Genomic DNA, 184,984 nt, shown 5'->3' with positions numbered 1-184,984 from the left:
CCGACATCGAGCAGGCCTACAAGGTCGGCCTGTAACCACTTCGACAATTTGCGCTTTTGAAGGTCTGCCAGCGGCGGACCTTTTTTGTTGCGCCCGATAGAGGCTGTCGCATGCCATTTCTAGCGCCTATCTTCACCGCGATTGGCGGTCTTGTGTCGAGCGTGGCGGCATGGGCTGCTGCAAGCCCGATCCTCGCCGGTATCGCGCAGACCGCCTTTGGCATTGCACTCAAATATGCGGTCAATGCGCTTTTCCCTCCGAAGACCCAGAGCCGCGCATCGGAACTTGAAACCCAGTACGGCGCCAATATCCCGCGCTCGGTCATTCTCGGTACCTGCGCGACTGAAGGCCATCACATTTACCGCAACAGCTACGGGTCGGGTGGGCGTCTGATACAGGACGTGTTCGTTCTGTCGAGCTTCCGCATCACGGCTGTTCCGCGTGTTCGATACAATGGCCAATGGCGCATCTTGAGCCAGCAGGACGCCAACGGCTACTGGCTTGTGCCGAATGAAGGAACAAGCGGCGACGATCACGATAATGTCCGCGTCAAGTTTTTCTACGGCACGATGGATCAGCAGGCAGAGCCGACGCTGATCAACAATGCGCGCCCGGCTGGCCGGTGGACTGCAAACCATCGTGGTGCAGGCGTTGCCTATGCCGTCGTGTTTTCCGAGCTTCGCAAGAACGGCGACGGCCTGACTTCACCGGCAAAGCTGTTGTTCGAAGTCGTCGGTGCGCCGCTTTACGACTGGCGCAAAGACAGCACGATGGGCGGATCAGGCGCGCATCGCTGGGACGATCAGAGCACGTGGGAATATTCCGATAATCCGGTCGTACAGATCTACAATCTGGAGCGCGGTTTTTTCAACGGCTCGCAGCGCATGGTCGGCAAGGCTGTTCGCGCAAGTCGCCTGCCGTTGGCGGAATATACCCAGGCTGCGAACATCTGCGACGAAACCATGCCGGACGGCTCGAGGCGATATCGCTCCCATGCGATTGCCAAGGACGGCCCCGGCGCGAACCACGACGCAAACCTGACGCCGATCCTTGAAGCCATGTGTGGCTCGTGGGTGGAGCGTGTTGAGGGCGAGTTTCCGATTGCTGGTGCTCCGCAGGCCATCGTTGCAACCATCACAGACGACGATATCAAGCGCGGTGCACCGTTGCGGTTCAGTGCCAAACGCAAGCGTACCGAACTCATCAACACTGTCGCGGCTTCCTATGTCTCGCCGGATGACTTCTACGAAACCAAGGATGCGGCAACCCGTATCGATGAAGGAGCACTCGCCGAAGATCGTGAAACGCTAGCCAGCGCCATTCCTTACGCTGCCGTCACCGATGTTCGGCAGGTGGACAGGCTTGCAGATATTGCCATTCGTGGCGCTCGTTATCAGGCATCGGCTGAAATCGTCGTCCATCCAAAATTCCTTGATACGATCAAGGAAGGCCGGTGGGTTCGCTGGAACAGTGCCAAGTATGGCGACCGGACATATCAGGTTCTGACGCGGCAGCTTGGCGGGATCAATACCGACGGCGCTCGCGACATCTCGATTGCGTTGCAACAGATCAGCAACGGCGTTTTTGACCCGACGGCTTACGAAACTGACCCTCCTGTCATTATCGTTGTTCCGCCGCCGCAATATCTGGCCGAGGTGCAGAACTTCTTTGTTATCCCCACGCTCGTTGTTGCGGATGGACAGGGTGAGCTTCCCGGCGCTCGCCTGCTCTGGGACAGCATTGACGATATCTCGGTCATTGGCGTGAACATCGAATACTGGCCTGCCAATGACCCAACGCAGGTCTTTACGCGGTTTGTCACGTCAGATGTGACCAACGTTCTTCTTGTCGAAGGTCTGACCTCACTCACAGACTGGTTTGTACGCACCCGGTTGCGCGTCGATAATGGGCGGTCTGTTGCTTGGTCGGCGGCGAAGCTGTTCCGCACCCTGAACGCCCAAGGCGATCAGAACCCTATCGGTTATGAAGGACTGGCCGATGACCTGAAGGGTTATCTCGGCTGGATCGGGCCGCAGGTTCGCGAGTTGATCCGGCTCAGTCAGGAGTTGGTGACGCAGATCGCTGACAACCATGCCAACAGCTACGAAGACCGACAGATGCTGGTTCGTCGGCTGGAAAGCACATTCGGCAGCGCTCAGGCACAGTGGGAGGAAGCCATTTTCGTCGCCACCGGGCCAAACAGTGCCATTGGCCAGCAGCTGACACGGATTAATGCCCAGCTCTGGGACAATACCGGTGCAAGCATTATTCAGTTGCTGCAAGTCCGTGTCGATGGCGTCGAGGATGATGTTGCGGCGCAAGCCAACCTCATCACTCAGCTATCGTCCAATATCGGTGAAGTGTCTGCGAACGCGACTTTCCGTATGGGGACTTATGCGGCACCGAGCGGCTGGAACTCCCGGATTGGAATGGAAGTGCGCGGTGGAACAAACGATAGCTACAAGAGCGCCGGCCTCTTCCTTGATGTGACCAGCACCCAGGCGCGTATTGCCCTGATAGCCGAACAGATCGTGTTCTCGAACGGCACGGAGTTCTTCAAGCCCTTCGTCATCCAGAACAACGTCATGTACGGCGAAGGCTTCGTCATGGATTGGGCGAAGATCGTCAATGTCCAGATCGGCACTGCCCAAATCGGGGATGCTGCAATCACTTCCGCGAAGATTGGCAACTTGCAGGTGAAAACCAGCAATCTGGACTTTGGGTCTGTGACACAAGTCTTCAATGCTTCTGGATCATCACCCAACCCCGGCAATCAGAACACCCCGGCCTGTAGTCTTCTGACGATCAATCCGCAGGGGAATACCTGTCTGATCACTTTCGGCTGGTCGATCACGTGGACAAGCTCGTCAAACTCGTCTGTCACCATCAGCCTGATCAATGTCACAACTGGGGTAACGGTGGCCTCGGCGCAATCGCCTTCGTCCAATGGCGCGACATTCTCAGACTACATCACCATGATCGACACGAGCGCGGTCAGCGGGAACAATAATTACGAACTCCGCTATGCGGGCACCGGTATTCCCATCGTAAGCGCGTTCTCCGGGACTATCCGGGCGCTCGTTTGGAAGCGCTGACCATCATCAAAATCTAACCGAAAGAAACCGCGTGAACAGCGCGGGGAGGTAACTCATGGCTGTTCTATCGGACTATACCGATGGCACGATCACCGTCACAAATGGCTCGGTGGATTTCACCGGCACCAATACACTCTGGAGAAGTGCAGCGTTTCGGGAAGGTGATACCGTCCTTCTGCAAGGCTTCACCGGAGTGATCGCCGGTACATCAGATGACGATCCGCTGATACTGTCCAACACGGCAGGACAATTCACGGAACCATGGCCTGGAGCAAGTGGCACCTTCGCCTACCGGATGCGCTACCAGCCGGACAATGCCAGGTTTTCTGCGAAAAGCACGATGCTGATCAATCTTCTCGCCAATGGCATTCTGCGCGGTATTGCCGATATCGGAGTTGAGGATGGTAAGCTTCTCATTGGCAACGTTGCTGGTCTTTATGACCTGATTGATAAGTCAGAATTGGGCATTCAAGACCCGAACGGCAGTCTCGACAAGCTGGCGGCGCTGACGTTGGCGGCGCGCCAGATATTGCAGACGGATGCAGATGGAGCACTTAAAGCGGTCGCGCTTGCGGCTAACAAGTTCCTGCGAACGGACGCGAACGCGGATATCCAGTTATCCGACATCACTGCCGCAGCGACTGCACTTATGAACTTGTCTGGCACGGCCTCAGCAAACCAGATGCCATATTTTAATGCTGACGATAGTGCGGCGCTCACGCCATTGACGTCCGCTGCACGAACGCTTCTCGATGATCAGACAGTACCCGCGATGCGTGGAACAATCAGCGCAGGTAAACCAGTTTTCAAAGCCCATCTGGCTGCCAATCAGCTGGTTTATAACGGCACGACCAATCTCAGCTTCACGGCATCTCCTCTGAACGTTGGCAATTGCTGGAGTGGCGGAACGTTCACGGCTCCCGAAGCCGGAATGTATTTCTTTTCCATGGGTACGACGATGGGGGGCGGATACGGAGGGCAGTTTATCGTCCAGATATTCGTCAATGGCAGCGTCTATTCTGAAATGGTTTATCCCATGAACCCGCAGAGTGTGCAGCAGTATTATCGCGCCGGTACCCTTTCCGCAGCACTCCAGCTTGCCGCAGGTGGAACCGTCCAGTTCAAGCTCGTTCTGGACGCTGTACAAGGCAATCCGATGATGCAGGCCTTCAGAAACTTCGCCACGGGCTTTTTGATCTAAGGAGCATTCATGTAGTACAAATTCATCAAGTTCGGCCCGGAAGGTTTCCCGCTCTTCTATTATGACGAGGTGACTTATCCGCCGACCGAAGACGGAAACCGGAACTCTGATATTCCATTGGATGCGGTTCCTGTTACCGACGAACAATGGGCAGATGCACGGCGTATTGCGTTGTGGCAAACACCGGACGGCACGCTTACAACTCCGCCGCCACCGGAGGCCATTGAAAGTCCGTCGGTTGTGGTCATACCCGCCGTCACGCTCTGGGAGCGCATGACTGATGCCGAGGCGGAACAGGTCAACGCGGCGATGGCAACTCAGCCGTTCCGCACCCGGCAAATCTTTCTGACCGCAAGCACCTTCCGCTCCGATCATGAGTTTTGGCCTCTGCTCGTTCAGATGGCGACGGATTTATTCGGAGAAGAAAGGGCGGCTGAGCTTCTCTCACTTGCCTAACCGATACCGAAAACCTGACGATCCGCCCTGCATGCGGTGCGGTTTTTTCAACGTCGGTTTCCGTTCCCGTCATAATAAAAGAAGACTGTTATAACGATGGCAGCAGCTAGCGCCATGAAAGCCCAGAATATCCATTCGATGTGACCGTAAATGAATGAGCCCATTGGTACCTCCTTAAGGGCTAACCCAAGAGGAGCGAGAATGTTCATTCAAATGGAAAGCCCCGGCAAGGTTTCATTAACCGGGGCAGGCGCCTTGGGAAATCTAGCTGAAAGCAACGATAAGCGCCCAGTAGACATTTAGAAGTTAGATTGTAAACAATCCGTATGCAGCCGAAAGAAAACCCCGGTGCCGTGTCGCGATCACCGGGGTCCGCGCAAATGTAACCTGCGCCTGACGGGTTACAGCGTCCAGCCGTAAGCCGCGAGCGCAGCCCCGCCGACTAAGCCGATGACTGACCAACCAATCATGCTGATGCCCATGAAGCTATGATACGTTTCGGCGGAAATCTTTCTGAAAACTGCAACCAGAAAAAGGTTTGCAGCAGCGCCGACGATTAGACCGATACCGTTGGCGACGTAAGCGGCTGGATGAAGCGCCATGCTCTGCATGAAATAGGGCCGCAGCAGGAAAGTCGCTCCCAGCATCCCTGCGATTAGTACAAAAACCGATACCATTCCGAAGCCGGACCATCTTACTAGCATTTGCTGAACTACCTTTGTCTTGGGGAAGGGGTCAGGCGGTAATGCCCCTTGCTCGTTCGTCAGGCAACCCATCGACGTAAGAGTCCTCAAGAAAAACCCCGGACTAGCCGGGGCTGTTTGTCAGCGAACTTGCAATACCTCGCCTGAATACCGGTCGATGACTACCCGCATTTCATCATCGTAACGGTCCACTCCGCGGACGATGTAGACATTGCGTCTACGTGAGACGCTGTCGATTTCGTCCATACCTTCTCTCTGAGCGATGCGCGCTGCACGACGTTCGCTGATATCCTCGCGATACCGCGGGCGATCACTTTCGGGTTCTAATAAGCGGATGCCATTTGGGCCGATTTCTATGCTTTGTGCATGTACAGGAAGAGAGGAGGCCAATACGGTTATCAGTGCTGACAAAGCTGCAGATTTGTACATTGTCTATCCAACATTCAGTGGTTCATATCGCCCGCCAATTACCGGCGGGTTTGTACAGCGCCTCGTCGCCGGTGAACACTGGCTTGTGGCTCAATTACGCTAACAAAGCGCATGATCCCGTGATGTCTTCAAGGCAGTCGACCAGACCCGCATTCCTGGTGGCGCTCGATATACTTCCGGTTCAGCAAATCGACGGCCTCCTTGGCATCACTCTCGCTGAGACCGGACTGTTTGTGGCCATCGATAGAGACAATCTCGCCGTTGAATACGTCATAGACGCACCACGTCATGTTGCTTTCCCGGCGCATGTCGAAACCATTTCTAATCATAGCCATTCCTCCGATGATCAGATTAACGGCATCGGAATAACGAACGGGCGGCGCTTCCGTTCGATCAATTGGCATTACGCCTCAGAACGAACCGTGCGCGCATAGCACCGATTGAGCTGCCAACTCCAATACAGGACATCCCCATGAACAAAACAACGTTCTTCGCGTATGCGAGGCGCGCGCCTTTTGGCGGGCGCTTGAGCCAAGCGCAGGTCGACGGCACGTCGGCAATTCTGGCCGAGGCAGAGCGCCGAGGCCTGCTGGACGAGCAGACGGCTTATGTGCTCGCGACGGCATTTCATGAGACTGGCGGCAAGATGCAGCCGATCGAGGAAAACCTGAACTACACCAGTGCGGCACGCATCAGGCAGGTCTGGCCGTCGCGCTTCTCCGCTGTGCAGAGCGCCCAGCCTTATGTGCGTAACCCGCAGGCCTTGGCTAACAAGGTCTACGGCGGCAGGATGGGCAATACCGGCGCAAACGACGGCTGGCGGTTCCGCGGTCGCGGACTGGCGATGATCACCGGCAAAGACAACTATAAGAAGTACGGCCTTGGCGATAACCCCGACGCCGCGCTGGAGATGGCCACGGCTATCCGCATCCTGTTCGACGGGATGATCAACGGCAAGTTCACTGGCAAGAGGCTTGCTGACTTTTTCGACGGCGGCAAGGAAGACCCTGTAGGCGCCCGCGCTATCGTCAACGGCAGCGATAAGGCCAGCCTCATTGCCGGTTACTACCGCAACTTCCTCGACAGCCTCGGGGCAGCTCGCGAAATGAAACCTGCCAAGGCGGAAGACGCCAAGCCTGACGACGTGCCGCTGCTACAGGATAAGACCGTCCAGACGATCGTTGCCGGCACGGGCGGCACGCTTGTTACCGGCCTTATCGGTGCGGTGAGTAACCCGTGGGCGTTCGCAACGGTCGCGCTTCTGCTGGTCGCAGCAGGCGCGGGCTTCTGGCTCTGGAAGAGCGGACGGCTCGAACTGAAGAGGGCGGCGGCGTGAGCAAGATAACGGTGGTGATCGAATACGACACAGAAGCCGAAACTGCGGTCGTTCAATATGGCGGCAAGACACAGGAATGGCACGACGCCAAGCTGACCTTCGCTCAGGGAATCACCGAGACGCGCGATGGTTATTTGATCCGCCGCGAACGCGACAAAACTGCCTCGATGCTGTTGACAGGAGTGCCGACATGACCTGGCTCCTAACCCTCCGCTCCAAGATCACTGGCTGGGCCGTGGCAATCGCTGCGGCCCTTGCGATTCTGGCGGGCGCTTATCTCAAGGGCAGAGTGGACAACTCTTCTGCCGCCACCGCAGACCGGCTCAAGGCCGTCAACAATGCAAGGAAGATCGAAGATGAAACGAGCAAGCTTGGCGGCGGTGATGTTGACGCTGCTTTGTCTCGGTGGATGCGTGACGGCCGGTAGCTACTGCGACGTAGCGCGGCCGGTCCGCCCGAGCGTCGAGGACAGTCTGACTGACGGCACGAAGCGCCAGATCCTCGCGGAGAACACAAAACTGGAAAAGCTGTGCGGGGTGCGGCCTTGAGTGGTAAATGGTGGCTGGCCTGCCTGTGGCTGGGCGTGGCAGCAAGGGGGATTATTGGATGACCGGCGCTGAAATCATGGCCGTTGTCGGCTTTATCGTAATGCTGATGGGCTTCCTGTTCGGGCTTTGGAAGTACGTCGAAAGCCAGATCGCGAAAGCCGAGGCCCGCAATGCGGCGAAAGCCGAAGCTGCGACCGCACTTGCCAGCCTGACGCGGCAAGAGCTTTCCGACTACAAGCTGCGCGCGGCAGAAACCTTTGCCACAAAGGCCGGCATGCAGGAACAGACCTCCCAGATCATGCGGGCAATCGAAAGTGTTGCGCACCGTATCGACGGGCTCACCGAGCGGATTGATAATCTGATGCAGCCTAAAACAAGGAGCAGGACGTAACCGACTATTGCCCTTGAGTTGCGGTAGGCTGCGGCTGCGAGGCTTCCGTTGGCGCTGGCTGCTGAGGGGTGGTGGCTGGCTCCTCAGCCAGAACCTCGTTGGTCTTCGCCTTGATCTCTTCTGCCGTCTGCTGACTAATCAAGCCTTGCGACGCTGCGAAGCCTACAACGACAGCAATTATTACGCCGACGAGGGCGGCTTTAAGCTTCGGCGACATGGGCGAATCTCCTACCTAAATGAATCACGCCCTGCCCAGATGCTTAACTTACTATACGGATTTGCAGCGTTTCAATGATTTATGCGGATGACGGCAGGGAGGCGTGCATGCCAGCCGGAGTTCTTATTTATGCAAGCGTGTAGAACCAGATCACCGGCGCCACGATCAGGATTGCCAGGCCGCTCCAGAAGGCGCGCCATCCCACGCTGTTCGTTCCCAAGAACGCCGTCATGACTATAGCCGCCGCTATCATCACGGTAATCGGCCAGTAGATTGACATATAGACGAGGGCGGCAACCCACCAAGAAATTGAAATCATGCGCGCTTGTAGCTGGTAGGCAGGGCGTCGGCAATATCTCGTGGCGGGGAGGACGGAACGGGGTTAAGTTTCGGACAGCGAGTTGTAAGGCCGCCCTTTTCGTCCAGATCGGCCAATTTCCTTTTGATACTCCAGGAACCAAATCCTGAATCCTTCCATCCTCGTCGTCCAATATTCGGCGTCTACTCGAACGCAAGCCCGCACTATACTCCAACCAACGTCGAATAAATCAATTTCGATTTGTCCAGGGAGACGATCGGTCCTGTGCTTAAGCCAGTCTCGCTCCATATTTAGAATGGCTATCCATTCTTTCCTGCTTCTGTCACCCGGTAGGCAGTCGAGCAAATGATTAAAGGTGTGCATCTCATTTGGTGGATCTGGCAACATACCTTCTGCCGCGCCAGAAAGAGTGATCGCAACATCAAATCGGCCTCCCTCCATCGCAGCAATTGCCGTCTCAATCTGATTTATCGCTGCTTGGATTTTAGTAACGGTCAGAGTTTCAAAGGGGGGTGGTTTAATCATCATTCGTTTGTGCCGAAACAGCCGCAGTTAAACAATACCGGCCGGACCACGGCGTCTGCTTCGCAATTGTCGCAAGTCGGCATTCTTCTTAGCCTCGTGGTCCTGCTTTCTCTTTTGGTCACCGTCGGGGAGTCGCAGTGGTACGCTAAATTTTATCCGACTGACGCTGTTTTCTTTTTCTGATAGACCGCCACTGCCTCCAATGCTCCATACGGCGATCGAGGCTTTTCCTTCTTTCGCACTTTCCGCAGTGACTGCCACTTCAAAATCAACGCGCGTGAATGTTCCAAATTTACTTTGGAATAGATTGCCGCTCTCGCTGAAAGCGTGTGCAGCGTTAATGTTTTCACCTAGTTCGCTTTCTTGCGCGGACGCGATACCATCGAGAATCTGATTGAGGGTTTCTTTTACGAAATCTTTAAGTTCCATCGTTGGCACCGTCGCTGTATCGTAGGGATTAGAACGTATTCGGTATGCCGATACACGGCAAGTCTTTGCAGTAAATCGTCGGATATTCCGCCTCCATTAACACCACATTTATCGAGACATTCCATCCTTCCATTTGCGCCGCTCACCACGGCTACCAAACCAAACAGGAGGAGACTGTATGTCCCATGACAGACAGGGCGCGGGTGCGCGCCTTTCACACGAAGAACTCCTGCGCCGAGCGGAGGCTTACCGCGAGCACGGCACGCTGGTTAAGGCTGCGGCGGCGCTTGGCATAAAGAAGTCGGCATTTCACGACAGCATTAAGCGGGCCGCTGAGATTGGGCTGCTGGGTCCGTCACCGACATTGCCCGGCTATGCGATCAAAAGCCTGACCGAGACGCCGAACGGCACTTACGTGCGCCAGACGAAAGAGGCTGGTCCAGTTTATGAGCCGACTGCAGGCCTTGCTGTCAAAGGCAAGACAACGCTCGTCAATGCCGAAGGCCGGGTGATTACCCAGCACATTATGGAGCGGTCGGATGCCAGCGCACAGCGTGCGGCGCTCGATGCCATGGTGGCCGCCTTGTCCGAAAGCCTACCGCGCGTCAGCATTATGCCCGCTCCGCGAGGCACTAATGCGGAGTTGCTCAACTTCTTCTGCTTAACGGATGCCCATTTCGGCATGCTGGCATGGCGTGAAGAAACGGGCGCTGATTACGATATCGAGATTGCAGAGCAGCTTGTTACGGACTGGTTCGCTGCCGCGATTGATCTTGCGCCTGACGCACATACCGCCGTGCTGGCGCAGCTCGGCGATCTTGCCCATTACGACAGCATGGAAACGGTCACGCCCGCCAGCAAGCACGTTCTAGATTCGGACTCACGCCTGCAGAAGATAATTCGCGTCATCATCCGGACCGTTCGGCGCGTCATTGACATGTTGCTGCAAAAGTATCAGCACGTGCACATCATAATGGCACAGGGCAATCACGATCCGGCCTCATCGGCGTGGCTGCGGGAAATGCTGGCAGCGATGTATGAGAACGAGCCCCGCATCACCGTCGATAACTCGCCCAGCCTTTATTACGCCTACGAGTGGGGCAAGACAGCTATATTCGCACACCATGGCCACAAACGAGGCGTCAATAATGTCGATGCGACGCTGGCTGGCATGTTTCGAGAAATGTACGGCCGGAGCAAATATGCCTATGCGCACATCGGCCATTTGCATTCCGACGAAGGGCGCAAGTCCGGACTGATGTATGTCGAGCGCCACGAAACGCTGGCGGCTCCAGACGCATATGCTGCTGGCGGGGGCTGGCTTTCAGGCAGATCGGCGAAGGTTATCACCTACTCGAAGCTACACGGTGAAGTTTCCCGGCTGACGCTACGGCCCGAAATGGTCCAGGGCGCCGCGCGTATGCCGGTGGCCGCGAATGATAACAAGCCCAGCCGTGCGGCAGCCTGACCACCGCGCCGCCCACCAAGCGGCGCTTTCACCACAAACACGAGGAGAGAACATGCTTGAAGAAGCAGAAGACCGCGCTGCGCGAGCGGCTGTTGAAGGACGGCAGATGAGGGCGGGCGGGAAGGTTATAAGTCACCTGCCAAAACCTTATAACGACAACCTGCCAACTGCCCACAAGCCGCTCGTCATCATCGAAAGCCCCTATAGTGGCGACGTTGCGCGCAACACCGATTATGCTCGCGCTTGCCTTCAGGACAGCTTGCGCCGGGGCGAAGCGCCGATTGCGAGTCATCTACTGCACACGCAAGTGCTGGATGATATGCGGCCTGATGAGCGAGGACTCGGCATTGAGGCTGGCCTTGCATGGTATCGGGTGGCGGAGAAATGCGTTGTCTATGAAGACTTCGGTATGAGTCGAGGCATGGCGGAAGGAACGGCGCGAGCGTGTAGCCATGGCGTGCCGGTAGAATTTCGGCGGTTAGGGGCTTGGAGGGATGCGGCGTGACGATTCCAGAAGACATCATGGCGACCGCCAGAACAGTAGCAGATAGCGAAGTGAACTTCGGATCGTTCGAGGTTAACGTCTTGGCTATCGCCCGCGCCATCCTCGCAGAGCGTCAGCGTTGCGCGGATGTGGCTGGCACTTATGGTTCGATCGCTGGTTATCCTGACGGTAAGACGAGTGCATTTCGTAAATATCGACACCGTATCAAGACAGCCGTCCTTGCAGGAGAAAACCATGAGTAACCTTGAAACAGCAATTGCGGTAGCAGCAGCGGCGCATATGGATCAGAAGTGCGACAACGGCGATCCGTACATTCTGCATCCGCTGCGCGTCATGATGGCTCAAGAGACGCGCGAAACGCAGATCCTCGCAGTTATGCACGACATGATCGAGCACACGAATACCTCCCTGAACGATATCTATTCGTTCGGCTTTGATGACGACATCGTGCTCGCTCTGAACGCGATAACTCGGCGCGATGACGAAGATTACTTCGTCTTTGTGAAAAGAGCCTGCTCCAATCCTATTGCGCGACCGGTCAAAATCGCAGACCTGCGCGATAATCTGCGCACCTATGGCGATGATGATGAGCATCGCGTGCGCTATACGAGAGCTCTCGAAATGATCGGGGAGACGCCATGATCCCGTTCAAAGTTGGCGATCAAGTCGTCTGCATCGATAGCTCCGTCGGCTTTGAGCAGTTCTTGGAGATCAAGGAAGGCGAAGTCTACACCATAAGCTGGGTCGGCCCGTTCGAACACTACACGCAGGGCAGTTTCATCGGCGTTCGGCTGAAAGGCGTCGATCGCGGCATCTGCCCGCAGTTCGGATATGACAATCCTCCGTTCGCTGCGCGTCGGTTTCGTCCACTTGTTCGCGATAAGCTGTCGGCGCTGCGCGGTCTGCTTGCGGGCGGGCCGGTGACTGAGAAGTTCGAAGAGCCGAAGCGGAAGGTGAGGGAGGGTGTCTAATGGTTCCAGACGCACGAATTGACCGTGAGATTGCTCGTGGCGAACTGGATACTAGAAAGCAGCCCATGCCAGAGCCGGTTCACTTAACCGACCTTGGCCTACGCGCAGCTGCAGCGCCCGTCACCTCCGACGGCGGCAGCACAAGCTACTACGAGCTACCACCGCATGCGACCGAGCTCAACGACCTGATCGAGCACAAAGGCATGTCATTCGCGCTCGGCAATATCTTCAAGGCCTGCTATCGGTTCGGAGAGAAAGACGCGGCCAGTCGAATGTATGACCTTAACAAGATCATATACTTCGCGCAGAGGCTTAAAGCGTTGGAAACGAGAAGAAAAAGTAGCCAGCAACGCGCATCCTAAGGGTGCTTATCTACGAAAAGAACGTTTTCGCGATGAGCCCCCGCATGACCGCCTAAGTATATTGGAAAGCTTTGTCCAATCTTCCGAGGGGGATAACATCTGTTTGTGCGCGTCTTCAATATCGCGCTGCGTAGCAACAGCATGTTTCACCACGCTAAAGTTAGTGTTCGGAATGGTAAGGCCGAGATTCTCTTCATGGTTATTCATTTTAATCTCTCTTTCGTGTTGGCTCCCTTGCCGAGCAATAAAAAAGGTCGGGCAATAGCCCGACCCCAAAAGTCAACTTCTTCCAATTGTGCCAGTACATCCGTGGTCACTAGAAAGAAGAAACTTCATTCAAGCCGCCTGCAAATTACAAACGGACATTTTTCCAGACTTGCGATCCTGTTCAAGATCATAAGTCAGTTTCTGGCCTTCACTGAGCGTATGCATACCTGCTCGCTCAACAGCGGAGATGTGAACAAACGCATCCAAACCGCCGTTTTCAGGCTGAATGAAACCAAAGCCTTTTGCTGCATTAAACCATTTAACTGTGCCAGTGTTCATTGGAACCCCTTTCAAAGTAATATTGATAGACGCGTTTAAAAAACGCAGAGACGAAACGATTTTTAAAAGGGAGTTTTCGTTCATCGCACGGCGCTAATCGTGCAGCAAGCAAAGCTCAGCAAGAAAATATCGATGCCGTCTTTTAGCGATGTTAAGTGATTTTGTCAAATTATTAATTCGATATGGTTAAGTTGAATGACAAAATACTTACCCAATTTAATGTTTCCGTTGTTTTTACAGGGAAATAATGATTTCGATTTTAGATCAAGGGGTTTGCCCTTCAAACATTAGATGTCGATTTGACTGCGGAATTTAGTTTCGGATCTAGAAAAGTCCCGGGACGAAGAGCGCGCGGGGAATAGGGAAGTCTCAGATGCACGCCATAAAGAGCCGCTCAATGGTGGCGCCCCTTCTCAGCCTGCTCTAGCCGTGCAAGTAGCTCAGAAAACTGATCCTCGTTCTCATTTGAAAAGGCCTTCATCAAGCGCGCTTTTAAAGATTCGGCGATTGCTTCTGCAGACTGGTGAGTTCCTGGTATCCCGCGAGATGCTCGCCGTGCATTATTATGATGGTTTTTGGGTTCTGTCATAGCCTAGGCCTTTTTGGGTTTCGGCTTAACAGGAAAGTGGCGGTTTTGTTCCGCACAAAAAGATAGTGGAATATGTATTTCAAAAATACGCCCGACAGATCTACCGACCTGTCGGGCCGCGCTTGGCACAGGGGGCCTAACCCATCCTCGCGCTATCGTTCAGAGCGTCTCGGATAGCCTGAACGATCTCAGTGCCACTGGCAGGGCCGGATTGTAAGCCCGGCTGCCTTGGCGGCTTTCACGAAGGATTTTCTGGCAGTGTTCGGCAGCCCTTCAAGGTCGGCCAAACAAGCCTGTAAGGCTTCCTCATATTCTTTTCCGCGTCCACTTTCAGGCCAATCGTTCAACAGACATCGCGCTGCTGTCGGGGTGTCAGGTACAACGCGATATTTTCCGATACCGTAAAGCTGGACGTCTACTGGCTTTCCCCAAGGCATATCCCCCTCCCAAAGAACTTGCCCTGCCGAGGGACGAGCAACGGCAGGGCCGCGTCAGCGACAGGTATGGTGCAGGCTGCGCTGGCGCTGTGGCAGTTAGTTAGTCTGTCTCGTGTGAAACTCTACCTTCGATCTTTTGTTCCCGCCTAGGCGAGTGGATCGTATTCAACGGGTTGCGCACGAGCCGTCTGCTTTGGACCATTGCTGTTGGCAGCTGGACATTGTTCGATTTCGTGGCGTCTTTCGAACCGTTGGTGGGCCAACCGCGCTGATAGCTCACTGAGATAAGCGTGATCTCTGAGCCCGCTATGGTAAAGCATGATAGTGCACGATGCCAGGTCGGCAGCGGAGTAATCTTGGTCGCTTTCTTCAAGTATGGTCGCAGCATGACTGAAGCAGCTCCGCATGAAATTCACTTCGATAGGATTATATATGCGGCTCGCTTCGCTAAAAAACGGCATTTTGGTCTCCCTTTAGCTTTCGCTAGTAGAAACCCCCACAACTATTAGTTAACCTTGGGCGCTATTAGCCGTTAATACAAATCACAAAACCCCGGACGCAGAAAAAAGAACCCCGCCTATTCATTAAAAGGCGGGGTAGCGTCAGTGCAGGCTCTTAACGACGCGAATTTGTTTACGGAGACCTTTTAAAACCGGGCAGCGTCCTGGTTGTTCCCAATTATTCGTTTCGATCCTTGCCGGCGTGTCCGACGAACAGTCCGCGTGACACCTCTTGGATAGCTTTCGCGGCTTCGATGGCTGTCCAGCCGGAGTTTTCAGCTTCCTCGATCAGTTCAACGACGCGGAACGCGATTGCTGTCTGACAGTCAATATTACGGTCAGGATATTTGCCGTCGCTTTTCGGACCGGAGATTTTCTTTGAACTCGCCATAAGCACCCTTCCTCATTTTTTGACGAAGGTAGGGCGGGGATTGCGAACTTGTAGTGGCGCCTAAAACAAACTCGGCTGCGCTTCCTCGTTGTCATTACTCGGCGTGAGGTCGATCAGATCAGCATCGGGCAGGGGCTTTTGCATTTCCTTGGCTTCGTTCCAGGGAGCGCGTAGCCATGTGTCGATTTCTTCCGTGGTGCGGAGAATGACCGGCATTGCTTTTGGGTGGATCGGCTTCACCACTGCATTCGGCTCAGTGGTCAGGAACGCGAAGATATCGACTTCAACCGGTCCTTCCTTCTTCTTCCGCACGCCTTTCCAGCTTGTCCAGATGCCAGCGAACGCAAAGAGCGGCTTCTCTTCATTGAGAGCGAACCAGTGAAGCGGCTTTCGTTTGGTCTTCGGGTCTGGTTCTTGCCCGTATTCTGAGAAAGACGTGGCCGGGACAACGCAGCGGCTTTCGACGCTCTGCCAGCGCCGCCAGTGAGGCGATGTGAGATTGCGGATGTTCGTTACCCCGCTGTCCGCTTCGCCCTTCACATACATCGGAGGCGTGGGCATGCCCCAGCGAAGCATTGCTAACTCTGGCGCATCGCCCTTGATGTTCCGCAAAACTGGCGCTGGATAGTCGGGAAAGATATCCATCTGCGGATTGATGCGGTTCGTCATATCTCCAAACTTGGGGAACAGGCGGCGCATGGCCTCATGTGTCGTTGTGATGTTGTATAGATTGCACATGCGCTCCTCCTCGTAGCAGAGAATAGCGCCGTTATTTCCGGCGTCCAGCCAGCGCATCCTCGCCTTCCTGCTTGTGGGCGCGACAGAACCATAGCTGGCCATTCGACAATTTATAACCAAAGGTTCCCCACTCCTTACAGCCTTTGGCATCACACCAGTGCACAAACAGGCTTCCGGCTTTCGCAACCTGGGCGTTGTCGTTCTTGTATTCGGCCATTCTCACCTCGGCATCTTCGTAATTCCAAACTGCGCATCGCCCTTTGCTGTGCATGCCTTGCATCTCAGGCGTCCATGTAGGTCGATGAAGAAGGTATGTGTTCCAAACTTTCGAAGAAGGATCATCCGATCTACCGATCCGATATGTCCGCAGCGACAGCAATAACCATATAGTTCGTACCACTGGACCAGATCCATGATCCGTGTCGACGCTGGCATTTCTCGCAGAAAAGGAGGTCGTATTTTCATCGATCAAAATACGTCTCCCACGGCTTGGATTTCTTGTCCGTCGGATCGTAAGGCACGCCGCCATAAAGCCGAATGAACTCATGCTGGCCTTCCATCGTCGCAAATTTCACGATCGAGAAATGGTATCCTTCATGATATTGGTAGCCATGCAGGTGATAGGCGCCCAGCCGATGTTCATCAGCGATCACTTCCAAAAGCCGTTGGCGTAATTCGTCTGTCAGATACAATACGACCTGAAACGGGTAATGCTTATTAATCAGGGTTTTCGGCGGTTCGCCGCGTGATCTGCCGCTCATTTCACGAAGACAGTCGGCTTCCATCCTCGGGTATAGCCATGACTGACAGCCATACTGGCTATGGCGACCTCTTTAACGAGAAAATCCCGATCTTTGAGAAGCGCCTCTATCGCGGCTCGCGCATCGCCCTTGTGGTAGGCGAGAACCAATTCAATTTCGTCGTCGTATTCATTTTCCTGCGCAACCGTACTCATTGTTCTGCTCCATTGAAGCAGACACACACGCCACCAAGCATGTCTGGATTTCATCAGCGCCGCCCGCCGATGTTCCTAAAATGTTCTTGTTTGAGAGGAGAGTCAATCGCGAACTCAGCGCTGTGGAAACTTATGGGATCACCTGTGGATTTCCTGTGCGCATTCGCGGGTTTATCGAACCAGAACCTTCTCCCATTTCCCATCACCAAACGGCTTACCGCCATGCCGACGCATAAATGCGCTCATGCACCTTTCGGTAGGAAAACTGAAAACGCAGAAACCAACTCCAGACTTGCGGGCCATGCGGTGAGGCAGGCGAGCACCGAGCCGATCAGCATCGCGATGCACCTCGCGACGCGCGAACTTCAATGCGTAAGATTCGGGGAGTGCGACCTGGAACGTTTTCATTAGGCTGCCCTCTTAAAGAGGTCGACAGGCTGGCCATGGGTGACAGCGAGACGCGATAGCTCTACTTCACGAATGAGGAAGTCGCGGTCTTTCAAGAGCGCCTCAATGGCCGCGTGCGCGTCTCCGCCGTGATACGCGAGAACTTCCTCGATTTCGGCGTCATAGCTTTGGACAAGAGCGTTCATAAGGTTTCTCCTGCTTTCATTATATGTTCCTACTTTGTTCTCATTGGAGTTTTCAGTCAAGATGCTAAATTGCGTACCTCAACGTGTTACAAATCGTGCAATATTCTGTGTAACAATATGTGCTACAATTTCGGACGTGTAACGAAAATAACGCAACAAAAACAAGGTACAAGGAAGCGGTTTTATACCAACCGACCGTACCATTGCCCTCACATATTAGCTGCGAGTTTAGAGAAGCGCCCACGCAAGGCCTGCGTGGCGGTTCGCTGAATTGGAACCAATTTCCCAGCCTTCCATTAGGTCTATAGCGGCCAGTTTTAAAGCCGCTGCAACCAACAGGAGGATTTGATCCATGAAACAGGTCAACCCGACTGAGGCAAGGCAAGGACGTGAAGGTAAGCCCGTTCTCATGGTGCTGCTGGTCAGTATCGCGGCGGCGCTGGCCGTCTGGGTGCTGGTCGAAATCTACGGTGCCGTCATTTCTCCCGATGAGAACACGCCGAACGGCGAAAATTCCTTGCCGCCCGCGACGACTGAAACAGTTCCTCCGGCTTCGGCCGAGTGAGCCGTAAGCGAATAATCCCGGCGGAACCAAACCCCACCATGCCCGTTATCGGGCATGGAACAATTCTGGGAACAATTCTGGGCTGAATTCACGCACGACAATATAGTCAGTTTGCCGGTGGTACTGGCGCGAATGCTGCTGGCAACCCTGCTCGGGTCCATCATTGGCCTTGAACGGGAATGGCGCAGGCGACCAGCCGGACTGAAGACGCATATGCTCGTCTGCCTCGCCTCGGCTACCTTCACGATCGTCTCGCTGGAACTCGTCAACGTGCCGGTATTCAACGATCAGAATATCCGGATGGACCCTTCGCGTCTCGTGGAGGCGATCACCAGCGGCGTTGCCTTTCTGGCGGCCGGTTTCATCATTTTCGCACGTGGAAAAATAACGGGTATCACGACAGGCGCAGGGATGTGGCTCGCAGCTTCCGTCGGCCTCGCCAGCGGTCTCGGCCTCTGGCATATCGCGATCATGGCGACGTTCATCGCCGTCGCTGTCCTGATCGTGGTGGGAAAGATGGAAAACTCCGTCGGCCCGGACAACAGCAAAGTCGACTGTAAAGTCGGGGGCAAGCCCTCCTGAGCTGTCGTCGGGCCTTATCCCTTTGAGGGATGGGTCAGGCTTCGGCGAGTGCCTCGGCAATGCGGTCCTTCAAGGCAAGACGCTGCTTGCGCAGGTTCGTCTCTTCTTCCTGGCTTACCGGTTCTATCTTCGTTTCCGCCCGATGGATGCGGTCGTTCACTGAATCATATTCTTCCAGAATCTGGGCAAAACGCGCGTTCTTTGCCTTCAGGGCATGGATGGCTTCGAGCTGACCGGGAAACTCTTCACCGAGCGTATGGGGGGTATTCGACATTCCAAGGCTCCTTCCTTTGGGTTGAAAAGAGCTTCGCAAGCAAGCAAGCCGGCAGCATTGATTGCAATCAAGCCCGGTGGAAAGGAACATGCCGAAACTGCATGGCTGGCATGCAAAGGGCGATCTTCTAAGCAGGCGGAACGATCCCCATCTGATGAGTGCGGACGAAGAACTGTCCGCGATGGAGAAAAAAATGTTTACCCGCTTCAATAATCGTTTCGGTCGTGCATTCGCGCAATTCGGTAGCGCCGTTCGTGCCTCTGCCGCTGTGCGCGCTGGTCAGAAGCCCACTGCGCAGGACCTTGAGACGCTTGGCATCGACGTTGACCAGTTACGCCGCATCCAGGGTTAAGCAATCCAAGTAGGCGTATGCGTATCTGAGTAAAAAGCCCGGCAGTGCCGGGCTTTTGTTTTCTCAGTCTTCGTCCGTCGCCATCTGGCTCAGCAATTCGCCCTTGCCGCGCTGGCGCATGATCATCGGGACGACGACTGCGGCAATCGCAAGCGCGATCAGCACGATCGATACCCATGAATGTACCAGGGCCATCGGGTTGCCCTGACTGATCTGCAATGCCTGACGAAGGCTTTTCTCGGCCATCGGCCCGAGGATCAGACCAACGACAACCGGCGCGATGGGATAATGGAAGCGCCGCAGCACATAGCCCAGCACGCCGAACGCCAGAAGCAGACCCAGCTCGAATGAGACCGGCAGGCCGAACAGCATCGAGGTGGAGGCATTCGCGCCGATTGTTCCAAGCGTCGCGAAAACCAGAATGCCCGCATAAAGCCAGTGACGCGGGATGGTGAGCATCTTCACCCACAGGCCGATGAGGGGCAGGTTGAGAACCAGCAGCATGAGGTTGGCGACGAGAAGGCTCGCCACCAGACCCCAAACCAGCGTGGCATTGGTCACAAAGAGGAGGGGGCCCGGCTGCAGGCCGAATTGCTGGAAGCCGGCAAGCATGATTGCAGCCGTGGCCGTAGTGGGCAGGCCCAGCGTCAGGAGCGGCACGAGAGTTCCGGCGGCGGAAGCATTGTTGGCCGCTTCCGGTCCGGCCACGCCTTCGATTGCACCTTTGCCGAATTCTTCCGGATGTTTCGAGAACTGCCGTTCCGCCGAATAGGAAAGGAAGCTCGACACATCGGCGCCGCCCGCTGGCATGGCGCCGATTGGAAAGCCGATTGCGGTGCCGCGAAGCCACGGCATCCACGAGCGTTTCCAGTCGTTCTTCGTCATCCAGACGGAACCCTTGACGGCGATGACCTCATCTTCTGGCCGAAGCTTCTTCGACACGACTGCGAGTGTTTCGCCGATAGCGAACAGCGCGACTGCCAATGTGGTGACATTGATCCCATCGAGCAGGTTCGGCGTTCCCATGACGAGACGCGCCTGACCGGTCAACTGGTCGATGCCGATCAGTCCGAGCGCAAGGCCGATGAACAGGGATGTCAGGCCGCGCAGTGTGGAATCGCCGAAGGCCGCTGAAACTGTCATGAAGGCAAGCAGCATCAGCGCGAAATATTCCGATGGCCCGAAGGAGAGGGCGAATTTCACGACCCATGGCGCGACGAAGGCGAGTGCCAGAGTGGCTATCAGGCCCGCGATGAAGGAGCCGATGGCGGCTGTCGCCAGCGCTGGTCCGCCGCGCCCGGCCCGGGCCATCTTGTTGCCCTCCAGTGCGGTGACGATGGAGGCGCTTTCGCCCGGCGTGTTGAGCAGGATCGACGTGGTCGAACCGCCATACATGCCGCCATAATAGATGCCCGCGAACATGATGAGGGAGCCCGAAGGGTCGAGCTTGTAGGTAACGGGCAGGAGCAGCGCGACGGTGAGTGCCGGGCCGATGCCGGGCAGCACGCCGACGGCGGTGCCGAGTGTTACGCCAATCAGCGCATAAAGAAGATTCGATGGTTCAAGCGCCACCAGAAGTCCGTTGGCGAGAAGTGCGACAGTATCCATGAGGGCACTCAGCCTTTAAAGCATTTCCAGCAAATGCGCGAAGCGATTTGCGTGGTATAATGCGACAAAACAAGAAAGCATTTCCAGCAAAAGTGCGAAGCGGTTTTGCGTAGGATAATGCGACAACACAAGAATGCATTTCCAGCAAATGCGCGAAGCGGTTTTGCGTAGGATAATGCGATATCACGAGGACTTAGGGCATTTCCGACGTTTCAGCCGAAACGGGGAATGCTCTAAACGAATTGTTCGAGCCAGCCAGACGGCAACGATAGCTGCAGGCCGCGTGCAAAGATGAACCAGATCACGAAGGCAAAGACGATGCCCACGGGAACGCTGATCCAGAATTTGCGATAGCCGAAGCCGCGTGCGGTCGCTGCGAAAAGCAGGCCGGTGGACAGGGAAAAGCCGACAGTCTTCATCGTCAGCATCTGGAGGGCCAGACCGCCGATTATCCAGGCCATCGGCCCGATTTCCTGATGCTCACGTTCGGGGAAATCGCCGCGAAGCGCCTCGAACACGGTCCAGATCGCGAGGCCGAACAATCCGGCTGCGACGACATAGGGAACGGTTTTCGGGCCGACCGGCGAATAGCTCGTCACATCGTTGCCATAGGTTGTCGACCAGGCAATGGCGATGGCGACAGCTGCGAGAACGAGAGCGATGACGAGTGCAGCGAGGTCTGGCGCCGCCCTTTCGGGGCGGCGCTCTTCATGCTGGTTTGATCCTGTCATTTGACGAGACCGATTTCCTTGAGGATGGTTTCAGTCGCGGCAACGTCCTTGGCAAGCTGCTCCTTGAATGCCGGACCGGCAAGGTAGGTATCCGCCCAGCCCTTGTCCTTCAGCGCCTTCTGCCAGGATTCCGACTTCACCATCTTCTCGATATCGGCATTGATGGCAGCTTCCTGCTCGGCAGTGATGCCGGGAGCCGCGCCGACCATGCGCCAGTTCTGGATCGAAACGTCCACGCCGCCTTCCTTGAAGGTCGGTGCGTCGATGCCTTCCACGCGCTCGTCGCTCGAAATGCCGATGATGCGCAGCGTACCGGCCTTGATCTGCGATTCGAATTCACCGTAACCGGAAATGCCGACGGTCACCTGATTGCCGAGAATGGCCGCCAGCGCCTCGCCGCCGCCAGAAAAGGCAATGTAGTTGACCTTGGTCGGATCGACGCCTGCGGCCTTGGCAAAAAGGCCTGCGGTGATGTGGTCTGTGCCGCCGGCGGAGCCGCCGCCCCACGAAACCGAGCCCGGATCGGCCTTGAGCTTCGCGGCAAGGTCGCCAATGTTCTGGATGTCGGAAGAAGCCGGAACGACGATGGCTTCATATTCGCCGGTAAGGCGGGCAATCGGCGTGATCTGTTCCAGGGTAACCGGCGATTTGTTGGTCAGGATCGCGCCGACCATGACATAGCCGCCCACGATCAGCTGGCTCGGATCGCCCTTGTTCTGGTTCACGAACTGCGCAAGGCCGATGGTGCCGCCAGCGCCGGGAACGTTGATGACCTGCACGCTGCCGGAAATCTTTTCGTCCTGAAGCGCGCTCTGCATCGTGCGCGCCGTCTGGTCCCAGCCGCCGCCCGGAGCAGCAGGCGCAAGCACCTTGTAGTCTTCTGCGGAAGCAGAGCCTGCCATAGCCAACGCCGCTACCGACGTCAGGGCCAGAATAAATCTACGCATATGTCCTCCCAACGGAATATATTGCCGCCCTGCGGCGGACCTCCCCAAAGTCCCGCTTTCCTAGCAGGAGCAAACTACATGGAGATTAGCGAAAACAAATTCAATAGGCCAGCATATGCGACAATAGTTTGGCCGCAATTTAAGTGACACGCTTTCGAATCGCTTGAAGATCGCGCGCCGGAAATAGCCGTCGAGACCTGCTTGACGGCGGCAGCGGGCCAACGTAATAGTGTAACGACGGTTCCCCGACCGAGAGCGAAGGGGATTAATAGGGAACACGGTGAGGACGACCCGAAAAGGGGCCAAGACCGTGGCTGCCCCCGCAACTGTAAGCGGATTGCCGTTCATCCTCGTGACGTTGAAAGCGTCATGCCACTGCGCCGGAGAAGCGCGGGAAGGCAGATGAACAGCAGATATTCGCGAGCCAGGAGACCTGCCGTCTAGTGTTGTCCATTGTCACGGGCGGGGATGCCCGGAGCAGGAGCCGGTTATGACAGTTTTCCGCGTCGCAGGACGCTTCCTTCCATCGTCATCGCATGATTTCGACATGTCCCCGGATATGCCTGTCCGTCTTTCGCGCCGGATTTTTTCCGCCGCCTGACAGGGCTCGTTTCTCTTATCATTTTCGGGGATTCCTATGAAAATTCCAGGCAATACGCCGTTTCGTGCCGCCCTCTGCGCGGTCGCATTTCTGGCAAGCGGTCCGGCTGCACGGGCAGCAGAAACGCAATATCCGCTGACGCTGAAAAACTGCGGCCGTGATGTCACCTTCAAGCAGGCACCAAGCCGCGCCGTCGCGGTTGGCCAGAGCAGCGCAGAAATTCTCTATAGCCTCGGTCTCGGCGACAAGCTCGTCGGGACAGCGGTCTGGTTCGGCCCTGTCCTCAAGGGTTTCGAGGAGGCCAACGCCAAGGTAAAGCGGCTCGCCGATAACGATCCGAGCTTTGAAAGCGTTCTGGCGGAAAAGCCGGAAATCGTGACGGCTGATTTTCAGTGGCATGTAGGCCCCACGGGCATTGTGGCAAAGCCGGAACAATTCGAGGAGCTTGGCATTCCGGCCTACACGTCGCCATCCGATTGCGTCGGCAAGGATAATTCCGGTGGCGGCGACGGCGTTCGCACTGCGGCGTTCAAGATGGATATCGTCTATCAGGAAATCACCGAACTGGCGGAAATCTTCAACGTGCAGGACCGTGGCGAGAAACTCGTCGCCGACCTGAAGGCCCGCGAAGCAGCGGCGCGTGAGAAAATTTCGTCCAAAGGCGAAAATCTTTCTGCAGTCGTCTGGTTCTCCAGCGCACAGGTTGACGCTGACCCCTATGTAGCGGGTAAGTTCGGTGCGCCGGCCTATATTCTTTCGGCGCTCGGCATCAGGAATGTGATCGACAGCGAGGAAGAATGGCCGACAGTCGGATGGGAGACGATCGCGAAATCGAACCCGTCGATGATCGTTGCCGCAAAGCTGGATCGCCGCCGCTATCCGGCTGATGACATTGCCGTCAAGCGCCAGTTCCTCGACAATGATGCTGTCACGAAGCTGATGCCTGCGGTGAAGGACAAGCATGTCTTCGACATGGATGCGCAATCGATGAGCACATCGCTTCGCGTGATCGAGGGCATCGAAACGCTTGCCGCCGATATTGCCGCCTCGGACCTCGACAAGTGACGGCGCGGGCAACAGCAACGGGCTTGAAACACAAGGGAAGGGCACGCTCCGGCGTGTCTTTCCTGGTCTTTTCGCTTGTCCTGCTTCTTGTCGCCCTTTGGCTTGGGGCTGCGATAGGCGAAACGGCGATACCGCTCGACGTGGTTGCCAAGACCGTGGCCAACCGGGTGTGGAACGCCGGATATGCGCTCGAACCCATCGATGAGGGCATCGTCTGGAGTTATCGCCTCAGCCGGGCCGTCATCGCCGCATGTTGCGGCGCGTCGCTCGCAATATCCGGCGTCATCCTGCAATCGCTGCTGCGAAATTCACTTGCCGATCCTTACATTCTTGGAATTTCTGCGGGTGCTTCGACCGGGGCTGTCGGCGTCGCCATTCTGGGCATCGGCGCTGGTGTGCTATCGCTTTCGCTGGGCGCTTTCATCGGAGCCATCGTTGCCTTCTGCCTTGTTTCCCTGCTGGCGCTGCGGGCAGGGCGGGACAGCAGCGCGATCATCCTCGCCGGCATTGCCGGTTCACAGCTTTTCAATGCGCTGACATCATTCATCGTCACCAAGGCTGCAAATGCAGAACAGGCACGCGGCATCATGTTCTGGCTTTTGGGCAATCTTTCGGGCGTGCGCTGGCCGGACGTCATCCTTGCCCTGCCTGCCTGTCTGGTGGGCCTTGCCATCTGCCTGTGGCATTCACGGGCGCTGGATGCCTTTACCTTCGGAACGGAATCCGCAGCTTCGCTCGGCATACCGGTACGGCGCGTCTATGCGGTGCTGATCGGCGTCAGCGCCATGATGACGGCGGTCATGGTATCCATCGTCGGCTCTGTCGGCTTCATCGGGCTCGTCATTCCCCATGCCGCCCGAATGGTGGTCGGGGTTCGGCACGGCAGGCTGTTGCCTGCGGCGGCTCTGATTGGAGCAATCTTCATGATCGTTGCCGATATCCTGTCGCGCATAATCATTCCGGGGCAGGTGCTTCCGATTGGCGTCATCACGGCTTTGTTCGGTGCGCCCGCCTTCGCCCTCTTGCTCGGACAAAGAAGGGCGTCGTCATGATCCTTTCAGCACGCAATGTCGGCTGGTCGGCGGGCAATGTCGAGATTTTGCGCAATATTTCGCTAAACGTGGCGGAAGGTGAATTTCTTGGCATCATCGGGCCGAACGGATCGGGAAAGACCAGTTTTCTGTCCCTGCTGTCTGGCGTGCGCCGGTGCCGCGTCGGCGAAGTGAACCTTTGCGGCGCGCCCATCGGCAGCTTCAGCCGTCGCGAGATCGCACGCCGGATGGCGCTGGTCGAGCAGCAGGCGGGCACCACGGAACGCATCACGGCGCGTCAGGCGGTGGAGCTGGGGCGGACGCCCTATCTGGGCGCGCTGTCGCCATGGTCGGCGGAAGATGATGCAATCGTTGATCAGGCGCTGGCAAATGTCGATATGGCGCATCTGGCCGACCGCTACTGGCACACGCTTTCGGGTGGGGAGCGACAGCGACTGCACATAGCCCGCGCTCTGGCGCAGGAACCACGGATATTGCTGCTGGACGAGCCGACCAATCATCTCGATATCGGACACCAGATCGGGCTGCTCGATCTTGTCAGCCGGCAGAAGCTGACGGTCGTGGCTGCCTTGCACGACCTCAACCACGCCGCGATGTTCTGCGACCGTATCGCGGTCATGGACCGCGGAAACCTCGTCGCGCTGGGCACGCCCCGCGAGGTGTTGCGGGCAGAGCGCATCGCCGAGGTCTTCGGCATAGAAGTCGACGTCGAGCACACGGGCATCGACGGGTGCCATATCCGCTATCGAGCGCCGGACCGACGTTCTGTGAAACTCAGATATTCGGCTTGACGGGGGTGAGAGGATTGAACAGCAGTCCGCGACGGTCATTATCCTGCTTCATGTGGATATCCTAATAAATATGGTAACAAGTAGGATTATAAAATAGAAATTGCTAATATAGATACTTATAAAATAATACTAACATTATGATAAGTTGCACGTTTTATTCAATTTAATCACAGTAAATTGACTGTATTTATTGACAATCTGTTTTCATGGCGTTGACGATGGCGTTATAAAGCCTCAGCGCATCAGGGCATATGCACCGAGTGGCAGGCGTAGCCTTGTCTCCAGGTGCATTGCAGAAGGACAGAAGAGATCATTCTTTGATTTGTTCCGTCATTCTCGGTCCTGATATGCGGGTCTCTCTGGCTTTCGGCCGGAAAGATCCGTTTTGGATCAAGAAACAATATTGGCACGCCCGCATTAACGGGCGTGCGGCAAATGCAGTTATTTCAATGAATTACTCTATTTATAATGAGCGGCGGCTTTTCATTCTGGAAAGCCGCCGTAATTTTTTTCAGGGATATTGAGCACCGGTGACGGTGAGATAGACCGCATAAAGCGACTTCGTGGCGGCGATGAAAAGCCGGTTGCGGCGCGGGCCGCCAAAAGTCACGTTTGCGACTGTCTGCGGCGTTCTGAGCTTGCCGAGGAGCGTGCCTTCCGGGGAGAAACAGTGCACGCCGTCGCCGGCGCTGGTCCACAGGTTGCCGTCCGTATCGAAGCGGAAACCGTCCGGCAAGCCATTATCGATGGTGCAGAAGACCGTGCCGCCGGTGACGCGTTTGCCGCCATCCACAACGTCGAAGACGCGGATGTGGCGCGGTGCGTTCTCGTCGTGGCTGTAGGCGCTGTCGGCAACATAGAGCCTGGTTTCGTCAGGGGAGAAGGCAAGGCCGTTCGGCTGATGGAAATCGGTGATGATCGCATCGAGTTCGCCCGTTTTCGGGTCAAGGCGATAGACGTTGCGTGTCGGCTGTTCGGGTAGGGCCTTGTAGCCTTCATAATCGGCCATGATGCCGTATGTCGGATCGGTGAACCAGACGGTTCCGTCTGAACGCACAATCACATCATTGGGGGCATTGAGCTTCTTGCCCTGGTAGCTCTCGGCAAGCACGGTGATGCTGCCGTCCGGTTCGGTACGGGTGACGCGCCGGCCCCCATGCTCGCAGGTGACGAGGCGTCCTTCGCGGTCGCGCGTATTGCCGTTTGAGAAATTGGATGGCTGGCGGAATACGGAAACGCCGCCTTCTGGCACCCAGCGCAGAATGCGCTGGTTGGGAATGTCGCTCCACAAAAGGCAGTTCTGGTCACCGAACCACACCGGACCTTCCGCCCAGCGACAGCCGCAATAAAGCTCGTCCAGATCGGCGCTCGGCACGATCATCTGCTTGAAACGTTCGTCGTGGATTTCGTAAATCGAAACAGTCTGTAGCAAGGAAAATTACTCCGGAAAAACTATCGCGTAGCCCGACGGCCACTGGCGAGGATGATCACCGCAATGATGGTGAGCCCGGTCAGGACGAGGCGGACACCGGCGCCGAAACCATAAGTGTTGAGCATCGAGACGATGAGGAACATGAACAGGGCCGCGCCCCAGATGCCGGGGATGTTGGAATCGCCACCGGCAACCGCTGTACCGCCGATGATGACGACAGCAATCGACATCAGGAGATATTCCGCCCCCATGTTCAGCGCCGCGCCGCCCGAGAAACAGGCAAGCAGGAAGCCGCAGAGCGAGGCCAGAACGGCGCAGAGCAGATAGGTGATGAAGCGCGTGCCATCGACAGGGATTCCGGCCATGCGCGCCGCGAAAGGATTCTGGCCGATTGCAGAAATCCAGCGCCCGTAGATGCTCTTTTTCAGGAGTACCCAGCCAATGACCGACAGGATCAGAGCCACGATGGCGACATTGGGAATGCCGAAGGTCGAGGCTGTGGTAAACTGTGCCAGGCTTTCCGGCGGTTTTACGCGCAGGCCGCGATTGCTCCAGATGGCGGTTGATTGGATCAGGAAGCTCATCGACAAGGTGGCGATGATGGGCGGAATGCGCAGGAGCTTGATCAGCGCATAATTGCAGATGCCGATGGCAAGGCCGATGAGCAGCGCCACGGCGAGCCCGGCGAGGATCATTCCCTCCTGGGAATCCATCAGCTTCAGCGCCAGCGTTGCGGCGAGCGTCATGTTGGCAGGCACCGACAGATCGATATTGCCCGGGCCGAGCGTGATGACGAACATTTGGCCGAGGCCGACGATCACCGAGAAGGATGCAAAGGTGAAGGCAGCGTGGGAAAGCCCGTGCGCGCCTGCGCCTCCGGTGAAAAGAATGGTGATGATCCACACGACGACGGTCGCGATGAACGACCATATCCATGGGCGGCTGGTAAGCAGGGCGAGACCGTTCATTGCTTTTTCTCCCTCTTTTCGAGGCGGTTGAGGAAGAGGCGCAGGGCCAGCACCACGATGAGAATGCCGCCTTGCGCTCCGATCTGCCAATCCGGTGAAATGCGCATAAAGGAGAGGAACGATCCTGCAAGCGTCAGTGTGAGCGCGCCGATGACAGCGCCGATGGGCGAGACGCGCCCGCCGACGAATTCACCGCCGCCCAGAATGACGCCTGCGATGGAGAGAAGCGTATAACGTAGCGCGATATTGGCGTCCGCCGATGTGGTGAGGCCCACCAGCGCAATACCTGCAAGCACCGCGAAGAAAGCAGCCAGCGCATAGGTTCCGGCGCGGATCGTGGTGACAGACCAGCCGGCGCGCTCGATGGAGCGCGTGTTGCCGCCCGCGCCGCGCATCAGCACGCCGAAGGTCGACCGCATCACGATGAAATGCGTGACCAGCGCAATCAGAATGCTGGCGACAATAGCCATCGGCATGAAAGGCGGCTTGGCGGTCATGATCCACCGCGCCCAGTCGGGAGCCTGGCCGCCCGGCGATGGCAGCAGAAGGACTGCGAAGCCGCCCCAGACGAAGCTCATGCCCAGCGTGACGACGATGGATGGCAGGTTGCGCAGATGGATCAGCGCGCCGAGCGCCGCATAAGCCGCAATAGCGGCGGCGAGGATCAACACTCCGATGATGGGAGCGGTGTGAAGATAGGTGGCGGCGACGCAGACCACGAAGCTCACGAAGGTGCCCATCGAAAGATCGAGGTCGTTGACGGCCATGATCAGCATCTGGGCGATGGTTGCCAGTGCGATCGGGACGGCAAGATTGAACAGGAGGTTCAGCCCGGTGTAGCTCATGGCACGCGGCTGCATGTAGAAGACGGCGGCCAGAAGCAGGACCAGCGAGAACACCGGCGTCAGCAGGCGGATGGTGGAAGAGGAGAGGCGCATTATTCGTGACCTCCCTCGAATGATGCGGCAAGCACGTTCTTTTCCGTAATGTCTTCGCCGGTCAGTTCAGCAACGATAGCACCGTCGCGGAAAACATAGACGCGGTCGCAAAGTTCGATTTCGTCCATTTCGGTAGAATACCAGACGAATGTGCGCCCGTTTTCCGCCTCATGGCGCAGAATTTCATAGACTTCCTGCTTGGTGCCGACATCGACGCCACGCATCGGATCGTCCATCAGGATCGTATGCGCGCTGGTTGCCAGAGCGCGGGCGAACAGCACTTTCTGCTGGTTGCCGCCCGACAGTGACAGGATGCGGTTGCCCATATCAGGCGTGCGTATCTGGATGCGGTCCTTCCATTCTCCGCCGAGCGCGTCTTCCCTTGTCTGGTCGACGAGTTTCAGCGACGAAAGCCGGTCGAGCGAACTGACCGTGAGATTGTGCAGGATGCTCCACAGCGGAAAAGTGCCGTTGAGGCTGCGGTCGCCTGCGACGAAGGCGATCTCGCAGGTCCGGGCCGGTATCCAATTGGGGCGCCGCGCATAGTAAAGGTCGAGCAGCATCCTGGTCTGTCCGTGCCCTGCCAGACCGGCGAGGCCGATGACTTCGCCCTTGAAAGCCTGAAACGGCTTTATGTCGGAGGCGCGCTTTGCGAAGGACAGAACGGGTGAGCCGGTGGCATCCGTCTTTGCGACGCGGCGCGCCGCTTTCTCGCGCTCCACGCTGCCCATGGCTTCGACGAGGCTGCGATTGGTAAATTCGCTGGCGGCGCGATTGGCGACGACCTTGCCGTCCTTCATCACCACGATGCGGTCGGAGGTGGAGAGAATTTCGCCCAGCATGTGCGAAATGAGGATAACGGCACCGCCGGTTTCAACGAAGCGACGCACATAGGCCATCAGTTGCGCGGCAATGCCTGCATCGAGCGATGAGGTCGGCTCGTCGAGAATGACCAGTTTTGGTGCAGTGCCGGGAGCGGTGAAGTTGATTGCGATTTCCACCATCTGCCGCTCGGCAATCGACAGTTCGTCGATGGTCGCGCTGCTGTCGATCTTGTGGCCCGGAAAAATCTCGTTGAGCTTTTTGGAAATCAGTTCAACGGCCTTGCCGCGCCAGTTCGCGCCTTCGAGGTCGCGTTGCATGATGCGGACATTCTCGGCAATCGTCAGGTTGGGGAACAGCGACAGTTCCTGAAACACGCAGCGCACACCGTGCTTGCGTGCCATCGCCACGCCATGTCCCGCTTCGCCGTGATAGGAAACGCTGCCTTCGTGCGGCGACAGCCCGCCATTGATGACATTGACGATGGTGGATTTGCCCGCGCCATTGTGCCCCACAAGCCCGACACACTCGCCTTCGCGGATCACGAGTTCGGCGCCATCCAGTGCTTTCACCGCACCGAACTGCACGCGGATATTGCGCGCGGCGACGACCTCTCGTTTCTCTGCTGCTTCTGTCATACGTTCATCTGACTGCTGGAAATGCTGAATAGAGGTGACGGAAAAGGGCGGGAACGAAACCCGCCCCAATCGTCTGATGATGCAACGCGCTGCTTATTTCGCGGCGTCGATGACCTTCTGCGCGTCTTCAAGCGAATATTCGACATTCGCGACGCCACCCTTCTGGGTGTTGGCAAGGTCCTTGTCGAGCGATTCCTGGCTGACGCTGAGGAACGGAACCACAAGGTCCTTCTTCACGTCCTTGCCGTCGAGAATCTGCTGGGCAACCCAGAAAGCAAGCGTGGATACGCCGGGCGCAATCGAAACCGACATGGTTTCGTAGCCGTTGGTGTCCTTCTGCTGTTTCCACCACTGCAGTTCGTCCTCACGATTGCCCATGATGATGATCGGCGTTTCGCGCTTGGCGGCGGCGAAAGCCTGCGCAGCGCCGTAACCGTCGCCACCCTGCGTCACGACCGCATCGATTTTCGGCAGGCTTGGGAGAATGCCCGCGACGGCACGCTGTGCGACGTCTGCGGCCCAGTCGCCATTGACGGAACCGACGATCTTGAATTTCGGATGTTTCTTCACGCCTTCTTCGATGCCGGCATGGATATTGTCATCGACGGAAACACCGGCAAGGCCGCGAATTTCGAGCAGGTTGCCGCCATCCGGGAGGCGCTTGGCAAGATAGTCGATCTGTCCTTCACCCATCGCCTTGAAATCGACCGCAATGCGCCATGCGCAAGGCTCGGTCACGATGCCGTCGAAGGAAACGACCGTGATGCCCGCATCGCAGGCTTCCTTGATCGCGCCATTCAAGGCGGTTGGCGAGGCGGCATTGATGACGATGGCGTCATAACCCTGCAGGATCATGTTCTGGATCTGCGCGGCCTGTTCGGTCGCCTGGTTTTCAGCCGTCGTGAACGGGTCGGCAGCAGCCACCACGCCGGCCTTCACGGCTTCCTTGGTGATCTTGTCCCAGCTTTCCAGCATGGCCTGACGCCACGAGTTGCCAGCATAATTGTTCGAGAATGCGATCTTCTTCGATGATGTGTCGGCCATTGCGCTGCCTGCGGCCAATACGCCTGCCAGTGCTGCGGATGCGAAAAGGATTTTTGCGAGTTTCATTCATTCCTCCCAGTTGCCAGTATGCGACCCGCAGCGCCCCGGCACTTCGGATCGTCTGAATTGATTGTGGCGCGAGCCTCCCGCACCGCCGCTCCTCAACGGCACCAGTCCGCGCCTGATGCGATTTTTCACTCTTGTATCGCGGGCAATTTTCTGGTGAAGCGAGGATGAAAGAAGAGAAGCCTTCTGTGAAGGCCCATTGAAGCAACTGACTTGCGGGTTCCCGCAGCAAAATTGCGGAAACCCGCAAGACGCGCCGAGGATGTCGCGGCGTATTATAGCTTCATGAGCAGTTTGCGTTCTGGAGGAGAGACGCTTGCTTGAACTCGCCCCCCAAAGGTTGCTCGACCACTATCTGAATATTTCCAGATTGCTGGCGGGACAACTCGACTTCGATTCCATCATCCGGGCGGTGGCGGCGGAGATCACGCATATCGTGCCCTATGACCATCTGGACGTCTGCATCAAGACGCTCGATGGCAAGTTTCATATCGCCTATGAGAGCGGCATATCGACGGACTGGAGCCGCAATCCGCCCGCACCGCTTTCCGGCAGTCCCATTCGAACTGTGCTTTCCGGCGAGGCCGATCATCTTCTCACTGACGATGCGCGCACCGATCCGCGCTTTCATTTTACGGGTGCTTTCTCCAGACCCATTATCGAGCACGATCTGAAGGGCCGCCTGCATGTGCCGCTAAAGGCGCAGGGCGATATTATCGGCGCGCTCAGCTGTTCCAGTCTCACTCCCGCCTGCTACACCATGCGGGACGTGGAAAATGCCCAGTCGATTGCCGATCTGCTTACCCCGTATTTCTTCGCGATCCGTGCGGCGGAGCAGGCCAAGCGGTCCGCCATTGTGGAAGCGGAAGCGCGAGCGCGGGAGGAAGGCTTGCGCTTCGGCGCGCTTAAACTGACGGAAGCGCTGGAAATCGAGCGCCACCGCATCGGCATGGACCTGCACGACCAGACGCTCGCCGATCTGACACGACTGGCGCGCCATGTGGAGCGGCTCACCCATGCCCCGGACCTCTCCGGCGAGCAGCTCGAGCCGCTGTTTCGGGGGCTCCAGCATTGCATGCACGATCTTCGGCAAATCATTGAAGAAGCGAAGCCTTCGATCCTCCAGCTGTTCGGTTTCGTGCAGGCGACGGAAAACCATCTGGGCCGTTCGGTGCGCGACAGCGGATCGTCCGTCGAATGGACGCTGGATGACAGCAGCGGCGGCATGGCGGATCGGCTGGAAGAAACGGTCGCGACCTCGCTGTTTCGCATCGTGCAGGAGGCAATCAACAATGCAATCCGTCATGCTCATGCAAGCCGGTTGCGCGTCGCGTTCCGCAACAAGGGCGGTCGCCTGCATGTTGAAGTGGCGGACAACGGCATCGGTATGGATCGCCATACGCAGCGTCCCGACGTTGGGCATGGGATCGACAATATGCGCACACGCGCGCGGTTGATTTCTGCGAGTTTCGCTATCAGGAAAAACGGGGAAGGCGGCGGCACCAGTGTGACGATTCACCTGCCTGCGGAAATGTGCCGGGAGGGCGGAGGATAAAATGCATGTTCTGATCGTGGAAGATGATCCGTTGCACCGCGCCTATCTCGGCGAGGCCGTGCGGGCGGCGCTGCCGGAATGCAGCGATGTGCTGGAAGCTGAAAACGGGTCGACGGGCGAGAAACTCGCGCGCCAGCACAGGGCCGCCCATATCGTCATGGATTTGCAGATGAACGGGCGCAACGGCATCGAAGCCGCGCGCACCATCTGGAAGGAAAATCCCGAAACGCGCATATTGTTCTGGTCGAACTATGCCGACGAAGCCTATGTGCGCGGCGTGTCGCGCATCGTGCCGGAAGGGGCGGCTTACGGCTATGTTTTGAAGTCCGCATCGGACGACAAGCTGCGGCTGGCATTGCGCAGCATCTTCGTCGAAGCCCAATGCGTCATCGACCGTGAGGTGCGCGGCCTCCAGCAAAAGAGCCTTGGTCATGCCAGCGGTTTCAGCGAAAGCGAATATGAGATTCTGATCGATATCGCGCTGGGGCTTACGGATCGCGTCATTGCGCGCCGCCGCAATCTGTCATTGAGAAGTGTCCAGAACAGATTGCAGCAACTCTATGAAAAACTTGGGGTGTATCAGGAGAAGAGCGAGCCGGATGAGGGGCGTTTCAATCTGCGGGCGCGCGCGGTAACGGTCGCGCTTTTGCGCAAACTGCTGAACTACAGCGCGCTTGAACGCGCCGAAGTCGAGCTGAACGAATGGCTGGCAGCATCGGCCCGAAAATCGAATCCGATTTTCGGAAAGCACGACGCGTAGTTTCAGGAGGCCACAGCCGCTTTCAGGCGTGGCTGCTCCAGGTCGAGACCGAGTTCCGACGCGCGATCGATAACCGGCGCGAAGCGGCGGCGCTTCTTCTCCTCGTGGTTGGAAGCAATGTCTGCGATACGGTGCTTGAGGAAGGGGTTAAGAAACCGTTCCCGCACAGAATCCATATAAGCCGCCGCCTGGTCTCCAAGCCCGTCCGCAGCGAAAACCGGCAGGACTTCCTCACGCCAGACCGTTTCCAGTTCACGCCGGATCGTTTCGTCCTGCATGGCTTCCAGCACTATCTCGTCTTTCGGGCGACCGCCCTTCAGCCATTGTTCTGCGATGAATGTATGGCCAAGGTTGAGCAGATAGAGCTTCAGATGCTCATAGCGTGCAAGATCGTCGGTGAGGACGATATCTTTGTGTTCGCAAGGCAGCGTCAGGCCATCGGCCTCCTCGATTGCCCACAGCGCATAGGGTTCGGCGACGGCGCCGATCGGCTCGATGGGTTCTGAGACGATACGATCAACAAGGCTGTTGGCGAAGACGCAGCGGGTTTCGAGCCATTGCACGAAACTGTCCGGCAGTTTCCAGTCATGGGCGAGATCGATCAGGATAGAGCGTAGCTTGTCGCCATTGCGCGAGATCAGCTCGCAGGGAAATACCGACAGCGGCGCATCGGGATTGTGCTGCCAGCGGTGATGCAGAAGCACCAGAAGCTTGGCCGGAAAGCTCTTCGGTAAAGCTTCCGGATTGGCAAGAAGCGAACTGTCATCGCTCTTGTCGAGCTCAAAACCCTTGTCCCCGGTATTGGAAAGAATCACATCGACACTGGTGCCAAGGTCGAGAATCGCAGGCCAGTCTTGATGGGCGGAATAGGCGGTGGTGACGCCTTGCGCCTGATATTCCTTCTCAAAGGGTTTCCCATCAGCCAGTCCGCGGATCATTACCGGATAGCTGCGGGCTTCGTTCAGGGCTGCGATCCGCTGGCTGCTCTGCGGATTTGAAGTAGTCTGCACGACGGCGATTGTCCCGATGGCTTTGCCCTCGGCAAGCGCCTCCGAAACAAAGAAATCGGCATGAGCCAACAGAAAACGACTGGTGCCAAACTGCAGGATCGCTGGCTTTTCGTGCATGACCTTCTCCCATAAATCAGTGGTTTTAACTAAGCGATGCAGGGTAAATTGGTCAAGCCAGTGGGAAGATTTAAGGGCCGAATGATTTCAGCGCAGATGTGGAAATGTGCAATTTGCCGCAATTCTTTGAGTTTCTGCGTATATTGCGCTTCGTTTCGCTTGCTAATATGGTAAGGCCAATTCGAGGAGAGGCGAATTGGGAGCATCATGAGCGACTTTACGGCGACCGCGGAACCGCGCAGGCTTTATCAGCAGATTGCAGACCGGGTGAGAAACCTCATTCAGGACGGCCAGTTTCCTGCTGGCAGCAGGCTTCCGGCTGAGCGCGAGCTGGCACAGCAGCTCGGTGTGTCGCGGCCTTCGCTGCGCGAAGCGCTGATTGCGCTCGAAATCGCCGGCAATGTCGAAATCCGCATGGGTTCCGGCATCTATGTCACGGCAGAGTCGGAAAAGCGTTCGCTTTCACAAGGAGCTTCCATCGGCGAGAGCCCGCTCGAAATCATGCAGGCGCGCGAAATGGTCGAGGGCAGCGTGGTTGTCATGGCCTGTGCGCGCATGACGCCTGAAAGCCTGGCCGAACTGCGCGCAACGATTGACGCCATGAAGGTGAATGTCGATGCCGGGCGCAAGGCCATTGAACTCGACAGGCAGTTTCATCTGCTCATCGCCGAGCAATCGGGGAACTCCGTGCTGGTGCGCATCGTGCGCGACCTTTTCGACGAGCGGCATAGTCCGCTGACGTCGCATATCAGAACGCGCTTCGAGGATAACGATACATGGGCTCTGGCTCTGGCCGAGCACGAGGCGATCTATGCGGCGCTTGAGGCGAAGGATCCGCTTCAGGCGCAAGCAGCGATGCGAACGCATCTGGACCGATCCAAGCAGCGTTGGATGGATAATGAACCCAGCGAGTGATTAGCCGGGGCGATTTGGGAGTGAGGTCAGACACATGAATGATTCCGTTGCTACAGCGGTTGCGCCGGTAATTTTGCTGCATCCTGCGGATGATGTTGCGGTGGCGCGCGTTTCGGTTCGCGCTGGCGATCCGATCGGCCTTGAGGGGATCAAGGCCCGCGAACTGATCGGACGTGGGCACAAGGTTGCCGTTCGCGATATTCCGGAAGGCAAGGAAGTCCTGAAATACGGGCAGGTGATCGGCGTTGCGACGAAGGACATTGCGCAGGGCGAGCACGTGCATTTGCAGAACCTCGCCATGCTGCCCTCCGAACACGAGCATCAGTTCTCCATCGATATTGAGGAACGCGGCATGCTGCCGGAGGCGGAACGCCGCCATTTCATGGGCTTCGACCGTGGCGCTGGCGGCGTCGGCACGCGCAATTTCATCGGCGTGATTTCGTCAGTCAACTGCTCTGCCACGGTGTCGCGCTACATCGCCGATTATTTCAATCGCATGGGCGGGCTCGACGGTTTCGACAACGTTGATGGCGTCGTCGCGCTGACGCATGGCAGCGGTTGCGCGCTCAACACAAAGTCGGAAGGCTATCGCCTTTTGACGCGCACCATTCAGGGCTATGCCAAGCATCCGAATTTCGGGGGAATATTGCTGATCGGGCTTGGCTGCGAAACCAACCAGATTGCGCCGATCCTCGAACATTATCGCATGGAAGAAGGCTCGCGCCTGCGCACCATGACGATCCAGCAGCATGGCGGCACGCGCAAGACCATCGATCATGCGATTGCCGAGATCAAGGAAATGCTGCCTTTGGTCAATTCCGCGGTACGCACCAGACAGCCTCTGTCGAAGTTAAAAGTGGCGCTGGAATGCGGCGGCTCGGACGGTTATTCCGGCATCTCCGCCAATCCGGCATTGGGCTATGCCTCGGACCTTATCGTGCGCAATGGCGGCACGACCGTCCTGTCGGAGACGCCGGAAATCTACGGTGCCGAACATCTTCTGACGCGCCGCGCAGTAACGCCAGCGGTGGCGGAAAAGCTGTTGCAGCGCATCGACTGGTGGCGTGACTACACCGCGCGCAATGGCGACGAACTCAACAACAACCCATCCCATGGCAACAAGCTCGGCGGTCTCACCACCATTCTGGAAAAGTCGCTGGGTGCGGTTGCCAAGGGTGGCTCCATGCCGCTCAAGGCCGTCTATGAATTCGCTGAAACCGTGACTGAACCCGGCTTCGTGTTCATGGACACGCCGGGTTATGACCCCGTTGCCGTGACCGGGCAGGTGGCCGGTGGCTGCAATGTGATCTGCTTCACCACGGGTCGCGGTTCGGTATCCGGCTTCAAGCCTTCACCCTGCATCAAGATCGCCACGAATTCCGAAATGTACGAGCACATGAAGGAAGACATGGACATCAATTGCGGCGGTATCGTCACCGGCGATGAGACCATCGAGCAGTCCGGTACGCGCATCTTCGAACATATCATCGCGGTCGCATCAGGCGAGAAGACGTTGAGCGAAGTCTATGACTATGGCGACAACGAATTCGTGCCGTGGCAGGTCGGCGCCGTAACCTGATCCCCCGTTTCATAGCCCTTTATTCAATGACGACTGACAGGAATAATTCGATGGTCAAAGCTCTGCGTATCGAGAGCGAAAACGTTACCCGTTTTGCAGAAATCGACGAAGCGCCGTTGCTGGCGGGTCATGTCCGAGTGCGGGTACGGCATGTTGGGCTCTGCGGCAGCGACCTGAACACTTTCAAGGGGCTTAATCCGCTGGTGCAGCTGCCGCGTATTCCGGGGCACGAGATCGGCGGCGAGATCATTGAAGCAGGCGCGGGCGTCAGCGCCGCCTACGCCAGCGGCAAGCGGGTGATCGTGCTGCCTTACACGAATTGCGGTGAATGTTCGTCCTGCCGCAAGGGCCGGCTCAATGCGTGCCGTTATAACAAGACGCTTGGCGTGCAGCAGAATGGCGGTCTGGCCGACCAGATCGTGCTGGCTGCCGAAAAGCTGATCCTCAACGATACGCTGGAACCGCGTCATCTGGCACTGGTCGAGCCGCTTTCGGTCGGCTTCCATGCCGTCGAGCGCGGACGGGTCCAGGCAGGCGACACGGTCGCTGTTCTCGGCTGCGGCATGATCGGCATGGGCGTGCTGCTCGGCGCAGTCGCCCGTGGCGCCAAGGTCATCGCCATCGATCCAAGTGCTGAAAAGCGCGAACTGGCGCTGCAATTCGGCGCCACGCATGCGCTTCCGGGCGGCGAGGACGTTGTCGCGAAGGTTCAGGAACTGACAGACGATGACGGCGTGGACGTTGCTTTTGAAGCGGTCGGCCTACCGATCACTTTCACGCAGGCCGTCGATCTGGCGGGCTTCGCGGGCAGGGTGGTTTATGTCGGCTATTCCAAGGCCCCAGTCACCTACCAGACGCAGTTCTTCAACCTGAAGGAACTCGACATCATGGGATCGCGCAATGCGACGCTCGCGGATTTCGAGGCTGTCATCGCCCATCTGGAAAAGCTCGGAGCGGATGCCGACAAGCTGATCTCCAAAATATTTCCGTTCGATGAAGCTGAAGCGGCGCTTCCCTACTGGGACGGCGACCGCAATGTCTTGAAGATCATCATCGAACGCGACTGAAATCGAAGCAAATGTCCGGGCCGCATGGACGGTGCCGGACGCTAGTGGAGGAAACCGGCCAAAAGGCCATTGTTTAATGACCCCATACGGGAGGATACTGATGAAGAAACTCGTTACCGGCATGATCGCCGCCAGCATGCTGCTGGCAGGAAGCATGGCTGCATACGCTGCCAATGTGTCGATCAAGGTTGCCTATGAAAACAACCCCGGCGAGCCTTTCGATGAGGTAATGCATTACTGGAAAGACGATCTTGCCAAGCGCAGCAACGGCGAGATCACGCTCGAACTTTATCCAAGCTCGCAGCTTGGCTCCAAGAAGGACGTGACCGAGCAGGCCATGATGGGCCTCAATGTCGTGACCATTTCCGACGTGGGCTTTCTTGCCGAGTATGATCCTGATCTCGGCGTGCTCTATGGTCCGTTCCTGACCGACGATCCGGCGCAGCTTTTCAAGGTCTATGACGGGCCATGGTTCAAGGAAAAGAGCGAAGAGCTGAAGAAGAAGGGCATTCATATCGTAATGCCGAACTATCTCTATGGCATTCGCCAGATCATTTCCAAGAAGCCGATCCGCACGCCTGAAGACCTGAAGGGCATGAAGATCCGCGTGCCGAACAATGTCATGCAGATCAAGACCTTCGAGGCAATGGGCGCTACGCCGACCCCGATGCCGCTCGGAGAAACCTTCCCGGCGCTCGCGCAGGGCGTGATCGATGGTGTGGAGAACCCGATTTCTGTTCTGTACGGCCAGAAATTCCAGGAAGAAGCCAAATATCTGAGCAAGGTCGGCTATCTGACCAACGTGGCGCTCATCGTGGGCGGCGAAGCCTTCTTTTCCACGCTGCCGGAAGATCAGCTCAAGATGATCCATGAATCCGCTTATGATGCGGGTCTCTACAGCCAGAAGCTGACGATCGAAAAAGACAATGAAATGATCGAAAAGATGAAGGAAGCCGGAGTCGAAGTCATCGATGTCGACCGCGCTCCCTTCAAGGCTCTTGCAGAGAAGGTCTACACCCAGTTCCCGGAATGGTCGCCTGGTCTTTATGACAAGATCAAAGCCGAACTGAACTGATCCATCCTTTTCGGATATCGCCATGTCGCGGCTTTGCCGCGGCATGGTCTGCTCATGGAATTCAATCCGATGAAATTGTTTGAAAAACTGATCGAATGGCTGGCTGCCGTGCCGCTGTTCATCCTGCTGGCGATGTTCAACATCGCCGTTGTCATGCGTTACTGGATGCACCAGCCATTGCAATGGACCGAGGAAATGGCTGGCCTGCTGATGATCTGGATCGTGATGCTCGGTAGCGTTGCCGCGGAACGCAGCAACCAGCATCTTGCCATTCCGATGCTTGTTGAGCTGTTTTCGGAAAAGCTGCGCGAGATCATCAACGCTGTCGTTGCCATCCTGTCGGGGCTGTTTCTGCTCTACGTGTCCTATGCCGGCTACAAGCTGTCGGTGGCGGCACAGCTTAAAGTGACCGACGTGCTGCGCGTTTCCTACTACTGGATCGATATCGCCGTGCCGGTCGGCTTCGGTATTATCGCCCTTTATATGTTTGCAGGCGCATTCAAATCCTTGCGCGCCGCTTTTGCGGGAGGCAAGGCATGAATCTTACGACTATCGTTCTCATCATGCTGGCGCTGATCGCGCTCAATATGCGCCTCTACGTGGCCATCCTGATTGCGGTCTTCACCTATTTTACGTTCTTCAACCAGATGCCGATAGCGATTGCAGTCCAGCGCTTCATCAGCCCGGCTCAAAACACATCGCTGCTCGCCATTCCGTTCTTCATCATGCTTGGCACGGTGATGGCGCATACCGGTATTGCAGAACGTCTGATTAAGGTCGCGGAAATTCTGGTCGGTCGCATGCGCGGTGGCATGGCGCTCACCAACATCATGGTTTCAACCCTGATGGGCGGCGTCAGCGCGTCCAATCTGGCCGACAGTGCCATGCTTACCCGCATGATGGTGCCGGAAATGGTCAAGCGTGGCTATGACAAGGCATTTTCCTGCGCGGTAACGGCTGCCGGTTCGCTGATTACGCCGATCATTCCTCCGGGCATCGCGCTCATCATCTATGGTCTGATTGCGGATGTTTCCATCGGCAAGATGTTCATGGCTGGTGTCGTGCCGGGCATCCTGGGTGCCATCATCCTGATGATCGCGGCCTATATCACGTCGGTAAAGCGCGGCTACAAGCCGAGCCGTGAAAAGCGGATGAGCGGCGCCGAAGTCGTCTCGACGCTTGCCTCGGCATGGCCTGCTGTCCTGTTGCTGTTTGCGATCATCGGCGGTATCCGCATGAACATCTTCACGCCGACGGAAGCCGGTGCTGTTGCCGTGACGCTGGTTCTGATCATCGGTTTTGTGATCTATCGCGAAATGCGCATCTCGCATGTGGTGGATTCGCTGATAGAAACGGCGAAATCGACCGCCTCCGTCATGCTCGTCATCATGGCGTCGTCAGCGCTCGCATGGGTGTTTTCGCTCGAACAGGCCGGCCAGTCGCTGATGCAGCTGATCTCGTCCTTCACCAGCAACCCTTATGCGTTCCTGCTGGCAGTCAACGTGATCCTGCTGATCCTCGGAGCGCTGATCGAGGGTACCGCCCTGATGATCGTTCTGGTTCCGCTCCTGATGCCAACGGTAAAGGCTCTGGGCATCGATCCGGTACATTTCGGCATCGTCGTCATCGTCAATCTTTCGATTGGCACGCTGACGCCGCCGGTCGGTACTGTCATGCTGATGGTCTGCAACATCGCCAAGGTAAGGGTCGGAGATTTCACCCGCCAGGCGTTCAGCATGTATATGGCGCTGTTCATCCTGCTGGCGCTCGTCACTTACGTGCCGATTATCTCGACCTATCTGGCTCATTAGACTGCGTTTCGAACTGATTTTGATCAGATCGACGTTCTGATCAAAAAAGCGCGGGTAACGCCCGCGCTTTTTCGTTTGTTCACCACGGATTTTCAACACGCGGCCAGATAGCACGGGTGAGCTTACGATAATTGGTCGTGCGCGGATTGCTCGGATAGGAGCTGGGTGCCGCGACATAGATGATCTCGGCTGCGATCGGCACAAAACCCGCGTGGAAATGATTGGTGGACTTGACCACCAATATGTCCTTCTTCATCGGGTCGATGCCGATATTGGAAAAGATATCCGGCTCGAATGTCTGCGTCCGGTTGGTGTTGAGAATGATGTCGATCTCGGTGCCTTCAATCCGCACCACTGCCGAAGGTCCAAGCGTCACGCGGCTTGGCCCAAAACTCTGCCAGCCTTCGGCGAGGGTTTTCAGGACAGTAACGCGGGCATCGATGGGTTCACCGCCAAGCGGACCGGATTTGCCGCCGAAACGCAGATTGATTAACGCACCTTCGCCCGCCGCATGGCAGAATGTCACGGCAATGGGGTCCCAGATCGTGGCAACGCCGACATTATCGATACGCCGTTCGATCAGGCGGCGAAGAACATAGGTTCCGTCGCCGGCGACACCGCCGCCGGGATTGTCCCATACATCGGCGATCACCGCAGGTTTGGCAGGATTGGCTGCATGGGCGGCCAGCGCCCGGTCGATGCCCTGATCGGTGTCGAACATGGTCATCAGGGTCTGCTCGCGCAAGGCGATAAGTTCACGCCCGAGTTTTTCCGCAAGGGATTTGCCCTTCGCCGGGTCATTGTCGGTGACGACAAGAATGTGGGTTCCCATTTCCGGCACATCGGCAGCCATGAAGCCATGAATGACGGAAATGGACAGGACGCCCTCCTTGCCCTGCATCGCCTTTATGCGGTCGACGAAGGAGCGCATCGGCTCCTTGCTTGTCGGATAGACGCCGATCATTCGGCAGTCGAAGGTGGAAATGACCGGGCTGATCCGGCCTTTCAGCGCATCCAGCGCGAGATCGACCACATGCTCGCCGCGTTCGTAGAAATCCGTGTGAGGAAATTCGAGGAAGGATGCGAAAATATTAAGGTTTTCGACCCGCTTCGGGGTGAGGTGGCTGTGCGGATCGAACTCGCTGGCGACCAGAATATCGGGCCCGACGATGGCGCGCACGCGTTCCAGAAGATCGCCCTCGCAATCGTCATAGCCTTGCGCGACCATGGCGCCATGCAGACCGAGAACAACTGCATCGACAGGCAGAGCGGCCTTCAACTGATCCAGAATTTCATTACGCAGTTCCTCGAAAGCTTGCCGTTGGAGCAGGCCGCCCGGTTCCGCCCATGTGGCGGTGCCTTCGATGACCGTCAATCCTTCCGCCGCTGCGCGCTTGCGCAATGCCACGATGGGCGAAGAGCATAATGTCGGCGTATCTGGATGCTTGCCGGGTGCTGCGTAGAATGCCATCTCGAACGAGGCCCTGTCGGTCGGAACCGGCGAGAATGTATTGGTTTCTGTCGCAAGCGATGCGGTGAAAATGCGCATGAAAATTTCTCTGGGCGAGGGGCGGTTTATTTCTGCGGTGCGTAGGCAATGGCCTCGACTTCGATCTTGATGTCGATCATCAGCCTGGACTCGACCGTGGTTCGTGCAGGAGGCTCTTTTGGAAAATAGGTGGCATAGACGGCGTTCATACGCCCGAAATCCCGCGCGTCTTCCAGCCAGATAGTAGTTTTGACCACGTCTTCCATGGTCGCTCCTGCAAGCGCAAGCGCGGCCTTGACGTTTTCGAGCACCTGTTTCGTCTGTGCTTCTATGCCGCCGTCGACGATCTGGCCGTTCGGTCCCACTGGCACCTGACCCGAGATATAGACTGTGTCGCCTGCTCGGACGGCGGGGGAAAGAGGCACATGCGATGCGCCGAAGACCTGTTTTCTGGACATGATTTTCTCCGGTTATTTGACTGCCCCAAGCGCCAGTCCCTTGATGAGATAGCGCTGGAGCCAGATGAAGAGGATTGCGACCGGCAGCGTGGCAAGAAAGGTTGCCGCCATGACGTAATGCCATTCGACGGTGTAGCGTCCCGCCACCAGCGAGAAGACCTGAATGGGCAAGGTGTAGCTTTCCTGCCTGCGCAGCATGGTCAATGCGACGACGAATTCGTTCCATGCATTGATGAAAGTGAAGATAGCCGTCACTGCAATGGCAGGCAGGCAGAGCGGCAGGAACACTTTTATCAATGTCTTGCCGCGTCCGGCGCCTTCCATCCAGGAGGCTTCTTCCAGATCGCGCGGTATGGTGTCGAAATAGCTCTGCAGCATCCACACGGTGAAGGCGATATTGAAGGCCATATAGACCGCGCCGACCGCCGAAACGCTTTCGATCAGCCCATAAGCGGCGAGCAGCCGAAAAAGGCCAAGCACCAGAACGATGGGGGAGATCATCTGCGAGACGAGCAGGAATTGGCGGAACAAGCCGTGACCCGCAAAGCGAAAGCGCGACATCGCATAGGCTGCAGGAATGGAAATGATGATCGCGCCCACGGAAGCAATGACTGATACGTAAAGCGAGTTCAGAAGCGCTTGCCCGAATTTGGTCTGGACCCACATTTCCGAAAAGTTCTGCCAGCGAAAGCTGCTTAGCCACCACGTTGGAGAAAGAACTTCCTGCGGCGGTTTGACGGCGGTGAGAAACATTACCGCAAAGGGAAACAGCGTCAGCACGATAAGCGGCGACAGAACGGCCCAGGCAACGATCGTGCGTTTCAATTTTGAGCCGGTCATGCACGTTCTCCCCGCATTGCAAGGCGGATATAGATCGCGGTGAAGACGAGCAGTATCGCCAGCATGATGAGCGATACGGCGGAGGCCTCTCCCAGCTTTCCAAGCCTGAAGGCGAGCTTGTAGAGATGCGTCACCAGAATATCGGTGGAGTTTGCCGGACCGCCCTGTGTCATGACCCAGATGATCGGAAAGGAATTGAAAACGTAGATCGTATTCAGCACGATGGCGATGTTCACGAAGGGCTTGAGCAGCGGAAAGGTGATCTCGCGAAACTGCTGCCACAGGCTGGCGCCTTCGAGGGACGATGCTTCGTAAAGATCGTCTGGGATGGAGGACAGCCCGCCGAGAAAGATCGTGGTGGTGAACGGCACGGTGACCAGAATGCCGACCAGTATCTGCATGGGAAAGGCTGTCGCGGCGCTCGCCAGCCATTGAATGTTGCTGTCGATGAGACCGAGATTGCGCAATGCGGAATTGAGCATTCCGCTTTCGCCATTCAGCGCCCAACGCCAGACAATGGCCGTCATGGTGAGAGAAACGGCCCAGGGCAGCATGACGATGACGCGGGCGACCGACCGCCCATAGAAATCCATGTTCAGGATGACGGCGACCGGAATGGAAACGATGAGCGCCCCGCCCACCACGGCGACGGTCCAGACGGCAGTGCGCCAGACCGCATTGAGAAAGTCGGGCGTTGCGAAAAGCGCCGTGAAGTTTGCGCCGTTGTTGAAATCGCGTAGCTGCCCGAAGCGGTTGACGTCGTGGCTGGCAATTTCAACGAGATGCACCACGGGCCAGAAGATCACCACCGCAGCCAAAAGCAGGCTCGGCAGGATCAGGAGATAGGGCAGGGTGCGGCTTTGCATCGGCAATCTGGATCCCGGGAAGAAAAAGCGCCCGGCGGAGCATAGGCTCTGCCGGGCAGGCGGGGAGTGTTATTTCTTCAGGATCGCATCCGCCTTGGCGGCGGCGTCCTTCAGCACGGCATCGGGTTCGCCCTTGCCGAGATAGATGCTCTGCATGGCGTTGGAGGTGATGTCGGCAATTTCTTCCCAGCCCGGAATGACCGGCGCAAAGCGGGCATCAGGAAGAAGCGCGGTAAAGGCGGCGAGATCGGCATTATTCACATAATAATCCATCTTCGCCTCTTCCTTGTTGACCGGAAGGAAGCCTTCGCCCTGTGTGAACTTGGCGCGCCACTCTGTCTGGAACAGGAAGTCGAGCACTTTCCAGGCTTCCTCCTTGTTCTTGGAGTTCTGGAACATGATGACGGAATCGGTCACGCCATAGGTGCCGCGCGCGCCTGTCGGTCCGGCTGGAATGGCTGCGACGCCGTATTTGAGATTGGGCGCTTCTTCCTTGATCTGGTTGGAAAGGAAAGGCGCGGTTATCATCATGCCGACCTTGCCCTGCTTGAAGAGGTTCTGCACGTCTTCTCGTGCATAGGACGTGACGCCGGGCTGGGTCAGGCCGTCATCAATCAGTGACTTGTAAAGCTTGGCAGCCTCCAGTGCCCCCCGCGTGCTCAGGCCCGACGTCCCGTCCTTGTTGAGGATTTCGGTGCCGTAGGACCACATGGCATAATAGTAATAGACGTCGGTCTCGATTTCCTTGCCCTGCAGGCCGAAACCGTAATTCTCTCCGCCGAGCGCCTTGATCTTGGTAGCGGCGGCTTTCAGTTCGTCCCAGGTTGCAGGCGGGTTTTCGACGCCTGCCTTGGCAAGAAGATCCTTGTTGTAATACATGGCGCGAGCCGAGGCCGCGATCGGCAGGCCGTAGGTCTTGCCCTCCAGGATGGACGGCGACAGGAAAGTCTCGATGAACCGGCCCTTGAACTCGTCGTTCATGTAACCGTCGAGCGGTTCGGCGATGCCCTGCTGCACGAAATCGATCAGCCAGCGTGTGCCGATGATCGAAAGATCCGCGTTGGTGCCTGCTGAAATGTCGGTGGTCAGCTTCTGCAGGAGCACATCCCACGGAACAACTTCGAAATTAAGCGTGATGCCGGGATTGGCAGCTTCGAACGCTTTCTTCACTTCCTCGAAATACGGGCCTGTCTTGGAGCTGTACTCCGCGACCGTCATGCGTACTTCACCAGCATTTGCGACTGACGACAACGCCAGAATGCTCAATCCAGCCAGAAGGCCGGCCTTCCATTTGTTGATAGACATCTTCCCGTTCCCTTGTTTTGCCCCGCATTGGCGCGATGACCATCTATTTTTGTTATTTTCCTACATTATCGGCATTGATAGCAGTTTCAAGCGAAAAGTTTTGTTGCAAACTTACATTTTGACTTTTACGCTGACGGGAATAAACAGTTGCAGAAAGCTGCCGCATAAAGGGGAATAGCGTGGAGCAAGCAGGCGAATTTGCCGGGAAATCGGTGCTGGTTACCGGGGCAGGTGGCGGCGTGGGAAACGCGCTTGTCCATCTTTTTTCCGAACGCGGCGCCCGAGTTATCGGATGCGATACGTCACTGGAGGCAATGACTGGCGATGGCTTCCATGCGCGTCACGCCTTCAACCTGCTCGACCGTGACGGGCTGGAGCCCGCAGCAAAGCGGATCATAGCGGAATCCGGCCTGCCTGATATTGTGATCAACAATGCTGGCTGGACCCGTGCCGAGACTTTCGATGGGCTGGATCAGGGCAATATCGACGCCGAGATCGACCTCAATTTGACTGCGGTTGCCGGATTTTCCAATGTGATGGCGCAGGCCATGGCTGCCCGCGGGCACGGTGTTTTTGTGTTTATTTCGTCGGTCAACGGACTTCTGCATTTCGGAAACCCGGCCTATGCGGCCGCCAAGGCCGGGATCAATGCCTTCGCGCGCGCTATCGCGGTGGAGTTCGGAAGAAAGGGCGTGCGCGCCAATGTGGTCTGTCCGGGGTCGATACGGACACCCGCATGGGATCATCGTATCGCGCAGGACGCGGGCGTTCTGGACCGCTTGCAGCGTTTTTATCCTCTGGGGCGTATCGTTGACACCCGTGAGGTCGCGGAAACGGTAGCCTTTCTGGCTTCCGACCGGGCATCGGGGATTACCGGCGCCATCCTCCCGGTCGATGCGGGGCTGACTGCGGGCTGCCGTCCTTTCATAGAAGATATTCTCGGAGGACACTGACCGATGAAAGAGGTTTCGCTGCGCGGCATTACCAAGACCTTCGGGCAATTGACCGTTCTCGATCGTGTCGATCTCGATATTCAAAGCGGGGAATTTCTCGTGCTCGTCGGTCCTTCGGGCTGCGGGAAATCCACGCTTCTGCGGATGGTGGCCGGGCTTGAACCGATTTCCGGCGGCGATCTCCTGATCGGTGGAGACCGGGCCAACGAGTTGCCGCCGCAAAAGCGCAATATCGCGATGGTGTTTCAGTCCTACGCGCTGTTTCCGCATATGACGGCGCGTGAAAATATTGGTTTTGGTCCGCGTATTCGTGGCGAGAAGTCGGAGGAAACCGCAGCGAAAGTGGACAAGGCAGCGTCCATTCTCAACCTCCATTCCTATCTTGATCGCTATCCACGCCAGCTTTCCGGCGGGCAACGCCAACGCGTCGCCATGGGGCGGGCCATCGTTCGCGAACCGTCGGTGTTCCTGTTCGATGAACCGCTTTCCAATCTCGATGCGCAGTTGCGCGTACAGATGCGCACCGAGATCAAGGCGCTGCATCAACGCCTGAAATCGACGGTGATCTACGTCACCCATGATCAGATCGAGGCTATGACGATGGCCGACCGGATCGTGGTTATGAATCAGGGAAAAATCCAGCAGATCGGTGCGCCGCTTGAGCTTTATGACCGCCCGGCCAACAAGTTCGTGGCGAGCTTTATCGGTTCGCCGTCCATGAGTTTCATTCCCGGAACCGTATCGGAAGGCATATTTCGCACTGAAGAGGGCGAAGAAATTGCCGTCTCGGCGGGATCGCCCGAAAACCGGCAGGCCGAAGCTGGCATTCGCCCGGAAAATTTTACAGTCGCGCCGGGTGGCACGGGGCTGACACTTACGGTGGAAGTCATCGAGCCGACGGGTCCGGAAACGCATATCTATGGCCGGATAGCGGGACAGCCCATAAGGGCTGTGTTTCGCGAGCGCTTGCATCTTGCGCCCGGTGAACAAGTGCCTGTAACTGCGAAGAGCGAACACATACATCTTTTCGACAAGGATAGCGGTCTCCCGCTTTGAACTCCCCATGAGCAAGGTTGCCGACATCATCACGCGGCTGCATGTCGTGGCGCAGGACGGATCGAAATCCGAACGGCGGCTGGCTGCGCTCGTGCTGGCAGATCCGGATTACGCTTCCAAGGCGGCAATTTCGGAAATCGCCGCCAGAGCTGGCGTCAGCGAACCTACCGTCACGCGCTTTTGCCGCGCGCTCGGCTGCGACGGTGTTCGTGATTTCAAATTCTATCTGGCACAGGCGCTGGCCATTGGCGGCCAGTATCTGACGGCTGAAATTCCCGCACGCGATGTGCGTGAAAGCCGCATTGCGACCGCTGTGACCGATGCGGCGGTCGCAGCCATCCAACGCGCCAGCGACGGACTGGACATGGCCGTACTGATGAAAGTGGCCGAACGGCTCGCCGCCGGGGGCCCTGTTCTTTGCCTAGGGTCCGGCGGCATCTCTTCCATGCTGGCAACGGAAATGCAGAACCGTTTGTTTCGGCTCGGTATTCCTGTCAGCGCACAGGTGGATGGGCAGTTGCAGCGCATGTATGCTGCCGTCACCACGCATGAGGCGACGGTAATCGCCTTTTCCGTTTCCGGCTTTGCGCGTTCGGTCGTGGAAGCCGTGCTGGTCGCGCGCCAATATGGAGCCCAGACAGTAGCGATCACGCCTGCAGGTTCCGACCTGGCCAAGGCGGCGGACGTGCTCATTCCCTATCAGGCCAATGAAGACGGCAATATCTACAAGCCGACCTCGTCGCGCTTCGCGCTGCTCGCAATTCTTGACATGATCGCCACGGCCACGGCGGAAGCGCGCGGGCCGAAGGTGCTGGAAAGCCTGCGTCGCATCAAGCATAGCCTCAATACGCTGACCATAGATGATCCGCGCCTGCCGCTGGGAGATTGATTCATGACCGGACCGAAAACCATTCACGACGTGGATACGCCTGCGATCCTCATCGACATTGACCGGGTGAAAGCGAATATTGCCCGGGTGCAGGCTCATGCCGATGCGATAGGGGTAAAACTGCGTCCGCATATCAAGACGCACAAACTGCCGTTCTTCGCCAAAATGCAGGTGGAAGCTGGCGCAGCGGGCATCACCTGCCAGAAACTCGGCGAGGCCGAGGTCATGGCCGACGCCGGGCTGACGGATATATTCCTGCCTTACAATATTCTGGGGCGGGAAAAGCTCGACCGCCTCCATGCACTGCATCAACGCGTTACACTGTCGGTAACGGTCGATAACTCAACTTCCCTCGCAGGATTGGCGGCGCGTTTCGCCGATGAAAAGCATCCGCTGAAAGTGCTTGTCGAATGCGACACGGGCATGGGGCGCTGTGGCGTGCAGACGCCAGCCGAAGCATTGGAACTGGCTCGCATCATCGACCAGAGCGCTGGACTGGGTTTCGGCGGTCTTATGACCTATCCCGCAGCGGGCAAGCCGGACCAGGCTGAACAATGGCTTTATTCGGCCCGCGAACTGCTGGATGCAAACGGTCTTTCCTGCGAAACGATTTCGAGCGGCGGCACGCCCGATATGTGGCGCAAGCCCAGTGACAGTGTTGTCACCGAATATCGTCCCGGCACTTATATCTATTTCGACCGGTATCAGGTCGAGAAGGGGGCTGCGACAGTGGATGACTGCGCATTTACGGTGCTTTCAACCATCGTCAGCCATCCGACAGCAGAACGCGCCATCATAGATGCCGGGTCCAAGGCGCTTTCCAGCGATACGTTGGGACTGAGCGACTTTGGCGAGGTGAGGGGACGTTCCGACGCCCGTGTTGTTGGCTTGAGCGAGGAGCACGGCAAGCTGACCGGCGATGTCGCTGACCTGAAGGTTGGCGAGCGCGTGCGGATCATTCCTGATCATGTCTGCGTCGTTTCCAATCTCTTTGACGAGGTTCATCTGGTTTCGGGCGAGGATGTCATCGATATCCTGCCGGTCGCCGCACGTGGAAAGTTGAGATAGTCAGGAGGGTAGCATGAGGTCTGCGGTCAACCCGTTTGCCGGTGACAGGGATCGCGAGCAGATTTGGGAAATGCTCGTGCGGCGCGATATCGAGGCTTTCGTATCGCAGGACTGGTCGCTGGTGGCCGATGATTTCGACGAGGTGCGCTTTCTCGGCATCCACGCGCATAATGATCGCAATCCCGACAAATGGGATGCAGGATTTCCGACGCTTGCAAGTTATCGTGATGAATGGCTGCGTCAGGCGGCGGAAAGTGCGGCGGTCGAATATGCCGAATCTCTGGCAGAAGGAATCTTCCGCGCGACCGATCTGAGTGTCATCGATATTACGGGCGACGTCGCTTTGGCGCGGAAAAAATTCGAAGGGACGATCGCAAGGAAGGACGGCTCCGTCGACCGCCTCAACTGGCAGACCCTCTATTTCTGCCGCCGCGACAAAGCACGCTGGAAGATCACAGGCTTTGTCGGATATATGGCGTATCGCTGAAATATCCGCCCAAGCGGAATGTCTATCGCGGCGCGGATTGCCCGATCTGCGCCGTTTTTATGTATAGACTAGATAGTTCCAGTTCGAAGTATAATCACACTATTTTTCTGCAATTATAGTCGTTTTTGTCCCGAATTATACTAATTCGGATGATGTCGCAGCTGATTGCATATTTGTCGCAGGCCGTTCCGGCAATTGACTGGAAGCGGACTACTATTGTCTTCAGGCTGGTCGATTGCCCTCTGTTTTGGACGGCATTGGCAATCCTCGAAATTCGTCGTGCGACCCTTCAAAACAATCATTCAAGGGGACGGTCGCTGGACGGTTCATTTAGACGAAATCGCGGCAGTGGGTGGACATGTCGGGAAATGACCTATATAGAATCAAGAAATCTATCGATAATCATTCCATGCGGACCGTTCGCGGATCGCAGATACCGTGCGAGGAATCTGCGTTGGAATGAAGTTCTATCATTGTTAAAAAGGAGATTAAGTCCGCCAGCACAGCGGGGTTAGACTTGATGCATGGTATTTTATACAAGGAAGAAAGTATGAAGTCGCCGGCTGAGACTAAAATAAGCTTGAAAGGCATTTTTAAAGTCTTCGGCGATGATCCGGAGCGTGCAATGCAGGAATTGCGCGCAGGTAAATCAAAAACCCAGATTCACAGCGAATTCGGCGCAACAATCGGCGTCGATAACGCGACCTTCGATATTTATGAAGGCGAAGTATTCGTTATTATGGGCCTTTCGGGCTCGGGCAAATCCACGCTTCTGCGTCTGCTCAATCGCCTGATCGAACCGACTGCGGGTTCCATCGAAGTCGATGGCCGCGATGTCGTCAAAATGACAAAGCGCGAGCTGATTGATCTTCGCCGCCGCGACATGAGCATGGTGTTTCAATCCTTCGCGCTTCTGCCCAATCGCACGGTCCTGAACAATGCCTCCTTCGGTCTTGAAGTAGCCGGGATGGGTGAGGCGGAACGTCACCAGAAAGCACTGAAGGCACTCGCAGCCGTCGGGCTGGAGCCCTATGCTCACAGCATGCCGGACCAGCTTTCCGGCGGCATGAAACAGCGCGTCGGACTGGCGCGGGCCCTTGCCAGCGAGCCGACCATTCTTCTGATGGACGAGGCGTTTTCCGCACTTGACCCGCTGATCCGCACCGAAATGCAGGACGAATTGAAGCGCCTTCAGGCGGAGCACAGCCGGACGATCATTTTCGTCAGCCACGATCTGGATGAAGCCATGCGCATCGGCGACCGTATCTGCATCATGCAGCACGGCAAGGTGGTGCAGGTTGGAACGCCCAATGAAATCGTGTCTGCACCGGCTAACGATTACGTCCGTTCGTTCTTCCGCAATGTCGATGTATCCCGCGTTTTCAAGGCCGCTGATGTGGCGCGCGAGGACGAACTGATCGTCTTCGAACCTGAGCAGCTGGCGACAGCGCTTGAAAGGTTCGATGCCAGCGGGAAGACATTCGGCGTGCTGATCGACGCCGACCGCACCTATCGCGGTATGGTCAGCCGTGACGCGCTGGCGAAGGGTGTTGCAGCGCAAGGTGGGGAGAGGCTGGAAGGCGTCTCTGCCATCGAAGCCGAAGCGCCGCTTTCCGGGTTGTTGACGCAGGTGGCCGAAAGCCCATGGCCGGTCCCCGTTACGGATCGCCAGAACCGCTATGTCGGTGCCATCAGTAAATCGGCATTGCTCGAAACGCTTGGCCGCGCGGGTTGATACCTGCACGCCAACGGACTTTTGCCTGACAGGGGCAGAATGGGTCCAATCCAGAAGAAATACGGAAATGGACGGTAAAATATGGATTTGAATTTCAGTGTCGGCGAATGGGCGGATGTTGTGGTCAACTACATACTTGACCACTTTACGCCCGCGCTCGATATGATCGCAGCCACTATCGGTTTTGTTACCGATAGTATCCAGAATGCTTTGCTTGCTGTGCCGCCTGTCGGCGGGGTTGCAGTGCTAGCACTGCTATCGCTGTGGCGCGTGGGGTGGAAATTTGCGATTTTCACCGCTCTTGCGCTGGGGCTCATCATCCACATGGATTTGTGGACCGGCACGATGGAAAGCCTTTCTCTGGTGCTGGCCTCGACAGTTATTGCTGTCGTAATCGGCATCCCGCTTGGTATCGCGATGGCGCGCAGCGACACGATTGCTTCGATCGTCCGCCCGGTTCTTGACCTCATGCAGACGATGCCTGCTTTCGTCTATCTCATTCCGGCTGCCATGTTTTTCGGTCTTGGTGCCGTGCCCGGAACGATTGCGACGGTGATTTTTGCCATGCCGCCGGTCGTGCGTCTGACCAATCTCGGTATTCGGCAGGTGCATTCGGAGTTTGTCGAAGCGGGGCTGGCCTTCGGCTGCACGTCGCGGCAACTCCTGTTCAAGGTGCAGCTTCCGAACGCCATGCCCTCGATCATGGCCGGCATCAACCAGACGATCATGCTGTCGCTTTCAATGGTGGTTATCGCATCGATGATCGGCGCAGGCGGTCTCGGCAATACTGTTCTGACCGGTATTCAGCGCCTCAATGTGGGGCTCGGCTTCGAAGGCGGTCTGGCAGTGGTCATCCTGGCAGTCATTCTCGACCGCATTACCCAGAGCTTCGGCAAGGGTGGCACCGGGTTTTTCAAACGGCTTGCATCTTTAAGGAAGGCGGCGGACACCCAGTCCGCCTCATCCTTTCGCAAGCAGGAAGCATGACGCAAGCAATAATAACCAAGAATAACAACGGGAACTGATACCAATCGAAAAGGAGAAGCTATGTTAGGCAAACTAACCAAATTCGGTCTGGCGGCAGTTGTGGCGGGAACGATGACCATGGGCGCAGCGTTTGCGCAGGACAGCAAGCGGGTTAAAATCGGCTGGGCGCCATGGTCGGATGCTGAATTCGTCACAAAACTTGCCAAGAAGCTGATCGAAGACAATCTCGGCCAGAAGGTCGAACTGGTTCAGACAGACGTGGCCCCACTCTATCAGGGCGTGAGCCGTGGCGATATCGATGCCATGATGATGGCATGGCTGCCGGAAACCCACGCCGATTACTACAAGCGCATTGAAGGCAAGGTCGAAAATCTCGGGCCGCTCTATGAAGGTGCCAAGCTTGGCTGGATCGTTCCGGCTTACATTCCCGAAAGCGAGATCAGTTCCATCGAGGACCTGAAGAAGCCGGAAGTTCGCGAAAAGCTGAAGGGCGAAATTCAGGGCATCGATCCGGGCGCCGGCCTTACGCGCCTGTCGCAGGAGGCGATCAAGAAATATGGGCTGGACTACAAGCTCAATATTTCCAGTGAAGCGGCCATGCTGACCACAGTCGACCGCGCCACACGTTCCGACGGCTGGTTCGTGGCAACGTCGTGGAGCCCGCACTGGATGTTTGGCAAGTACAAGCTGCGTTACATTGCTGATCCCGAAGGTGCACTTGGTGGTGCGGAACATATCGACGCAATTGCGCGCAAGGGCTTCAAGGAAGAAAATCCGAAAGTTGCCTCGCTGCTCACCAAGATGAGTCTTCCGATCAGCGAGCTTGAGGCTGCAATGTTCGACGCGCAGGAAACATCCTATGAAAAGGCCGTCGACAAATATATCGCGGATCATCCGGACCGCATCAAGGAATGGCTGGCTGAATAATCAGCTCAGTAAGAAAGCCCCGGTTCTCCGGGGCTTTTTCATATCCTATCCTCTTCGAGCAATCAGAATACCCGATATCACGATGATACCGCCCAGAGCCTGCAACATGCCGATAGGTTCCGACAGGATAGTCCAGGCAAGAAACGCCGCGACGACCGGTTGTAGAAGCAAGGTGAGTGACGAGAACGACGCGGGAAGATAGGCAAGCGCATAGGCGATCATGCTCTGGCCTGCGGCGTGGGTCACCCATGCAAGGCCCGCGAGGATAAGCCATCCATAGAGCGTCGCAGGCAGTATCTGGCCTTCCATGAAATAGGCGATCGGCAATGAAAATACGGCGGCAATCGCGCTGCTCCATAGCATGATGCGCATGGTAGAAAAGCGGCTGCGCAAGCGACCCACCGAAAGGATGTAGCCAGCATAGAAGACTGCGGCCAGAAGCGCCATCGCATCGCCGGACGATCGCGATTGGAGAAGCTCGCCCGGCCCGCCCTTTAGCACGATGACGCCAATGACAGCGACGGCAAGGCCGATCATGAAGGATGTGCTCACGCGCGACTTGAAAAGCAGCCATGCGCCGAGTGTCACGAAAATCGGCGCCATATTGGCGAGCAACGTGGCATTTGCAACGGATGTCATGTGCAGCGACAAGTGCCACGCGCCGAGGTCGAAAGCGATGAACAGGCCGGGCAGGGCGAGGCGCAGGCAGTCGGTTGGTGTGAGCGGTGCCGCATCCTTTTCGTCGCGCCGTTCGCGACCATCCATGAACAGCAGCGGTAAAACTGCAAGTGCTAGACGCCAAAAGCCTGTTGCCAGCGGCCCCACCTCGGAAAGGCGCACAAATATCGGCGAACTGCCGATAGCGATGCCGCCAACGATGAGGGCTGTCATCGCGACGCGTTGTGCGTTGGAAGGTGCAGGGCTTGCGGCGGTAGTATGCGACATTTTCAAACTCGAATTTGCGCCGAAATCAACCTGCCCGCGCAATGCACGCGGCTAAAGAGTGGCCGTCGGCTGGGACTGAACTGGTCTTGGAGAAAATCAGCACATTTCTTCCAAGATCGGTGTTCTGAATATTGTCCTTCTCGCCGCGAAAGAATGTAACGAAGAAAAATTTCCTCGCGACGTTGATATGACGCAGGCTTGCTTATTCCTGTTTGAATGAGACGTCCAGCGGTGGCCGAAGCAAAATTCGGAAAATTCCGTCCCAATCCGCTTCGGCGTATTGCGGATTGCATGAAAAAGCGCCCCGGAGGGCGCTTTGCGATTATCCACGATAGTAGGGCGAAAAGCACTGTCTACGTGGCCCATTATAGGGCTGGAACGTATTGTCCCAGGAGCGATAGGACCGGAAGCGGTTATAGCACCAACGAACATGCGCGTTTGACATTCTTGGTGCCCGGTAGACGTGGCGCGGCTGGCTTAATGCGCCGCCAACAATGGCGCCTGCGCCAAAAGCCGCCAGCGGATACCACCACCCATCGCTATGGCGACGATAGCCGTGGCGATGATGCCGATAACCCCGGTGACCGTTCCAGTGGCCGGGTCGATTGTGCCGATGGCCCCGGAAATGGCGCGGCGGTCGGCGATGATCGCGCACTTGCTCCACATTGTCGTTGATGACAGGGCGCTCCAGATTCATGGGTGCCGCCATTGTCGGTACAACCGATGTCGCTCCGAAAATCACGGCGAAGGCCCCGACACAGGTCTGCTTGAATATATTCATGTGCAACCCTCCTTGTTAATATAACGAGGTTGAACGATTGAAACTATTCCTTTGTTCCCATTTTTCGTCCGGTTAAAAGTCGGGTCTGGATTCTTGCATGGCTGACTTTTGCAAAGGAAAGGGAGCAGGCTCCTCCCCAAGAACCTGCTCCCCAATGCATCGCCCCCCGCCGTAGGTGGTGCGATGCTTACCTTTATCCATTTTGTTTTTGCGCAGTATCCTGCGCAAATCGCTTCGCACTGTTGCAGGATGGATTTTATCCCGAATTTAGTGTTTCAAACCTTACCTTCGATAGCGGCGTTTAGCAACTTCAACGCGCGTTCCTTTGTCAATTCAATCGGATTGCCGCCGGCAGTAGGATCTACTATTGCCATCTCAGCGATCAGATCTTTGCGGGCATTGTCCATGCTGAGACCCTTGATGAATTCAGGCAGTGCATTGGGGACACCGAGGTCGCTGCGCAGTTTCATGATGGCCGTCAGAAACCCGTCGAACCCGCCCTCGATACCAAGATAATCGGCGAGCCTTTCGATGCGCGTTTCGATGGCCGACCGGTTCTGAATCAGAACATAAGGCATGAAAACCGCATTGGTCATGCCGTGATGTGTATCGTAGAGAGCGCCGATCGGATGGGAGAGGGAGTGGATTGCGCCCAGACCCTTCTGGAAGGCTGTCGCACCCATGGCCGCAGCCGCCATCATGTTGGCGCGGGCTTCGACATTCTTGCCGTCGGCGTAAGCCTTTGGAAGGTTTTCAAAAACGAGACGGATGCCCTCGACCGCGATACCATCTGCCATGGGGTGAAAGCCCGGTGCGCAATAGGCTTCAAGACAGTGCGCCAGCGCATCCATGCCTGTGCCCGCCGTAATGAAAGGCGGCATCCCCATTGAAAGTTCAGGATCGGCAATGACCGTGACCGGAAGCATCTTGGGGTGAAAGATGACTTTCTTGGTGTGGGTCGTTTCGTTGGTCAGAACGCCTGCACGGCCAACTTCCGATCCGGTGCCCGCAGTGGTTGGCACGGCGATGATTGGGGCAATGGCCTTGCTGTCCGCACGGGTCCACCAGTCGCCTATGTCTTCAAAATCCCAGACCGGCCGTGTCTGTCCTGCCTGAAAGGCAATCAGCTTGCCAAGGTCCAGCGCCGAACCGCCACCAAATGCGATGACGCCATCATGCTTGCCGCTCTTGAAAACCTCGACACCCGCGTAGAGATTGCTTTCGACCGGGTTGGGTTTCACATCGGAAAACACTCCGTATTTGACGCCAGCTTCGTCCAGAATAGCGAGTGTTGAGGCCACCACGGGAAGCTTTGCCATCCCAGGATCGGTCACAAAGAGCGGGTTCTCAATGCCAGCACCCTTGAGGACCGCAGGCAGTTCCTTGATGCGGCCAGGGCCGAAAAGCACGGTGGTGGGGAAATTCCATTTGGCAGTCAAAGTGGTCATGTCGATTGCTTTCCAGAACTCAAATCAGGTCAGATTTTCTCGCGCAGGTGGAAGGATTTCGGTCGCGTGAGATTGCCGTAGCCGATGGGCGACAGTGCGGCGCCCTTGCCGGTGTCTTTCACCCCGGTCCAGACAAGTGCAGGATCGAGATAATCGCAGCGGTTCATGAAAACCGTACCCGTTTCGATGCGATCGCCGAGGGCTGTTGCGTGGTCCGTATCGGCAGTCCAGAGCGAAGCCGTAAGGCCATAGATGCTGTCGTTCATGAGTGCTAGGGCTTCCTCATCGTTGCGCACTTTCATGATGCCGACGATGGGGCCGAAACTTTCCTCACGCATGACGCTCATCTGGTGGTCCACATTGGTAAGCACTTCCGGCGCGACGTAAGGGGAACCAGCGCGATCATTTTCGACGCTCATATCGATGTGGGCCTTTGCGCCCTTGCGCAAGGCTTCGGCTTTCTGCTCGCGGATGAGATCGGCGAAACGCGCCTGCGCCATCGGGCCAAGCGTCGTTGAACCGTCGAGAGGGTTGCCGACCACATATTGCTTCGTCAGGTCAATGAAACCGTCAACGAAGCGGTCATAGATGGCTTCATGAACATAGATGCGCTCAATTCCGCAGCAGCACTGGCCGGAATTGAAGAACGCGCCATCCACAAGGTTGGCGACGGCATGATCCAGATTGACGTCGGGGAGCACATAGGCCGGGTCCTTGCCGCCAAGCTCCAGCCCAAGCGTCATGAAGGTGCCTGCAGCAGCCCTCTCAATGGCCCGCCCGCCGCCGACCGACCCGGTGAAATTCACATGGTCGATTGCGCCGGATGCAAGCAGCTTTTCCGTTGACGCGTGATCAAGGACGACGTTCTGGAACACGCCCTTGGGCAGCCCGGCCTTCTCGAACGCTTTTGCAAAGCGTTCACCTGCCAGAAGCGTCTGCGTCGCATGTTTTAAGATCACCGTGTTTCCGGCCATCAGCGCGGGGATGATCGTGTTGACTGCGGTGAGGTAAGGATAATTCCATGGCGCGATTACCATCACGACGCCGAGCGGTACATGTTTGACATACCGACGAAAGCCGTCCTTCTGCGCTGGCACATAGGCCTTGAGGGACTCCTCGGCGATGTCGATCATATATTGGCCGCGTTCCTGAACGCCGCCATTTTCGCCGCCGTAGCGCGTTGGCCGTCCCATCTGCCATGCGATTTCAGGCACGATCTCGTCCTGCATTCCGGCGAGGGCATCAAGGGCTGACCGGCAATAACGTGCGCGTTCCGCTATGCTCAATTGAACCCATCCGGCCTGCGCGTCGCGGGCAGCGGCGACGGCCGAGGCGATTGCGGTCTCGTTCAAGAAAGGACGTTCGGCATATACAGAGCCGTCTATCGGGGAGATGATTTTGGCTGTGCCGCTCATCTGTAGTTTCCTTTGAAGTCTGGCATTATGTCGGGGTCAGTAGCGCTCGAAACCGCGGTGCAGCTCCCAGTCGGTCACGCGCCGGTCGTATTCGATCTGCTCCCAATGGGCGGTATGCACATAATGGTTGACCACGGCCTCACCGAGCGCCTCCTTGAGAAACGCGGAGTTCTTGAGAGCCTGAGCGGCTTCGCGAAGCGTATAGGGAATTTCCTTGAGTTTCACGGCACTATAGGCGTCGCCGACGAAAGGTTCTTCAAGTTCCAGCTGCTCGTCTATTCCTTTCAAACCTGCTGCGATAAGGGCTGCAAAGGCCAGATATGGATTGAGATCGGCACCGCCGATGCGACACTCGATGCGAATGCCCTTCGTGCCTTCGCCGCACAGGCGAAACCCTGCCGTACGATTATCCTGGCTCCACATGATCTTCGTTGGCGCAAAAGTGCCAGCCTGAAAACGCTTGTAGGAATTGATATAGGGCGCCAGGAAATAGGTGTAATCGGTGGCGTATTTGAGTTGCCCAGCTACCCATGAACGCATCAGCGGGGTCATGGTGTAAGGCGCTTTCGGATCGAAGAAGAGCGGCTCCTTGCCGTCGGCGCTCCAGATGGAGTTGTGCACGTGGCTCGAGCTTCCCGCCTTGCTGTAATCATACTTGGCCATGAAGGTGATGCATTTGCCCTGCGCCTCGGCGATTTCCTTCATCGCGTTTTTCATGATGACATGGCGATCCGCCATTTCGAGCGCTTCGGCGTAGCGCACATTCAGCTCTTCCTGCCCCGGGCCCCATTCACCCTTCGAGTTTTCGACCGGAATGCCCGCCGCCGCTAGTTGATTGCGCATTGCGCGAAGAACCGGTTCTTCCTTGGTGGTCAGGTGGATGACATAATCCTGCACATAAGGCGAAGCCGTTTCCATGTCCTGCCAGTGCTTGGCGCGGGCCGTCTTGTAGGTCTCATCGAACAGATAGAATTCGAGCTCGGATGCAAAATAGGCGCGATAGCCGCGCTCGTGCAGGCGGGCGAGTTGCTTCTTGAGGATGGCGCGCGGAGAATGCGCCAGATCCTGGTGGTCGTGATGATCGAGCACGTCGCAAAGCACGATGGCTGTCTTTTCCAGCCATGTGGCGACCCGCAAGGTCGAAAGGTCCGGCTTGATGACAAAATCGCCATAGCCCTTATCCCATCCGGCGGCCTCATAGCCCGGGACCGGCTCCATATCGATATCGTCTGCGAGAAGATAATTGCAGCCGTGGGTCTCGTCGTAACCGGACTCCACGAAGAACTGCCCGTAGAAGCGCTTGCCGATCAGGCGTCCCTGCATGTCCACAAAACACGCAAGAACCGTATCGATTTCATCTTCCGCGACTGCCTTTTTCAATGCATCGAATGTCAGTTGTCCGGCCATTTAGTTTGCTGTGCTCCCACGGAATGAAGTGAGAGGCGCCGCGCGAAAGCACGGCGCCCTTGTTCGTCAGGCATAACGGTACGGTGCGCCTGCATCGCGCATGGTCTTCTGGTATTTCTTGAGGATTTTGACCACTTTCGCGGTTCGTGCACTCTTGGCCGCAATCTCATCCCAGAACTGCATGGCTGCATCTTCCACCTGCTTCCATTCAGCTTCGGGAATGCTGGTCAGTTCCAGCTTCCCTCCTGTGGTGCGATAATGCGCTTCGCCCCACCAATACCAATGCTGGCGGTAGTAATGCGATGAATCCATGGCCAGCTTGAACAGCTGCTTGAGGTGATCCGGCACGGCATTCCATTTTTCCGTATTGGCAAAATAGGAGCCTGCCCAAGCGCCGCTGATATTGTTGGTGAGGTAGTATTTGTTAATGTCGGCCCAGCCGACCGTATATACTTCCGTCGCACCGGACCAGCACACACCGTCCAGTTCGCCGGTCTGGATGGCTACTTCAATATCCTCCCATGGCAAAGTCACCGGAACGACGCCGAATTTGGTCAGGAAACGTCCCCCGGTCGGGAAGGTAAAGACACGCAATCCTTGCAGATCCTGCAGACTGCGGATCGGCTTGGTTGTAGCAAAATTGCAGGGGTCCCAGGACCCGGCACTAAGCCACGTTACACCCGGAATTTCCTTATATGCTTCTTCCCAGATTTCGTTGAGCCCATACCAGTTGAACAAGGCGGGCACATCAAGGCTGTAGCGCGATGCGAAGGGGAAATAGGCCCCAAACACCGCAACGTCGACCGGCGACGCCATGGAGTCGTCGTCGCTTTGCGCGGCGTCGATCGTGCCGGACTGAACGGCACGGAACAACTCACCTTGCGGCACAAGCTGGTCGGCCGTGTAAAGTTCGATCACCATTTCGCCATTGGCAGCCTTGTTGAACGCGTCAATCGAGGGCTTGATGACGTGCTCGGCAAGGGCCGGGCCTGCATAGGTCTGCAACCTCCATTTGATCGGGCTCTGTGCCCTGACGTAAGGCGTTGCAAGTGTGCTTGCCCCCAAGGCACCTACAGACGTCAGCCCGGCCTTCTTGAGAAAATCGCGTTTGTTAAGCTTGCTATTCTCATTCATGCCCATTCTCCCACTCTTGTTTGAGTTCACCCTTTATTTGTTCCGGTCTGGCCATTGGGGCTCTTGTTACCGGTTATGCGCATTCTCCCGTAATTGTCGTCATCGTCCTGTGTACCAGTTGGGCAACCACATCGCGATCTCCGGAAAAATCATCAGGATGATGATGGTCAGCACCATGAGGAAGAAGAACGGCACGATCGATCGATAGATATCTATCAGCGTGACTTCCTTCGGCGCCAAGGCTCGCATCATGAAGAGATTGTAGCCGAAGGGCGGCGTGATATACGCGATCTGGCAAGTGATGGTGTAGAGCACGCCGAACCAGATGGCGTTAAAGCCGAGGCTCTTGACCAGCGGTATGTAAAGCGGCGCTACGATGACCAGCATGGCCGTATCATCAAGGAACATGCCCAGTATGATGAATGAAAACAGCATTAGTACCAGGATTGTCCACGGCGAAAGATCGAAGGTGTTGAGCAAGATCTTTTCAATGGCTTTCACCGCGCCGAGACCGTCATAGACCGACGAAAAGCACAGCGCCGCCAGAATGATCCAGAGGAACATGCAGGTGACGGTGAGACTGTTGCGTGTCGTGGTTTCCCATACCGCCTTGTTCAGGCGTCCGGTAAAAAGTGCGGCAAGCGTTGCAAGTAAGGCGCCGACGGCGGAACTTTCGACAAGGCTGGTAACGCCGGTGAGGAACAGGCCCATCATCGCGCCGAAGACCACAAGCGGCAAGATGCCTGCGCGCAGGGTGACGAAACGGTCACGCCACGTGATCTTATCCAGCTCTTCTCTGGGCAATGTTGGTCCGAGTTCGGGCTGGATACGGCAGCGGATATAAATGTAGATCGCAAAGAGCGCTGCCATGAGAAGGCCAGGGCCGATGCCTGCGAGCCACAGCTGCAAAACCGGCTGCCGGGCGATCATCGCATAAAGAACGAGCACGACGCTCGGTGGAATGAGGATGCCGAGCGAGCTGCCCGCCTGGATGACACCCGTAACCATCACCTTGTTGTAGCCGCGTTTCAGCAGTTCGGGCAGCGCCACGGTGGCGCCGATTGCCATGCCCGCGACGCTGAGGCCGTTCATGCAGGAAATGATGACCATCAGGCCAATCGTGCCCAGCGCGAGACCGCCGCGAATGCCGCCGAACCAGACGTGGAACATCCGGTAGAGATTGCTGGCAATGCCCGATTCCGAGAGCATATAACCCATGAAGACGAAGAACGGCACCGTGATGAGCGGATACCAGTTCAGTACTGCAAAGGTGGCATTATAGGGCATCTCGAACGAGCCTTTGCCCCAAAGCAGGAGTGCCGCGAGCGAACCGACGAAACCGATCACGCCAAATACGCGCTGCCCGGTCATCAGCAGCACCATCATGGTTGCAAACATGAAGAGCGTAATGAATTCAGAGCTCATATGTGATGTCCTTCCTCAATGGCAGGACCCGCAATCGTGCTGATCGGCTTTCCGCGCAGGGAGGCCCAGTCCTTGAAGAAATTGGAGACGCATTGCAGCAGCAGCAGGAAAATACCGACGGTCATGATGAGCTTGATCGGCCAGAGAAGCGGCGCCCAGGCGGTATAGTTCTTCTGGTTGTAAACGATGGCGTAATTGGTCGCTGAAATTCCGCCCGCAACCATCACGCCCAGATAGAAGATGATGAACAGGATGCTGATCATGTCCGTGATCATTTTTCTTCGCGGAGAAAGGCGGTCGAAGAAAAGATCCATGCGCACATGCGCGCCTTGCTGCATGGCATAGGCGCCGCCGAGCAGATAATAGGCGGAGAGGAGGAACTGGGACATCTCCAGTACCCAATTCACCGGTACGCCGAGAAACACACGGGAAAAAGTGGAGTAAAGGAGGCAGGCGCCGAGTGCGAAGAACAGATACATCGCAAAGCGCCCGATGTAATAATTCATTGCATCAACATATTTGACGAACAGTCTGATCGGCTTCGGCATTTCCGGCTCCTTCAGGCTCCCTGTTCAGTGTCTTGAGGACCAATTGCTTTCGCTATGTCCTCCAATATGGTTGCGAGTTTTTCGGACCAGGCAGTCTGGGCCGAACCATCGGCAATCTCGTTGTTGCGCAATTCGATCATCACGCAGGGTGCATTGCGCGACCGCGCGTGACGCTCCAGCGTGTAATAGACACGATCCGCTGGCGAATAGGGCTCGTTTACGCCCACATGGAGGGTATCGTCCTTGCGCAGGGCCTCAATCAGTGGCTTGCCGATCCGCTCGTCTTCATCGTGGATGATGCCGATCTGCCATGGGCGGGGTACATCCCGATAAATGGGAGTGAAGGAATGGATCGTCACGATCCATGATGGCAGCCCGCGTTGCGCACGTCTTGAAATGATCTGTTCAACAGCAGTGTGGAATGGACGATGCGAAAGATCGATACGCGCCATACGCTCCATGGAGTTGAGTGCATGGTTTCCGGGAACCACGGTCGTCTCGCTGATTTCCGGAATAAGATCATGGGCGTCGAGCGGCCGGTTGCAGTCGATCAGCAGGCGCGAAAGCTGACTTTCGACAAGCGGCGCGTTGAGAGACGAAGCCAGACGTCTGGCAACTTCCACCGCGCCGGGGTCCCACGCAATATGTGCCCGCAAGGCATCGGCATCCAGTCCAAGTCCGTCGAAAGTCTCTGGAATGAAATTGGACGCATGTTCGCAGACAAGAAGATAGGGACTTTCCCCCTCCTTGTTGAAGACAGAAACAGGCTCGCACGAAGCCGTGCGATGTTCTCGCTCGTCCGTCATTCTGTTCGTTCCCCGCGCTGTAACTTATGTTACGTTTTTTCCACTTATGCGCTATTGCGGATTATTTGATACGTCCTATGATTATTTGTCAAACACAATTTCGCCCAAATTTTATAAGGGCAGTCGCTAAGGGAAGTACTCTGCCTGTGCATGCAAGCGTTGCGGAACTGATCAACGAACGGATCGATACGATGCCGGCGGGCGAGCGAAGCGCCGCGCAGACGCTGATCGCCAATTATCCAATCCTGGGGCTGAAAACCGTCGCGGAATTTTCCGCTCTGGCCGGTGTCAGTTCCCCGACGATCCTTCGCTTTGTAAACAGGCTCGGGTTTCAGAATTATCCCGATTTCCAGGCGCGGTTGCAGGACGAACTCGCTGCCCAGTTACAGTCTCCGCATCATCGCAATGAACAGCCGGGAACCGGGCCGGATACGGCTTATCCGGCGGTGGAGCATACGCTGGAAAATATCCGTGAAAGCTTCCGGCACCTTGGCGAAAAGCAACTGAGGCAGGCTGTTTCGGCCTTGACCGACGCCAAGGGAAACATCTACCTGATCGGCGGGCGCTTCACCGATCCCATCGCGCAATATATGGCCGCACATTTGACGATCATTCGTCCCCACGTCTTCCATCTTGGCGGGCAGGAGAGCGTCTGGCGTGACCGCCTTCTCGATATGGGAAAGCGCGACGTTCTGGTGGTCTTCGATATTCGCCGTTATCAGGACAGTCTTTTGCAGCTTGCCGAAAAGGCGCGGTCACGCGGTGTCGAGGTCGTTCTCGTCACCGACCAGTGGCTTTCGCCGATAGCACGCGTGGCCCGTCATGTTCTAGCGGGACGCACAGCCGTGCCGTCCGCATGGGATTCTTCGGCTGCGCTCTTTGTGCTGGCGGAAACGGTCATTCGCGAAATGACCCGAATGCTGGAAAAGGACAGTGCCGCCCGCATTGCGGAACTTGAAGGGCTACGCTGACGAAAATCGTTCAGGGAATGTCCTATTCCAGCCCACAGGCGCGCAGAAAGAGTGCAGAAACTTCCTTCTCGATCCGTTCGAGATCCAGCGGTTCGTCCTTGTCGAGCTCCATCATGCTGCGCACCTGCGCTTCAAAATCGGCATAATGCTGGGTCACGGCCCAGATATGCATCTGAAACAGCAGCGGGTCGACAGGCCTGATGCGCCCGTCGTCCACCCATGACTGGATGAGGCGGACAGCGTTTTGGGTCGCTGACTGATGTTTGGCCCAGTGGCGTCCGAGATAGGGCGCACCATTGGCAATTTCGGTGGTGAAAAGGCGAGAAGCCTTGGGGTTCTTCTGGCTGTATTCGAGCTTGGCGCGAATATATTGCCGGATCACCTTGGCAGGATCGTTTTCGGTATTGGCGCCGAGGAATATTTCTTCCCACTCGTCGAGGATATAGACGATGATATCCTCGTAGAGTTCTTCCTTGCTGGAAATGTAATAGTGCAATTGCGGCTTGGTGAGACCGGCGCGGTGCGCAATGCCTTGCGTGGATGCCCCCGCAAGGCCTTTCTCGGCAAACTCGTCGATCGCGGCGGCCCGTATTGCGCCGAGAATGCGCCGCCTGCGGCCGAGGACCTTGTCCCGTCCGGTCAGTTCGGTGTCTTCATTCTCGTCGCTGTTACTCATCCATACCTGCCGCGATTGGTAAGGGGCTTATTGGCCCAGCTTTTTCTTGATGTCGAGCCCTATGCCCTTGTTAACGAAGGCGTCGGTCGCAACCTTGCTCATGTCGAGTTCGTCACCGCTGACAATTCCTGCCTTGCGGGCAAGTTCGTAAAACGCCTTGACGCGATCCATCGAAATAGCGCCGATTCCCTTTTCGAGCGTGTCGCCGCTGTCGATGAGTTGGAGGTTCTTGATCCGCTCCAGTTCCGCATCGAGCGTTTCCTTGCTCATGTCCGGATTATCTTTCAGGATCAATTCATAGGCCTTGCTGCGGTCGCCATAGAGAAAATTGGTCCAGCCCTCGATGGAAGCGCTGACGAAACGCTGTACGAGATCGGGATTCTTTTCGATCAGGTCCTGACGGGTTTCGATCGTGTTGCCGTAAGTGCTGTAGCCATAATCGGCGAGGAGGTAGGTCGTGACCTTCGCACCTTCCTTCTCGGCATAGATCGGTTCCGCAGTAGCATAAGCCTGCTGCACGACCTTCTGGTCGCTAAGAAACTGGGCGAGGCTGTAATTATAGGGACGAAGCTGTTCGTCCTTGAAGCCGAACTCCTTCACCAGCCACGGCCAGAAGGAAAACTGCGCATCCTTGCCCATCAGCACGGTCGGCGCATTGGCGAGGTCCTTGAAATCCTTGTACTGGCCTTCATGCACCATCAGTGCCTGCGGGTCTTTCTGGTAGAAGGCGGCTACAACCGTTGTCGGCACGCCATTGGCGACATTGTTGAACGACAGAAGCAGGTTGCCGGTCAGCAGGAAGTCAAGACGGCCCGCGGCCAGCATCGGGCGGTTGTTGACCTGTGGCCCGCCCATGTCAATCTGCACATCGAGGCCGTATTTCTCGTAAGTGCCATCGGCTACGGCCTGATAAAAGCCGCCGTGACCGGCTTGCGCCAGCCAGTTGGTGCCAAGCGTCACCTTGTCGAGCGCATGGGCCATTTGTGCGGAAAGGCCCACGGAGAGCGCGGCAAACGCCGCAACCAGAGTTTTTTTCATATTGGTTCCCCTTGTTTTAATCAGTCAAAGCCATGTCGGCGGTCCAGCCGCGTGTTTTACCCGGATTGAGCAGGCCGTACGGGTCGGCGAGTTTCTTGAACTCGATCTGAACGCTGTCGATCTCCTTCATGCCGCCATCCTCGATGGTGTAGGCGTGAGGATCGTAGATGTCGCAGCCGTCAACCTGCTCCAGTTCCTTGATCAGGCGATACATCTCGTCACGGCCTTCGAAGCGGACAAGCGGAAGTGCGAAAATCTGCACTTCACCCTCGAGCCGGGCCATTTCGTGATGCATATATTGTGTTTCGCCGTAGCGCGCGATCTGGCGGGTCACCACATCAACATCGAATGGGCGCGGATAGGCAACCTGAAGGTAGGTCCAGCCTTCTTCGGCCTTCAGTGCCTGCAAGGTCGTATGGTTCCAGCCGCATTCGTAAGCGGGCTGGAGACCGTTCTTGTGCAATTCGTCCAGCGTCATGGCGAAGGAAATCTTGCCGCCAAATTCCGTGGCGAGAGCCTCGAAACGGGCCATCTCTTCCGGTGCGATCATGGCGAAAACCGCATCCTTGTCGGAAGGGAAGAGTTCGCCGAACTTGGTATAGAAGCGCGCAAAACGACGATCTACCGTCGTTAGCAGATAGCAGTCCAGATTGGCTTCCAGTGCCTTGAGGCAGAAGTTGAGCGTTGCCTCGTAACTGTCGAACAAGGCTGCGGTATGTATCCAGTCGGTCGATTTGGTGAGGCCGATTTCCAGTTCCAGAATGATGCCGTTGGTCCCATAGGCATGCTGGACTTTATGGATGTCGCGTCCCGTCAGTTGGATGATTTTCGGTTCCGGTTCCACGGTCAGGACCTTGACGGAATAAACGTTGCCATCGTCGCGCAGCATGCCGTGGCGTAGCGAACCGATGCCGCCTGAACCGCCGGAGAAAAAGCCGCCAATCGTGGCGATGCGACGGGTGGACGGATACATCAGCAATTCCTGTCCGGTCTCGCGCACGGCATCGTCAAGACGCGAAATGCGAGCCCCGCCTTCGACACGAACCCTGCCGGGTTCGATGGACACGATGCGGTCGATCTTGGTCATGTCCAGGATGATGCCGCCTTCAAGCGGAACGCACTGGCCGTAATTGCCGGTACCGCCGCCGCGAACGGTGATCGGGATGCGAAGTTTCGCGGCAGCAGCAGCAACGCGGCGTACTTCGTCCTGATCCTTCGGAATGACGACGAGATCGCCGACATAATGGCCGATATCCTCGGTGAGGATGGGGCTGTACCAGAAATAATCCCGAGAGCGCAGTTCGACCTGCTTCGGGTCATCGTAGATGCGGATTCCGTCGATTTCGGCGCGGAATGCGGCCCAGTCATAGATGCGCTGTGGTGCGGCAGAATTCATGGGGTTCTCCGATTAAATTTTTGTACCGTCGCGCCAGACAACGCGGCGGGCCTGCGGACGGCTGATGAGATCGGTAAGGTCTTCGGCATCGTGCCATATGAAGCTGGCCAAGCCGTCCACCTGAAGGGGCTGTATGCGCTCGCTGCCGATAAGTCGGGAGGGCAGGGTAGTGATGCTGTCGAGCCATTCCTGCGGTTCGACATGGCAGACCGGCGCTGCAAGACGCAGTATGGCGAGTGGGTCATAATTGCCATAAGGGTAGAATGCATCGCCAACATTGTCAGAGCCGAGCATGACATCCATGCCCGCTGCTCGCGCTTCCTTGAGAGGCGCGACACCGCGCTGGCGCGGAGATTTCCCCCCGATCCGATCCTGTAGATAAAGATTGGTTGTTGGCAGCGACACGAGCGCGGTGCCTGCATCGGCGGCGGCATCAAGAATCCGCTGCAGTTCGTCCGGCCCGCGCAGCGATAGTGAACAGGCATGGCCGCACAGCACTCGACCGCCCATGCCATGATGTCTGGTGGCCGATACGATCAGCGAGAAGCCGTCCGCTTCTACCTCCAGCCCTTCATCGACATGAAAGTCGAGGTTGAGGTCGTGCTGCACGGCAACACGGAACATCTCTTCGATTTTGGCTTCAAGATCGGCATTGCGATAGAAGAACGCGCCGAACACGCCGCCGTCTTTTGCAACGCGGGCTGCGATTTGCGAACCCGCATCAAGCACCAGATCGCCATGGACGAGCGCTGCAAGCTGGAGGTCGAGGCGGTCTTTCCATTCCTGACGCAGTTCGTTGAGAACGGGCCAGGCAGTGGGCACTTCCGGTGTCGTCCAGTCAACATGGCTGCGCATCGCACCGACGCCTTGTTCAAACGCGGCCTGAAGGCCCTGGGTCGCGCGGGCGCGAATATCCGCCTCGCTCCAGTTCTTCCGGTCTGTGTTCATCAGGTCGATTGCGTCGAACAGGCAATCCACCTTGGCGTCGCCATTTTCAGCAATGCGCCGGATCGTAAAAGTCTTGTCCAGATGGACATGAATATCTGCGAAAAGCGGTGTGACGAAGCCACCATTCCTTGCCTGCGACGGTACAAGCGAGGCGATACGACTGTCTTCGATCTGGATGTCGGAGTGCCCGGTGCGACCGGCTATGGCTACCCCTTGCAACATTCTAGCGCTCACGACGGATCTCGCTTTCATGCCAGCGTCCGAGGACAAGGCGCGACAGCCAACTTGTCACGAGGAAGATCACGATGCCGAGCAGCGATACGAGGAAAAGTGCCGCAAACATGCGCGGAATTTCGTTGCGGAAGCTCGATTCCAGAATGCGTGAGGCGAGCCCTGTGCTCTGGCCTGCCGTACCGGCAACAAACTCAGCGACAACTGCGCCGATCAGTGACAGGCCACCGGCGATTTTCAGCGCGGCCATGAAATAAGGCAATGCGCTTGGCGCCAGCAGATAGCGCAGGCGCTGCCATGGCGAGGCACGGTAGAGCCGGAAAAGATCGCGCAGGTTGTGGTCGGCGCTGCGCAATCCAATCACGGTGTTGGACAGGATCGGGAAGAACGCCACGATCCATGCACAGATCAGCAGGGCTGAAAAAGTATCACGCACATAGATGAGGATCAGCGGCGCGATAGCGATGACCGGCGTTACCTGAAGGATAACGGCGAATGGAAAGAACGCCATTTCTATGGGGCGGGAGAGGGCGAAAATCATGCCGAGCAGAATGCCGCCGATAATTGCACAGCCGAGCGAGATCAGGGTCAACTTGACCGTAAACCACATGGAGGCCATCAGCGATGGCCCGTCCTTTATAAGCGTCTGAGCAACCAGCGAAGGCGCAGGGATCAGGTAATGCGGCACCTGATAATAACGGACGAGACCTTCCCATATGCCAAGGGCGATTATGATCGCCAGCGTCGGCATGACAATACGCAAGGCGCGCTCGCGCCGGGCGAGGCGATCCTGTTCGACATTCAGGACAGGCAGTTCGGTTTGTATCGGATTCATCGTCCTGTCCTCAATGATCGATATCTTCGGAGGAAAGTGTCGCGGTCAGCGCGTCGGACACCTTGGCGCAATATCTCGCGTAGGCATCGGTTGTGCGGTAGTTTTCGGCACGTGGGTAGGGGCCGATGATCGGTATGTCGGCCACAACGCGGCCCGGTCGGGCAGCCATCACCACTACCCGGTTGGACAGATAAACCGACTCATAAACGCTGTGGGTTACGAAAATCACGGTCAGACCGTGTTCCTGCCAAAGTCGCAGAACGTCATTGTTGAGCTTGAAGCGCGTCATCTCATCCAGCGCCGCAAATGGCTCGTCCATCAACAGAAGACGCGGACGCGTAACCAGAGCACGAGCGATGGAAACGCGCATTTTCATTCCGCCGGACAGTTCCCTCGGAAATGCCGTGGCAAAGCGGGACAGGCCCACTTGTGCCAGCGCTTCTTCGACGCGCGGGGTTGCTTCCTTGCGGGCAATGCCGGACAGTCGCAACGGCAAATAAACATTGTCGAAGACGCTGGCCCACGGCATCAGCGTCGGCTCCTGAAATACGAAACCGATATCCTGCGCGCCGATAGGCCCCTTGCCGGGAGCGTGGCCGTTGATACGGATATTTCCGGCTGAAATCGATTCCAGGCCGGCGATCATGCGCAACGCCGTGCTCTTGCCGCAGCCAGAGGGGCCGAGAAAGCTGACGAACTGGCCTTGTTCGATCCTGAGCGACATGTCGCTCACGGCCATCACGCCGGTACCATATTGCTTGTAGACGCCGTCTATCTCGATCAGGGAGGATGGAGCTTGCGAGTTGGGGGCCACGCTCATTGTCCTTACCAGGCTGTTTTGTTGTCGAGCCAGGAGAGCGGCGCTCGTTCAATTTCCGCCAGAACCTCTACCAGGCGCTCGGCGGCAAAATCGATCGTCGCTCGACCTTTCTCCGCGGTCGCGAGCGTCGCATCACCAGCAGCGCCATAAGGATTGATATCCTGAATCTGCCAGGCAGGCTTGGCGCCGCCGCTCAGCGAAAGATGTTGGAAATCACTTGCAAAAGTTTCCGTAAGCGTTCGGAAATCCTGTACTTTCGACATATCGACGAGATCGGGATGCATCTCCAGCATCACTGAGGTTTCCATGTCGCCGGCATGAATGCCGTGCTTCAGGTCGTGATCGCTGTATACACCTTCCGGCATTCCAAGGCCGAACCAGTTGATGCTTACAACAAGCATGTTGTGACGGATGCGAAGCTCCCGCGCTACGATATCCATGACACTGATCTGGCCGCCATGGCTATTGAGCAGCGCCATCTTGCGGACACCGCTTCCTGCCACGCAAGCGCCGATCTCGCACCACATGCGAATGATGGTCTCGGCTGAAAACGTCAATGTGCCAGGGTAACGGCTGTGCTCATTGCTCTTGCCGATGGCTTGCGTCGGCAGGAAAAGCGCGTGGCTTGTTTCAGGCAGGCGGGCGATGGTTTCCTTGACCATGCCGTCAACGATGGCAGCGTCGACGGCCAGCGGAAGGTGTGGTCCGTGCTGCTCGATTGCACCAACCGGCAGAACCGCCACGAGCTTCTCACGCTCGAGGCGGGAGAATGCCTCGCTCGTATAATCGGACCAATATCGTTTCAAGACTGCAACTCCTACACGCTCGGGCCAAGGGCGTTAGAGCGCATCCCGAAAAGTGTGAAACGGTTTTCGGAACAAGATGCGCGTCAAACCAGATTTGAGTGCATCCTACTAAACAATCTGACCGATCGGTCAAACTAAATGTTTTAAATATACGGATTGCGTGCAATTAAGGTGTGAATCCGTGGCTATTTGGTCACGTGACGGGCCGCGACAGGTTTATGATGTGCGGAAAGTTCCGGAGGTCCTATGGACGAAAGATGCATTATCATTGGGGCTGGCCATGCTGGCTCGCAGGCTGCGATCAGTCTTCGGCAGGAAGGCTATGCAGGCGAAATCATTCTCATCAATGACGAAACCGATATTCCCTATCATAAGCCCCCACTGTCGAAATCCTATCTGAAAGCGCCGGAAGGGGGCGGTCTGGTTCTGCGTCCGGAATCGGCCTATCGCGACAATAATATCGAGATGATGTTTGGCCATCGCGTCGATGCCGTATCTATTGCAGACAAGACGGTCACACTTGATGACGGGCGAGTCCTGAGCTGGTCGGAACTGATCTTCGCGACCGGTGCGCGTGCTCGCATTCCCAATTTGTCAGGTGTCGAGCTTGACGGTGTTTTCACGCTCCGCCGGATGGAGGATGCCCGCCGCATCGCGGCAGCAATGCCCAGTGTTGAGAATGTGGTCATTATTGGCGGCGGCTTTATTGGTCTGGAAATGGCTCATAGCGCGATCGCGCTTGGCAAAAAAACAGTTCTGATCGAGGCAGCACCTCGTGTGCTGGGGCGTTCGGTTGCAACGCACATCTCCGCCCACGTGGAAGCGCGGAGCCGCGCCGCCAGTATCACAGTTTTGACGGGTCTCGGCGTGACGGCCATTGAGGGTGAAAATGGTCGCGTGACAGGCGTGGAAGCTGCAGACGGAACCAAATTCCCGGCCGATATGGTTGTGATCGGTACGGGTGCGGTGCCAAACGTGGAGCTTGCTGTTATGGCTGGGCTTGCGATCGACAACGGCATTGTTGTGGATGAGAACCTGCGCACGTCTGCGGGCCACGTCTACGCTATCGGCGATTGCGTAAGCTATGATCATTTTCAGGCCGGTCGTCGGGTGCGGCTTGAATCGGTGCAAAATGCGACAGATCAGGCAAAGCATGTCGCTCGTACCATTGTGGGCCGCGAGGCGCCGTTTAGGGAAATTGCATGGTTCTGGTCGGATCAGGGCGATATGAAGTTGCAGACGGCAGGCCTGTCCTTTGATGCCGACCGGCATATCCTTTCGGGAAACCCGGAAGAAAATGCATTCTCCATCTTTCACTTTGCCGGTGACAGGCTTGTCGCTGTCGATTCCATCAATCGCCCGGCAGATCATATGATCGCGCGTCGGCTCCTGGCCGCGGGCATTAGTCCGAGCGAAGCAGATGTTGCTGCCGGGGCGGCAAGGTTGAAAGAAATGCTGGCCGCTGCGCCGAAAGCTTGAGGATATACGATGAGCACTTTGAAACATCTGCTACCCGCCGACATGGCCGCACCTTTTGCCGCCTACAGCCATGGCGTGAAGTTAAAAGCCGGTGCAGAAATGGTTTTCTGTTCCGGTCAGCTCGGCATCGCGCCGGACGGAAATGTACCGGAAGACGCCGGCGCTCAGGCAGAACTCTGCTTTGAAAATATAAGCCGCATCCTGCGCGATGGAGGCATGGACCTATCCAATGTGGTGCGTATCAATGCCTATGTCACCGACCGAGCCTATATGCACCCATATATGGATGTTCGCGACCGGCTGTTCCCGCAGCCCGCGCCAGCCTCGACACTGATGATCGTTTCCGGTTTCACGCGTGAGGAGTTCAAGGTCGAGATAGAGGTGGTCGCGGCGCGGTAATCGCCAAACGAAAACACCCGTCGCGGGAGGAAGCGACGGGTGTTTTATGGGGAAGACCGGACTTGGGAGGAGGATATCCGGTCTTGTATCACCGAGGGAATGGGAGGAGGAGAAAACACCCCGGCGATATTCTGGAAACTGTAGGACCGCGCAATTATGGGGACTCGCGATCCTTGAAGAAGGCCAATGCCTTCCGGTGCGCTATTAGCGAGCAGCGGCCTTGCGTGCGACGAACGGGATTTCCGAAGGCAGGATGCCGAGGTCGTTCAGTTCACGTGGGCTCAGGCGGCTCAGTTCGTTTACAGTGTTACGGTAACGGCGCCAGTTGTTGTACGAGCGGATCAGGTTCATTTCTCTCACCTAGTAAAAATCTTATCTCTTTGTTGCAACCAGCATATAGGCTCGAAGCATTTCGAATTGGAGAGACAGATTTGCATAGCTGCAATGCGTTTAAGCTTGTCAGTTGCACGTCTTTTGCGCAGCTCGGTCATCATGCGATCACAATCTCATGCCGAATTGGGGAAATCGGCTCGATTCAGGCTGCTTCGGCGGCTAACCGGTTAAAAATTCTTTAAAAATTTACCGTCCAGAAAGTTGCTCCCACAAATTGTAGCGGCGCAACTGTCTGTTAATTCGTCTCACGCGCCTAATTGCGCGATGTCCTTCGTGTCGTGACAGCCTTGTATAATGAAGTATAGATCCGGGTATCCCGGAGGCTTCGAATTTTGTCGCAAAAGTCCGGGAAATCGTCGGTTAGAGACAACAATTCCACATGACTTGCGCCCCGGATTGGGTTAAGGGAGTTTTGTCGGGTGTCGGGATGCCATATCGTATGACGTTCTTGCACTGTCTGTCTGCGGGAGAGCGCCAATTGGCCGCCGAAGGGGAAATCGCCCGAAATCTCTCAGGTACAAGGAACCGCAGACCGGTAAGACAACTCTGGAAAGTCGGGGGCAACCCTGCGCCGAAGGTGTAAGTATGGCTTTAGCCATGCGAGTCTCTCAGGCCTGAGACAGAGGGGCACGAAGCAACCGCATTTTGCGGAGGCACACGTGCGACTCTGGAGTTGTTATGGGCGATACCGCACATTTGAATACCCTGCCTTTGCAGGATCTGCATGAACAGGCTGGCGCGCGCTTCGGCGGATTTGCCGGCTGGAACATGCCGATAACCTATCCGCTGGGCGTCATGAAGGAACATCTTCATACGCGTGAACATGCGGGCCTTTTCGACATTTCTCATATGAAGCTGATCGAGGTTTCGGGCGCGGACGCTGCCGCACTTCTTGCTGAAACCTGTCCGCTTGACCCGACTGTGCTGAAGGAAGGCCAGTCTAAATATACGTTCTTCCTCAACGAAAATGGCGGCGTGCTGGATGACCTGATCGTCACGCGCCTTGGTGAAGACCGTTTCATGGTCGTTGCCAATGCTGGCAATGCCGATGCCGATATCGAGCATCTGAACGAAGCTGCTTCCGGCAAGAACGTAACCGTCAATCCGCTTGACCGGGTATTTCTCGCCCTTCAGGGGCCCGAAGCTGAAAGCGTCATTAATGATGCCGGTCTCAAAGGTGCGGAGCTTGCCTTTATGAGCGGTTTCGAGCCGAAGCAAGGCTGGTTCATGACCCGTTCGGGCTATACCGGCGAAGATGGTTTCGAGATTGGCCTGCCAGCCGATGAGGCCCGCGCGCTTGCAACCAGGCTGCTTGCCGACGAGCGCGTCGAATGGATCGGCCTTGCCGCACGCGACAGCCTTCGACTTGAAGCCGGTCTCTGCCTGCACGGTCAGGATATCACGCCGGAAACCGATCCGGTTTCGGCCGGCCTCACTTGGGCGATCACCAAGCCTGTGCGGGAAAAAGCTGCATTCAACGGCGCAAAGGCCGTTCTGGACGCCATTGCCAAGGGCGCTGCTGCCAAGCGTGTGGGCCTAAAGCCGGAAGGCCGTCAGCCGGTCCGCGCTGGCGCCGATCTTTTTGATGAATCCGGTCGCCAGATCGGCACCGTTACTTCCGGTGGGTTTGGCCCATCGGCAGGTTTCCCGGTCGCCATGGGTTATGTAGAGGCAAGCCTCGCTACCCCCGGCACACGTGTCTTCGCTGACGTTCGCGGCAACAAGGTGCCCGTTGACGTTTCGGCACTTCCCTTTACTCCGCATCGCTATCGCAAAGGATGATTTCCATGGCCAATATCCTGTTCACCGAAGATCACGAGTGGATCAGCGTCGAAAACGGCGTTGCCACTGTCGGCATTACGATCCACGCACAGGAACAACTGGGTGACCTCGTTTTCGTCGAGCTGCCGGACGTCGGCCGCACGGCGACCAAGGGCGAAGGCATCGTGGTTGTGGAATCGGTCAAGGCCGCTTCCGATGTTTATGCACCGGTCGATGGCGAAGTGGTCGAAGTCAACGAAGCCGTTGCAAGCGATCCGGCTCTTATCAATCAGGCTGCGGAAGGCGAGGGCTGGCTGTTCAAGCTGAAGCTTTCGGATGAAAGCCAGCTTTCCGGTCTCCTCGACAAGGCCGGTTACGACAAACTGGTAGGATAACGCGATGACCCAGCAGGTTCTTCCCTTTGTTGCCCGCCATATCGGGCCGAGACTGGAAGACGAGCGCGCAATGCTTGCGGCGCTCGGCCTTCCTTCCATGGAAACCCTCATCACCCAGGCGGTTCCGGCGTCTATCCGTCTGAACCGTGCGCTTGATCTGCCGGCGCCGCTCAGTGAATCCGATGCGCTTGCAGAGCTGAACGCCATCATGGGCCGCAACGTGGTGAAGAAGAGCTTCATCGGCGCGGGCTATCATGGTGTGCACACGCCGCCGGTCATCCAGCGCAATCTGTTTGAAAACCCTGCCTGGTACACCGCCTATACGCCGTACCAGTCGGAAATCAGCCAGGGTCGTCTTGAGCTTCTGTTCCACTTCCAGACGCTGGTTGCAGAACTGACCGGCCTGCCGGTCGCCTGCGCCTCGCTTCTCGATGAAGCAACTGCGGTTGCTGAAGCCATTGGCGTTGCCTGCCGTCATCACCGCGACAAGCGAAGCCGTATCCTGCTTGCAGGCGAACTGCATCCGCAGACGGTTGATGTGGTGAACACCCGCGCTGAACCGCTCGGCTGGCAGATCGAAACCGGCAGCACTCTCGATGAAAATACTGCTGCCATCGTCGTGCCGTGGCCGGATACACGCGGCGTCTACGGCGACTTCAGCAAGGTGATTGCCGATGCGAAGGCCAAGGGCGCACTCGTTATTGCCGTTGCCGATCCGCTGGCGCTGACGATCATGGAAGCGCCTGCGACGTGGGGCGCGGACATGGCTGTTGGCTCCATGCAGCGTTACGGCGTACCGATGGGCTTTGGGGGCCCACATGCAGCATATCTGGCTGTGTCGGAACCTCTGACTCGCATCATTCCCGGCCGCATCGTCGGCCAGTCGGTCGATGCGCATGGCCGTGCGGCCTATCGTCTGGCGCTCCAGACCCGTGAGCAGCATATCCGTCGCGACAAGGCGACCTCCAACATCTGCACTGCGCAGGCCCTGCTTGCCAATATGGCCGCATCCTTCGCGATCTGGCATGGCCCGGCAGGCTTGCAGGCGATTGCCACCCGCGTTGCCGGTCTTGCTGCCCGCTTTGCTTCCGGCCTCAAGGCCGCGGGTGTCGAAATCGCAGGCGATAGCCTGTTCGATACGGTCAGCATCAAGGTTGCCGGAAAGGCGAAGGCCATTGCTGACGAAGCTGACAAGGGCGGTCGTCTGCTTCGTGTCATCGATGCGGACACGGTCGGCGTAACCTTCGATGAAACCTCGACCGAGGAAGATCTTGCAGCGCTTGCCGTTCTGTTTGGTGCCAAGCTGGTCGACGGTGACAAGGTTCTCGTGCCCGGCAAGGGACGCGGTGAAGGCTTCCTCACCCAGGAAGTATTCCATTCGCATCGTTCCGAAACCGAGATGATGCGCTTCCTGCGTCGTCTGGCCGACAAGGATCTGGCGCTTGACCGCGCAATGATCCCGCTTGGCTCATGCACCATGAAGCTCAATGCGGCAGCAGAAATGATGCCGGTGAGCTGGAACACGGTTGCTAATCTGCATCCGTTTGCGCCTGCGGCACAGACCGAAGGCTATGCCAGGATGACGGCGGATGTCGAAGCTTGGCTTTGTGAAGTCACCGGCTTTGCTGGCGTTTCGCTACAGCCAAATGCAGGTAGCCAGGGCGAATATGCTGGTCTGCTGGCAATTCGCCACTATCACCAGTCGCGGGGCGAAGGTCATCGCAACATCTGCCTTATTCCATCGTCTGCACATGGCACCAATCCGGCCAGCGCCTCGATGGCTGGCATGAGCGTTGTCGTGGTCAATTGCCGTCCAGATGGCGATATCGACATCGACGATCTGAAAGCCAAGGCCGAGAAGCATCGTGATAATCTCGCTGCCTTCATGATCACCTATCCTTCGACCTATGGCGTGTTCGAAGAAGGCATCAAGGCGTTCTGCGAAATCGTCCATGAAAATGGCGGTCAGGTCTATTTCGACGGTGCGAACCTCAATGCGCTGGTTGGGCTCGCCCGTCCTTGCGACATTGGCGCTGACGTCTGTCACATGAACCTGCACAAGACCTTCTGCATCCCGCATGGCGGTGGCGGTCCGGGCGTTGGCCCGATTGGCGTTGCCAAGCATCTGGTGCCTTATTTGCCGGGCCATGTGGATATCGGTTCCAAGCACGCTGTTTCGGCGGCGCCTTTCGGTAGCGCATCCATTCTGGTCATCACGTGGATGTATATCCGCATGATGGGCGGCGCTGGTCTCAAGAAGGCGACCGAGGCTGCGATCCTCAATGCCAACTACATTGCGCATCGTTTGAAGGACGCTTATCCGATCCTTTATACCGGCGCACATGATCGTGTGGCGCATGAGTGCATTGTTGATACGCGAGTTCTGAAGGATAGCGCTGGCGTGACTGTGGAAGACGTGGCCAAGCGCCTCATCGACTACGGTTTCCATGCGCCGACCATGTCCTGGCCGGTTGCCGGTACGCTGATGATCGAGCCGACCGAGTCTGAACCGAAGTCGGAAATCGACCGTCTTTGCGATGCGATGATTGCCATTGCAACTGAGGCGAAAAAGGTTGCCGATGGTGTCTGGCCTGCGGACGACAATCCTCTTGCCAATGCACCGCACACGGCAGGCGATACGCTGGCGAGCGAATGGACACATCCTTACACCCGTGAGGAAGCAGTGTTCCCGGCAAGCGCTATCAATGGCGATTTCGACGCGACAGCAAAATATTGGCCACCGGTCAGCCGCGTGGATAATGTGGGCGGTGACAGAAATCTCATCTGCTCATGCCCGCCTGTAGCTGCCTACGGATAAGTTGAAGCGCAGTTTTGCCGACAAGAAGCGCCGCGGAAACGCGGCGCTTTTTTTGCGCATGGACAGGCAGAATTTATTGATTAACTGGATTTCAGTTAATCTGCTTGGAAAGCCGCTCGGGTCGAGGCGTCTCTCCCGGATTGTTCTTTTAAAACAGAAAGATGTGCTGGTTGCATCTATGCGGTGAAATGAGACGCTAGCCGGATTTCAGGCAAAAAAAGAGCCGGACTGGGAAGTCCGGCTAAGTTATGAAGGTGCCTTATAGGCAAACCTCCAGAGGGGAACACTTACCGCGCGCAATGGGAGGAGGCACAGCGGTAAGTGACTGTGATATGTATCACCTTGCTCCAATCTTCAACCCCTGAAACACGAAATTTTTGACCATTTCGGAAAATTCTGAAACTTTTCCCATTTTGACCGTTCCCAGCGGGTCATTGGTCAATATTTGTGTTCCTCAACGGACAAGTCGTGCTTCAAATCGAAACAATCTTTCGTCGTGGTGGTCTCGCTCGACTCCAAGATCGATTCCGAGGCTCGAAGCTTCTTGGGAGCGATCACACAACAAACGATAGCATCGCTTCATCTCGACGCGAATTACCACCGGGATCGCAAAAACGACGACGATACCAATCTCAATCTCGAAGAGATAAAGGTTGGGCGAAAGGGAGAGAGGAAGTCGTGATCCGTGGCCTGCTCCGGATCGAGGCCAGTTTATCTCTGCCCACTGCATCTGCTATCCGGTTACGCGGAGATGACTTAGGTGCATTTTCAATGCCTTATACAATTCTATCATCCAGTCACAGTTATAAGCTTCTGAAATGGTTAGAATAATTCTAAAACATTCCTGCGCTGGTCAACTTCATTTAACTTGCAGGGCTGGCAGTGCGGATATAAAAGATGACCAAATGACGAAGGCTTCATGCCGGGTTTGAAGAGAAGCGACCATCGGACAGGCCGATTTCTCTGTCTTTTGGATAGTCGGAATGCTTGTACCTTTTCTCATCATGTTCCGCGAAGGCGTGGAAGCTGCGCTGATCGTCGGGATTATTGCCACTTATCTCCATCAAACCGGGCGTAGCGCCTGGATGCCTGTGGTCTGGATTGGCATTCTGCTGGCTTTGGCCATGTCGCTGACTGTTGGCGCTATCCTGCAGCTTCTGAGCGCGGAATTTCCTCAGAAAGCGCAGGAGCTTTTCGAGGCCATTATTGGTCTGATTGCGGTTTTCGTCCTCACTTCAATGGTGTTCTGGATGCGCAAGGCGGCGCGCTCCATCAAGGTGGAACTGCATCATTCCATCGATGCGGCGTTCCAAACCCCGACGCACAAGGGCTTTGGTCTTATTCTCATGGTCTTCTTTGCGGTGGCGCGTGAAGGGCTTGAATCCGTTTTCTTTTTGCTGGCTGCTTTCCAGCAGAGCGAAGGCCCGGCGGCGCCTGTGGGCGCGCTGCTCGGCGTTTTGCTTGCAGCGGCGGTTGGATACGGCATCTTTAAAGGCGGCTTGAAGTTGAACCTCCGCCGCTTCTTTCGCTGGACGGGCGTTTTCATCCTGATCATCGCGGCGGGCATTCTGGCCAATTCTGTCATGGCGCTGCATGAGGCAGGTATCTGGAACCACTTCCAGGCAGTCGTTTTCGACGCGAGCGACATTCTCCCGCTAGACAGTACGCTCGGCTCAGTTCTGGCTGGGGTTTTCGGATATATCGCAACGCCGACTGTCAGCGAAGTGGTCGCCTATGTGGCTTTCCTCGTTCCGGCACTCATCCTGTTCCTCATGCCAGCGAGCGGATCAGTGGCCGCAAGCCAGATCAAGACAAGCGCACAATAAAAGAGATTTTCATGACGAACCCGAAGCCTACAGAACCGATGTCGCGCAATCTGGTCCGCATAGGACTGGCCGTCGCCGTGCTGCTGCTGCTCGCTGCCGGTGGGGCATTTTATTATGCATCCCGTGTATCGGACAAAGCGCGGCATGCAGGAGCTGGCGACAAGATACAAGTCGCGATCAATGCAAAAAGCTGCGAGCCGAACGAATTGACCGTCCCGGCCGGGCGCTCGGTTTTTGAAATCATCAACAAGTCGGATCGCACGGTCGAGTGGGAAATCCTCGATGGTGTGATGGTTCTCGAAGAGCGCGAGAATATTGCGCCGGGCTTCAAGCAGACAATCACAGCGAAGCTGGCGCCAGGCGAATACCAGATTACCTGCGGGCTTCTTTCCAATCCTCGGGGCAAGCTGACCGTAACTGCGACCGCTGCCAGCGAAGCGGAAAAGAGCAAACTGCCCCTTACAGCTTTTATCGGTGCACTGGCTGAATATCAGATTTATCTCACAACCGAGGTTGCTGAATTCCAGAAAGCTGTTGCGGCGCTTTCCGCCGCAATAGCGAGCGGTAATCTGGAAGCCGCACAAGCCGCCTATGGTCCGGCGCGCGCCGCCTATGCGCGCATTGCGCCCGTCTCGGAAGCATTTTCCGATCTCGATACGGCCATTAATGCCCGTGCCGATTATTTCGAAAAGCGCGAGAAGGACGCAGGCTTCGGTGGTTTGCACCGTGTCGAATATGGTCTGTTCGAACAGAAATCCGTCGATGGACTGGCAGCTGTGGCTGGCAAGCTTGAGCAGGACGCCACCGTCTTGAAAGAACGCATTCGCGGACTTCGCATTTCACCGGACCGCATGATGGCGGGCACTGCTTCCGCCCTTAACCGTTTCGCTTCAACAGCGTCGGATGAAGGTGAGGACCGCTATGCACATACTGATCTGCAGGCTTTGTCGGGCCTTCTCGAAGGCGCCGCCAAGACTGCCAATGTCCTGCGCCCCATTGTCGAAAAGGTTGATCAAAAGGCATTCGAAGGCATCGACAAGGACGCTGCTTCGATCAAGTCGCTGCTCGGTGCGGACGCTCAGGGCAATGGTTTCAAGGCGTATGACGCACTGTCGCCTGATGAAAAGGCGAAATTCAAGGACGGCGCGGCACAACTTGCTGCGCAATTTACGAAACTCCGCGATCAGCTGGGAGTAGATTGATGACCAGAAAATTTTTTAAAAACGATACGATAACGTCTGAAGAACCTGTTTCGTCCGCTCGGCGCGCATTGCTGCTGGGTGCGGGAGCCGCCGGTGTTGCCGGAACTGTTGGAAGCGTGCTTGCACCTCAGGCAGCACAAGCGCTTTCTTCTGAGAACGTGACCAATGCGCCTGAGAGCGAGAAGCTTCACGAAAGCCAGGCTTTTTACGGAAAGCACCAGCCAGGCATCGTCACGCCGCGTCCCGCGGCCGGGCTCGTTGCTTCTTTCGACGTTTTGGCACGGGACCGCTCCGAACTTGAGCGCATGTTCCGGCTGCTCACCGAGAGGACCGAATTTCTGATGAAAGGCGGGACGCCGCCGGAACTCGATGCAAAATTTCCGCCCTCCGATTCCGGCATTCTTGGCCCGGTCGTCACACCCGACAATCTCACTGTTACGGTTGCGCTTGGTTCGTCTCTGTTCGATGACCGTTTTGGCCTGAAACCGTTGAAGCCGAAACTTCTGCAGCGCATGACGAGTTTTCCCAACGATGCCCTGCAAAAGGACATTTGCCACGGGGACCTCGTAATTCAGTTCTGTTCAAATACGCCGGACACGAACATTCACGCCCTGCGCGACATCATGAAGAACATGCCCGACCTTTTGTTGGTGCGCTGGAAACAGGAAGGGACGGTTCCTGTGCAGCCGCCGCATTCGCCGAAGGCGAAAGAAAGTGCGCGGAATTTCCTGGGCTTCCGCGACGGGTCTGCCAATCCCGATCCATCTGATGAGGCATTGATGAACCGCATCGTCTGGGTGGGCGAAAAAAATGCGGAGCCGGATTGGGCAACCAATGGCAGCTATATGGCGGTGCGCATCATACGGAACTTTGTCGAACGCTGGGATCGTACGCCGCTACAGGAACAGGAAGCGATTTTCGGACGGCGCAAGGATAGCGGAGCGCCATTCGACGGAAAAACCGAAACCGATGTTCCCAATTATGCGAAGGACGCCGACGGCAAAATCACGCCGCTCGACTCGCATATCCGCCTGGCAAATCCGCGCGATGCAAATGCCGAGCAGCACCTCATTCTGCGTCGTCCGTTCAACTATTCCAATGGCGTCAGCAAATCGGGCCAGCTTGATATGGGTCTGCTTTTCATCGCCTATCAGGCCGATCTGGAAAAGGGCTTCATCACGGTTCAGAACCGGCTCAACGGTGAGCCGCTGGAAGAATATCTGAAGCCGATCGGGGGTGGGTATTTCTTCGCGCTGCCAGGTGTTGAGGATCACAAGGACTACTACGCGCGCGCACTTTTGGAGGCCAGCGGTCCGCAAAATGCCCGCGGGTAAGGAAACTACCAGAACATTTTGATTTTACGCGCATTTTTTGAAATGCGTCCCACGTGGAGAGGCAAAATATGAAGTATCGTCTGCCATTGCTTGCATCGGCATGTGCCGTTGCCCTTACGCTCAGCTTCGGCGCTGCGAAGGCCGAAGTTTCACCGCTGGACCTCGTTCAGCCGATCGCTGATTACAAGGTCTATGTGCAGGAAAACCTCGACGTTCTGGTCAAGGACACCAAGGCGTTTACCGATGCGGTCAAGGCAGGCGATCTGGAAAAGGCTAAGGCGCTTTATCCCTCCACCCGTGTCTCCTACGAAAAGATCGAACCGATTGCCGAACTCTTCGCTGATCTCGACGCTTCGATCGACAGTCGTGCGGATGACCATGAAAATGGTGAGAAGTCGGAAGACTTCACCGGATTCCACCGTATCGAATACGGCCTGTTCGCGCAGAATTCGACCGAAGATCTCGCGCCCATTGCAGACAAGCTCTATGCTGATGTGCTGGAACTTCAGAAGCGGGTGAAAGACCTCACCGTGCCGCCAGAGAAGGTGGTTGGCGGTGCTGCTGCCTTGCTCGAAGAAGTGGCGGCAACCAAGATCTCCGGTGAGGAGGATCGTTACAGTCACACCGACCTCTGGGATTTCAAGGCCAATGTCGACGGTGCCCAAAAGATTGTCGAGCTTTTCAAGCCATTGCTGGAAAAGGAAAATCCGGACCTCGTGAAGAAGGTGGAAATCAACTTCAAGACGGTCGATGACATTCTCGCCAAGTACAAGAAGGGCGACGGCTACGAGTCCTACGACAAGCTGTCGGAAGATGATCGGAAGGCGTTGGCTGGTCCGGTAACAACGCTTGCCGAAGATCTCTCCACCCTGCGCGGCACGCTCGGCCTGAATTGAGAATAGAGAATTGAAATGGCGGGGTAACCCGCCATTTCATGCGCTCATGCGCAGCTTGATTTCTGCATTCAGCAGGACGCGCTGGGTTTCCGGCAGTTCCAGCCGGTCATCTGTTGTTTCGCCCAGCGTCCGAAACAAGAGTTCAATCGCCAGACGTCCGATCTCGTTATAGTCCTGAGCCACCGTTGTGAGTGGAGGGCAGGTATATTCCGACAGCGGATTGTTATCGTGACCCGCGACGCGAACGTCACAATCCTTGAGCCTGCCGATTTTAAGGCCGGCCTGCCAGAGGCCGCTAGTTACGCCGAAGGCGATGCGGTCGTTTGAGCACAGAACGGTGCTGGTCGGAAGTCTGCCCTTTTCGCGCAGAATTCTTGCGGTCTGCTCGAATGCATAACGTTCGAAATCCCAGCTGCGGCTTTCCTCCAGATCGATGATGCGCGGCTCATAACCGAGCTTTTCCATTGCCAGACGATAGGCTTCCTGCCGCTTGACAGCATTATTATTGACCATGGGCATGGAAAAATAACACGGCTCGCTGCCCGAGCGGCAAAGGTAATCGACAATTAGGTGGAAGGATTTGAGATTATCGGTCCCAACAAAGGGTGAGGTGCTGTCGAGCGGAGAGTCGACATATACAATCGGAACATCTTCGGCGAGGCGCGCCAACGTTGAATGCTGCGATGCTTCACCGAGCGGCGCAATAATGGCGCCGGCGACATTCAGAGATCGCAAGGTTTCGATCGCCTGCTTCTCAAGTTCGGGCTTGCCATCGGAAGAGAGAACAATTGCCAGATAGCCGCGTTGTTCCGCGAGGGATTGCAACCGTTTTGTCATCGCCATGTAGAAATGGTCGAGCTGGTTGGGGATGATTATACCCAGAATTGTCGTGCGACGCCGATTGAGGTTCACTGCGAAAAGATTGGGACGAAAACCCGATTGTTTGATTGCCGCTTCTATCAGCTCCCGGGTCTTGGGTCGAACGGACGATGGATCGCTGAAGTATTTCGACACCGTCGGACGCGAAAGCCCTACGAATTCCGAAAAATCTTCCATGGTGCGTATCGTCTTGCGCACGTCTCTATGTCCTGTTCGTCAATCGTCGTAGGTTTGGCTGCATGCGGCAAGGCTGCTTTTGGCGAAGCGGCAATGCAAATGGAACGCGCTGATTTCTCAGGACAGAATCTGATCCTGATTGCTGCTTCATCAACGATTTCAGGATGTTCCTCCAGCTCTGTTCGCCTTCATTCTCGCTCAGGCGATATCCGGTCAAACTGTCAAAGGCAGGGCAAAACGTCAAGCCGACAAATGTCTTTGCCGAGAATGATGCCATGGCTATTCCAGTATGCTAAAACAGTAACTCGTGAATTTGGTAGGTGAAATGTCCGCTTTTTCAGCCTTAGCCCCCTCTTCACACCGCGGTCGTTTCTCCTCACAACGCAAAATTGAAAACCGTGCTTGACAAGGCGTGAAAGCTCGCGCCATAAATTTTACATATGTAAGAATTTTGCTATGCATTCGTAAAGGAGGAGACGAAATGCGGACCAAATCTTATGTTGCAGGGCTTATCGCGTCTGCTGCAGGGGTCGCACTTATGGCTGGAACTGCGTGGGCGGAAGAGCTCACCGTGGCCACAGTCAATAATGGTGATATGATCATCATGCAGAAACTGTCGCCGGAGTGGGAGAAAGCGACCGGCAATAAAATCAACTGGGTTGTTCTTGAGGAAAACGTGCTGCGTCAGCGCGTGACGACCGATATTGCTACCAAGAGCGGCCAGTTCGATATCCTGACCATTGGCGGCTACGAAACCCCGATCTGGGGCAAGGCGGGATGGCTCCTATCGGTCGACGATCTTGGCGAGGATTACGGTTATGACGATCTCATCAAGCCGGTTCGCGCCGGTCTGACGGTTGATGGCAAGCTCTACGCGGTTCCGTTCTACGCCGAAAGTTCGTTTACGCTATACCGCAAGGACCTGTTCGATGCGGCTGGGCTCAAGATGCCCGATGCGCCAACCTATGCGGAAATAAAAGACTTCGCGACCAAGCTTACTGACAAGTCGAAAGAACAATATGGTCTCTGCCTGCGCGGAAAGCCGGGCTGGGGCGAAAACATGGCCTATCTCGGTACGCTGATCAACACTTTCGGAGGCCGATGGTTCGATGAAAACTGGAAGCCACAGATCAATTCAGACGAATGGAAGAAGGCAATCAACTTCTATGTCGACCTGATGAAGGAAGCTGGACCTCCCGGAATTACCTCGAACGGTTTCAATGAAAATCAGGCGCTTTTCTCGACTGGCCATTGCGCCATGTGGATTGACGCCACTTCGGCGGCAGGCCGGATTTATGATCCTAAGCAGAGCCAGGTTGCGGACAAGGTTGCCTTCACCAAGGCACCGGTAGAGGCAACGCCGAATGGTTCGTCCTGGGCTTGGTCCTGGAACCTTGCAATTCCGGCATCGAGCAAGAAGGTCGATGCTGCAAAATCGTTCCTGAAATGGGCGACGTCGAAAGAGTACGTTGAGCTCGTAGGCAAGTCCGAAGGTTGGGTTGCCGTTCCTCCGGGCACGCGCCAGTCCACCTATGCCAATGAGGAATACAAGAAGGCAGCTCCGTTTGCGGACACAGTACTGAAAGCTATCGAATCTGCCGATCCGACCAAGCCGACCAAGGACCCGGTTCCCTATACCGGCATCCAGTTCGTAGCCATTCCTGAATTTCAGGCAATCGGGACATTGGTTGGTCAGGCGATTTCGTCGGCTGTCGCCGGTCAGCAGAGCGTGGATGCAGCGCTCGATGGCGCGCAGCGTCAGGTCGAACAGATCATGACGCAAGCGGGTTACATCAAGTAACGGCCAAAAGAGCGGTTCTGACGTTATCCGTTGGAACCGCTCTGACTGTTTGCTTTGCGCATTTCCCGTACGCAAAATCGTTCATGCTTTTGCTGGAGATGCTCTAGCGGCCTGTCGTCTTCGGTAGGAGGAGAAACGACTGGTCTGATTTTCGTAGACGTTCGCCGTGGCGAATCCGAAACGGGAAGGGGAGGATTGGTTCGAATGCCAGCAAACCAAACGTTGGCCGCAGGCACAAAGTCACGCTTTGCCGTCAAGTCGCGTCGCAGTGTCCGCACGGGACCACTGCTCGCTCCGGCAGTCATACTGCTTCTGCTCTGGATGATCGTCCCGCTGTCGATGACACTGTGGTTCTCGTTCCAGTACTACAATCTTATCAACCCGTTCATTACCGGCTTTGCCGGTTTCTCGAACTATTCCTTCCTGCTGTCCGATCCCACGCTTTGGTCGGCGATCGCCAAGACGCTTATTCTCGTTGTTTCTGTTCTGGTGATATCTGTCGTTTGCGGCGTACTCTTCGCCGTCATCTTCGATCAGGAATTCTGGGGAAAAAACATAGCGAGGCTTCTGGTCATCGCACCGTTCTTCGTTATGCCGACCGTGTCGGCGCTCATCTGGAAAAACCTGTTGATGCATCCGGTGAATGGGCTGTTCGCCTTCATCTCGCGCAGTTTCGGATTGCCGGTCATCGACTGGTTTTCACAGTTTCCAATGGCATCCATCGTCTTGATCGTGTCCTGGCAATGGGTGCCGTTTGCGACGCTGATCCTGATGACGGCAATGCAGTCCCTTGATCGGGAACAGATGGAGGCCGCGCGACTTGACGGTGCCAAGGGGCCGGTCATGTTTTTTTACATCGTGTTGCCGCACCTGCTGCGCCCGATTTCGGTCGTCATAATGATCCAGACGATTTTCCTTCTTTCAGTCTTCGCGGAAATTCTCGTCACCACTTCAGGGGGGCCGGGTATCGCCACAACGACGCTTACCTATTTCATCTATCTTAAAGCACTTCTTCAGTGGGATATCGGCGGCGCTTCCGCAGCTGGCGTTATCGCAATCATCCTGGCCAACATCGTTGCAGCGTTCCTGATCCGGACCGTTGCACGAAATCTGGATAGTTAGGGGGCTGACCGATGGCTGCAAAACGCAGGATCAACAAGGCCGCGGTCTCGGCTGGGGTTATCGGCTGGATTGTGGCGCTACTGATGTTCTTCCCGATTCTCTGGATGCTGCTCGCTGCATTCAAGACGGAAATCGACGCGGTGGCGCCCCCAAGACTATTCTTTGAGCCGACACTGGAGAATTTCGTAGCGGTCAATCAGCGAGCCGATTATTTCCGCTATGCCATGAACAGCATCGTTGAAAGTCTTGGTGCGACCATTCTCTCGCTTATTATCGCGGTGCCAGCCGCTTATGCCGCGGCATTCTTCCCCGGCAAGCGCACTAAAGACCTTCTCTTGTGGATGCTTTCCACCAAGATGCTGCCCGCCGTCGGCGTATTGGTGCCAATCTATCTTCTCGCGCGTGATAGCGGACTTCTCGATACGCGCACGGGCCTTATCATCATCTTCACCCTGTCCAATCTGCCGATTGTCGTCTGGATGCTCTATTCCTTTTTCAAGGAAGTGCCGGGAGAAATCCTGGAAGCAAGCCGCATGGACGGGGCGAAAGTCGGCCAGCAGATACGCTATCTGCTTTTACCACTAAGCCTTCCGGGTATAGCGTCGACCGCGCTTCTTTCCATCATTCTATGCTGGAACGAAGCGTTCTGGAGCCTCAACCTTACGGCTTCGCAAGCGGGCCCGCTCACCGCCTTCATCGCCTCCTTCTCATCCCCGGAAGGATTGTTCTGGGCAAAACTCTCGGCAGCGTCCACGCTCGCCATCGCGCCGATACTTGTCTTCGGGTGGATCACGCAGCGCCAGTTGGTGCGCGGCCTCACCTTCGGCGCCGTGAAATAGAGGAAATGAAATGGCTACACTTTCATTTAAAAACGCCACCAAGTCCTTCGGCAATATTGATGTTATCAAAGGGGTCGATCTGGATATTGCCGACCGTGAATTTGTGGTTTTCGTTGGGCCGTCCGGTTCGGGCAAGTCAACGCTTCTGCGCATGATCGCCGGGCTCGAGGAAATTACTGGAGGTGATCTCACCATTGACGGGCAGCGTATCAACGATACGCCGCCGGACGAGCGCGGTCTTGCCATGGTTTTCCAGACCTATGCGCTCTACCCGCATATGAACGTTCGCGACAATATGGGTTTTGCGCTGAAACTCGCCGGTGTCGCCAAGGCTGAACGTGAGAGCAAGGTTGAAGAAGTTGCAAAAACGCTGCAACTCGATCAGTTGCTCGACCGCAAGCCGAAACAGCTTTCGGGGGGGCAGCGCCAGCGCGTTGCCATCGGACGCGCGATGGTGCGCGAACCGAAGATATTCCTGTTCGACGAGCCGCTGTCCAATCTCGATGCAGCGCTGCGCGTGCAGATGCGTATCGAGTTGGCGCGTCTGCACGACCGCCTCAATGCAACAATGATCTATGTCACGCACGATCAGGTGGAAGCCATGACGCTTGCGCACAAGATCGTGGTTCTCCGTGATGGCAAGGTGGAGCAGGTGGGATCGCCGCTGGAGCTTTACCACCATCCGGTCAATCGGTTTGTGGCCGGCTTTATCGGTTCACCGACCATGAACTTCATCGAAGTCAACGCCAGCATAGTCGATGCCGATGGGGTCACAGTCCAACTCGCCAATGGCCGTTCGGTCAAAGCGCCCGTCAAAGGCGTAGGAGTAAACGCGGGTGCGCCCTTGGTTCTCGGCATTCGTCCGGAACATCTTCACCCGACCTCTGATGGTATTCTCGAGGGAGAGATCATGGTTGTAGAACGCCTTGGCGGTGAGACTTATCTCTATGTACAAAATGAAAGCGCAACCGGACTGGTTGTTGCGGAGGCAGGCGGGGGCAGCGAGGCACGTGCACACGAAACGGCCAAGCTGGGTTTTGACCCGACCGATGCGCATTTGTTTACACCTGACGGCAAGGCTCTGGAGCGCTTTGAACGGCATCCATTATTGCTGACGGAAAAGAAAACGCACCTGTAGGAGCAGGCTGCAATATCCCGGAGTATCCCCATGAGACTGAAAGACAAGGTGGCCCTCATCACTGGTGCGGCGCGCGGTATTGGGCTTGGATTTGCCGAAGCCTACGCGCGCGAGGGCGCGAAGGTCGTCATCGCCGACATCAACATTGACCGGGCGGAAGAAGCCGCGCGCAGTATCGGTACATCGGTCAAGGCGGTAAAGCTTGATGTGACTGACCTTCGCCAGATCGACGATGTGGTCGCGAAAATCGACGCGGATTATGGCGGTATCGATATTCTGGTCAACAATGCCGCGATCTTCGACATGGCTCCCGTCAACGAATTGACCGAAGACAGCTACGAGCGTGTGTTGGGTATCAACCTCAAGGGACCGCTTTTCATGATGAAAGCGGTTTCAAATGTGATGATCAAGCGCGGACGCGGCGGCAAGATCATCAATATGGCCAGCCAGGCAGGGCGTCGCGGCGAGGCGCTCGTGACGCTCTATTGCGCATCGAAGGCGGCCATCATTTCCGCTACGCAGTCGGCCGCTCTTGCTCTGGTCAAATACGGTATCAACGTGAATGCGATTGCCCCCGGCGTGGTCGATGGCGAGCACTGGGATGTGGTGGATGCGAACTTTGCGAAATGGGAAGGTTTGAAACCGGGTGAGAAAAAGGCTGCGGTGGCAAAATCTGTGCCGATCGGTCGGTTTGCGACGCCTGAAGATATTACTGGCATGGCGGTGTTCCTCGCGTCATCTGACAGCGACTATATCTTAGCCCAGACTTTCGGTGTTGATGGCGGCAACTGGATGGCATGAGGCGGTGGGGCCGAGACATAAAATGAAAGCGATCTATTTTACCGGCCACGGCGAAGCAGGCCTGACCGACTTACCGGAACCGGCATTGCAGCCTGGGCACGCCTTGATCGACGTCAAGGCGTCAGGTCTCTGTCATACCGACATTGATGTCCTGCATGGCCGCTACGGTTCCAGCGCATTTCCGTTGGTGCCGGGTCACGAATATGCGGGCATTGTGGTCGCCGTGGCAGAAGACGTAACCAATGTGAAGGTGGGCGACCGCGTTGCGGTCGATCCGAATATTCCATGCGGTTATTGCCGTGCCTGCCTCAAGGGGCTGACCAATCTCTGTTCGGATTTGAAAGCTTATGGCGTAACGCACAATGGTGGCTTTGCGAGTATGAGTCTTGTCGAGGCAAGCCATCTCCATTCCATCGGGGATCTGCCTTTCAATGTAGCGGCCCTCGCGGAACCGCTTGCCTGTGTCCTCAACGGACTTGGCGCAGCAGATCTCAAGACTGGTCCATACGGAACCGAAACCGCGCTCGTCTTCGGTGCCGGGCCTATAGGATTGTTGCTTGCGTTGTCGCTGAAGGCACGAGGTGTAAAGCACGTTGCTGTAGCCGATATCAACGAACACCGGCTGGCATTTGCGGAGGGCCTGGGGCTTGAGCCAGTCGTTTCGGGCTCGGAAATGCTGGATAAGCCTAAACGCAGCTTTGATTTTGTCGCGGATGCCACCGGTATTACCCAGGTCGTTGAAAGCATGGTGAGCTACGCGGCTGATGGCGGGACGGTTCTGATGTTTGGCGTTTGTGCACCGGAGGCCCGGATTTCGGTCGCGCCTTTTGAAATCTTCCGCCGTCAGATTCGAATTGCAGGGTCACATTCGCTCAATCGCAACATTCCGCAGGCCCTGGAAATCCTGAAGCAGGACCAAGGCGAAATGGCACGCCTTGTATCGCACCAGCTGCCCCTTAGGGAGATGCTGCCTCACTTCACCAAACATGGCGGTGATCCAGCCACGATGAAAGTCCAGTTCGTACCCGATTGAATTGAAGGAAATCGTCATGACAAAGCTGTCCCGCGTAACGCTTCAGGGCTTTGATAATGTCCATAAACCCGGCTACGACCCAACTTGTTTGAAACCGGGCATCGTGCATTTCGGTGTGGGGAATTTTCACCGTGCCCATCAGGCTGTCTACCTGGATGATCTGTTTGGAATGGGCGAGGGGTACGACTGGGCGTTGGTCGGGGCCGGGGTGCGTGGCAGTGACGACGCCATGCGTGATACGCTCATGGCGCAAGACTGGCTTACCACAGTTGTCGAACAAGAAGCTGATTATGCGGGGGCAAGGATTACCGCTTCCATGGTCGATTATGTAACCCTATCGACAGAGGAGGGGCGAAAGGCTTTGATGGCCTACCTTACATCACCTGATACTCGCATCGTTTCCATGACGATCACCGAAGGTGGTTATTACATCGATCCGGCAAGTCAGACCTTTGATCCTGCCCACCCCGATATTGTGGCGGATGCCGCCCATCCAAATCAACCGAACACCGTCTTCGGTCTGATTGTGCAGGCGCTGAAATTGCGTAAGGCGGCTGGTGTGCAGCCCTTCACCGTGATGTCGTGTGATAACATTCCGGGCAATGGGCATGTGACCGAAGATGCTGTCGTCGGTCTCGCGAAACTGGATGATCCCGCCTTTGCCGATTGGATTTCAGCCCATGTCGCTTTTCCAAATTCCATGGTGGACCGCATTACGCCGGCCACCGGCGCGCGTGAACGCGAGTTCGCAGCGAAGGAGTTCGGGATCGAAGATGGCTGGCCAGTCTTCTGTGAAGGTTTCAAGCAATGGGTGGTGGAAGACAATTTTCCTGCTGGACGTCCCGCGCTGGAGAAGGTTGGCGTCACGTTTACCGATCAGGTCGCCGCTTATGAATTGATGAAGATCCGTATTCTGAACGGCGGCCATGCGGCTATCGCTTATCCGGGCGGTTTGCTCGACATACATTTCGTGCATGAGGCCATGGAGCACCCGTTGATCCGGCGCTATCTGGAAAAGCTCACCACGGAAGAGATCATCCCTGAAGTGCCGCCGGTGCCTGATACCGATCTGGAGGCCTATCGGCTTCTCATTGACAAGCGCTTCGCCAATCCAAGCATCGGCGATACAATTCGCAGGCTATGCCTCGACGGTTCCAACCGCCAGCCGAAATTCATTCTGCCAACAGCTTCTGATCGAGTGGCTGAAGGCAAGTCTGTGACAGGATTGGCGCTCGTTTCCGCATTCTGGTGCCGCTATTGCTATGGCAGAACCGATAGCGGCGCGATCATCGAACCTAACGATCCGTCGTGGGATCGCCTGGCTCGACAGGCGGCACTCGCGAAAAGTAATCCGTCGGCCTGGCTTGCAATGGAAGACATCTTTGGCTCGCTTGCCTCAAATTCAGCCTATGTCACGGCGTTCTCGTCCGCGCTTCTACGCATCTGGCAGGATGGGACTGTTAAAACGCTCGAGCGGTATCTGGCAGGTGACCCGCTATAACCAAATTACAATGCGCCCGGATAGACCCTGACCGGACGATTGTCCTTGACCGACTCCATGACCACAAAAGTGGATGTGCTCGCCACATTGGGCAAGCTCGAAATCTTTTCGCCCAGCACCTCGCGGTAACGCCGGATGTTGGGCGTTCGCACTTTCAGAAGATAGTCGAAAGAGCTGGCAATCATGTGGCATTCTTCGACTTCGCGTATTTTGCGCACCGCCGTGTTGAATGCTTCAAGTGCGGCTTCGCGTGTGTCGGACAATTTAACTGTCGTGAAGGCGATGTGATCGAGACCAAGTTTTTCGGGATCGATTTCCGCGCGGAAGCCGACAATATAGCCTTCATCGACCAGTCTTTTCAGCCTCGCCTGGCAAGGGGTCTTGGATAGGCCGACCTTTTTCGAGAGTTCGGTCACCGGAATGCGCCCATCTTCGCTCAGGACTTCCAGAATGCGTCGATCAAACTGATCCAGATCGTCTAAAGAATCTATCTTTCGCATTCTTTTTGCCTTCATTCGAGCCAATAATAAGATCGATAATCCTTCATATGAAGCAAATGAAGGCAGAATGCAATTTGGACAAATGTTAGTGTGCGCCCACATAAAGCAGAGCTAAACTGGGCAGAGACGCTCGGGGCTGTTTTCATTTGCGAGCATTGCACCATGACCGACACCATACCCGTCCCCACCAATCCGGTTTTCCAGACTTTTGCGCCGCCGATCCGCGAGCAAAACGCGATGAGGCAGGCGATCACCGCCGCTTATCGTCGTCCTGAAGCCGAATGCGTTTCCGCATTGGCTGCGCAGGCTGCTTTGCCGGAAGAAACGGCCAAGCAGATCCGTGCCACGGCCCGCAAGCTGATCGAAGCGTTGCGCGCCAAGCACAAGGGCACAGGCGTCGAAGGTCTGGTGCATGAATATTCGCTGTCGAGCCAGGAAGGCGTGGCGCTGATGTGCCTTGCCGAAGCGCTGCTGCGTATCCCCGACATGGCGACGCGCGACGCGCTGATCCGCGACAAGATTTCCAATGGCGACTGGAAGTCCCATATCGGCGGCGGGCGTTCGCTTTTCGTCAACGCGGCAACCTGGGGCCTTGTGGTCACCGGCAAGCTGACGAATACAGTCAATGATCGCGGCCTGTCAGCCGCTCTGACGCGCCTGATCGCGCGTTGCGGCGAGCCTGTCATTCGCCGTGGCGTTGACATGGCCATGCGCATGATGGGCGAACAGTTCGTCACCGGCGAAACCATCGACGAGGCGTTGAAACGCGCCAAGCCGTTGGAAGAACGCGGTTTCCGCTATTCCTACGACATGCTGGGTGAAGCCGCGACGACTGCTGCTGACGCCGAGCGCTATTACAAGGATTACGAGACCGCGATCCACGCCATTGGTCGTGCATCGGCTGGTCGGGGCATTTATGAGGGCCCCGGCATTTCCATCAAGCTTTCTGCTCTGCATCCGCGTTACGTCCGCTCACAGAGCGACCGCGTGATGGGAGAGCTTCTGCCCAAGGTGAAGGCGCTCGCTGTCATCGCCAAGTCTTATAATATCGGCCTCAATATCGATGCCGAAGAAGCTGACCGTCTGGAACTGTCGCTCGATCTGTTGCAGAGCCTCATCGAAGACCCGGAGTTGGCGGATTGGGAAGGCATCGGCTTTGTGGTGCAGGCCTATGGCAAGCGTTGTCCGTTTGTGCTCGATTTCATCATTGATCTGGCGCGGCAGAACAAACGCCGCGTGATGGTTCGTCTGGTCAAGGGCGCTTACTGGGATGCCGAGATCAAGCGTGCGCAGGTGGATGGACTGGAAGATTTCCCGGTTTATACGCGCAAGGTACATACCGATGTTTCCTACATAGCCTGCGCCCGCAAGCTTCTGGCTGCGACCGATGCCGTTTTCCCGCAATTTGCAACCCACAATGCGCAGACGCTGGCCACCATCTATCATTTGGCTGGGCCGGATTTTAAAACCGGCAAGTTTGAGTTCCAGTGCCTGCATGGCATGGGTGAGCCGCTTTATGATGAAGTTGTCGGCGCTGACAAGCTTGGCCGTCCGGCCCGCATTTATGCGCCTGTCGGCACGCATGAAACGCTGCTGGCTTATCTCGTCCGCCGCCTTCTTGAAAACGGCGCGAATTCCTCCTTCGTCAACCGTATCGGTGACGAAAATGTTTCCGTTGATGAGCTGATCGCCGATCCGGTTGAAGTCGTTCGCTCCATGGCTGTTGTCGGGGCACGCCATGATCAGATTGCCCTGCCGGAAAATCTCTATGGCGCGCGCAAGAATTCCGATGGTTTCGATCTGTCGAACGAGACTACGCTTGCTGAACTGAGCAAAATTCTGAAAGACAGCGCCACTCGTGCATGGACATCGGAGCCGCAGGTTGCTGGCGCCAAGGTGAAGGGAACCAGCCGTCCGGTGCTCAATCCCGGCGATCACAGCGATGTTGTAGGCCAGGTGACGGAGATTGCCGAGGCAGACGTAGCCAAGGCCATGAAGGCAGCAAAGAAGGCAACGGCGAGCTGGTCGGTGGTCGCGCCTGCTGAGCGTGCAGCCTGTCTGGAACGTGCCGCTGACATCATGCAGCGTGATATGCCGGTTCTACTGGGCCTCATCATGCGCGAAGCTGGCAAATCCATGCCAAACGCGATTGCCGAAGTACGCGAAGCCATCGACTTCCTGCGCTATTATGCGGAACAGACCCGGCGTACGCTGGGCGTTGGCCATAAGGCGCTGGGGCCTATCGTCTGCATCAGCCCGTGGAACTTTCCGCTGGCGATCTTCACCGGCCAGATTGCGGCAGCGCTTGTCGCCGGCAATCCGGTGCTGGCAAAGCCTGCCGAAGAAACCCCGCTTATTGCAGCACAGGGCGTTCGTATCCTGCATGAGGCTGGCATTCCCGCTGATGCGCTGCAGCTTCTGCCGGGCGATGGCCGCATTGGGGCCGCGTTGGTTGCTGCCGAAGAAACATGCGGCGTGATGTTCACAGGCTCGACCGAAGTGGCGCGTCTCATTCAGGCGCAGCTTGCCTCCCGTCTGTTGCCAAATGGAAAGCCTATTCCGCTCATTGCTGAAACCGGCGGTCAGAATGCAATGATCGTGGATTCTTCTGCGCTCGCCGAGCAGGTCGTTTTCGACGTGATTGCATCGGCATTTGATAGCGCCGGTCAGCGTTGTTCAGCGCTGCGTGTTCTCTGCCTCCAGGAAGACGTCGCTGACCGCATCCTGACCATGCTCAAGGGCGCACTGAAGGAACTTTCGATCGGTCGTACCGACCGGCTGAACGTCGATATTGGCCCGGTCATCACCGATGAAGCCAAGACCATAATCGAAAAGCACGTTCAGGCTATGCGCGATCTCGGCCGCAAGGTCGAACAGCTGCCGCTTGGGGCTGAAACCGAGAAGGGCACTTTTGTTGCGCCGACCATCATCGAGATCAATTCGCTTCGCGATCTGAAACGGGAAGTCTTCGGCCCGGTATTGCATGTCGTGCGCTACAAGCGCGATGATATGGAGCGTCTGATCGACGACATTAACGCGACGGGTTACGGGCTTACTTTCGGCCTGCATACACGCCTTGACGAAACCATCGCCAACGTTGCGGATCGTATCCGTGTCGGCAATATCTATATCAATCGCAATGTTATCGGCGCCATTGTCGGCGTGCAGCCTTTCGGCGGGCGCGGCCTGTCCGGCACCGGACCCAAGGCTGGTGGCCCACTCTACCTTGGACGTTTGGTGGAAGCAGCGCCGATCCCGCCGCGCCACAGCTCGGTTCACACCGATCCGGCGCTTAAGGACTTTGCCAAGTGGCTTGGCAATCGTGGCATGAATGATCTGGCACAAGCTGCCCGCGATACCGGCAGCGCCTCGGCGCTCGGCCTTGATCTGGAATTGCCGGGCCCGGTCGGTGAGCGCAATCTTTATGCGTTGCATGCGCGTGGAAATATCCTGCTGGTTCCGCAGACGGAAACAGGCCTTTATCGCCAGATGACTGCTGCCCTTGCCACGGGTAATACCGTCTATATTGACGAGACTTCGGGCTTGCGGAATGTTCTGAAAGATATTCCGGCTTCCGTGGCAGCGCGTACGATCTGGACCAATAACTGGGAATCCGATGCGCCATTTGCCGGTGCTCTGATTGAAGGCGACGCTGAACGCATCGTGGAGATCAATAAGAAGATCGCGACGCTCCCCGGGCCGTTGGTTCTGACGCAGGCGGCTTCCTCGGAAGAACTGGCAAACAACCCGGACGCCTATTGCCTCAATTGGCTTCTGGAAGAAGTTTCGACCTCGATCAACACCACGGCTGCGGGTGGCAATGCCAGCCTGATGGCAATCGGCTGACCCAAAAAAGGCGGCTGCGGCCGCCTTTTTCTTTTTCGGTCGGTCTTGCATGGCTGTGCACCGATAACCTGGAGCGGTTCCTGTTCTAACAGAATCGCCGGAACCGCTCTAAGTGTTTGTTTTAGCGCATTATCCATCCCAAAACCGTTTCACACTTTTGCTGGAAATGCTCTAAAACAGAATTATTGGATTATTTTTTATGGTTTCAGAATAAAATTTACAAAGGCATTGACAGGCTTTTATAAAAAGCAAAGACTATGCACACGCTTGCAAAAGCGTCGGCGTGGAGGCGCCGCATAAAGGGAGGAAAACAATGCGTTCGGCATTTTTCGTTGCTGCGCTCGCTGCGGGCGTATCTTCATTTGCTTTTTCTGCGCAGGCCGCAGGCAATCTCAATCTCATTTGTTCGGCGGATGTGGTCATCTGCGAGCAGATGAAGAACATGTTCGAGAAGGATACCGGCATCAAGGTCAACATGGTCCGGCTTTCTTCCGGTGAAACCTACGCCAAGATACGGGCCGAAGCGCGCAATCCGAAAACCGACATCTGGTGGGCCGGCACGGGCGATCCGCACCTGCAGGCAGCTTCCGAAGGGCTGACGCTTGAGTATAAGTCGCCGATGCTCGAGCAACTGAATGATTGGGCCAAGAAGCAGGCCGAAAGCTCCGGATTCCGCACGGTCGGGGTTTATGCCGGTGCGCTCGGTTGGGGTTACAATACTGATATTCTGGCCAAGAAAAACCTGAAAGAGCCGAAATGCTGGGCTGATTTGCTCGACGCATCCTACAAGGGCGAAATCCAGATGGCCAACCCGAACTCTTCAGGCACGGCCTATACGGCGTTGGCTACGCTCGTGCAGATCATGGGCGAAGACAAGGCCTATGAATATTTGAAGAAGCTCAACGAGAACGTATCGCAGTACACCAAATCAGGCTCGGCCCCGGTCAAGTCGGCGGCGCGAGGGGAGACAGGTATCGGCATCGTCTTCATGCACGATGCGGTTTCGATGACGGCGGAAGGCTTCCCGATCAAGTCAGTCGCACCGTGCGAAGGCACTGGTTATGAAATTGGCTCAATGTCCATCATAAAGGGTGCCAAGAATCTTGAGAACGCCAAGAAGTGGTATGACTGGGCGCTGACCGCCGAAGTGCAGTCGCACATGAAGGATGCGAAGTCCTTCCAGTTGCCGTCGAACAAGTCGGCTGAAGTGCCAAAGGAATCGCCGCGCTTCGAGGACATCAAGCTCATTGATTATGACTTCAAGACATATGGCGAACCGGCCAAGCGCAAGGAATTGCTCGAGCGCTGGGATAAGGAAATCGGCGCGCACGCCAACTGATCTTTCGTTAGCTTGAAATCCGGGTGCGCCGCTCCTGTTGTGCGACGCACCATTTCCAAATGGCGGAGCTGCCAGCGGTATTCCTGAAGAATGCAGGAGCCGGAGCGCTGGTCATTCCTTGGAATCTCCATGGGGAGGACACGGACATTCATGAAACAGCATAATCGCAGACTGAATATTGTTCTTATGCTGGCGTTGGCAGCATTTGTCTTGCTGCCTTGGTACCGCATTGAAGACGGCTTTCTGAGTTTCGGTTGGCTGGACGGAATGTATGGCGACGGTGCAACGGCGCCGGGCTTCTGGCAAATGGCCTTCTTCGGGCGTCCGTGGCTTGGCGCTATCGCCGTGTTGATGCTTCTCTGCGCCTCTGCCCGTTTCATATTGCCTGTAGAGCGTCGTAGCGGTGTTTTAGTCTGGGCAAGTCTCCTTGGTGTGATATTTCTGGCGCTGCAAGGGCTGGCTATCGGCTTTTCCGGCTGGAACTGGACGATCAGCGAAAATCTGTTCGGCACGCTCGCAGACGGTCAGCCGGCCTTCGGCGCAGGAGCGATCCTGACAGGCCTATGCTTTCTGCTCATTTTTTCGTTTGGTCTGGCGGAACGCGGCGTGATGAAGGGGGACGCTTTCGTCGTCTCTTCCATCACCCTGCTTGTCGCGCTGGTAGCTGTATTTGTCTTCTATCCTGTCATCAGCATGTTTGCCGGGTCGGTGCAGGATTTCGATGGCTCGTTCAAGCCTGAAGGGTTTATTGACAATATTCAGGATTCCTCGATCTGGAGCCTGGCCTGTCTTGTCGGGGAAGGACGGTGTGGCGTCGCATGGCGCACATTGTGGCTGGCGCTGATGACGGCGACGGGGTCCACAGTGCTGGGCCTCGCCTTTGCACTGGTCGCTACCCGCACGGGTTTTCCTTTCAAGAAGGGATTGCGGCTTCTCACCATATTGCCGATCATCACGCCGCCCTTCGTCGTCGGGCTTGCTTTGACGCTGCTTTTTGGCCGCGCGGGGGTCGTGACGGAGCAGTTATCCAGCATATTCGGCATCGAGCCCGGACGGTGGCTCTACGGCCTCATTGGCATATGGATCGCTCAGGTCCTGTCGTTTACGCCCATTTCCTTCCTCGTGCTAATCGGCGTTGTCGAAGGTGTGTCCCCGTCAATGGAAGAGGCATCGCAAACCCTGCGTGCCGATCGCTGGCGGACGTTCCGCAAGGTTTCATTGCCTCTGATGGCGCCGGGCCTTGCCAATGCGTTTCTCATCGCCTTCATAGAAAGCATGGCGGATTTCGGCAATCCGATGGTGCTCGGCGGCAGCAATGGCGTGCTCTCGACAGAAATATTCTTTGCCGTGGTGGGCGCCCAAAACGATCCCTCGCGTGCGGCGGTTCTCGCTATCGTGTTGCTGTGCTTTACATTGACCGCGTTTCTCATTCAACGCGTATGGCTTTCCGGCAAGAACTTCGCCACGGTGACCGGCAAGGGTGATTCCGGAATGCATGCCGGCTTGCCACGCGGGCTAAAAATCGGCGTTTATGCCCTTGTCATCCCTTGGATGGTTTTCACTGTCGTTGTTTATGCGATGATCCTCATCGGCGGCTTCGTGCGACAGTGGGGGCTCGATAATACGCTGACGGTCGAACATTACGCACGGGCCTTTTCTATCAATTGGACCGAGAACGGCATTGCATGGACCGGCGTGGCGTGGAACTCGTTCTGGACGACCATGGAAATTTCACTGCTATCGGCACCACTCACTGCGGCAGTCGGTCTGCTGACGGCTTATCTGATCGTTCGTCAGCGTTTTGTCGGACGCAATGTTTTCGAATTTGCCCTGATGCTGAGTTTTGCCATCCCCGGAACGGTAATCGGCGTCAGCTATGTCATGGCCTTCAACTTGCCGCCGCTTGAAATGACCGGCACAGCGCTGATCCTGATTGCATGTTTCGTGTTCCGCAACATGCCGGTGGGCGTGCGTGGGGGGGTCGCAGCCATGAGCCAGCTCGACAAGAGCCTAGATGAAGCCTCCCTGACGCTGCGGGCAAACAGCTTCCGCACGATCCGCAAGGTCATTCTGCCGCTGCTGCGCCCGGCGATCACTGCGGCGTTGGTCTATTCCTTCGTACGCGCAATCACCTCCATCAGCGCGGTCATCTTCCTTGTATCGGCAGAGTACAATATGGCGACGTCCTATATCGTCGGCCTGGTCGAGAACGGCCAGTTCGGTGTGGCCATCGCATATTCATCGATGCTGATCGTGGTCATGATCGTCGTCATCACCAGCTTTCAGCTTCTCGTGGGTGAACGCAAGCTCAGGCGCGAGAACCGCGTTGCAGCCGTCACCCCCGTCAAAACTATTCGTCAGGAGAAAGCCGCATGACTGCGATCCGTCCCGGCTCCGTTACATTTGAAAATGTCACCAAGAAGTTCGGTAATTTTACTGCCTTGCCCGATCTGTCCCTGACTGTCGAGCCGGGAACGTTAGTGACGCTCCTGGGCCCGTCCGGTTGCGGCAAGACGACGACATTGCGGCTGCTGGCCGGACTCGAACACCCAACGTCCGGCCGTATCCTGATCGGCGGCAAGGACGTGACCAATCTGCCGGCCAACGAGCGCGACGTTTCGATGGTCTTCCAGTCCTATGCACTCTTCCCGCATATGAGTTCGCTCGACAATGTGGCCTACGGCCTGGAGTCCTCGGGCTTGAAAAAGGCCGAAGCGCGCGAACGTGCGGAAGAGGGGCTCAAGCTCGTCGGTCTTGCAGGAATGGGGCATCGCCTACCTGCCGAACTCTCGGGTGGGCAGCAGCAGCGCGTGGCCGTGGCCCGCGCTCTCGTGCTGGAACCACAGGTTCTGCTTCTGGATGAACCGCTTTCAAACCTCGACGCCCGGTTGCGGCGCCGGGTGCGGACCGAAATTCGGGAGTTGCAGCAGCGGCTCGGCTTTACTGCCGTCTATGTGACACACGATCAGGACGAGGCGCTTGCCGTTTCCGACACGATCATCGTCATGAAGGAAGGCAACATCGCCCAGAAGGGAAGCCCGCGTGATCTCTATGAAACACCGGCCTCCGCTTTCATCGCGGACTTCATGGGGGAGGCGAATGTTGTGCCATGTGAGGTAGTGACGGCGGATGGAGGTGAAGCGGTCATTCGTGTGGGTGGCCTGATCCACCGCGTCGCTGCCCCCAACGCCCGGCCGGGGCCGGCGCAGCTCGCAATCCGTCCCAATGCCGTGAGCTTACAGCCGCGGGCCGGCGGCGGCTTCCCGGGACGTGTCGCGCATTCAGCCTATCTTGGCGATCATATTGAATATGAAATCGAGACCGAGCACGGCAAGCTTTTCATTGTCGATCCGGCGGTCGAAGAGGCTCTGCCGCCACAAACCGATGTCTCTATCGAGTTCAAATCGCGCGGGCTTGCCATTATCAATCAATAGGCGCAGAAACGTCGCGCCTCTCCTTATCTCTCATCGGAAAACCAACATGACTTCCCATCCCGGACCGGAACTAGAAGCGCGGCTGGCGCTTGCCGAAAAGATAGCGCGCGAAGCGGGCGCCAAGGCTCTCGACTATTTCAAACGACGTGAAACGCTGGTTATCGAAACCAAGCGCGACCCTCAGGATGTGGTATCGATTGCTGACAGGGACGTCGAAAAGCTCATTCGCACCCGTGTGTCGGAAATCTTTCCGCAAGATGGCTTTCTGGGAGAGGAATACGGGCTGAACGAGGGTACGTCAGGTTACACCTGGGTCGTCGACCCGATTGATGGCAGCAGCCCTTTTGTCAACGGCATGCCGAACTGGTGCGTTTCCATTGCCGTTCTGAAAGACGGAGAGCCCGTCATCGGCGTAATCCAAGCCCCGTGCTTTGACGAACTCTATGCCTCGGCAAAAGGCTTGGGCGCAACACTTGATGGCAAGAAGCTGGTTCTCGATCCAAGCCGCACGATCCGCAATTCGGTGACGGGTATCGGTGCCAACAACTATGTGACGCCGCAACTCGTGGCCAAAATCGTGGAAGATCTGCTGGAGGCGGGTGGGACCTTTATTCGCAATGGTTCGGGCGCGCTGATGATAGCCTATGTCGCGGCTGGCCGGTTGGTGGGCTATTATGAACCCTACATGCATGCCTGGGATTGCATGGCTGGGTTTTGCCTCGTGCGTGAGGCCGGCGGTTATGCGCATCCTTTCCCAGTCGATGGAGAAAAGCTTACCAAGGGCAACAAGGTTTTCGTGGCTGCACCCGGTGCGGTTGATGATCTCAAGAAAGTGGCCGGTCTCTGACTGATAGTCCCGGCGTATTGGCGCTTATTCCCAGCCATATTCTGAATAGGGTTCGCCTCCGGCGGCGCTGAGAAGCGCCTGCCGGACATAGGGAATGGTGTTTTCCGGGAGATTGTCCAGATGTTTCCATTGGAGATTGGCGTGCTTGTCCGGCTCGCATAGCGCGGGGGTGCCTGCCCATTCCTCGGTGCGGAAGAAATGGCCTATCCACGGGCTGCCAGCCGTCAGGCTATGCAAGGTGTGGACTGATTTCAGAGATTCCGGCGCGATGACCACGCCCGTCTCCTCAAACGCTTCGCGAATGGCTGCGGCGCGGATTGTTTCGCCCCCATCAAGTCCCCCTGCAGGAAGGCTGAATGAACCGTCCATCCATCCCGTCGCTTTCCGCTGCAACATGCAGATTTCTGCTCCGCGCGCCAGAATGACAAAGACAGCGGACGAAAGCTGAAAACGGACACGCCCACTCAATGGGATCTCCTCCAAAAACAAATCGGCAAGTCTTCTACGGACTTGCCGAAAGCTTACACGAGTCGGTCAGTTTCCTAAGGAGGATCAGGAGTTGTCCCGTTGGAAAATCCAGTCATGATCGGGGTGGTTCTTGAACCGCCATTTGCGCAAGGGACCGGCCATCACATTGAGATAATACATCTCATAGCCGTAGGGTGCGCCACATGGGTGATGGCCTTTTGGAACAAGCACGACATCTCCATCCGCGACCGCCATGGTTTCATCAAGGCTTCCGTCTTCGGTGAAGACACGCTGGAAGCCAAAACCCTGCGCCGGATTGAGACGGTGATAATAGGTCTCTTCCAGATAGGTCATGTCGGGAAAATTGTCTTCGTCATGTCTGTGGGGAGGATAGGATGACCAGTTTCCCTGTGGTGTGAAGACCTCGGTAACAAGAAGGCTGTCGGCAACATCCCGGTCTTCCATCGCAATATTGTGGATGAAGCGGGTGTTGGCGCCTTTTCCGCGCTGCTCCAGTGTCAGACTTTCCGGCCCAAGCTTCTGTGCCTTGCGGCCGGGTTTGCCCGGCGCGGTGCAGATCGCCAGAACGCAATCTGTCGTGGCAGTCGCGCGCCAGTCGCTTTCAGCAGGCACATAGAGGCAGTGCGGCGGCAGTTTCTCGAACACATTCATGCGTTCGCCTATCTCACCGAAATCCTCGCCGGAGGCGGAAATCTTCGCTTTGCCTTCCACAAGGACCAGGATCACTTCGGTCGATCCGGTCTTTTCGGATGCACTCTCACCGGGCTTTAGACGATAGAGCCCGAATCCGACATACCCCCATTCGGCACTTTCAGGGGGGATGTCGTGGACCTTTCCATGCGTGCCCTTGGGCTTGCGCAACAAATTGGCCATGTCTCAGTCTCCTTTGTCGAGCCCTGCTTCACGTGCGAATGATTTCAGTGATTTCAACCCGAGTGACTGATACTGGTATGGATTGCGAACTTCCGGGTCCTGTTCGGCTTCGATCACCAGCCAGCCCTGATAGGCTTTGTCAGCCGCGACTTTCAGCACAGACGTGAAGTCTACGCCGCCCTCTGCATCGCCGGGAACAGTGAATACACCGCGACGAACTCCCTCCAGAAAAGACAAGCTCTGGTCCCGTACCTCGGTAGCTATCGCCGGACGAACGTTCTTGGCGTGGATATGACCGACGCGGCCCATATGCTTTTTGGCAACCTGTTCCGGATCACCACCGCCGAACAGGCAATGGCCGGTATCGAGAAGGAGCTTCGTGTGCGGCCCGGTATGCTGCATCAGAAGATCAATCTCGTCTTCGCTCTGCACTACCGTTCCCATGTGATGATGGTAGACAAGCGCGATACCTTGGGCCGCGGCAAATTCTGCCAGTGCTTCGACGCCCGTCCCAAATTCTTCCCAGCGCGCTTCTTCCAGGACCGGACGCTCGGATAGCGGCTTGTCGTTGTCACCATGAATGGCGTTCGAGGTTTCGCAAACGATGATGACCTTCGAACCCATCGCCTTCAGAAGATCGAGCGCAGGCTGCATGGCCTTCTTTTCTTCTTCGACGGAATTCACCAACAGATTGAGTGAATGCCAGCCCGATACGTAGCGAAGCCTGCGGGGCTCGAGCACGGCTTTAAGAGCGTCGGCTTCCTGCGGAAACTTATGACCTTTCTCGATCCCGTCGAAGCCGATTTTGGTGGTTTCATCGAGGCATTGATCCAGGGTGATGTACGCGCCGAGGCTGCGATCATCGTCGTTCGACCAGGCAATTGGATTGGTGCCATAGAGGATCATCGGTCAGTTTCTTTCTTTGAGCTTGGCTTCGTAATCTTTACGGGCAGCGCGCACCTGTTCGCGCTCCGAGACTTCCGGCACGGCAACATCCCACCACCATCCACCGGTTTCAGGCGTCGGGTAGGGGTCGGTGTCGATAATGACGACTGTCGTGCGCGGACTGTTGCGGGCTTCGGCAAGGGCATGTTCCAGCTCGCGGATCGATCCTGCTTTCTTCGTATCCGCGCCCATCGCTCCGGCGTGGGCAGCGAAATCGATCTTCGATGGATTAACATGCGCGGCATGGTCGAGCAGGTTGTTGAACTCGGCGCCGCCGGTCGCCATCTGAAGCCGGTTGATGCAGCCGAAACCGCGATTGTCTGTGATCACGACAGTGATCTTCTGCCCCATCATGACGGCTGTGGCGAGTTCGGAATTGGCCATCATGTAGGAGCCGTCGCCAACCATCACGATGACGTCGCGGTCCGGTTCGGCCATCTTGATGCCAAGGCCGCCAGCAATTTCATAACCCATGCAGGAGAAACCGTATTCCATATGATAGGACATGGGGCGACCAGCCTTCCAGAGTTGATGGAGCTCTCCGGGCATCGTTCCGGCCGCACACATGACGACAGTGTTTTCCCGTGCCTGACGCTGTACCGCGCCAATCACCTGCATATCGGTCGGCAAGGCATTGCCGTCGCTGGGGGCAGCAGTGAAATTGTCTGCTGCGGCAAACCATTTCTCTTTCAATGCGGCATTGACGGGTTGGCGCTTATAGCTGCCGATTGCCTTCGAGAGCGTTTCAAGGCCGATCCTTGCATCGGCAACCAATGGAAGCGAACCATGCTTGGAGCCATCATAGGGCTGGACATTGAGCGAGAGGAGCTTGTGGCCGGGGTGCTTGAACAGCGCCCATGATCCGGTTGTGAAATCCTGAAAGCGCGTGCCGACACCGATCACGAGATCGGCTTCGGCCGCGATCGCATTGGCGCTGTCTGCCCCGGTTACGCCGACCGGGCCGAAATTGAGCGGGTGATCCCACGGCAGGGCCGATTTGCCAGCCTGCGTTTCGATGACCGGAATGCCGTGCGCTTCGGCAAAATTGCGCAACGCTTCGTGGGCGCCGGAATAATGTACACCACCGCCTGCGACGATAATAGGTTTAAGCGCTGCCTGGATCGCCGTGGCTGCGCTGTTCAGTTCGTTTTCGTCCGGTGGCGGACGACGCCAGTGCCAGACTTTCTGTTCAAAGAATTCTTCCGGCCAGTCATAGGCTTCCGTCTGTACATCCTGGCAAAAGGCGAGCGTCACCGGCCCGCAATCGGCAGGATCGGTCATTGTGCGGAACGCACGAGGCAGGGCGGTGAGAAGCTGTTCCGGCCGGGTGATCCTGTCGAAATAGCGGCTAACCGGACGAAAACAGTCATTCACGGTCATGGTGCCGTCGTTGAAGTCTTCGATCTGCTGCAAGACGGGATCAGGGCCGCGATTGGCAAAGACATCACCGGGAATGAGAAGGACGGGCAGGCGATTTACATGGGCAAGGGCAGCTGCCGTGACCATATTCGTCGCTCCGGGGCCGATGGAGGAGGTGACAGCGCAAGCGCGTTTGCGGCCAAGCTGCTTGGTATAGGCAATGGCTGCATGGGCCATTGTCTGTTCATTGTGGCCTCGCCACGTGGGTAATTCTTCGCGAATGCCATGGAGTGCTTCTCCAAGCCCGGCCACATTCCCATGGCCGAAAATAGCCCAGACACCCGCGATAAAAGTCTCCCCTTCCGGCGTCAGCTGGTTTGCGAGATAGCGCACCAATGCTTGTGCGGCGGTCAATCGAATAGTTTTCATAGCTCCTCCAGCGTCCTCCCGGCAGAACGAACTCAATATTTGCGCACGCTGTCCCAAACGTTGCAAAGGCTGCGATAGCGCGTAGCCATGTCGGCAATTGCTTCATCGTCGCTGATCGAACCATTCAGCCATTTGCGTGCCGCGTCACCAAAGATGGTGCGCCCCACCGCAAAACCTTTGACAAGGTCGAAGTCGGCAGCGATAGCAAGGCTGGCTTCCAGTTCTTCGGCGGGTGCGTCCAGTCCCAGGACGACGATGCCGCGTGTGTGTGGGTCGTTGCGTGTGATTGCGTCACAGGCATTGGCCCAGGCCGCTTTGGTTTTCATAGGCTCGAGCTTCCACCAGTCGGGATAAACCCCGATTTCGTAGAACCGCTCGATCACACGAGCTGTCGTATCGTCATCGACTGCTCCTGCTTTTGACGGGATGATTTCGAGCAGGAATTCCAGTCGGTTACGCCGGGCGGCTGCGAAAAGACGTGAAACAGTTTCTTCCTGCTGCGCCTTGAACTCAGCCGTGTCATCTGGATGATAGAAGCATAGTAATTTTACGACATTCTCGACAGGCCACTCCACAAGTCCGCCGCAGTCGGGTCCCAGTTCCGGCTCCAGTTTAAGTGGACGCGAACCGGGCCATTCAGTCGGGCGCCCGATCCACAAGCCCGTGCCTGCTGCCCTGTAAAGAGCATCGCGGCCCAGCCGCCCATCGCATAATATGCCGTAGCCCTTGGCCCCGTCAGCCACCTGCAAGGCAGCATCCAAGCACAGCTGTTTGAATTCTCCGATCTTTTCGCTTGAAACACCCGCTTCGGCGGCCATTTCTTCAAGCTGGATGCGGTGGTCGAACGCAAAGACGCGCATGTGAGGCCAGCCGCCGCTCCGGTTGGTGGACCAATGTATCTGCTCCAGGGCCGCATCCTTGCGCAAAGCCTTGTTGCGAATGCCAGTGCGGAAAAAATACTGAAGCTCTTCCCAGCTCGGATAGGCTGGCGTGCATCCATGCCGCGAGACTGCAAAGGCGCCGCAGGCATTGGCGAATTTGAGGCTGGTAGGCCAGTCCTCGTCCTTCAGCCAACCGCGCAGAAGTCCGGACATGAACCCGTCGCCTGCCCCAAGCACATTGAAAACATCAATCGGAAAACCTTCGCCGCTCTGTCCCTCGTCGAGACTGTCGGGAATCGCGCCTTCAAAAACCACCGCTCCCATCGGACCGCGTTTGCAGACCAGTGCTGCGTTCGTTACATCACGCACCGCCTTCAGTGCCTGTAGCGTATCAGTCGAACCGCCTGCGATATGGAACTCCTCTTCTGTTCCAACGACAAGATCAAACAGATGAAGCGTCGATTGCAGCTTGGCTGTGACGGCTGCGGATTCGATGAAACGGTTTTCGCCGTCACCGTGGCCGGAAAGTCCCCAGAGATTGGGGCGATAGTCTATATCAAGCGCCGTGCGGCTGCCATTGCCACGGGCGAGGCGAATTGCCTTCAGGACCGCCGCTTCCGTCTTCGGATGGGATAAATGTGTGCCGGTTGCCAACACACAGCCCGCTTCGGCGATGAAATCCGGATCGATATCGTCCTCGCATAAAGCCATGTCGGCGCAATTTTCGCGATAGAAGATCAAGGGAAAATGCTGCTGGTCGCGAATGCCGAGAATAACCAGGGCAGTCAGGCGCTCTGGGTCGGTAACGATGCCCCGAGTGTCCACGCCCTCCCGCTCCAGTTCCCGCAGCAGAAAACGCCCCATATGCTCATCGCCGACACGCGTGATCACCGCCGATTTGAGACCAAGCCGCGCGGTTCCGGTTGCAATATTGGTGGGGGAGCCACCGACATATTTGTTGAAGGAGGCCATGTCTTCCAGAAGGCCGCCCACTTGCGCGCCATACAGGTCCACCGAAGATCGGCCAATCGTGATCAAGTCGAGCCGTTTCACTCCATCCTCCCTCGGTATTTTCTTATTGCTGCATGGCTGTGCATGAATCATGACACATAGCAGTTATTCCATTTTTGATTAAAATGGATTTATTATTCTATTTCAACTGAAAAATGGAATGTGCAGGGGAAGGTCAGTCGCTTTGCCTTAGTGTCCCTACGGCGACGGCAAGTGCGATAGCCAGGCAAAGCGTTGCGGAGAGCGAACGAAATGCACCGAAATCCACTTCGGAAACCAGCAGTGTCTGCTTGGCGGATTTGCTCATGGGGCTGACAAAGGTGTCTGTGATACCGACGACGTCAATGCCCCGCGCGGCGACGGTTTCAGCCATGGCGACCGTTTCCGGCGAGTAGGGGGAAAAGGTAATTGCCAGAAGCACATCGCCTTCGCGAATAGCGTGCAGGTTTTCCAGTTTGCCCACGGCACTGTGCAGCATGGCGGGAACGTGCATTTTCTCCAGCGCGTAAGCCAGATAGCTCGCGACCGGAAAGGCGCGACGGATTCCGACGATATGGATTGTATGCGCGCTCGCCAAAAGCTGAACAGCCTTTTCGAGTGCTTCTGGATCAATGGTCTTCAGCAAACCTTCGAGGGAGGTGCGCCCGGCCTCGGCAAACTCCGCAAGAAGGGCAGGGGCGCTACCCGTTGCGGTTTCTCGCAAATGCTGCAACCGGGTCGAGTAATCAGGCCAGCCACCCGCATAGGAATCCCGGAACAGCTTCTGCATTTCGGAAAAGCCGGAGAAGCCCATGATCTGGCAGAACCGCATGAAGGCGGAACTCTGCACGCCTGCCCCTTCGGCCATCTCTGCGACAGTCGACACGGCGATACGATCATGATTGGCGGCAACGAAAGCGGCGCACTGCTTGAGCCTCTTTGGCAAGCGGTCGGACACCTCCAGCAGCTTCGCTTCGAATTCCTTGATATTTGCCGGAACGCTGATCGGTGACGGGGCAGGGGAATCCATCATTGGCCTTTCAATATGGTCTCTTGACAATCTTTATGTCACATTCTAGCAAAATAGAATAAATATTCTACAGCGTATCTTCAGGTGAATGAAGATGGCTGTTTCCTGGGGAGGATGAGGCAATGGTGACACGTCTGGCGTTACTCGGTGCGGGCCGTATCGGCAAGGTGCATGCGGGCGCAATCGCTGCGGACAGGCGGGCCAGGCTGGTTGCCGTTGCGGATGCCAATGAAGCGGCAGCACGCGCAATTGCCGACTCTGCCGGGGCCGAAGTTCGCAGCATCGACGCTATCGAAAAGGCAGACGACATTGATGCTGTGCTGATATGCACGCCGACCAATACCCACGCCGATCTTATTGAACGGTTTTCGCGCGCCGGCAAGGCCGTTTTCTGTGAAAAGCCCATTGATCTCGATATTGCGCGCGTCCGCGCCTGCCTCGCAGTTATCCGCGAAGCCGGCGCGAAGGTGATGCTGGGTTTCAATCGCCGGTTCGATCCGCATTTTGCTGCAGTACGCAAAACCATTAAAGACGGACGCATCGGCAATGTTGAAATGGTGACGATCACCAGCCGCGATCCCGGCGCGCCACCGGCGGAATATATCAAGGTATCCGGCGGCATTTTTCGCGACATGACGATCCACGATTTCGATATGGCGCGTTTTCTGCTTGGGGAAGAAATCGAGAGCGTATCGGCGTCGGCCTCGGTTCTTGTCGATCCAAAAATCGGGGAACTCGGTGATTACGATAGTGCGAGCGTCATCCTGACGACCGCCTCCGGCCGACAGTGCGTCATTTCCAACTCACGACGAGCTTCCTATGGCTACGACCAGCGCATTGAAGTCCATGGATCACTCGGGGCTGTTTCGGCGGAAAATCAACGTCCGGTTTCGATAGAAATCGCTTCCAGGGACGGTTATAACCGTCCGCCTCTGCACGATTTTTTCATGACGCGCTACACGGCTGCTTATGCAGCGGAAATCGCTTCGTTTATCGATGCACTTGATACAGGAAAGGCGCCCTATCCTTCAGCAGAAGACGGGTTGCAGGCCTTGGCATTGGCTGAAGCTGCTCTTCGTTCGGTCAAGGAAGGTCGGACCGTCAAGGTTGCGGAGGTCCTAGGGTAATACGGTAATTTCGTTTGCCTTTTATCGCAATCGGCTGCGATATGCGGGACATGGCCTACGAGATCGATGATTTACCGTTCGAAGAGTTTTTTGTGCCCGTGAGCAATGCTACGGCGGCCTTGGTTCGACTCGACGAGCGGCTTTCGCGCTCACCTATTCACGATGGCATGATCGAACGGTTGCATATGCACGATGCCGTCGCTTCGATGTGGCTTGAGGGCGAACTGGTGCATATGGAAGACCTGGTCTTGCATGATGCCTTGATGGACAACCGGATGCCAAGCCATGCCTTGACGATAGCGCATGCGGTTTTGCGCATGCGCAGACAGATTGCCGGAAAATCAGCAGACTGGGCCCTCGGACCCGCTGGTATCCAGCAATTGCTCGGCCGATCCATCGATCTCACCCCTTCGGAAGTCGAACCGCGCCAAGCTACGGATGATGATTTCGACCCGTTGCTCAATGACATTGACAGTCTGCTTGCGCGGACGGGTGCTCTTCTGGAAGGCGTGGCTCCCGTCAGACCCAAGCCGGAAACGACGCCGCGTGACACGCTGCTTTATGACGATGACTGGGATGAGGATGCGCGTTTGCAGGAATGGCGCGATTGTCTTGCCGGCACGAGGCATCTGCCACCGCTGATGCGAGCCGCATTGATCCATGACGCCTGGTTTTCGCTGGAGGTTGTGCAGCGGTCATCGTGGATAGGCCGGCTTCTGACGGCCGCACTCCTGCGCCAAAGCGGTCTTGCAACGGGCCATCTGCCGACAATCAGTCTCGGCCTGCGTGCGAAACGGCCCGATGAACGTCGCTCGTCCAACCGTGTGATCAGGCTCAGAACGTTTTTTGAAAGCATTGAAGAAGCTGCCGACCTTTCCATGAAGGAGCATGACCGGTTGCTTCTGGCGCGTGAACAAATGCAACGTAAGCTCAAAGGGCGCAGGTCCAATTCGCGCTTGCCGGAACTGATGGAGATGGTGCTGCGCAGCCCGGTCATTTCCAGCCAGATGGTGGAAAAGGAATTGCAGGTCACGCAGCAAGGGGCGCTGAAACTGATTTCGGAACTCAATTTGAGAGAGATCACCGGACGCGGGCGGTTTCGGGCCTGGGGAGTTCTCTAGATCAGCTTCATGCATTTGCGGCGCAGATGATCCGCGAAAAGCTCGAACTCGTTGCGGCGGGCAGCATTGGAGCGCCAGACCAGAACCAGCGATCGGTAATTGTTCTTGCCCTCGTAAGGAACGACGCTTAGTTCCGTTCCTCGCGTGACACCCGCTTTGACCGCCACCTCCGGCAGAAGGGTGACGCCCATTCCGAAATCGACAAGCTGCACCAGTGTCGTGATCGATGTGGCATGGACATCGCCGCTTGCTTGCGCCGGTGTGGAACCTATGGCGGCCATGACGTGTTCGCGAAGACAATGCCCTGTTTCCAGCAGGAGAAAGGGCTGATCCTGCAAATCGTCAGCATCGACCCGGTCGCGATTGGCCAGGGCATGATCGCGCCGCACCGCCAGATAGAAGATATCGTGACCAAGCTCTGATACTTCAAATTCATCGAGATCGTATGGATGGGCGACGAGCGCAACATCGAGGGATCCTGAACGCAAGCTGTCCAGCAGGGAGCGCGTGAGGCCTTCGCGAATGGTAAGCTGCAGTTCGGGAAAGGCCCTGGAGGTCGCAGGCAGAATTTTGGGTAACAAAAAAGGCGCTATCGACGGAATGACTCCCATCCGCAATCTGGTCGTCAGCGGGCGTTCTGCCTGCCGCGCATGTTCAGGTAGTTCTTCGATGAGAGCTACGATAGTGCGGGCTCGCTCCAGAAAATCTTCGCCGGCAGGCAGAAGCTGCATTCGTCGGCCTGAGCGATCGATCAGCGTTACGCCGAGTTCCGCCTCGAGGGACTGAATGGCGGCACTCAAGGTTGATTGGGTTACGCCCACGACTTCGGCGGCTCGTGAAAAGGAGCCCGCTTTGACGAGGGCCATGAAATAGTGGAGTTGACGGACACTGATGTTGAGCATCGAATCTTAAGTCCTTGTTCCATCGTTATAATCGATGGAATTTATCGATATAATCGCTTTGACCGATTTGGCAAGAAACCCTATATATGACTCGCAGAACGGAAAATTCTGAAAATTCAGAAAATTCCGCATAACCATCGAATTTTAAAGGTAGGTATAAGATGCTCGGTATCGGCGACAAGCTCCCCTCCTTCAAGGTCACCGGCGTAAAGCCCGGCTTCAACCATCACGAAGAAAACGGCGTTTCGGCGTTTGAAGAAATCACCGAAGCAAGCTTTGCTGGCAAGTGGAAGGTTATCTTCTTCTACCCGAAGGATTTCACCTTCGTTTGCCCGACGGAAATCGCTGAGTTTGCCCGTCTTGCATCTGATTTCGAAGACCGTGACGCAGTCGTTCTGGGTGGTTCGACCGACAATGAATTCGTGAAGCTCGCATGGCGTCGTGATCACAAGGATCTCGACAAGCTGCCGATCTGGTCGTTTGCCGACACCAACGGCTCGCTGGTCGATGGCTTGGGCGTTCGCTCGCCGGATGGCGTCGCGTATCGCTATACCTTTGTTGTCGATCCGGACAACACAATCCAGCACGTTTACGCAACCAACCTCAACGTTGGCCGTGCTCCGAAGGATACGCTGCGTGTTCTCGATGCGCTGCAGACCGATGAACTTTGCCCGTGCAACCGCGAAGTCGGTGGCGAAACGCTCAAGGCAGCTTGATAGGTCCTGATTGAGTGCGGAAAGGCGGGTCAAGGCCCGCCTTTCTTTTATCTGAAGCGGTTCCAGCCCAACATGGACATCGGAACTGCTCTATCTCTTTGTTTTTACGCATTCTCCCATGCAAGACCGCACCGCATTTTTGCTGGAAATGCTTTGATATCCCGAATGGCAGATAAAGAGGGTTCCATGTCCATTGATGACCTGAAGTCAAAAATCCCGGATTTCGCCAAGGACGTCCGTCTCAATCTTTCGTCCATGGCAAGCGATGAAACACTGACGCCACAGCAGAAATACGGCCTGTTCGTTGCGTGCGGCATTGCCTCTCGCAACGCCGACGTGCGTAAGGCGTTTGTTGGCGAAGCCACCGCCAAAGTCGACGCTTCCGTCATTCAAGCCGCGAAGTCGGCTGCGTCGATCATGGGCATGAACAATGTCTATTACCGCTTCGTACATCTCGCTACCAATAAAGACTACCGTACCATGCCGGCAAAGCTGCGCATGAATGTGATCGGTAATCCGGGCGTCGACAAGGTTGACTTCGAGCTCTGGTCGCTGGCGGTATCTGCCATCAATGGCTGCGGCATGTGCATCGATGCGCATGAGGATGTGCTGCGCAAGGCCAATGTGTCGTCGGAAGCGATCCAGACGGCTGTCCGCTTTGCATCGATCATCCAGTCGGTGGCTATCGCATTGGAAGCTGCCGACACGGAATAGGGCCCTCGCGCCTCACAAGGAAAAGCCCGCGCGGATCGCTCCACGCGGGCTTTTTGCTTCGTACAGTTTACTATTCGCCGCGCTTGAACGAAATGAAGGTAAAGCCAATCAGCGAAACCACGGCGGCTGCGACCATGTAATAACCGACATAGTCGAAGCTATAGTGCGTTGCGAGCCAGGTCGCGATGTAGGGTGCGACCGAGGCACCCAGAATACCTGCCAGATTGAAGGTCAGCGAGGCGCCGGTGTAACGGACAGAGGTTGGGAATGGTTCGGCGAGCGCGGCACCGATCGGGCCATAGGTAAGACCCATCAGACCGAAGCCGATGATGAGGAATGCGAGGACGCCAGCAGTGCCCGCCATGAACAAGGGCGCCATGATGAAGCCGTAGAGGCCGATCAGGACGGTGACGATAATCATGACCGGGCGCATGCCGAAACGGTCGGACAGCAGCGCAGCCACAGGGATCATCAAGCCGAAGAAGACCACGCCGATCATCTGAAGAATAAGGAATTCCTCGCGGCTATAGCCAAGGGCGCGTGTGCCCCAGCCCAGCGAAAAGACCGTCATCAGATAGAACAGGACGAAGGTTGCAACCGCACCGATGGTGCCTAGGAGAAGGCTCATCTTGTGCTGCTTGAACAAGGTTGCGACCGGTACTTCGACGCGTTCAGCCTTGTCGATTGCTTTCTGGAATTCAGGCGTTTCGGCGATCTTCAGACGGATGAACAAACCCACACCGACCAGAAGAGCGCTGGCTATGAAAGGAATGCGCCAGCCGAAAGCAAAAAATTGTTCTTCGGTAAGAGCCTCGGCCAGAATGAGGAAGATGCCCGTCGCCAGAATGAAGCCAACCGGAGCGCCGAGCTGCGGGAACATGCCGTACCATGTCCGCTTGCCTTCGGGCGCGTTTTCAGTTGCAAGCAGCACCGCGCCGCCCCACTCGCCACCGAGACCAAGCCCCTGGCCCAGACGGCACAGAGCCAGCAGAAGAGCTGCCCAGACGCCTATGGAGTCGTAGGTTGGCAGGAAACCGATGGCGACCGTGGAAATACCCATGGTCATGAGCGCTGCGACCAGCGTAGCCTTGCGTCCGACCTTGTCTCCGAAGTGGCCGAACAATGCTCCGCCGATGGGGCGTGCAAAGAATGCAATCGCAAAGGTTGCCAAAGACTGGAGAAGCGCGGAGTTGCCGTCGCTTGCCGGGAAGAACAGATGGGGGAACACGATCACCGCGGCGGTCGCGTAAATATAGAAGTCAAAAAATTCGATCGTGGTGCCGATCATGCTTGCGGCCAGAACTCGGCGCGCGGAGTTTTTCTGCGGAGCAACCGCTACAGCGACTGTCATTGTTTCAGTTCCAATATTGCGGGCCGTCTTTTTAGGGGAGGGAGCCCAAGATGTGGCTTCTTTAAAGCCGGCGAATATAGAATCGCAAGCGGAAAAGGGCTTTTAAGCAATTTTGTGATTTCGGATGGGCTGTTTTGGAAACAAAAGCGAAAGTGGATAAAATTCCTGTCAGCGCGCGTTCTGATCTTTCATTTGCCGCAAGGGCTGATTAAATTTCCTGTGTCATCTGTACGAAAGTAAACATGTTTCGAGCAAAGTACGATATCGGCTTGAGGGGGGCAGCCCGGGACCATGCGGTCCTGCGCTTGCCTTCCCGTGGGCTCGTGACGTTGCTTGCAATCCTGTTTCTTGTTTCCGCGCAACTTTGTTACGCCATGGCGCATGAGGCGCCCTCTGTGCAGACGGTTTCTGATTGTCATGTGAACATGTCGCATCAGATGGACGACACATCGGTCTCGGCGGATGCGGGCAAAACTGCGCCGAAGGATCACGGCGGCAAAACACCGAATGCTTGTGTGATGATGACGTGCGGCTGTGTTGTTCAATTGGCAACGGATTTGCGCGCGGATGTTCCTGTACAGGATTTTGGTTTGCCGCCGCTCGTTGCAGCGCTGAACGGCAAATCCCCGAACAGCGACCTGCGACCGCCCATATCGCTTCAGGCTTGATCTTGGAAATCGCCGCCGAAATTTGGCGGCTATCACGATTATTGTCTGGAGACTTACCATGACTGGAATTACACGCCGCCGCCTGTTCGCTCTGGCGACCGGGGCGGCCTTTGCCACGACCATCCGCCCAATTGACAGCTTTGCTCAAGACGCTCATCAGCATATGGCCCACGGCGCGGGGGCCTTGTGGACCCCGACTGCTGGACGGCCTTTGCCTCTCCCGCCTCTGATCGAACCGGATGCGTCGGGTGTCGTCAAACTCAAGGTGCAGGCAGGGTGGCACAGTTTTGAAGAAGGAAGCGAAGCAGCATCGGCTGGCGTCAACGGTGCCTATCTTGGTCCGCTCGTGCGCTTGAAGAATGGTGAAACAGTCACCCTTTCCGTAGAAAACGGCATGGATGATGAGACTACGCTTCATTGGCACGGGCTTTTCGTCCCCTCCATACTCGACGGCGGCCCCCATAATGTGATTGCGCCGGGCGCGGAATGGAAACCGAAAATCACGGTCAATCAGCCAGCCTCGTTCAACTGGTTCCATCCGCATCTGCATGGAAATACCGCCCGTCAGGCGCATCTCGGCATTGCCGGTCTCATGGTCGTGACTGATGGCAAGGATGCTGCACGCGGGCTGCCCGAAGACTACGGTATAGATGATATTCCGCTGGTGCTTCAGGATCGTCGGGTGATTGAGGGGGACAGGATTTATCAGCCTGACATTATGGACTTGATGCATGGTTTCCGTGGCGACAAGCTTATCGTGAACGGGATAGTTTCACCGGAAGCGCGGGTCCCTCAGTCCATTGTCCGTCTGCGCATCCTGAACGGTGCCAATGCGCGAAACTTTCATGTTCGTCTCGGTGATAATCGCCCCTTATTTGTCATCGCGTCGGATGGCGGTTTCATCGGAAAGCCGGAACCGGTCAAAAGGTTGTCCATAAGTCCCGGTGAGCGCTACGAGGTTCTGGTGGATTTTTCCCAAGGCAGGGCAGTCGATTTGCTGACCTACGAAAATGACAGCGGTGGCGATGATCTGCATTTGATGCGGTTTGAGGTGGACAGCGCCTTGCAAGCGAAAATCAAGTCCTTTCCAGATCGTCTGGATGGGCCAGGCGTCCCGGACGAAAACCTTTCCGTAAAACGCCGCTCGTTCTTCTTTGACGAGCGAATGACGGAAAATATGAGGCTGATGATGGCAAAACCGTCCACCGATCCTCATGCCGGGCATAACATGGGCAGTATGGACATGAGCTCCATGCAGTCTGGCGCTATGGATCATGAGATGCACGGGGCCAGAAGTTCTGCCGATGCAGGTCCGGCGCTTGACGCCTTGTCGTCAGGCGTAACGATGGCGATCGCAGGCAAACCGTTCGACATGGGTCGTATCGATGTCGAGGCCAAGCTTGGGTCCTGGGAAATCTGGGAACTTACAACGAAGGAGATGCCGCATCCATTCCATATCCATGGGGCGTCGTTTCGCATTCTTTCCCAGAATGGCAAAGCGCCCCCCGCACATCAAGCGGGCTGGAAGGATACGGCTTTGATTGATGGGAAGGCTGAAATATTGGTTCATTTCGACCGTGAAGCGGCGAAAAGCCATCCATTCATGTTTCATTGCCACGTGCTGGAACATGAAGATGTGGGCATGATGGCTCAATTCATAACGGTATAATCCGCCTCTGACCGCGTGACAGTGTTTGTCACGCGGTCGCTCCGGCATTTTATTTTCGAACAATTTCGAGCGGTGTGCGTTGTCGTCTCATCACGAAGGATCGCGATCAGGAGGAAACAATGCAGCCGTTTTTGATTGCTTCAGCAATGATGCTTCTGGCAGTTCCAGCCATTGCCGCGGATATGAGCGTCAAACTTTATGAAGCTCTGCCAACAGGCCAGGGAAAGGAAATTGGCACCGTCACCATCTCGCAGATGGATGCTGGATTGTTATTCAAGACCAATTTGAGAGGCCTTCCTGCTGGTGAGCACGGCTTTCATGTGCATGAGAAAGGCAGCTGCGCACCGGCTGAACAGGATGGAAAAACTGTCCCGGCGCAATCTGCCGGCGGGCATTACGATCCGTCGCATTCCAAGCACCACATGGGACCGGAAGGTGAGGGGCATCTTGGTGACTTGCCTCTGCTCGAAGCCGACGCACAGGGTAACGTGACTCAAAGCGTGACGGCCCCGCGGCTCAGGTCGCTGGATGAAATCAAGGGGCGAGCCTTGATGGTTCACGTGGGAGGAGATAACTACTCTGATAAACCCAAGCCGCTTGGCGGTGGCGGCGCTCGGTTCGCCTGCGGGGTCATCCAATAATCGCTATCCCCAGTTTTCGATGCGAATCTTGGAACCATCGGAAAACCGGGAAATGTGAAACGCCGAAGGATCGACGACCGGCGTTTCACCTGTAACCATATCGGCAACGAGCTTGCCCGCGCCGGGACCAATCCCGAAGCCATGCCCCGAAAAGCCTGTTGCTACGATCAAGCCTTCAATGCCCGGGAGTGGCGAGATGACCGGGATGACGTCCGGCATCGTGTCGATGAGCCCTGCCCATTCCTGCTCTATCGTTGCCTGGGCGAAAGAGGGGATTGCCTGCCTGAGCTTCGTCAGCACCTGAGCGTTGGCGGCCTTGTGCGGAGCAGGATCGAGCGTGCGAATTTTTTCGAAAATGGATATCTCGTCGGCAGGCCGGAGTTTCCATTGGAAAGCTTCTTCGAAGAAGCGCTCGCCGAACCGGAAGCGCAACGACCGCCACTCGGTTGAAAGCGAGGGTATGAAATCCCGAAAGAACCGGAAACTGTCGGGCACGATATCCGCGATAGAGCCACCGAGGCTTGCAACCGTGTATCCGCCATCAAGCCTCTTGCGCAGGGCAAAGTCCGAAAACGCAATTGCAGGTTCGACACCGGCATCAATGGGAGCCGTGCGGAATACGGAAGAACGCACCTTCAACTGCGGCAGGTGGGCCTTGAAGCTCGAAACGATAAGTCTTGACCAGGCTCCGCCCGCGACGATCACTGCCTCGCAGCACAGACGGCCTTTTTCGGTAAGGACTGCCGTGACCCGGCCATTGGTCGTCTCTATACCGCGCACGGCACAGTTTTGTAGAATGATGGCGCCATTCTCTTGCGCTTTTGCGGCAAAAGCCGGAACCGCCTTTTGCGGTTCGGCCCGTCCGTCGCGCGGCGTTATCATGCCGCCTGCGAGCCGACGATTGATGCCGGGTGCCAATGCTGCGACCTGATTTGCATTGAGAAGTTCCGTCCCAATGCCGTGTTCCCGAGCTATCCTGATCCACTCCGCATAAAGAGCCATTTGCTCTTCTTTTTCAGCTGTGTAGGCAATTCCGGTCACACGGAAACCGGTTTCGCGCCCCGTTCGCTCATTCATGCCTTCCCATAGTCGCATGCTTTCGACGATGAGGGGCATTTCCCGGCTGTCGCGCCCGGTACGGCGGCACCACCCCCAATTGCGGCTGGATTGTTCCCCCGCGATCTCCCCCTTTTCAAGGAGAGTGACAGGAATGCCGCGTTCGGCCAGAAAAAGGGCAGTGGAAACACCGATGACGCCGCCGCCGATGATGGCAATTTTGGTTTCCTGCGGCAAGCTGTCAGCTGTCGCCACCTTATCCGTGACCGGCCCCATTTCGGTATTCTCCTGCAATGCGATTGGGTGATTTGAGCATATGGAAGCACAGTGAACATGGCTCGCTTTTTGTTCACGATCAACCGGATAACCTGTTACACAATACTTAGTTGCGATATTCCTGAGATAATCCATCCTGTTTTTGTAGCTTTCTGGAGAATGTGTCTCTATATCCGCCTGAACTGCAATCTGGACACGCGATCTTGCTTATGGACGCAGCACGCAACCCGCATGATAAAAGACAGGTATTCGGGCAATCCGGCCCAGCACTGACTCTGTCCGGTATTACCCGCCAGTTTGGCGCTGTGCGTGCGCTCAATGATGTCTCTCTCGATGTTCACGAGGGCGAGATAATTTGCCTGGTCGGCCATTCCGGCTGCGGTAAGACTTCCCTGCTGCGCATTATCGCGGGCATCGATGTTCCAGACAGTGGAACACTCACCATGGGGGGGCAGGCGCTGGTCGGCCCATCCGTCTTTATTGAGCCTGAAAAACGGAACGTGGGTGTCGTCTTCCAGGACTACGCTTTGTTTCCGCACCTGACGGTAAGAGAAAACATCCTGTTCGGATTGCGAAGAATGCCCCGCCACGCGGCGGATGCGCGGACAGGAGAGCTTCTCGAACTGGTGTCGCTCTCGCACATGGCGGATCGCTATCCGCACATGCTGTCAGGTGGCGAGCAGCAACGTGTGGCACTTATCCGGGCCCTTGCTCCGAAACCACAGCTTCTGCTGATGGACGAGCCGTTTTCGAACCTTGATAGAGGACTGCGCGCCCGGGTTCGCCGTGAGACAGTGGCTTTGCTGAGGGAGCTTGGCACAACGGCGATTATCGTAACGCACGAAGCCGAAGAGGCGCTGTCGACCGGAGATCGTGTCGTATTGATGCGATCTGGCGAAGTTGTTCAGAATGGCCCGGCACGCGAGCTTCATGACCAGCCCGTGAACCGGTATGCAGCGGATTTTTTCTGTGACTTCAATGTGATACCCGGAAAAGTCGAGGGTAATGGGCTGGTAACTCCCTTTGGGAAAATTGCCATAAGTGCACAGTTTGGACCCGACGCTGAAGCGTTTGCCTATCTGCGTCCGCGTGACTTTACGATTGTGACCGATAGTGAGACTGGCGAAGCTTCATTGCGTGGTCATATTGAAGCCCGCACCTTTCTCGGTGAAATCGAAGAACTGGTCGTGCGGGTAACAGATGCGGCTCCGCGCCTGCGTGTACGCACCGAACTGCGGCTTCCGGCTTCTTCCAACGATATAGTGCTACGCCCGCATTGGGATAAGGCGCTGATTTTCCCCAAGTGACTGAAAATATCCGCTGTCGAAGTGTTGCAGCAATTGACCGTCGGTGCGCTGCACCGTATAACTTGATTGCGTAACTCATAATTTAATATGAAACAGGTCCATCTGGAGGTAAAATGTCCAAGTTCGCGCGTTCTGGCCTTGCTCTCGCCGCAGTAACGTTCTTTGCAGGAGCTGCCCACGCAGATGAAGTGAACATTTACACGACGCGTGAACCGGGCCTCATTCAGCCCCTGCTCGATGCTTTCAAATCGTCTACCGGAATTACCGTCAATACGGTTTTCCTGAAGGACGGTCTGGCAGAACGCGTAGCTTCTGAGGGCGCCAACTCGCCCGCCGACATTCTTATGACGGTCGACGCCGGGAACCTGGTCGATCTCGTCGACAAGGGACTCACCCAGCCTGTTGATTCCAAGGTGCTGAAAGAAGCTGTTCCGGAACAGCTCCGCGACGCCAAGGATAACTGGTTCGCATTGTCCATGCGCGCTCGCATCGTCTATGCCGCGAAAGACCTCGAGCTCGACAAGATCAACTATGAGGACCTGTCCGATCCGAAGTGGAAGGGCAAAATCTGCATCCGTGCGGGCCAGCATCCTTACAATACAGCACTCTTCGCGGACTATATCGCGCATTACGGTCCGGAAAAGACCGAAGAATGGTTGAAGGGGCTCAAGGATAATCTTGCGCGCAAGGCTGCCGGTGGCGATCGTGATGGTGCCAAGGATATCGTAGGCGGCATTTGCGATATAGCCGTTGCCAATTCCTATTATGTCGGCCTGATGCGTTCGGGTAAGGGCGGTGACGAGCAGAAGACCTGGGGCGAAGGCATCAAGGTTCTGCTGCCGACATTCAAGGATGGCGGAACCCAGGTCAACATCAGTGGCGCAGCCGTTGCAAAGAATGCACCGCACAAGGACGCAGCAGTCAAGCTGCTCGAATATCTGGTGTCCGACGAAGCCCAGCAGCTCTACGCCAAGGCCAATTTCGAGTATCCGGTAAAGCCGGGCGCTCCGCTTGATCCAATCGTGGAATCGTTCGGTGAACTGAAGATCGACAGTGTTCCGCTTTCGGAAATTGTGAGCCATCGCAAGCAGGCAAGCGAACTGGTCGACAAAGTCGGTTTTGATAACTAAAAGCCGAATGAACTAACCAGACCAGCGCCGGTGCATTTCATGCGCCGGCGTTGTACTAGAGCGCGTCTCCCGAGAGCGGATGCTAGTTCGGGCAAAGACGTGCATTAAAACAAATGGATAGAGCATTTCCGAAGATCTAACAGGAAATGCTCTATAGAGAGACCAATGGAAGCTTTTGCAGCCACCCGGAAACGAGTTTTGCGACCCGCAAAAGCGGGACGCAACTGGCTAAGGCTCTCGGCATTGGTTGCAGTTCTGGTTTTACTTCCGGTTCTTGCCCTTGCCTTTGAAGCCATACAAGGATCTGCGGGGCTCTGGGCGCACCTTCTCGCCACCAATCTAGCGACAGCTTTTCTCGAAACGGTAATTCTGCTTATCGGTGTCGGCATCATTGCCGCTTTCATAGGAACGTCAACGGCATGGCTGGTGACGGCATATGATTTTCGCGGGCGGCGCCTGCTTGAATGGGCGCTTTTGCTGCCCTTGGCCGTACCGACCTACATCGTTGCCTATGCCTATCTCGATATCCTGCACCCTATTGGTCCGGTGCAGGGAGCGGTGCGATTCATGCTGGGATACGATAGTCCGCGCCAGTTCCGCTTGCCCGATATTCGTTCAATGGCCGGATGTATTATTCTTCTCGGCTTCGTTCTCTACCCCTATGTCTATATCCCTACACGGGCAATGTTTCTAACTCAGTCCGCCAGCCTTATCGAAGCGGCAAGAACTTTGGGCGTTAGCCGCAAGGGCATTTTCTGGCGTGTTGCATTGCCGCTCGCGCGGCCTGCCGTAGCGGTTGGGGTCAGTCTCGCTTTAATGGAAACGCTGAATGATGTAGGCGCCGCCGAATTCCTGGGCGTGCGCACATTGACTGTTTCGATTTACACCACATGGATTACGCGCTCGGATTTGCCAGGCGCTGCGCAATTGGCCCTCGCTCTCCTGTTTCTGGTGGTTGCTCTTGTTTCGATTGAACGCTGGGGGCGACGCAAGCAACGTTTTGCTTCCAACATCCGTCATTCGCGTGGCTTCGAACCATTGAGCGTCAGGAACGGGCGGGGCGTCTGGTTGTTCTGTCTCTGCTCCCTTCCAGTCGTCATTGGATTTGTTCTGCCGGCAATTTATCTGGTCGTGGAAGCGGTGAAGCGCGCCCGTTTTGCCGGTATCTCTCCGCGATTGGTTGGCGAAGCTTTCAATACCGTTGTGCTCGCGTCAGTGGCTACAGCGTTGGTGCTGATATGCGGAATATTTGTTGCATATGCTGTCCGGCTTTTCCCGGGGGCTGTTTCACGCTGGTCGTATCGCGTGTCCACGATGGGATATGCGGCTCCGGGGACCGTTATCGCCATCGGCATTTTGGTGGTGGCCGGTAGCTTCGATCAACTTTTCAATCTGTTCACATCGCATGTCTTCGGTTATTCGGCAGGGCTGGTGCTGATCGGGACAGGCGCGGCGGTCATCTATGCCTATGTCGTTCGATTTCTGGCCATCTCCGCAGGTGGCATCGATTCCGGGCTGGAGCGCATACCCGTGTCACTGGATCATGCTTCGCGCACGCTCGGGCGTGGCGTTACCGAAACGTTTTGCGCAGTTCATTTGCCACTATCGAAAACAGCCATCGTGGCGGCGGGTCTCCTCGTATTCGTAGACTGTGTGAAAGAACTGCCTGCAACACTTCTGCTGCGCCCCCTCAACGTCGAGACTTTCGCAACGCATCTTTATGGCGAGGCCGCACGCGGAACATACGAAGAAGCCTCCCTTGCCGCCCTCGCCATCGTGACGGTCGGAATTTTACCGGTGATATTGCTTGCGCGTGTCGGTAGGCGCTTCGGTAAGCGTGTTTAATCTCCTGCCATTAACAGCAACAACAGGTGACAAAATCGATAATTCAGGATTGCTTAAATAGTTATCGATACTTTTATTCGGGGAACCAAGCACAGTCGGGATAGTGCTTCTGGTTGTATTTAACAAGAACTGCACCTTAGGCGGGGCAGGGGGCTGCATGTTCAAAGTTCTGGAATGCGTGACTGTACAGCACGATCAGCCTTTTGTGGTTCTGGCTGCATCCATTTCATTTGCAAGCATGTTTGCATTTTTCCTGTTGCTGGCCCGCGCGCGCGAATGCACCAGGAGCCGCCGTGACAACTGGCTCGCAATCAGTGCTTTTGCCGGTGGAGTTGGCGTGTGGGCAACCCACTTTGTGGCGATGCTCGCTTACAGCGGCACCGTAGCAATCGAGTTTGATTTTACCGCCACCGTTCTTTCGGCGGCGACGGCTGTTCTCGGTTTTTGGTTGAGCCTACATCTACTTAAGGGTGCTGCGCTGAAATATGCTCTGATGGCGGCCATTTCGGCGACGCTATCGATAGCCGCAATGCATTTCACAGGCATGAGTGCGATCAAAGCAGCGGCTGACATACACTATGATCTTCCACCGATCTTCGTGGGCGGCGCAATCTCGGTCCTGATTTTGCTGGCCGCTTTCTGGTTTGTGACGAATGCTTCCGGCTGGTCACGTATTCTGCTTCCGACCGTAGGAGGCATACTCGCTGTTTGCACACTCCATTTCACCGCGGTTGCCTCGACTGAACTGGTCCCAAACCCCACTCTTCCCGCGGCCGATCCGCTTGGGATCGGACGCCTCTGGCTCGTTGTTGCCATCGCGGCAGTGGTGTGTAGCGTGGCGCTGGCGACAATTTCTGCCGTGTTTATAGACCGTTACATGACGGACTTGAAGGGGTTTGCAAACGCCACATTAGACGGTTTGGCCGTTATACGGGATGGCGGGATAGTCGAGATGAATGCCCGGTTCTCTGAGCTCATGCGGAGAAGCGAAAAGTCGCTGATGGGTATTGAACCCGATACTTTGTTATTGGCGGCTGACGGGCTTCCGGTCTGTGCTCGCCGTGCCGAGGCTATCGAGGCGGCTCCAAGGTTTCCCAATGATGAACGCATTTTTGAGCTTGCGGTCCATGCCATCGAATATCAGGGACGTCCTTGCGAGGTGCTCGCCGTACGCGATCTTACCGAAAAACGCGCAGCTCAACGCCAGATTGAGCACATGGCGCGTCATGACGCGCTCACCGATCTGCCCAACCGCATGTTTTTTGAGGAAAGGTTGGCGAATGCCGTTGCGCGTCCCAGCCGCGAGCCTTTCGCCGTGCTGGCACTCGATCTGGACCGGTTCAAGGCTGTGAACGACATTTTCGGTCACGCCGAAGGCGACCGGGTATTGAAGACGGTTTCCAGCATCCTGAAGCGCTGCGTAAATGGCATAGATACTGCCGCACGCATCGGCGGTGACGAGTTTATTATTCTGCAAGTGGGCGTCCCGCAGCCTAGAGGTGCCCGGAAGCTGAGCGAGAAGATTCTGGAAGCCTTCCGCTTGGAGCTGAATACCGTGCTTGATCCGACCGCTGTCGGCGTCAGTATTGGCGTTGCCCTATATCCAAATGATGGCAAGGATGCGGAAGCCATCCGGCATGCGGCAGATATCGCGCTCTATCGGGCGAAGACGGAAGGGCGCGGATTATTTGCATTCTATTCCCCGGAAATGGATCAGGAGATAAGAGAGCGGCGCCAGCTAGAAGCGGATTTGCGTCACGCGATGGTGCGGGGACAGATCGGTATCGCCTATCAACCTTTGTTTGCGACGTCTGACGGGCGTTGTACGGGTTATGAGGCATTGGTCCGCTGGAATCATCCGGAACGCGGGCAGATACCACCGGACGTGTTCATCCCTATTGCCGAGGAAACGGGAACAATCGTGGCGCTGGGCGAATGGGTTCTGCGTGAGGCTTGCCGCACGGCCGCCGAATGGGAGAGCCATCTGTCCATCGCTGTAAATCTGTCTCCCGTCCAGTTCCGGCTCGTCAGCCTGCCGGATACCGTCAGGTCGGTTATCGCAGAGACCGGGCTTGATCCGACGAGACTGGAACTGGAGGTAACCGAATCCGCTTTGATGAAGGATCGACTGACGACTCTTGAACTGCTGCGTCGAATGAAGAAGTCGGGAGTTCGCATTGTTATGGACGATTTCGGGACCGGTTATTCATCGCTCAGCAATCTTCAAAGTTTTCCATTCGACAAGATCAAGATTGACCGCAGCTTCATCACCAGCATGGAAACGGATGTCAGCGCCAGAGCAATTGTACGAGCCATTGTCGGGCTTGGTCGCAGTCTCGATCTGCCGGTCGTGGCCGAGGGGATCGAAACCTTTGACCAGCACCGCATGGTGATCGAAGAGGGCTGTGAACAGGTTCAAGGCTTTCTTTTCGGCCGGCCGGCTAATGCGCCCGCTCCAATCGACCCGTCGCGCTGCCTCAACAAAACGGCTGTGGGGCAAGTAAAAGCCAGCTAAGAAGCCCGATCCTTGTGAATAACCGCGAGGTTTCGCTATTTCTAAAGGCTGCCTTGCTGTGCCGAATTGTTACAAAGCTGTTATCTGATGCGATTGTGAACGGAACATTGCAGCGAAGCGCCGACGGCTCGGAACCGCAAATTCGTTAAGCAATGGAAGGGGTTGCGTAGTCCTTGATCTGGCATAGCACCCAGAATAGGGCAATGTTTTCAACACGATATTTCGCGTGAACGCAATAATAAGTGAATTTATCCGGGGGAGCTTTCCATGCTTGTAACACGTTGCGGCCACAAAGCGAAAGCTGAATAGGACGAACAGTAATAGTACTCGGATCGCAAGAAACGTTCTGGCGGATTTCTTGGATACGAATTTAGTCAAGTGGATGATGGAAACGATGCTCACCTCGCAACAATGGCTTCCGGTCGAGTTGCTCAATATCGGTCTGGCCGCTGCCCTTTTCTTCGCCTGCCTTGTTCACTCGCTGTGGAAGGCCGTGTTCGACGAGCTTAACCCTGTATTCTGGCGCCGGACGGCAGCGTTGCTCTGGGCCGGTATCTTCATTGTCGCGCTGAGCGGCGGAATTGAAAGCTTCAACTGGCCGCAGGCAATTGGTTGGCTTTTGGTTCTCGGCGGCGTTGTCGCGACTGTCACACGTACCGGCATGAGCTATTATCGCCAGTACTGCGCCCACACATCGCGCGCCGTCCATTCGGGTCGCGCCCGGCTTTCGGGACGGTGATCGCCATGTTTGCAAAGACCCTCGAAATGCCTTTGCGGCTCCACCGCCCACATAGCCTGCGCTCGTTCTTTATCCGCGCTTTTGGCTCTGCACTATCCCGTAAACATTCGTAGAGCGTGCACCTGATCGGCAGTAGCTAAGGATGGGCCCTTCGGCTTCGTCCAGTGCTGCTGCCATCGCATCCACATCTTCTTGCGTCAACTGACCGCCGACGACCGGAATATAATAGGTTGCAAGTCCTGCTTTTTCTGCGACGCGTGCAATTTCGCTGAATTCGGGCTGCTGGGGGCCTCCCTCGCCATCGGGCCGGTTGCAGATGATCGTGCGAAATCCCTCTGCAGCGATGTCGCGCACATCGTCGGGTTCGATTTGCCCTGAAACCGAATAATTGTCGTCTATCTGGCGAATATCCATGTTTTCCTCGCTTGCCGCCCAACTTGCGACGGCTTGTCCGGTGGCAACTTACATTAAAGTTGTTTTCATGCCACATGAAACTGCCGGGAAAAATGGGCGCGGTGACGGGAGAGCGGTTGAGATGACGATCCACAAAGTTAGCCGGAGTACTCCACGTATCGCCCACCGTGCGTCGGGCTTCCATGAGGGTGAGCGAGTGGTGCCGGAGGAAGTGCCCGTGGCGGTGAGCTATAACGGTTCTACCCAGGCCGTGATGATGGCTACCCCCGATAATCTTGAGGACTTCGGGATCGGTTTCACCCTTACCGAAAATATTGTGGACGATATTTCCGAGATTGAAACCGTCGAGGTCGTGGCATTTGAGAAGGGCATCGACATACAGATTAGATTGTCTGAACGGCCTGAACAGAGGCTTGCCGCGCGACGCAGGTTCATGGCTGGCCCCGTTGGCTGTGGTCTTTGCGGGATAGACTCGATTGACCATGCGTTGCGGTCCCTACAGGCCTTGGAGCAAAGCGGTCGAACATTTTCTCCCCACGATATTTCGCAAGCTGTCGGATCTCTGGCAGACGAGCAGCGATTGAACTCTCAGACCCATGCCGTTCATGCGGCGGGTTTTTATGTTCCTGGCAATGGGCTTATCGCCGTTCGCGAGGATGTCGGGCGCCACAACGCATTGGACAAACTTGTGGGGGCTGTTTTGCTTATCGGGTGCTCGCCAGAAGACGGTATCGTTGTAATTACCAGTCGCGTTTCTGTGGAAATGGTGCAGAAAGCCGTTATGTTCGGCGCGCCTGTTCTGGCTGCGATCTCTGCGCCAACCGCTTTGGCCATTCGGACGGCTGATGAAGCGAACCTGACGCTTGTTGCACTGGTGCGTGGTGACGACTTCGACCTTTATGCGCATCGTGAGCGCATCATTGGAGAAGGACCGGCCTTTTCTTAAAGGCCGGTCAGCGCACGTTACGCTAACGCAGCAATACGGCTACGCTCACTCACAAGTTGCAAAGCAGCATTCGCTGCTTCCACGCCCTTGATCTTGAAGTGGGCATGGAAGAAATCGTGGTGCTCCTTGCTTTCATGGAAATGATGCGGCGTCAGGACCACGCTGAGCACTGGAACTTCAGTCTCCAGCCCAACTTGCATCATGCCGTTAATGACGGCAGTTGCCACGAAATCATGCCGGTAAATGCCGCCGTCCACCACGAAAGCCGCACCGACGATAGCGGCGTATTTTCCAGTCTTGGCCAGGGTTTTGGCATGAAGGGGGATTTCATAGGCGCCGGGAACGTCGAAAATTTCGACTTCCACATTGGCACCAGCTTTTGCCGAGAGTTCGGCAATAAAGCTTTTGCGGGCCTCATCGACAACATCGGAGTGCCAACGGGCTTGAATAAATGCAATTTTGAATGAAGTCTTGTTCGGATAGCTCTGGTTCATAGGTCCTCACGAAACTAGAATCAGGGCGCACAACAGAACGCATGGACAGTGCCGGAATGACACGATCCTGACGTTCAATCGCTCTCTTCCATCCGGACTTTAACCGTCGGCTCCGGCATCTCACCGGATCTGCTGACCCTGAACCATAACCGAATCGGCATGTGTTCAGGCGCTCGCGGGCTCGAAACTATCGCTTCATACCGCCGGTGGGGAGTTTCACCCCGCCCCGAGAACAAGCCCGCACACCATTGTGCGAGCGGCCTGAAATTATGATCTCCTCGCGGTCTTGTCCAGTATGGCGTGAGAAATTTCCGCGCTGTTATTTCATGGTCGAATCCGCCTTGGAAAATTGCAGCGTCTCAAGCAATTAATCCTTGAATTTCTAGGGAGTTTCTAGGCAGGGAGTGCTACCCATGGTTTATTCGATTGAATTTCTCCCGTTTTATCTTTCGAGCATATTGACACGCCGATGGGGTTTGGGCCTATCCTGTGCGTCACAGCTTGTCTTGGGGATACCTTCGCGTCCCATAAAGACAACGTTGTCAATTCGGGTGAAGCGGCGTAAGAGTAAGATGGAGGATCTCGGTTAGTACGTCGTGAGGGTGGCTGGGCGCAGGCGAAAGCGGCAGCTTTCGCATTTTGTTGCGGCAGTGGAAAAGCGAGGAACCGGATATGCGAAGCAGCCGGTTTCGGATCCGTGCCGAGGAGGCCCGGATGGGAATGACGCGATGGATCGCCGCGCAGAAGCGAGAGCCTGCCCGGATATCCGTTAGTTAGTTTTGTTGGTTTCTACGGGAGGTAGATATGCATAAACTTTTGAAGCTCGCTGCGATGGGTACGGCCGCCTGCGCTTTGCTCGCTGGAATGTCGCCGATTTCCAACGCCCAAGATAAGCAGAATGTTGAAGTTCTGCACTGGTGGACCGCCGGCGGTGAAGCCGCCGCGCTCGACGTTCTCAAGAAGGATCTTGAAAAGAAGGGCATCAGCTGGACCGATATGCCGGTGGCTGGCGGCGGCGGCACGGAAGCTATGACGGTGTTGCGCGCACGTGTCACGGCAGGCAACGCGCCGACGGCTGTGCAGATGCTCGGATTCGATATTCGCGACTGGGCAGAGCAGGGTGCTCTTGGCAATCTTGACGAGATCGCCACCAAGGAAGGATGGGAAAAAGTTATTCCGGCTCCTCTGCAGGAATTCGCAAAGTATGACGGCCATTGGATTGCGGCGCCTGTCAACGTCCACTCCACCAACTGGATGTGGATCAACAAGGCCGCGCTCGACAAGGCTGGCGGCAAGGAGCCTGCAAACTGGGACGAACTGATCGCGCTGCTTGACAAGTTCAAGGAACAGGGGATCACGCCTGTCGCTCACGGTGGTCAGCCGTGGCAGGACGCGACAATTTTCGATGCCGTCGTACTTTCCTTCGGTACGGACTTCTACAAGAAAGCTTTCGTCGATCTTGATCCCGACACGCTCGGCAGCGATACGATGAAGCAGGCTTTCGACCGTATGACGAAGCTTCGTTCCTATGTTGACGACAACTTCTCTGGCCGCGACTGGAACCTTGCTTCCGCTATGGTTATTGAAGGCAAGGCCGGTCTTCAGTTCATGGGTGACTGGGCAAAGGGCGAGTTTGTCAAGGCTGGCAAGAAGCCGGGTGAAGACTTCGTCTGCATCCGCTATCCAGGCACGCAGGGCGCGATCACCTTCAATTCCGATATGTTTGCAATGTTCAAGATTTCGGATGACAAGGTCCCGGCGCAGCTGGAAATGGCGTCCGCGATCGAAAGCCCGACATTCCAATCGGCCTTTAACGTGGTGAAGGGCTCTGCCCCAGCCCGTACCGATGTACCTGATACCGACTTCGATGCTTGCGGCAAGAAGGCCATCGCTGACGAGAGGGAAGCGAGCGAAAAGGGTACGATGCTGGGTTCCATGGCACACGGCTACGCCAACCCGGCTGCGGTCAAGAACGCCATCTATGACGTCGTCACACGTCAGTTCAACGGCCAGCTCTCATCTGAAGACGCTGTCAAGGAACTCGTATCGGCAGTTGAAGCTGCGAAATAACAGCGAGAGCGTCCGGGAGTGTTCCCGGACGCCATTATCTCCGTGCTCCAGATGTTGGAAGCGGTGGCAGCAAGAGCCGGAAATCAAAACAATAATTGCATGATGGACGTCTGCATGTTTCCATCGGAGACGGCGGCAGACTGAGCTTATCGGGTGCATTCTGTTGCGCATAATGCTGACGCGTTGGAATGCTGATCAAACAGACGTCCGGACGGACAGCCTGCTGATGTGGGCTAAGCGGGCGACGTAAACAGGGTGGCGCAAATATGCAGCGTAACAGCCGATTACAGGAACTGGTGCCAAAGCTGGTTCTGGGACCGAGCTTTTTGATAGTGCTCGTGTTCGTCTACGGTTTCATAATCTATACCGGCATCCTTTCCCTCACCAATAGCCGAATGCTGCCGTCCTTTGGTTTCGTCGGACTTGCGAATTATACCAAATTATGGGCTTTGCCCCATTGGTGGCGTGCGATCACCAATCTTGCGATTTTTGCCTCGCTCTACATCATTATCTGTTCGGTGATCGGATTATTTCTGGCGATCCTTCTTGACCAGAAGATACGCGGCGAAGGCATCCTTAGGCCGATCTACCTCTACCCGATGGCCCTGTCCTTCATCGTTACCGGAACGGCATGGAAGTGGTTCCTCGACCCAGGCATTGGACTGGAAAACACAATGCATTTATGGGGTTGGGAGAGTTTCTCCTTCAACTGGATCAAGAGCAATACCATGGCAATCTACTGTCTGGTGATTGCTGCGGTGTGGCAGTCCTCCGGATTTGTGATGGCGATGTTTCTCGCGGGCTTGCGTGGGGTAGATAACGAAATCATCAAGGCAGCCCAGATCGACGGTGCGTCAACCGGAACAATCTATCGCCGCATCATCATTCCGTTGATGCGCCCGGTGTTTCTATCCGCTTTCGTGGTTCTCGCTCATCTTGCGATCAAGGCATATGACCTTGTTATCGCGTTGACCGGCGGTGGACCGGGACAGGCCACGGAACTGCCAGCAACTTTCATGTATTCCTACACCTTCACGCGGAACCAGATGGGTATCGGCGCGTCGTCCGCTATTATCATGCTGGTCATGATCTTCTCGATCATCATCCCTTACCTTTATTCGGAAATTCGCGGAGGGTCGCGGTCATGAGCGCCCAATCGCAAGACAATGCCATCAGCAGTGGAAAGCTGACACGGGCGCTGATCTATACCGCGTTGCTGGTCTTCGCTTTCTACTATCTGCTGCCGCTCTATGTGATGCTGGTTAACTCGTTCAAACCCCTCGAGGAAATCCGTCAAGGGGGAATGTTGAACCTGCCGCAACAGTGGACCATCGAGCCATGGCTATCGGCCTGGTCCACTGCCCAGATCGGGGTGCAGCCTACCGGGTTGAAGCCGTTCTTCATCAACTCGATCCTTATGGTCGTGCCGGCGGTTGCTATTTCGACCATTGTTGGCGCGTTGAACGGCTACGTACTGACCAAATGGCAATTTCGCGGCTCAGATATCTTCTTCGGCCTGCTGTTGTTGTCGTGCTTTATCCCATTTCAGATCGTGCTCATTCCTATGGCGCGCGTTCTTGGTTTCCTGGGAATTGCCGGCACGATCTGGGGGCTGATCCTCGTGCACGTGGTGTACGGTATCGGGTTCACGACGCTTTATTTCCGCAACTACTACGAGGCTTTTCCAACGGAACTGGTTCGCGCAGCCCAGATCGACGGGGCAAGCTTTTTCCAGATATTCTGGCGGATTTTGCTGCCATCCTCAGGACCGATCATTGTCGTTTCCGTGATCTGGCAGTTCACCAATATCTGGAATGACTTCCTGTTTGGTGCTTCCTTCTCGGGTGCGAATTCTACCCCGATGACGGTAGCACTCAACAATCTGGTTTCCTCCTCCACCGGCGTCAAGGAGTACAACGTCCATTTTGCAGCAGCCATCCTCGCTGCTCTGCCGACGCTGATCGTCTACATTGTTTCCGGCCGCTATTTTGTACGAGGCCTGATGTCCGGCGCCGTTAAGGGATAAGTTGCAAATGTCTTTTCTGAAAATATCCGACCTCTACAAGTCCTACGGCAATGTTTCGGTTTTGAAGGATATCAATATCGAGATCGACGAAGGCGGTTTTCTGGTTCTCGTCGGGCCGTCCGGCTGCGGCAAGTCCACGCTGCTCAACACGATTGCTGGGCTTGAGCCCATCACTTCCGGGGACATCTCAATCAACGGCAAGTCTATTGCAGGGCTGCATCCGTCGCAGCGCGATATTGCAATGGTCTTCCAGTCCTATGCGCTTTACCCGAATATGACGGTTGCCGGGAACATCGCTTTCGGCATGGAAATTCGCAAGGTTCCAAAGGCCGAGCGTGACAAGGCTATTCAGGAAGTCGCCGACATACTCCAGATCGGTCATTTGCTGGATCGCAAGCCGAGCCAGCTTTCCGGTGGCCAACGTCAGCGCGTGGCCATGGGGCGTGCTCTGGTGCGCAATCCTCAGGTCTTCCTTTTTGATGAACCGCTATCGAATCTCGACGCAAAACTGCGCGTTGATATGCGCACGGAAATCAAACGGCTGCATAGCCGGATGAAGACCACGATCGTATATGTGACGCACGATCAGATCGAGGCGATGACGCTGGCTACCCAGATTGCAGTCCTGAAGGATGGAATCTTGCAGCAGTTCGGCACGCCGGCCGAGATTTATAATAACCCGTCCAACATGTTCGTTGCCGATTTCATGGGCTCCCCAGCAATGAATTTGCTGACAGCACAGGTCGAAAAAAATGGTTCGGGTTATGCGATTAATCTCAAGCGCGGTGAGGGCGAACCGCTCAAGCTTCCGTTGAAGACAGCACCGCAGGGTCTCGGTGCCTATGAAGGCAAGGATATCGTGTTCGGCATCCGCCCCGAGGCATTGACCGATCCCGATGGAGCAGACCGCAATGCCGACGCAATCGTGGAAGGCGACTGCCTTATCGACGTTGTCGAGCCGGCGGGCTCCGACACGTTCGCGGTCACGCGTCTGGGCGGCAAGCATGTCGTGGCACGTCTACGCGCCGATGCCCGCATCACCGCAGGGCAGCCGGCCCGGCTGGCTTTCAATCTCGACAAGTCGGTTTTCTTCGATCCGAACAGTCAGGCCCGCATTCTCTGACCCGTGGCTCGGACAGGGCAGTCTCGGGGTTGCGCATTTCAACCGCTGGAAATGAAAAGAGCGCTTCCAATGAATGGAAACGCTCTTTTTCATGAGTGCCTGGAGGGCAAAAACTTGCTTGGGGCGCGTTAACGCAGGAAATCAAGTCCGAGAAGACCGACTGCGAGGGCAGTGTTGAGCGAAATGATCATCATTCCATAGATGATAGCGGTTCTTGTAATATCGTTCATTTCCTACCTCCTTGAACCGGAGCGGCCCCCCACCCGGTTCGAAGCTTCGTGAAACTGTAACGAAATGTAACAAGCTGTTACGGGAAGCGCAACCCTGTTTTACACAAATGTGAACGGCTGAAATCTCGCGTGAGGCATTCCGGTGCCGGTCTACGGCGATCGTCTTGAGCCTAAACCGCGAGAAATGACTGATTTTATCGCGCATTCACTGCATTGTGACGCCGTTCGGCTAGCAATAATTAGTTGGGCGCTACATAGAATTGCCGATCCTTTCGTGCCCGTTTATTCGGAATATCATCGTGAATCGCATCATTCCTCTCGTGTTGGCCATAGCCCTGTTCATGGAGCAGATGGATTCGAATGTCATCTCGACTTCGCTTCCCGCTATCGCAGCCGATATCGGCACAAGCCCCATTGCGCTCAAGCTGGCGCTGACGGCTTACCTTGTTGCGCTCGCGGTTTTTATTCCCGTCAGCGGCTGGATGGCTGATCGTTTTGGAGCCAAGAATGTGTTTCGGGCGGCGATAGCGGTGTTCGTGGTTGGGTCCGTTGCTTGCGCCGCATCGAATTCACTCACCGCTTTCGTCATTTCACGGTTTTTGCAGGGCATGGGCGGCGCGATGATGACCCCCGTTGGGCGTCTCGTCCTTATTCGTTCGACCCCACGCAGTGAACTCGTTTCAGCCATGGCCTGGCTGACAATCCCTGCGATGGTCGGGCCGCTTGTCGGCCCGCCGGTGGGCGGCTTCATCACGACATTCCTGACCTGGCATTGGATTTTCCTCATCAACGTGCCGATCGGTTTCGTGGGGATCTGGTTTGCCAGCCGGTTCCTTCCAGATAACGACGAGCGCATCGTAAAGCGACTTGATTGGACAGGTTTTTTTCTTTCGGGCATCGCCATGTCCGGGGTGGTGTTCGGACTGTCGGTAGTCAGTCTGCCAGCTTTGCCGCCTGCGGTTGGTTTTACCACCCTTGCAATCGGTGTCGTCTGCACGGTTCTGTATCTACAGCATGCGAAAAGGGTCGACGACCCTTTGTTGAACCTGAAGCTTTTTGATAATCAGGTGTTCCGCGCAGCGGTTATTGGTGGCAGCATTTTCCGGTTTGGGATTGGTGCCATTCCGTTTCTGTTGCCGTTGATGTTTCAGCTGGGTTTCGGTCTCACACCCTTTCAATCGGGCATGATGACATTTGTGTCGGCAATTGGCGCGATCAGCATGAAATTCGGTGCAAAGCGCATCTTTGTCCTTGTCGGTTTCCGGCGCGCCCTGATGGCAGGTTCTTTGATCTCGGCCTGCTTCATTGCGGTCAATGGGCTGTTTACGCCAACGACGCCTTACTGGATCATCATTGGTTTTCTGTTGGTGGGAGGCTTTGCGCGCTCATTGTTCTTCACCGGGGTCAACGCGCTGGCCTTTGCGGAAATACCCGACGAAAAGACCAGTCAGGCTACGCCCATCACGGCCGTTGCCCAGCAGGTTTCCATCGCTATCGGGGTCGCATTGGCAGGTGGTATTCTGGAGATCAGCACATCTCTTCGCAGAGCCCACCTCGAACTCGTAGATTTCCACATCGGCTTCTTCGTGGTTGCCGCTGTTTCGGCCTTGGCTTTTCTCTGGTTTGCCCGGCTTGCGCCGGATGCTGGCAAGGAACTAGCCGCGCCGACCGTCAAGAAACACCGTAGCGAGGAGCACGCAACAATAGAAGCTGCGAGTACCTCCACTGGAAAATAAGCCTTAGCCCTTGAAATCGCGAGCGAGCAGATAAAGCTCCACGGACTCGGCGCGGGATGCCGGTGGCTTTACATGATGCACAGAGCGGAATTTCTGCTTGAGCAGTGCCAGGAGTTCGTTTTCGGTGCCGCCCTGGAAAGTCTTTGTAAGAAAATGTCCACCCGGCTTTAGAACCGAAATGGCAAAATCGGCAGCGACTTCGCAAAGATGTACGGTGCGCAGATGATCGGTACGGCGGTGGCCGGTGGTCGGGGCAGCCATGTCCGAAATGACCAGATCGGGTTTGTCTCCCAGAGCTTCCATCAGCTTCCGCGGTGCTTCGTCGTCCAGAAAATCCATTTCCAGCAGAACGACGCCGGGAAGGGGATCGACGTGGAGATAGTCTATGCCAACGACGTGCGGGTCTTCGTCGGTTGAACCGACAACCTTGGCCGCAATTTGGGACCACCCGCCCGGCGCGGCCCCGAGATCGATGATCTTTTGGCCTTTTTTGAGCAGATTATAACGGTCGTTGATTTCAATGAGCTTGTAGGCCGCACGTGAACGATAGCCGTCTTGCTTGGACTTATGCACGTAAGGATCGTTCAGGTGGCGTTGAAGCCAACGGCGCGACGATTCCTTGATCGTGCCTGCCTTTTTCTTCACGCGCACCTGCAGATTGCTGGAGCCCGCGCCCCCGCGACCGCCAGTTTTCACTCCGCTTTTATTGCCGCCTGTCTTGCTCATCATCAGTGCCTGTTTCTAGCGCCTGTTGCGCGATTGTGCCGCCATGCGCCATCGCGCGACATCAGTTCGGTCAAAATGCCTTCACGCAGACCACGGTCGGCAACGAGTAGCTTCTCGCTCGGCCACACTTTGCGTATTGCGTCAAGGATAGCACAGCCTGCCAATACCAGATCGGCGCGATCCGCGCCAATACACGGGTTGGCTACGCGTGCATCAAAATCCCACGACAGCAGGCGGTTGGTCATTTGCGTTACGTCTTCGGCGCCCATCCACATTCCGTCGACTCGCCGACGGTCGTAGCGTTCAAGTCCGAGATGTATTCCGGCCAGAGTGGTCACAGTTCCGGATGTGCCAAGCAGATGGAAGCGCGGGCTGGCGGTAAGGTTCCCAAGGCACTGCCGCTCGGCAAATTGCGCAAGCAGATCGGTTACATGGGAAACCATGGAATCGAAGCTTTCCTGCGTGACATTCCGTCCGCCGAAACGTTCTGCCAGCGTCACGACGCCGACGGGAAGAGACGTCCAGGCCATGATGTGCTCGGCAAGGCGTGGGGACCGTCGACGGGAAACATCGATCAGGGCGATTTCTGAAGAACCGCCGCCAATATCGAACAACACCACGGCATCCGTTTCACGAGTTACCAGAGTGCCGCACCCAGAAACTGCCAGGCGGGCCTCTGTTTGCCGGTCCACGATCTCCAGTTCAAGACCGGTTTCCGCACGGACTCGTTCCAGAAACTGCTCGCCATTCGATGCCGAACGGCAGGCTTCGGTCGCGATCAGCCTCGACCGTCTGATTTTTTTCCCTGCCAGTTTGTCGCGGCAAATCTTCAGCGCTTCCACTGCGCGATCCATTGCATTGTCACTGAGCCGACCGGTGGCGCTCAAGCCTTCCCCAAGCCGCACAATCCGCGAAAACGCATCCACGACCCGGAACTGACCAGGTCTTGTCGGGGATGCTACCAGCAACCGGCAATTGTTGGTGCCGAGATCCAAAGCTGCGTAAAGGGGGGCATCACCCTTGTCGTGCTGCACGCCGTTGCTGGCTCTGGGCGTCTGGCCATTGGTGCTCTTACGCTTGTTTTGGACAGGGACGTGCGGGTTCTCTGCACGCACAGCATTATGCGAAGTCTTGACCGATACTTCAGCTGCCGGCGGCGTCTGAGCACCAAGTTGCCGCGATTGCTTCTTTTTACGTGCACGCCGGCGGCGATTCGAGATTTTCCCGGAAGACCGCTGTTGGTTGTTGCCCGGATCTGTAGCGGCTGGCTTTTGTGACGAGGTTTCAAGGGCTGGCACGGACTTGCCGCGCCGACGCCGACGCGCACGTTTACGCTGGGCCTGCGAACTCGTGCCTTCGGTTTCGTCCTGTGCTTTTGAGCGTCCTGAATCGGATGCACTACGGGCATTACCGATATCTGCAACGGCTTTTTTGCGCGGTCTGCGCTTGCCGTTATCGGACGGATTCCAGGCTTGCGAATTGCCCGATTGTCCGCCGGACGCCCCTTGATGCACCGTTTCTGCGGTGCGCTCGTCGGGGTTCTTCAAGGTTCTTGTCCTTATGGCGCCGCGCGAACCTGTGAGGACGCAAGCAAGGCGCTTCAATTTCTACGTTGTGCATAATGTAACAGTGGTTTTCTGTTTTACCAAGGGGCAGGCTGTCGGGAGCCGCCGGAAAATTTCGAATACACGTATGAAATTTGAACCAACGGCGTGCCGAGGGCTTTCGCTGGTGGCGAAAGCCCTTACGGAACCGACCTGGCTACAGGTTAAATATCGTAAGTATGGGCTGCGTTGATTGTCGCGACGAATTGTTTCGTGCGCTCACGCGTAGGCCGGGTGAAAACTTCGTGTGCGGAGCCGGTTTCAACAATATTGCCCGACTCGAGGAAGACGACATTTTTTGCAATCTTCGATGCAAGCCACAGATCATGTGTCGCGATCACCATGGTTGTGCCTTCCCGGGCGAGCTTGCTCAGAACATCAACGACCTCTGATGCCAACTCGGGGTCGAGCGCCGAGGTAGGTTCGTCGCATAACAGCACACGCGGCGAGGGTGCCAGTGCACGCGCAATAGCGATGCGTTGCTGCTGTCCACCGGAAAGGGTCGAAGGCCAGGCATCTGCCTTGTGCGCCATGCCCACTTTCGTGAGCAGTTCCATCGCACGTTCCTTGGCCCTGTCCTTCGGCCATTTCAGGACGGTAACGAGTCCTTCCATCACATTCTGGATCGCTGTCTGGTGTGGAAAGAGCTGGAAGTTCTGAAAAACCATACCCGTCTGGCGGCGGATTGACTGGATCGCTTGCCAGCTGGGCTTGCGGTCAGGCTCGAAGCTGAGGCTCTGGCCACCCAGAACAAGAGTGCCGGAGGTCGGTACCTCCAGCAGATTGATGCAGCGCAACAGCGTGCTCTTGCCGCCGCCGGACGGGCCCACAAGCGCGGTTACCGTTCCCTCTGCAATTGCAACGTTGATGTCGTTGAGAATGACCGCGTCGTCAAAACGCTTCACGATGTGTTGCAGCTCGATCATGCGTTTGTCTCCAGCGTGCCGCCATAGCGACCGAAGCGTCGTTCCAGCCGTACCTGCAGGGCAGAGAGAACGGAACTCATCACCAGATAGATCAGAGCCGCTTCGATATAGAGGATGAGAGGTTCATAAGTGGTGGCCACGATGCGTTGTGCTGATTGGAAAAGCTCCGGCACTGTGATTGCGGCGGCGAGCGAGGTATCCTTCACCAGGGAAATGAAGGAATTGGAAAGCGGTGGTACTGCCGTACGGGTCGCCTGTGGCAGAATGGTGCGCGAGAGGGCCTGACGCCAACTCATCCCGATGGAATAAGCGGCTTCCCATTGACCTTTCGGAACGGCTGATATCACAGCCCGGATTATCTCCGAACTATAGGCGCCGACGCTTAGGGTGAAGCCGATTACCGCCGCAGGAAAAGCATCCAGATAGATGCCTGCACTGGGCAGGCCGTAAAAGATTACGAACAACTGCACAAGCAGTGGTGTGCCGCGGAATATCCAGACATAAAAGCGGGCGATGGACGAAAGCCAGAGCGGCGCGAATAGCCGTACAAGTGCTGTCAACAGGCCCAACGTAAGGCCGAAAGCAAAGGACAAAAGAGTGAGGGGGATGGTGAAAATCAATCCAGCCCACAGAAGGGTGGGCAGAGACTCCGCCATTAGTTGAAGCCAGTCGGGCACGTTCTTCGGCTCCTCATCAATATCTAAGCGTCAGACTGAAATGAAGCTGGGCGCTCATATCTTATACAGTCTGGCATTCATGTCGTTGGAATAGTTTTTCGCGCTCACAATAAAACGAAGCCGGAAGTAGCTTCCGGCTTCGCGGCATGAACCGAGACGACGCTTACTTGGAGACGTCCTGGCCAAAATATTTCTGCGAAATCTTGTCGTAGGTGCCGTCGGCCTTGATTTCATCGAGGGCCTTGTTGATGGCCGCCACGAGTTCGTCGTCGCCCTTGCGGACAATAATGCCGGACGCATCCGCATTTTCCTTTTCGGCGACAACCTTGACCGGTGCCTTCGGTTGGTGCTTCTTGAAATCGAGGAATGACAAGCTGTCATTAAGTGTGGCGTCGGCGCGGCCGGTCAAAACCAGCTGGATCGACTGGTCGAAGCCATCAGTAGCAACGAGTTCGGCGCCAGCTTCCTTCGCCAGTTTCCCATAGTTGCTGGTGAGGGACTGAGCCGATTTCTTGCCCTTGAGATCCGCAAAGTCCTTGATCGTATCGTTCTTGTCGTTGACGATCAGAACGACCTTCGAAACGATATAGGGATTGGAGAAGTTGAATTTCTTCTGGCGTTCTTCGGTAATGCCTACCTGATTGATGACGGCGTCATAACGCTTGGCATCAAGACCTGCGATGAGACCATCCCATTTGCCTTCAACGAATTCCGGCTTAACGCCGAGCTTGGCGGCAACCGCTTCACCGATTTCGACGTCGAAACCAACGAGCTTGTTGTCCTTGTCGTGATAGGTAAACGGCGCATAGGTGCCTTCAGTCCCAATTTTCAAGACACCAGCCGACTTGATGGCGTCGAGATTTTCTCCGGCCATTGCGCCAGTGAGGAGAACTGCCTGAATGATGCCTGCGGTAGCGAGAATCTGAGCGAATTTCATTGTGGTATCCGTGATCTGGTTGATGTCCTATTGATCGCAGAAATTTAATTCTAATGATGCGTCGAAACCGGGTCGCAACGTCCCTCAATTGAGAGTTTATTTCTAATTATCAGCGACAGGATGAAATTGTATTCCATCTGGGGTATTTGTCCAGATGAGAAACAGGAAGACGCTTCCATTGATCGTCGGGATTCTGGCTCGCTAAGGTATGCCTCGAAATGAAAACGCCGCCTTGAAGGCGGCGAAATCTTTAGAATGTCGGATTATTCCGGTTTTCCGTACCCGCCACCGGTCGGTGTGACGACGGTGAAGGCTTCACCTGCCTCCAGAACGGTCTGGTCGCAATTGCCAAGCACTTCAACCGAACCGTCCCCGCGGCGCACTTCGTTACGGCCGGTTTGTCCCGCCTCGCCGCCATCGAGGCCGAAGGGCGCCACGCGGCGATGCCCGGAGAGAATGGCGAATTCCAGCCTCTTCAATGCCCGGATCGTGCGCTTGGTGCCGTCGCCAGCGCTCCATTTGCCCTTGCCGCCCGATCCTTCCCGAATGTGGAAATCTTCCAGCAATACCGGAAAACGGGTTTCAAGAATTTCCGGGTCGGTCAGGCGTGAATTGGTCATATGTGTATGCACCGCATCCGCGCCATTGAAGCCGGGGCCGGCTGGTGCGCCCGAGCAGATGGTTTCGTAATATTGATATTCGTCGTTGCCGAATGTCAGATTGTTCATGGTGCCTTGGGCTGCGGCCATCGCCCTGGTCGCGCCAAACAGACAGTTGGTAACAGCCTGACTTACCTCGACATTTCCGGCCACGACCGCTGCCGGATAGCGTGGTGAAAGCATGGAGCCTTCCGGCACGATAATCTTGATCGGGCGCAGGCAACCCGCATTCATCGGAATGTCGCCTTCGACCAGCACGCGGAACACATAGAGCACAGCCGCACGGGTAACAGGTTGTGGTGCGTTGAAATTGTCGGAACGCTGTTCGGACGTGCCAGTGAAATCGACAGTCGCTTCACGCTTTTCCTTGTCGATCGTAACTCGCACTTCGATCTTGCAACCCTGATCCATTTCATAGGTGAAATGGCCATCCGGCAGCTTGTCCAGCACTCGGCGCACGCTCTCGGCAGCATTGTCCTGAACATGGCCCATGTAAGCCTTCACGACATCCTCGCCGAAAAGCCCGATCATCTTTTTCAGCTCGGCAACACCCTTTTCGTTGGCTGCTATCTGCGCCTTCAAATCGTTGACGTTCTGGGTCAGGTTGCGGACAGGATAGGTTGCGCCGGTCAACAGATCAGCCAGTGCATCTTCCCGGAACGTACCCCGGGCCACCAGCTTGAAATTGTCGATATAGACGCCTTCCTGCTCGATATTGACCGCAAGCGGCGACATGGATCCCGGCGAGATGCCGCCAATATCCGCGTGATGTCCACGGCTTGCGACCCAAAACCGGATTACACGATTGTCATCGTCGAAGACCGGCGTGCAGACGGTGAGGTCGGGAAGGTGAGTGCCGCCATTATATGGGGCGTTGATGAGGAATACATCACCGGGCTTGATCTCGCTGTTTTCGCGAATGGCGGTGGCAACCGATGCGTCCATGGAGCCCAGGTGCACCGGCATATGAGGCGCATTTGCAACGAGATTGCCTGCAGCATCGAAAACAGCGCAGGAGAAGTCGAGACGCTCCTTGATATTGACCGAATAGGCAGTGTTCTGAAGCGTCACGCCCATCTGTTCGGCGATGGACATGAAGAGATTGTTGAAAATCTCAAGCATGACGGGATCGGCTTCAGTGCCGATGGCCGTACGGGCGGGAAGCGCCTTGATACGTGTCAGCACCACGTGGTCATGGGCGCTCAGACGCGCCTGCCATCCGTCTTCGATGACGATTGTCTGGTTCTTCTCGATAATGATCGCCGGGCCGGTAACAGTCTGGCCGCGCTGCATCTGTTCGCGCAAGACAACGCCCGCATCGTGCAATTCGCCTTGCGAGAAGAAGCGTGTCCGCTCGGCTGTTGCGGCTTCCAGATCGCTCTCAAGTGATTGCGCGCTTTCGGTTTCACCCGCGCCGCCGCCAACGGCTTCTACTTCGACAGCATCGATAACGAGAGCCTTGTTTTCCGCAATGAAGCCGAAACGGCGCTTATGCGCGGCTTCAAACTCGGCGCGAAGACGGTCGGCGCTGTCCTCTTCGGGGAAGGTGGCTTCAACGGAGAGGACCGTATCGGTGCCTGCATAGCGGATGTGAGCGCGCAGATGTCGTTCAATGGCATCTGCTTCGATGCCTTGTATAGTGAGTTCGGCAACGCATTCCTGCGCAAGTTCTTCGCCTAGCTCCTTCAACGCTTTTGGAGCGTCGATATCGAGTGGGACGCCAAGCGCTTTTTGGCGCGTGGCGCGAATATCAGCAAGGCCCATGCCATACGCTGACAGGAGCCCCGACATCGGATGAAGAAGGATACTTTTCATGCCGAGCGCGTCCGCCACGAGACACGCATGCTGGCCCCCAGCTCCACCAAAGCAGTTGAGGGCATAGCGCGTCACATCGTATCCGCGCTGGACTGAGATTTTCTTGATGGCCTCAACCATATTGGCCACCGCAATTCGGATAAAACCGTCCGCCACTGCTTCAGGCGAACGACCGTCACCGATTTCGGCAGCGAGCGCGGTGAAGAGTTCGCGCACCCGCTCAACGTCTAGAGGCTGGTTCTGTTCAGGGCCAAAGATCGCCGGGAAAAATTCCGGCAGCAGCTTGCCAAGCATGACGTTGGCGTCGGTGACTGCGAGAGGTCCGCCATTACGATAGCAGGCCGGGCCCGGGTTGGCGCCTGCCGAATCCGGACCGACACGGAAGCGCCCGGCGTCGTAATGCAGGATCGAGCCACCGCCAGCGGCAACCGTGTGGATCAGCATCATGGGTGCGCGAACACGAACACCAGCCACTTCCGTCTCGAAAGCACGTTCATATTCGCCGTCGAAATGGGCCACGTCTGTAGAAGTGCCGCCCATGTCGAAGCCGATGACTTTCGGGAAACCGGCCGTTTCGCCGGTGCGGGCGAGACCGACGACACCGCCCGCCGGACCGGAGAGGATGGCGTCCTTGCCCTGAAAGAGATCCGCCGCCGTAAGGCCGCCCGACGACATCATGAACATGACGCGCGCGCCGGTGCGCTCGACATCCAGTTCGTTTGATACCTGTGCAACGTAGCGGCGGAGAACGGGTGACAGATATGCATCAACGACGGTGGTGTCGCCCCGTCCGACCAGCTTGATCAGCGGCGAAACTTCATGGCTGACAGAGACCTGCTCAAAGCCAAGGTCGCGCGCAATGCGAGCAATTTCAGCCTCATGCGCGGGGAACTTATAAGCATGCATGAGGGCGATGGCGATGGATTTGTAGCCCTGTTCTTTCAGTGCGACCAGTGCGCTTTCGGCTTCGGCGGGATCTAGCGCCGTTTCAATTGTCCCGTCAGCCTGTACGCGCTCATTCAGTTCGATCACCTTTTCGTAGAGCGCCTCCGGCTTGATGATCTCGGTTGCAAAGATGTTCTTGCGTTCCTGATAGCCGATGCGCAGCGCATCGCGAAAGCCTCTGGTGGTCACCAGCGCCAGCCGCTCGCCCTTGCGCTCCAGCAGCGCATTGGTGGCGACTGTCGTGCCCATACGGACTTCTCCGATGATTCCGGCGGGGACCGGATCGCCGGTTTTCAGGCCCAGATGTAGGCGAATGCCCTGGACGGCAGCATCCTTATAGGCAGACGGGTTTTCGGAGAGAACCTTGCGCGCATGAAGCTGGCCCTGTGGATCGCGCCCGATAACGTCGGTAAATGTGCCGCCGCGGTCGATCCAGAAATCCCATACTCCACGTCCCGTTCCGCTCATTATCGGCTCCCTCATCCAATGCAACTGGTGCATTTTGACATCTTTTCAGAATTTCATAGTCCCACTTTATTGACAAAATGTCGATAAGATGGTGACATAAAATACACATAAATGAGGGAGCAGCAAGAATGGGGAAGAAAAGGGACGGTGAAGTAACTGCGACGTTCTCCACCGAGATTCGGGAAGCGAGTTTCGAGGAAGTTGCGCTGCCCAAGCATCTGCGTCCTGTTGCTTCGATTGGCCCCATCGTTTCATCCGCCCATCTCGCTGAAGGCGGTTCACCCGGCATGTCCGAGGTCGAGTATGGCCTTATTCTCGCGTCTCATGCGTTTTCCCGTTGGATGGTACGTTGCATGGCTGCGGCAGGATTGCCGGGTCTTTCCCCTATCGAAGTGCTTATTCTCCACTCGATCCGCCATCGGGATCGCGAAAAGAAACTGGCCGATATCTGCCTCGTTCTCGATATTGAAGACACGCACATTGCAACTTATGCCATTCGCAAGCTTGAAAGTGCCGGCTTGCTGACCACCGGCAAGGCTGCCAAGGAAAAAACGGTAAAGATCACCGCCAAGGGGGCCGAAGCTTGTGCGCGTTATGCGCAGATTCGGGAGCGTCTTCTGGTCGATTCCACTTCCAATGCACGACCTTCGGAAGAAACGCTTTCGGAGGTGGCGGCCCTTTTGCGATTCATGTCCGGCGCATTCAATCAGGCCACGCGGTCTGCCATCACACTTTAAGAGGGTCAGAGTTTGAGCGGAACCGAATTGAGTGAGCCAGTTTCAAAGCCTTTGCTGACCGTCGATGGCCTCAGTGTCGAATTTGGGGCAAGCCGTGTCGTTGACGATTTGAGCTTTTCGGTCCATCCCGGTCGGACGTTGGCTGTGGTGGGGGAATCCGGTTCAGGCAAGTCGATTACGTCGCTTTCCATCATGCGGCTTGCCGATATGAGCGGCGCGAAGTTCCCCTCAGGTCGAATTATGTTGGGCGAGCGCGATCTGCTCAAGGCTGACCAGAAGACGATGCGAAGCATTCGCGGCAAGGAGATCGCCATGATCTTCCAGGAGCCGATGACTTCGCTAAACCCGGTTTTCACTATCGGCAACCAGATATCCGAAGTTCTGATGCTGCACGAGGGCATGACCCAGCAGGCGGCGCTTGCAGAAGGCAAGCGACTTCTCGAAATGGTGCGGCTTCCGGATGCGGAAGGACTGTTGAAGCGCTATCCGCACCAACTCTCCGGCGGTATGCGTCAGCGTGTCATGATCGCCATGGCGCTCGCCTGCCGCCCGAAATTGTTGATTGCCGACGAGCCGACGACCGCTCTCGATGTGACCATTCAGGCCCAGATACTGCACATTATCAGGGAGTTGCAGCAAGAGCTTGAAATGGCGGTAATTTTCATCACGCATGACATGGGTGTGGTGGCGGAAATGGCCGACGATGTCATCGTGATGTGGAAGGGTAAAAAGGTAGAGGAAGGTCCAGTCGGACAGATTTTCTCAAAGCCGCAGCATGCCTATACCAAAACGCTGCTGTCGGCGGTGCCGAAACTTGGCAGCATGACGGGCGAAGCCTTTCCCAAGCGAATGCCGGTCATGACCATGCGCGACGGTGTGCCGGTGGTGGCAGGGGAGGAGCGCAATCAGGACACTGCGCGCTACGATAGCAAGCCTCTCCTCTCTGTTGACGATCTCTATGTGCGCTTCCCGATCAAGAAGAACCTGTTCGGCAAGATCACGCATGTCTGCAACGCGGTATCGAATGTCGCCTTCGATATCTATCCGGGCGAGACACTGGCGCTGGTTGGTGAATCCGGTTCGGGCAAGTCGACCATAGGGCGCACAATCCAGCAACTTCAGACACCATTGTCCGGGGATATTCGCTTCAACGGCAAGGCATATTCGGCAATGAGCGCGGCCGAACGCTATGCAATGCGCCGTGAAGTCCAATATATCTTTCAGGATCCGTTCGCATCGCTCGACCCACGCAAGACGATCGGCTTTTCCATTGCCGAACCCATCCGTACGCATGGCCTTCTCGATAATGACAAGGCGATCAATGCGCGCGTTGCGGAGTTGCTGGAGCGTGTCGGTCTTGGCCCGGAACACGCCAGGCGCTATCCGCATGAGTTTTCGGGCGGTCAGCGTCAACGCGTTTGCATTGCGCGTGCGCTTGCTTCCAGGCCGAAGCTCATCATTGCCGACGAAGCGCTTTCAGCGCTGGATGTCTCCATTCAGGCGCAGGTCATCAATCTGTTCATGGACCTGCAGAAAGAGCACGATCTGGCCTATCTCTTCATCAGTCATGACATGGCGGTGGTCGAGAAGATGAGCCATCGGGTCGCGGTTCTCTATCTCGGCCAGATCATGGAGCTTGGTTCGCGCCAGCAGGTTTTCGAAACCCCATCACATTCTTACACGAAGCGGCTTCTGTCGGCTGTGCCGATTGCCGATCCGACTGCGCGGACCAAGCGACCTGCGCTGGAAGGTGAAATTCCAAGCACGACCCGCCTGATCGACGACAAACCGGCGATTTATAAACATCGCGAGGTCGCAGCCGGGCATTTTGTAGCTGAAACTGCCTGAACCATAAAAGCTTAACGAAACCCAAAGGGGAAAACAATGATAAGGAAAACACTCAAAGCCGTTTTCATGGCTTCCGCATTGTCGACGGCTGTGTTTGCATCTGCTCCGGCGTTCGCTGCCGGAAAGCTCACCATTTCGTCCCCGCAGGACCCGGGCAGTTGGGACCCGATCGACACTTTCCTCGTCAATTGGGCTTCTGTCGCCACCAATATTTTCGATGGCCTTGTCTATCGTGGACCGGACCTCAAGATTGTCCCGGCACTCGCGACTTCGTGGGAAGAACTGGACAAGGGCAAGCGCATTCGCTTCCATCTCCGCGAGAACGTCAAGTTCCAGAACGGTGAGCCTTTTAATGCGGACGCCGTCAAATTCACCTTCGAGCGTCTGTTGGGCGATGAAGGAGCGAAAGGTCCTCAGCGTTCCAACTATATTGCAATCGAAAAGGTGGAAGTGATCGACGAAAAAACCGTCGATTTTCATCTGAAGGCGCCCGATCCGGTTCTTATCACCAAGCTGGCCGGTTACGGCGGCATGATTGTTCCGCCAAAGTACATTCAGGAAAAGGGCGACGATTATTTCAATATGCACCCGGTGGGGACCGGGCCGTTCAAGTTCGTCTCATATGAGCCGAAGGTAAACATCAAGCTTGAGGCTTTCGCAGACCATTGGGGTGGTGCGCCGAAGCTTTCGGAACTCGAATATCGCTTCATAACCGAGCCTTCGACCGCCGTTGCCGAACTTCAGGCCGGTCGCGTCGATCTGGTTATCCCGCCAACCATTCCAATTGGAATGATCCCGACAATTCAGGGCGACCCAAAACTGGAGCTGGTCACCGCTTCTGGGCCTACGGTTTATGCCTTGCGCTTCAATACCGCTGACGGCATCACCAAAGACGAACGCGTGCGCAAGGCGCTGATTATGGCGGTGGATCGCGATGCGATCATTCAGTCCATTCTGGCAGGTCAGGCGGAAGCGATTGCCAGCTTTCAGGGCTCGTTATCCTTCGGCTTCGATCCGAATATGAAGCCGCTGCCTTACGATCCGGAAGGTGCGAAGAAGCTTCTCGAAGAAGCGGGCGTTCAACCCGGCGCAACCGTGCAGATCGATGTGCGCGGGCAGGAGGCAAGCTTCAATGAAGTGGCGCAGGCAGTTGCGAGTTTCCTGCAAATGGTTGGTATCAACGCAACCATCAAGCCTTACGATACCAACGTCCTTTTGAACGACATCATCCCGCAGGGCAAGACGGGTGCCATGTTCCAGCAGTCCTGGGGCGGTTGGACCTTCGACTACGACAACACTGCCTATTCGATGTATCATTCCGGCGAGAAGTGGAATCCCTACGACAAGGACGAAAAGCTGGACAAGATGCTCGAAGCACAGCGTTCGGTTCTTGACCGTGGGGAGCGTGAAAAGCTCCTGCAGGAAATCGCGCATTACGCAGCCGACCGCGCACTCGAAATGCCGCTCTATAACCTCAAGGCGATCTTCGGCGTCAACAAGCGCGTGAAGAACTTCGTTCCGGTTCCCGACAGCCGTCTGCGGTTGACGGACGTTACCGTTGAGTAAGCAAGAATGACAATACGGCGAGCCGGATATGTCCGGCTTGCCGCAGCATTGCGGAGGCGCACTGGTGGCCGGATTTCTGATTAAACGAATTTTGCAGGCGTTATTTGTGCTCGTCGCGATGACGCTGCTTGTCGCTTTCGCGGTCCGCCTGACGGGCGATCCGGCATTGATGCTGACGCAAGGTGCGGGCAGTATCACCGAAGCCGATCTTGCACGCATCCGCGAAGGTCTTGGTCTCAACCAGCCGTTCTTCGTTCAATACTGGCAGTTCCTGAAGGGCCTGTTCACGATGGATCTGGGGCGCAGTTTCCTCGGCGGTACACCCGTATCGACGCTGGTGGCTGGCGCCTTACCTGCTACGCTGATGCTTGCTTTCGCTTCACTGTTCGTTTCCATCGTGATTTCCGTCCCGCTTGGGATCAAGGCGGCCGTGTCCCGCGGAAAATGGGCCGACCAGTTGATCCGCATTTGCTCGCTGGTGGGCCTTTCCTTTCCTAATTTCTGGCTGGCGACCATGCTGGTGCTGCTTTTCGGCATCTCACTGCAGTGGCTGCCGCCAAGCGGCATGAGCGGCGTTGCGAGCTTCATCATGCCGGCGCTCACAATGGGTATCATCCTGACGGCAACGAATGTCCGTCTCGTGCGCACGTCGATGCTGGAAACGTTGCAATCGCAATATATCATGGTGGCACGGGCCAAGGGATTGAGCGAGAACAAGGTTCTCTACAAGCACGCGCTACGCAATTGCGCGATCCCGCTGATCACTTATCTCGGCCTTCAGTTCGGCGGCCTTCTCGGCGGCATCGTGGTAGTCGAGCGGGTGTTCAACTGGCCAGGCATGGGCACACTCGCCTTTGACGCCGTGGCAGGGCGCGATTATCCCGTTCTGCAGGCCACTATCGCGATCCTTTCCATGCTGATCATCGGCGTCAATCTTCTCGTGGACATCGCCTACGGGCTTGTCGATCCGCGTATTCGCACGGAGTAGGACCGATGGCGACCAAGACTTCATCCGTTCTGTTTTCGCGTTTTGCGAGCCTTGAGTTCATCGTCGGTGTCGTGCTCACCGGCTGTATTTGTCTGGCTGTGGTTTTCTCGGGCTATCTCTTTCCCGGTGGCGCTAACAAGATCGATCTTCTGGCGCGCCTGACGCCGCCATTTGTCAATCCGGCACATATTTTCGGGACCGATCCGCTGGGCCGTGATGTGCTGGCGCGTGTCGTCACCGGCGGCAAGGTTTCGCTGTTTGTCGGTTTTGTTTCGGTGATCGGCTCCGTTGTCATCGGCACGGTCATGGGCCTTGTCGCCGGTTATTATCGCGGCTTCTGGGATATGGCGCTGATGCGCTTTGTCGATGTGCAGTTGGCTATGCCGTTTATCCTGCTCGCCATTACGGTCATGGCCATTCTGGGCGGCGGGTTATTCAACACCATCATTCTGCTGATCGTCTCGCAATGTGTGCAATATGCGCGACTTGTGCGGGGCTCGGTACTATCGCTACGCGAGCGGGAATTCATCCTGTCGGCCCGCGCTATCGGCGTGAAGGATTGGCGCATCATTTTCCAGCACTTGCTACCGAACTTGCTCGGTCCGGTGATCGTGCTCATGACTCTCAATGTCGCAAACAACATCCTGCTGGAATCGAGCTTGACCTTCCTTGGCCTCGGTGTTGATCCGACTATCCCGAGTTGGGGCGGCATGTTGGCCGACGGGCGTACTTATCTCCAAACCGCCTGGTGGGTGAGCATATTTCCGGGTCTCGCCATTCTGTTCACTGTGCTAGGCCTCAATCTCCTTGGAGACTGGCTGCGCGATAGCCTCGATCCAACAGGCAGGACTTCACGATGAGCGTGCTTTTTGAGAAAACCTATCCCCGCACCGTTCACGCGCTTGTCGAACGTTTTATGAAACCGGAAATGCGCGGCGCGAAGATGGAAGCCTGGTTGTTCGACGACCAGCCGAGCCGCTTTGCCGCCGAAATGAAGCTGCGTGAAGCAGGTGTCGAGGCACGATTCCGTTCTGCCTACAAACCACTCCTTCACTTCTTTCTTGAAGAGGTGGATAGCGTCACGCTGAGGTCGGCTGCGATCCGCTATCCTCGTCATGACGCCTGCGTGCAGAACCGCTTTCTCCTGGAGACTTATCCGTTGTCCGCGCTGCTGCCGGGGGTGGATGTCACTTTCGCCGCTTCTGGGAAAGACGACTTTCACTATGAAGTTGATCTGCTTTTTGCCGATGGTAACAGCGAGAACCACCGGGTTTTTGCTCCAAACCGCGTGCACGAGGATTTCATCGGCGAAACGCTGGTTTCGCCGACTGGCTGGCTGTCCATCACGCATCATGGCAGAACTGATAGCGAACGCTTTGAAACATCATACGAAAAGCTGTTCCACGATACGATCTCGGCTATCGCCGCGCATGACTGGAAGCATGGCGAACCCTATTTTGACGAACTGAATATTGCAGTCAGCCTACCGATCACCGACCGCCGCCTGCCTTACGATGAGGAAAGGCTCAGCCTCACCGAAGCCATGCACGAGGATATCTATTTCTCGCTGCTCGAAGTTTTCCAGAAAAAGTCCGGCCGTCCGGTCGGGGATCGTGGTTTGCAACCGGGCCAGATCGTACCGGAAGTCCGCTTTCACGATGCGGCTCCTTCAGTCAGGGTCGAAACACGTCCGCTTGCCACAGCTGATGCAGTGACCGCTGAACAGGTGCTGGGAGAGGCTCAGGCGCCACTTTCCGCAGATCAGATCAAGCGTGAGATTATCGCGCTAGGTGGCCTGCCCTTTGAGGCAAAAAGCCGTGCAGGTCGGAGCGTTCGCGCGACCTATATCCAGGGCAGCGACGCGGCGATGATGATCAGCGCAGGTCAACATGCCAACGAGACCACGGGTGTCGTCGGCGCACTGCGTGCGGCCAACCGGCTGATCTCGCGTGAAAGCGCCCATTTCACGATTTCACCGCAGGAAAACCCCGACGGATACGAAATCCACAAACGGCTTTGCGCCTTGCAACCGCATCATATGCATCATGCTGCCCGCTATACGGCGCTCGGTGACGATCTGGAGTATCGCAAAGGCGAGGGGCTTTACGAAAAGGCTATCCGCGTTGAGGCGGAAAAGCTCACAGGCGCAAAACTGCATGTCAATCTGCACGGCTATCCGTCGCATGAATGGACGCGCCCGCTATCGGGTTATGTGCCGCGTTCTTTTGCCATGTGGACCCTGCCAAAGGGCTTTTTCCTCATCATCCGTCATCACGCTTCATGGGAGCGGCAAGCGGAGGAACTGATAGACCGGGTAACGAAGCATCTGGCGGCTATCGACGGGCTGGTTGCGTATAACAACGCCCAGATCAGGCTTTTCGAGCAACATGCCGGTGAAACGGGTTTCCGCATTATCAACGGTTTCCCATGCCTTGTCGGTGTGGATGATCGACACACCGTGCCGCTGACGCTGATTACCGAATATCCTGATGAAACGATTTATGGGGATGCGTTCGTCAAAGGACATACCGCGCAAATGGAAACGGTTCTGGCATCATACGATGCCTTGCAGGCACTGTTTCCGTCCAGCGCGGTTGCTTAGAGCGCGTTTCGATCCGATTGGATCAGATCGGCGCTTTAAAGATAATAAACGCCGATACGCTTCCCGCCGATGATTTCGACGGCAATCTCCATCTCGTAAATGTCTTCGAGGATTTCCGGATGAATGAGTTCGTCCGGGTTTCCCTGATGGACGACCTTGCCGTGGCGCATGGCAACGATATGGTCGGAGTAGCATGAGGCGAAATTGATGTCGTGCAGAACCAGAACGACCGTTTTTCCAAGTTCATCCGCCGCCCGGCGCAGCAGCTTCATCATTGAAGCCGAATGCTTCATGTCGAGATTGTTGAGCGGTTCATCCAACAGCACGTAGTCCGTGTCCTGGCAGAGAACCATCGCCACGAAGGCGCGTTGGCGCTGCCCGCCGGAAAGCTCATCCAGAAAACGTCCGCTTAAATCGTCAAGGCCGAGATAGCCGATGGCCTGTTCGACATGTTTGCGATCCTCATTATTCGGGCGACCCTTGGAATAGGGATAACGGCCGAAAGTTACGAGATCACGCACGGTCAGGCGGGAATTGATTGCGTTCTCCTGCCGCAGTATCGACAGCCGTTTTGCCAGCACGTCACCCAATGTGGTCAAAACGTCGAGTCCGTCTACGGTAACCCGCCCTTTGTCCATAGGCAGGAGACGGCTCATCATGGAGAGTAGGGTAGATTTTCCCGCACCGTTCGGACCGATGATCGAGGTTATGCCGCGTGCTGGCAGTTTCAGGGACACATCATCCACAACCGGGGTGCCATTGTAGGATTTGCTGACTTGGCTGATTTCTATCAACGCGCGTGCCCCCTGACGAGAAGGATGATGAAGACTAGGCCGCCCAGAAACTCGATAATGACGCTGAGTGCGGAATTGAATGAGAAGACACGTTCAAGAATGGTCTGTCCGCCCACGAGGCAGAAGACTGCAAGCAGGGCCGCTACCGGCAGTATAATTCGGTGCTTTGCCGAACCTGCAATCATGTAGGCCAGGTTGGCCACCAGCAGGCCGAAGAAGGTAATGGGCCCGACCAGTGCGGTGGAAACGGAAACCAGCACCGTGACCATGAACAGGATCTTGCGCACGATCCGCTGGTGATCGACGCCAAGATTGATCGCGGCGTCGCGCCCGAGAGACAGCACGTCAAAGACGTGAATAAAGCGCAGGCCGTAGAGCGAAACTGCAACAACGATAACGGCCGACATTATCAGAATGTCGCTGTTGATGGTGTTGAAGCTTGCGAAAAACCGGTCTTGCAGGACGGCGAAAAGATTTGGATCGAGCATCCGCTGCATCAGGTTGGAAATGCTGCGGAAAAACACACCGCAGACAATGCCGACGAGCATAACGAGATGCAGGCTGCGTGTGGCGCCCGAGAAAAGCCAGTAATAGAGCGTCCCGGCGAAAACCACCATGATGGCGGTTTCTGCGAGAAATCGAATGTTCGGTCCGAGCCAGTCCATATGGACAGCGCCGAAGAAGAAGACCACCACGGTCTGGATCAGGATATAGAGCGCATCGAAGCCCATGATCGAGGGCGTCAGGATGCGGTTGTTCGTGACCGTCTGGAACAAGACCGTCGAAACTGCAATCGAATAAGCAACCAGTAACATGGCTGCAAGTTTGGTACCGCGGAAGGACAGGATAAAGGACCAGCTTCCTTTTGCGCCGACAGTCATGAATGCGGCGACTGTAAGCAACGTGAGCAGGCAAAGCAGCGTGAGGTTCAGGGTGGGGCGCTTAAGCAAGGCGTGAACCTCGCCGCAACAGAAGGTAGAGGAACAGGACGCTCCCTACGACACCCATCATCGTTCCGATCGGGATTTCGTAGGGGAAGCGGACCAACCGTCCGACGATGTCGCAGGCAAGAACGAGCCCTGCGCCGAGCACCGCAACCCATGGCACCGCGCGCCGCATATTGTCACCCATGAACATGCTGACGACATTGGGAACGATAAGCCCCAGGAAAGGTATCATGCCAACCGTCACGACGACCGATGCACTGACCATCGAGACGATGATTAGGCCAAGTGTGACCACGCGGCGGTAGTTGAGCCCAAGGTTGGTGGTGAAATCCTCGCCTAGTCCCGCGACCGTAAAGCGGTCGGCGGCGATATAGGCGATGACAGTCAGGCTGAACGCGAACCAGAGCAATTCGTAGCGCCCGCGAAGAACGCCGGAGAAGTCGCCGGTCGTCCAGGAATTGAGCGATTGCAGGAGGTCAAAGCGATAAGCAATGAAGGTGGTGATCGCGTTGACAACACCACCAAGCATGATGCCGACCAAGGGCACGACAAGAACGGAACGCAATGGAATTGTACGAAGAATACGAAGGAACAGGGCTGTTCCAGCAAGCGCTGTGACGGATGCAACCAGCATTTTGCCAATAACCGGCGTCTCCGGTGCGAACAGTATAACCAGAAGAATGCCGAGACCCGCGGATTCCACTGTGCCAGCCGTTGACGGTTCAACGAAGCGGTTTCGGGTCAGCATTTGCATGATCATTCCCGAAACGGCCATGGACATGCCCGCCAGAATGATAGCAAGAGTGCGCGGAATGCGGCTGATGAGCAGAACTTCAGTGGCACGGTCTGTGCTTCCTGCCCCAAAAAGCGTACTCAGCGATACCTCGCTGACGCCGATGAACAGGCTTATGACAGCCAGTACGGCAACAACGATAACGGCTGCTGCAAGTCCCTTCACACGCATTTCCTGTTCTATTGCCTGATTACGAATTCGGGCCACCGATGGCGGCCCGATCGAATTGGGTTTGGAAAGCTGTCACTTTGCCTTGTCGAAAGCCTGCGAAAGCTGATCAACCGTGCCGTGAAGCGCACCGAGGCCGCCTCCGACGAGATACCAGTTCTGAGCGTTCAGATAGACGACCTGATCCTTCTTCCAGGCATTGGTCTGGCGCACGAGGTCGTTGTCGAGAACCTGCTTGGCCGAATTGCCTTCCCGACCAATCGCCGCATCGCGGTCAATGACGAACAACCAGTCCGGATTGGTTTCCAGGATGAATTCCGAACTGGCAGGCTGGCCATGGTTGCCAGTGGAAAGGTCTGGCGCTGCCGGCTTGACGCCGAAGCTCTCGTGAAGGACTCCGAAGCGCGAACCAGGACCATAGGCGCTGATCTTTCCGCCGGATGTGAGGATAAGAAGCCCTGTACCCTTATTGGCAGCCTTTTCCTTCAGGGCAGCAAGCGCAGCATCAAGCTTTTCGACTTCAGCCTTTGCTTTTGCTTCCTTTCCGAAAATCTGGCCAAGCTTTTCCACATTGGCTTCAGTGTCGACGATAAAGTTTTTCGCGTTGGTGGTGAGATCAATCGTAGGTGCGATTTTCGAAAGTTCACCGTATTTGGCGGCTGAACGGCCTGCCACGATGATGAGATCAGGCTCTGCCGCGTTGACGGCCTCATAATCAGGCTCGAACAATGTGCCGATCTTTACGTATTCATCGCCCTGATATTTCTTCATATATTCAGGAAACGATATGCCGCTGGGAACGCCGGTTACTTTGACGCCGAGACGGTCAAGATTGTCGAGGGTGCCAAGATCGAAAACCAGTACTTTTGTCGGTGAGGCTGGAACCGCTGTTTCACCTTGGGCATGCTTGACGGTCAAATCCGCGGCATTTGCAGATGCAGCGACGCCAAGTGCCACGACAGCGGCACCACACAAGCGGGAAACCTGTTGAGCGATATTCAGCATGGTGTTCGATCCTTTCATCAATCCTGTGCTTTATAGTCAAGTATCTTCGCCGTCAAAGACGGAGAGGTAAAATTCAGTTGTTTTTGACGATGGGAGCTTTTCCGAGCAGGATGAAATCGAGGCTGTCTTCTACCGTTAACGGTATCATTGATCCGTGGCTCTCATTTTCAAAACGACGGAATGCTGCATCCATTTGCGGCAGTTCAGAAAGCTCCTTGAAGATATCCGCACCAGAGGGCCCGCCGCGCAGTTTCTTCAACCGGTCATCATCCTGCTTCGTCTGGCCAGGCCGGTTACCACGTTTGCCCGAGGTTTCTATAAGCAAGCGGATGGGGCGAGGGCTATCCTTGGAACTCGTGACGAACTGATCCTTATCTTTCAAAATTGAGCGGTCATTCCACCAGATCGATGGGTCTGCTGCACTATAACTCTGGAAGGAAGCCGGGTGGTTGAACAGGGCATATAGTGTAAACAACCCGCCCAGAGAGTGCCCGAACAAAGCCTGCCGGTCTTTGTCGATGTTGAAACGCTTTTCGATCTCAGGCTTCACCTGATTTTCGATGAAGTTGAAGAAGGCCTCTCGTCCTCCTGTCTTCGGTACATTGAAGTGAACCGGGATCAGATCATCGCGCGTGGGAGGGGTGAGGTCGAAATATCTCAGCCGGACAATTTCTTCCGGATTGTCGGTGGGGTAGCCGATGCCGACAACGACAGCTTTCAATGCTGGGTTTTCCGCCATACGTTTTGCAGCAATCGGCAACGTGCGATTGCCGTCAATCATGTATATAACCGGGTAACCGCCTTCGGGTGCCGCACCTTTGGGGGCAGCAGTGAATATACGATAGGCAATGCCATTGGCCTCCATGTCAAACGACGAAGTGACAGGCTCGGCAGCTTGCACGGTTGAAGCGGTAAGTATCCCCGTCATTGTCAGGCACACCCATTTTACGATCATCGTCACTACGCTCATAGGAGCATCCCATCAGTGGAAGGCGCCAGCCGTTGGGGCAGGCGTCTTGGCTTGCAATCCTAGAAGCGGGAAGTCATTCCGACCCAGAGACGACGCCCATCGACGACTGAATTGAAGTCATCCACGTCCACCTTCTTGTCGAAGATGTTGTAAACGGCGGCATTCAAGGTGACATTCTCGCTGAAGTCATAAGACCCGCCAATATCGAAGGTCGCATAGGGCTTGTATTTACGGGCGACCACCTTGCCGTTTCTGTAAACCGGTTCGCCGGCTGTTCCGATACGCGCGCCCGCATTGGTTTCTTCGCCGTGGTAGTTACCGGCTGCCCATGCGCTCAGGCCTTCAACCGGCGTTATCCAGTCCGCACGCAGGCTCGCCATGTGCTTCGGCGTGCGTGCCAGAGGCAAGCCCTTGTAATCACCCGTCTGCTGTTCGGAGTCGGTGTAGGTATAGTTACCGCGTAAGGTGATCGTGTCGGTTGCTTCCCAGTTGAAGGTGAGTTCCACACCCTGCATCACGGCTTCATCGATATTGAAGCTGTACCAGAGGCGATAATTGGGATCTTCGCTCCAGCGAACAGGATCACCGTTCGCATCCGTGATCAATGCATTGCTGATCTTGTCCTTGAAATCCGTGTAGAAATACGTTGCGCCCAGACGAAGGCCGGACTGATTGTCCCAGAGAACACTCGCTTCATAGCTCGTGCTCTTTTCTGGCTGCAGGTCCGGATCGCCGATGATCACGCCACAGGTGCCGTTAGGACCGTATGAGCATCCCGCCCCGCCCGTCGTATAAGCGTATCCCGGGGCGATAGTGCGCAGTTCTGGTGCGCGGAAACCTGTGGAGATGCCGCCCTTGAACGTCAACTGTTCAGTTGCGTGCCAGACGGCATAGCCGCGCGGGCTGAAATGCGATCCATAAATCTCATGGTCATCCATGCGCAGGCCACCCGTCAGGGCGAAGTCCGGGGTGATCCACCATTCGTCTTCGGCAAAGAGCGCCCACTGGCGGACACTGAATTCCTCGTCCAGACCGGTGCGGCGTCCCGGGTTTTGATCGGTGAGCACCGATTGCATGAACTGCCCACCTGTTACCAGGGTGTGATTTCCGTAGAATTCAAACGGCGTCGTGAACTTGCCATCGAGCACAGAGTTGCGGATGTGCGGAGAACGTAGATTCTCGACATAGCTCTTCGTCTTCTTGTCCCAGTTGAAATTGGTGCGCTCCGCCCATTCCTGCTGGAACGAGAACTCCGATGTTGTCGGACCCCAGCGGCCGGTGTGGCTGATAGACCAATGATCGCGATCATTGTAGTTGTAGGAGTCCGAACCCGACGCTGCCGTATTGCCAACGGTGGAGTCGCGGCGAAGGCGCGTCTTTCCCAATTCGAGCATGATATCGTGATCTTCATTCGGCGTGATCGTGACACGTCCCGTGATGTCGATATCCTTCTGCTCAGGCGTGCCGCTGACGATATTGTCTTCCTGCCGCTTGAGACCACGCCCCCAGAGCTGAACGCCTACAAGATTGGGAACCAGCGGCCCGGTCATATAGTAGGAGCCTTGCAATGAGTTTCCGAATTTGGAGTGCTGCTGTACCGTGCCGTCGACCGAGAAAGAGCCGCTCCACGTGTCCGACACCTTTTTGGTGATCACGTTGATAACACCGCCCATGGCGTCCGATCCGTAAAGCGAGGACATCGGGCCGCGAATGACTTCGATCCGTTCAATGGCGTTCGCCGGTGGCAGGAAGCTCTGTTCGAAACCGGAATTGCCGTTGGTGCGGGCGTCGCGGGTGCTCTGCCGTTTGCCGTCTACCAGAAGCAGCGTGTAAGAGCCGGGAAGACCGCGAATGAAGATGTCCTTTTCAGCCGCGGGACCGGTTACAGCTACGCCTTGCACATCTTTTAGAGCGTCCGTCAGATCGCGATAGACGCCTTTTTCCAGCTCTTCTCCGGGAATCACGGTGATACTTGCGGGCGCGTCGGTGATGTTCTGTTCGAACCCGGTCGCCGTGACAACGATTTGTTTGAGTTTGACGGCTCCGTCAGCACCCGTCTCGACGGCTGCTTCCGCTGCCTTTTTCTTGGCGCTCGCCTCGGAAGATGCTTCTTCTTTGGCCTTGGTCGCGGTTTGCGCGTTCGCAACCGCTTCGCTCAAAAGCAGCGCTGTGGAAAGACACGTGCCCGCAAGGATCGCCCGGTACACGAGCGGTTTGCCAGCCATACGCCTGTTTTGTGTACCATCGGCCCACAATCCCCGAAACAAGCTCGTCATTTTCGTCACCGTTTAAAGTTGAGTTTTCAAGTCTCCTTATGTATGGCGATAAGGTGACGTCAATCGTCATGTTTTATAAGCATTCTAAGTTCCAAAAACTGCAAATGAACGGGCACAAAAGTGATGTCGGGCAAGGAAGCGAAAACGCAGCAGCAAACGGCGAAAGGTGAGAACGAAAGCCTTCGCTTGGGACAATTACGCCTGCTGATCGCTCTTGATGCACTTCTTGTGGAGGGCAGTGTTGGCGGCGCTGCAAAGCAGATGGGGTTGAGCATTGCGGCGATGAGTCGGCTGCTTGGCCAGATCCGCGAGAAGTTTAACGACCCCATTCTGGTTCGCTCGGGACGTAACATGGTGGCTACGCCGAAAGCCGAAGCGTTGCGTGCGCGTTTGCGACGCCTTGCGAATGAAGCTGAAGCACTCCTCAATTTGGATCTCGCCGAAGTGCCGAAATCCAGTTGCACCGGCCATCATGGCTGGAACCGAAGCGCCATCGTCGCACCGCCGCCGCTCGGTATCCGTAAGGTGGTCGAGCTTGAAAACCACCCCACGCCGGAACAGCTTGCGGCGCAGTTCGCGGACATCCAGGGCGAAAATGATCCAATCAGGAGGCTTGCAAAATATATCGCTGTGGTAGGGCGAAAAGCCGGGCACACCCGCCCGCTGGAAATGTCCGAAGCCGAGGATGCTTTCACGACGATTTTCACAGGGAATGCCGATCCGATGCAGATCAGTGCATTACTACGGCTTATTCACTACCGTGGAGAAACTGCACCGGAACTGGCTGGCATGGCGCGGGCGGCAAGAAGAATTTACTCAGCCGACGCCGGACTGAATATGCCTGCACTGGATTGGCCAGCCTATCTGTCGCCCAATTCCATGCAATCACCGTGGTTCATGCTTTCGGCATTGCTGGTCGCCCGGGCTGGCTTTCCGGTTGTCCTGCACGGAAACTGCGGTACCGGCGAGATATCGGGCAAGCTTGAGATCGCTGCCGAAGCTATCAATCTTCCGATCGCGACATCACACTCTCTGGCGAAAGATGCATTGAGAGCACATGGCATATGCTTCATGCCTATGGCCGGTTTCGCTCCTCAGATCCATGCGCTGATGGCGCTCTATCCCCTGTTCGAGTCGCGTTCATCGATGAACAGCCTCGTTCATCTGCTTAATCCGATGAACCTCAAGGCATCTTTCCTTGGGGTTACCCAACCCGCATATCGCAAATTGCATCGCGATGCAGGTGCGCTTCTTGGCTTGCCGTCGATCTCGGTTGTTTCGACCAGCCGCGATGTTGCGGAACTGGTTCCACACAGGGCCCATACCGTCCACAGACTTCTGGACGGTCGTGAAATAGATCTGCTGCTTCCCACACTATCCAGAGAGAGCGGAGACAAGCATTCGAACTTCAGCTCATTTGAATACTGGTATGGCGTCTGGTCCGGTGCGGCCGTGGACAAGCGCGCAGAAAATACAATCGTTGCCACCGCTGCCATGGGGATGATGACGGCAGCATCCGCCGACAATGAAAGCTATACGCTGTTCTTCGACAAGGCTGGAGAACTCTGGCGCAATCGGCATAGCCAAACGGCAGGATGATTCAAAATCAGCTGCAATTGCGGAACTTGAATCTGTTTCACGTTCCCCAAAATTTGAAAAAGCTTTCCCTGCGGCTGTCCGGGATGGCAAGTCCATGCTTTGTCTACTGATTTTATAGGCTTTATCTTCTCCCCGTAAGTTCGATTGCGAAAGGGGAGCGCCGATGGTTAGCCCGATATTCGGTGAGGCGGGAACGTCGATTTTCGAGGCGATGTCGCGGCTTTCCGTTGAGCGCGGAGCTATTAATCTGGGACAGGGTTTCCCGGAAGGCTTTGAGCCAACTGAACTCCTTGACGCTGCTGCCCTCGCTCTTCGTGAAACTTCACAACAGTACCCACCCATGATGGGCCTGCCCGTCCTCCGTCAGGCGGTTGCAGAAAACACGAGACGTTTTCTTGGCCTCGACATTGACTGGGAAAAGGAAGTCCTCGTCACTTCCGGCGCTACGGAAGCGCTAGCCGATACGTTTCTCGGGCATCTGAACACGGGCGACGAGGTAATTCTGTTCGAGCCAGCTTACGATGCTTATGCAACGCTTATTCGTCGTGCAGGAGGAACGGTGGTCCCGGTACGGTTGAAGCCGCCTCTGTGGGAACTACCGCGTGAGGAGTTGGCGAAAGTCATCTCTCCACGGACGAGGCTGATTGTCGTCAACACGCCGATGAACCCGGTAGGCAAAATATTCGATCTCGATGAATTGGAGTTTCTCGCCGATCTCGCCATCAAGCATGATCTCCTGATTGTATCGGACGAGGTCTACGAGCATCTCGTCTTCGATGAAAGGCCGTTTCATTCCTTATGGGGCGTTGAAAAAATACGTGACCGTATGGTGCGTATCGGCTCTGCTGGAAAAAGCTTTTCCCTGACGGGTTGGAAGGTTGGTTATGTGACCGCTTCCGAGGCGACTCTTGCGCCAATTGCCCGTGCGCATCAGTATGTAACTTTTACCACGCCCCCGGCTTTGCAAACGGCAGTGGCGGTAGGGTTAAGCTTGCCGGACAGTTATTTCACCGGCCTTCGTGCGGCGCTGGCATCGCGGAGAGACCTTCTGGTCGAAGGGCTGAAATCTGCGGGGTTCGAGGTCGCCGATGTACCAGCCACCTATTTTGCTGTGGCGGACATACGAGCACTTGATAGCGGAGACGATGATCTCGATTTCTGCCGACGTTTGACGCTTGAAGCAGGCGTAACACCTGTGCCCATCTCGTCCTTCTACGGTGCGCGCGATGTGCGCAGCCATGTGCGTTTCTGTTTCGCGAAGCGCGAAGAAACGCTGCAGGAAGCCAGTTCAAGGCTGGCACAGTGGAACAATGAACGCAAACGGCGCGCTGCGTAAGCGTGCCTCAAAAACAACCACAGGGAAAATGACATGCATCCAGTTTCATTGTTGCGCGGAGCTGTTTCCGCAGCACTCTTTTCCGTACTCGTCGCTTCACCTGCATTTGCGGACAAAATCCGTTTCGGCGTGACTTCTGGTCCACATGCGGAAATCGCCGAAGCACTGGCACCCGTCGCCAAGGCAAAGGGATTGGAAATAGAGATTGTGGAGTTCTCGGACGGCGCACTGATCGACCCGGCAACGAATGATGGTGATCTCGACGCCAATGGCTTCCAGCATACGCCTTATTTCGACCAGCAGAACAAGGATCGAGGTCTCAGCCTTGTTGCCGTCGGCGGTCGTACTGTGCTGTTGCCGATGGCCGGATATTCGCACAAATATAAATCACTTGGCGAACTGCCGGAGGGGGCACAGATTTCGATTCCCAATGATCCCAGCAATGCGGGTCGTGCCCTGAAACTTCTCGAGGCGGGGGGCGTTCTCAAGCTCACACCGGGGGTGACTTTCAACGCAACCGAACTCGATATCGTTGATAATCCGAAGAAGGTCAAAATTATTCCAATGGAAACGGCCCAGCTTCCCCGGTCGCTGGAAGACGTGGATTTTTCCGTTATCACTTCGCATTTCGCGCTGAGTGCCGGGCTGGTGCCGAGCCGTGATGCGATTTTGATTGAAGATCAGCTATCCGATTATTTCTGCCTGCTTGCTGTCGCGGAAAAGAACAAGGATGCGCCCTGGGTCCAGACGCTAATCGAATCCTATAAGTCCCCCGACGTCAAAGCGTTCATCGAGAAGAAATTCGGCGGCAACATCATAGCGGGTTGGTGAGATGAATGTGCTCGTACGCAGCGAAAATATGTCGAATACGGCACTGGGTGATGTGACATCACCACTGTCGATCATCGACATACGTTCGCTGACAAAGACCTATGACGAGAAGGCTGGTCCGGTCATCGACAATGTTTCGCTTCAGATTGAAAAGGGAACCATTCACGGTATCATTGGCCGCTCAGGTGCAGGGAAGAGTACGCTGGTCCGTTGCCTGAACGGACTGGTGCATCCAAGCGATGGGAAAGTCTTTGTTTCGGGCCGTGAGATCACAACCCTCCGGCAAGAAGAACTACGGCAGGTCAGGCGTGAAGTATCAATGATATTTCAGCATTTTAGCCTCCTTTCCTCGCGAACTGCTTATGGTAATGTAGCTCTACCGTTGGAACTCGCCGGTATTGATCGGAAAACTATAAAATCGCGTGTTAACGATCTGCTTGAGTTGGTGGGCCTCAAGGAAAAGGCTGGTGCTTATCCATCGGAACTGTCAGGCGGTCAGAAGCAGCGTGTCGGCATAGCGCGGGCATTGGCTCTGGAGCCCAGCGTCCTGCTATCCGATGAGGCTACCTCAGCGCTTGATCCCGAAACCACGGAACAAATTCTTTCTTTATTGAAAGACATCAATCGACGCCTCGGCCTGACGATTGTGCTTATTACGCATGAAATGGAGGTAGTACGCGACATCGCTGACTATGTGACGGTTCTCGATGGCGGCAGGGTCGTTGAAAGTGGCCCGACTTTCGATGTTTTCGCTTTTCCGCAATCCCCAACCGCCCGGTCATTTCTGGCAAGCATTGTTGCTCATGATCTTCCGGCGGAAGTGTCTCGGCGGCTACTGCCGGAACCTGTAGCGGGATCGGATCCCGTTCTACGTATCGTGTTCGCCGGTGATGCCGCCCACGCGCCTGTCGTTGCAACGCTTGTGCAGCGTTTCGGGATAAATCCGAACATACTGCATGGACGTATAGATTATATTTGCGGCAAACCTCTGGGCATCATGACGCTTGTCGCTGAGCACGGTCCGGCTGATCTTGCCGCTGTCCGAAGCTATCTTTCTTCACTCAATCTTCATGGAGAGGTTATCGGCCATGTTGTCCGATCTGCTTCCCCCGGCGCTCGCCGGGCTCTTGCTTGAATCGCTGAGGCAGACGGCCATTATGGTGGCCGCATCAGCTGTCCTGTCCACTTTGATCGGCCTACCGCTGGGCGTCGCGCTGGTTGTTACCGGCCCCGGCCAGTTTCTTGAACGACCGGCTTTTAACCGCATAGCAGGCACGATCGTCAATCTGGTTCGATCCACGCCGTTCATCATCCTGATGGTGGCGATCATTCCCCTGACGCGCCTGATTGCTGGAACCACGGTTGGCACCTATGCAGCCATCGTTCCTCTGACAGTGGCAATCGTACCCTTATACGCGCGACTAGCGGAAACGGCGATGCGTGAAGTAGACCAAAGCCTGATCGAGGCTGCGGAAAGCATGGGCGCGACGCCTATCCAGATCATCTTCAAGGTGCTGCTGCCAGAGGCGCTGCCGGGGATTATTGCCGGGCAAACGGTTACCCTTGTCAGCCTTGTCGGATACTCGGCGATGGCAGGAACGGTCGGCGGCGGTGGCTTGGGCGATCTCGGAATTCGTTTCGGATATCAACGCTTCATGCCGGAAGTCATGATCGCCGTTGTCATCATTCTGGTTGCAATCGTGCAATCCATTCAGATTACCGGCGATTATGCCGCTCGCCTTGTCAATCACCGCGTGGCCCGCAGCCGTCGCTCGCGCTAAGAATTTTCAGGAGGTTTCCATGACCATACATACCACGCCGATCAACCTGCCTTTGCTTGATCTGTCCCGTTTCAACGGAAGTGCGGAGGAGCGCGGCAGCTTTATTGAAGAATTGCGCCGGACGCTTCACGACCACGGTTTTTTCTATCTTACGGGCCACGACGTCGATCCAAAACTCGTGGAAGACGTAGTAAGTACGGCGAAGAAGTTCTTCGCACTGCCCGCGGAAGAAAAGCTGAAGATCGAAATGGTGAAGTCGCCCCATTTTCGAGGCTACAATCGAGCTGGCTTTGAACGGACACGCGGCCAGCAGGACTGGCGTGAACAGCTGGATATCAACACTGAATCGGAGCCCGCCGTAATTGGTTCGGACAGCCCGGCGTGGAAGCGACTGATCGGCCCGAACCAATGGCCGGATGCGTTGCCGGAACTCAAGCCGTTGCTGCTTGCCTATCAGGCCGAGGTGACGCGTGTCGGCATCGACATTCTGAAAGCCATCGCTGCTGCATTGGGACAGCCGGAAGACTTTTTCGCCCAGATTTACGAACCGCATCCGTCTCAGCTCTTGAAGATCATTCGTTATCCGGGCCGCGATGTGGCGGAAAGCGAACAAGGGGTGGGTGCCCATAAGGATGGTGGCTTCGTTACCGTCCTCCTGCAGGATGTTGTTCCCGGTTTGAGGGTTCAACGCGAAGACGGCGAATGGATCGATGCGCCTCCAGTCCCAGGCACCTTTGTCATCAATACCGGGGAACTGCTTGAGCTTGCCACGAACGGATTCGTGCGGGCGGATGTACACGGCGTCGTCGCGCCGCCAGCAGGTGTTGAACGCTTCTCAGTCGCGTTCTTCCTTGGCGCTCGTTACGATGCGACTATTCCGGTTATCGATTTGCCGGAGGAGTTGAAGACCAAGGAACGCGGCGTGACTGTGGACGCGCTTAATCCGATCTTCCGCGAGGTAGGTGCAAATAATCTCAAAAGTCGCCTCCGGTCGCATCCGGATGTCGCACGTGCCCATCACGCGGATTTGCTGACTCCCGAACAGTTGGCAGAACGCACGCCGGGATCGGCATACTGATCGTTTGATTGTCGTTTTGACGGGGCGTATCGTTATTTGTGAACCGGGACGCCCCATTGCCCATCCCTTAACGGCCAATTGCGCTGGTGTCGTCAGTCGCCAAGGAATGGGTCGGGGGTATGTCGACAATTCGCTTCTTGAGACCGTGCTCTGTTGAGCGATGCTGCCTATCATTTGCGTGTCTGCAGATATTTTAAAGCTGTGATTGTTGACAGGCCAGAGGCGGCGATAACCATTTGGCGGCAGTCTTTGCCGATTTGATCGACCGGTTTCACCTCAACTTTGCAAAAATTTCGGCAAATTGACCGTAGACTTGTCATTTTGAACAATTTGCCCCCTACAAATTTAACAAATCCACGGCTTGATCGGTCAAAGCATCAATGGAAATCTCCCTACACTTATATAAGCGTGACGTAGGGAGGGGATCGCTGAAATGCCTGTAATGCCCGAATTGTGTGCCGATACCATAGTTTATAACGGCACGATCTGGTGTGGATACGAAGAGGGCACAGTTGAAGCCCTGGCCATCTGGCAAGGCAAGGTGCTTGCTACGGGTACGAAGGACCAGATATGGTCCTTGAGGGGCGACAAAACCCGTTTGATCGACCTCGAAGGGCGCTTCGCGACACCCGGATTAAATGATGCCCATCTGCATCTTATCTCGGTCGGGCTTACACTCAAATGGATTGATGCGACACCGCAGGCCGCGCCAACATTACAGAGCCTGCTTGATGCCATTCGCGAGAAGGCTGCTTCTGCGCCTCCCGGGACCTGGATCAAAGCACGCGGTTATGACCAGACGAAGCTCGACGTCGGTCGTCATCCCCATAAGTCGGAGCTCGATGCGGTCGCTCCAAACCATCCCGTCATGCTCGTACGTGCTTGTGGCCACGTGTCGATCTTCAACTCGAAAGCCTTTGAGCTGGCCGGTGTGGATGAAAACTTCCCGGTACCGGAAGGCGGTTTGATCGAACAGAAAAATGGCGTTCTGACCGGGATGGTGGCTGAAAATGCTCAAGGCGCCGTTCGCAGGGCTATCCCCAAGGCGACGACGGAAGAAATGATCGAAGCCATTGAGGCTGCGGGCAACCTTCTTCTTTCCTACGGCATTACCAGCGTTATGGATGCAGCTGTCGGTCAGGTTGCGGGCTTCGATGAAATCCGTGCCTACAACATCGCGAAGCTGCAAAAGCGTTTGCCGGTACGCACCTGGCTCGTACTGCTTGGCGACCCTGGGCCTTCCATCGTTGAGGAATGCTATAAAGCAGGGCTTGTTTCCGGTGTCGGTGACGACATGCTGACGGTCGGTGCCGTCAAGATTTTCCTCGATGGCTCAGCAGGCGGGCGGACCGCGTGGATGAGCAAGCCTTATCTTGGCGACGACAACAATATCGGTGTCCAGATATTACCGGACGCGGAATTGGAAGCGCTGGTGCTGGACGCGCATAAGAAGGGTTACCAACTGGCATGCCACGCTATCGGCGATGCAGCAATCGGCCAGCTGATCATGGCCTATGAAAAGGCGCTAGTCGCTTATCCCGATCCCGACCGCCGCCATCGTATCGAGCATTGCGGTTTCTCCACGCCGGCGCAACACGAGCGGATGAAGAAGGCCGGCATTTATCCGTGCCCGCAACAGGTCTTCATCTATGATTTTGGAGATGCCTATATTTCTGTTCTCGGCGAGGAACGCGCCCTTTCAAGCTACCCGCTGAAGACGTGGAAAAATCTCGGTTTCAAACCCGCGACCGGCAGCGATGCGCCGGTTTGTCACCCCAATCCCTATCCGAATATCTATTCGATGCTGACCCGTGAAACGGGCAAGGGGACGGTGATGGATGCCCGCGAGTGCGTGACCATTGAAGAGGCTCTGCAGGTTTACACCGAGTTCGGAGCTTTTTCACAGAAGTTGGAGAATGTGAAGGGCAAGCTCGTGCCTGGACAGGTTGCCGATATTGCAGTTTTCACGCGCAACATGCTCACTGCAAAGCCGGAAGAAATTCTCAACGACACGCATTGTGTTCTTACCCTACGCGACGGTGAGATCGTGTTCGAACGGTCGTGAAGCGATACTCCGGTTCCTGCCGGATCATAAAAAGAATTGAAGCGGAAACGCTTCGGCGCAATGTCGGACAGCGAAGTTTCGGCGGAACTGTCCGAATGAACGGTTCATCTGAATCGCAAGAATGACACTTATGAAGGGGAACAATATGAGAAAATTTGCATTGCTGGCGGCGCTGTCCGCAGCTCTGTTGACGGGAACGGCAGCCTATGCTGCGGATGAACCGCGTTCAGGGGGCGTTATCAATTTCGTCGCGCCTTACGGCGACAGCTTCTCGACGCTGGACATTCAGGCATCGCCTGCCACGCAGGACGAGTTCTACGCCAAAGCTATTCACCGCACGCTCTATGATTGGGATGCCGATTTGAACAAGCCGGTGCTCGGTCTTGCAACGGACGTGGCCGTGTCCGACGACCGGCTCGTCTATACCTACAAGCTTCGTCAGGATGCATTTTTCCACAATGGCAAGCCTTTGACGGCAGACGACATTATCTGGAGCTACACACGGATAATGGACCCGAAAAAGGCATTCCCACCAGCACGCTACATTGCCGAGATCAAAGGAGCGGAGGAATATACGCAGGGTAAGGCCAAGGAAATCTCCGGTCTGAAGAAGATCGATGACCATACGCTCGAGATCACGTTGAAGCAGCCGATCGATCCGGGTTTCCAGTTTATGCGTAACAACACAGCGATCTATCCTGCAGGCGAGGGGGACAGTGAGGAATTTCAGCGCCACCCCGTCGGTCTCGGACCATACAAGTTTGCCGAATATGTTCCCGGCTCACGCCTCACGGTCGAGAAGTGGGACAAATACTACGAGAAGGGCAAGCCTTACGCCGACAAGATCAATATCATGATCATGGGTGATGCGGCGGCGCGCGATGTCGCGTTCCGCAACAAGGAAATCGATGTAGCTGTGCTTGGCCCCGCGCAGTACACTGCCTATCTTGCCGACCCCGAACTGGCGAAGAACATGGTCGAGGTGGCGGAAGTTTATACGCGCGCCGTCGGCTTCAACCCGGATTTCAAGCCGTTCCAGGACAAGCGCGTCCGTCAGGCAATCAACTACGCGATCGATAGCGATCTCATCATCAAGCGTCTGGTCAAGGACAAGGCCTATCGTGCTGTAGGTTGGCTTCCAAACTCATCACCAGCCTTCGACAAGGATGCGAAGCCATATCCGTATGATCCCGAAAAAGCGAAAGCCTTGCTCGCAGAAGCCGGATATCCAGATGGTTTCGAGTTCGAACTGACTGCAACGCAGAATGAGAGCTGGGGTTTGACCATTGTTCAGGCGATCATTCCGATGCTCGCCAAGGTCGGCATCAAGGTGAAGGCCAAGCCGGTAGAGGCCTCTGTGCTTGCTGATGTGGTTCCGGCTGGCAATTTCCAGGCCTATATGTGGTCGCTCGAAAGCGGGCCCGATGCACTCACCGCGATGCAGTGCTTCTATTCCGCGACGCCGCAATCCGCATGCAATTATCAAAAATTCTCCAATGCGGAATTCGACAAGATTGTCGACGAAGCCAAGGTGGCAAAAACCGAAGAAGAGAAGAACGAACTTCTGAAGAAGGCGAACAATCTGTTGCAGGAAGAAGCGCCGGTCTGGTTCTTCAACTACAACAAGGCAGTGATGGCACACCAGCCATGGCTGCATGGCCTGCAGCCGAACTCGGCGGAACTCGCGGTTCAGTCCTATGAAAAGCTCTGGGTGGACGACACGGTTCCGGCCGGTCGCTAGTTCCAGCTGTTCTGGATCGGCCCGCTCTTTCTCGGGCGGGCCACTGATCCCCTTTGCTCCAGCGTAATCGGCGCTGATCCGAAAGGAGGACCGTGTGCTCTATTTTATTTTCCGGCGCGTCCTACAGATGATACCGACGGTCGTGGCGGTATCGTTGTTGATTTTCGTTATCTTCAGCGTGGTTCCAGGTAGCATCGCTTCCGGCCTTATCGCCAATGGCAAGGGCATGAACGATCCGAAAATGGTCGAGAAGATCACCCAGGAATTCGGGCTCGACAAGCCTGTTCATGTGCGTTTCGGTAACTATCTCGTTCAGTTGGCGCAGTTCGATCTAGGGACTTCTTATCGTTCAAGGCAGCCGGTTATCTCGCTTATTCAGGAGCGAATGTGGCCCACGCTGAAGCTCGCTTTTGCCGCGATGGGACTTGCTATCCTGATCGGGGTGCCGCTCGGATTTCTCGCAGCGTTGAAACCCGGAAGCATTCTTGACAGCGTGACCATGATAGGAGCGGTTTCGGGTCTTTCCTTGCCGCAATTCTGGTTGGGTCTGCTCGCCATGTATCTCTTTGCATTGACGCTCGGATGGCTGCCGAGCTTCGGTTATGGCGACGGCGGCATCAGAAATATTATCCTCCCGGCGCTCACTCTGGGTGTCGCGCCCCTTGCACTGTTGGCAAGAACGACGCGAGCAGCCGTGCTTGAAGTGATGGGTGCCGATTTCATTCGAACAGCGCGTTCCAAAGGCATGAGCAGCTTTCGGCTTGTGAAATGGCATGTCATGCGAAATGCGCTGGTGCTGATCATCACGACTATCGGCCTGCAGTTCGGATCGATGATGGGGCAGGCCGTGGTGGTGGAGAAACTTTTCTCGTGGCCGGGTCTTGGTTCCTTGCTGATTGATAGCGTTTCGCTGCGCGACATCCCCGTCGTGCAGGGGGCAATTCTCGTAATCGTGTTGTGGTTTCTGGTTATCAATACGATCGTTGACATCCTCTACGCGGTTATCGACCCGCGTATAAGCCACGAGTAAGCCCATGAAGCTCCGTTTCAATCTCGTATTCGGCGGTTTCATATGCATCGTCATCGCGGCGGCGGCGATTTTTGCACCGCTGCTGGCCCACTATAACCCGGTCCTTGATGCCGATTTGATGAACGCCGAACTTCCGCCTGACACACAATTCTGGTTTGGTACCGATGCACAGGGGCGCGATGTCTTTTCGCGAATCCTCTATGGCGCGCAGGTGTCACTGACCGTCGGCGTCGTCTCGCAGTGCATCAACACTGTCATTGGTTTGTGTTTTGGCATTTCCGCGGGCTATTTCGGCGGATGGTGGGACGATCTCGTCAACGGTCTGACAAATCTGATGCTGGCGATACCGTCGCTCATCTTTGCTCTGGCAATCATGGCTGTCCTCGGTCCCGGTTTGCCGAGCCTTCTGCTTGCTCTGGGTTTGACGAACTGGTCCTGGACCTGCCGGATCGCGCGCAGCTCAACCCTTTCTCTCAAGAAACAGGGATATGTTCAGGCCGCCAAGATGCTCGGTTATAGCGATGTCCGCATCATGATCACGCAGATTGTGCCGAACATGATCGGCCCTATCCTTGTTATCGGCACTCTTGGAATGGGCGATGCTATCCTTGCGGAAGCAGCTCTTTCCTACCTTGGTCTCGGTATCAGCCCCCCCGATCCAAGCTGGGGGAACATGCTCACCGATGCGCGAGAGCTGATTGTGAACGCGCCTTGGGCTGCGGTGTTTCCGGGCCTGGCTATCTTCCTCACGGTACTCGGACTCAATCTGTTCGGCGATGGTCTTCGTGACTGGCTCGACCCGCATATGAGGACGCGCAAAGTATGAGCGAACAACCACTTCTAGAAGTCGAAAATCTTCGCATCGATATCGTTTCCGGTTCAAGCAAACATAACGTGGTCGAGGATGTATCGTTCACAATCGCCGCTGGCGAGACCTTTGGTCTGGTGGGCGAGTCCGGCTGCGGAAAGAGCATCACCGCGCTGTCCATGATCGGGCTGTTGCGTAAGCCGCTGTCAATTACCGGAGGCGCGATCCGCTTCAAAGGACAGGACCTGCGAGCCATGTCGTCGCGCGAAGTGCGAAAGCTGCGTGGCAATCGTATCGCGATGATTTTTCAGGAACCGATGACCGCCCTTAATCCCCTGTCACCAGTGGGAAGACAGATTGCGGAAATGTTCGTGCTGCATCAGGGGGCAACCTGGCATGAGGCAGAACGCAAGGCGATTGAAGCACTTGCCAGCGTTCAGGTGCCCGCACCAGAGCAGCGTGTGAAGAACTATCCGCATCAGATGTCTGGCGGCATGCGCCAGCGTGTGATGATCGCGATCGCCCTTGCATGCAATCCCGATCTGCTGATCGCCGATGAACCCACGACCGCGCTTGACGTGACCGTTCAGGCAGAAATTCTGCGTCTTATGCAGGAACTTTGCACGGCGCGAGGGACTTCCGTTCTGATGATCAGCCATGATCTTGGGGTCATTGCGAAAATGTGTCGTCGCGTGGGTGTCATGTATGCCGGGCATCTGGTCGAGGAGCGTGTAACGGCGGATCTGTTTCATCATCCGGCACATCCTTACGCGCATGGTCTTCTGGCGTCCCTGCCGCAGCTTGGATCGCGCCAGACGGAAGGCCAGCTACGGCTTCAGGAAATCGAGGGTGTCGTGCCATCGATTTCCGCTTTTCCAAAAGGCTGCCGGTTCGAGCCGCGTTGCACGCGTGCGACCGATGTTTGCCGTGCGCAAAAGCCGGGCTGGACGCCGCTTGAGGATGCCGGTGTGGTGAGGTGCTTCCATCATGAATGATCTACATTCAACCAAACTGGCAGAACCTTTGGTTCGCATCGATGATGTCTGCGTTTACTTCCCGGTGAGCGGTGGAATTTTCAGTCGTTCCAAGCAATTGCTGCGCGCCGTCAACAATCTCAGCCTGACGCTTAACAAAGGCGAGTGCCTTTCGATTGTAGGGGAGTCTGGTTGCGGTAAGTCCACACTGGCCCTCTCCATAGTCGGCTTGCAGAGACCGACCAGTGGGCAGATCTATTTTGAAGGACGTCCGATCACAGGCAAGAATGAACCTTCCCGTCTGGAACGGTCGAAGATGGCGCAGATGGTCTTTCAAGATCCGTTTGCTTCACTCAATCCTCGCCAGACGGTGTACACGTCGCTCGCTGCACCTTTGCGACTTCACGGCGTGAAATCGCGTAGCGAAATCGACGGTCGCATTGAAGAGATCCTACGTCTCGTTGGTTTGAAACCCGAGCAGGCGAGGCGTTTTCCGCACGAATTTTCCGGTGGTCAACGCCAGCGTATAGGGATCGCACGAGCGCTGTTACTTAATCCGAAAGTCATCGTGCTCGATGAGCCCGTTTCGGCCCTTGATGTCTCGATCCGGGCGCAGATCATCAATCTGCTCCTGGAGCTGAAGGAGCGGCTTGGCCTTTCCTACATCATGATCAGCCACGACCTGAGCGTCGTGGAGCATATGAGCGACCGGGTGGCGGTCATGTATTTCGGGCAGATTGTCGAAAGTGGTCCGTGGGATCGGATTTTCTCGAATCCAACCCACCCTTATACCCGGCGGCTGATTTCGGCCATTCCTGACCCGATGACCGAATTGACGGGCGGTCGACTGATTGACGATCGAAACCCGCCGCAACCGCCTGCCGGTTATGCGTTTTACCCAGACAGCTTCGGCACGCATGACGTTCATAAGATACCACCTCCTACGCAATTGATTAATATTGGTGGAGAGCAGCGTATCCGCGTTATGAAGAAACCCTGATTTGCAATAAAAAGCGCCGCTAAGCGGCGCTTTTTATTGCTATATTGGAAGTTCAGCCGCTGATGAGCTTGACTTCCATGAAGTCTTCCAGCCCCCATTTGCCGCCTTCGCGACCATTACCCGACTGCTTGTAGCCTCCGAACGGGCTGCCCGGCGCGCGGGAGGTGCCATTGATCTGCACCATGCCGGCACGCAACTTTCGAGCCACGCGTTTCGCCCGTTCCGGGCTGCCGGTCTGGATATAGGCTGCAAGTCCGTAAGGCGTGTCATTGGCAATGGCGATGGCTTCTTCTTCCGTATCGAAGGGGATCATAGCCAGCACCGGTCCGAAGATTTCTTCGCGGGCAATCGTCATGTCATTATTCACATCGGCAAAGACGGTTGGTTTGACGAAGTCCCCTTCGGTGAATCCATCGGGACGCCCCGTTCCACCAGCCACAAGCCGAGCACCTTCGTCGATGCCCTTCTGGATCAGTTTCTGCACTTTCTCGAACTGGATCGAAGAGGAAAGCGGGCCAATATGATCGCCTTCTTCTGCCGGGTCACCAACCTTCGTGCCTTCCGCCACCTTCCTGGCGAGTTCGACCGCTTTGTCGTAAACCGAACGTTCGACCAGCATGCGCGTCGGCGCATTGCAGGACTGGCCGGTATTTTCGAAACAATGGGCAAGGCTGCGGGCAATGGTCTTTTCGAGGTCGGCATCGGCGAAAACGATATTCGGCGACTTGCCGCCAAGTTCAAGCGAAACCCGCTTCACCGTTGCTGCTGCAGCTCGAGAGACCGCTGTGCCTGCGCGCGTCGAGCCGGTAAACGACATCATGTCGACATCCGGATGCTGCGACAGGGCCTCACCAACGACAGCACCTTCGCCATTGACGAGATTGAACACACCTTGCGGGAAACCAGCCTCATCCACAAACTCGGCGAAGAGCATGGCCGACATGGGGGCAATCTCGGATGGCTTCAGTATGACGGTGCAGCCGACAGCTAGCGCAGGGATAACTTTTAGCGCGATCTGGTTCATTGGCCAGTTCCAGGGCGTGATGAGGCCGCAAACGCCAATCGGTTCGCGCACTATCGTCTGGTTCGGAAATTTCGGAGAAAGAAGCTCTTCGAACTCGAAATTCTCGAATGCTGCGATGAAGGCTTTGGTATGCGAAAGGCCTGCCGCAGCCTGCGATTCCCGCGCAAGCGTGATTGGCGCTCCCATTTCCAGCGAGATCGCCTTGGCCATTTCCTCAAGACGAGCTTCATAAATTTCCACGAGCCGTCGAATATAACCGATGCGGTCCGCGGCAGAAGTTTCGCTCCAGGACGGGAATGCCTTGCGGGCAGCTGCGACCGCCAGATCAATGTCTTTCGCAGAGCCTGCAGAGATTACGGCATAAGGCTTCTCGTTAGCGGGATTAATGACCTCAATGGACTTGGCCTCTACCGGAGCGCGCCATGCGCCATCGATATAGAAGTCTGTTTTCTGAATGAGGTTTTTCTGAAGCATCGTGCCGTCGTCCGTCGCGCTTAATGTCCCGGGTCGTTTCAAGCGGACCCGGTTTGTGTTTTGACACTAATACCCGGACATTGCAGCGTCAAAACAGAAGGCTGCATGGAAGCATCAATTTTTCTTATTCATTATCGTAAGCCTCAATCTCGACGCCCAAAGCGGCCAGCCCTTCCTCAAGATAATCTCCGAGAAGTGGTGTGCCGATAAGATACTTGGCCTCCCGACCATTATCGCGGTCGGCAGCGGTTGACAGGGCTTCGTCCCATTCGTCGACGCTGAAATCACCCCGTCCTACCCACATCAGCGCCAGCAGTTCCTGTCGTTCGTCTATGTTAAGAGAACGAATAGCCGCAAAAAGTTCCTTTCGAGTGGGATTGGTCAGCGAGGCATCGAGAATATCAACTTCGTTGTCATCGCTGGCGTTGGATCCGGAGTCTTCATCGGTAGCGGGAACCTGAACATCATATTCCCGAGCCTTGGCGATAATAAATTCCAAATTCTCAATATTGTTGACCAACTCGACCACGCTCGCCTCCGTCACCTTGGCTATTTGTCAAACAACGCTTTCGCGAAGCCTTGGTTCCGGTTGCCTCAAAGAGCGGGATCGGCTTCGCGCAGCCTGTAACCGACGCCTGTTTCGGTCAGGATATAATGCGGCTGATCCGGCGATTTTTCAATCTTCTGCCGTAGCTGGCGGACATAGATGCGAAGATATTGCACGTCAGCCGCCGGTCCCCAGACCTGGCTTAAGATGAAATGGTGAGTCAGCACTTTCCCTGCATGCTGTACGAGCAAGCTCAGGATATCATATTCTTTTGGCGACAGCTTAATTTCTTCGCCGTTCAGTTTTACAATGCGGCGCACGAGATCGACGGTCAGACCACCACATTGGAAAAGCGGCTTTTGTCCCTGCTGTTGTAGTCGATGCCGCAAGGCGACCCGAAGACGAGCGGCAAGCTCCTTCATTCCGAAAGGTTTCGGGATGTAGTCATCTGCCCCTTCTTCAAGGGCGCGGACAATCCCGGCTTCATCGGTGCGGCTCGAGAGGATGAGAATTGGCAAGCTTATTCCGTTCTCTCTCCAGCGTTGGAGCAGAGTATGGCCGTCGGTATCAGGAAGGCCCAGATCGAGCACCACGATGTCGGGCTTATCCATTGCAATGCGTTCGTCAGCTTGGCTGCCATCTGCAGCTTCGACAACGGTATAGCCTTCTGTTGTCAGTCCGACCCGCAGCAATTTGCGGATGGCTGGTTCGTCATCGACAACTAGAATCTTGAGCTTCGGATCGTTCATGAATCCCTGTCAACTTCATCAGCGGGAATGGGCAAGGTGACCGTAAATACAGCGCCAGTACCTTCTTGTTGGTTACCTGCCCGGATGGAGCCTCCCATCGCCTCGATGAAACCGCGTGCGATAGGAAGACCCAGTCCGGTGCCAGCCTGAACGTGATCTCCTTTACGCACACGATAGAACGTATCGAACACATGCTCCAGATCGTCATGAGGAATCCCTGGGCCTCGATCCGAGATTTCCAGCGTTATGTTGGATGTATCCGCGTGAGCTTTAACCGTAATGGGCGAATTCTCCGGAGCGTATTTTGCGGCGTTGTCGAACAGATTGAATAAAGCCTGCTCAAACAGGACGGCGTCAAGGTGGACCATCGGCAGATTGACTGGAACCGCGACGTTGACCTGATGGCAGGCGAGTATCCTGGATGCACGATTGAGTGCAGCCCCGATCAGGTCTCCAACAAAATGAAGCGAGAGATTAGGCTTCATCGCACCGGCTTCGATGCGGGTCATATCAAGGAGATTGGCGATGAAGCGGTTCAAGCGTTCAGATTGATCCACGACGGTTGCAACAAGCTCTGATCGGTCGGCGTCCGGCAAAGATGCGGAATAGTCGCGCAGTGTCGTCGCGGCTCCGAGAATGGCAGCCAAAGGGGTCTTCAGATCGTGCGAGATGGAGGTGAGCAATGCCGAACGCAGCTTGTCAGCTTCGGCGGCCAGTTTTGCCCGCTCTACATCGCCAACAAGCTGAACGCGTTCGATGGCAATTGCTGCCTGATCGGCCAGAGCTTCGAAGAGACGCTGTTGCTCAGGCGTGAGAATTGGGCCCACACGATCATTATCGAGACCGATAACGCCAACGGACGTTCGTGCAGTTTTGAGAGGCAGATAGAGCCGCTTTGCACCCGGCAGCGTATTGGCGCCGCGGCCTGCCGGCAAGTCATGCTCCCAGGTCCAGTGCGCGGCAGCTATATCAGCATCGTCCAGAGTATCATCTGGCGGATAACCGGCCCTGACAGCAATGCTGTTAACGTCGGGAAGCAGAATTACGACCCTTACCTTGAGCATGGATGCGATCTGGAATGCCGTTGCCCAGAGCACATCATCAATTGAACCTGTTCCTGCCAGCTTTTTACTGAAGAGATACAGATCTTCCGTCATGCGCGCGCGTTGTCGCGCAGCCGCGGCCTGCCTTTGGACGCGACTTGCCAGATTGCTGGCGATAACGCTCACAAACAGGAAGAAAACCAACGCTACGACACTTTCGGGATCGGCGATTGAAAGCGTGTAAAGTGGCGAGAGAAAAAAGAAGTTATAGGCGAATGCGCTGATTACGGATGCAAAAAGCGCAGGCCAAAGACCGAGGGTGACTGCGACACCAAGAACGCCAACAACGAATACCAGCGCTATGCTGCGCACATCCAAAAACTGATCGAGCAACAGCCCGACAACAAGGGCTACGCCGGTCATTGCCATGCCGATCAGATAGGGCGTTACATCGGGCGGTGTGTTGTGCCGGGCGGTGTTTATCTTGCGGCTGGCGCTCCCATTTTCGTGCTCGACCCCGGCTGTTATATGAATATCGATAGCACCGGAAAGCCGGACAAGCTCGCGCGCGACGGACCCGTCAATCATCTCGCGCCAACGCGACTTTATGGACTTTCCGGCTACGATCTGAGTGAAGTTGTGAGCTGAAGCGTAGCGAACAATGTCTTCGGCTACTGACTGGCCCGGAATGGTGATCGTTTCCCCGCCAAGCTGTTCGGCAAGCCTCAACGCCGTTGCAAGCCTGTCCTTTGCTTCATCGGCGAGCCCCGCAGAACGGGCGGTTTCGATATGGATTGCGGCCCATGGGGCGCGAAGGCGATCTGCAAGCCGACGGGCATAGCGAACAAGCGATACACTGCGCGGACTGTCATCGACGGCGACCAATATGCGATCGCTTGCCGCCCAGGGCCCTTCTATCGCATGAGCGCGCATATGGCTGAGAAGCTGTTCGTCTACACGTTGGGCGGTGCGGCGCAGCGCCAGTTCGCGTAACGCTGTCAGGTTGCCGGGGGAAAAATAATTGCGGATCGCCCGTTTCGCTGTCTTGGGAAGGTAGATCTTGCCTTCATTGAGCCGTTTAATGAGATCTCCGGGGGTGAGATCAATCAGTTCGATGTCGTCGGCACGGTCGATTATGCTGTCGGGCACAGTTTCACGCACGCGAATACGGGTGATCTGCGCCACAACATCATTCAGGCTTTCGACGTGCTGGATATTGAGCGTTGTGTAAACGTCGATACCGCGCGCCAGAATTTCCTCTACATCCTGATACCGCTTGGGATGCCTGCTGCCGGGCGCATTCGTATGTGCAAGTTCATCTACCAGAACCAGCTGCGGCTTGCGCGCCAGAACCGCATCGATATCCATTTCTTCGAGTTGATGACCCCGATATGCAACGCGCGCGCGAGGAATGATTTCAAGCCCTTCAGTAAGGGCTTCAGTCTCCGCTCGTCCGTGCGTTTCGACAATGCCGATGACGACATCTATTCCATCAGCTTTGCGCGCGCGGCCCGACATCAGCATTTCATAGGTCTTGCCGACACCTGGCGCAGCACCGAGAAATATCTTCAGACGGCCACGCGTCTCGCGTTCCGCCTGTTCAAGCAGAGCATCCGGGGAGGGTCTGTTTTCGCCGAAACGAAGCGGGTCCGATGTCAAACAAGGCTCCTAACAGGAAAGGGCGGCAAATCTTGCCGCCCGAGTTATTCTACTTGGTTTCGTCCCTGTCCAGAACAAGGTTCAGCTCGAGAACATTGACCACCGGCTCCCCGAGGAATCCAAGTTCACGAGGTTCGATCTGTTGCTCTACAATCCGGCGCAATGCGGCTTCATCAATCCCGCGTGCCTTTGCAACGCGAGGCACCTGATAGAAGGCTGCCTCCGGGGAGATATGCGGATCAAGACCGCTTGCAGATGTTGTCACGAGGTCAATCGGTGGTTCTGTAGAGCCTTCTTGGTGCGCAAGGGCCGCGGCGTTCGCTTTAATCCGCTCAATGAGCTTTGGATTGGTTGGGCCCAGATTGGAACCACCGGAGCTTGCGGCATCGTAACCGTCTTTTCCTGCGGCAGATGGCCGACCGTGAAAATACCGATCGCTGGTAAAATTCTGGCCGATCAATTGGGAGCCGATGATTGTGCCGTCCTTTTCGATAAGGCTGCCACTGGCTTTCGCCGGAAAGATCGCTTGGGCGATGCCGGTCATGCCGAGCGGATAGAGTAATCCGGTTATAACGGTAAGCGACACGATCATGACAAGCGCTGGACGAAGTTGTTTCAGCATTTTTGCTTATCCTTATACGAGGCCAAGGGTGATAATCGCCAGATCGATGGCCTTGATGCCCACGAACGGCACGACGACACCGCCGAGTCCGTAGATTAAAAGATTACGCGAAAGGAGAGCGCCTGCGCCGACCGGCTTATAGGTGACGCCTCTCAACGAAAGCGGGATCAGGGCCACAATGATCAGGGCATTGAAGATGATGGCCGACAAAATGGCACTCTGTGGAGAAGCCAATCCCATAATGTTGAGCGCGCCCAACTGCGGATAAAAGGCCAGAAACATCGCCGGAATGATTGCAAAGTACTTCGCAATGTCATTGGCGATGGAGAATGTGGTCAGTGCCCCCCGCGTCATCAGCAATTGCTTGCCGATCTCAACAATTTCGATGAGTTTCGTGGGATCACTGTCGAGGTCGACCATATTGCCTGCTTCACGCGCGGCAACCGTGCCGGTGTTCATGGCCACGCCTACATCAGCTTGCGCAAGGGCAGGGGCATCATTGGTGCCATCGCCGCACATTGCAACAAGTTTGCCCTTGGACTGTTCCTCGCGGATCAAAGACAGTTTGTTTTCAGGCGTTGCCTGCGCCAGAAAGTCGTCCACCCCGGCTTCGGCGGCGATGGCTGCTGCGGTCATCGGGTTATCACCGGTAATCATGACTGTACGAATACCCATCCGGCGCAGTTCCGCGAAGCGTTCACGGATGCCGCCTTTGACGATGTCCTTCAGATGCACGACACCAAGGAGTTGACCATCCTTGGCGACAGCAAGCGGTGTGCCGCCCGCCTTGGCGATCGTATCAGCGATGGATTGCAGTCCGGACAGGGTGCCTTGATCAACGCGGCTGCTCTGCTCCACATAGGCGAGCACCGCATCCACCGCACCTTTGCGAATGACAGAACCTTCAACATCTACCCCGCTCATGCGGCTTTGTGCGGTGAACGGTACAAAATGAGCGTGAAGGCTCTGCATGTCGCGCCCACGCAGGCCGTATTTTTCCTTGGCAAGAACGACGATAGAGCGACCTTCCGGTGTCTCATCGGCAAGCGAAGCCAACTGTGCCGCGTCGGCCAAGTTTTGCGCGGTTACGCCGCTGACAGGTACAAAAGCAGTCGCCTGACGATTGCCGAGGGTGATCGTTCCGGTCTTGTCGAGAAGAAGCGTGTCGACGTCCCCTGCGGCCTCTACGGCACGACCAGACATGGCAAGCACGTTGAACCGAACGAGACGATCCATGCCCGCAATGCCAATAGCGGAAAGCAAGGCGCCGATTGTAGTCGGGATGAGTGTTACAAACAGTGCAACCAGCACTGTGACCGGAACATAACCGCCTGCATAGGTCGCAAAACTCGGGATTGTCACAACGGCCAGAACGAATATCAGCGTCATGCCTGCAAGCAGAATGTTGAGTGCGATCTCATTCGGCGTCTTCTGACGTTCGGCACCTTCCACCAGGCTGATCATCTTGTCGATGAAGGTTGAACCCTGCGCGGCAGTGATGCGGACCTTGATCCAGTCGGACAGGACCTGTGTTCCACCGGTGACGGCGGAGCGGTCGCCGCCGGACTCGCGAATGACCGGTGCGGATTCCCCGGTGATGGCCGCTTCGTTAACGGAGGCCACGCCTTCGATGACTTCGCCATCCGAGGGAATAATGTCACTGGCTTCCACCAGAACCACATCACCCACCTTCAGACTGGTCCCCGGTACATTCTTCCAGCTTTGGCTTTCCGGACTATCCAGAAGTTTGGCCTGCGTTTCTGTTCGTGTGCGGCGCAGGGAGTCCGCCTGCGCCTTTCCACGTCCTTCGGCGACGGCTTCAGCAAAATTCGCAAACAGAACCGTGAACCATAGCCAGAGAACGATCTGGAACGAGAAGCTGGCATCGGGATTGCTGGTGGCAACGTCCTTCAGGAGAAGCAACGTGCTCAACAGTGAAACGACTGCAACCACAAACATTACCGGATTGCGTGCAAGGCTCCTCGGGTTGAGCTTGCGGAAGGCATCGCCGATGGCGGGTAAAAGGATGCGGGCATCGAGAATGCTCGCGGATTTGGACTGGCTCATAAAGGAGGCTCCAGTAAATTACGTTTCCGTTTCGGAAAATCTCAGATCAACCCGGCAAGCTGAACCGCGAGAAGGATGGCGGTCGTTGCCAGAAGGATAGAGAGGATGCAGTTTGAGGGGCGCAGCATCAGAACATTTGTCCCTTGATCATTGCGAAGTGCTCGGCGACGGGCCCGAGCGCCAGCGCGGGGAAGAAAATCAAGCCACCGACTACGAGAATGACGCCAATCAGCAAGCCGACGAAAAGCGGGCCTGTTGTCGGGAAGGTACCGGCGGATTGCGGAGCGGCTTTCTTGGCGACAAGCGAACCGGCGATTGCGAGAGCCGGAATGATGACGAGAAACCTTCCCATCAACATGGCGAGACCGATCGTGATGTTGTACCACGGCGTATTGCCGGATAATCCACCAAAGGCAGAACCATTATTCGCTGTCCCTGAGGTATAGGCGTAGAGGATTTCCGAGAAGCCATGCGGGCCGGGGTTGGCGATTGACGCCAGACCTGTCGGTAGGACCGAAGCAATGGCCGTGAATCCAAGAATGGACAACGGCAGGCAAAGGACGGCCAGCATCGCCATCTTCACCTCCTTGGCTTCGATTTTTTTGCCGAGATATTCGGGAGTTCGCCCAACCATCAGGCCAGCTACGAAAATGGCGACGACGACGAAGAGGACTATGCCGTAGAAGCCTGCGCCACCCCCGCCGATGATTATCTCCCCAAGCATCATATTGATCATGGGGATCATTCCGCCGAGCGCCATCATGCTGTCATGC

At 56.2% G+C, this 184,984-nt stretch carries 173 protein-coding genes and 3 riboswitches; of the genes, 94 read left to right on the top strand and 79 right to left on the bottom strand.

Features of this window, described 5'->3' with window-relative positions:
* The first annotated feature begins 110 nt into the window (after window positions 1-110).
* The 3 genes from JNC63_RS16840 to JNC63_RS16830 all read left to right on the top strand — a co-directional run bounded on the left by JNC63_RS16840 (window position 111) and on the right by JNC63_RS16830 (window position 4,752).
* Window positions 111-3,095 (top strand): phage tail protein, encoded by a 2,985-nt coding sequence (locus JNC63_RS16840; RefSeq protein ID WP_374846530.1) that lies wholly within the window; start codon window positions 111-113, stop codon window positions 3,093-3,095.
* Between the two features lie 55 nt (window positions 3,096-3,150).
* Entirely contained in the window at window positions 3,151-4,296 is a 1,146-nt protein-coding gene (locus JNC63_RS16835; RefSeq protein WP_374846528.1) for a hypothetical protein, read from the top strand.
* 69 nt (window positions 4,297-4,365) lie between these two features.
* Entirely contained in the window at window positions 4,366-4,752 is a 387-nt protein-coding gene (locus JNC63_RS16830) for a hypothetical protein (RefSeq protein WP_374846526.1), read from the top strand.
* Between the two features lie 401 nt (window positions 4,753-5,153).
* Here the strand turns inward: JNC63_RS16830 and JNC63_RS16825 are convergent, their stop codons facing one another.
* From JNC63_RS16825 to JNC63_RS16815, 3 genes are all read right to left on the bottom strand, one after another.
* On the bottom strand, window positions 5,154-5,429 hold the full coding sequence (locus JNC63_RS16825; protein WP_025089950.1) for a hypothetical protein: 276 nt from the start codon (window positions 5,427-5,429) through the stop codon (window positions 5,154-5,156).
* 147 nt (window positions 5,430-5,576) lie between these two features.
* Complete coding sequence (locus JNC63_RS16820) at window positions 5,577-5,885, bottom strand: hypothetical protein (RefSeq protein ID WP_081255586.1); 309 nt, start codon at window positions 5,883-5,885, stop codon at window positions 5,577-5,579.
* 128 nt (window positions 5,886-6,013) lie between these two features.
* Window positions 6,014-6,289, bottom strand: a complete 276-nt coding sequence (locus tag JNC63_RS16815) for a hypothetical protein (protein WP_374846525.1) — start codon at window positions 6,287-6,289, stop codon at window positions 6,014-6,016.
* A 68-nt stretch (window positions 6,290-6,357) separates the two neighbouring features.
* On the opposite strand from JNC63_RS16815, the gene JNC63_RS16810 reads away from it, so the two are divergent.
* From JNC63_RS16810 to JNC63_RS16795, 4 genes are all read left to right on the top strand, one after another.
* On the top strand, window positions 6,358-7,221 hold the full coding sequence (locus JNC63_RS16810) for a chitinase (protein ID WP_374846524.1): 864 nt from the start codon (window positions 6,358-6,360) through the stop codon (window positions 7,219-7,221).
* A complete protein-coding gene (locus JNC63_RS16805) occupies window positions 7,218-7,415 on the top strand; it encodes a hypothetical protein (RefSeq protein WP_374846523.1) in 198 nt (65 codons plus the stop codon). The genes JNC63_RS16810 and JNC63_RS16805 overlap by 4 nt, the downstream gene beginning before the upstream one ends.
* Window positions 7,412-7,648 carry a hypothetical protein gene (locus JNC63_RS16800; RefSeq protein ID WP_374846521.1) on the top strand — a complete coding sequence of 79 codons (237 nt, stop codon included), beginning with the start codon at window positions 7,412-7,414 and terminating at the stop codon, window positions 7,646-7,648. Before JNC63_RS16805 ends, JNC63_RS16800 begins: the two co-directional genes overlap by 4 nt.
* Window positions 7,649-7,827: 179 nt before the next feature.
* Window positions 7,828-8,160, top strand: coding sequence for a hypothetical protein (locus JNC63_RS16795; RefSeq protein WP_374846519.1), 333 nt, complete (start codon window positions 7,828-7,830; stop codon window positions 8,158-8,160).
* A 4-nt stretch (window positions 8,161-8,164) separates the two neighbouring features.
* Here JNC63_RS16795 and JNC63_RS16790 read toward each other — a convergent pair whose 3' ends face one another.
* The 4 genes from JNC63_RS16790 to JNC63_RS16775 all read right to left on the bottom strand — a co-directional run bounded on the left by JNC63_RS16790 (window position 8,165) and on the right by JNC63_RS16775 (window position 9,650).
* A complete protein-coding gene (locus JNC63_RS16790) occupies window positions 8,165-8,377 on the bottom strand; it encodes a hypothetical protein (protein WP_374846518.1) in 213 nt (70 codons plus the stop codon).
* A 127-nt stretch (window positions 8,378-8,504) separates the two neighbouring features.
* The gene (locus JNC63_RS16785) at window positions 8,505-8,696 is read right to left on the bottom strand and encodes a hypothetical protein (protein WP_259698250.1); all 192 of its coding nucleotides are present in this window, start codon (window positions 8,694-8,696) and stop codon (window positions 8,505-8,507) included.
* Between the two features lie 63 nt (window positions 8,697-8,759).
* Complete coding sequence (locus JNC63_RS16780) at window positions 8,760-9,224, bottom strand: hypothetical protein (RefSeq protein ID WP_374846517.1); 465 nt, start codon at window positions 9,222-9,224, stop codon at window positions 8,760-8,762.
* Window positions 9,225-9,248: 24 nt separating this feature from the next.
* Window positions 9,249-9,650 carry a hypothetical protein gene (locus JNC63_RS16775; protein WP_374846516.1) on the bottom strand — a complete coding sequence of 134 codons (402 nt, stop codon included), beginning with the start codon at window positions 9,648-9,650 and terminating at the stop codon, window positions 9,249-9,251.
* A gap of 178 nt (window positions 9,651-9,828) precedes the next feature.
* Between JNC63_RS16775 and JNC63_RS16770 the strand changes: the two genes are divergently transcribed.
* From JNC63_RS16770 to JNC63_RS16745, 6 genes are read left to right on the top strand one after another with little or no spacing between them, the layout of a single operon-like run.
* A complete protein-coding gene (locus JNC63_RS16770) occupies window positions 9,829-11,118 on the top strand; it encodes an oxidoreductase (protein WP_374846514.1) in 1,290 nt (429 codons plus the stop codon).
* Window positions 11,119-11,170: 52 nt separating this feature from the next.
* Window positions 11,171-11,623 (top strand): DUF7768 domain-containing protein, encoded by a 453-nt coding sequence (locus JNC63_RS16765; protein ID WP_374846513.1) that lies wholly within the window; start codon window positions 11,171-11,173, stop codon window positions 11,621-11,623.
* A complete protein-coding gene (locus tag JNC63_RS16760; RefSeq protein ID WP_374846511.1) occupies window positions 11,620-11,865 on the top strand; it encodes a hypothetical protein in 246 nt (81 codons plus the stop codon). The genes JNC63_RS16765 and JNC63_RS16760 overlap by 4 nt, the downstream gene beginning before the upstream one ends.
* Window positions 11,858-12,265: a GTP pyrophosphokinase gene (locus JNC63_RS16755; protein ID WP_374846509.1), complete on the top strand. Its 408-nt coding sequence runs from the start codon at window positions 11,858-11,860 to the stop codon at window positions 12,263-12,265. Before JNC63_RS16760 ends, JNC63_RS16755 begins: the two co-directional genes overlap by 8 nt.
* Entirely contained in the window at window positions 12,262-12,594 is a 333-nt protein-coding gene (locus JNC63_RS16750) for a hypothetical protein (protein WP_374846507.1), read from the top strand. Before JNC63_RS16755 ends, JNC63_RS16750 begins: the two co-directional genes overlap by 4 nt.
* Window positions 12,594-12,956: a hypothetical protein gene (locus JNC63_RS16745; RefSeq protein ID WP_100652639.1), complete on the top strand. Its 363-nt coding sequence runs from the start codon at window positions 12,594-12,596 to the stop codon at window positions 12,954-12,956. Before JNC63_RS16750 ends, JNC63_RS16745 begins: the two co-directional genes overlap by 1 nt.
* Before the next feature lie 336 nt (window positions 12,957-13,292).
* Here JNC63_RS16745 and JNC63_RS16740 read toward each other — a convergent pair whose 3' ends face one another.
* The 8 genes from JNC63_RS16740 to JNC63_RS16705 form a co-directional block, all read right to left on the bottom strand.
* Window positions 13,293-13,502, bottom strand: coding sequence for a cold-shock protein (locus tag JNC63_RS16740; protein WP_100652643.1), 210 nt, complete (start codon window positions 13,500-13,502; stop codon window positions 13,293-13,295).
* A gap of 777 nt (window positions 13,503-14,279) precedes the next feature.
* Window positions 14,280-14,528 carry a DUF982 domain-containing protein gene (locus JNC63_RS16735; RefSeq protein WP_080697271.1) on the bottom strand — a complete coding sequence of 83 codons (249 nt, stop codon included), beginning with the start codon at window positions 14,526-14,528 and terminating at the stop codon, window positions 14,280-14,282.
* A gap of 678 nt (window positions 14,529-15,206) precedes the next feature.
* Window positions 15,207-15,419, bottom strand: a complete 213-nt coding sequence (locus JNC63_RS16730; protein ID WP_006471965.1) for a hypothetical protein — start codon at window positions 15,417-15,419, stop codon at window positions 15,207-15,209.
* Between the two features lie 60 nt (window positions 15,420-15,479).
* Window positions 15,480-16,157 (bottom strand): SOS response-associated peptidase, encoded by a 678-nt coding sequence (locus JNC63_RS16725; protein WP_025089966.1) that lies wholly within the window; start codon window positions 16,155-16,157, stop codon window positions 15,480-15,482.
* Between the two features lie 31 nt (window positions 16,158-16,188).
* Entirely contained in the window at window positions 16,189-16,374 is a 186-nt protein-coding gene (locus tag JNC63_RS16720) for a hypothetical protein (protein ID WP_025089967.1), read from the bottom strand.
* Window positions 16,375-16,618: 244 nt separating this feature from the next.
* A complete protein-coding gene (locus JNC63_RS16715; RefSeq protein ID WP_043715022.1) occupies window positions 16,619-16,942 on the bottom strand; it encodes a hypothetical protein in 324 nt (107 codons plus the stop codon).
* Entirely contained in the window at window positions 16,915-17,112 is a 198-nt protein-coding gene (locus tag JNC63_RS16710; protein ID WP_063882901.1) for a hypothetical protein, read from the bottom strand. Before JNC63_RS16710 ends, JNC63_RS16715 begins: the two co-directional genes overlap by 28 nt.
* Before the next feature lie 407 nt (window positions 17,113-17,519).
* Window positions 17,520-17,705: a hypothetical protein gene (locus JNC63_RS16705; protein WP_063621140.1), complete on the bottom strand. Its 186-nt coding sequence runs from the start codon at window positions 17,703-17,705 to the stop codon at window positions 17,520-17,522.
* Window positions 17,706-18,057: 352 nt separating this feature from the next.
* Here JNC63_RS16705 and JNC63_RS16700 point away from each other — a divergent pair, with 352 nt between their 5' ends.
* Together JNC63_RS16700 and JNC63_RS16695 are read left to right on the top strand one after the other, a co-directional pair.
* The gene (locus JNC63_RS16700) at window positions 18,058-18,270 is read left to right on the top strand and encodes a hypothetical protein (RefSeq protein WP_063621138.1); all 213 of its coding nucleotides are present in this window, start codon (window positions 18,058-18,060) and stop codon (window positions 18,268-18,270) included.
* 54 nt (window positions 18,271-18,324) lie between these two features.
* Complete coding sequence (locus JNC63_RS16695; protein ID WP_006469183.1) at window positions 18,325-18,852, top strand: MgtC/SapB family protein; 528 nt, start codon at window positions 18,325-18,327, stop codon at window positions 18,850-18,852.
* 34 nt (window positions 18,853-18,886) lie between these two features.
* Here the strand turns inward: JNC63_RS16695 and JNC63_RS16690 are convergent, their stop codons facing one another.
* On the bottom strand, window positions 18,887-19,126 hold the full coding sequence (locus JNC63_RS16690) for an HP1242/YdcH family protein (RefSeq protein WP_006471972.1): 240 nt from the start codon (window positions 19,124-19,126) through the stop codon (window positions 18,887-18,889).
* A gap of 88 nt (window positions 19,127-19,214) precedes the next feature.
* Between JNC63_RS16690 and JNC63_RS16685 the strand changes: the two genes are divergently transcribed.
* Complete coding sequence (locus JNC63_RS16685) at window positions 19,215-19,478, top strand: hypothetical protein (RefSeq protein ID WP_063621136.1); 264 nt, start codon at window positions 19,215-19,217, stop codon at window positions 19,476-19,478.
* Window positions 19,479-19,541: 63 nt separating this feature from the next.
* On the opposite strand, the gene JNC63_RS16680 is transcribed toward JNC63_RS16685, so the two are convergent.
* The 3 genes from JNC63_RS16680 to JNC63_RS16670 all read right to left on the bottom strand — a co-directional run bounded on the left by JNC63_RS16680 (window position 19,542) and on the right by JNC63_RS16670 (window position 22,764).
* Window positions 19,542-21,086: a tripartite tricarboxylate transporter permease gene (locus JNC63_RS16680; protein ID WP_006469180.1), complete on the bottom strand. Its 1,545-nt coding sequence runs from the start codon at window positions 21,084-21,086 to the stop codon at window positions 19,542-19,544.
* Between the two features lie 233 nt (window positions 21,087-21,319).
* Window positions 21,320-21,817 (bottom strand): tripartite tricarboxylate transporter TctB family protein, encoded by a 498-nt coding sequence (locus tag JNC63_RS16675; RefSeq protein ID WP_063621134.1) that lies wholly within the window; start codon window positions 21,815-21,817, stop codon window positions 21,320-21,322.
* Window positions 21,814-22,764 carry a Bug family tripartite tricarboxylate transporter substrate binding protein gene (locus JNC63_RS16670; protein ID WP_006471974.1) on the bottom strand — a complete coding sequence of 317 codons (951 nt, stop codon included), beginning with the start codon at window positions 22,762-22,764 and terminating at the stop codon, window positions 21,814-21,816. Before JNC63_RS16670 ends, JNC63_RS16675 begins: the two co-directional genes overlap by 4 nt.
* Window positions 22,765-22,985: 221 nt before the next feature.
* Window positions 22,986-23,219, top strand: a riboswitch (cobalamin riboswitch).
* 182 nt (window positions 23,220-23,401) lie between these two features.
* Between JNC63_RS16670 and JNC63_RS16665 the strand changes: the two genes are divergently transcribed.
* The 4 genes from JNC63_RS16665 to JNC63_RS16650 all read left to right on the top strand — a co-directional run bounded on the left by JNC63_RS16665 (window position 23,402) and on the right by JNC63_RS16650 (window position 26,797).
* On the top strand, window positions 23,402-24,430 hold the full coding sequence (locus JNC63_RS16665) for an ABC transporter substrate-binding protein (RefSeq protein WP_063621132.1): 1,029 nt from the start codon (window positions 23,402-23,404) through the stop codon (window positions 24,428-24,430).
* Window positions 24,427-25,482: a FecCD family ABC transporter permease gene (locus JNC63_RS16660; protein ID WP_100652645.1), complete on the top strand. Its 1,056-nt coding sequence runs from the start codon at window positions 24,427-24,429 to the stop codon at window positions 25,480-25,482. The genes JNC63_RS16665 and JNC63_RS16660 overlap by 4 nt, the downstream gene beginning before the upstream one ends.
* Window positions 25,479-26,273: an ABC transporter ATP-binding protein gene (locus tag JNC63_RS16655; protein ID WP_063621128.1), complete on the top strand. Its 795-nt coding sequence runs from the start codon at window positions 25,479-25,481 to the stop codon at window positions 26,271-26,273. The genes JNC63_RS16660 and JNC63_RS16655 overlap by 4 nt, the downstream gene beginning before the upstream one ends.
* Before the next feature lie 260 nt (window positions 26,274-26,533).
* Window positions 26,534-26,797, top strand: coding sequence for a hypothetical protein (locus JNC63_RS16650; protein ID WP_138725209.1), 264 nt, complete (start codon window positions 26,534-26,536; stop codon window positions 26,795-26,797).
* Here the strand turns inward: JNC63_RS16650 and JNC63_RS16645 are convergent.
* From JNC63_RS16645 to JNC63_RS16625, 5 genes are all read right to left on the bottom strand, one after another.
* Window positions 26,785-27,654 carry an SMP-30/gluconolactonase/LRE family protein gene (locus JNC63_RS16645; RefSeq protein WP_063621175.1) on the bottom strand — a complete coding sequence of 290 codons (870 nt, stop codon included), beginning with the start codon at window positions 27,652-27,654 and terminating at the stop codon, window positions 26,785-26,787. The genes JNC63_RS16650 and JNC63_RS16645 overlap by 13 nt on opposite strands.
* Before the next feature lie 71 nt (window positions 27,655-27,725).
* Window positions 27,726-28,673 carry an ABC transporter permease gene (locus tag JNC63_RS16640; protein ID WP_063621126.1) on the bottom strand — a complete coding sequence of 316 codons (948 nt, stop codon included), beginning with the start codon at window positions 28,671-28,673 and terminating at the stop codon, window positions 27,726-27,728.
* Window positions 28,670-29,611, bottom strand: coding sequence for an ABC transporter permease (locus JNC63_RS16635; RefSeq protein WP_063621124.1), 942 nt, complete (start codon window positions 29,609-29,611; stop codon window positions 28,670-28,672). Before JNC63_RS16635 ends, JNC63_RS16640 begins: the two co-directional genes overlap by 4 nt.
* On the bottom strand, window positions 29,611-31,071 hold the full coding sequence (locus tag JNC63_RS16630; RefSeq protein WP_063621122.1) for an ATP-binding cassette domain-containing protein: 1,461 nt from the start codon (window positions 31,069-31,071) through the stop codon (window positions 29,611-29,613). Before JNC63_RS16630 ends, JNC63_RS16635 begins: the two co-directional genes overlap by 1 nt.
* Window positions 31,072-31,164: 93 nt before the next feature.
* Window positions 31,165-32,181, bottom strand: a complete 1,017-nt coding sequence (locus JNC63_RS16625) for an ABC transporter substrate-binding protein (protein ID WP_063621120.1) — start codon at window positions 32,179-32,181, stop codon at window positions 31,165-31,167.
* 316 nt (window positions 32,182-32,497) lie between these two features.
* Here JNC63_RS16625 and JNC63_RS16620 point away from each other — a divergent pair, with 316 nt between their 5' ends.
* Both JNC63_RS16620 and JNC63_RS16615 read left to right on the top strand, forming a co-directional pair.
* Window positions 32,498-33,736 (top strand): GAF domain-containing sensor histidine kinase, encoded by a 1,239-nt coding sequence (locus JNC63_RS16620; protein WP_063621118.1) that lies wholly within the window; start codon window positions 32,498-32,500, stop codon window positions 33,734-33,736.
* A gap of 1 nt (window position 33,737) precedes the next feature.
* Window positions 33,738-34,496, top strand: coding sequence for a response regulator transcription factor (locus JNC63_RS16615; RefSeq protein WP_063621116.1), 759 nt, complete (start codon window positions 33,738-33,740; stop codon window positions 34,494-34,496).
* Window positions 34,497-34,498: 2 nt separating this feature from the next.
* Here the strand turns inward: JNC63_RS16615 and JNC63_RS16610 are convergent, their stop codons facing one another.
* Window positions 34,499-35,623, bottom strand: a complete 1,125-nt coding sequence (locus JNC63_RS16610) for a mannitol dehydrogenase family protein (RefSeq protein WP_063621114.1) — start codon at window positions 35,621-35,623, stop codon at window positions 34,499-34,501.
* Window positions 35,624-35,830: 207 nt separating this feature from the next.
* Between JNC63_RS16610 and JNC63_RS16605 the strand changes: the two genes are divergently transcribed.
* From JNC63_RS16605 to JNC63_RS16580, 6 genes are all read left to right on the top strand, one after another.
* Window positions 35,831-36,538: a FadR/GntR family transcriptional regulator gene (locus JNC63_RS16605; RefSeq protein WP_006469164.1), complete on the top strand. Its 708-nt coding sequence runs from the start codon at window positions 35,831-35,833 to the stop codon at window positions 36,536-36,538.
* Between the two features lie 34 nt (window positions 36,539-36,572).
* Window positions 36,573-38,117, top strand: coding sequence for a D-arabinonate dehydratase (locus tag JNC63_RS16600; protein ID WP_006469163.1), 1,545 nt, complete (start codon window positions 36,573-36,575; stop codon window positions 38,115-38,117).
* A 50-nt stretch (window positions 38,118-38,167) separates the two neighbouring features.
* Window positions 38,168-39,184: a zinc-binding alcohol dehydrogenase family protein gene (locus tag JNC63_RS16595; RefSeq protein ID WP_063621112.1), complete on the top strand. Its 1,017-nt coding sequence runs from the start codon at window positions 38,168-38,170 to the stop codon at window positions 39,182-39,184.
* Window positions 39,185-39,284: 100 nt separating this feature from the next.
* Entirely contained in the window at window positions 39,285-40,259 is a 975-nt protein-coding gene (locus JNC63_RS16590) for a C4-dicarboxylate TRAP transporter substrate-binding protein (protein ID WP_006471979.1), read from the top strand.
* A 69-nt stretch (window positions 40,260-40,328) separates the two neighbouring features.
* Complete coding sequence (locus tag JNC63_RS16585) at window positions 40,329-40,799, top strand: TRAP transporter small permease (protein WP_241083937.1); 471 nt, start codon at window positions 40,329-40,331, stop codon at window positions 40,797-40,799.
* Complete coding sequence (locus JNC63_RS16580; RefSeq protein ID WP_006469159.1) at window positions 40,796-42,070, top strand: TRAP transporter large permease; 1,275 nt, start codon at window positions 40,796-40,798, stop codon at window positions 42,068-42,070. The genes JNC63_RS16585 and JNC63_RS16580 overlap by 4 nt, the downstream gene beginning before the upstream one ends.
* Window positions 42,071-42,149: 79 nt before the next feature.
* On the opposite strand, the gene JNC63_RS16575 is transcribed toward JNC63_RS16580, so the two are convergent.
* The 5 genes from JNC63_RS16575 to JNC63_RS16555 form a co-directional block, all read right to left on the bottom strand.
* Window positions 42,150-43,619: a M81 family metallopeptidase gene (locus tag JNC63_RS16575; protein WP_063621108.1), complete on the bottom strand. Its 1,470-nt coding sequence runs from the start codon at window positions 43,617-43,619 to the stop codon at window positions 42,150-42,152.
* Window positions 43,620-43,645: 26 nt separating this feature from the next.
* Window positions 43,646-44,017 carry a RidA family protein gene (locus JNC63_RS16570; protein WP_025089990.1) on the bottom strand — a complete coding sequence of 124 codons (372 nt, stop codon included), beginning with the start codon at window positions 44,015-44,017 and terminating at the stop codon, window positions 43,646-43,648.
* A gap of 12 nt (window positions 44,018-44,029) precedes the next feature.
* Window positions 44,030-44,857 (bottom strand): carbohydrate ABC transporter permease, encoded by an 828-nt coding sequence (locus tag JNC63_RS16565; RefSeq protein ID WP_063621106.1) that lies wholly within the window; start codon window positions 44,855-44,857, stop codon window positions 44,030-44,032.
* A complete protein-coding gene (locus JNC63_RS16560; protein WP_006471981.1) occupies window positions 44,854-45,723 on the bottom strand; it encodes a carbohydrate ABC transporter permease in 870 nt (289 codons plus the stop codon). Before JNC63_RS16560 ends, JNC63_RS16565 begins: the two co-directional genes overlap by 4 nt.
* Before the next feature lie 69 nt (window positions 45,724-45,792).
* Entirely contained in the window at window positions 45,793-47,028 is a 1,236-nt protein-coding gene (locus JNC63_RS16555) for an ABC transporter substrate-binding protein (RefSeq protein WP_063621104.1), read from the bottom strand.
* 179 nt (window positions 47,029-47,207) lie between these two features.
* Between JNC63_RS16555 and JNC63_RS16550 the strand changes: the two genes are divergently transcribed.
* The 8 genes from JNC63_RS16550 to JNC63_RS16515 all read left to right on the top strand — a co-directional run bounded on the left by JNC63_RS16550 (window position 47,208) and on the right by JNC63_RS16515 (window position 55,130).
* Window positions 47,208-47,981 carry an SDR family NAD(P)-dependent oxidoreductase gene (locus JNC63_RS16550; protein WP_063621103.1) on the top strand — a complete coding sequence of 258 codons (774 nt, stop codon included), beginning with the start codon at window positions 47,208-47,210 and terminating at the stop codon, window positions 47,979-47,981.
* A 3-nt stretch (window positions 47,982-47,984) separates the two neighbouring features.
* Window positions 47,985-49,037, top strand: coding sequence for an ABC transporter ATP-binding protein (locus JNC63_RS16545; RefSeq protein WP_006469152.1), 1,053 nt, complete (start codon window positions 47,985-47,987; stop codon window positions 49,035-49,037).
* Window positions 49,038-49,044: 7 nt separating this feature from the next.
* A complete protein-coding gene (locus JNC63_RS16540) occupies window positions 49,045-49,926 on the top strand; it encodes a MurR/RpiR family transcriptional regulator (protein WP_006469151.1) in 882 nt (293 codons plus the stop codon).
* A 3-nt stretch (window positions 49,927-49,929) separates the two neighbouring features.
* A complete protein-coding gene (locus tag JNC63_RS16535) occupies window positions 49,930-50,994 on the top strand; it encodes a D-TA family PLP-dependent enzyme (RefSeq protein WP_006469150.1) in 1,065 nt (354 codons plus the stop codon).
* 13 nt (window positions 50,995-51,007) lie between these two features.
* Window positions 51,008-51,481 (top strand): hypothetical protein, encoded by a 474-nt coding sequence (locus JNC63_RS16530; RefSeq protein ID WP_006469149.1) that lies wholly within the window; start codon window positions 51,008-51,010, stop codon window positions 51,479-51,481.
* A gap of 550 nt (window positions 51,482-52,031) precedes the next feature.
* Window positions 52,032-53,216 (top strand): glycine betaine/L-proline ABC transporter ATP-binding protein ProV, encoded by a 1,185-nt coding sequence (gene proV / locus JNC63_RS16525; RefSeq protein WP_006471982.1) that lies wholly within the window; start codon window positions 52,032-52,034, stop codon window positions 53,214-53,216.
* A gap of 81 nt (window positions 53,217-53,297) precedes the next feature.
* Window positions 53,298-54,203: an ABC transporter permease gene (locus JNC63_RS16520; protein ID WP_006469147.1), complete on the top strand. Its 906-nt coding sequence runs from the start codon at window positions 53,298-53,300 to the stop codon at window positions 54,201-54,203.
* Between the two features lie 60 nt (window positions 54,204-54,263).
* Entirely contained in the window at window positions 54,264-55,130 is an 867-nt protein-coding gene (locus JNC63_RS16515) for a glycine betaine ABC transporter substrate-binding protein (RefSeq protein WP_374846500.1), read from the top strand.
* 45 nt (window positions 55,131-55,175) lie between these two features.
* Here the strand turns inward: JNC63_RS16515 and JNC63_RS16510 are convergent, their stop codons facing one another.
* From JNC63_RS16510 to JNC63_RS16470, 9 genes are all read right to left on the bottom strand, one after another.
* Window positions 55,176-56,075: a DMT family transporter gene (locus JNC63_RS16510; protein WP_021587287.1), complete on the bottom strand. Its 900-nt coding sequence runs from the start codon at window positions 56,073-56,075 to the stop codon at window positions 55,176-55,178.
* A 322-nt stretch (window positions 56,076-56,397) separates the two neighbouring features.
* Complete coding sequence (locus tag JNC63_RS16505) at window positions 56,398-56,856, bottom strand: BA14K family protein (protein WP_006471984.1); 459 nt, start codon at window positions 56,854-56,856, stop codon at window positions 56,398-56,400.
* A 275-nt stretch (window positions 56,857-57,131) separates the two neighbouring features.
* On the bottom strand, window positions 57,132-58,304 hold the full coding sequence (locus tag JNC63_RS16500; RefSeq protein ID WP_006469143.1) for an iron-containing alcohol dehydrogenase: 1,173 nt from the start codon (window positions 58,302-58,304) through the stop codon (window positions 57,132-57,134).
* A gap of 29 nt (window positions 58,305-58,333) precedes the next feature.
* Window positions 58,334-59,719: an aldehyde dehydrogenase family protein gene (locus JNC63_RS16495; RefSeq protein WP_006469142.1), complete on the bottom strand. Its 1,386-nt coding sequence runs from the start codon at window positions 59,717-59,719 to the stop codon at window positions 58,334-58,336.
* 36 nt (window positions 59,720-59,755) lie between these two features.
* Entirely contained in the window at window positions 59,756-61,126 is a 1,371-nt protein-coding gene (locus tag JNC63_RS16490; RefSeq protein ID WP_006469141.1) for a glutamine synthetase family protein, read from the bottom strand.
* A 66-nt stretch (window positions 61,127-61,192) separates the two neighbouring features.
* Window positions 61,193-62,260, bottom strand: a complete 1,068-nt coding sequence (locus JNC63_RS16485; RefSeq protein ID WP_006471985.1) for a TRAP transporter substrate-binding protein — start codon at window positions 62,258-62,260, stop codon at window positions 61,193-61,195.
* A 99-nt stretch (window positions 62,261-62,359) separates the two neighbouring features.
* Window positions 62,360-63,685: a TRAP transporter large permease gene (locus JNC63_RS16480; protein WP_006469140.1), complete on the bottom strand. Its 1,326-nt coding sequence runs from the start codon at window positions 63,683-63,685 to the stop codon at window positions 62,360-62,362.
* Window positions 63,682-64,233, bottom strand: coding sequence for a TRAP transporter small permease subunit (locus JNC63_RS16475; RefSeq protein WP_006469139.1), 552 nt, complete (start codon window positions 64,231-64,233; stop codon window positions 63,682-63,684). The genes JNC63_RS16480 and JNC63_RS16475 overlap by 4 nt, the downstream gene beginning before the upstream one ends.
* Before the next feature lie 11 nt (window positions 64,234-64,244).
* Window positions 64,245-65,039, bottom strand: a complete 795-nt coding sequence (locus tag JNC63_RS16470; protein ID WP_006469138.1) for an N-formylglutamate amidohydrolase — start codon at window positions 65,037-65,039, stop codon at window positions 64,245-64,247.
* A 26-nt stretch (window positions 65,040-65,065) separates the two neighbouring features.
* On the opposite strand from JNC63_RS16470, the gene JNC63_RS16465 reads away from it, so the two are divergent.
* Window positions 65,066-66,010, top strand: a complete 945-nt coding sequence (locus tag JNC63_RS16465) for a MurR/RpiR family transcriptional regulator (protein ID WP_006469137.1) — start codon at window positions 65,066-65,068, stop codon at window positions 66,008-66,010.
* 22 nt (window positions 66,011-66,032) lie between these two features.
* On the opposite strand, the gene JNC63_RS16460 is transcribed toward JNC63_RS16465, so the two are convergent.
* From JNC63_RS16460 to JNC63_RS16430, 7 genes are read right to left on the bottom strand one after another with little or no spacing between them, the layout of a single operon-like run.
* Window positions 66,033-66,686, bottom strand: coding sequence for a TetR family transcriptional regulator C-terminal domain-containing protein (locus JNC63_RS16460; RefSeq protein ID WP_063621100.1), 654 nt, complete (start codon window positions 66,684-66,686; stop codon window positions 66,033-66,035).
* A 27-nt stretch (window positions 66,687-66,713) separates the two neighbouring features.
* Complete coding sequence (locus JNC63_RS16455) at window positions 66,714-67,724, bottom strand: ABC transporter substrate-binding protein (protein WP_063621098.1); 1,011 nt, start codon at window positions 67,722-67,724, stop codon at window positions 66,714-66,716.
* A gap of 16 nt (window positions 67,725-67,740) precedes the next feature.
* Entirely contained in the window at window positions 67,741-69,120 is a 1,380-nt protein-coding gene (locus JNC63_RS16450; RefSeq protein ID WP_006469134.1) for an FAD-binding oxidoreductase, read from the bottom strand.
* Window positions 69,121-69,132: 12 nt separating this feature from the next.
* Window positions 69,133-70,290, bottom strand: coding sequence for an amidohydrolase family protein (locus JNC63_RS16445; RefSeq protein WP_006471987.1), 1,158 nt, complete (start codon window positions 70,288-70,290; stop codon window positions 69,133-69,135).
* Between the two features lies 1 nt (window position 70,291).
* Window positions 70,292-71,134: an ABC transporter permease gene (locus tag JNC63_RS16440; protein WP_006469133.1), complete on the bottom strand. Its 843-nt coding sequence runs from the start codon at window positions 71,132-71,134 to the stop codon at window positions 70,292-70,294.
* Window positions 71,135-71,144: 10 nt separating this feature from the next.
* Window positions 71,145-71,954: an ABC transporter ATP-binding protein gene (locus JNC63_RS16435; protein ID WP_006469132.1), complete on the bottom strand. Its 810-nt coding sequence runs from the start codon at window positions 71,952-71,954 to the stop codon at window positions 71,145-71,147.
* Window positions 71,955-71,959: 5 nt separating this feature from the next.
* Window positions 71,960-72,760 carry a creatininase family protein gene (locus tag JNC63_RS16430; RefSeq protein WP_006469131.1) on the bottom strand — a complete coding sequence of 267 codons (801 nt, stop codon included), beginning with the start codon at window positions 72,758-72,760 and terminating at the stop codon, window positions 71,960-71,962.
* A gap of 246 nt (window positions 72,761-73,006) precedes the next feature.
* Between JNC63_RS16430 and JNC63_RS16425 the strand changes: the two genes are divergently transcribed.
* Together JNC63_RS16425 and JNC63_RS16420 are read left to right on the top strand one after the other, a co-directional pair.
* Entirely contained in the window at window positions 73,007-74,239 is a 1,233-nt protein-coding gene (locus JNC63_RS16425) for an NAD(P)/FAD-dependent oxidoreductase (RefSeq protein ID WP_006469130.1), read from the top strand.
* A 9-nt stretch (window positions 74,240-74,248) separates the two neighbouring features.
* Window positions 74,249-74,638, top strand: a complete 390-nt coding sequence (locus JNC63_RS16420) for a RidA family protein (RefSeq protein WP_006469129.1) — start codon at window positions 74,249-74,251, stop codon at window positions 74,636-74,638.
* Window positions 74,639-74,842: 204 nt separating this feature from the next.
* On the opposite strand, the gene JNC63_RS16415 is transcribed toward JNC63_RS16420, so the two are convergent.
* Window positions 74,843-74,989, bottom strand: coding sequence for a DUF1127 domain-containing protein (locus JNC63_RS16415; RefSeq protein ID WP_002965914.1), 147 nt, complete (start codon window positions 74,987-74,989; stop codon window positions 74,843-74,845).
* 496 nt (window positions 74,990-75,485) lie between these two features.
* Window positions 75,486-75,569, top strand: a riboswitch (glycine riboswitch).
* Window positions 75,570-75,709: 140 nt separating this feature from the next.
* Between JNC63_RS16415 and gcvT the strand changes: the two genes are divergently transcribed.
* From gcvT to efeO (JNC63_RS16380), 7 genes are all read left to right on the top strand, one after another.
* Window positions 75,710-76,813, top strand: a complete 1,104-nt coding sequence (gene gcvT / locus JNC63_RS16410; RefSeq protein ID WP_006469127.1) for a glycine cleavage system aminomethyltransferase GcvT — start codon at window positions 75,710-75,712, stop codon at window positions 76,811-76,813.
* A gap of 5 nt (window positions 76,814-76,818) precedes the next feature.
* Window positions 76,819-77,187, top strand: coding sequence for a glycine cleavage system protein GcvH (gene gcvH / locus JNC63_RS16405; RefSeq protein WP_006471988.1), 369 nt, complete (start codon window positions 76,819-76,821; stop codon window positions 77,185-77,187).
* Window positions 77,188-77,191: 4 nt separating this feature from the next.
* Window positions 77,192-80,005 carry an aminomethyl-transferring glycine dehydrogenase gene (gene gcvP, locus JNC63_RS16400; RefSeq protein ID WP_006469125.1) on the top strand — a complete coding sequence of 938 codons (2,814 nt, stop codon included), beginning with the start codon at window positions 77,192-77,194 and terminating at the stop codon, window positions 80,003-80,005.
* A 983-nt stretch (window positions 80,006-80,988) separates the two neighbouring features.
* Window positions 80,989-81,831: an iron uptake transporter permease EfeU gene (efeU, locus tag JNC63_RS16395; RefSeq protein ID WP_006469121.1), complete on the top strand. Its 843-nt coding sequence runs from the start codon at window positions 80,989-80,991 to the stop codon at window positions 81,829-81,831.
* A gap of 11 nt (window positions 81,832-81,842) precedes the next feature.
* Window positions 81,843-83,033, top strand: a complete 1,191-nt coding sequence (gene efeO, locus JNC63_RS16390; protein ID WP_031346991.1) for an iron uptake system protein EfeO — start codon at window positions 81,843-81,845, stop codon at window positions 83,031-83,033.
* Window positions 83,033-84,367 (top strand): iron uptake transporter deferrochelatase/peroxidase subunit, encoded by a 1,335-nt coding sequence (gene efeB / locus JNC63_RS16385; protein WP_021587283.1) that lies wholly within the window; start codon window positions 83,033-83,035, stop codon window positions 84,365-84,367. Before efeO (JNC63_RS16390) ends, efeB begins: the two co-directional genes overlap by 1 nt.
* Window positions 84,368-84,435: 68 nt before the next feature.
* Window positions 84,436-85,263 carry an iron uptake system protein EfeO gene (efeO, locus tag JNC63_RS16380; protein WP_006471993.1) on the top strand — a complete coding sequence of 276 codons (828 nt, stop codon included), beginning with the start codon at window positions 84,436-84,438 and terminating at the stop codon, window positions 85,261-85,263.
* Window positions 85,264-85,299: 36 nt separating this feature from the next.
* Here efeO (JNC63_RS16380) and JNC63_RS16375 read toward each other — a convergent pair whose 3' ends face one another.
* Entirely contained in the window at window positions 85,300-86,319 is a 1,020-nt protein-coding gene (locus JNC63_RS16375; protein WP_006471994.1) for a LacI family DNA-binding transcriptional regulator, read from the bottom strand.
* 481 nt (window positions 86,320-86,800) lie between these two features.
* On the opposite strand from JNC63_RS16375, the gene JNC63_RS16370 reads away from it, so the two are divergent.
* The 7 genes from JNC63_RS16370 (at window position 86,801) to JNC63_RS16340 (ending at window position 94,554) form a co-directional block, all read left to right on the top strand.
* Complete coding sequence (locus JNC63_RS16370; protein WP_063621096.1) at window positions 86,801-88,120, top strand: ABC transporter substrate-binding protein; 1,320 nt, start codon at window positions 86,801-86,803, stop codon at window positions 88,118-88,120.
* A gap of 204 nt (window positions 88,121-88,324) precedes the next feature.
* Complete coding sequence (locus JNC63_RS16365) at window positions 88,325-89,242, top strand: carbohydrate ABC transporter permease (protein WP_021587282.1); 918 nt, start codon at window positions 88,325-88,327, stop codon at window positions 89,240-89,242.
* Window positions 89,243-89,253: 11 nt separating this feature from the next.
* Window positions 89,254-90,081, top strand: a complete 828-nt coding sequence (locus tag JNC63_RS16360) for a carbohydrate ABC transporter permease (RefSeq protein WP_006469113.1) — start codon at window positions 89,254-89,256, stop codon at window positions 90,079-90,081.
* Between the two features lie 10 nt (window positions 90,082-90,091).
* A complete protein-coding gene (locus JNC63_RS16355) occupies window positions 90,092-91,219 on the top strand; it encodes an ABC transporter ATP-binding protein (RefSeq protein ID WP_006469112.1) in 1,128 nt (375 codons plus the stop codon).
* A 30-nt stretch (window positions 91,220-91,249) separates the two neighbouring features.
* Complete coding sequence (locus tag JNC63_RS16350; RefSeq protein ID WP_006469111.1) at window positions 91,250-92,020, top strand: L-iditol 2-dehydrogenase; 771 nt, start codon at window positions 91,250-91,252, stop codon at window positions 92,018-92,020.
* 22 nt (window positions 92,021-92,042) lie between these two features.
* Window positions 92,043-93,053: a zinc-dependent alcohol dehydrogenase family protein gene (locus tag JNC63_RS16345; protein WP_006471538.1), complete on the top strand. Its 1,011-nt coding sequence runs from the start codon at window positions 92,043-92,045 to the stop codon at window positions 93,051-93,053.
* A gap of 16 nt (window positions 93,054-93,069) precedes the next feature.
* Window positions 93,070-94,554 carry a mannitol dehydrogenase family protein gene (locus JNC63_RS16340; protein ID WP_006471540.1) on the top strand — a complete coding sequence of 495 codons (1,485 nt, stop codon included), beginning with the start codon at window positions 93,070-93,072 and terminating at the stop codon, window positions 94,552-94,554.
* A gap of 5 nt (window positions 94,555-94,559) precedes the next feature.
* On the opposite strand, the gene JNC63_RS16335 is transcribed toward JNC63_RS16340, so the two are convergent.
* Window positions 94,560-95,054, bottom strand: a complete 495-nt coding sequence (locus JNC63_RS16335; protein WP_006471541.1) for an Lrp/AsnC family transcriptional regulator — start codon at window positions 95,052-95,054, stop codon at window positions 94,560-94,562.
* 162 nt (window positions 95,055-95,216) lie between these two features.
* Between JNC63_RS16335 and putA the strand changes: the two genes are divergently transcribed.
* The 5 genes from putA (at window position 95,217) to JNC63_RS16310 (ending at window position 104,520) form a co-directional block, all read left to right on the top strand.
* Window positions 95,217-98,900, top strand: a complete 3,684-nt coding sequence (gene putA / locus JNC63_RS16330; protein WP_006471542.1) for a trifunctional transcriptional regulator/proline dehydrogenase/L-glutamate gamma-semialdehyde dehydrogenase — start codon at window positions 95,217-95,219, stop codon at window positions 98,898-98,900.
* A 313-nt stretch (window positions 98,901-99,213) separates the two neighbouring features.
* Window positions 99,214-100,239, top strand: a complete 1,026-nt coding sequence (locus tag JNC63_RS16325; protein WP_006471543.1) for an ABC transporter substrate-binding protein — start codon at window positions 99,214-99,216, stop codon at window positions 100,237-100,239.
* A 150-nt stretch (window positions 100,240-100,389) separates the two neighbouring features.
* A complete protein-coding gene (locus JNC63_RS16320) occupies window positions 100,390-102,615 on the top strand; it encodes an ABC transporter permease (RefSeq protein WP_006471544.1) in 2,226 nt (741 codons plus the stop codon).
* Entirely contained in the window at window positions 102,612-103,673 is a 1,062-nt protein-coding gene (locus tag JNC63_RS16315) for an ABC transporter ATP-binding protein (protein WP_063621094.1), read from the top strand. The genes JNC63_RS16320 and JNC63_RS16315 overlap by 4 nt, the downstream gene beginning before the upstream one ends.
* 46 nt (window positions 103,674-103,719) lie before the next feature.
* Window positions 103,720-104,520: an inositol monophosphatase family protein gene (locus JNC63_RS16310; protein WP_374846494.1), complete on the top strand. Its 801-nt coding sequence runs from the start codon at window positions 103,720-103,722 to the stop codon at window positions 104,518-104,520.
* A 24-nt stretch (window positions 104,521-104,544) separates the two neighbouring features.
* Here the strand turns inward: JNC63_RS16310 and JNC63_RS16305 are convergent, their stop codons facing one another.
* The 6 genes from JNC63_RS16305 to JNC63_RS16280 all read right to left on the bottom strand — a co-directional run bounded on the left by JNC63_RS16305 (window position 104,545) and on the right by JNC63_RS16280 (window position 111,516).
* Window positions 104,545-104,988 (bottom strand): NUDIX hydrolase, encoded by a 444-nt coding sequence (locus tag JNC63_RS16305; protein WP_006471546.1) that lies wholly within the window; start codon window positions 104,986-104,988, stop codon window positions 104,545-104,547.
* Between the two features lie 84 nt (window positions 104,989-105,072).
* On the bottom strand, window positions 105,073-105,882 hold the full coding sequence (gene iolB / locus JNC63_RS16300) for a 5-deoxy-glucuronate isomerase (RefSeq protein ID WP_006469096.1): 810 nt from the start codon (window positions 105,880-105,882) through the stop codon (window positions 105,073-105,075).
* A gap of 3 nt (window positions 105,883-105,885) precedes the next feature.
* Entirely contained in the window at window positions 105,886-106,788 is a 903-nt protein-coding gene (gene iolE / locus JNC63_RS16295) for a myo-inosose-2 dehydratase (RefSeq protein ID WP_006469095.1), read from the bottom strand.
* Window positions 106,789-106,791: 3 nt separating this feature from the next.
* Window positions 106,792-108,615 (bottom strand): 3D-(3,5/4)-trihydroxycyclohexane-1,2-dione acylhydrolase (decyclizing), encoded by a 1,824-nt coding sequence (gene iolD, locus JNC63_RS16290; protein WP_006471547.1) that lies wholly within the window; start codon window positions 108,613-108,615, stop codon window positions 106,792-106,794.
* Between the two features lie 32 nt (window positions 108,616-108,647).
* On the bottom strand, window positions 108,648-110,600 hold the full coding sequence (locus JNC63_RS16285) for a bifunctional 5-dehydro-2-deoxygluconokinase/5-dehydro-2-deoxyphosphogluconate aldolase (protein WP_052018875.1): 1,953 nt from the start codon (window positions 110,598-110,600) through the stop codon (window positions 108,648-108,650).
* 82 nt (window positions 110,601-110,682) lie between these two features.
* Window positions 110,683-111,516, bottom strand: coding sequence for a MurR/RpiR family transcriptional regulator (locus JNC63_RS16280; RefSeq protein WP_063621173.1), 834 nt, complete (start codon window positions 111,514-111,516; stop codon window positions 110,683-110,685).
* Window positions 111,517-111,638: 122 nt separating this feature from the next.
* Here JNC63_RS16280 and iolG point away from each other — a divergent pair, with 122 nt between their 5' ends.
* Both iolG and JNC63_RS16270 read left to right on the top strand, forming a co-directional pair.
* Window positions 111,639-112,643 carry an inositol 2-dehydrogenase gene (gene iolG / locus JNC63_RS16275; protein WP_006472666.1) on the top strand — a complete coding sequence of 335 codons (1,005 nt, stop codon included), beginning with the start codon at window positions 111,639-111,641 and terminating at the stop codon, window positions 112,641-112,643.
* A 50-nt stretch (window positions 112,644-112,693) separates the two neighbouring features.
* Window positions 112,694-113,764: an RHE_PE00001 family protein gene (locus JNC63_RS16270; protein WP_006472665.1), complete on the top strand. Its 1,071-nt coding sequence runs from the start codon at window positions 112,694-112,696 to the stop codon at window positions 113,762-113,764.
* Here the strand turns inward: JNC63_RS16270 and JNC63_RS16265 are convergent.
* Window positions 113,761-114,666: a hydrogen peroxide-inducible genes activator gene (locus JNC63_RS16265; RefSeq protein ID WP_006469089.1), complete on the bottom strand. Its 906-nt coding sequence runs from the start codon at window positions 114,664-114,666 to the stop codon at window positions 113,761-113,763. The two genes, JNC63_RS16270 and JNC63_RS16265, sit on opposite strands and share 4 nt — an antisense overlap.
* A gap of 161 nt (window positions 114,667-114,827) precedes the next feature.
* Between JNC63_RS16265 and JNC63_RS16260 the strand changes: the two genes are divergently transcribed.
* Both JNC63_RS16260 and ahpD read left to right on the top strand, forming a co-directional pair.
* Entirely contained in the window at window positions 114,828-115,382 is a 555-nt protein-coding gene (locus JNC63_RS16260) for a peroxiredoxin (protein ID WP_006469087.1), read from the top strand.
* A gap of 186 nt (window positions 115,383-115,568) precedes the next feature.
* On the top strand, window positions 115,569-116,096 hold the full coding sequence (gene ahpD / locus JNC63_RS16255; protein ID WP_006472664.1) for an alkylhydroperoxidase, AhpD family: 528 nt from the start codon (window positions 115,569-115,571) through the stop codon (window positions 116,094-116,096).
* Window positions 116,097-116,166: 70 nt separating this feature from the next.
* Here the strand turns inward: ahpD and JNC63_RS16250 are convergent, their stop codons facing one another.
* Entirely contained in the window at window positions 116,167-117,447 is a 1,281-nt protein-coding gene (locus JNC63_RS16250; RefSeq protein WP_006469085.1) for an MFS transporter, read from the bottom strand.
* A 242-nt stretch (window positions 117,448-117,689) separates the two neighbouring features.
* Here JNC63_RS16250 and JNC63_RS16245 point away from each other — a divergent pair, with 242 nt between their 5' ends.
* The 3 genes from JNC63_RS16245 (at window position 117,690) to sodC (ending at window position 120,425) form a co-directional block, all read left to right on the top strand.
* Window positions 117,690-118,115, top strand: coding sequence for a hypothetical protein (locus JNC63_RS16245; RefSeq protein ID WP_006469084.1), 426 nt, complete (start codon window positions 117,690-117,692; stop codon window positions 118,113-118,115).
* A gap of 58 nt (window positions 118,116-118,173) precedes the next feature.
* A complete protein-coding gene (cueO, locus tag JNC63_RS16240; RefSeq protein WP_006472662.1) occupies window positions 118,174-119,784 on the top strand; it encodes a multicopper oxidase CueO in 1,611 nt (536 codons plus the stop codon).
* A 119-nt stretch (window positions 119,785-119,903) separates the two neighbouring features.
* The gene (sodC, locus tag JNC63_RS16235) at window positions 119,904-120,425 is read left to right on the top strand and encodes a superoxide dismutase family protein (RefSeq protein WP_006472661.1); all 522 of its coding nucleotides are present in this window, start codon (window positions 119,904-119,906) and stop codon (window positions 120,423-120,425) included.
* Between the two features lie 3 nt (window positions 120,426-120,428).
* Here sodC and JNC63_RS16230 read toward each other — a convergent pair whose 3' ends face one another.
* On the bottom strand, window positions 120,429-121,757 hold the full coding sequence (locus JNC63_RS16230) for an NAD(P)/FAD-dependent oxidoreductase (protein ID WP_006472660.1): 1,329 nt from the start codon (window positions 121,755-121,757) through the stop codon (window positions 120,429-120,431).
* A 209-nt stretch (window positions 121,758-121,966) separates the two neighbouring features.
* Between JNC63_RS16230 and JNC63_RS16225 the strand changes: the two genes are divergently transcribed.
* The 5 genes from JNC63_RS16225 to JNC63_RS16205 all read left to right on the top strand — a co-directional run bounded on the left by JNC63_RS16225 (window position 121,967) and on the right by JNC63_RS16205 (window position 129,293).
* Window positions 121,967-123,064: an ABC transporter ATP-binding protein gene (locus tag JNC63_RS16225; RefSeq protein WP_006472659.1), complete on the top strand. Its 1,098-nt coding sequence runs from the start codon at window positions 121,967-121,969 to the stop codon at window positions 123,062-123,064.
* A gap of 113 nt (window positions 123,065-123,177) precedes the next feature.
* On the top strand, window positions 123,178-124,194 hold the full coding sequence (locus JNC63_RS16220; RefSeq protein ID WP_006469080.1) for a Fe(3+) ABC transporter substrate-binding protein: 1,017 nt from the start codon (window positions 123,178-123,180) through the stop codon (window positions 124,192-124,194).
* A gap of 165 nt (window positions 124,195-124,359) precedes the next feature.
* Window positions 124,360-126,039, top strand: a complete 1,680-nt coding sequence (locus JNC63_RS16215) for an ABC transporter permease (RefSeq protein WP_006469079.1) — start codon at window positions 124,360-124,362, stop codon at window positions 126,037-126,039.
* A gap of 157 nt (window positions 126,040-126,196) precedes the next feature.
* Window positions 126,197-128,554, top strand: a complete 2,358-nt coding sequence (locus JNC63_RS16210; protein ID WP_006472658.1) for a bifunctional diguanylate cyclase/phosphodiesterase — start codon at window positions 126,197-126,199, stop codon at window positions 128,552-128,554.
* Window positions 128,555-128,936: 382 nt separating this feature from the next.
* Complete coding sequence (locus JNC63_RS16205) at window positions 128,937-129,293, top strand: hypothetical protein (protein WP_021587277.1); 357 nt, start codon at window positions 128,937-128,939, stop codon at window positions 129,291-129,293.
* A 69-nt stretch (window positions 129,294-129,362) separates the two neighbouring features.
* Here JNC63_RS16205 and JNC63_RS16200 read toward each other — a convergent pair whose 3' ends face one another.
* Entirely contained in the window at window positions 129,363-129,707 is a 345-nt protein-coding gene (locus JNC63_RS16200; RefSeq protein ID WP_006469075.1) for a protein tyrosine phosphatase family protein, read from the bottom strand.
* Between the two features lie 121 nt (window positions 129,708-129,828).
* Here JNC63_RS16200 and fdhD point away from each other — a divergent pair, with 121 nt between their 5' ends.
* Window positions 129,829-130,653, top strand: coding sequence for a formate dehydrogenase accessory sulfurtransferase FdhD (fdhD, locus tag JNC63_RS16195; RefSeq protein WP_031346983.1), 825 nt, complete (start codon window positions 129,829-129,831; stop codon window positions 130,651-130,653).
* 17 nt (window positions 130,654-130,670) lie between these two features.
* On the opposite strand, the gene JNC63_RS16190 is transcribed toward fdhD, so the two are convergent.
* On the bottom strand, window positions 130,671-131,147 hold the full coding sequence (locus JNC63_RS16190) for a 6,7-dimethyl-8-ribityllumazine synthase (RefSeq protein ID WP_006469073.1): 477 nt from the start codon (window positions 131,145-131,147) through the stop codon (window positions 130,671-130,673).
* Between the two features lie 76 nt (window positions 131,148-131,223).
* Window positions 131,224-131,385, bottom strand: a riboswitch (FMN riboswitch).
* Window positions 131,386-131,951: 566 nt separating this feature from the next.
* On the opposite strand from JNC63_RS16190, the gene JNC63_RS16185 reads away from it, so the two are divergent.
* The 5 genes from JNC63_RS16185 (at window position 131,952) to JNC63_RS16165 (ending at window position 138,332) form a co-directional block, all read left to right on the top strand.
* A complete protein-coding gene (locus tag JNC63_RS16185; RefSeq protein ID WP_006469071.1) occupies window positions 131,952-133,217 on the top strand; it encodes an ABC transporter substrate-binding protein in 1,266 nt (421 codons plus the stop codon).
* A 266-nt stretch (window positions 133,218-133,483) separates the two neighbouring features.
* The gene (locus JNC63_RS16180; protein ID WP_006469069.1) at window positions 133,484-134,365 is read left to right on the top strand and encodes a carbohydrate ABC transporter permease; all 882 of its coding nucleotides are present in this window, start codon (window positions 133,484-133,486) and stop codon (window positions 134,363-134,365) included.
* A complete protein-coding gene (locus JNC63_RS16175) occupies window positions 134,362-135,243 on the top strand; it encodes a carbohydrate ABC transporter permease (protein ID WP_006469068.1) in 882 nt (293 codons plus the stop codon). The genes JNC63_RS16180 and JNC63_RS16175 overlap by 4 nt, the downstream gene beginning before the upstream one ends.
* A gap of 7 nt (window positions 135,244-135,250) precedes the next feature.
* Window positions 135,251-136,366 (top strand): ABC transporter ATP-binding protein, encoded by a 1,116-nt coding sequence (locus JNC63_RS16170; protein WP_006472655.1) that lies wholly within the window; start codon window positions 135,251-135,253, stop codon window positions 136,364-136,366.
* Window positions 136,367-136,895: 529 nt separating this feature from the next.
* The gene (locus JNC63_RS16165; RefSeq protein WP_006472654.1) at window positions 136,896-138,332 is read left to right on the top strand and encodes a DHA2 family efflux MFS transporter permease subunit; all 1,437 of its coding nucleotides are present in this window, start codon (window positions 136,896-136,898) and stop codon (window positions 138,330-138,332) included.
* Window positions 138,333-138,335: 3 nt separating this feature from the next.
* Here the strand turns inward: JNC63_RS16165 and JNC63_RS16160 are convergent, their stop codons facing one another.
* From JNC63_RS16160 to JNC63_RS16135, 6 genes are all read right to left on the bottom strand, one after another.
* Window positions 138,336-139,058, bottom strand: a complete 723-nt coding sequence (locus tag JNC63_RS16160) for an RlmE family RNA methyltransferase (RefSeq protein WP_006472653.1) — start codon at window positions 139,056-139,058, stop codon at window positions 138,336-138,338.
* 2 nt (window positions 139,059-139,060) lie between these two features.
* Window positions 139,061-140,605, bottom strand: coding sequence for a Ppx/GppA phosphatase family protein (locus tag JNC63_RS16155; protein WP_063621090.1), 1,545 nt, complete (start codon window positions 140,603-140,605; stop codon window positions 139,061-139,063).
* Between the two features lie 221 nt (window positions 140,606-140,826).
* Window positions 140,827-141,588 (bottom strand): amino acid ABC transporter ATP-binding protein, encoded by a 762-nt coding sequence (locus JNC63_RS16150; protein ID WP_374846490.1) that lies wholly within the window; start codon window positions 141,586-141,588, stop codon window positions 140,827-140,829.
* Complete coding sequence (locus JNC63_RS16145) at window positions 141,585-142,265, bottom strand: ABC transporter permease subunit (RefSeq protein ID WP_006469061.1); 681 nt, start codon at window positions 142,263-142,265, stop codon at window positions 141,585-141,587. Before JNC63_RS16145 ends, JNC63_RS16150 begins: the two co-directional genes overlap by 4 nt.
* Before the next feature lie 163 nt (window positions 142,266-142,428).
* A complete protein-coding gene (locus JNC63_RS16140) occupies window positions 142,429-143,202 on the bottom strand; it encodes an amino acid ABC transporter substrate-binding protein (protein WP_006469060.1) in 774 nt (257 codons plus the stop codon).
* A gap of 263 nt (window positions 143,203-143,465) precedes the next feature.
* Window positions 143,466-147,104, bottom strand: coding sequence for a hydantoinase B/oxoprolinase family protein (locus JNC63_RS16135; protein ID WP_374846533.1), 3,639 nt, complete (start codon window positions 147,102-147,104; stop codon window positions 143,466-143,468).
* Between the two features lie 113 nt (window positions 147,105-147,217).
* Here JNC63_RS16135 and JNC63_RS16130 point away from each other — a divergent pair, with 113 nt between their 5' ends.
* The 6 genes from JNC63_RS16130 to JNC63_RS16105 all read left to right on the top strand — a co-directional run bounded on the left by JNC63_RS16130 (window position 147,218) and on the right by JNC63_RS16105 (window position 154,830).
* Window positions 147,218-147,826 carry a winged helix DNA-binding protein gene (locus JNC63_RS16130; RefSeq protein WP_006469058.1) on the top strand — a complete coding sequence of 203 codons (609 nt, stop codon included), beginning with the start codon at window positions 147,218-147,220 and terminating at the stop codon, window positions 147,824-147,826.
* A gap of 12 nt (window positions 147,827-147,838) precedes the next feature.
* Window positions 147,839-149,674 carry an ABC transporter ATP-binding protein gene (locus JNC63_RS16125; protein WP_006469057.1) on the top strand — a complete coding sequence of 612 codons (1,836 nt, stop codon included), beginning with the start codon at window positions 147,839-147,841 and terminating at the stop codon, window positions 149,672-149,674.
* Between the two features lie 36 nt (window positions 149,675-149,710).
* Window positions 149,711-151,240, top strand: a complete 1,530-nt coding sequence (locus JNC63_RS16120; protein ID WP_006469056.1) for an ABC transporter substrate-binding protein — start codon at window positions 149,711-149,713, stop codon at window positions 151,238-151,240.
* 64 nt (window positions 151,241-151,304) lie between these two features.
* Entirely contained in the window at window positions 151,305-152,228 is a 924-nt protein-coding gene (locus JNC63_RS16115; RefSeq protein ID WP_031346976.1) for an ABC transporter permease, read from the top strand.
* A gap of 5 nt (window positions 152,229-152,233) precedes the next feature.
* Window positions 152,234-153,088, top strand: a complete 855-nt coding sequence (locus JNC63_RS16110) for an ABC transporter permease (RefSeq protein ID WP_006469054.1) — start codon at window positions 152,234-152,236, stop codon at window positions 153,086-153,088.
* Window positions 153,085-154,830: a M14 family metallopeptidase gene (locus JNC63_RS16105; RefSeq protein WP_006469053.1), complete on the top strand. Its 1,746-nt coding sequence runs from the start codon at window positions 153,085-153,087 to the stop codon at window positions 154,828-154,830. The genes JNC63_RS16110 and JNC63_RS16105 overlap by 4 nt, the downstream gene beginning before the upstream one ends.
* Before the next feature lie 35 nt (window positions 154,831-154,865).
* On the opposite strand, the gene JNC63_RS16100 is transcribed toward JNC63_RS16105, so the two are convergent.
* The 6 genes from JNC63_RS16100 to JNC63_RS16075 all read right to left on the bottom strand — a co-directional run bounded on the left by JNC63_RS16100 (window position 154,866) and on the right by JNC63_RS16075 (window position 161,732).
* The gene (locus JNC63_RS16100) at window positions 154,866-155,624 is read right to left on the bottom strand and encodes an iron ABC transporter ATP-binding protein (RefSeq protein WP_063621086.1); all 759 of its coding nucleotides are present in this window, start codon (window positions 155,622-155,624) and stop codon (window positions 154,866-154,868) included.
* Window positions 155,621-156,574, bottom strand: coding sequence for an iron chelate uptake ABC transporter family permease subunit (locus tag JNC63_RS16095; RefSeq protein ID WP_006472649.1), 954 nt, complete (start codon window positions 156,572-156,574; stop codon window positions 155,621-155,623). The genes JNC63_RS16100 and JNC63_RS16095 overlap by 4 nt, the downstream gene beginning before the upstream one ends.
* Window positions 156,567-157,529 (bottom strand): ABC transporter permease, encoded by a 963-nt coding sequence (locus JNC63_RS16090; RefSeq protein WP_006472648.1) that lies wholly within the window; start codon window positions 157,527-157,529, stop codon window positions 156,567-156,569. The genes JNC63_RS16095 and JNC63_RS16090 overlap by 8 nt, the downstream gene beginning before the upstream one ends.
* Window positions 157,530-157,607: 78 nt before the next feature.
* Window positions 157,608-158,555: a siderophore ABC transporter substrate-binding protein gene (locus JNC63_RS16085; RefSeq protein ID WP_006472647.1), complete on the bottom strand. Its 948-nt coding sequence runs from the start codon at window positions 158,553-158,555 to the stop codon at window positions 157,608-157,610.
* Window positions 158,556-158,610: 55 nt separating this feature from the next.
* A complete protein-coding gene (locus JNC63_RS16080) occupies window positions 158,611-159,507 on the bottom strand; it encodes an alpha/beta hydrolase (RefSeq protein WP_006469049.1) in 897 nt (298 codons plus the stop codon).
* A 59-nt stretch (window positions 159,508-159,566) separates the two neighbouring features.
* Window positions 159,567-161,732, bottom strand: coding sequence for a TonB-dependent receptor domain-containing protein (locus JNC63_RS16075; protein WP_006472645.1), 2,166 nt, complete (start codon window positions 161,730-161,732; stop codon window positions 159,567-159,569).
* A gap of 174 nt (window positions 161,733-161,906) precedes the next feature.
* Between JNC63_RS16075 and JNC63_RS16070 the strand changes: the two genes are divergently transcribed.
* From JNC63_RS16070 to JNC63_RS16015, 12 genes are all read left to right on the top strand, one after another.
* Entirely contained in the window at window positions 161,907-163,382 is a 1,476-nt protein-coding gene (locus tag JNC63_RS16070; protein ID WP_006472644.1) for a glycosyl transferase family protein, read from the top strand.
* A gap of 163 nt (window positions 163,383-163,545) precedes the next feature.
* Window positions 163,546-164,718 carry an aminotransferase gene (locus JNC63_RS16065; protein WP_063621082.1) on the top strand — a complete coding sequence of 391 codons (1,173 nt, stop codon included), beginning with the start codon at window positions 163,546-163,548 and terminating at the stop codon, window positions 164,716-164,718.
* Between the two features lie 33 nt (window positions 164,719-164,751).
* Window positions 164,752-165,549: a MetQ/NlpA family ABC transporter substrate-binding protein gene (locus tag JNC63_RS16060; protein ID WP_006469045.1), complete on the top strand. Its 798-nt coding sequence runs from the start codon at window positions 164,752-164,754 to the stop codon at window positions 165,547-165,549.
* A 1-nt stretch (window position 165,550) separates the two neighbouring features.
* The gene (locus JNC63_RS16055; protein WP_006469044.1) at window positions 165,551-166,684 is read left to right on the top strand and encodes a methionine ABC transporter ATP-binding protein; all 1,134 of its coding nucleotides are present in this window, start codon (window positions 165,551-165,553) and stop codon (window positions 166,682-166,684) included.
* The gene (locus JNC63_RS16050; RefSeq protein WP_021587269.1) at window positions 166,638-167,330 is read left to right on the top strand and encodes a methionine ABC transporter permease; all 693 of its coding nucleotides are present in this window, start codon (window positions 166,638-166,640) and stop codon (window positions 167,328-167,330) included. Before JNC63_RS16055 ends, JNC63_RS16050 begins: the two co-directional genes overlap by 47 nt.
* A gap of 19 nt (window positions 167,331-167,349) precedes the next feature.
* On the top strand, window positions 167,350-168,408 hold the full coding sequence (locus tag JNC63_RS16045; protein ID WP_006473154.1) for an isopenicillin N synthase family dioxygenase: 1,059 nt from the start codon (window positions 167,350-167,352) through the stop codon (window positions 168,406-168,408).
* Window positions 168,409-168,850: 442 nt separating this feature from the next.
* On the top strand, window positions 168,851-170,473 hold the full coding sequence (locus JNC63_RS16040) for an amidohydrolase (RefSeq protein ID WP_374846531.1): 1,623 nt from the start codon (window positions 168,851-168,853) through the stop codon (window positions 170,471-170,473).
* Window positions 170,474-170,618: 145 nt separating this feature from the next.
* Window positions 170,619-172,214, top strand: coding sequence for an ABC transporter substrate-binding protein (locus tag JNC63_RS16035; RefSeq protein WP_021587268.1), 1,596 nt, complete (start codon window positions 170,619-170,621; stop codon window positions 172,212-172,214).
* Window positions 172,215-172,308: 94 nt separating this feature from the next.
* Window positions 172,309-173,244, top strand: a complete 936-nt coding sequence (locus JNC63_RS16030; RefSeq protein WP_006469040.1) for an ABC transporter permease — start codon at window positions 172,309-172,311, stop codon at window positions 173,242-173,244.
* A 4-nt stretch (window positions 173,245-173,248) separates the two neighbouring features.
* Complete coding sequence (locus JNC63_RS16025) at window positions 173,249-174,070, top strand: ABC transporter permease (protein ID WP_006469039.1); 822 nt, start codon at window positions 173,249-173,251, stop codon at window positions 174,068-174,070.
* Window positions 174,067-175,047, top strand: a complete 981-nt coding sequence (locus JNC63_RS16020) for an ABC transporter ATP-binding protein (protein ID WP_021587267.1) — start codon at window positions 174,067-174,069, stop codon at window positions 175,045-175,047. The genes JNC63_RS16025 and JNC63_RS16020 overlap by 4 nt, the downstream gene beginning before the upstream one ends.
* Window positions 175,040-176,026 (top strand): ABC transporter ATP-binding protein, encoded by a 987-nt coding sequence (locus JNC63_RS16015; RefSeq protein ID WP_006469037.1) that lies wholly within the window; start codon window positions 175,040-175,042, stop codon window positions 176,024-176,026. The genes JNC63_RS16020 and JNC63_RS16015 overlap by 8 nt, the downstream gene beginning before the upstream one ends.
* Before the next feature lie 52 nt (window positions 176,027-176,078).
* Here the strand turns inward: JNC63_RS16015 and JNC63_RS16010 are convergent, their stop codons facing one another.
* The 7 genes from JNC63_RS16010 to JNC63_RS15980 all read right to left on the bottom strand — a co-directional run.
* Window positions 176,079-177,524, bottom strand: coding sequence for an aldehyde dehydrogenase family protein (locus JNC63_RS16010; RefSeq protein WP_006473151.1), 1,446 nt, complete (start codon window positions 177,522-177,524; stop codon window positions 176,079-176,081).
* A gap of 124 nt (window positions 177,525-177,648) precedes the next feature.
* Window positions 177,649-178,053, bottom strand: coding sequence for a DUF3775 domain-containing protein (locus JNC63_RS16005; RefSeq protein ID WP_006473150.1), 405 nt, complete (start codon window positions 178,051-178,053; stop codon window positions 177,649-177,651).
* Between the two features lie 65 nt (window positions 178,054-178,118).
* Entirely contained in the window at window positions 178,119-178,820 is a 702-nt protein-coding gene (locus tag JNC63_RS16000) for a response regulator transcription factor (RefSeq protein WP_006469034.1), read from the bottom strand.
* A complete protein-coding gene (locus tag JNC63_RS15995) occupies window positions 178,817-181,522 on the bottom strand; it encodes a DUF4118 domain-containing protein (RefSeq protein ID WP_006469033.1) in 2,706 nt (901 codons plus the stop codon). The genes JNC63_RS16000 and JNC63_RS15995 overlap by 4 nt, the downstream gene beginning before the upstream one ends.
* A gap of 49 nt (window positions 181,523-181,571) precedes the next feature.
* Window positions 181,572-182,144, bottom strand: a complete 573-nt coding sequence (gene kdpC, locus JNC63_RS15990; protein ID WP_006469032.1) for a potassium-transporting ATPase subunit KdpC — start codon at window positions 182,142-182,144, stop codon at window positions 181,572-181,574.
* A 12-nt stretch (window positions 182,145-182,156) separates the two neighbouring features.
* Complete coding sequence (gene kdpB, locus JNC63_RS15985) at window positions 182,157-184,211, bottom strand: potassium-transporting ATPase subunit KdpB (protein ID WP_006469031.1); 2,055 nt, start codon at window positions 184,209-184,211, stop codon at window positions 182,157-182,159.
* A 127-nt stretch (window positions 184,212-184,338) separates the two neighbouring features.
* On the bottom strand, window positions 184,339-184,984 hold a 646-nt coding region (locus tag JNC63_RS15980; protein WP_374846482.1), incomplete at its 5' end, for a potassium-transporting ATPase subunit KdpA.

This window comes from Brucella ciceri (genome assembly GCF_041930145.1).
In the GTDB taxonomy this organism is placed as follows: Bacteria; Pseudomonadota; Alphaproteobacteria; order Rhizobiales; family Rhizobiaceae; genus Brucella; species Brucella intermedia.
Note: the sequence above shows the minus strand (reverse complement) of the source record. Positions and strands in the feature narration are given on the sequence as shown.

What these genes read in the sequence shown, in the direction of transcription:
- JNC63_RS16840 (WP_374846530.1), top strand. Translation starts at nt 111, where the DNA reads ATGCCATTTCTAGCGCCTATCTTCACCGCGATTGGCGGTCTTGTGTCG.
- JNC63_RS16835 (WP_374846528.1), top strand. Translation starts at nt 3,151, where the DNA reads ATGGCTGTTCTATCGGACTATACCGATGGCACGATCACCGTCACAAAT.
- JNC63_RS16825 (WP_025089950.1), bottom strand. Translation starts at nt 5,429, where the DNA reads ATGGTATCGGTTTTTGTACTAATCGCAGGGATGCTGGGAGCGACTTTC.
- JNC63_RS16820 (WP_081255586.1), bottom strand. Translation starts at nt 5,885, where the DNA reads ATGTACAAATCTGCAGCTTTGTCAGCACTGATAACCGTATTGGCCTCC.
- JNC63_RS16815 (WP_374846525.1), bottom strand. Translation starts at nt 6,289, where the DNA reads ATGCCAATTGATCGAACGGAAGCGCCGCCCGTTCGTTATTCCGATGCC.
- JNC63_RS16810 (WP_374846524.1), top strand. Translation starts at nt 6,358, where the DNA reads ATGAACAAAACAACGTTCTTCGCGTATGCGAGGCGCGCGCCTTTTGGC.
- JNC63_RS16800 (WP_374846521.1), top strand. Translation starts at nt 7,412, where the DNA reads ATGACCTGGCTCCTAACCCTCCGCTCCAAGATCACTGGCTGGGCCGTG.
- JNC63_RS16795 (WP_374846519.1), top strand. Translation starts at nt 7,828, where the DNA reads ATGACCGGCGCTGAAATCATGGCCGTTGTCGGCTTTATCGTAATGCTG.
- JNC63_RS16790 (WP_374846518.1), bottom strand. Translation starts at nt 8,377, where the DNA reads ATGTCGCCGAAGCTTAAAGCCGCCCTCGTCGGCGTAATAATTGCTGTC.
- JNC63_RS16785 (WP_259698250.1), bottom strand. Translation starts at nt 8,696, where the DNA reads ATGATTTCAATTTCTTGGTGGGTTGCCGCCCTCGTCTATATGTCAATC.
- JNC63_RS16780 (WP_374846517.1), bottom strand. Translation starts at nt 9,224, where the DNA reads ATGATGATTAAACCACCCCCCTTTGAAACTCTGACCGTTACTAAAATC.
- JNC63_RS16775 (WP_374846516.1), bottom strand. Translation starts at nt 9,650, where the DNA reads ATGGAACTTAAAGATTTCGTAAAAGAAACCCTCAATCAGATTCTCGAT.
- JNC63_RS16770 (WP_374846514.1), top strand. Translation starts at nt 9,829, where the DNA reads ATGTCCCATGACAGACAGGGCGCGGGTGCGCGCCTTTCACACGAAGAA.
- JNC63_RS16765 (WP_374846513.1), top strand. Translation starts at nt 11,171, where the DNA reads ATGCTTGAAGAAGCAGAAGACCGCGCTGCGCGAGCGGCTGTTGAAGGA.
- JNC63_RS16755 (WP_374846509.1), top strand. Translation starts at nt 11,858, where the DNA reads ATGAGTAACCTTGAAACAGCAATTGCGGTAGCAGCAGCGGCGCATATG.
- JNC63_RS16750 (WP_374846507.1), top strand. Translation starts at nt 12,262, where the DNA reads ATGATCCCGTTCAAAGTTGGCGATCAAGTCGTCTGCATCGATAGCTCC.
- JNC63_RS16745 (WP_100652639.1), top strand. Translation starts at nt 12,594, where the DNA reads ATGGTTCCAGACGCACGAATTGACCGTGAGATTGCTCGTGGCGAACTG.
- JNC63_RS16740 (WP_100652643.1), bottom strand. Translation starts at nt 13,502, where the DNA reads ATGAACACTGGCACAGTTAAATGGTTTAATGCAGCAAAAGGCTTTGGT.
- JNC63_RS16735 (WP_080697271.1), bottom strand. Translation starts at nt 14,528, where the DNA reads ATGCCTTGGGGAAAGCCAGTAGACGTCCAGCTTTACGGTATCGGAAAA.
- JNC63_RS16730 (WP_006471965.1), bottom strand. Translation starts at nt 15,419, where the DNA reads ATGGCGAGTTCAAAGAAAATCTCCGGTCCGAAAAGCGACGGCAAATAT.
- JNC63_RS16725 (WP_025089966.1), bottom strand. Translation starts at nt 16,157, where the DNA reads ATGTGCAATCTATACAACATCACAACGACACATGAGGCCATGCGCCGC.
- JNC63_RS16720 (WP_025089967.1), bottom strand. Translation starts at nt 16,374, where the DNA reads ATGGCCGAATACAAGAACGACAACGCCCAGGTTGCGAAAGCCGGAAGC.
- JNC63_RS16715 (WP_043715022.1), bottom strand. Translation starts at nt 16,942, where the DNA reads ATGGAAGCCGACTGTCTTCGTGAAATGAGCGGCAGATCACGCGGCGAA.
- JNC63_RS16710 (WP_063882901.1), bottom strand. Translation starts at nt 17,112, where the DNA reads ATGAGTACGGTTGCGCAGGAAAATGAATACGACGACGAAATTGAATTG.
- JNC63_RS16705 (WP_063621140.1), bottom strand. Translation starts at nt 17,705, where the DNA reads ATGAACGCTCTTGTCCAAAGCTATGACGCCGAAATCGAGGAAGTTCTC.
- JNC63_RS16700 (WP_063621138.1), top strand. Translation starts at nt 18,058, where the DNA reads ATGAAACAGGTCAACCCGACTGAGGCAAGGCAAGGACGTGAAGGTAAG.
- JNC63_RS16695 (WP_006469183.1), top strand. Translation starts at nt 18,325, where the DNA reads ATGGAACAATTCTGGGAACAATTCTGGGCTGAATTCACGCACGACAAT.
- JNC63_RS16690 (WP_006471972.1), bottom strand. Translation starts at nt 19,126, where the DNA reads ATGTCGAATACCCCCCATACGCTCGGTGAAGAGTTTCCCGGTCAGCTC.
- JNC63_RS16685 (WP_063621136.1), top strand. Translation starts at nt 19,215, where the DNA reads ATGCCGAAACTGCATGGCTGGCATGCAAAGGGCGATCTTCTAAGCAGG.
- JNC63_RS16680 (WP_006469180.1), bottom strand. Translation starts at nt 21,086, where the DNA reads ATGGATACTGTCGCACTTCTCGCCAACGGACTTCTGGTGGCGCTTGAA.
- JNC63_RS16675 (WP_063621134.1), bottom strand. Translation starts at nt 21,817, where the DNA reads ATGACAGGATCAAACCAGCATGAAGAGCGCCGCCCCGAAAGGGCGGCG.
- JNC63_RS16670 (WP_006471974.1), bottom strand. Translation starts at nt 22,764, where the DNA reads ATGCGTAGATTTATTCTGGCCCTGACGTCGGTAGCGGCGTTGGCTATG.
- JNC63_RS16665 (WP_063621132.1), top strand. Translation starts at nt 23,402, where the DNA reads ATGAAAATTCCAGGCAATACGCCGTTTCGTGCCGCCCTCTGCGCGGTC.
- JNC63_RS16655 (WP_063621128.1), top strand. Translation starts at nt 25,479, where the DNA reads ATGATCCTTTCAGCACGCAATGTCGGCTGGTCGGCGGGCAATGTCGAG.
- JNC63_RS16645 (WP_063621175.1), bottom strand. Translation starts at nt 27,654, where the DNA reads ATGATCGTGCCGAGCGCCGATCTGGACGAGCTTTATTGCGGCTGTCGC.
- JNC63_RS16640 (WP_063621126.1), bottom strand. Translation starts at nt 28,673, where the DNA reads ATGAACGGTCTCGCCCTGCTTACCAGCCGCCCATGGATATGGTCGTTC.
- JNC63_RS16635 (WP_063621124.1), bottom strand. Translation starts at nt 29,611, where the DNA reads ATGCGCCTCTCCTCTTCCACCATCCGCCTGCTGACGCCGGTGTTCTCG.
- JNC63_RS16630 (WP_063621122.1), bottom strand. Translation starts at nt 31,071, where the DNA reads ATGACAGAAGCAGCAGAGAAACGAGAGGTCGTCGCCGCGCGCAATATC.
- JNC63_RS16625 (WP_063621120.1), bottom strand. Translation starts at nt 32,181, where the DNA reads ATGAAACTCGCAAAAATCCTTTTCGCATCCGCAGCACTGGCAGGCGTA.
- JNC63_RS16615 (WP_063621116.1), top strand. Translation starts at nt 33,738, where the DNA reads ATGCATGTTCTGATCGTGGAAGATGATCCGTTGCACCGCGCCTATCTC.
- JNC63_RS16610 (WP_063621114.1), bottom strand. Translation starts at nt 35,623, where the DNA reads ATGCACGAAAAGCCAGCGATCCTGCAGTTTGGCACCAGTCGTTTTCTG.
- JNC63_RS16605 (WP_006469164.1), top strand. Translation starts at nt 35,831, where the DNA reads ATGAGCGACTTTACGGCGACCGCGGAACCGCGCAGGCTTTATCAGCAG.
- JNC63_RS16600 (WP_006469163.1), top strand. Translation starts at nt 36,573, where the DNA reads ATGAATGATTCCGTTGCTACAGCGGTTGCGCCGGTAATTTTGCTGCAT.
- JNC63_RS16595 (WP_063621112.1), top strand. Translation starts at nt 38,168, where the DNA reads ATGGTCAAAGCTCTGCGTATCGAGAGCGAAAACGTTACCCGTTTTGCA.
- JNC63_RS16590 (WP_006471979.1), top strand. Translation starts at nt 39,285, where the DNA reads ATGAAGAAACTCGTTACCGGCATGATCGCCGCCAGCATGCTGCTGGCA.
- JNC63_RS16585 (WP_241083937.1), top strand. Translation starts at nt 40,329, where the DNA reads ATGAAATTGTTTGAAAAACTGATCGAATGGCTGGCTGCCGTGCCGCTG.
- JNC63_RS16580 (WP_006469159.1), top strand. Translation starts at nt 40,796, where the DNA reads ATGAATCTTACGACTATCGTTCTCATCATGCTGGCGCTGATCGCGCTC.
- JNC63_RS16575 (WP_063621108.1), bottom strand. Translation starts at nt 43,619, where the DNA reads ATGCGCATTTTCACCGCATCGCTTGCGACAGAAACCAATACATTCTCG.
- JNC63_RS16570 (WP_025089990.1), bottom strand. Translation starts at nt 44,017, where the DNA reads ATGTCCAGAAAACAGGTCTTCGGCGCATCGCATGTGCCTCTTTCCCCC.
- JNC63_RS16565 (WP_063621106.1), bottom strand. Translation starts at nt 44,857, where the DNA reads ATGACCGGCTCAAAATTGAAACGCACGATCGTTGCCTGGGCCGTTCTG.
- JNC63_RS16560 (WP_006471981.1), bottom strand. Translation starts at nt 45,723, where the DNA reads ATGCAAAGCCGCACCCTGCCCTATCTCCTGATCCTGCCGAGCCTGCTT.
- JNC63_RS16555 (WP_063621104.1), bottom strand. Translation starts at nt 47,028, where the DNA reads ATGTCTATCAACAAATGGAAGGCCGGCCTTCTGGCTGGATTGAGCATT.
- JNC63_RS16545 (WP_006469152.1), top strand. Translation starts at nt 47,985, where the DNA reads ATGAAAGAGGTTTCGCTGCGCGGCATTACCAAGACCTTCGGGCAATTG.
- JNC63_RS16540 (WP_006469151.1), top strand. Translation starts at nt 49,045, where the DNA reads ATGAGCAAGGTTGCCGACATCATCACGCGGCTGCATGTCGTGGCGCAG.
- JNC63_RS16535 (WP_006469150.1), top strand. Translation starts at nt 49,930, where the DNA reads ATGACCGGACCGAAAACCATTCACGACGTGGATACGCCTGCGATCCTC.
- JNC63_RS16530 (WP_006469149.1), top strand. Translation starts at nt 51,008, where the DNA reads ATGAGGTCTGCGGTCAACCCGTTTGCCGGTGACAGGGATCGCGAGCAG.
- proV (WP_006471982.1), top strand. Translation starts at nt 52,032, where the DNA reads ATGAAGTCGCCGGCTGAGACTAAAATAAGCTTGAAAGGCATTTTTAAA.
- JNC63_RS16520 (WP_006469147.1), top strand. Translation starts at nt 53,298, where the DNA reads ATGGATTTGAATTTCAGTGTCGGCGAATGGGCGGATGTTGTGGTCAAC.
- JNC63_RS16515 (WP_374846500.1), top strand. Translation starts at nt 54,264, where the DNA reads ATGTTAGGCAAACTAACCAAATTCGGTCTGGCGGCAGTTGTGGCGGGA.
- JNC63_RS16510 (WP_021587287.1), bottom strand. Translation starts at nt 56,075, where the DNA reads ATGTCGCATACTACCGCCGCAAGCCCTGCACCTTCCAACGCACAACGC.
- JNC63_RS16505 (WP_006471984.1), bottom strand. Translation starts at nt 56,856, where the DNA reads ATGAATATATTCAAGCAGACCTGTGTCGGGGCCTTCGCCGTGATTTTC.
- JNC63_RS16500 (WP_006469143.1), bottom strand. Translation starts at nt 58,304, where the DNA reads ATGACCACTTTGACTGCCAAATGGAATTTCCCCACCACCGTGCTTTTC.
- JNC63_RS16495 (WP_006469142.1), bottom strand. Translation starts at nt 59,719, where the DNA reads ATGAGCGGCACAGCCAAAATCATCTCCCCGATAGACGGCTCTGTATAT.
- JNC63_RS16490 (WP_006469141.1), bottom strand. Translation starts at nt 61,126, where the DNA reads ATGGCCGGACAACTGACATTCGATGCATTGAAAAAGGCAGTCGCGGAA.
- JNC63_RS16485 (WP_006471985.1), bottom strand. Translation starts at nt 62,260, where the DNA reads ATGAATGAGAATAGCAAGCTTAACAAACGCGATTTTCTCAAGAAGGCC.
- JNC63_RS16480 (WP_006469140.1), bottom strand. Translation starts at nt 63,685, where the DNA reads ATGAGCTCTGAATTCATTACGCTCTTCATGTTTGCAACCATGATGGTG.
- JNC63_RS16475 (WP_006469139.1), bottom strand. Translation starts at nt 64,233, where the DNA reads ATGCCGAAGCCGATCAGACTGTTCGTCAAATATGTTGATGCAATGAAT.
- JNC63_RS16470 (WP_006469138.1), bottom strand. Translation starts at nt 65,039, where the DNA reads ATGACGGACGAGCGAGAACATCGCACGGCTTCGTGCGAGCCTGTTTCT.
- JNC63_RS16465 (WP_006469137.1), top strand. Translation starts at nt 65,066, where the DNA reads ATGTTACGTTTTTTCCACTTATGCGCTATTGCGGATTATTTGATACGT.
- JNC63_RS16460 (WP_063621100.1), bottom strand. Translation starts at nt 66,686, where the DNA reads ATGAGTAACAGCGACGAGAATGAAGACACCGAACTGACCGGACGGGAC.
- JNC63_RS16455 (WP_063621098.1), bottom strand. Translation starts at nt 67,724, where the DNA reads ATGAAAAAAACTCTGGTTGCGGCGTTTGCCGCGCTCTCCGTGGGCCTT.
- JNC63_RS16450 (WP_006469134.1), bottom strand. Translation starts at nt 69,120, where the DNA reads ATGAATTCTGCCGCACCACAGCGCATCTATGACTGGGCCGCATTCCGC.
- JNC63_RS16445 (WP_006471987.1), bottom strand. Translation starts at nt 70,290, where the DNA reads ATGTTGCAAGGGGTAGCCATAGCCGGTCGCACCGGGCACTCCGACATC.
- JNC63_RS16440 (WP_006469133.1), bottom strand. Translation starts at nt 71,134, where the DNA reads ATGAATCCGATACAAACCGAACTGCCTGTCCTGAATGTCGAACAGGAT.
- JNC63_RS16435 (WP_006469132.1), bottom strand. Translation starts at nt 71,954, where the DNA reads ATGAGCGTGGCCCCCAACTCGCAAGCTCCATCCTCCCTGATCGAGATA.
- JNC63_RS16425 (WP_006469130.1), top strand. Translation starts at nt 73,007, where the DNA reads ATGGACGAAAGATGCATTATCATTGGGGCTGGCCATGCTGGCTCGCAG.
- JNC63_RS16420 (WP_006469129.1), top strand. Translation starts at nt 74,249, where the DNA reads ATGAGCACTTTGAAACATCTGCTACCCGCCGACATGGCCGCACCTTTT.
- JNC63_RS16415 (WP_002965914.1), bottom strand. Translation starts at nt 74,989, where the DNA reads ATGAACCTGATCCGCTCGTACAACAACTGGCGCCGTTACCGTAACACT.
- gcvT (WP_006469127.1), top strand. Translation starts at nt 75,710, where the DNA reads ATGGGCGATACCGCACATTTGAATACCCTGCCTTTGCAGGATCTGCAT.
- gcvH (WP_006471988.1), top strand. Translation starts at nt 76,819, where the DNA reads ATGGCCAATATCCTGTTCACCGAAGATCACGAGTGGATCAGCGTCGAA.
- gcvP (WP_006469125.1), top strand. Translation starts at nt 77,192, where the DNA reads ATGACCCAGCAGGTTCTTCCCTTTGTTGCCCGCCATATCGGGCCGAGA.
- efeU (WP_006469121.1), top strand. Translation starts at nt 80,989, where the DNA reads ATGCTTGTACCTTTTCTCATCATGTTCCGCGAAGGCGTGGAAGCTGCG.
- efeO (WP_031346991.1), top strand. Translation starts at nt 81,843, where the DNA reads ATGACGAACCCGAAGCCTACAGAACCGATGTCGCGCAATCTGGTCCGC.
- efeB (WP_021587283.1), top strand. Translation starts at nt 83,033, where the DNA reads ATGACCAGAAAATTTTTTAAAAACGATACGATAACGTCTGAAGAACCT.
- efeO (WP_006471993.1), top strand. Translation starts at nt 84,436, where the DNA reads ATGAAGTATCGTCTGCCATTGCTTGCATCGGCATGTGCCGTTGCCCTT.
- JNC63_RS16375 (WP_006471994.1), bottom strand. Translation starts at nt 86,319, where the DNA reads ATGGAAGATTTTTCGGAATTCGTAGGGCTTTCGCGTCCGACGGTGTCG.
- JNC63_RS16370 (WP_063621096.1), top strand. Translation starts at nt 86,801, where the DNA reads ATGCGGACCAAATCTTATGTTGCAGGGCTTATCGCGTCTGCTGCAGGG.
- JNC63_RS16365 (WP_021587282.1), top strand. Translation starts at nt 88,325, where the DNA reads ATGCCAGCAAACCAAACGTTGGCCGCAGGCACAAAGTCACGCTTTGCC.
- JNC63_RS16360 (WP_006469113.1), top strand. Translation starts at nt 89,254, where the DNA reads ATGGCTGCAAAACGCAGGATCAACAAGGCCGCGGTCTCGGCTGGGGTT.
- JNC63_RS16355 (WP_006469112.1), top strand. Translation starts at nt 90,092, where the DNA reads ATGGCTACACTTTCATTTAAAAACGCCACCAAGTCCTTCGGCAATATT.
- JNC63_RS16350 (WP_006469111.1), top strand. Translation starts at nt 91,250, where the DNA reads ATGAGACTGAAAGACAAGGTGGCCCTCATCACTGGTGCGGCGCGCGGT.
- JNC63_RS16345 (WP_006471538.1), top strand. Translation starts at nt 92,043, where the DNA reads ATGAAAGCGATCTATTTTACCGGCCACGGCGAAGCAGGCCTGACCGAC.
- JNC63_RS16340 (WP_006471540.1), top strand. Translation starts at nt 93,070, where the DNA reads ATGACAAAGCTGTCCCGCGTAACGCTTCAGGGCTTTGATAATGTCCAT.
- JNC63_RS16335 (WP_006471541.1), bottom strand. Translation starts at nt 95,054, where the DNA reads ATGCGAAAGATAGATTCTTTAGACGATCTGGATCAGTTTGATCGACGC.
- putA (WP_006471542.1), top strand. Translation starts at nt 95,217, where the DNA reads ATGACCGACACCATACCCGTCCCCACCAATCCGGTTTTCCAGACTTTT.
- JNC63_RS16325 (WP_006471543.1), top strand. Translation starts at nt 99,214, where the DNA reads ATGCGTTCGGCATTTTTCGTTGCTGCGCTCGCTGCGGGCGTATCTTCA.
- JNC63_RS16320 (WP_006471544.1), top strand. Translation starts at nt 100,390, where the DNA reads ATGAAACAGCATAATCGCAGACTGAATATTGTTCTTATGCTGGCGTTG.
- JNC63_RS16315 (WP_063621094.1), top strand. Translation starts at nt 102,612, where the DNA reads ATGACTGCGATCCGTCCCGGCTCCGTTACATTTGAAAATGTCACCAAG.
- JNC63_RS16310 (WP_374846494.1), top strand. Translation starts at nt 103,720, where the DNA reads ATGACTTCCCATCCCGGACCGGAACTAGAAGCGCGGCTGGCGCTTGCC.
- iolB (WP_006469096.1), bottom strand. Translation starts at nt 105,882, where the DNA reads ATGGCCAATTTGTTGCGCAAGCCCAAGGGCACGCATGGAAAGGTCCAC.
- iolE (WP_006469095.1), bottom strand. Translation starts at nt 106,788, where the DNA reads ATGATCCTCTATGGCACCAATCCAATTGCCTGGTCGAACGACGATGAT.
- iolD (WP_006471547.1), bottom strand. Translation starts at nt 108,615, where the DNA reads ATGAAAACTATTCGATTGACCGCCGCACAAGCATTGGTGCGCTATCTC.
- JNC63_RS16285 (WP_052018875.1), bottom strand. Translation starts at nt 110,600, where the DNA reads ATGATTCATGCACAGCCATGCAGCAATAAGAAAATACCGAGGGAGGAT.
- JNC63_RS16280 (WP_063621173.1), bottom strand. Translation starts at nt 111,516, where the DNA reads ATGGATTCCCCTGCCCCGTCACCGATCAGCGTTCCGGCAAATATCAAG.
- iolG (WP_006472666.1), top strand. Translation starts at nt 111,639, where the DNA reads ATGGTGACACGTCTGGCGTTACTCGGTGCGGGCCGTATCGGCAAGGTG.
- JNC63_RS16270 (WP_006472665.1), top strand. Translation starts at nt 112,694, where the DNA reads ATGGCCTACGAGATCGATGATTTACCGTTCGAAGAGTTTTTTGTGCCC.
- JNC63_RS16265 (WP_006469089.1), bottom strand. Translation starts at nt 114,666, where the DNA reads ATGCTCAACATCAGTGTCCGTCAACTCCACTATTTCATGGCCCTCGTC.
- JNC63_RS16260 (WP_006469087.1), top strand. Translation starts at nt 114,828, where the DNA reads ATGCTCGGTATCGGCGACAAGCTCCCCTCCTTCAAGGTCACCGGCGTA.
- ahpD (WP_006472664.1), top strand. Translation starts at nt 115,569, where the DNA reads ATGTCCATTGATGACCTGAAGTCAAAAATCCCGGATTTCGCCAAGGAC.
- JNC63_RS16250 (WP_006469085.1), bottom strand. Translation starts at nt 117,447, where the DNA reads ATGACAGTCGCTGTAGCGGTTGCTCCGCAGAAAAACTCCGCGCGCCGA.
- JNC63_RS16245 (WP_006469084.1), top strand. Translation starts at nt 117,690, where the DNA reads ATGTTTCGAGCAAAGTACGATATCGGCTTGAGGGGGGCAGCCCGGGAC.
- cueO (WP_006472662.1), top strand. Translation starts at nt 118,174, where the DNA reads ATGACTGGAATTACACGCCGCCGCCTGTTCGCTCTGGCGACCGGGGCG.
- sodC (WP_006472661.1), top strand. Translation starts at nt 119,904, where the DNA reads ATGCAGCCGTTTTTGATTGCTTCAGCAATGATGCTTCTGGCAGTTCCA.
- JNC63_RS16230 (WP_006472660.1), bottom strand. Translation starts at nt 121,757, where the DNA reads ATGGGGCCGGTCACGGATAAGGTGGCGACAGCTGACAGCTTGCCGCAG.
- JNC63_RS16225 (WP_006472659.1), top strand. Translation starts at nt 121,967, where the DNA reads ATGGACGCAGCACGCAACCCGCATGATAAAAGACAGGTATTCGGGCAA.
- JNC63_RS16220 (WP_006469080.1), top strand. Translation starts at nt 123,178, where the DNA reads ATGTCCAAGTTCGCGCGTTCTGGCCTTGCTCTCGCCGCAGTAACGTTC.
- JNC63_RS16215 (WP_006469079.1), top strand. Translation starts at nt 124,360, where the DNA reads ATGGAAGCTTTTGCAGCCACCCGGAAACGAGTTTTGCGACCCGCAAAA.
- JNC63_RS16210 (WP_006472658.1), top strand. Translation starts at nt 126,197, where the DNA reads ATGTTCAAAGTTCTGGAATGCGTGACTGTACAGCACGATCAGCCTTTT.
- JNC63_RS16205 (WP_021587277.1), top strand. Translation starts at nt 128,937, where the DNA reads ATGATGGAAACGATGCTCACCTCGCAACAATGGCTTCCGGTCGAGTTG.
- JNC63_RS16200 (WP_006469075.1), bottom strand. Translation starts at nt 129,707, where the DNA reads ATGGATATTCGCCAGATAGACGACAATTATTCGGTTTCAGGGCAAATC.
- fdhD (WP_031346983.1), top strand. Translation starts at nt 129,829, where the DNA reads ATGACGATCCACAAAGTTAGCCGGAGTACTCCACGTATCGCCCACCGT.
- JNC63_RS16190 (WP_006469073.1), bottom strand. Translation starts at nt 131,147, where the DNA reads ATGAACCAGAGCTATCCGAACAAGACTTCATTCAAAATTGCATTTATT.
- JNC63_RS16185 (WP_006469071.1), top strand. Translation starts at nt 131,952, where the DNA reads ATGCATAAACTTTTGAAGCTCGCTGCGATGGGTACGGCCGCCTGCGCT.
- JNC63_RS16180 (WP_006469069.1), top strand. Translation starts at nt 133,484, where the DNA reads ATGCAGCGTAACAGCCGATTACAGGAACTGGTGCCAAAGCTGGTTCTG.
- JNC63_RS16175 (WP_006469068.1), top strand. Translation starts at nt 134,362, where the DNA reads ATGAGCGCCCAATCGCAAGACAATGCCATCAGCAGTGGAAAGCTGACA.
- JNC63_RS16170 (WP_006472655.1), top strand. Translation starts at nt 135,251, where the DNA reads ATGTCTTTTCTGAAAATATCCGACCTCTACAAGTCCTACGGCAATGTT.
- JNC63_RS16160 (WP_006472653.1), bottom strand. Translation starts at nt 139,058, where the DNA reads ATGAGCAAGACAGGCGGCAATAAAAGCGGAGTGAAAACTGGCGGTCGC.
- JNC63_RS16150 (WP_374846490.1), bottom strand. Translation starts at nt 141,588, where the DNA reads ATGATCGAGCTGCAACACATCGTGAAGCGTTTTGACGACGCGGTCATT.
- JNC63_RS16140 (WP_006469060.1), bottom strand. Translation starts at nt 143,202, where the DNA reads ATGAAATTCGCTCAGATTCTCGCTACCGCAGGCATCATTCAGGCAGTT.
- JNC63_RS16135 (WP_374846533.1), bottom strand. Translation starts at nt 147,104, where the DNA reads ATGAGGGAGCCGATAATGAGCGGAACGGGACGTGGAGTATGGGATTTC.
- JNC63_RS16130 (WP_006469058.1), top strand. Translation starts at nt 147,218, where the DNA reads ATGGGGAAGAAAAGGGACGGTGAAGTAACTGCGACGTTCTCCACCGAG.
- JNC63_RS16120 (WP_006469056.1), top strand. Translation starts at nt 149,711, where the DNA reads ATGATAAGGAAAACACTCAAAGCCGTTTTCATGGCTTCCGCATTGTCG.
- JNC63_RS16110 (WP_006469054.1), top strand. Translation starts at nt 152,234, where the DNA reads ATGGCGACCAAGACTTCATCCGTTCTGTTTTCGCGTTTTGCGAGCCTT.
- JNC63_RS16105 (WP_006469053.1), top strand. Translation starts at nt 153,085, where the DNA reads ATGAGCGTGCTTTTTGAGAAAACCTATCCCCGCACCGTTCACGCGCTT.
- JNC63_RS16085 (WP_006472647.1), bottom strand. Translation starts at nt 158,555, where the DNA reads ATGAAAGGATCGAACACCATGCTGAATATCGCTCAACAGGTTTCCCGC.
- JNC63_RS16080 (WP_006469049.1), bottom strand. Translation starts at nt 159,507, where the DNA reads ATGAGCGTAGTGACGATGATCGTAAAATGGGTGTGCCTGACAATGACG.
- JNC63_RS16075 (WP_006472645.1), bottom strand. Translation starts at nt 161,732, where the DNA reads ATGGCTGGCAAACCGCTCGTGTACCGGGCGATCCTTGCGGGCACGTGT.
- JNC63_RS16070 (WP_006472644.1), top strand. Translation starts at nt 161,907, where the DNA reads ATGTCGGGCAAGGAAGCGAAAACGCAGCAGCAAACGGCGAAAGGTGAG.
- JNC63_RS16065 (WP_063621082.1), top strand. Translation starts at nt 163,546, where the DNA reads ATGGTTAGCCCGATATTCGGTGAGGCGGGAACGTCGATTTTCGAGGCG.
- JNC63_RS16060 (WP_006469045.1), top strand. Translation starts at nt 164,752, where the DNA reads ATGCATCCAGTTTCATTGTTGCGCGGAGCTGTTTCCGCAGCACTCTTT.
- JNC63_RS16055 (WP_006469044.1), top strand. Translation starts at nt 165,551, where the DNA reads ATGAATGTGCTCGTACGCAGCGAAAATATGTCGAATACGGCACTGGGT.
- JNC63_RS16050 (WP_021587269.1), top strand. Translation starts at nt 166,638, where the DNA reads ATGTTGTCCGATCTGCTTCCCCCGGCGCTCGCCGGGCTCTTGCTTGAA.
- JNC63_RS16045 (WP_006473154.1), top strand. Translation starts at nt 167,350, where the DNA reads ATGACCATACATACCACGCCGATCAACCTGCCTTTGCTTGATCTGTCC.
- JNC63_RS16040 (WP_374846531.1), top strand. Translation starts at nt 168,851, where the DNA reads ATGCCCGAATTGTGTGCCGATACCATAGTTTATAACGGCACGATCTGG.
- JNC63_RS16035 (WP_021587268.1), top strand. Translation starts at nt 170,619, where the DNA reads ATGAGAAAATTTGCATTGCTGGCGGCGCTGTCCGCAGCTCTGTTGACG.
- JNC63_RS16025 (WP_006469039.1), top strand. Translation starts at nt 173,249, where the DNA reads ATGAAGCTCCGTTTCAATCTCGTATTCGGCGGTTTCATATGCATCGTC.
- JNC63_RS16020 (WP_021587267.1), top strand. Translation starts at nt 174,067, where the DNA reads ATGAGCGAACAACCACTTCTAGAAGTCGAAAATCTTCGCATCGATATC.
- JNC63_RS16015 (WP_006469037.1), top strand. Translation starts at nt 175,040, where the DNA reads ATGAATGATCTACATTCAACCAAACTGGCAGAACCTTTGGTTCGCATC.
- JNC63_RS16010 (WP_006473151.1), bottom strand. Translation starts at nt 177,524, where the DNA reads ATGCTTCAGAAAAACCTCATTCAGAAAACAGACTTCTATATCGATGGC.
- JNC63_RS16000 (WP_006469034.1), bottom strand. Translation starts at nt 178,820, where the DNA reads ATGAACGATCCGAAGCTCAAGATTCTAGTTGTCGATGACGAACCAGCC.
- kdpC (WP_006469032.1), bottom strand. Translation starts at nt 182,144, where the DNA reads ATGCTGAAACAACTTCGTCCAGCGCTTGTCATGATCGTGTCGCTTACC.
- kdpB (WP_006469031.1), bottom strand. Translation starts at nt 184,211, where the DNA reads ATGAGCCAGTCCAAATCCGCGAGCATTCTCGATGCCCGCATCCTTTTA.